Consider the following 230,686-nt stretch of genomic DNA (forward strand, 5'->3'; position numbering starts at 1 on the left):
GGAAAATTTATATACACCGATCCCACAACGGGAAAAAATGAATATGCAGATATTACCGAGTTTGCCATGGTAAAAGAGATTTATGGTCTCAACCCAATCACATACCCTGAAGGAAGCACAACCCATCCGCCAGCAGGTAATGGATCAAGCAATCCTTCGACAACACTGGACCCTTACGCATATACAACTGATAATAATGGCAATCCCATCACTACTGATAATTTTGGTAATCCTATAACCACAGACAACTTTGGTAATCCAACAACAACTTATAATCCCAATGGTAACACTACTTTTCATTAATAACAGAATTACTTTTTAATAACTTAACAAGAAGATTATTTACCTAAAATAATTTTAACAATAAAACCAACACCATGTATAAAACAATGATATCATTATGCATTTTGACACTTTTAGGAATTCGTTTATCTGCACAAACTCAAATAAAATTCGATAAAAAATTTATTGATATAATTGAAGGTAGAGAAATTCCAAAATCAGCAGATAGTGCTTCTCAAAAATATTTTGAAAATACATTAAAAGTATTCAAAATCGAATGTAATAAAAATATAGGATTCACATTCTTCCCAGTTGGAAAAAGAAGCTTACCATTCATTTATAGTAAAAATTCAAATATAGTTATTGACTATCCCTCTTACAATTTAATAAGTAAAGATTCTATGACATTAATTGCAATAAGCTGGTACAATATAATAGAAAGAAAAGAAGAAAGTAAACGCTTTAAGAATTATTATGAAGATTACAATGATAATCTTTTCAAAAATATCAGTGGTATTAACGAAAAAACTAAAAAAGAAGTTAAAATAACTGAACGAAAAAACGAGCCGAACTACCAGTATTATAATGCCGATAGAACAGGTGATTTTCAGATACTGAGCAATGAACCATTATATTACCTCAATTATAAATATCTAACTTCCTATTATATATTGAAAAAAGACGTTGGTTATTTCAGAATATACAAATTTGTCAAAGATGACCATGTCCATAAAGACGATGATATGGATATCCCAAAGCTTTTTAAATTTAAATAAAAAGGGAAATATCTCGTAGTATGATCACAGTATGCATTATTGATTATTATAATACATTAAAAAACGGAATTAGCACCTATATCAATCAGATGATAGAGGAATTACAGGAAAATCCGGACATAAGCGTAAAACTGATATTGCTAAATTCTAAGTTTACATCTGATATTATCACATATAAAATCAATAAAATTGAAAAATATTATGTTCCTTATGATATATCCTTAATAGATTCTCTTGACAATGATCTTAAGTTGCTTACATTTTTAAAAGTACAGCTTAGGAATTCTGAAAATACAATATTTCATTTCAATTGGATTAATCATGCTAAATTTTCATATCTATTAAAAAAAGAAATAGATTGTGCTACAATATTAACAAATCACTGTATCCCATGGCGTGATAACATTATTGATAATTATTCACTATTTAAAGAATTTGATGAAATTTTATTAAATAAAACCAATGCTAACATCGTACTGCAACGAACGAACGAATACATTCCATACCTATGTGTAGATCATATCATTTGTGTCACGCTATTTGCAAAAAAAACGCTCCGTAAATTATTTAAAATTGATGATACAAAACTTAGTGTAATATACAATGGAATTGACCTTCCTCCTGTAAATAACTCAAAGGAAGAGTTAAGAGAAAAATTTGGTTACTCAATTAATGATCAAATATTACTATTTGTAGGAAGAAAAAATGAAAAAAAAGGGATATATGAAGTACTTAGAATATATGATCAAATATCAAAAGTAAATAGAAATCTGAAATTAGTCATTATCGGCGAAGGATACCTACATGAAGAAGAGCTCTTGGAGAAAAATAAAAATATTCAGATTCTAGAAAAAGCGAAGAGTGCTGTCATCCACGAATTCTACAAAATGGCTGATATAGGAATAATCCCCTCATATATTGAACAATGTTCCTATGTAGCAATAGAAATGATGCATAGTGGCATTCCCATCATAGCGGCAGATGTTGATGGATTAGCTGAACTAATAACGACCGAACGTGGAATAAATTTTCCACTAATTAAAGGGAAAAATAAACCTTATTTTCGAACTGGACAGATCTGCTCAAAAATAATTGATTTATTAAAAAATCCTCCATTACAAATTCAGTTAAAGAATAAAGCCCAAGAATATGCTTTACAAAACTTAAACAGAAAACAGATGGTAGATAAAACAACTGATCTGTATGAGAGTTTAATAAACCAAAATAAACATGAGATATCGCGCAGGGCTTTAGTATCCATTATTTTACCCTGCTATAATGCTGAAGAATATGTGAAGGGATGTATATTAAGCATATTGAAACAATCTTATCAAAATTTTGAACTAATTATAATTGATGATGGTTCGAAGGATAAAACCAGAAACATCATTGAAGAGTTTAATGATTCAAGAATTAAAATAATAACAAACAGCGAGAACTTAGGAATAACAAAAAGCTTAAACAAAGGTATCTCAATTGCAAAGGGTGCATACATAGCACGAATCGATTCTGATGATGAAATGCATGTACTCAGATTAGAGAAACAAGTCATGTACCTTGAGAATAATTTGGACACCGTATTAATTGGAACCAATCAATTTGTTATCAACCAGAATGGTCAGATAACAGGAACAATTGAATATCCTACTGATGCTAAATTATTAAGAGCATTGATGATTTTTCAAAATCCAATATCGCATCCAAGTGTTTTAATGAGGACACAAATTTTAAAAAAAGAAAAATATCTAAATAGATTTGAGTTTGCTGAAGATTACTGCCTATGGTCAAGGATATCAAAAAAATACGACATTGAAAATTTACCTGAATACTTAACCTATTATAGAATTCACCAAAACAATACCTCTAAAAAAAATTATATAGTACAAAGAGAAAATACAGCATTAATCATGCTAAAGCAACTTAAACAGATTGGTATAACGCCATCTCAAGATGAATTATTGATACATATAAAAATTTGTCTCAAATTATATAACATACTCGACATCAAAAAAGAAGAACAGATGTTAATAATAGATTGGCTACAAAGAATACAAAATGCACTAGAAATCTCTCTTAAAATCGACAAAGCAACTTTTGAATCGGTAAAAGAGTATTTATTCAAAGAATGTAAGGCATGTAAAAATTAATTACAAATATCAACACAACAAGTGAAACGAACGAATGAGTTAATTTTAAAGGCCTAAAATATACTTCATATGCTGTGTAATCATTCGGCATATAGGTAAACTTAAATCAAATAGAATCGCAGACAGGTCAATAATAAGCAAATGATTCTTTGTTTGATAAACATCAGTTACTACTGCTCGGTTAAAATTAAACAATCGTTTGTGTTAATATTTTCTTCGCAGCTGATGTTAAAATTCTTATTTTAGTATTACTAAATTATAAACCAAAAATATTATGAAAAGGAAGATCAAACTGAGCTTTGAGGCTTTAGAAAGAGAACTGTCGCAAATTACAGCAAATCAGATGTTGAGTATTTTGGGAGGAACCGGCGGTCCGCTACCAAATGGCGATTGTCTATTTAATATGGTCGCATACATGCTAGATGGAAATGCAAACGATGCACAATGTTATAAAGTGAATTAACAAGTTCCTATACCTTTACTCCAGGAACGACAGTTGCAGGTCTACCGGGATACAGCTATTACGCTGAAGATGTTGTTAATTTTATGCGTACTTACAGACCCGGATATATCATAACCTATGGAGACGCTCCCAATGCAAGTGATATTAAAACAATATTGAATATGGATGGAGGAAAAGTAGGAGCTTCCTATAATGGACATAACTATACTGTTAAAGAAGTTAAAAATAATGGCGACATTAAGTTATACGACCCGACAAATGGAGGATATACGACAGTAGATGCTTCACAATTAACTGGCGTATACAACTTTTACAAAACTCCAGGTACAGAAATGATTACCACTACTGTATATGAAGGAAACCTCACAACTACCGATTATGAAGGAAACCCCTCTACTACTGCATACGAAGGAAACCTCACTACCACAGACTATCAAGGAGATTATCCAACGACGACATCATATGAATAATTGGATCCAGTACTGATTTTACCCTCTAAGTTTGCACCAAAGAGAGTATATCTATTATTCTATTTTCAAATATAAACAATAATATTTCAACCAAAAAATATCTTATCTAAACAAAATGATAAAGTTCTTCAGGATATTCGTTCTATGTCTTTTTACTCTTTTGAGTTATAATAGTTATAGCCAATTAGTATTTGGCACATATAAACTTTCAAAATATGGAGCTGTTTTAAATAGACCTAAAGGATTTAAGCTTATTGAAAATAAAAGTTTTAAGCAATTAGAGTTCATTTACACAACCTTTGATAAAAGAAAAGTGAATATTTATCCGCCCCTTTACCTTCAAAATAGGGATTCCTCTGTAATGATATTGATTGAGTCTTGGGAATATTCTGAAATGAACCCTGACATCTTAACTCCCTACTGGATAAATTCAAACAATATTTCACTCAATCATCTCCGAAACCATCGCGATACGATCAGTCCGACAAAATTTTTCGGTGCCAGTGAACTTAAAAAGACAAATGCGGATTGGGTCGCTGAGTTTACCCGGTACTTCGGAACGGACAATACATTTGGCCAATATAAATACAATAGAAGTTTTATTTTTCATAAAAATGACCAGATCTTTTTGGAGGTAACTGTCCTGTTCAATGAATCATCGAAAACGGAGATCGAAAAAGTCGCGAAATCAACTAAAAACCTCTTCCACTTCAAACAAAAACCGCAAGTTCCTCCAAAAAGTATTGAAAATAATCTAAAAAAATATGCTACAGAATTAGATAAAAGCTTACTACAGGATTCGCTAACCACGATATGGAATAAAGGCAAAATATATCAATTACAATATCTTTTTTGGGGCGAGGATTTTGCTATCAAAAAAGATGATGTTATAATCAGTGTAAAATATCCAATAAATGACAAATGGCCTTATTTCAATAATATTGATAACAAAAAGGTGGATACGACCTTTCGACCAGAGCAGTGGACTATAGCTAATAATGTGTATAAAAAGTTTTTGATATTAGCGAAAAACAAAGTAGAAAAATGCGCTATCGAGGATGTAAATAAGTTAAATGCTGATGAAGCGTACTTATTTGATTTCACACATGACCGAGGAGATGAATATCGAGGCGAATATAAAGACTGTAAAGTATTATTGATGCATAAACGAAATATCGGATCAGTATTAGTTAAATATTACTATAAACCGAACAATAGGACTAAAGCTGATAAGGTAATGAAAGATACCTGGGGAAAGATTGCGTTTAAAGACCAATCCTATTTTGATAGTCTTAATGGTGTAATATATCCTTATTAAGCTCATTAAAAAAAGAGGAAAAAAAGGTAAGCTAAATTCAATCATATTTCAAACAAAAATTTACCCGTATGTCAAAAATCAAAAAACTTTTCAAAATATTCGTTCTGAGCTCAATTATCTTCATGAGTTACAATAGTTATAGTCAGAAAAAAATAGCTTCAGAACTTTTGGAATATGGGGTAATTTTAAATAAACCTAAAGGATTTAAGCTTATTGACAATGATAAATTGAATTACCTTCAACATTTTTTCACATCCTTAGATAAAAGAAAACATAATCTTTTACCCACATATTACCTTCAAAATAGGGATTCCTCTGTTATGATATTGATCGAATCTTTCAATTATTTGGTAACAAAACCCGGTATATTTTACTCAGTACCCGTAGATGATAATAAAATTTCATTTAATCATCTACGAAACCATCGCGATACGATCAGTGTGACAAAAATTTATGGTGCAAGTGAACTAAAAAAAACAAACGCGGATTGGATAGCTGAATTTACACGATACTTCGGAACGGACAATACATTTGGCCAATATAAATACAATAAAAGTTTTATTTTTAACAAAAACGATCAGATTTTTTTGGAGGTAACTGTCCTGTTTACTGAATCGTCTAAAATGAAGATGGAAAAAGTAGCTAAATCAACTAAAAACCTCTTCCAATTCAAACAAAAACCGCAAGTTCCTACAAAAAGTATCGAAAATAATTTAGAGAAATATTCTACAAAATTAGATCAAAGCCTGTTACAAAATTCGCTACAAAAGAAAGGGAATAGGGGAAAAATGTATCAGTTTCAGTATTATTTTTGGGGAGAGGACTTTGCAATCAAAAAAGATGATGTTATAATCAGTGTAAAATATACCTTAAATAATAAATGGCCGTACTTTAATAATTTTGAACCAAAAAAAATAGATACGACCAGTAGACCAGAGCAGTGGGCTATTGCAAATAATGTATTTAGAGATATCTTGGTGTTAGCGAAAAAAAAGGTAGAAAAATGCGCTATCGAGGACGTAAATAAGTTAAATGCTGATGAAGCGTACTTATTTGATTTCACTCATGATCAAGGAGATAATTATAGAGGCGAATATAAAGACTGTAAAGTATTATTGATGCATAAACGAAATATCGGGTCAGTATTAGTTAAATATTACTATAAACCTAAAGATAGTGTTAAAGCTGATATGGTAATAAAAGATACCTGGGGAAAGATTGCGTTTAAAGACCAATCCTATTTTGATAGTCTTAATGGTGTAATATATCCTTATTAAGCTCATTAAAAAAAGAGGAAAAAAAGGTAAGCTAAATTCAATCATATTTCAAACAAAAATTTACCCGTATGTCAAAAATCAAAAAACTTTTCAAAATATTCGTTCTGAGCTCAATTATCTTCCTGAGTTACAATAGTTATAGTCAGAAAAAAATAGCTTCAGAACTTCTGGAATATGGGGTAATTTTAAATAAACCTAAAGGATTTAAGCTTATTGACAATGATAAATTGAATTACCTTCAACATTTTTTCACATCCTTAGATAAAAGAAAACATAATCTTTTACCCACATATTACCTTCAAAATAGGGATTCCTCTGTTATGATATTGATCGAGTCTTGGAACTATTTGGTAAGAAAACCTGACATCTTAACTCCCTATTGGATAAATTCAAACAATATTTCACTCAATCATCTCCGAAACCATCGCGATACGATCAGTCCGACAAAATTTTTCGGTGCCAGTGAACTTAAAAAAACAAATGCGGATTGGATCGCTGAGTTTACCCGGTACTTCGGAACGGACAATACATTTGGCCAATATAAATACAATAGAAGTTTTATTTTTCATAAAAATGACCAGATCTTTTTGGAGGTAACTGTCCTGTTCAATGAATCATCGAAAACGGAGATCGAAAAAGTCGCGAAATCAACTAAAAACCTCTTCCAATTCAAACAAAAACCGCAAGTTCCTCCAAGAAGTATCGAAAACAATCTAAAAAAATATGCTACAGAATTAGATAAAAGCTTACTACAGGATTCGCTAACCACGATATGGAATAAAGGCAAAATATATCAATTACAATATCTTTTTTGGGGTGAGGATTTTGCTATCAAAAAAGATGATGTTATAATCAGTGTAAAATATCCCATAAATGACAAATGGCCATACTTCAATAATATTGATAACCAAAAGGTGGATACGACCTTTCGGCCACAGCAGTGGGCTATAGCTAATAATGTGTATAAAAAGTTTTTGATATTAGCGAAAAAGAAGGTAGAAAAACGCGCTATCGAGGATGTAAATAAGTTAAATGCTGATGAAGCGTACTTATTTGATTTCACACATGACCGAGGAGATGAATATAGAGGCGAATATAAAGACTGTAAAGTATTATTGATGCATAAACGAAATATCGGATCAGTATTAGTTAAATATTACTATAAACCGAACAATAGGACTAAAGCTGATAAGGTAATGAAAGATACCTGGGGAAAGATTGCATTTAAAGACCAATCCTATTTCGATAGTCTTAATGGTGTAATATATCCTTTCTAAGGCCTTAAAAAATATGGTTAAAGTAAGCACCTCTAAAGTAAATCCACTAATACATGGTGAAAGCCCAGTTGGCTTCAGCAAGGTATTATATAGTTTCTATACAGATCATATTTCTCAGAGAAATTTGGAACAATTACTTGTGAAAACCTTTAAACAAATAAATCATACCTCAGAATATAAAACCAACTTTTGGAACAGTGATTCTTCGCTGATCGCCTCATTAGAGATACTTGATAAAAATGAATTAATCGAAACAGACTTAAAAAATGTATTACAAAACCATAATAATGCGTTAATAAAAAACCTCTCTTTTCAAAAATCAAATTATTCTTTTGAAGATACCCCTTTTTATATACAACTATTATTAAATAGACTAAGATATACAGAGGTAACAGATCTTAACAACAAAATTCTGTATACACAATTAGCTGAAAACCTCATTCAACAAATAGAATATTCCTTAATAAATATCAACGTACGTTCATTGCAACGCCATACGCTAGTCCTAATAAACCTATATAAGATTGGGATATATAAAGTTGCTATTGAAAACACCCTTAATCATGTGGTGAAACAATTAGAAAAGACAATTCATGAAAACGAAAAAATAACCCTTACCTTATTCAATAATCTAACAATATATCCTATTATCTGTGCTACAATTTGTAGAAAATCAAAAATAGATATGCTATCAATTACAAATAATTATATAAAAAATGGAGTTGATTCCATTAACATCGAAAACTGGCAAGACAATTTTTATCTATTCAATACTTTAATCAAAATGAATACTAAGTTTGCTCAAAATAAATGGAACAGACTGATTGAAAACATCCTAGAAAAAGAAATTAAATATGTCCATGAAAATCACCAAAATTTACATGATCAAATACCGCATCTTTTAGCATTAACTAGCATTTCTTATCATTCTCCTATTTTAAACTCATGGGACGAAATACTATTAGTGCCCTCTTATTAAAATACTATGATATACATTTCTGCCCAACCTGCTGAATACTATTTTCTTTGGCAGCTGGAGATTCAATTACAGAACTTTGAAGATATCGGAATCCCTTCAGGTAAAGTACAAGTATTATTGAGCTATAAACCAGACCTTGGGATACCCGTATACTTTGATGAATTTGTTAAAGAAAATAAACAAGCACAATTTTTCTTTTATCCTGATAATAGAATAGATCCAATGTACTTATCATCTATTCGCCCACATATCCTGAAACAACATTTTGAATCCTTTCCAAATCTAAAAAATGAGATCATTTGTTACCACGACTCCGATATTCTATTTCGTGAACGATTAAATGAACAAGTATTATCTGAGACTGACAATTGGTACTTTTCTGATGCGCGCAATTATGTATCTTCAATGTACTTGAAACGCTTTGGTAATAGTTTTTTTGAAAATTTATGTAAGACAGTTGCTATCGATCCGGTAGTCGTTGAAAAGAATGAAAACCACTCAGGTGGGGCACAACATATAATGAAAGTTCTTACAGCAACATATTGGCAGAATGTGGAAGATGATGCCGAAAAGATATTTACATATATCAAAGAATACAATGCGAGCTTGAGTCCTAACAGCAGACAAGTGCAAGCTTGGTGTGCAGATATGTGGGCAGTCTTATGGAATGCTTGGAAACTGGACATACAAGTAAGATTGCATGATGAACTGATTTTTTCTTGGCCAAAAGATCATATCTCTAATTTTTACCACTGCAAAATCTTTCATAATTCAGGTGTATTTGTCGAAGATAAAAACGATTATTTCTGTAAGTTATCCTTTAAAAATTCTAGCCCATATGATGTTGATTTTTCCACTATTAAGACGGATCATTGTTCCATTAAATTTGTAGAACAAATAGAAAAAATAGCACGGAAACAGCAAAAGAAAAGCTTAAAAGAACTTACAATTATCATCGCAATCAACAATATAGATGTCAATCAACAAAATAGAGTTGTTCAATATATCAACTACCTATATAAGCACTTACTAACAGAAGTTCACGTCATTGAACTTGGGAGTTGGCCAACATTTAATCAGAACTTAATAAAGGACAAGTGTAAATACTACTACTCCTCAACACACAGGACAGTAGATAAACATATAAAGCAAAGAGTAAAAACAAAAAATTTCATTTATATAGATGCAAACATTTTACTCCCTGTTGAAAATATTATAAAAACCGCTGAAATTCTTTGTGCTCGAGAAAAATCATTGACATTTCCAATGAATGAATTATTGGAAATGTCAATTTTCCAATTTAATCTTTTTAAAGATACATTGCCTAAAGACATAGACAGAAAGAAAAATCATCAAACCAATGATACGCTGGACTATATTGAATGTTTTGCGATGGCAAAAAAGGATTTTATAATAACTGGAGGAAATAATAACGAATGGCATTACTATACTGAAGACGGATTTAATCTGGAAAGACAGATCCGGTGCCGATATCTAGGTTGTCATATTGAAAAAGTAAACCTTAATGCTTTCAAATTATTTACGAATGGAAAAAGAAATGATTCTAAAAAAAAGAATTCTGCTGAAAAATATTTACAAATATGTGATCGAACAACTGATAATATAAAACGTAAAATAGCATATGCTGATTACTCATATAATAGACCCTACCGAAAGAAATATGATCTAGTAAACCTTACCATCGGAATTAATGGAGTTAAAGCAAATATTGATATTTCATCCATTCAAAAGAGCTTAATAGAAGAACATGTAGCCATAAATCTAGTAAATCTTAAAAGTACTATTGGGCAAACTTATCATGAAAACTTTATCTCGGTCATCAAGAAAGCTAAAAAAAATAAACTTGATTATTTAATTCTAGTTAGCGAAAATATCAATTTTGAAAACAAAGAGAATATTGGTATTTTTTGGAAAGCACTAAAAGATATGAATTACTATGGTCTACAGCTTTTATCGGTAATAAATGAAGGTGGATTCACTCGCGAAAAGCAATTAAACGAACACTTGTTCTGGATAGATACAATGCCAGAAAGCGCTGTCTTTGTTGTCCACAAATCACTCTTTGAAAAAATATTACGACACACTTTTGAAACAGATAAATCATTGGAAAGGAATTTGAGAGTATTAACTGATCACGTTGGTGTGACATCGTCTTTCATTGGCTTACCGAAAATGCCTCATGATCTGGATGAAAAGAATGAGATGGCTTATAGTGATCGACTAAAGAACATTGCAAAAGTAGAAAATAAACTGGCATGGATATCGAATAATAGAATTAATTAAAAAAAAATCGAATCAACATAAGCTCCCTTTCTTTTAAAAAAAAGAGGGAGCTCAAATAGCAGATAAAAACCATGATTATTGATCAAGAAGTACTAACATTTCTTTTTTGTAAAACACCTGATAACGTGAAGTAATAGACCTAAACTCTGAAATATTAAACTCGGTCAATGCACGATAAACATCTATAGAAGAGCTCTTACCTACATTATAGCGCTCCTTAATGGCTTCGTAATTGGCTTTATTCGCTTCATATGCTACCTCAATGGCATTCAATTCTTCTTGTGAGGCTGTATATTCGAGGCTTCCCTGTGAGATCACCTGCTTACGCTCGCGTGTTACTTTTTCTTTTTCATACCGCAGACTTTGTTGATTGATCTTTGCTGTTTTGGTATTCATTTTAGTCCTAAAACCGTCGAAAATAGGCATGGAAACAACAATATTGCCTGACAGGGTACGGTTTTGATTGAACTGATCCCAGAATGGAATGGTAATGCCAGATAGCAGGTTTTCCCTTTGAGAGGAATAGTTGGTACCATAATTTCCATTGAGCGATATGGTTGGAAAATAGGTGGAACGGGCCATCTTAATTTTTAATTCGCCTAGCTCAATCTGCTTATCCAACAACCTGATATAGGGATCAAACTCTAAACGATAGTTAGGCTGGATCTGCTCAATTAAAAATCCTTGCGGTGGTACGGGCTCAATCTGTTCTGATTCTTCCATCTCGAGTAGCTGTTTAAGTTTCATCAGAGATAGTTCGTAAGCATTTTTGGTTGATATAACATTTAGTTTGTCATTTGCAAGTTTTGCTTTTGCCTGGGAGAGATCAATCAAAGTTCGTTTGCCGACCTCGACCAGCACTTCTTCCTGATGGAGCAATTGCTCGGATAACTGAAGCTGACTTTTACCTGCACCCCAGAGGTCGTGATTGATCAGGGTCTGCGTGAACAGCCCCAATAACTGAAGTTCCAGTTCACGGGTAAGTCTCCGTGTGTCCAGTGCAGCCAGTTCTAAATTCAGTTTTTCTGCTTTCAGGGTATTTTGTTTTTGCCCACCCTGATAAACCACAACACTTGTCCCTAAACTTCCCGTAGCGTAACTTGACCATTGGTTTCCTGTAATGAGTTTCCCTGAAACCTGGTCAAACACCATTCCCATCGTATGTTGATTGTTGGCACTGAATGCCAGATTAGGATATATGCTTCCACGTGCAATAATGACATTATTTTGGCTGATCTGCTCGCGTAGTTCACTCTGTTTTAAAGTAATACTGTTATCATGGAGGATCTGCACAGCCTGTTGCCATGTTATTTTTTTCTGTGCATAAGACTGATCTACAAAGACAAACACTAAAATGGAAATAATTGATAATCGCTTCATTATTTGGAATGGCCTATATACTTCAGATTATCAAAAAAGCGTTCGATCAGCCTTCTGTCTTTGGTAATGATCTCAGCGGTTCCTTTTGCCTCAAAGCGAAAATCAAGCTCTGTCCCGTAGTTGGTTTTAAGTCCCTCTGGAAAAATCAGGGTCACCAGATAAGAATCAACGGTAGAACCGTTACTAACATTGACGGGACTGGACACCAGAGATATATTGTTCACCTTACCTTCAATATACCCATATTCCATGTACGGGTAATCAGCCATCTTCACAATGACTTTCTGGCCCATTTTGACTTTACCGGCTCCCTGTGCGGGCAACATCACTTTACCCATTACTTCATTCTTCCTCGGAACTATTGAAAAAAGTGGTTCTCCGCTCTGCACAAATTGATTATCTGTCCAGAATTTAAGAAACTGGGCGCTTCCTCCTACTGGTGAGGTAATGAGATACTGTTTTTCCCAAAGATTGATTTTATCGATCAAATTGTTATAAGCAGTCAGCAGCTCCAGATCGAACTGCTGTTCTTTTTCCGATTTGGTGATCTTATTCTGCTGGATAGAATTTTCCGTACTGCTGATCTGCTCTCTTACTGAACCGGAATTGCGCAGTGATGTTTTAACCATATCTTCGGCTCCTATATGACTGGCAATGGACTGTTCGTATTCGGCCTGGCTAATGAGACGTTTTGCTAAAAGAATGGAATCACGCTCGAGATATTTATCGGATATACTAAGACCTGCTCTACTCAGGCGTTCTTTATCTTTCAAAGTACTTAAAGCACTGTTCTGCTCATCGAGGATCTTTGCCAGTGACTGTTCATGCTTATCATACAATTGATGGTCCTGATAGTCGGCCAGTTGCCTGATACTGGTCAGCAGGGAGGAATAAGGAATGGTCAGATCGCCAAGATTAAGATTTTTTGGCAATTTATTATAGAGTGTTCTCGCTTCTGTGGTAGCAAAAGGTAAAGATGTTAAAAGGGTTTTGATCTGTTCAATGAGCTCGGGCTGCACCGGATTATCGATCCAGGCTAAAAGCTGACCGGGCAGGATCATATCCTGGGATTTGATATTGTTGATTTTGAGTCGCCCTCCTTGAAAGGCTACAATCTGCAGCGGTGACTGCTCCGCAGAAATGGTCACTTCGCCAGTCACGATATCTGGATATTTGATAATATAGCCAAAAAATAACAGTAGGGTAACGATAAAATATACCAGAAAGGTGATATTCCGCGCGAAGGTATTGGGCATGCGCTCAATGATATCCCTTACCTCTTCGGTGCGTTCACTACTCCTGTTTCTTTTTTCTTCTAGCTCTACCATGGTTAATTTGCTAATACTTTCATGTCGGACTGACTGTCAACAAGCTGATGATAACGCCCCCGTCTTTCCATCAACGACTCGTGGGTTCCAGTTTCTATAACCTGCCCATCTTTCATAACGATAATCTGATCTGCCTTCCGTATCGTGCTGAGTCTATGCGCAACAACAATGACGGTTTTTCCATGAAAAACTTCATCAAGTGCAGTTGTAATTTTTTGTTCATTGATGGTATCTAAGGAATTGGTAGCCTCATCAAAAAAAAGAATATCGGGGTTTTTATAAAGTGCTCTGGCAATCAGGACACGCTGCTTTTGCCCTCCGCTCAATCCGCGCCCATCTTCGCCCATTTTTGTTTGATACCCTAATGGTAACTGTTCAATTTCCTTACCGATACTGGCGGCCGAAACTGCTTTCATAAGACGCTCATGGTCAAATTTTTCGTCGTCCAGCACAATGTTGTTCAGGATGGTATCATTAAAGATCTTCCCATCCTGCATCACAGCACCACAACGGTCTCGCCACTGACGTAGACCGACATTATTGACGTTCATGTCTCCGATCAGAATTTCACCATAGCTGGGCTTATATAACCTCAACAGCAATTTTAACAGGGTAGATTTACCGCTCCCGCTGTCACCGACAATGGCGGTAACTTTGCCTTGCGGAATAACCATATGTATATTTTTGAGTATCACAGGTGATACATGGGTATATTGAAAAGAGACATTCTTGACCATAATATCACGGCTACCCGTCAGATCAAGATCATTGTTTCCGGTATCTTCATCTTCGTCTTTTAGTATCTGGATTTCATTGAGCCGCATAAAACTGATGTGTGCAAACTGGAAAGAAACCATGAAGGAAATGAACTGCTGAACGGGTCCATTGAGCATACCGATAATAAACTGGGTGGAGATCATGACCCCGAAGGTTATTTCCCCGGCAATTACAGCCTTTGCACAGAAAAAGGTAATCAGCAGGTTTTTAACACTGTCTATAAAACTTGCGCCTAAGTTCTGCACATTATTAATGCCCAGCATTCTTAAATTGACCTTAAAAAGCCTTGCCTGGATACCTTCCCACTTCCAGCGTTTGGCCTGTTCATAATTATTGATTTTGATATCCTGAATACCGCCGATTGTTTCGACCCAGTAACTCTGGTTCTTCGCGGTCAGTTCAAAATAATCCCAATCAAGTTTTTTCCGTAATCTTAGAAAGGCCATCACCCATAAAATATAAAGTGTACTCCCGCCTACGAAAATGTAGAAAATGGTTGCATTATATATAAGCAAAACTATACTAAAAATCACGAATGTTAAACCCGAAAAAAGTAGATTAAGTGAATTGTTCATGATAAAACTGCGGATGCGCTCATGGTCATTTGCGCGCTGCAAAATATCGCCCATCATCTTATTTTCAAAAAAAGATACCGGCAGCTTCATCAGTTTGATCAGGTAGTCGGAAATCAGGGCGATATTGATCCGTGAGGACATGTGCTGCAGAATCCAGTCTCTTACCGCGGAACTTAGGGTAATACTAATAATGAGCGCCAGATTAGCAATCAGGACAATATTTATAAAACTGACATCCTGAGTCTGGATACCCACATCGATCACCGCCTTGGATATAAAAGGAAGCACAGCCTGCATACCCGTAATAAGAAGCATAACAATACCCAAATAAACAAAGCTTTTTTTATAGGGTAAAAAGTACCCCATTATATTTTCCAGATGTTTTCCTCTTTCGGCTTTCTCACTTGCCTGGCGTTGCTTAAAATCGGCCTGTGGTTCCAGCAGAAGGACGACTCCAGAATCCCGGTTTTCATTTTTTTTGATCCACTTCTCTTCAAATTCATCCTGGCTGTATACAACTCTTCCCTTTGCTGGATCTGCAACGTAAAACTTTGACTTACGACCTTTCCCTTCGCGCACATCATAAAGAACCACGAAGTGGCTATTGTCCCAGTGTATTATAACAGGCAGTGGAACTTTTTCTATGATTTTATCTATGGTGCAGTGGGCGGCAAGCGTCCGCAGTCCGATGGCTTCTGCACCATGGGAAATTCCGGATAAAGAAACTCCTTCCCGTGTGTTTCCGCAAAGATCTCTGAGATATTGTAAGGAATAATATTTCCCATAATACTTGGCAATCATTTTCAAACTCGCTGGACCGCAATCCATTAAGTCCAATTGCCTGTCAATAGGAAAGGTCTTTAGGTTCATAATTTAGTTTTATAATATCGCTAAAGTATAATTTATACCTGTTGAATACAAGTGTAAAAATTAAACAATCGATTGTGTGAAATTACCATTTGTATAAGCTAATTTTTATTCCCTACATTAGTAATACTTTATAGGCCAAATATATTTTTCTTAATTAATAAACCTAAAAGACAAATCTGTAACTATTTAGGTCTTTAGCTTTTGGCAATAGTTATGAATGCATTTATAATATCCTGATTGTTTTTAATACAGGTGTCGGTTATAGAGCGTATTATGGCATGTGGAATCCAAACCAATAACATGTAAGCAAAGATGAAAAGATCCTCGTTCATTTTTTGAAATTGCCTATTCAGGATGGCTGGGCCTACTTTGATCGTGTAAATTATATGCTATATCATTAATATTATTTTCTAAATTGATTTTTAGGAAATATTTTATAAATTAGCTTATTGATCAATTTTCAATAAATCTAATGAAATTCATACCCCCTAAATGGATAAGTTTTACTATAATTTTTATCGGGATAACCTTCTTTTTTTCGACTTTGAACTGGTCCGTGAAATTGAAAGATATTCAAGAGAGTAAATTTATCATCATTGGCTTGCTGTATACGGGGTACGGATTTGGGTTTTACCGGATATTTGATGGTCTTTTCCAAGCAGATCATTGGAATAAAAAGAAGTTATTTTTGTGGGCTTGGCTGAAGCTCATGTTATCCATCCCATTATTGGTATATGTATTGGTTTATATCTTGCTACCGCAGATCGGGATTTATTTTGATACCGGTAAATATCCTTTTTCTTTCATTCAATTTTTATTCCGGTTATTATTTTCCTCGATTTTAGTCAATATAGTTCCGTTAGCGATATGTGGAATAAAATCATTTTTTCATTATCGAGCTTCCAGACACAGGGAAAAAAAGTTGCAAAATAAAATTGAGCGCTATGTACTTCAATTGGAATCAAGACATATTGCTCCTCATTTTGTCAAAAACTTTGTGGCTTTGAGCTACCAGCAGAATCTAAAGAATGATCCCAAATTGATGGAAGCATATTTTATGGAATTTACCAGTTTAATGAGCTATATGCTGGATTCGGATAACCTCCATAAAGGGGTTTCGGCGGAGGAGGAATGTGATATGTTCTTAAGCTTTACAAAATTAATCTGTTTGGTGTACGGAGATCAGGCAGTTCAATTTAATAAACCTTTGCAGGGATGGGCGGGGCACTTACCAGCTGGCTTATTGCTCTTACCGGTAGAGAATGCACTCAAATATGGGGTATGGAGAAAAGGACACTGTGGTTTACAAGTCAACTGGAAGCAAGATCATAATCATTTAAGCTTGACATTTACAAATCCATATGATGCTGTTAAAAGGAATAGCATACAATCGCTCGGGACCGGTTTTTCTTTGATGCAGCATAAAATAGAGGCCGATGACTGGCCTATATCCATCAGCTATCGGGATCAGGAAGGCGTATTTTTTTTTCAGGTTAATATTCAGAATAGATGAAACAGGACTTATATCAGGTACTGTTGGTAGATGATCTGCCAGATGCTGTCAAGCTGCTGCGCGATCGGCTAAAAACGTTTGATTTTTTAAATGTTTTGCCTATCCAGTCGGATCCATTTGAAGCACGCTCTTTTATCACGCAGAATAAGGTCGATATCCTTTTTTTGGATATGGATATGCCGGGAATGGACGGGTATACGTTGATACAATCTTTACCCGATCCACCGGTAGTGGTGATCTGTTCGGGGCATAACAGTTATGCGTATGAATCATACGATATGCAGGCTGTGGGGTATGTGGATAAGATGGTTGGCCATGAAAAATTGGTGAGAACTTTAAAACTTGCAATCGCAGAGGTGGATAAACGTGCTGCTTCACGTGTCCGAAAATCAGCAACGATATCTCTGCGCTGTATGGAAACCAAGATGATGAAGGTCATTGATAAAGCACATATTTATTTTGCTGAAATTAATGGGAAGGAATTGACCGTTTATTTGAAAGGTGCGGATAATCAAATTGAAAAGTTGCAATCCAATATTACGTTAACAGAACTGTACAACCAGTTGCCGTTGCAAGATTTTATGAGAATAGGAAGGAGTTATGTCATCCATCGTAAGGCCATTGAAGGCTATACACATTCGAAAATTTTAATAAAAGATCTTAAGATGAAGATTCCAGTTTCAGCATTGGACTACCAGGAGTTGCTATCTTTTTTAAATCAACCGGAATAGATGGTTCAAGTTTGCTTAGATACCGTCCTCTCCAGCAGCTTCTTTTTTAATTAGTTTAAAGCTAATTAGAGCAATAGTTTTCTAATTTCTTGTTCTAGCAATACTATACTTCAAATATCTTGGTGTAGGAACTTTGAGCCGTACAGAAATACTCTCTTGAGATAGAATGTGTAGCTTTGCCTTTATCTAATGAACATGTAATGTAAACGCTCAACGATGAAACAGACTGATACATTAAAGACGGTAAGCTATTCAGGTATTTTCCTTTCCTGTTTTACAGATTTTAGTGAAAAATGTATTCATGCAGCACCGGAGCATGTTTTGGTGTACCTGTATTCGGGCGAGCAGATTATAGTGGACGGAAATAAAAGAACTACAATAAAAGCTGGTGAATGTGCATTTGTAAGGCGAAACCACCGATTGACCATGTACAAAAACAGCAAAGGAAATGAATTATATAAAGGAATTTCTTTGACATTCAACCGGAGCATATTGCGCGAGTTTTACAGTAAGTTTGATAAGGCATACCTGCCTAAAAGAGTCGTGATTTCCGATAAAAATGTTGTTAAGATTGAACCGAGCCCTGCTATCACCAGTCTGTTTCAATCGCTCACGCCTTATTTTGATGAAAATATAAAACCGACCGATGGTGTTACTCATCTTAAATTGCTGGAAGGTATTTATGCGCTGCTGGATAATTCGGATATTTTTTATCCTATATTATTTGATTTTACTGATCCTTGGAAGATCGATATCCTGGAGTTTCTGAACGATCATTATATGGATGACCTCACGATGGAACAGATTGCAGCCTATACGGGACGGAGTTTGGCAACATTTAAAAGGGATTTTCAAAAAGTCAGTAACCTTAGCCCTCAAAAATGGTTGATCAAAAAACGGCTGGAAGCGGCCTACGTCAAACTGAAAGAAGAGGGCAAAAAAGTACAGGAAGTTTATGTGGAAGTGGGTTTTAAAAATCCCTCACATTTTTCTACGGCATTTAAAAAGCAATACGGCGTACCGCCTACAGAAGCTTAAAATTGAGCTTTAGAGAAAAGATAATTGAGCCTCACAACAATGCTGTTGTGAGGTTTTTGCTTTAATTTTGTATTGTAAATAAAGGAGATATAATGCAAACAGTTGATATTTTTGAACGCTTGCGAAACGGTGAAACTGTACCAGCTGGTGATCCCGAAGCATATAAATTGAGGGAAGCTTCCTTTGCTACAAAAAAGTTGCTTCTCCAGATGAACAGTGCTGATGATCCTGCCGAGGTACGCAATTTTTTGTCGCAGATTACAGCAACAGAAATTGATGAAAATACGGCGGTTTTTACACCCTTGTATATCAACTATGGGAAACATACCAAGATCGGTAAAAACGTTTTTATCAATTTTGATTGCGTTTTTTTGGACCTGGGCGGTATCACGATAGAAGACAATGTGCAGATCGCACCCAAAGTAAGTTTGCTGTCGGAGGGTCATCCGATAGCCGCTAAAGACAGACAATCGCTGGTTCCTGGCCACATTCACATTAAAAGAAATGCATGGATCGGAGCAAATGCGACTATACTGGCAGGCGTGACCATTGGCGAAAATGCTGTTGTCGCGGCAGGTGCAGTTGTTTCAAAAGATGTACCTGACAACTGCGTTTTCGGGGGGATCCCAGCGAAAATGCTGAAGCGCATTGAATAGTGATGGAAAGGATGATCTATATGCTGCTATTCCTTTTTACCAGCTTACAGAGCAGTGCCTGTATGCCATCGGAAAATAGGGTTAAAAATGAAATCCAAAGGGACACTCTAGCAAACAAAAAAGTTATGAAATTGAAAATAACTAAGGGAGATAAGGTGATCACGGCAATTTTGTATGAAAATCCTACCACAAAAGATTTCATTGCCCAACTACCTTTAAATGTTGATATGGAGGACTTCGCTGGTAAAGAAAAGATATTCTACCCACCGAAAAAATTATCTACAACAGAACGAAAAGCTGTCAGCGATCCAAAGATTGGAGATATAAATGTATATGCTCCATGGGGTAATATTGCTATTTTTTATGGCAGTTATTCAGGCTCCCGAGACTTGATCAGGATAGGGAAAATAACCGAGGGTATGGATGTAATCAATGTTACAGGTACTGTAAAGAACGTATATTTTGAACTGCTGGAACAATAGTGTGTGAAGGTTGATCTTCATAATTAGAAAAATAAAATGATGAAAAAGCGATCAATTTTAATAACGGCTTCTTTGATGCTATTGGGGCAATCTCATGGTCAGACGTTATTAACTCAAAATCAAAAAGAAATGGAAGATCAGGAACATTATACGTTTCAACTGAGCGACAAGGTAGATCGTACAGAAATTACTTTTAAGAACCGTTATGGAATCATGGTTTCCGGAGATCTGTATACACCGAAAAATAAGGGGAATGAAAAACTACCTGCTTTGGTATTGAGCGGGCCGTTTGGAGCTGTAAAAGAACAATCATCTGGTTTATATGCCAGTGAACTGGCTTCCAGAGGATTTGTGACCTTAGCTTTTGACCCTTCTTTTACGGGGGAAAGCGGGGGCGAGGTTCGCGGTGTCGCTTCGCCTGATATCTTTACGGAAGATTTCAGTGCTGCGGTAGATTATATTGGACTATTGCCTACTGTTGACCGAAATCGTATAGGTCTAATGGCGATCTGTGGTCTGAGTGGTATGGCGCTTACGGCAGCGACAAGCGATTCTCGGATCAAGGCGGTAGCTACGGCCTCGATGTACGATATGTCCCGTAGTATCAGCCGAAGCCATCAACACAGTTATACTCAAGAGCAGCGTGAAAAAGTTGTCGATTACCTAAGTCAGCAACGTTGGAAAGATGCGGAGAATGGAAACTATGCAGTGGGTCTGCATGAAGTACCATTTGATGAAAAAGGCAATATGATAAAGGGATTACATATACTTCCTGAAACGTTACCTGCTAATCCCGATCCTGTACTAGCCTCTTTCTTTGACTATTATAGAACAGCGCGTGGTTTTCATGCCAGATCAATCAATTCTACAACAGCATGGACAGCTACAACACCGATGTCATTTTTTAGTTTTCCGATGCATGCAAACATTGAAATGATCGGAGCTCGTGCGGTCATGCTTATTGCTGGAGAAAATGCGCATTCGCGCTATTATTCTGAAGATGTTTATAAAATGATTTCGGGACCCAAAGAACTGGTCATTATACCTGGTGCCGATCATGTCGATCTATACGATAAAAAGGATAAAATTCCTTTTGACAGATTGGAAACCTTTTTTAAAGATAATTTGAAATAATACTAGCAATCCCTTATGGGTCAATTTTTTTACAAGACTGTCCAACAAAAAGGCAGTCTTTTTTTGTTGCTTATTGAAGTAAATAATTCCTGCCTTTACTTTTCAGGGTAGCTTGTTTAAAAACAGTCCTCTCCAGCTGTTTCTATTTAAAGCTAATTAGAGCAGTAGTTTTCTAATTTCTTCTTCCGGTAATCCGGTATAGTCCGCAAATATGCTGATGCTGACATACTGGTTTGCTTTCAGTCCGTAGCAATCGCGTATGGATTGAAAGATTTTGTAGGTGTGTTTTTCTGTACGCCCCAATATTACAGCTGCTTCTTTGGGGTATATGCATAAACGATCGTTATTTTTCATGTTATCCTGGTTTTTAGAGGGATGATCTTTTGATAATCCGATCATCTGGATTGTTCGTGATTGTCATTCCCGCAGACAAACATATCCTATCAAACCACCTGTTAAGCTGGTATAAAGCAGTAATCAAGCACGCATAAAGCTTATTTGCCTATGTATAGTATGCGCACACGCTAAGTGCGTGGTAAGTGTGTCATAAGTGCATGAAACATACTGTTTTTACACTGTATCTATGCTCTATCTACGCTTTACATACGCTTATGCCATGCTTTATCACGAGGTAACGTCCAAGTTTAAAGCATGCTTTATTCCTTAAGCTTTGCAGATTAGGTTTAATTCCTCCCCAGAAAATGATGTTATTGGTTATTCATTTACTAAGATAAGTTTTTTCTGTATAAAATATTTTTATTCTCATTTTGGTACATTTTCGGCAATTTATCGTATCAATTCAGTATCATTATTCCGCATTTTTCCCCTTTTATCCGCTTTTGATCCCAGTGCTTTTGTACTGATGATCATCTTAGCAGTGTCAAAACAATAATGTCATGGCAAGAGTAGAAAGTTTAATCAAATTAAATGGAACGATCGGGGATCTTTCCTTTTACAAATCGAAAAGTGTGGGTTATCAGGCACGTATGAAAACCGGTGTATCGGGCGACCGTATTGCCAATGATCCAGCATTTGCACGTACCCGTGAGAACGGCAGTGAATTTGGCAGAGCCCAGCAGGAAGGCAAAAAGCTGCGCGATCTGTTGCGCGATGTGCTGTTTGAAAATGCGGACAACAAATTTAGCTCCAGGCTGGCGAGCCGGATGTTAAAAGTCATCCAGATGGATCCGGTCAGTGTCCGCGGGGAGCGGGTTTTAGTACCGCAGAACATGGTGCTGCTGAATGGTCTGGAGTGTAATCAGCGGGCAAGTTTAAAAAACATCACCTTAAAACCGTTGTCGGTTTCCTTCGACAATTTTAGCGGTGAAGGTTTTTTAACATGCGAGCAATTGATTCCGAATCTGCATATCGCCAAGCTGAGCGGAGCAACGCATGTGCAGTACACGTTGGTGCTGCAGGAGTTCTCGGGAGATGAAACAGATCAGCGTCCTGTGATCCAGCGGTCTGCTTATATCATGCTTGGTGAAATGCAGCCCATGGATCTGGATATTGCGGCGACTATTGTTCATGACCCTGATAAAAGTGTCATGGTACTGGTCGGGACAGGGTATTATCAGCTCGTGAACGGTGCTTATTATCCACTGGCTAATGGGCAGTACAATGCGCTGACCATTCATCAGGTCGTGATACCGTAATCGAGTGCTTTTGTGCCTCTTTCGCCGGCACATGGCGACAAACGTTTTTCGCTAATGATTTTTATTTTATTGGTACTCAAGATTCTCTTCGAGAGTTGTCTTGACACAAAGTTTGACAAAAGTCAAGGCTGCATTCCTTTTTGCTATTTCACCTCGTAGAGGCTAAATGAATTTAAACTCGTTTCACTCAGACAGAAATTCATTTTTAACGCCTCTTCATCGGTGAAATTACGCAGTCGGAACGCTAGGCCTTTGGTAAAGCCTTCGGCTTTTGGGATTATTTTTCGGGTGGTGGGTGGTTGTGTGATAGCAACCGCCTGCTTCCTGAAATTTAACTATGAGCTTTTACTGGCAATGAATACTAATTTTTTAATACAAGATGATTTAATAAAATGTCAACAAAAAAAATCTTGCATCTCCAACGGATTTATGGGGAGCAGGGAACAAACGGTACACTTACTTTTGAAGGTGAGGTCATCTGCCGTACTATCGAATTGCCCTGGCGCAATAATCTGCCAAGGCTCAGCTGTATCCCGGTAGGGAGTTATAAATTGGAAAAACGAAAGTATACCAGACATGGAGAGCAGATCGGAATTCCTGCTGTACTGGGACGCGAAGCGATATTGATCCATGCGGCCAACGATGCACAGAAGCAGTTATTAGGTTGTATCGCTCCGGTAACTACACTGACAGGAGAAGGTTGCGGTACGGAAAGTAAAAAGGCACTCGCAAAATTGAAGTCTCTGGTTTATTCGCTTTGGGATATGGAGCAGGAAGTGTTTTTACATATTAAGTAGTCACGAGTGAAGGAGTAACGAAGTAACGAGTGATGTGGTAACGGAGTTAAGAGTAATAGTTTCTAACCTGCTAACTATCTCACCTCATAACCTTCTTACTAACCTTCTAACAATTAAAAAACATGAAAAAAATACTTCAAAAAATAAGCCGTGCGCTACAGGTGGTGCTTATGGCGCCGATAAAACTGCCGGGCAAGGCACTGAATATTATTAAATATATCGCGCTGGGGCTTGGTGTGGTGGAGACCGTAATGGATGATAAAGATAAAAAAGGAGTAGGGGAGTCGCCACCACTGGCGGAGGATTCTTCACAAAAAGAAAAGGAGGTTCAGGATGAAATGGAATGATATCCGGATCGGTACTATAGGTGGGACGCTGTGCTCGATCTGGGCTAGCTTTTCTTTGGGAGATGTACTGCAAACAGCTTTGATGGCTATTGTAGGAACAGTCGTGAGTTTTGTGACTAGTAGGCTTTTAGGGCGAGTACGGCGAGGTAAAAGCGACTAAATTCTTCTCCTTTTTAAATGAGCAGAAGATCTACACTTTAAAGGTTCACAATTTATAGGGGGGTAGCTTTTTGCTATCCCTTATAGATTGTGAATGGCATTATTAGTCTATTCAAACTAAGTCGGTCTTTATAAACCAAATTTTCTTCTGCAGATTCAGTTCGGGATATCATTAATGGCTTGCGTAGTCCGACAGGTAATCTGAACCATTTTGGTGTGGGTATGTAGATTACGGACGGAAAGGTTCATGAAAGCCAGCGTGCGGCCAGCTACTACCAGGAGTAAAACTAAGATGAAGACAACGTTATCAAGTCATACCGGAGTGATACATTATTGGATAAGGGAATCATTAAAGATCAAAATATTAACTTATCTTTTCGATCTTCGGTTCTCAAATTGAGTAATCATATCATTTACTTTATCTATTTCTTCTTTAGAAGGAATATTAGATTCTAAATAATGGTTGTAAAGATCAATAATTGTATCACACTCAATGTTATTTTTAATTTTTCCCCGTTTTAAAATCTTCTCAAATTTATTTTCCCTTCTTATATCGATTTGATTAGATTGATTTTTTTTCCAAAATTCTTCAACAGTTCTGCCAGTGCTCTCTTGAAAATAAACAAAAGTTTCACTCTAAAAAACAACTGAATTGATGCATATACTTTACGAAGTCGTTATAGCATAAAGAAATGGCAAATTTGGCTAATATTTAATCGTTTTAAAATTAAATTATACACACTATTTTTGGATTAGTAATATTTACTCATACATGAAAGACCTAATTGTAAGTTGCTGTCCTTATTGGGGAATGAAACATTTATCTTATCCTGAATTTGCAAAACTGGCGCATAGCCATGGTTTTGAGGGAGTGGAAGTTGCCATTAATCCGCTCTTACAAAATGTGGGTGAGGTGAAGCAATATTTTGATGATTATGATTTAAAACTGATTGTACAGCTTCCCTATGCGGTTGGTGCACATGCAGGTATTATGCGTGAACAATTTTTAAGGATGATAGAAGAATGCCTACAGTATGATGTTTTTTGGTTGAATTGTCATACAGGAAGGGATTATTTTTCTTTCGATGATAATCTATTGTTCTTAACTCAAAGTCAGAAACTGGTGCAGGGATCTTCAACTTCCCTGAGTCATGAAATCCATCGTGGAAGATTCAGTTATGGTCCGATGCAGATATTAGACTACCTAAAGGAAAGTCCGGATACGATGTTGACCGCCGATTTTTCACATTGGTGTGTTGTGACCGAGTCGATGCTTGAAAATCACCAAGATATATTGAAACAGCTGTATGCCCGCTGTTCGCATATACATGCGCGCATCGGTCATGAACAAGGAGCGCAATTGGCAGATCCTTTTCATCATGAAAATGAACGGTACCGGATCACTTTTCAAAGTTGGTGGCGTGAGATTGTTCGGTCATATGGTAGATCATATCCTACCAAAAAACTGCCTATCACCTGCGAATTTGGTCCAAGGCCATATTTTTTTGGACAAGAGGGTACAGATGTAGCGGCAATGCAGTGGAAACAAAATAGTTTGATGAAAAATTTGCTTTTAAAGCATCTTGGTTAGCAACTAACTTAAATATTTATAAACAAATGATGAAGCAAGAAAAGCAAAATTTAAGTACGGCGGAAGTACAATTTTATAAAGAGAATGGTTATCTATTGCCCGCTAAACCTTTGTTCAGCAATGAAAAATTTAATACTTTATTTCATATTTTTGAAGAACACCTGCAGCATAAAGGTGATTTAAAACCGGATGAACTGGATGTTCCGCACCAGAAGGATGAGCGTCTGTTTTCTTTTTTGATGGCCGATGAGGTACTGGATATTATCGAACCGCTCATTGGTCCGAATATCGGTTTATGGAGCAGTCATTTTATCTGTAAAGAGGCCTTTTCTGGTGCTCGCACCCCATGGCATGAGGATAGTGCGTATTGGAACGGTCGATTTGATCGATTTGATGGTATCGTAACCTTATGGTTGGCAATTGATTCGGCATTTCAGGATAACGGATGCATGGGGGTATTGCCGGGAACACATCTGGGAACAGGGAAAGTTTATGAAAAGATGGATACCGATCATAAAATTTTTAACCTTGAAATAAAAGATGCTGAGCAGCTTCAGGAAGATCAGGTGGTTTGGTTCGAACTTAAACAGGGGATGTATTCGTTACACGATTCACGCATCGTACATGGTGCCAATGCCAACGGGAGTGCCTATAGAAGGACTGGTTATACGATGAGGTACTTTAATACTGACCAGGTATTGAATCGAGAACATCCGCATAATCAAAATCATAAAATCTATCACTGCCGCGGTGAAAATAGGGGTAATAATCCGCTGATCTACCTTTAGGAATAATTAGTATATGAAACTGTTGAAATATGGATTTAAAAAGCTTTTCTTTTAGTGATTTTGTACAGGCAGGTGAGTGTTTTCATCTGGCCCGTACCACAGTATACAGTAAGCAGGATATTTCACTGCATAATCATGATTATGCTGAAATATTTTGGGTAGAGGAGGGAAGTGGATACCATTTGATAAATGATCAGAAAGTTGAGTTGCAACCTGGTCATCTCGTACTGATCAGACCTTCGGATACACATGCGTTTTTGGCTGGAAAAAATGGCTTAACTATTATGAATTTTGCCTTTACGAAAGAAACGCTGCACTATTTTAAAACACGTTACTTTAATGATTCTGACGCTTATTTTTGGAACCAGAGCCAGCAACCATTTTCTGTTTTACTGGAGATGGAGACCATTAAAAAGATTACTAAAAGAGCTGAACATTATGGTCTATCCTGCCGTTCAAATCTGTATGGTGATAGTTTACTGCTAAGTATTTTTAGATTTATAAAGATCTACGAACAGAGTTATTTTAATGCGAGTCATATACCAGGTTGGCTTTTCCATGCGGTTCAGCAGTATACCGGACCAGCTTATTTCAAAATGGGGATACATGGATTTGTGGCTCTATGCCAACGCAATGCAGACCATGTTAACAGAAGTGTCCGTAAATGTTACGGTCTAACTTTGACCGAACTGGTTAATAAGGCTAAAATGAACTATGCTGCAGCGCAACTCTCCTTAACGAATGTACCTATTAAAATTATAGCTCAAAATTGTGGTATTAATACCTTAAGCCATTTTTACAATCAGTTTAATCATTTTCATCATCAAGCTCCATCTGCCTATCGAAAAAATACACAATTGATCGTGTAAACTCTCCAATAAATAAACCAATAATAATAAACTTTTATTCAAAATTATGAAAAATGCAAAAGTTTCATCACTTGTTGCTATGGCCCTTGTCATGTGTAACAATCCGCTTTATGCGCAGCAAAAGCAGCTGATAAAAGGCAAAATCACAGATGTCCGCGGGAAGGGAATCCCGCTGGCGAATTTAAAGATCAAGGGGCAGCAGCAGGGAACATCTACTAACAACGAGGGTGAATTTCAATTTTATGGTTCATCAAACGATACATTGGTCGTGAGCTGTATGGGGTATCAGTCGCTCGAGTATATCTATCAAGGACAGAGTATTGTTGAATTTCAGCTTAAAGAAAGTGCTCAGGATCTAAACGAAGTTGTTGTTGTTGGATATGGTTCTATCCGTAAAAAAGATCTGACAGGTTCTGTCGCTAGTATTAAAGGGGAGGATTTGGCGGCAATGCCGGTTTCCAATCCGCTGGTAGCGCTCGGTGCTCGTGTTCCAGAGCTTAATATTAGCAATAATTCGGGTCGCCCGGGTGGTGGGGTATCGGCTACTATCCGCGGCATCAATTCGATCAATGCCTCGAGTGCACCATTGTTTGTGGTAGATGGCGTGATCGGTGCAGATTTTCAATCCATCAACCCCAATGATATTGAGTCGATAGAGGTTTTGAAAGATGCTTCCTCAACGGCGATCTATGGTTCGCAGGCTTCCAACGGTGTGATCATCGTCAGTACGAAAGCACCTAAGGTGGGCGAATATCTGGTATCGGCACAGGTTAATTTTGGGCTGAACCAGTTTGCACGCCCCTTAAATATGCTCGATGCAAACCAATATATGGATTACATGAAAAGGTCATGGGAATATGATCCTAAGAGAGGGGCTTTCCCCACCGATCAACTGAACACACTGTATCCTGATCTCTTTGGTAAAGACAACAAACCGCGGTATAATACCGACTGGCAAAAGGAAGCTAGCCGTAATGCCACACCTATTTCTTATTATTTTACGATCTCGGGAGGTAATGAAAAGGCCAAGCAGCTCTTAAGTGTCGGGATTATCAATGACACCGGGTTGCTTCGGGAAACGTATTATAAAAAACGGACGGTCCGTTACAATACGGATATTAAATTGAGAGAATGGTTAACGATTGGCGCTAATCTTTCTTATCAATACAATCGTAAAAATCAGGTCGATGATTATGCTGTAGGCTCGATGAATGCAACACGGCTGCTGGCAGGTATGATCCCGATATTGCCGGTCGAGTATCCGGATGGATCGACAAGTACGATGCAAGATTTTGGATTTGGCTATAATTACAATAGCAACCGTGATTTTCTAGGTTTTTATAAAACAGGAATTTATACGGCCAATAATCCGGTGAAGCTTCTCCAAGACTTGAAGTATAACCGTACAGAGCATCAGTTTTTAGGAAATGCCAATATGCGGGTCAAATTGATGGAGGGGCTGGAATTTAAATCGACCTTTGGAACGCAGTTTTTTGATGCCAACAATCAGTTCTATGCATCTAAATATCTGCTGGATCTGGGTGTGGATGTCAGTGGCCGGGCTGCTGTCGATTATGGTAAAACGTTGTACTGGCAATCTGAGAATTTTTTGAACTATACTAAAATTTTTGAAGTTCATCGGGTCAATGCGGTACTGGGTACAAGCTGGACGAGCAGTACGGGCGATGGATTTGGTGCTGGATCTACTGGTTTTTCTGTTGATTATTTTCAGTATAACAACCTCGCAGCTGGTGCTGTTCCGGGTACGCCCACTTCGTATTATAGAAAGGAACTGTTAAACTCATATTACGCCCGTTTCAACTATAGTTATGACGATCGGTATTTATTAACGTTGACGGGCAGATCTGATGGTTCTTCAAAATTTGGCAGCGGCAATAAATATGCTTTTTTCCCTTCTGTGGCATTGGGATGGAACGTCTCGGAAGAGTCTTTCCTAAAATCTAATGAGCTGTTGAACCAGTTGAAATTGCGCACGAGCTATGGAATAACGGGTAATTCAAGTATTTCTCCTTATATGTCTCTGGGGACATTAAATAACAATACGCTCGTGTATCTAGATGGTAAAAGGTATGTGGGGGCGACTATGGGCAGTATTGCTAATCCGGATCTGAAGTGGGAGCGTACAGCACAAATCAATGCAGGTGTGGATATGGGTTTTCTGAACAATAGATTGACTTTGGTGGCTGATGTTTACCATAAAAAAACGACCGATCTACTGCTCGATAATCCGACTTCTTTTGTTTCGGGATATAACAGTGTAACCCAAAATATCGGCAGTGTGCAAAATAAAGGTATAGAGGTGGCATTGAACGGTAAATTGATCCAGAGCAATGATTTTTCGGCAGATCTGGGTTTGGCTATTTCCGCTAACCGCAACAAAATATTGGGGCTCGGTGATAATAATGCCGATATCTTGCCGGGACGTGTTCCGGGGGGACTGGTGTATAATGTATTGCGTGTAGGGGGACAGGTCGGAGATATAATTGGTTATGAACGTTTAGGCACATGGGGTACTGACGAAGCTGCTGAAGCTGCCAAGTATGATAGAAAACCTGGCGATATCAAAAGGGATGATGTCAATAAAGACTACGTATATGATGATCAGGATGTGAAGATTCTAGGTAATTTATTTCCGAAATATGAGCTTTTTATCAATTTAGGAGTTCGGTACAAGCAATTTGATCTGAGTGCAACCATACAGGTGAGAAGGGGTAATAAAGTCGTGAATGCCTCTAGTTTTGAACTGGAAGACCGTCAATATTATCTCAACAGTTATGCCAGTTTACTGGATGATGCCTGGACACCTTCGCATCAGAATACCATGGTGCCGGCTATCCGTACCCAGCAGGATGCGCTGTACAGTGATTATCCATCGGGTTATGTTGACAGCCATTTCGTAGAAGATGGATCTTTTATCCGCGGACGTAACCTAAATATCAGCTATTCTTTTCCGCGAGCTATATTGGACAGATGGAAAATAAAAGGGCTCAAAATTTCGGCAAATACGCAGAATTTTTTCTTGAGTACGAAATATCGCGGATATGATCCGGAGCTGTCTTCGGTATCGGCGGGTAATACATTTACGCAGGGTGTAGATTATTTTAGTTACCCGAATGCGCGTACATATGCGTTGGGATTAAACCTTACCTTTTAAATCTTAAAATCATGAAAAGATCATTATATACACTGTTATTAATTGGTACATTGGGTGTTTCTTTACATTCATGCACTTCTCAGCTGGAAGAGGATGCGCGGTCTTCTATCCCGGTCAAAAATTTCTTCACTAATGAGGAAGAATGTAATTCGGCAGTAATCGGAATCTATAATTATATTAAAGCGCCCTATAACAAATATGGTTATGATGAAATACCTTATGCCATGCTTGAACTGCCTACGGGACTTTTCGATAATAAAGCGCAGTGGCAGTTTGCGTCAGACTACAGCAATCTGAAATTTGATGCGTCAAGTCCTGATTTTTCAATTTGGTGGGAGAGTTGCTATAAGGGTATTGAAGCAGCTAACAGTTGTCTTCGCTATATCCCTGCGGTCAAGATGCCGGAAGGTAAAAAGAATGAATTGCTGGCTGAGGCGAGTTTTCTGCGCGCATATTTTTATTTTCAGCTGGTACATATTTTTGGCGATGTGCCTTTAAAAATGGAACCTACAGCCAATCCTGCGGATGCACTGATCGGTAAAAGTTCGGTACGGGATATTTTTGAAAAGGCTATCGTTCCGGATCTTAAATTTGCCGAGCAGCAACCTTTGCCAGCAACAACACAGGGCAACGGCAGAGTCTCGGTGATGGCTGTGAAAACACTTTTGGCAAAAACTTACCTGAGTATGGCGGGTTTGCTGAAGGAGCAGATTTTTTATGGGTTAGCTAAGTCCAAAGCATTGGAAGTGATACAGTCCAATAAACATAAACTTTTCGAATCGGATCAAGAGTTGACCTGGTTCAATAAATTGAATAACCCTGCTTTTGACAATAAAGAGGAGCATATTTTGATGGCCAACTATGCGATCAATAATGCTAACAGCAGTCTTCCTGTCTATTTCTTGCCTAAAGAAGTTAAATTGGTAAATGCATTGCAATTTGGTGGTTTTGCGCCGAGTTCGTTCTTTTTGGATGCTTATGATCCGGCGGATCTTAGGGGAAGAAATAATCAGGGATTTTTTATGAATGCGATCCAGATCGGTGATAAAAAATATGAATTTCCCTGGGCTGTTTATAAATTCATGGATCCAGGAATCTTAACTACTGCGCCCAATTCGGCCAAGAATTTTCCGTTGTTGCGGTATGCAGATCTGTTATTGGTTTATAGTGAAGCGCAGAATGAAGCAGATGGAAGTCCGGACCAGGCGGCTTTTGCTGCGGTCAATCTGATCAGAAAGCGTGCTGGTCTGGCAGATATCTCAAAATTATCGCAGTCCGAATTTCGAGAGGAGGTATTAAAACAGCGCTATTTTGAACTATGTGCTGAAGGTAAGATCTGGTTTGATCTGGTACGCACGAAAAAAATATTCGATACAAAAGCAAAGAAAATGGTCGATCTAATCGGCTTTAAACTTCCTGGTGGTACAATTTTTAAAGAAGATAATCTTAAATTTCCAATTCCGAGTCGTGAGGTTCAGATCAATCCATTATTAAAATAAATTAATACGTATGATACAGATAAAACTAGTGATGAAAACACTGCTACTTATGGTCGGATTCGGCTTGTTGATCGTGACTGCTCAGGCTAGAAGCTCAAAACAGGATGAAAATGAAAAGTATGCCGAAAGAGTGAAAACGGCATTTATTAAGGGATGGACTGCTTATATGGGCTATGCTAAAGGGCAGGATGCTGTAAATCCTATTGCAAAAAAAGGCCATAACTGGTATAGCCATTCACTATTGATGACACCAGTTGATGCATTTAGTACCATGCATGTCATGGGGCTAAAAAAAGAGATGGGTGAGGCTAAACAACTGATTTTTTCTCAATTGAATTTTGATATTGATATGGAAATTCAGCAATTTGAAATTGCCATCAGGATCATGGGTGGATTACTGTCTGCTTACCAGCTGGATGGAGATCCTCGATTTTTACAACTGGCGGAGGATTTGGGAAAACGCATGTTACCTGTTTTTGAATCAAAAACAGGTATGCCCTATAGATTGGTTAATCTAAAAACGGGTGCTGTTTCTGGAGAGATCACCAACCCATGTGAAATCGGATCCATGTTATTGGAATATGGTATGTTGAGTAAATTAACGGGAAACCCAATCTATTATGAAAAGTGTAAACGTGGGGTGGTAGCAACTTTTGATCGCCGTTCTAAAATCGGTTTGGTCGGTACAGAAATCAATATCAATACAGGAGAATGGGTTAATAAAAGTGCACATCTTAGTGGGCGTATCGATGCTTACTACGAATACCTGTTGAAAGGCTGGTTGTTGTTTGGTGATAAAGACCTGAAGAGGATGTGGGATATCCATAAAAAAGCTATCGCAAAATACTTGGCCGATGATGTAAGCTCGGGATTTTGGTATGGATATGCCGATATGGATACTGGTGTACGTACAGCTACTCGGTTTGGTGCATTAGATTGTTTTTATGGAGCTGTTCTTTGTTTGGACCGTAATTTTAAATCGGCAAAGAAGTTGCAGCAGAGTATCTATAAAATGTGGACCTTAAAAGGTCTTGAACCTGAAACAATTGATTATAGCAGCATGAATATCATTGATAAATACTACATGATCAGGCCTGAGGCTATTGAATCTACGTATTATCTATGGCACTATACGAAAGACCCACAATATTTTGAACAAGGAAAACAGATGTTTGAATCGATCGAGAAATATTGTCAAGTGGATAATGGTTATGTGCAGATCCGAAATGTGGAAACCATGGAGAAATGGGATACGTTAGAGAGTTTCTTTTTTGCTGAAACTATGAAATATTGCTATTTGTTTTTTGCACCGAAAGATGCCTTAGATTTGGATAAATGTGTTTTAAATACTGAAGCTCACCCATTTTTTAAAACATGGAAATAATTCAATTCGATAGTATATTGTTTGATCTGGATGGCACATTATGGAATGCAGCAGCTTTATATGCGAAAGCGTGGACTGTGGCGTTGCAGTTGCATGGTGTTGATACTGTTATTGGTGAGAAAGATATTGTTGGATTGATCGGTCTGGAACAAAGTCTTGTGATTCGTGCTTTAATTCCTGATCTGTTTCAGGATAAAATTCGGTTCATCGTAGATACAGTTGAAACGGAGACTGAACGGTTGATCCAAACAGAAGGAGCACCTTTGTACCAAAGTGTCAAAGAGGGCCTGGAGAAATTGCAGCAGCGGTATTTACTTTTTATTGTCAGTAACTGTGATCAAAATGTGGTCCGGTTATTTTTAAAGTATCATGGTCTGGAACCGTTTTTTGTCGATCATCGGACTCATGGTGGAAACCGCAAATCTAAATATGAAAACATGGCAGATCTGATCGTAAAATACAAGCTTAAGCATCCCGTATATGTGGGAGATACATTGTCTGATCAAAAACAGAGTGCACTCGCATATGTACCTTTTGTACATGTGAACTATGGTTTCGGGGAATTGGAAAACTACAGTCCGAGTTTCGACAGTTTTGAACTGTTAACGACTTACTTTTTAAAAAATAGTTAAAGTGGTCGCCTACAAGCAGCAGAACAGCAATTGGTAACCGTATCTTGCCACAATGAAAATGCCCCATAAAGTTTTCACTATTTTGGGGCATTTCGGTTACGTTAAATTAGTTTGGAAGGTTGGATATATAAAATTGATAACCTAGCTAAGGATATGAGTTTACCGATTTCTTTATTGTCTATAACTAACCTAGATTCATGGGGATACCTACACTTAATCCTGCAACTATAGGTAGATACCACTGTTTATTGTTTTATTGAATTTAAAAAACTAGTCCATGCATTGTTTTTTTATCTGATTCCATTGAGTACATATAATTTTTTAGCGACATTTTGAACTCCTACGTAACTATCATATTTAGTGATTGTTATACCTGATTTAACTTTTTTGTGGTAATCAGTACAACACCGCTTGCTGCTCGAGTTCCGTATATTGCAGCAGGGGAGGCGTCTTTTAGGATATCAATTGATTCGATATCATCGGGGCTTAAACTACTGGGGTCAATACTTAGTAATCCATCTACAACAATGAGTGTATCATTGCTGCTATTGATCGATCCTGCTCCACGAACTTGAATTTTTGTGCCGGCTCCTGGAGCAGAATTCGTTTGACTAATGGTGACGCCGGGAGCTTTACCATTCAGTAGCTGCAGGGCATTAGTATTAGCACCTTGTGTGAAATCTTTAGCCTGTACAGCGGAGACAGCTCCTGTAAGATCCGATTTCTTTTGAACACCATAACCTATCAAAACTACTTCATCAATCGTTTTCACTTCTTCGATCAGTGTAATTTGTAATAAGGATGATCCTTGATAAGATATTCGTCGTTCCTGATATCCGATGAAATTAATACGGAGTTCCTCCGAAAGAGGCGCCTGATCAAACTGAAACTCGCCGCGGTCGTTAGTCGCTATATCGAGTGTGGTACCGATCAGTTGGACAGTAACGCCAGCCATGGGAGTGATTGTACTGTTTGTTACAATCCCCTTTAGTGTTTGTTTTTGTAGGGATAGCGTTCTTGTCTGATTTTCCGTGTCGGCATCTTTTCGCTGTATCAATACATTATTACCTCGAATACTATTGGTTAATGTTTGTTTGGCCAACAGCATCTCCAATGCCTGAGTCCAAGGCTTATTATTGATGTATAAAGTTAACGGTTGATGTTCATTGACTTGACTGGAATTATAGAAGAAATCCTTTCCGCTTTGCTTTCTCAGCTTGGAGAGAATGGATTTAAATGTTGTCACTCATGCCGTGACAGGAAATTACTTTTTTTCGTTAAGGATTTGATTTTATTGGCACTCAAGATTCTCTTCGAGGTTTTCCTTGATGAAAAAAGTAATCAAAAGCCGACCGGAGGGAGACCATGGATGCCAAAAAAACAAACACGAATCCATAACTCAAGGTTGCATTCCTTAATGCTATTTCACCTTTAATAACAAGCTCTATCGAATTTTAAAACTTCATAGTGAGGACTTATTTTCATCCTATTATTCGATAAACTTGTTAAATAACAATATATCGTGAAATATTTGACAAATATATTATATTTTAAATATAATAGTTATATTTGTAACCATTATATTTATAACTAATAAAGTTGGTGCGATGAGAAAAATATCGACAGAGCTGAATCATGCAGATTTAATTAAATATGCTTTTTTTAAAGATTATCATTTACCAAAGGAACTTTCTATAGTAAATCTCACGCAGGAAAGGATATTAATGACGATTAAAAACTCGGTGAATCTCTCGATGGTATCGATTTCGCGAAGTATTGGGCTTGAAAAGGGGCCTTTCTCGCAATCAGTTGACAAACTAGTTGATCTTGGATTAGTGGAAAGGGTAAGATCAGAATCGGATCGGCGGTTGATTCGTTTGCATTTAACTGATAAAGGAGTTGATCTCGCTAATCAGTTGGAAGAGAGCATGGAGCAGCATTTTGCATTAAAAAGAGATTTGTTGACAGCGGAAGAATTAGATGAACTTTTCACTGCATTAACCTCATTAAATAAAATTGCTCAAATCATAATTTCAAAATAGAATGAATAAAATGCCAATAAACAAAAAAGAAAAAATAGTTTATACTTTCCTGATGGTTGTATTTATGGTCATCGCTATGACAACTTATAATGTCGTTTTACATGAAGGGTTTTCAATGGTTGGAATAAAAAATATCTGGCTGATGTTTCCCCTGACTTTTTTAGTAGCTTTCTTGATAGAATGGTTTTTCGTAGCTCCCGTAGCATTTCGAATTGCGTCAAAATTAGTAGGTAAAGATGAATCAGAAATGAAAAAAGGCTTGGTTACGGCTTTTTGCTTGGTAACAGGTATGGTGATTTCAATGTCTTTATATGGAAGCATTTTGATGCACGGATTTACGTTAGAAACCATCTTGGCTTGGGGTAGAAATATATGCTTCAACTTTATCGTTGCTTTTCCACTTCAAATATTTATAGCAAGACCATTTATCGGGACTGTGTTTAGAGCATTATTTCCTGTTGGCACAATTGTAGATCTTTCGAAAGGAACGCAATAGTATAATTAAAGCGCTCTATTGAGCACTTTAATTATGAGGAGGGCTCTCAATCCTTCATTATCTTGGTAATTTTTTCATGACCTGCCATATGGTATCAAATGGCAGTAATGGCATTCAAAAATAAGAAAGTACTGTTCTCGTCATCAGATGAAAGATCCAATTTTTTAAGTAGTGGATTGGTCACCTGATAGAACCAATTATTGGCTATTTGTTCACGTGCCGGGTAGATCATATGCATGGCAGATTTATATAAATTTAAGATAACCTATGTGATTGTTTAAAATTCCGTTATGTATGTAAGGTGCAGTAATTCCGACATCAGGTAGTTGTTAGGTGACTAGTAGAATGCTAGGAATTGTGCGACGGTATAATAGGAATTAACCATTTTTCTCTTTTTTAAATGAGCAGCAAGTCTATTATGAAGTTGCACTGTATAAAGGGTTTAGAATTAACTTACATACTAATTATAAGTTGTTTGAAAAACTGGGAAGCTTACAAAAATGGTAAGTCTTCAGGGCAACTATTGGGTTCTTTGATTCAGGTAGTCAAAACGTTCTTACTTCAGTTTGCATCGTTATAAGGAAAATACGTGTAGCAAAGTGATCCGACGTCATAGATATCACATTGATATGTGCCATATGTATTACTATAATCTATGGGGAAGTTGCTCATCTGTTCTAAATAATCAGTAGTTAATAGCACATAGGCATGAGAAGGTACACTATTCTTTAATAATCGATGTGCATCTACCAGGATATTACCATAGAGCTTATAAAAGCGATTTATTCTAAATTCAACTAAATTACCGTAGTGAGCTATTGCTTTCAGATCTAGGTGTTTAATGTTGGGGAATTTCAAATAATAATGGCGAAGGTTTTTTTTAAAGGAATTACGCATATGGCCAAATTGCTTTAAAATGTCCTTTACTGAAGGTGGTGTCCCTAAATGATAAAACAAAATAGCATCTCCTTCTATTTCTGAAATTTTAAAAGATAGAAAGTTACATTTAATTATTCCTTTTAATAAATGGCGAATAATCGAAATCCCCTGTGGTGGACTTATTTCTCTGATGAATTGTGAATATCCGCTGATATCCACGATGAAAACTAAACCTTTATTATCTTCAAACATAAGCATGTCTTTAAGCGCTCTACTAAACTCATTTATCAAGTGTTTTTTGTTGTAAAATAAGATGCTGATCTCTGGACGCAGCATCTTATTTTAGTTCTACCAGGGAATTTCACCGGTTCCAGCTGGATTTGTCTCTTCACAGAAAAATTTTCCAGTTGGCCCATCTTGGCCAATCAAAGCATATTTAATAACACGCTTGGCTGCCACCTCAACCGAACCGCCGTTCTTGCCGGTGAAGTCTGTAGAGGTATATCCTGGGCTAACTGCATTCACTTTAAAGTGTGTATCCCGTAACTCGTAAGCAAGGTTTACCGTATACATATTCAGGGCGGCCTTTGAAGAAAGGTATACGACACCTTTTACATCGTAGTATAGGTAGTTGGGATCACTGTGTAGGGTAAGAGAACCTTGACTTGAGCTCAGGTTAACGATCCGTGGTTCCGGAGAATTTTTTAAAAGATCAATAAATGCTTTGATAACCCTTGCTGGCCCGTACACGTTGGTGTCATAGACCTTCTGGTAAACTGCTATATCGGTATCTATGGCTGTCTGAGGAACCATATGCCCTGCGCTGTCGATAGCAATTCCACTGATTCCTGCGTTGTTGATCAGTACATCTAATGTGCCAACTTTGTTTCCGATTTCTTTGCGGGCAGCATTGATTGAGTCCTCGTTAGTAACGTCAATCTGAACAGCCTCAACGTGGATTAGCCCTTCTGCTTGTAGCTGTTCGGCGGCTTTCAGACCGTTGTTGATATTTCGGCTGCCTAAAAAAACATGAAATCCTTTTTTTAATAACTGACGTGCTGATTCGAAGCCAATCCCTTTATTTGCCCCGGTAATTAATACTGTTTTCATTTTTATCGATTTTGATTATCACAAAGGTCGTAGGATGTAAATTGCTATTTTTTGACTTTTATCAAAAAATATAATAATGGGTGGTAAAAAAGATCATTTGACTAATTTTCAGAATTGATGGTCATGCATGCTAAATCATAACAGTACTTTTGCAGACGGGCTGACAAAATAGGGGAGAATTGCTAACCGGTTACCGATTACAAACTAACATCAGAATTCAAAGGCAGCTCAGCGCTTTCTGAGTCGGCTAAGGGTCGCAGGCTTAATCCCCAGATAGGAAGCAATCATGTTTTGTGAGAATTTTTGAAAATATTCCGGATGGTGCTCCAACAGGTCCAAGTATCTTTCTTCAGCATTCATACTGATAGCAGCATGTATTCGTTTTTGTGTTGTAACCGCTACTAATCGTTGCTCAAGCCGAAGAAACTCCTTTATCGCTGGAACCTCTGCCTCCAGAAGATGCAATTCTGCAGGTGATATCTGCAAGATCTCCGAGTTTTCGACTGCATCTATATAGTATCGGCTAGGGCTCTGTGTTACTACGCTTTCCCAGTCCGATATCCAATTCCCCTCTAGAGCAAATGCTACAACTGCTTCCTGCCCGCGTTCGTTTACGGAATAAATCCGTAAAGCTCCGGAGATCACATAACAAATGTATTTGCAAACGTCTCCTTCTTGAACAAGAAACTGACGGCGACGTACTTTTTTTAGTTTGAAAGCAGCTCTAATCAGCGTTTGGTCCAGTGGGGAGAGCACGAATTTCGTATAATTGCGAAAATAATCAAATAAAGAATTATAGACATCATCCCGGTGTTCCTCCATCGTCCTTCTGAATGATAAACGTTCTGTGGTACGAAATTCTGTTGTCTGATCCTTTAAGATAGGGCGTGCTGTCATATGATATGATTGTTATCACAAATTTATTTAAAAATTGTAACAACGCCTAATCGAATTTTTTGATGTCAAGTATGTTATGAACCCGCTCAGATAAAAATAATGTTTTTTTATACTTTCACAGATTTATGCAGCATAGATCTGTCTCTACTTTAAAGTTGTAATTCCATTATTTATGGTTTTAATTTGGCTATGTTTTACTTTGAACTTCTCACTGTCGCCAGTAGATCGTGCGGATATCCCAATGATATAGCACTTAATTTATCCAATGTTGCAAGATGTTGTTCGGTTAAGCGTATGGTAGTTGCCTTTAAGCTGTCTTCAAAATGCGAAATTTTACGCGCGCCAATCAAAGGGAAAGTATCTTTTGATAAAACCCAGGCAAACGCAACCTGGCCGGGTGTTGCATCAACTTCTTTTGAAATTAAAATCAGTTCATCAATTATTGCTTTTGTTTTTTCATCTTCTTTATAATTGGAATCTTGTCCCATGGTGATACGTCCCGATTCTCCGGTTCTATATTTTCCAGTTAGCAAACCACCTGCCATTGGCGAATACATCATAATTCCCAATCCAAATTCCTGTGCCATAGGAATTAATTCGCGGTCAGCTGTTCGTTGCAACAGGTTATATTCGATTTGGAGTGCGGTTAATTTTGTCGAGCTTCCAATAGCTGCGGCTTTCCAGGCAGGGAAATTGGTTAAGCCGGTGTATAAAATTTTCCCTTCTTTTTCGAGATCTTCTAAACCTCTTACAATTTCATCTAATGGCGTTACTCCATCATCAAAATGTGGCATGTAAATATCAATATAATCCGTTTTCAATCGCTTTAGGCTTGCTTCTACAGCTTGCTTCATCGATTTACGATGATTCCCATAATTGCTTATTGCAGGCTTCATTTCACTACTTTTTGTGTATTTTGAACAGACAATAAAATTATTGCGCTGACCTTTCAAAAATTCGCCTACTATTTCTTCTGCTTCACCAAATTGATAAAGATCAGAAATATCAATAAAATTGCCTCCCGCTTCTTGATATGCCGCAAGTATTTTTTTCGATTCATCGGGACTTGCTCCATATCCTTTACGAGTACCAAAATTTGCAGCTCCCAAAATAATCTCACTAGCGTATAAACCTGTTTTTGAACCAAATAATTTATATTTCATCATCATTCTTTTTTTTCAAAAGTAAAGGCATTAAGCAACTCAGTCAAGTACGGATAAATTTGTCCGTATCATTATTATTATATTTGTTTGAAAAATGATTTGCTATGTATGAAAGAAAAATACCTGTTACAGTAGAATGTGGGCTTCATTTATTTATGGAGGTTATAAACGGAAAGTGGAAAATTAGCTTGATCTGGAGTATTTATAACGGTATTATTCGACCGAGTGATCTACAAAGAAAAATACCGAATGCATCAAGGAGAGTCTTGGAAAATCAATTAAATCAACTTGTGCACCACGGAATTCTTACCAAGAAAATCTATGATGTAAAACCTCCTAAAGTTGAATATGGTTTAACTAAATTGGGCGAGTCATTAATTCCTATAATAAAATCCACCGCAAAATGGGGTGAAGACAATAGAGAAGAATTAGAAAAAGCAATTACTTAAGCAATAGATTTGCTGCAATCACCAACATTGCTACTGACCAATAAATAGCTTGCAAAACCAATAAACCTTTACTGACTTTCTCATTATCAATTTTACTGTTGTAATGATTTTTATCATTTCATATTTTTTGGAAATCTTTGAAGTATTAGCGGTCTCAAACTTTCTTTTACCCACCTTTGTTATCAATCAGAACATTGATCAATCTATCAATGACAAGCTTTATTTGTACGAAAGGATAGCAGTATGTTACCCTTTAGTTTAAAGGCAAAAGGGCCTAATTCTCATTAGACCCTTTATCTTGACGTTTTGATGTACAGTAATTTTTTTTTATGTTTCTTATCGTTTCCTCTTTTTTGTTTCGTCATCCAAAAGTTTTGGGTGCATTTGGATTTTCTACTGTACTACGTCGATTTATTTTCTGCCTTTATAAAGCAGGTTTGCTATAGTTTTTCAGTTATATAACACCAGTCATTTAAAAAGGTTCATATAAAAATTATTTGTGATACTATTATATACAATAATCTATCCATTTATAATTTGAAATGACAGGCCTACGCTCTTTTATTTATTTGTCATCACGTTACTGTTCGATCATACGATATTATAACAACTGATTCCGTAAATCTAATGTTTAAACAACACTTATCTTTTTGTATTTAAAAATGATAATAACTTTCTGGGGAGGGATTTCTTAAGTAATTTTGTTTTTCTAAATTTTATGATAATTTTGACCTTAATTATTATACATACCTAATTATTAATCAATAAAATGCAACCAGTAGAGGAAAGGAAAAGGGTTAAGGAGCTAATTGAAGGGAGTACTGAAGCTTTTGAAGACTTATATCATCGTTATAGACCCTTAATCTATACCGCTATTTTTAAGTTGATAAAATCGCACGAGTTGAGCCAGGAAATCTTTCAGGATGTGTTTGTTCGAATCTGGAATCAAAGAGACAGACTGGATCCTGATAAATCCTTTAAATCTTATCTCTATATGATTGCTCAAAACCTGGTTTATGATCATTTGAGGCAGTTAACTGCTAATAGAAAGAAATTAGATATGTTTAAGACCTATTACATAAAAACCTCTGGGAATGATACGGAGAATGCCCTCGATCTTAAAGAAACTCAAGCTTATTTAGATAAAATATTAGAACAGGTTCCTGAAAAATGCCGTCAAGTATATATTCTTTGTAAATTGGAAGGAAGAAGTTATGAAGATGTCTCTAAACTGCTCAATATTTCGATTGCTACAGTAAATAGTCATATTGTTAAGGCATCTCGTATAATAAAAAAGAATTGGAAATCAGATTATTACACATTAATTTTATTTTTTTACATTTTTAAGTAATTGGTTTTTCGTTACGATTCGTATTAGGTACAATCAATAACAATAAACCATTGTCTGAAAAAGAACTAAACCAATTATTCGCAAAATTTTTGCGGAAAGAATGTACTGAGCAAGAGTTGGATCTTTTGTTTGGGTATTTTGCTGACGACCAATATGAAGGAGAGTTAAAAAAACTCATCGAATCGAACTGGTCGCATGACTTAAGTGATGATCTTGATTTTCAATTCAAAATGCGTCAATCATTTTTGAAAACAGATGCCTATTTAAGCAAACAGATAAACCGTTCCGAAGAAAAAGGATTCTTCAAAAAAAATATCAGATGGATTTCTTATGCTGCAGCTTGCATGTTACTTGCAAGTTCAGTTCCTATGTATAAATTTTTCTTAAAAGCACATGGAGTCTCTTCTTTTACTACAAGCTTATCAGAAAAAAAATCTATTCAATCGAAGCTTTTGTTTGCCAATGGTGATGTGGTCTATTTAGATACAATAGCCCATGGTCCAAAACTCCTCTATGAAAATCAAGAAGCCCGGATCGAGCAATTAGCAGTCGATAAAATCCAAGTTAACACTAAAAAGGGAACTGAAGAAAAGGGTATAGAATGGGTAAGTCTTGATGTTCCTAAGGGTAAGCACATGGAAGTATTATTGGCAGATGGTAGTGTAGCCCTGATCAATTCAATGTCGCAGTTTAAATTTCCAATGATCTTTTCTGAGGATAATAGAGGGACTGAACTCGTTGGGGAAGGATATTTTGAAGTAGCTCATAATAAAGAAAAGCGATTTCTGGTGAAGACACCAAATCAATTAATCCAGGTGTTTGGAACGAAATTTAATGTGCGCAATTATTTAGATGAAGAAGCAGTTTCTACAGCATTATTTGAAGGTAAAGTATCTGTAAAGGTGCTAGAAGGCGACCGTATTGGATCAGAACGTATGCTTAGACCTGGGGAGCAGCTGGATATCGAGAAAAATCACATGCAAATAAAGCAGCAAGCAATTGTTGATCATGATGAAATATTGGGTTGGACGACAGGCAAGTTTATTTATAACAATACGCCGTTAAAAATTATGCTGAAAGATCTGACGCGTTGGTATAACGTGGAGGTGGACTGGGATACTGTGCCCGACCTACGCTTTCAAGGGACAATTCCCCAAGAACTTACGATTGAAGAGGTTGTGGAAGTTCTAAATGAAGTAGGTGGCCTTAAAATAAAATTAATAAATAACCAATTAACTTTTAAAATATGATTATGATAAAAAACAAACACGATTAAAAAAAGGAATCGGATGTGGTACCAGCACATCCGATAATGCCAGGAAATTAAAAAACGAATCTTATAACCTAACCTTACAAAAGTATGAATTTAAAAATTCTATACAAGAAATTGTATTATGTGGTCTATTGCCTAAAATTTAAGCATAGACCAATTATGTATGACTTACTGATTATGAAATTAATCGCCATGTTAACACTTTTGGGAACTTTAACCTCTTATGGAGCTGCGTATTCCCAAAAAATAAATCTACATCTGAAAAATGCGCCATTAGCAGAAGTTCTGGAACAAATTAAACAGCAGTCAAATCATGATATTTTTTATAATGTTGATTTTATAGAATCTGTTGGTACTGTTGATGCTGATTTTAGAAATGTAAACTTAGAGGAAGCACTTAATGTGTTAAAAAATAGATATGCCATTTCTTATAAAATCAAGAACGGTATGATCTATTTGTTACCACAGAAAGATTTATCTGTACAGAAAGTGACCGTAAAAGGTAAAATCGTCAATGAAGAAGGAGAGCCGATAGCCGGTGCTACGGTACTTGAAAAGGGAACCTTAAATGGTACGACAACAGACGAAAATGGCTTTTTTACATTGACGGACTGTAAACCAAATGCGACCATTGTAATTAAATATATAGGTTTTTTCACCCAAGAGGTGAAAGCTGGTCAAAATGAATTATTGATTAATATGGTTCGCGATGTCGCGGCTTTGGATGAGGTTATCGTGGTTGGTTATGGTAATAGTAACCGTAAGAATATCAACAGTTCTATCAGTACCTTAGATATCGATAATGTCGCTAAATTACCGGTTCAGTCTATCAATGATGGTATTGCAGGTCGTATACAGGGTGTTATAGTGACCAGTAGTTCGGGTGCTCCAGGAGCTAAAAGCTCGGTCTCTATTCGTGGTGCGGGTACGCCGCTGTATGTAATCGATAATGTGATTCGTTCTGCTAATGATTTTGTGAATATCAACCCTGGTGATATCCAAAGTTACTCGGTATTAAAAGATGCTGCCGCTACAGCGCTTTACGGTGCACAAGGTGGAAATGGCGTTATTTTGGTAACCACAAAAAAGGGTAGGGATGGGCAGATGGATATCAACTATACGTTTAATGAAACGATTTCTCAACCGACTATTTTTCCTGAAAAATTGAGTTCTTATGAGAATTTGAAAACGATCAATGATGTATACAATTTTGAGGGTTTACAGATACCTACTCCAGAAAATATTCTGGAATTTTACAGAACACAGGAAAAGCCATTTGAGTATCCAAATACCGACTGGAGAAAAGTTGGAATGAAGGATTTTGCTTCCGAACAGCGACACGATTTGTCTGTCACTTCTGGAACTGAAAAATTGACTTATTTTGCTTCGGGATCTTACTATAATCAAAACAGTAACCTGCGGACAGATAATAACCATAATAAGCGTATTACCTATCGTTTGAATACGGTGAGTAACTTTAAGGAGGTGAACTTGAAAGTGACTACGGGATTGGATGGTTACGTAGAAGACAATATACTTCCGAGTTCGTCTACGGCTTCTTCTTATGGCGCATTCTTTCAGCACATTCAGCAAAGAAAATCTTCACAGCTTGCCTATAATGAATTTGGACTTCCTTCGGCAAATACAACGGACAATCCTGCGGTAGAACTATCAGACCAGTCGGGATATTATAAGTCCAATTCGAGGATTTTTAATGGTATTCTTTCCTTAGAATATACAGCTCCTTTTTTAGAAGGATTGACCTTGAAGGCCAATGGAAACTATAACATGTGGAATTCAAAAAATAAATCATGGAACTTGACTGCTCCCTCTTATGCGAATGGCAGTAAAACACCCATATTGGGAAATCCACCGAATCTAACCGCAACGCGTGGTGATGGAAGTACACTGTTATTACAGGGTTATTTGCTTTATAACCGACAGTTTGGTAAGCATAATGTGGATTTTACTGGAGTATATGAACAGGCTAAAAATTTAGGCAGCTCGGTATCGGCAACACGTCAGCAATATCAAATATTGTTTGATCAATTTGTGGCAGGACCTACAGTAAACCAACTGGCCAGTGGTTCGGAATCTGAAAGTGGACGTGCGGGTTATGTGGGGCGTTTATCTTACAATTATGATGCTAAGTATTTCGTAGATGCATCCTTGCGTTATGATGGGCTGGATCTTTTTCCAAAACAAAAACAATGGGGTACATTTTATGCCTTTTCAGGTGGTTATGCCTTGTCTGAAGAAAATTATTTTAAAGAGCTGAAAGAGCGTAATGTCTTGAATTATTTGAAGATAAGAGGTTCTTATGGTCTGGTAGGTAGTGCAGAAGGAATTACGCCGTTTTCATATGTACCAGGATACTCCATCAATGCAAATACATGGGTGGTCAATGACCGACCGGTGCAGGGAACTTCTGAGCCGGGGAGCCTTCCAAGTACGATGTTTTCTTGGTATAGTATCCGCGAACGAAATATCGGATTGGATTTCAGTTCACTTAATAGTCGTTTAAGTGGTTCATTTGATTATTTCTATAAACGTACCACTGGGTATGTGGTAGCAGATACACGTTATGCTGCCACCTTAGGTATTGGGCTTCCTCCAATAAACTTTGATCCGGGAGCGATGCGTAGACATGGAGCGGAGTTTAATCTGACCTGGAATGACAAGAAAGGTGATTTTTCATATAAACTAGGTGTTAACTTTACTTATTTCAACCAACTGTGGGAACGTAATCCCGGAGAGGATGATGCAGCGCTTAAAAATCCATATACAAGGGAATCCGGAACGCTTAATCTGGGGGTTGCAACGGGATATACCAGTCAAGGGTTTTATCAGGATAATGCAGATTTATTGTATGGTGCCCGACGGATCAGTTCGATCAATGTGATTGCCGGTGATTTGCGCTACCAAGATTTTAACGGCGATGGTAAAATTGATGGCAATGATCAGACCCGTATCGGTAATGCCTCATTCCCTAGAATCAATTATGGTACAACAATCGATCTTGGATATAAAGCTTGGTCACTGTCTGCAGTAATAATGGGTTCTGGTAACAGGGATCGCTATTTAGGTGGAATAATGCAGGGCAGTAATCCTGATAATATGCTTATTTACGGATTTCAACAGGACTACTGGCGTACAGACAATACCGATGCGCTGTTCCCAAGGCAGGTATCTACCTCTGGCGTCAATGGCGGTAATAACTTTGTGAGTAGTGATTTTTGGATATTACCGTCTCGTTTTGTACGCTTAAAATATTTTCAATTGGGCTATGACCTAAAATCACAGTTGCTGAAGAATACAAAATTTAAACAATTCCGGGTTTTTGCGAGTGGTACCAATCTGCTGACCATTTCGAATACGAAGAAATATTTTGTGGATCCGGAATCGGATCAAAATAATGAAAATTACCCGATTCAGCGTACAATTTCTATTGGTGTAAATGTTGGATTTTAAGTTTAATGTATATGAAAAATAATAAAAAGATTACCTATATATCGGCTGCTTTATTCATTTTGACTTTATCCTTAAACTCATGTAAGGATGTGCTGGATACACAGCCTTTTGATAAAGTGGGAGAGGAAGTTATTTGGACAAATCGTGCCAATGCCGAGACGTTTATTTTCGGCACTTACGGTATCATGAATAATTTTAACGGCGGTCCTGCAACGGATGCCTGGACCATGAATCTGATCAGCATGGATGGCACCTATAATGGTGCGGCAAATGTATTTACAGAACGGTTGGACCGAACGTCAGATATGGGGTTTAATAACTGGGCAAATGTACGTCGCTGTAACTTGATTATTCAGAATGTCGGTGCATCTGCAGGGATTAGCGAGGCAGATAAGAAAGAATTGATCGCGGAAGCAAAGTTTTTAAGAGCGATGTCTTATTACCATGTAGCAAGAAGAATTGGCCGGATTGTTTGGATCGATAAGGTACTGACACCAAATGATGAGCTTATGCTGCCGGCGACAAAAAATCCGACGGAATCTTATGGTTATATTATTAAAGATCTGGAAGATGCCGTTGAAGGACTTGCAACTGCAAAAATAAACGGTAGAGCTAATAAATATGTCGCGGCGGCAATGTTAACGGAGGTCTGTTTACAGGCGCTTGCTTATGAAGGTTATCCACAGGCTAATACGGTGGCACCAAACAATCCTTTATTGGCGAAAGTGATCCAATATGGTGAGATTGTGAAGTCTGGCGGATATCAATTGGAGGCCGAATACGGGGCGATGTTCAACGAAGTGAAACCGAATTCAAACGAAATTATTTTTGGGGTTTACCGTAAAGCGATCAATACAACCTGCGATGGAACACCGATGCAGGTGATGATCCCAAATCTGAATAATGATAATATCAAGTTAGCGGGGGCTACTCCATTACTAAAATCTTCTATCCGCATTTTTGAAGCCTGGGGTGATCATGGACCTTCGATGAATCTGACCGATGATTATTTAGTGATAGACGATCAAGATAAACAGAAAGCTGTGCGCTGGTATGAAACTTCGCAGTATAAAAATGCGGTGGATGAACAGGCAACAATTGCGACATCGCTGATACCAAAAGCAGCGGGTGAGTCGGAAGTGAAACGGGGGTCGATCAAGCCCGGTAAAACAGAGACCATCTGGAAAATAACGAATGCAAGTAGGGATGCTCGTTGGAATGCCAGTGTATTGAGTGACTCTTCAGCAGTTTTATATGGCGAAACATTAACAACGGATGTGAAAGGAAATGCGGGGCGCTGGATGAAATTGAACGGTCAGGCTTATTATACTTCGTTGACGAATATGTATTGGCGAAAAGGGGTGTACAATAATGTTAACCCGCGCATCTACGTCGGTGTGCCAACGGATTATCACTATGTGTCTACGCGTTTGGGACGGGTATATCTTAATATGGCCGAAGCTCACCTGTTACAGCAAAATTTACCGAAAGCGGTTGAGTTGTTGAATCAGACACGGGTTACCCATGGTCAACTGCCACCCGCGAAACTGTCAGATCTAGCCACAGCGTGGACAGATTATAAAAGGGAGCGAAGAGTGGATCTTGTTTTAGAAAATGACTACTACTGGAGTTTGTTGAGATGGGGGAGATATGGGGGCAATGCCAATCATGGTTTAGCTTCGGGTGCTACAATTCCTGAATTGACGGCCCTTCCACAGGTGATGGATATGAGTAAGGATAGAAAACATTTTTCAATTGTATCGGGAGCTTTCTTTTCGTCGAATAACGTACGTGAATTTGATGCTTCGAGAAGATATCTGTTTCCTATAGCGCAATCTTTTCTGGATCGTAATCCAAATTTTGGTCTTCAGAATCCAGGTTGGTAAGTTTTAATGATTAAAGATAATGAAAATGAAAAGAATACAGATAATAGGCTTCGCAGCTATGATCCTGGTGCTACTGAACGGTTGTCTTAAAAAGGGATTGCCGGAGTATGAAAGCTGGGATGTGAATAATATTGATAATGTTTACGTCGAATACCGCTATGAAAGTGGTAAAATATTGAATGATAAACCGGTGGTCGCTTATCAGCGACTGAATGTGCAGAAGAATGTCTTAGCAAATAGCAATACGATCGAATTGTCTATTGAGGTACCGCAAGCGTCTGGTACTTTTACGGAGGAAGTCCGCAATAAGCTGATGCAGAATTATTTGTGGATGTATATGGATATATCGACCGCCGCAAAAATTGCTCCCATAAGTGGTGCACCTAAATTAGGTGATCCGGTAGATCTAACCAAGGAATGGCAGTACCAGGTTACAGCGGCAAATGGGAATGCTAAAACATGGACAATCAGGGTCGTTTCATTTAAGAAATAATTAAGAAATACTTTTTAAAAAACGATAATGGAAACTTCTCGTAGAGATTTTATCCGCTTGGCAGGTTTGACAAGTTTAGGGATAATGGGAAATAAGTTAATGGCTAATCCCGCTGAGGAAACTTGGACTGATGCTGCGGTACAAAACTTAAAATCGCAGAGCAATATGTGTGGTTTTGCTGCGCCAAAGCTTGATGTGGTGCGCATTGGATTTATTGGCGTGGGAAATAGGGGTGCATCTGCTGTTTACCGGATTGACCATATTCAAGGTGTGGAAATTAATGCCATCTGTGATATCAGAAGAAGCTATGCTGAAAAATCTGCCAATGGAGTAAAAGGTAGTAAAAAGCCTGCGGTATACGCGGATAAGGAAGAAGCATGGAAAGAGCTCTGTGATCGACAGGACATCGATCTGGTTTATATCTGTACACCTTGGTCTTTACATGCGAAAATTGCGAATTATGCGATGAAAGCAGATAAACATGTGGCGATCGAAGTGCCTGCTGCCACGACAGTGGATGATTGTTGGGAATTGGTGGAGACATCGGAGAAATATCAAAAGCATTGCATGATGCTCGAAAACTGCTGCTATGATTTTTTTGAGCTGATGACTTTAAATATGGCTAGACAGGGGATTTTCGGAGAGATTATCCATGGTGAAGGTGCTTATATACATGATCTGCTCCATGAAAATTTTGGAAAGAACAGTTATTACGATATGTGGCGGTTAAAGGAAAATTTTAAGAATGGTAATCTTTATCCAACCCATGGGTTGGGACCGATCTGTCAGATCATGGATATCAATAGAGGTGATAAAATGGAATATTTGTCGTCCATGTCTTCAAAAGATTTCAGTATGGAACCTCTTGCTAAATCATTGGCGGCGAAAGATCCATTCTATGAGCCTTTTGCAAAACATACTTATCGTGGTAATATGAATGTGACGACTATCAAAACCTATCAAGGTCGCACAATTGTAGTGGAGCACGATGTGTCTAGCCCAAGACCGTACTCACGTATCCATCAGATTTCTGGTACAAAGGGCATTGCACAAAAATGGCCGGAACCGGAGCGGATTGCTTTTGGACATGATTGGATCTCTCCTGATGAAATGAAACGTTTGGAAGAACAATTTAGACCTGAAATCGTACAGAAAGTGGGGGAGATGGCAAAAAAAATAGGTGGACATGGCGGTATGGATATGATGATGGATTGGCGGTTAATTGATTGTCTGCGTAATGGTTTACCGCTCGATCAAGACGTTTATGATGCTGCGTTATGGAGTGCAATTGCACCATTAAGTGAGCAATCGGTTAAAAAGCGCTCTAACTCAATTGATGTACCTGATTTTACAAGAGGAAAATGGAAAACCAATCTTAAAATGGAACTGACATTAAAAGGTGGTGGTACCACATCATTTAAATAAGTCGGACGCTTGTATGGCGCAATAATATGTAGTGATCGTATCCTTGGCCTATGACCAAGGATACGTTTTTTTTAATGGATTTGTTTTAATTTAAATAGGCTTAATGATATGAAAACAAGTTATTTATTGCTGGTGATTACGCTATTTTTCAATAATGTACTCCAAGCACAAAAGAAGATCGACGTAACCGAATATGGTGCTATACCTAATAGTTTCTCGGATGCGACATCTGCAGTACGTAAGGCTATAGAGGCTGCTCGCAATGAAACGAGTTCGGTGATTAATTTTCCGGAAGGGAGATATGATTTTTGGCCAGATCAAGCGGAAGAGCATGTTTACTATATTAGCAATACATCTACTGAGGAAGAATATCCGTCCAAGAAGCAACGGGCAGGTCTTTACTTAAAGGGAATGAAAAACATCACCATCGAAGGCAACAATGCTACTTTTATCTTTCATGGAAAAATGATTTCCTGGATTTTGGACAACTGTGAAAATATCCGGATTCAAAATGTTAAAATCGATTATGAGCGACCTGGTATGTCTGAACTTACTATTGTGGAGGCAACTTCTCAATATGTGATCGGAAATGTGCATCCTGATGCTAAATTTGATATTATCGATAATACCTTAGCATGGTACGGAGAAAAATGGGTGAGCAAAAACTTCCACGCAATATTGGTGGATACGGTAAAGGGTATTAATGTATACAGCAGCTGGATACCTTTTAGAAATAGTAAAGCCCAGATCATTGCACCTTTAAAAGTGAAATTCACCGGTGATTTTTCGAAGTTTAAGGGGAAATCTGGTGATATCTTAACGGTTCGGGATACTTATCGCGATTATGTGGGGGCATTGGTCTATGAGTCGAAGGATATTGCGCTGGATCATGTTTATATGCATTATATGCAGGGATTAGGTATTGTCTCGCAGTTTTCTGAAAATCTACATTACGATCATGTATATGTCGAACCTGCTATGCATAGTGGCCGCGTGATGGCTTCTTCTGCCGACGGTATGCATTTTTCTGGTTGTAAAGGGGAAGTTATCGTTGATAATTGCCGTTTTAAAGGTATGCATGATGACCCCATCAATGTGCATGGAACACATTTAAAAGTGGTTGAAATGGTATCGCCAACGGCATTGAAGCTTCGATTTATGCATGGTCAAAGTTATGGGTTTATGGCATTTCATGAAGGAGATACAGTCGGATTTGTACAGCCGGCAACGCTTCAGGTTTTTAATGATGGCATTATAAAAAAAGCTTCGCTTGTTTCTGAAAGGGAGATGCTGGTCGAATTGGATAAACCCATTTCTAAAGCTGTTCAAGTGGGTACATTTCTGGAGAATATAACGGCTACACCTGCGGTAACGATCAGAAATTCTCGTTTTGAAAGAACCAATACGAGAGGAATTCTGGTGACAACCCGTAAAAAAGTTATCATCGAAAATAATGCTTTTATAGGCATTGGTATGCACGCCATTTTAATTGAAAATGATGCATTGGGTTGGTTTGAATCTGGTCCGGTACAGGATGTTACGATTGAAAATAATTTATTTGAAAATTGCGCTTATAATTCTTATCCAGGAAATTATATCATTCAGGTCTCTCCGCAAAACAGTGCATTTTTACGTAATTATTGGGTGCATAAGAATATTAAAATAGAAAATAACCACTTCAAAGTCTATGATTATCCGGTCTTGTCGGTAAAAAGTACAGATGGATTGTTGTTTAATAATAATAAGATTGTGAGGACAAATTTTATGAAATCGGGCGACAAGCGAGCTGAAATCCAATTGATAGGCGCTAAAAATGTTACCGTTAGAAATAACGATTTTGGGGGTGCAGATGCGGTGATTGAAATTGAAAAAATGTCTAAAAAAGATGTCAAGACGGATCTGAAAGAAATAAAATCGATAAATTAAATAATGGGATGGATATGCTTTCAAATAAATCAAATCGTTTAGAATCGTTAGATGTACTTCGTGGGTTTGATCTTTTCTTACTCGTTGGTCTGCAACCTATTTTAATTGGTGTCGGACAGGTTTGGGATAATATTTATTACCATAGTTTATTGCGTCAATTTGATCATGAAATATGGATGGGGTTTCGTTTTTGGGACCTGGTTATGCCCCTGTTTTTATTTATGACAGGGATAACAATTCCGTTTTCTTTGGATAATAAAAAAGGGTTACCTACCGGGCCGATCTACCGTCATATTTTCAAACGGTTCTTAATCTTATGGATCTTAGGTATGGTGATGCAGGGGAATCTATTGTCCTGGGACTGGCAACAGTTTAAATTATATTCCAATACGTTACAGGCGATTGCGATGGGCTATGTCGTAACGGCAGTTCTATACCTGAATCTGGGGATTCGTAAGGTCGTTATGATCGCTATAGTATTACTAATCGTATATGCTATACCTTTTTTATTGGACGGGGATTATTCGGCGCAGTCGAATTTTGCGATTAAAGTGGATCGAATGCTTTTGCGCGGATTTATGGATGGTGCGTACTGGAAGAATGGAAATGCTATTTTTTCTGATCAATACGATTACAGCTGGATATGGAGCAGTTTAACTTTTTCGGTAACCGTTATGATGGGGTGTCTTGCTGGGAAGATGATGAAAATTGGGATAAAGACTAACCCGAAACGTGTTTTTTGGCATTTAGTTTTGACGGGGGTTGTTTGTCTGGCGATCGGATTATTATGGAGTTTACAGATGCCGATTATAAAACGGATCTGGACAAGTAGTATGACGCTCTTTTCTGGAGGGATCTGCTTTTTGATGATGGCTGTGTTTTACTATATTATCGACCTGAAAAAAGTTTTGAAGCCTTTCCAATGGCTGAAGATTTATGGCATGAATTCAATCGTTGCTTATTTTTTAGGGGAGATGATCAATTTTAGATCTGTCGTACATTCCTTGACTTATGGTCTAGAAAATATGCTACCAACTTATAAACAACTCATTTTGACAACAGGTAATTTTACACTTGTTTTTTTGATCTTGCTAGCATTTTACAGAGCACGCATTTTTGTTAAAATTTAAGTTTATGGCTTTCCATTGGTAGGTATTCTATAAAAATTGATGGCTCTGGAGATACAGAAGTTAGTTGTCTGACTAGTCCATTGTTAGTTGAAATCAAGGAGAAAGCAGTAGTTATTAAATCAATCACAATCTTTATTGGTACTAAAAGGGTAGCGGTATGTTATGCTTTAGTTTAAAGTCAAAAGGGCCTAATTTTCATTAGACCCTTTATCTTGACGTTTTGATGTACAGTAATTTTTTTATGTTTCTTATCGTTTCCTCTTTTTTGTTTCGTCATCCAAAAGTTTTGGGTGCATTTGGATTTAATACTGTACTACGTCGATTTATTTTCTGCTTTATAAAAAGCAGGTTTGCTATAGTTTTCAATAATAAAACAACTGTCTCTGAAAAAAGTTCATTAAAAAAAATATTTTTGATGCTTTTTTTATATAAAATAATCCTTTCGTTTATGCTGTGAAATCGCATAGAATTCATACTCCTTTATTTATTTGTAATCAGTTTAGTAGGCGGGATCTCAAGAATATTTTTCTTTTAAAAGTTACGTGTCGTTGCCATTAGAGGAATATTTGCGGCCAATTTATGAATAGTTTTTGTTAATATATGTTTTTTCCTATATTTGAGAAAATTAAAAATACTTCTTCTTGGAACATAAAGAATCAACGAATTCGATTTTGAAACTTTTGCTAACCAAATGTGATAAAATGAAATATTTGAGTATGTATTTGATGTCTTTATTTTTTGTAATGAGTGGTTGCAAAAGCAATGAAGATATATTCAAACCTGTAATAGAGCCGCCAACTACCCGTCCAGATATAAAAGTATCGTTAAGCTCTAAAAAAATTGTTGTCTTTAATCATGTAATCAGCTCGGGAGGTGTTACTCCGCTGAAAGAAAGTGAAATTGAAAATTATTTTGGTGAAAGGATCGCATTTTCAATTCCCGAATCAATTGTGTTCAAAAATGACTCCACATTCCTGGTAAAGCCTTTTGATCTTGTGGAAAAATTCAAATCAAAATGGGAGGGGGACAAGCTGTATCTTCAGCTAGGAGATAAGCAATCGTGGAAACAATTAGGAGAAAAATCGAACGAGAAAGATTTCAAATTAAACATGACGTTTTATGCGCAAAAAAAGGATCACGCACCGGCAACAAGACTTGTCCTTGGTCAGGAATATCATATGAATTTGGATAATCCTCTATTTTCTAAGACAGACCAGTTTTCAAGTTTAACCTGGTTGACGTTTGACCTCTTATATAATTAGACTTGCTATGATGAAATACCTTCCATTACATATTGTATTTTCCTTCATTGGAATGATGTTATCAATTTTTGTATTTGCACAAAATGAGAAATCTACTGTAATTACTGCAAAATCTCCTGATCAACTTTATTTGGGAGCGGTGCTGCAAGAAAGTTTAATTAATGCTAAAACTCACGATGTGTTGGATGTCATACAGGATGATATTGTTGTGAGCTTTGGAGGGATTAAGTTAAAGAGTAAAATCATCAGATCTGAAAAAGCAGCCTTTTATAATATAATTGAGGAAGCACAGCAGATTGCTAATAGCATTCCTCATAGTGAAAACAGCTTTTCCTTTAGTATAAAAGACTTGAAGAGCTATGGTGATGTTGGGCATTACTTCGGTCAGAAGATAGATTTAGCGGATTGGTTTTCAGTTTCTAATCCTATTGAAAAACCACTAACATTACTCGCCGTAAATATGGAGCGTGTGGCTTTTACTGTTGAAATGGATTTACCTGCCGAAGGTAAATTTAAAACCAATAATGCAGTGCTTGACCGCTTTAATAGCAATGATCTTATTTATGTAAATACCCTTTCTTTTGGTCGTAGGGCGATTGTTCTTGTTGAATCCAATTTAGATGCATCTCAAGTGAAAAATGGCCTATCTGCTATTTTGACAAGGAAGAAACTGTCAAATCAGGAAAAAGGTATTTTAGCCAATTGCACCTTCCGGGTAGCGTTGCTAGGTAGTCAGGATGTGATTGCTGTTGACTCTAGCAGGATATTAGAAGAGGTTCTAGATTATATCGACGCTAAAAAAGACTTTAGTAGTCATGGACTTCCGATCTCCTTTGGTGCTGCTTACCTCAGAAACAATCAAATTTTTTCTAATTCATTCTAACTATTTTTCGCAATTCTAAATCCGAGGTCGTCAATTTTAAATTTTGACGGATGACTTCTTCTACGTGTCGTTGCCATTACGCTCCTTTCTGTATCACAAAAACCGCCACCGCGGAAAATACGGTAGGATCCATAAACCTCGGTATCGTATAGATCGGAGCACCATTCCCATACATTGCCTAACATATCGTAAAGTCCCCAGGGGTTTGGGGCCTTTTGTCCTACATTTTGAGTTTTATGCTCTGAATTGTCCTTATACCATCCAATAGATTCTAATTCGCCATATCTAACTCCTGTTGTTCCTGCTTTACAGGCATACTCCCATTCTGCTTCTGTTGGTAAGCGAAATCCAGTAGCTGTTTCATCACAGGTTATTTCTTCATTTTCAGCGTTAATTTTATAATATGGTTCTAACTTGTTTAGAGAAGAGAGCTTGTTGCAAAAAATCACAGCGTCCGTGAATGTTACGGTTTCAACAGGAAGGGAGTTTCCGATATAAGTACTTGGGTTAGTATGGGTGACTTCAACATACAGTTCCTGCGTTACAGGAAATTTGAGAAGCAGAAATGGTTGAATGTTTACCGTCCACTTCTCTTTTGTTCTGTCATCGCGTAACGCAATCTGTCCACCGGGTATTTCTACCATCTGCTCCAGAAAATTTGATTTCATTGTCATGCTGCTTCTATTCAATTCGCCCCATCTATTTTTTAGGGCTTTAGACGTCGAACTTACAAAATTAATCTGTTTACCGCTGTATGTGCCCAAAAATAGTACTTTCAGGATATGCATTAAAACTTACTCAGAAGAATTGATTTCTTTAATTAATTTACCTTCGTTATTCAGGATTTTAAACAGAGGATTACCGAGGCTATCGACCGATATGATGATACGTGGTTTTTCATCTGGACCATTAATGACTAAACCTGAATTTCCATTGTCAGTCATTAAATTAATTCTATTTGTATTACCACCAATTTTACCAGATAGATCCTTATCATTGATGACAATACCTGATTTATAGTGATTGTTTTTATTACTTTGCTGCGTTAAAATTCCAATAGCATCCGCATTGTCATAGTCAAAAGCTAAAGCGTAAGTATTGGTTTCCGGATTTTTTGAAATCGCTAATCCTCCACATTCATCTCCTTTTTCATTATAAAATATGATACCTGCCGGATTCAGCGCGCGTTTGTACTTTTTTCCGAATAAAATCGGTGGCTCCATCCTTTCTTGGTTAGAAATAATCATCCTATTTACACCTTTATCATCAACGATATTGATCCGTTTGACTGTAATCTCATCAAACTTTTGATGTAATGTATTGAACGAGTAAAAAAGCATTAGAAAAGCAACCGTTACTATTCCTGCATAAAATCCGACGATTAACTGAGTTGTTTTTTTCATCTTAAATTGAATTTCGTTTTTGTTTATTTTTAGTTATCCTTAATAATTGATCTATTTTCCAGCCTAGGCTGTGTGCACAACATGGAGGCCGACAAAACAAAGAACGAAAATTGCAGTAGTGTATAATTGTAAAATATCATTTTTTATAACTGGCAGGTTAGAATAAGCGTAGGGAACATCATGGCGAGTTCGTAAGGGGGAGGGGGCATATCCATTTTAATGGAACAGTACGGAAAATGGAGGGCTACCAATCAAGATTTATTAATCTTGATGAAGTAAATTACGGATTAAAAATTATAAAAAGGATGATGGTTTTTTGCCCGTAATGGCTTTAAAATCTTTTATAAAGTGAGACTGGTCATAGTATCCTGCATTTAACCCGATTGCAGTTAAAGTCGTTTTTTTGTGATCATTTTCGAATAAATTTCTAAATCTCACGATGTTTGAAAACTGTTTTGGTGAAGTGCCAACTTGTTTTCTGAATTTTTTTTCAAATGAGTCTCTACTAATCTGCAGTTGACCTAATAGTTTTTTGATCGGAATAGCACCCTGGGAGTCAATAATTTCACGGATCGCTTCTTTAATAATGCCATCCGTATGGGCACAGAGTAATTCCACAAGCAGAAACCTTTCTATTTTTTCGACCATCAGTTCATATTCATTTTTTTTAGAGAAAATTTTATTTAAGCAGGAAATTTGAGGCCGGTTAAAAAACTCATCAAAAGGTATAAATGTCTCAAAAAACTCATTTATTGGGGTATTAATCAATGCGGATGCCATCCCGGGATTAAAGATAATGACAAATAAAGTGGTGCACTTTGAGAATTCAAAATGGAGTGAAGTCCGGGCGATCCCAAAAGCGAAAGCTTTGGGTAAACTAATCACCTCCTGATTTTTTTGCTTCATTGTGACTGCACCATTCAAAATATAGTTCAATGATACTGATGTACTGGGAAGCGTTTCTAAATTTACTAAATCAGAAGTTTCCACTATCATAAACTCTTTGACATATTCTTGAAGAAATGGGTCTGGAGTAAATCTATATTCCTTTATTTTATTAAAGTGCTCTTGTTCGAAAAAAGCTATATTTTTCTTTCCCATTTTAAGTATAGTTATGCACGTAATCCATTTGTTTTATCTACATAAATGTTTTTGTTTTCATCCAAATTCAACAATTATCTTAAATAATCAAAATATTTTTTTATGCTTTAAGTAGTGATTATTTGAATGCGGCATAGGAGTGTTCGCCAAACCAAGTTGCATATTTCATTTCAAAGATTGACTCTGGAAAGTTGGGTAATGTAAATTGATATTTCATAATTAGTTTTACTTTATGCTATATGCATAAATCAAATTGTCCGCGTTATTTTCATCAATCACATCTGGCAGTAAGATAAATCAATTCTTTTCTAGGAGTTGACGGGACTTTATATTATTTCGAACTGTCTTTGCCTCGATGTGGTTGAGCTTTAAAGTGAAAATAGCATAGTTTAAGATCAGCTTTATTGCGCTACTCATCAAACCTTTGCCCTGAAATTCTGGTAGCAGTGCATAGCCCAGCTCTGCGGAATTTTTTTCAGGATTAATTCGCCAGAGTGTAATTGTACCCGCAAATTGTTGTGTGTCTCTCGTGTTGATCGTAAAATAATGAGTTGTATCCATCCGCTCTTCTATAAGTGATTGAACTTCTTCGAGCGATTGGTTTAGATCTCGTTTCATAAATTTATTCACCTCAGGGTCTGTCCGGAGTTTATGGATATTTTTAGTATCAGTAGTGTCTATATATTTTAAATAGACATTGTTCAAAATCATGTGTTGGATTTTCTCTTTAAATTTTGTCTCAATGCTCATGTCATTAATTTTTCTGAGGGTTAAATCACGATTATTTCTCCTTTTCGACCTTCTTTTTCATTGATCAGTACTTGTAAAGGAGCCGTATCCCTTTAAAGCACGCTCCTTATATTCATTTCATAGTTATGTCAGCCGTTTATTGAACTATTGTCGTTTTTACCATCTCATTATTAAAAATAATGCCGTCAAAATAATGGGGCCACACTTTAGATTCTTCCATGTATCCAAAAGGTCTTGCCACCTGTTCTTTGAATAACCATGAGCTTTTATTTAAATTTCTTATGTTCAAAAAGAAGTTCTGTTTACCGGTTTTAGAAAATAGATTTTCTAAAGTGTTCTCTTTAGCAGGGGGGATGACCTTATCTTTTTTCATTCCAATGGTGCCCCAATTGCCGTAATTGGTCATAAATGCAATGGAATACATCTTACTTTTATATTTTTCAAATAAATAGTCTCCAGTGGATTTTTCGGGAGTAGTATGATAATTCCTTGCAATATGTCTACTTGCTGCCCAAACTATTATTTTTTTGCCTGGATACCTCTTCTCCTTTAACCAAATGATATTATCTGCCATGATGGAGTCTCTGGTGTTCATTGAAAAATTGTTATCAGTATATTTTCGCGAAATTAAAACTGGAGTAACGGCTACTTTATTTTTTAGAACCTGTTTTAGTAAATCAATATCTGTAGAGGACTGATTTTCTAACTGGCTTAAAAATCTTTGTGAAGTCTTTATAAATTTATTAGATAAGGCGATTAAATCAGTTTCTTGAATATCTTTTGGCAAGTTGTTCAGATAAGCCGCTAGATACGAGTAGAATGTGAAATAGTCATTCTGTTCATTCTGATCTATAAAACCAATATTCAGTTTTTTTAAGGTTAGATATAATTCAACTGGGAAATCATTTCTGTCGATTTTAGAGATCTCCTGGTAATCCATACCGGATACAATCAGCGGATTTTCAGATTTTGCTGATGTATTGATGTACTGGATTAAAGGCTGCACTTCATTTGTCCAAGACCAATGTGGATATGTTGATCCCCTTAGATCTCGGATAGGATTGTTCGAGACTAAACTGTTTTGGAAAGATTTTTCAGCTAAATATAGACTACTTTCAAAGACAAGAACATCAAAATTCATTTGATCATGTAGAAATCTGATGAGCTGCCCCTTTGTTTTAAATACCGTACCATCCCCATGAGACTGTTCTCCTAATAATACAATTTCGGCATCTCCAATAATATCTTTCAGGGCTTTTGGGTTATTGGTTAGATTACCAGTTGTATCGATATTCAGATCGATAATTTCCTTTTTTAACCAGTTGATTTCTTTTTTTTGAGCCAGACTGAAGTTGCTGGAAACTAACGAAAATATTGCAACAATAAAATATTTCATAATTATAGGACATTGATAAAACTAAAATAATGTTTTTAAGTGACATTTTTTTATTTATTTAATTCTAAAGATCTGCATATACCCTGTGGCTAGCAACATACTTTACAAGTTTAAGAGAGGTTAGATCTATGAAAAAAATTAAGTGTTATTATGTCTTTGATTAACATATTATTTATACATTTTTTATAAGCCGTTATCCGTTAGTCGTGCATGCCGACAATGTCAAAAAAATAATTAAGACCGCTTGCTTTTTGCTATAAATGTATCTTCGTTAATCATGTTTCGAAATTGCTTAATGTAAAATATTGGAAATCTTATTCTGTGGAGAGTATTTTAAGAGTCCACTTCATGTGTTTAAGAAAAAAGAATGGAACCTAAAATCTCAATTGTAGTGTAAAGTCTAATATATGCTGTTCTTCAGTTAAATAAATTTCATGATAAGATGTAGCTTTATTGATCTATATTACGTTTAAATCAAAAAACCTTTAATGATGAAAAGCCTATTTTATTTTTCTTCCATTCTTTTCCTTTTTAGCTCTTGTGCTAAAGATGATGATCTTTATTATTCATTTGATACAGAGATAGGACTGGAAATAAAAAACAAGGTCGGAAAAGACCTGTTAGATGGAGACCTTAGGGTTGAGAAAATAACACTTGCAGGTAATAATAATGGAGGAGAATCTCCAACGGGTGGACGACTTACGCCGGATACTCCGCCAGTAGATAGTTTTCAATTGAGAAAAATAGGTTCTGTCAATTCGCTACATCTTACATTCTCGGCAATTTATAAAGAATCTATTATTATGGTGAAATGGAAAGACATACCGAAGCAGGATACCCTGCGGACTGAACTGTACAATAAAAATAATACCGTGTACCCGAGAAAAATATACTTAAATGGAAATACAGTTTGGACAGAAGGAGAAAAGGGAAGTAGAGTTGCGATTAAAATAGAAAAGGATATTTAGTTCGATTGGTACTTGAGGAAACGATCGTACTTTTGAGGCTTACCTCAGTGGTAGCCTTATGGCTGGATAAAACCGAAACGGGATTTCCAAATGAAAGGGTGAGTGAAATCAATTGTCCAGCACTTATTGTAAGAGGTGACCAAGATCATTTATTTTCTAGAAAAAGTGTTTTCGAAGTTGCAAAATGTATAGATAATGCAGCACTTTTAAATATTCCTTTTGCAGGACATGTCGCCTATGAAGATCAACTGGAATTATTCTTCATTACTTTAAAGCAATTTTTAAATGAACAGTAGTGCCGAGTGCAAAGCTCCAGGCGAATTGGGCATTTTACTTAATAGATGCGACCGTTCATTTAGTCGGTAAGGGAAGATATCAATACGGTATGTTATTTAATTCATCTTCCTGTATTTTTAGTTCAGTGTCAAATTGCACGCTAAAACAAAAAACCCAATCTTTCGATCAGGCTTTTTGCTGTGATGCAGAGCATGAATATCCGTTATATCTACTTTAGGGTGTCTGGCACTTGTGATAAACGGGCATACATTTCAGCAAGGGCAAATTGATTTAATAGCCATTTCTGATCAGAAGGTTTTGCATCTGCAGTCCACTCTGTTCCGAATAAGCCGTTTTTGTCTCGCATGGCTTTCCATGCATGTTCCAAATTGGAATGAAAAGCTTGGATGTATTGGCTGTTTTTATCTTGGTGGTAAAGCTCAATAAATCCTCTCAACATGATGGCGATAAACCAATTGTCGCTTTTTTTAAGTACGAGATAGTTTGCAGTTTTATCCTTTCCATTTCCTGCGGGATAGAAGAAATAAGCCAATGCTGATTTTGCTGAGAGCTGTGCATCTTTCAGATATTTTTCTTCTTTGGTCAACTTATACAGCAAGGCACCTGCTTGGATCATCTGTCCTGTATTGTAGGGATATTTCGTTTTCTGAATTTCCCCTTTCAGGTTGATGTTGTCCCAATATAAGTGATCGGCCGGATCCTCGAGATTTTTCATCGTCCAGTTGTAAAGTGTAACGGCTTGCGTAAGATACTTTTTTTCTTGTGTTGCTTCATATAATTTAAGTAAATAAACGACCGCAGGAGCATTGGAACAGGTGTTTTTAGATTCTTTTCGTTGTTCGCACCAATAGATACCACCACCGAGCTTGTCATCCATACCACTTTCTACAAAAGTCCAGATTTCCTTTGACTTTGCTAAATATGCTGGATTTTTACTTTGCAAATAGAGGTCAGCAAAGTCAATACCCAGCCAGATATTGTCGTCATAAAAGCGGTCTGATGTCGGCGCACTATTTACATAGGAGGCGTAGGCTGCAGGTTGACGTTTATCATAGTAATTTTCAAGTCCCGGAAGCACCTCTTGGTCTATATGCTTTTTGATCTCCGGATCATTTGATTTTTCAAGAAGTGCTGTGTAAGCGGATAAGCTTCCTGAAAATGGCCAAAGATAGGAGTAGGGGTTTGATTTCTTGCTGTTATCTCCATCTCCAAGATAGCTCGCATTGTAAGTCTGGTCAAAAGGATAAACTTCGCGGAAAAGATGCTTGCCATCTACTACACCATAAAGTTTTTCAATTATCTGCAGGCTTTTAACCGCTCGTTGATAAGCGGTATTTTCACTGGCTTGTTGTGCATAGAGACCTGCTGTAATTAACAGGGCGATCCCTGTTCCAACGATTTGCTTGATCATATTCGTTATTTTTTAGTTGATTTTTCAAATGATGCCAGTCCTTCAAAAAGCATAGCAGCGCTGGACTGGCTCGTTAATTGTGTCTGTCCGAGTGGTTTTTGTGTCCATGATGGGCTGAAAAGTAGGATCCCCGTATCTTGCCCTTGCTGCCAGGCTACTTTCCCGTTGTTACGAATGAAGTTTTCAAATTTTGACCGAAAGGCTTCGTTAATACCATCTCTTTTCAAATATTCAATAAAGTAACGTACAAAGATCCCTTTAAACAGGGCTCCATCTCCATCTCCTTCATTGCGGAGGACATTATTACTGGCATCGATACATTTGGTCATCGTATAATTGGATGCTTTTTGTGCATCGTTCATATAAAGAGGATCTTTCGTAATATCAAAAAGTTCCACTGCTGTTCCTACAAATGTCCCTTGGTTATAGGTGAGGGCAGTCATATTGATGACGTCGGTTTCGCCATTGATATTGTCGTATACCGCACCTGTAGCCCTGTCAAAAAGGGTTTCTTTTTGCCAATCGTAGATGCGGATGGCCCAATCCAGGTACTGCTCATCTTTTGTGAGTTTATACAACCGGGCGGCAAGGATACTTGCAGGTCCGTTGGAACAGGCATTTTTTGAATAAAGCATATCCTTGCGCCAGGCTAATCCGCCGCCGGCATATTCGGTATTCCACGCTTTTAAGATATCATTCCAGAGGTGCAAAACTGCATCCATATATTTTTGCTCTTTTGTGATCTCAAAAAGGCGCAGCATGGTCAGTGCATTCCACTCCATATCATCATAGAAAACATTTTCATACGTATTGCCATTTTTCTTTTTGACACCTTCAAACCACTTGGCGAAGTAGTCTTTATATTTGGGGTCCTGGGTACGGAGATAGGCATCGATGACCACATCCATGGCATGTGCATTGGGCCAGTACTGGAAACCTAGATCTGAGCCATCACTTCCATAGTTAAAATAGCCTTCGTTGTTCCAAAATTGGGTGATCAGTTCATCTGAAGTTTGTTGCGCCATCTGATCCCACGAGATATCCAGCTCGTCGTTGAACTGATATTCATCGTTGATCTTGCTGCAGCTGTTTAGGCTGAACAAGCTGAGGACGAGCAGTCCTATATACATTGATTTCATCATAATGCGTTAGTTGACGGTGACTTGATGGGTGTACTCTTTATCTCCTTGTAAAATGACGCTGACCGTTGTCGACTTACCGTCCACTTCACTTGCAAATTTCCATTTATCATCCCATTGGGTAACTGCTTTAAGCAATTTAATATAATAGTATGCTGGATCACTGGCAGGTGTGGGACGGCTGTCGGTTGGATTTTTTGCACCAAACTGCTCGATCACATTTTTATTGTTGGCCACGGTTTCCAACTGAAATTTGTAGCGTTCATCTTTTCCCCAGCCTTCTTGCTTGAAAGCAATGACTCCGGTACCTGACCAGATACCTTTGCCTTGGTAAGGGAGGTTAAACATAATTTTATTATCTGGCGAAAACCAAAGACCGATCGATTTGATTTCAGTAAAATTGATGGTCGCTACATTGAAATCTACCTGGATGCGGTATACCGCAGTTTTGGTAACTTCCATACTGAGATCTTCGGTTGCTTCTTTTAGTTTGACCTGGTTGTCTGAATAGAAGCGGCGTGCATCGTTATCTTTGCGATCTACAAAAACATATTTTTTACCAGCTTCCAATTTGGTGTAGATTTCAAATTCGCCTGTGGCTGTCTGTTTAAAAGCAAGGGCAGCGGCGATGTCAGCTCCACCTTCGGAAGCTTCTCCTGTAGCATACAGTTCGTTTGGAATATCGGCAAATCCTTCGAGGCTTGAGATTTTGAGTTTACGCACTACGGGTGAAATAACACGGTTGATACCACGGGAAGTGACAATCGTCCATTGTACATCACCACTTTCTCCCGGATTGATTCCTGCAAGGGAAGCAACTGAATTGAGCACTTTATGGGTGATATAGGCATTGGTCGCATAGCCTTTATTGTTTGAGGTCAGTTTATAGAGCGGTTTTGAAAAATCTCCACCTACGACATCAAAGGCGATTTCATATTGTGGAGCCCCGCCGTCTTCGGTCAGTGCCGCTTCCCATTCAAAGAAGAGTGATGCCGAGGCTGAGCTTACCAGTTTAACGGCTTTATTGTCGAAAGGTTCAAATAAGTTGTCGACTGCTGTGACCTGTACATCTGTATAGGCGATGTTGTCGGTTTTACAAGATCCTAAGGTGGCTATAACGGCGGCAAGCCAGATTAATATTGCTGTTTTTTTCATGATTTTAAGCGATTAAATTAGTTTGCGTAACCCGGATTATTGGGTAACAAATTTTTGTTCAGATCCATTTGGGCACGTGGCACCGACCAGAGGTAATCTCTGTTGTCATCAAACCTGCGGTTATCAAGGCGGATATAATCCGAGTTGCCATTGGCGAATTTTGCTCCGGTGACGGTACCGTCTAAGTAAGTTTTTCCAGCTTTCCAGCGTACGATATCGTAATAGCGTAAGCCTTCCAGTGCGAGCTCGCTTCGACGTTCATTACGAATCAGGGTAGTAAGTGCTGCCGCACTTATTCCTGTAGGGAAATCGAGTGCTGATGCTGCTGTAAATTTGGCTCTATCTCGGATGGGGCGGATTGTACGGTTCCAGACGCTGGCATCCATCTTACCCAATTGATGCTGCGCCTCGGCATACATCAACAGGACATCGGCATAACGGAACATAATGATATTGAGGCCTGAGTTGTAATCCTGGGTTACGGATGGATCATAATATTTCTTGACATAATAACCTGTTGGGGAGGAATTTGCACTAGCATTTATATATACATCTGCTTTTTCGGTATCGTTGCTTCCTGTACCGGGTTTTGTATAGATGGTACGTATCGTTCCATTAAAGTCGGTCCATTGGCCACCATGGAAGACAATCGTTGCTGACATACGGGGATCGCGATTAACATAGGGATTGTTGTCCGAATAGGCAGCATCTTCTGTTATCGGAATACCCTTTGTGGTTAAGTAGTTATTGACTAAACTTTGAAGTGGCGCATAGGCATTGAGGCGAGCACCGGCAGATAGGGGGGCTGCATCGTAAAGTTTATTCCATTGTTTTTTACCCGGAACATATGCATAATCTAAGATGACTTCTTGATTGTATTCATTGGCGGGCTGAAAAAGACCTTCATAGCTATTGAATAGGGCATAAGTGCCGTAGACACCCTGATGTTGCATCAGACTGTCACAGTAATCAGCTGTCTTCTGCCAATTGCTCTCATATAGATATGCTCGTGCTTGAAAGGCCATTGCCGCACCTCTAGTGATTCGTCCGCGGTCACTTAAAGCTAATTCATTGCGATTTGGAAGCATCATGCTGATGGCGGAGAGCTCGTCATGGATAAAGGCAAGTATAGTTGCTTTAGGGGTTCTCTTGATTGTTTCTGATTCTGCCAAGGTAATATCGGAGGTGAAAAATGGTACGTCCCCGAAAAAGTTGACAAGACGAAAGTAAATGAAAGCGCGTATAAAACGGATTTCTGCTGATTTTCTTTTTTTCCAGGCTTCGTTGCCATCAGGGACACGATCCAAATTGGCCAAAAATACATGGCAGGTCTTTAATCCACCGTAGGCATCGGACCACTCCGAGGCGAAACGTGGCATGTTTGGATTAGCCAAACCATTTCGGATCAGCCGTTGGTCGGTTGCCGAACGTCCCTCGTAGATATTGTCACTGAGTGCTTCGTCATTCCACATTTTATCAGCAGAATACATTTGATTGTAAGCCATGTTAACCATCAGTTCGGCATTGGCTGCAGATTCCCAATAGGTGGCATCTGTAAATTCTTTTGTCAGGACGGGATCCATGCTGTTGCAAGAGCTTGTGAAAGCCACCACGAAACCAGTAATACCCATCATTTTTAAAATTTTGTTCATGTTCTTATTTTTAAAACTGAATATCTATTCCTAAACCGTAATATTTTAATGTCGGGTAGTTTCGTCCGCTGTTTGCTGCCCCTGACATGTTGCCATCAAATTCTGAAGATTCCGGATCGATCCAGGAGTTGAGACTCAGTGTCAGCAGATTTTGGGCGTTCACAAATATCCGTGCCTTTTGCAGATGCAGGCGGCTTGCGAAGTTCGATGACAAGGAATAGCCGATCTGCAGGTTTTTCAGTCTGGCATACTTACCGTTGAATAAGAAGATATCTGATTCCGTTTGGTAATTATTCGTAGTCGATGCTGAGCCTGCGGCCGTGAGCCTTGGCCATGCTGCTCCCGTATTGGTCGGTGTCCAATAATCGAGCTGGTGCTGATAGATGGCATAGGAGTAGTTCTCGTGGAACGGCTCGACCAATTCGCCCCTTACCATCATATCCCTACTGCCCACACCTTGCCAGAACATGCTGAAATCGATGTTTTTGTAAGTGAGGTCGTATGTAAATCCAAAGGTGTAACGAGGAAAGGCATTGCCCAAGACAAATCGGTCTTTGGAATCTATGACACCATCATTATTGCGGTCAATATAGCGGACGTCACCAGGTTGCAAATCCGAAGCGGCAACGCCAACTGGTAATGCTGCGGTTTCAATTTCTTGTATATTTTTGAAATAGTTCTGAACTTTATAACCGTAGTAGGAATTAAAAGGTAGTCCTTCGCGTACTATTTTTCGGATGCGGTCGGATTCGGAGAACTGCTCTTTTCCTTCAAAATAAGTCACCTCATTGTGTGAGTCTCCAATGTTTGCCATGAAATTATGTTGGAATTCACCGGTTTTCGTTCTGTAGGACAGTACAAATTCCCATCCTTGATTTTTCATCTTTCCAATATTAGTCTTGGCAGGTCCCGTTCCAAATGTTGATGGAATCGTTGGAGTGATGAGGATATCACTTGTATTTTTATGGAAATAATCGAAGCTGGCGGTCAGACTGTTATGAAAGAATGAGGCATCTACTCCGATATTGAAATTATGCGTTTTTTCCCAGCGCAGGTCTTCATTGGCATAAGTAAACCCAGCTCCACTGACAGCTTCGTTGTTGAAGCCGTAACTGTTATTGACCGGTGTATAGCGGGTGAGGTACTGATAAGGAGGAATATCTTGATTTCCCAATATACCGTATGAAGAACGGAGTTTTAGATCACCGACACGTTCTTTATAGGATTCCATAAAACCCTCTTCCGAGATGCGCCAGCCGAGCGATAGCGATGGGAAGAAGCCCCAGCGGTTATGCTTGGCAAATTTGGAAGAGCCGTCGTAACGGAAAGAGGCTTCCATAAAATAACGTTGGGCATACGCATAGTTTAGTCTTCCGATGAGTGATGTAATGCTCGTCTCTTCGGTGCCTTCGGGTGTGGTTCTACTGGAAGGATCGATGATGGTTCCTGTGGTTGGTGTACCTAAGATCGGATCGGTGAACTGCAATTTGATTTCATTTTTCCGGCGGGTAAAAGACTCATTGGTAGCCCCGAAAAGACCTTTGAATTCATGATCGCCAAAGGTGCGGTTGTAATCCAATAACAATTGATAGTTGAGCATGGACACTTTTTCATTAAAGTCTTCGGTATTACGGGTTGAATTGACATATACCAAAGGTTTTTCTGCGTCTGCACTGGAATACAGCGGTACCTGAATCCGTCGGATGTAGCGGTGATCTGAAGTGAGTTCTGCACCGAAAACCCCGCGCAATTTCAAACCTTCCATGAGTTTCACATCCAACGCAATGTTGGCATTGAAATAATCATTGTCTTTCTTCTGGTATCCACCTTCCCTTAATTCGGCTAAGGGATTCTGATCGGTCAGTGCATTATTGATCAGGTAGCGACCATTGTCGGCCTGCATCCGATAATAATAGTAGGAGGGGATACGGGAGGAATTGATGATGGCATTGCCAGCTGTCGTGTTCAGTCCGTTATTTCTGGAATAGGCCAAAATACTACTTAATTTGAAGATTCCAAATTCATTGCTGAGGTTGGAACGTAGGTTGAAGCGTTCGATTCCATAGTCTTTGTTACCGACAAAATTGCTCCGTTGATTGAGATAGCCTCCGGAGAAAAGATAGGTCGAATGCTCACCACCACCAGAAATGGAGACATTATGATTTTGCTGCAGGGCAGTCTGCATGATCCGGTCATAATTCCACTCTTCCTCATCGCGATGGTTGTAGAGATCCATGATCTGATCGGGAGTGAATTCCGGGTCTGAACCAATATTTGTTAGGGCAAGATTTTTCAAGGTGGCATTTTGGTAGCCTGCAATAGGGGAAAAAAGGATTTTAGGATCTTGAATACCGGCCATCGCAGATAGAGTAACGCGTGGTGCCCGGTTCTTTACTCCCGATTTTGTTGTCACAAGCAATACTCCGTTTGCTGATCTGGAACCGTAAATGGCGGCTGAACCAGCATCCTTTAGTACAGATACGCTTTCGATATCTGCTGGATTGAGTTTGTTGAGTGCTCCGGATTCAGAGATCAGACCGTCGATGACAACCAGTGGACCGTTACTGTTCATGGTGGAAATCCCCCTGATGTTGATGTTCATGGTGTTGTCATTGGGATCCATGCTTCGTTGCTGGATGTTGAGACTTGGAGAGGCACCCTGTAGCGCTTGGGTAACGTTGGCAACAGGTCTGTTTTCAATGGCTTTGGCATTGATCTGATCTACTGCCCCTACAACAGATCTACGGGTTGTAGTGCCGTAACCGACCACAATCACTTCGTCGAGCGATTGACTGTCTGCAGTCATCTGAACGCTGATGACATTGCTTTCGATGCGCATTTCAACATTTTGGTAGCCTATGTAGGTGACACGAATGCGGTCTCCAATTTTTCCAGGCACGGAAAAGCTTCCTTCTGGATTCGTCACCACTGTTGTGGTGGTTCCAAGCAAAAGTACGGTAGCTCCCTGAATAGGCTTGCCGTTTTCATCGATGACTTTCCCCTGCACAGCTTGCTGGGCAGCCGTCCATTTGAGGAAAGTAGGTTTCGATATTGCTATATAAGGGGCATGCCCAAATAGCAGTATACCTGAAACCAGGAATAATTTTGACTTTTTAATCATAGTGAATAAAAGTTTATATGTTGGTTATTTTAGCTAGATTGCTAAACCGTGTTTGCTGTATAACTAAACCGGTTTAACAAATTTAAATATATTATTGAAATAACCTATTATTTTGAATATTTTTTTTGAAAAACGTATTTCGATAAAGATTAAAAGGATATCGATCTACATGTACAGGCGAAAAAGACCGAAAAAATTGATAATAAAAAAGGGGCAACATATATGTTGCCCCTTTTTCTGTTTATGGGTATGTTAGTTCGTATTCTGATCAATACCTTCTAGGGTTTTGCCTTTTGTTTCAGGAAGGAATAGGATGAAAATAAAGGATAGAACGACCATTATTCCATAAAAGAGAAAAATATAGAATCCGCCATTTTCTCCTCCTTCTACGATAACAGGAAATATCCAGGAAATGATAGCGGCAAATATCCAATGTGTCGTGCTTCCGAGTGAAGAACCTTTGGCGCGTATTTCATTAGGAAATATTTCTGCAAGAAATACCCAGATTACAGCGCCCTGCGATAGTGCAAATGCCCCAATAAAGCCAATGATATAAAACAAGAGATAGGTGGAATGGCCTGACTTGAGACCGAAAGCGGTAAGCATTAGGAATATAAACATGCCCACTGCTCCTGTCAAGAGTAATTTTTTTCTACCAAATTTGTCAATGATACTCATGCCTAGAAAGGTGAATACGACATTGGTGCCTCCAATAAAGATCGGTTGGAGGTAACTGAGCTGTGCTTCAAAACCTGCGATTTCAAAGATGCGGGGAGCGTAATACAGGATCGCATTGATACCGGTCATCTGATTAAAAAATGCGAGAAGTACGGCAAAAGCAATCGGTTTATAATACTTCTTCTGCCACAGAGAAGGTGAATGACGGGTATTTTCGGTCTGCTGCGTTTGTGTCAGAGCCGGTTGTCCCAGTGTATGGAATACGGCATTTGCTTCATCGATATTGCGATGTAAAGCGAGCCAACGTGGGCTTTCTGGAATTTTTTTCAGGAGTACGTAAAAGATTCCGGCAGGTAAAGCCATGATGGCAAGCATATACCGCCAAGCATGATCCCCGGTATCTGCAAAAAGAAAATTGGTATAATAAGCCACAAGTATCCCACTTACGATCATAATCTGAAAGAGCCCTGTTAATTTACCTCGGTCTTTGGCCGGTGATATTTCGGAAATATAAACAGGTCCGACCACCGAACTGATACCAACGGCTAGGCCCCCTAGGAATCTAAAGAGTAGAAACAAGCTCCAAAAAGGGGAGGCACCACAGCCAATGGCCGAGAGCAGATATAAAAGTGCGATGGCGCTCAGGACGGGTTTTCGGCCGTAACGTTCTGAAAAACGGCCAGAGACAATAGCGCCCACGATGGTTCCGATTAGTGATATGGAAACTGTCAGTCCATGCCAGAAAGCATCGAGTTGCCACAGTTTTTGAATGATCTGTTCGGCACCTGAAATTACTGCAGTTTCAAAACCGAATAAAAAGCCGCCTAGGGCAGCTATTAATGAAAACTTCCAAACATTTTTCATAAGCTAAGTGAGGTTGCTAATCCTAAAAATAAATTCCAGCTATTAAATGACGCAACATATATGGGCATGTTGATTTCTTTTTGAACGGCCGGGAGAAAAAGGTGATGCGATTTGGCAATACTTCCCCCTAAAATCAACCCTTCTGGTTTAAGCGTAAGGATGTGGAGTTTGATAAAATCGACTAAGGCTTCTGCAAGAAATGAAAAGGCTGCTGTCCGTTCCTGAATCAATTTTTCGTTGTCGATCAGCGCTTTGATATGCGCTATTCCATCTGTTCCATTTTGCTTGAGATGCGAAAGTATACCTCTGGTGGAGATAAAATCTTCGGCTATACCTGTACGGAATGGTGCCGACCCATAATTTAGGTCGCTGACCTGTTTGTCGGTGTAAAAAGCCGATCCTAAACCTGTCCCAAGACTTAGACCTGCAATCCGTTTGTCTTGCAGGTTATGGTGATAAAGTTCGCCCAGTAGAAATGCTTTTGCATCGTTGATAAATTTGATATTTTCTCCATAGACACCATATAGTTTCATAAAATGAGATTTGATATCCATCTGCAACAGGGACTGATACTTATGCATGCCGTCCATCAGACAGATCCCATTTTCATAATCAAAAGGTCCTGGAATAGAGACGATCATGGCATCAATTTTTTCATGTTCCCTGTTCCAGACCGATTGGATGATTTGGTCCCACTGCGCTAAAATAATATCACGGCTTGCTGCACTGTTCACATCACCTTGCATCTCTTTGATGGGAAAATATTGTTTTCCTTCTTTTTTAAGGGATGCTGCCGTCAGGTGTGAACCGCCGATATCGATACAGATTGTAATGTTATCTTTCATAGTGCAGTATTTGTTGAGCCATGAAAAGGAAGTAGGGATTGCCGATCATAAGGCAACAGGAGTTCTCCAAGTTTATTTGAGTAAGCATGATTTATAATGGTTGATTAAGAATAATTAGCAAAACCGGTTTTGCTATTTTTGTAAAACTAGAGAATTAAAATAAATTCTCCAATTTTTTTACAAAGAACTTTTTCGGATTTGTAATTCTGAAGGGATAATATCTTCTACAATACACTTTTCTTTGGCCGTTAATTGGGTCACGAGCATGTGTACGATACTTTTTGCGATTTTTTCCAGAGGCTGGCGGATACAGGAAACTGGCGGTTGTACGAGTTCAAATATTTCGTGGTCATCGAAAGTGATGAAAGCTAATTGACGTTCGTTTTGAAGATTTTGAAGGGCTTTTATACCCATCACACAGAGGTAATTGGTACTAAAATAAAGCGCATCAAGATGCGTATTTTTGTCTAACCATTCGCGTATCTCTTTCCAACCATGTTCTTTTTTTTCGCTGAAACTGGCTAAACACACATGTGGCTTCAGGCTATGCTGATCGAGCGTGGTGAGGTAGGCCTGTAATCTATCCTGCATTTGCGGTTGTTGCGAATTGATGGTGACCATTCCGATGTTCCGGTATCCCTGTTCTAAAAGATGTTGAATTGCCGTGCTGCTGGCTTCATAATTATTGGTGCCCACATAATTGGCGTCAATGCCCAAGATCTTTCGGTCGAACAGCACAATAGGTGTATTGCTGTCGACGATGCGTTTTACTTCTTTCTCGATATGGTCTGTGGGCGCCAGAATTAAGCCATCAACTTGCTTATCGATCATGGTCTGTATGATTTCAGCAGCAAGTTTATTATTGCCCATAGTACTGCTGTAAAGTACTTGATATTCGTACTTGCGTAAATATTCTTCAATGTACAAGGCTATTGGACCAAAGAATGAGTCACCGATGTTTTCAACGATGAGACCAATGGTCCGAGATTTGCCTGTTGCTAAGCTTTTCGCTAATGCATTTGGCTTGTAACCAATTTCTTCAATATAATCTAAAACACGTTTTGTGAGTACTTTACTGATCCTGCTTTTCTCTGCTTTTCCATTGATGACCAATGAAACGGTCGATTTGGATACGTTTAAATGTTTTGCAATTTCACTGATGGACATATGTACCAAATTTTATTGAAGCCAAAGTACATATTTTATATCATTTATTAAGAAATGGAAACAGGGAGTAAACTAAATTTAAAAATTATTATCATTTTCATTAGTCCTGAAAATTACTGTTTGGAAATTAGACTATATAATATTGAGTTGCCTATTTGAAGGTACAGTATTACTAGAAGCTTAACAGTAAAAACTTAAAAATGATGTTGTTTTTGAAAGAATAGGTTCTGCTTAATAGTAAAGTGGAGTTATTAAATGCAATTGAATCAGGTTTTTTTAGATTTTGGAAAAATTGTACAGAATCTATCTAATTAGCCGACAAAATAAATATAAGGTAATCCCACCAGATCTGTAGTAGTAAAAGCTCCGGTGGGATTGCTAAGTATTAAAGCATAAAATTTATAGTTTTATCTGATCGGGATATGGAACCTGTGAGCCATTACTTTTATATGTTGGTAATTGTGCGTTCCAACTTTTTAATTGTTCAGAAAGCAGGATACTAAGTGCTTTTGTTTTGCTTTGCATTTTTTTTGCTAGATTATTTTTTTCACCAATGTCTTTGGTCAGGTCATATAATTCTACTTTACCATTTTTCATGTCGTAAAGTAGTTTATAATCACCTTGACGGATAGCTGAAAAGAAATTAATAGCTGGTCCATCGGGTACGGTCCACTTATTTGGTATATTCCAGATGAGCGATCTATTTTTCCAATTATCATTTTCATCTGCCCCTGTCAGTAATTCAACTAAACTTTGGCCATCTAATTTTTGTTGAATGACTTGGTATTTGTCAATTTTTGCTAGATCTAAAATTGTTGGAAATAAATCTTCAATGATCACTGGATTATGGTTGATCTTACGTTCGTGCTGTCCGACATTTTTAATCAATAGGGGCACACGTATGCCGCCTTCATAAAGCGAACCTTTGCCAGCTTTTAACGGAAGGTTTTGTGTATGGCTTGGTCCTGTGCGCATGGGTTGTAAACTCAGTCCACCATTGTCACTGATAAAGACAATGACTGTATTGTCATATACACCTTGGTCTTTTAAGAACTTCACAATATCGCCCATACTTTTATCATATCCTTCTACCAAGGAAGAGTAGGCAGCTTCAGTCGAATCTAAGCCCATTTCCAAATATTTTTGGACAAATCGAGGATCGGGCTGTATAGGAACATGGACTGCATAATTAGAAAAATGTAAGAAAAATGGTTCCTTACGTCTGATCGGTTCCTTGATCGCTTTCAATGCCTCTTGTGTTAATGCTTCTGTTAAGAAAGTAGAAGTGCCGTGGTATTCCATCAGGTCTGGAACAGCTTGGTAGCTTGCTTTTCCAGCGATATTTCCATAATTTTTTTCGCCATAATAGTTCTGCGGATGTCCAGCTGCGTGGCCAGCGACATTGACCATAAAACCCAGATTTAGAGGGCTAGATCCAGGTGTGCCGGCGGCTCCCCAGTGCGCTTTTCCGATATGGATGGTATAATAGCCATGTTCTTTTAATATACTCGGAAAAGGAGTTGCATAAATGGTTTTTGGGACATTTGGAATTGGGCTTAGACCATTGATATTCCAATCGGGAGGTGTTAATAGCTCATCTGGATTGTCGGTTGCTGTGTTTGCCTTCGGATTCGTCCAGTTGGTAACCTTATGATGCGCGGCATTGAGGCCTGTTAAAAAACTCACACGCGATGGTGTACAGACTGGGGTAGCATAGGCATCAGTAAATTTGACAGCATCCTGTGCCAGAGCCTCAATGTGAGGGGTATGGAATCGTTTATTAATCGGGGTTTTCTCTTTATAAAAGGGTTCGGAAGTGTCCTGCCACCCCAGATCATCGACAAAAAAGACCACAATATTGGGTTTTTCCTGTTGCTGGGCTTGTCCCATTTGGATGCCCGTAATTAACAGTACGGCTAAGAATGCTGATTTATTTTTAAAAAGTGTCATAAGCATTGAAATTAATAATTTTTGGACTGCCAATAGCATGATCGATATGTAATTTGATTTCGGTACAATTCAAGCCGTGCTCAAGTGAAATGATACATTTTTGTCCGATTGATGTACCCGTGAAAATAGTCTTCCAGCCTGTTTTCGTCTTGGCGTCGATATGGAATGAACGGATACGTTGGCCGTAACTGAGATCTTCAGCTAAGATAAGCTGCTGTACCTCTTGTAATGTTGGAAATTTGATGATAAATTTCTCTGAGCTTGTGTTTTTAATCGGGCTTCCATATTGTCTTTTTATTTCATTACCCAATTCTTGTAGCCTTAAGCGATCTTGGCTTGGTACCAATCCCGAGGTATCGGGAGTAACACCAAGGATCAATGTGGCATTGCGTCCCACTGATTTTCGGTACATGTCCATCAAATCAGATAGAGGATAGATTGTTTTTTCATCGCCTGGTTCCCAGAACCATTCATGTCTTCCACCTGTGCCACGTAAAGGCGCGTCTGCCATTGCTGGCATAAAATAAGAACCATTTGGATCTCCTGTTTTGAGAAGGGCATAACCATTTTTGTAAATAGATTCAGGTGCACTTTCCCCTGATCCTGTATATGGAAATGGGAATGTTGACCAGCATGGGTAGTTGACAGTACCTGTCTCGGAACCGCCCCATCGTGCTTCGGCTAATTGGTCATTGTGGTAGAATAAACTGTTTGGCTGATATTTTTTAACAATAGGCAGCACATTGGGAGCTCCTTTGTCTGGGCTGCTAGCGCCGCCGTCAAACCAGATTTCAAACAAAGGACCGTACCAGGTACAGATTTCTGTTACCATCTTTTCAACCATTTCGTTATAATCTTGTTGGCGTTTTTTTTGTACGTCTCCTGTACCGATGGCTTTAAAATCATGAATACCGAGATAAGAATTCCACCTGATACCGAGATATACTCCCGGTTTAATATCGTGTTTTCTACAGGCTTTGATAAAATCTCCGACGAGATCCTCTTTTCCGTTTTTCCATCCTAGGGCACTTGTATTGTATGGGTTCGCTTTGGATGGATAAAGGGCAAATCCCGTTTCATGAGTTGCTGTTATGATGGCAAATTTAGCTCCAGATTCTTTTGCACTGATAACCCATTGTTCGACATCAAGATGTGCTGGTTTAAAAAGATGAATATTGGAAATCGGAGTAATTCTGTTATCTGCTTGATTGTAAGGTTTATTGTCAAATACATGGATGTCATAATGAAATACGACACCCAGCTCGGCTTGTTGCCAAGCCAATTGCTGCGTGTTAGGAATTGGAATTTCTTGTGCCATTAGTTGCATTATTGTGCTATTTAAATAACACAGTAAAATAAATTGACAGACGTTCCTGATCAGTTTAGTAGCCTTCATTTTGACTTAAATTAGGGTTGGCATCAATTTGTTGCAATGGAATCGGAAATAGGACCTGGTAATCTTTTGCTGCAAAACCGCGGTCACGTGCTGATTGAATAAATTTGTTATGTCTGATCAGATCTTCTCGACGTAAACCTTCTGAGAAAAATTCTCTCCCTCTTTCGGCTAGTAAAAAGTCTCTTAAAGTTTCTTTGGATGGATAGTGGCTCAGTTGTATTAAACTTGCCTGAACTCGTCCTCGAACTTGATTGATGAGATCTATGCTTTCCTGATTTGGTCCATTTAGTTCGTTTAATGCTTCGGCCCGACTTAGTAAGACATCGGCGTAACGAATGTAAACAATATCATTACCCATATTTTCACCAACACCATTCGGATCTGGCCAATATTTGAAGCTACGGACATCATCCAAGTGCTTTCCGTTTTTGTCTTCAAGCAACTCGATGTTTTTGCCTGAAATATCTGTATAATTTCTGATGAGCAACTCACGTCGTTTATCTGTTGCTTCAAATGTTTTGTAAAAAGCACTATAGGTTCGGAACTGTGCACCAAAGTTTACCCAATTTGTCAGGATCGGATAATTGGGAGGAAAGGTATGGGCCATGTAGTTATTTTGATACCCGGATTGTGCAATACAAGGAGCTCTGAAGATATATTCCTTGTTGCCTTCACCTTCAATAGCAAACAGTCTCGTGTAGTTATTATATAATTCATATTGTTTGAGCTGGATGATTTCTTGCGTTGTTTCACTTACTTTATTCCAATTTTTTTCTTTTAGATATATTTTCATGAGATAGCCTAGCGCAGCACCTTTTGTTGCGCGACCTATTGGGCTTTCTACAAGCGGTAAATGCTGTTTAGCAAATTCGAGATCACTGACCATGTAGTTGACAAAAGTTTCTACATTAGGTCTTTTTGTTGATTTCCCTATTTCTTCGATTTCTTGCGGTGTGGCATTTGGCGGTATATCAATCAAAGGTGTGGGACCAAAAAGATTGTATAAAAAGTAATAAGATGAAGATCTGATAAACTTTGCTTCTGCTTGTATCTTGTTTCTTTTCTCTTGATCGAGTGTATTTAATTGGTCTGTTAAAACAATGACAGAATTTGAACTGGCGATCGCTTTATACATTTTATCCCAAAATGAGTTTAAAAAGCTATTGTTGACCGACCAGTTGAACTGAATAAAAGGAACGGCATCTTTTTCAAGTCCGCCACCTGTTTCAAAGGTGATATCAGTGTTGAATTCGTTCATCATATAGGTGTAGTTTCGGTGATCATAACCAATGATCCGGGATTGGGCATAAGCTCCGGTTAAGAGGGCATCAATTCCGGATGCATCCGTTAGAAATTTATTGGGATCATATTCGGTGTATACTTCTTCATTCAGAAATGATTTGCAGCCTACACTTACAAAAGGAAGGCAAAGGAAAATGATATATTTTAGTTTAAATGTTGACATTGTGTAGCTTTTTTTAAAGTGTAAGATTGATTCCTAATCGTATGGTGCGGGCTAGGGGATAGCTGTTGTAGCTGACCTTGGAGACCGAACTTTTATCTGTAGCACTAGCGTCCGGGTCATAACCTTTGTAGCTTGTCCAGGTGGCTAAATTTTCCATTGCCAAAAAGATATTCAGACGATTGATAGCTTTTCCTTTGCTGAAAACTTCGTAATTGAAGTTGAGGTTTTTTAACCTTAAGAAAGAAGCATCTCTAACGGTCATCGAGTTGATGATATAATCGCCACCATAGGCTGTTGGGTTTACTCCACTTGGATATTCATTCGTAGGGTTATCGGGTGTCCATCGGTTTAAATAGTATTCGGCCAGTCGATTGCGGTATTCATTTGTTGGGTATAAGGTCTCCGTAATATTGGCATCGAGCATGCTGATACCGCCAACATATTGAAGTAGAAAATCCATAGACAGATTTTTGTAACGGAAATTATTGGATAGACTCAGGTTGACCGTGGGGTAAGGCTTGCCTAAAACAGTCCGATCGTTTAAATCAATTTTACCATCTTGGTTTTGATCTTTAAAACGGATGTGACCCGGCTTTGCATTGGGCTGTGCACCATTCTTGACTTCTTCTTCATTTTGAAAAATACCGTCTGTTTTGAAACCATAGAAAGATAACATCGGAATTCCTTTTTCAACAAGTTGGTAATTAGAGATAAAGCCAGCAATATTGCCTGTGATTAGCTGTGGGATGAAATCGGGCAGTTCTTTTACTTCATTTTTTAGTAAAGCAAAATTAAAGAGACTGTTCCATTGCCATTGCTCGCGTACGATATTCTTACTGTTTAACTGAAAATCGATACCACGGTTTTCGACATTTCCAAAATTGACCATATAGCTACTAAACCCTACTACAGAGGAGATCGGTTTACTGAACAGCTGGTCTTTTGTGTTTCTTTTATAGGCATCAATGGAACCGGTGATCCTTCCGCTAAAGAATCCAAAATCAAGTCCGAGATTGATCTCTTCTGTCGATTCCCATTTTAAGTTTTTATTGGGCAATCTTGCAGGTACGACACCTTGGTATATGATGCCACCAAATACTGCACTGCCATTTGCTGTCAGCGTATTGATGGTGGCATAATTGGCAATTCCTTGATTACCGAGTTTTCCATAGCCGACCCGAAGTTTGAGATCATTGCCTTTCTCTTTCCAATTGTTTAGAAATTCTTCATCACTAAGTTTCCAGGCAAATGCACCGGAAGGAAATAGAGCAAACTTGTTTTCTTCAGAGAAACGTGATGTTCCATCCGAGCGTAATGAAGCGGTGATTAAATAGCGATTATTGAAGCTATAATTCAATCGTCCCAATACACCATTTAATCTATTTCTGCTTTTGGATGAATTGACATTATCGCTTTTGTCACCATCCCCACTTTGTAGCAGGTTGTATGAGGTGACATCCGATAAAAATCGCATTGAACTAGCACCCACTCCTTCACTTTGAAACTCTTCGAAAGTTGTTCCTGCAAGAAGGTTAAACTCGTGTAGACCAACTTTCTTTTGGTAATTCATCAAGAATTCACCAAGCCATTGGTAACCACTAACCGCATTTTTAGAACCTATGCCTCCGCTGCCAAGTCCATTGATGGTCGATCTGTCGGTGTAACTGGAGTTCATGCTGTTGGCTGTACTTCCACCGAGTCGGAGTGTTGTTGTAAAGCCTGTAAAAGGTTTAATTTCAGCACTCACTAAGCCATAGAAAGTATTACTCAAGTTCTTATTCTCAATGCCATTAATTAGAGCAAGTGGATTATCTAAAGCGATGAAGTTATTAAGATAGTATCGGTTGTTCTGATCTTTTCCTATAGGCAGTGTTGGATCAAATTGAATAGCCGAATTTAAAGGGCCAGCAGCTTCATTGACTCCTGTGGAGGTGTAGATGGCTTCTTGATTGCCTCTTGTGTAATTGGCATTGATATTGAATTTGACATAATCTTTGGGTTTAAATTCAAGATTAGTTCTAAAATTTAATTTATTATAACCTGAATTTTTGACCAATCCGTCTTGATTAAAATAGTTTAATGCCGTGTAAAATGTACTTCGTTCGGCACCTCCAGAAAAGCTAAGCTGATGGTTTTGAACAAGTGCATTTTTTTGAAATATTTCATTTTGCCAATTGGTTCCTTCACCTATGTTATTGATCTGTTCATCCGTAAAAATTGATGCTTTTCCTCCTTCGGTTCGTAAGGCATTCAATACTTCCATATATTGTTTTCCATTGAGTACATCTACTTTTTTAGCAACATTTTGAATTCCAACGTAACTATCATATTTAGTGATGGGTACACCTGATTTACCTTTTTTTGTGGTAATCAGTACAACACCGCTTGCTGCTCGAGTTCCGTATATTGCAGCAGAGGAGGCGTCTTTTAGGATATCAATTGATTCGATATCATCGGGGCTTAAACTACTGGGGTCAATACCTGGTAATCCATCTACAACAATGAGTGCATCATTGCTGCTATTGATCGATCCTGCTCCACGAACTTGAATTTTTGTGCCGGCTCCTGGAGCGGAATTCGTTTGACTAATGGTGACGCCAGGAGCTTTACCGTTCAGAAGCTGCAGGGCATTCGTGTTAGCACCTTGTGTGAAATCTTTAGCTTGTACAGCGGAGATAGCTCCTGTAAGATCCGATTTCTTTTGAACACCATAACCTATTACAACAACTTCATCAATGGTTTTTACCTCTTCAATCATTGTAATTTGTAGGGGGGATGATCCCTGATAAGAAATTCGTTGTTCTTGATACCCGATGAAATTAATACGGAGTTCTCCCGAAAGAGGCGCCTGATCAAACTGAAACTCGCCGCGGTCGTTAGTCGCTATATCGAGTGTGGTACCGATCAGTTGGACAGTAACGCCAGCCATAGGGGCTTTTGCACTGTTGGTTACAATCCCCTTTAGTGTTTGTTTTTGTAGGGATAGCGTTCTTGTCTGATTTTCCTTGTCAGCATCTTTTCGCTGTATCAATACATTATTACCTCGAATACTATAGGTTAATGTTTGTTTGGCCAACAGCATCTCCAATGCCTGAGTCCAAGGCTTATTATTGATGTATAAAGTTAACAGTTGATGTTCATTGACTTGACTGGAATTATAGAAGAAATCCTTTCCGCTTTGCTTTCTCAGCTTGGAGAGAATAGATTTAAAAGTTTCTTTTTTTGCATCTAAAGTCACATTTTGTCCGTAACTATTGGCACTGACTTGAACCGATGCTATAATAAGTAACAAAATGATCAGTTTCATATATATCATAATTTTGACGACATTCTTGAGCGCAGAATGCCGAAATGAATAAGAAGTTTTATACATTTGATTTAGGTTTATTGATTAATATTTTTTGTCTTATTGGTCTTTTTATCTATTGACGGGAGTGTTGTAGCACTTCCGTTTTTTTTATTAAGGTTTGTTTTCTACATATAATCCTCCTTCTTTTATATCAAATTTTAGATCTGATACAGCCTCAATATTTTTTAATAAATCGCTTAAACTATTTGTTCTTTTGTATGTTCCAGAAAATCGATCTTGATTTTTTGTTCTGATAATAATGAATTTTACATTGTACCATTCTTTAATCTGCGCTGTGAGCTGTTCCAGATTGACATTGTCAAAAGTGAGGTATCCCTTTTTCCAGGCAAGTACATCCAGGGTGTCTACATTAATTTTTGTGGGCTGGTCTGCTGTTCCTAATGCTTGTTGACCAGGGGACAGGTAAACCGATCCTTTATGATTAGATACTTTTACCCTGCCTTCTAACAGTGTTATCTTTTCTAAACCAGCGGGATAACTTTGTACATTGAAATGAGTACCCAATACTTCTGTATTATAGTGTGATCCTTGTACTCGAAACGGCTGTGCTGGAACATGTGCGACTTCAAAATAAGCCTCTCCGGTTAGGCTAACCTGTCTTATTTTAGAGTCGAAATGTATAGGAAAGCATAGTTGAGAATTGCTATTGATCCAGACTTTAGTACCATCGGGCAAAATTATTTTTTGCACCTGGCCAGGATGTGTACTTATTGTTAAAAGCGTGTTTTGGTACGCAATACGCTGATTGGTGTTTTTAAATGTTAGGATATCACTTGAATCTTTGGCAATACCATAACGATCGAACACGGAATGGTCGATTGGTTTAAATTTACCAGTAAGGCTATCTAATATTAAGATTGTACCTTTGTTTTTTCGAAGTAAGATCTGTTCTGTTACAAGATGGCCGTGCCTATCAGCAGCGATTTTTGTATGATCATTATACTTAAATATGATACCGGTAATCAATAATAATCCAATCAAAATAGCCGCATATGGCAATAATTTTCTCCACTGGAAGTTTTTTTGTACACCTAAATGGGAATGTATTTCTTGCCAGACAGCATCTTTTTTTTCTTCTTCTAGCTGGATCGTTTTATGAAACTTATTATAAAAAAAATCAAATTGCTCAAGCGTTTCCTCAGTTGGGGAATCTGTCAATAATTTGATTAAAATACCTTCTTCTGTAGGCGTAAGGTTATTTTCAATGTAATTTTTAACTAAATATTCAAGCTCAGAATTGGTTATCATCGTGTTGGTCTTTAATGTAAGAACAACTTTCAACAGGGTGAAGGACTAGTCTACTTGAAAAAAAAATAAAACAATAATGGAAAGTGCAAAGATGATAGTAAATGGTTATTCTTAAATTCTGTTTTAACAAATTTGAGAGCAGCCACTAGATGATTTTTTACTGTATTACTGGAAATTTCTAATTGTTGAGCGATTTCATTGTGCGAGAGTCCATCAAATCGGCTCAGTCTAAAAATTTGCTGTTGTCTAGGAGGAAGTTTACAGATTATTAATTCCAGGACTTCCTTGACTTCAGTTTCTGATAAAGGATCATCATGGATAAAATCTTCGTACAGGGAGTGAGGTAATAAAGGCTCAAATAAGCGCTGATGTCTCTTGATTTCTTTTAGTCTATTGAAACATTTATTCCTACAGATGACATAGATGAATGTTTTAATATTGCTGTTATGATCTAATTTTGATCTACTTTGCCATAACTGTAGAAATGTATCTTGCAGAATTTCTGTGGCATGTGCTTCATCTTTAAGAATCTGAAAGGCAAATTGGTAAACCATTTGTGCATATTGATCATAAAGCTTTTGTAGAGAAGTTTCATTATCCTCTGATAATTTTTGCAATATGACAGTATTGTCGTTCATAGTCCGGTAATAATTGATGATAACGAACGAATTTAGTTTTATTTTTTTGCAAAACATAACAAATTCATTTAACCTTAATATCTTATCGATCAATTATTGAATTCTTTTAAGAAGTTTTTTATTTCGTATGCTTCTATGGTGTTGTCCATAATAGGATAAATTGATGTTCCGGTCGCGATCAGTGCCTATGAAATTTTTAAATTTTACGCAATGTAATCCTTGATTTTGTAGAAAAGAAATTAAGTATAGGGATGTTTTACTAAGCATTAAAGAAGAGCTTCTTGCCGAGGGTTTTTAATAAACTTTTTTGTGAAATAAATGCTGTTACTTGTCCTGTTGTGTATTCAAAAGCCTATCGTGAAAAGCTATTATAATCACATTAATGATGATTTAAATAGCTTCAAACGTAAGTTTTCTTTTCTTTAAAATTTATATTTGATGTTTAATCTGTCAAAATTTTATATATTTAGTTTTGACAATAAAGGTTTAACAATTCGTAAAGGCAATTATGTTTAAGCATCTAAAATTCATTGACGGTACATCTGATAAATTCTGGGAAATACAAACAAACGGTGCAACACATACAGTGACTTATGGTAGAAATGGTACTGCTGGGCAATCTAAAGATAAAACATTTGATAGTGAAGAAGCGTGTCTCAAGGATGCGGAGAAGCTTATTAATGAAAAAACCAAGAAAGGATATTCGGAAGACGGCACAGTAGAAGTAGCACCACAAGTTACAAAAGAGGGAACTGTGCGGAAATCTAACGCCTCTGCGCAACGTAAAGAAGAGGCGGTGCAGCGTATTAAAGAGCTCATCAGTAAAGGCAGTGTATCTGATATTATTCCTTATCTGGAAGAATATGCAAGTGGGAATCTAGAGGTTATTAAAAAGGAGATTCGTGCTGCCAAACGCTATTGGGTTGATTATGTGGATCTCTCCAAAGATCCTGTGTTTAAGTCTAAGGCACAGTATGATTGGGGTATACGCGGGACAAAGGGGCAGCAACGAATGGTCAAATTATTGGCTTTAGCGACCTTTAGTGGTTCGGATGCTGCTAGCTGGGATGTATTTATCGAATTAATCAATCAAGTGAGAAGCCCGGAAGTTGACCAGATTCTAACGTATGCCAAACCCAATTGGCTGACACCATATTTGCTGCAATACGTGCGTAAAAATACGTGGCAATCTGTTGATTATGACACTTTAAGGTACGCGGAAAGTAAGGGGTTTCTGGAATTTGAACCGGAGGTTTACGCAAATTCGATGTCAAGACTCCATAATCCATCAGCTGCTTTACTGAGCTTCTTTACAACGGATGAATTGACCATACAGCGCGATATTCCACTTGTTTTTGATTATGAAACACCGATCCATACGGTTTACTCTAATTATAGGTATGAAAATCAGGTCAATGAACTGACCTGGGATAAGATATTTGATCAATTGTTGGCCGATAATAAAATTGATAAAGCGTTTATTTTAACAAGTGCTTTGGAGGTTCAAACCAAAAATTGGAACATTAACCTGAAGAGTTATTTTAGAAAATTGATCGATCGTATAGGCGTGGATGAGAAAATGCTGCTGGAGCACCAGGAGTTATTTTTTCCGTTGCTACACGCTGAAAATAGTGCGGTAATCAATTTCGTCGTCGATACTTTAAAACCTTATTTTGCACATGCTGACTTTAGATTGGAAGAATTTCTAACCTGGTCTGAGGGTCTTTTTATGCGCAATGATATTAAATCGGCACTTAAAACGCTGCTGGTACAATTTGATAAATTGCTTAAAAACCGTCCCGAAGTAAAAGAACAATTTATTCTTCAGGCGGCCGATATCTTTATGGTCCAGGATCTGCAATTGCAGGATCGAGCAGCGAAATTTATATTAAAACATCAGAAAGATCCGATAGAAGCACTTACAGAAAAACTTACGCTTTACAGTGCGCAAATGCTGGGAAGTATTCCTGCAGATTTAAAAAATTTAATGGTGGCATCCAGCTATACTGAACAGGAAATCTTAAGTGAATTATTGATCAGTACCGGAGAGGAATATGTTTTTGATCCAGTGAACGAAAAAAAACTCCAGCAACCTATTACTTATCCTGCGAGTTGGAATGATATTTTGTTTAAGATAGGAGAGGTCATCGGTAGTGCAGATGCCGTTCAGATGGAAATATTGATGAATGCCTGGGTCTTGCAAAGAGCGAATTTTCCGGCGGATTATAAGGAACAACTGGAGCCCTATATCAATCAGCTTAAGAAAGTTTACCGGGAATCGCAATGGTTTCATCACTTTTCGGGGGTATTTTTAAATATGTACTTCCAGCCGAATAAGATCTATCAGAATACGGATCGATACTCAAACTATTCCAAATGGGCGAGTATGATCGGAGAGCAGTTAACACAGCTACAGCGTCATATCGCAAAAGAAATTCAATTGCCTTTATTGAGTTTACCGACGCATGAACCTTTTTGGATTGCTCCTCAAACAGTAGTACAGCGTATTTTAGATTATCAAGATAAAGGCGTAGCCCTAGATTTATTGGATTTGTCTATCGCTTTGAGCCGCACCGTTCGGGAAGATCTGGATGGTGTTGTACCGCTGATGGATCAGGTAAACGACAGTCAGGTCAAAGCAGTTCTGACCTATGCGTTAGGATTTGATGACGAACTGAAAATTGAAAAAAAATCATGGGTCAAAAAGCTTTTATCTTCATCCGATAATGCGCATGTGGGCTGGCTGGGTGTTTGGGCTACTGTTGCCCGGACGCATTATCCAGAGGCTGTTTTTCCAGAATTTGAAGATGAAAATTTGAAAGACATACCCTTTGCCGTAGCGCCTTTCCAACCGGAGCTTACGTTTACACCTTCTTATTATCAGGGATATAATTACCAGACTAAAAAATCAGAAATGGTGTATGATGGTGAAAAATTAAGTTTCCACTTTCCAAACTTCAAACAAGAACCGCACACCTTTATCTACCATAAGGATATTTATCAACGGGGCAAGGACAGTTTGCATAGTTATTATCTGTATAAAGATGATATCTCTTACATGCATAGTGTGATGCCTCAGAATACCGAAAGTCTTTCTTTGTTTCTGACCTTGGGGTTAGCGGCTAAATGTGATCAAGGTGGAAAGACACCGATCGGCTATTTGCAGGAAATGATGTATGATTTCTTTAACTTTGATCGGCAGTCGGTGCTATTTTTAGCGACTTCATGTTTTAACAAAGAAAAAGAAGTTCGGGCCATGGCTACAGAAGTGCTCCTCACGGCCATCGATAGGCATCGATTACCGGTTCAGGATCTGGGATATTTTCTGGGCATCCTGATGAGTCATACTTATGGTCCATTAGGAAGATTAGAGGAGGTTTTGGGGCAGTGTCGGGATATCTCTTCCAAACATAATAATGCTTTGATCCAGGTGATCAATCAGATGCTCCTGGATTACACTATAGCTGAAAAAATGCCGACTAATTTCAAGAAACTGATCGAACTATATTATGATCTGGTACATAAGGAAAATCAGGAAATTTCCATTGAAATGAAGCAGGTATTTGAGAAATTAATGGTTTTTAAATCATTACAACCGATATTAAAAAAATTAAGCAAATAAGACATGGCAATTACAGATTTAGCGTTCAGCTACAGCAATAATTCAACACTTGTACAGCAATCAGGTATGCAGCAATTGGTGCTTGCCCACCAGTCCGAATTAAGTGAAGTAAGTGCTGTTCCGTGTTTTTTCTGGGGCAGTATTACCGATCCGCTGTTAACTTCAAAATGCTTATTGACATTGGCCAAAGTGGTGCAATCCAGTTTTGGACCGGTACCCCCGAGCCTACGGGATCCTATTGTATCTGCCGGTACAGATCAGATCCGCTTTGAAGGATTCTCTTCCTGCAATGGTGTGTATGCACGGGTTGACCTGCTTGAAGATGCCATTGATGGCGAGTTTATCAGCAGTGGTACGACCAATGTAGACTTTAATGAGCCTATGCTCAATGCCTTAAATGCCGTTAAAAAAACGGAGAAAATGGTGCTAGGTGTCGGAAGTAAAGAGGTTTCCATCAGTACCGATAAAACCAAAGTAGTGGAAAAGAAAGTCACTTTACCACCCCGATGGATCAAAGGATTGACCTCTGTACAGCTTTATCTTGCAGGTATGCAAGAAAAATACAGTTTGTCCAAAATACAGATTATCCAACTGTTTCAGGGCATTCCAAAAGGGAATGTGAAAGGTGAGTTATTCCTGAGCCAGAGAGGGCCAAGGTTTGTGTTTTCACCTATTGCAACAGCAGGATCAGTACGCGTAGGCGGTGTACAGCGCTTGCGTTTATTGGAAGGAATCTTGCCTTATGCCGAAAAGTTGATCGTCTATCAGGAAGACGGAGGCGAGAGTTGTGCCTTTGTTGCCGATTTTGGTAAGATCAGGCTTTCGTTGGCATTATCGCCCGATAACTACCGCGGTTTTTCAGGGGAAGGAAATGTATTGGAAAATATGGTCAAGGCGGTGCCTCAAGAATGGGTCCATGCGGTGAACAGCCTGCTCAAGTCCAATGCACTTTTTGATCCGACTTTATTAGCGATAGAACACGATGTGGATTTTGCATCCATGGATACCTTGACAGGTTCCCTTTCTTCAATAGGTTTACTCGGGTATGATCTGCACGATCATCAGCACTATTACCGCAGATTGCCCTTTAAGACAGAGCGTATACTGGCTCTAAATCCTAGATTGAAGAATGCGCAGAAATTAGTGACAACTGATGGTGTTCAATTTGTGAAAAATACGCCAAACTACATCGAAGCCAGAGTTGAAGGTTCGGGTGTAAAACATACCGTGATTATTGCTGGAGACAAACAGCAATGTACCTGCGACTGGTTTACCAATCATCAAGGAAAACGCGGACTGTGTAAACATATCCTAGCTGTTAAAATGCTAAACGGATAGTCTTATTTTCAGAATGATAAAGCTTTGGTGAAAACAAACATCAAAGCTTTGCAGTCATTATAAAGAAAAGATGCTTCCTTAATCGGAAAGCATCTTTTCACGTTTATTACAGCTCTATTTGATTAATTTTTACTCTTCTGTATCTTCATTCTTCCCCACAACTATTTCTTATTTTAACGTGTAAAGGGCAAGAAAATGTTTGCTGTTATGTTATTTATTTGAGAGAAATCTGATGTCAATTATGTCGTTAAGCATCTCGGAAATAATGAAATGATTTAAATTATAGCTTAAACCTATCCTTATAATTTTTTGCTGTCTTTCAGTTCAGGTGCAAAGGGAATGCATTCGCCATACTGTCAAGTTTTTATTGAAAAATTAGTTGTTATCCTAAAATTTATTGTATCTTAGAAATATTATGTAGTACATAAATACAACCAATAATCTTGTAACTAACGTGGATAAGATTAGATAAGACCGTAAAGAATGTGATCAAAGAGGATTTTCTAGTTACAATTTATAGTGAGCACTTTTTAAATTTTTAAATAATCATTATGAACAGAAAAACCCTAAATTTTATGGCAGCTGGTTCTTTGCTAGCTGTTTGCAGTATGCATGTGTCCTGCAGCAAAGAACATGTAAACCAATCAACTGATCAATTGTTAAATCTGTCAAAAACAAAAGCGGTTGCGATTACCGCTTCCGTACAAAGTTTATCCGATTATGAATTAATTTGGTCGGATGAATTCAATACGGTAGGTGGCTTTGACGATAGTAAATGGAGCTATGCCGAACGCGGTACTGTAGCCTGGAACAAGTATATGACGCATACACCTGACTATGTTTCGCAAGATGGTAATAATCTCGTGCTGCGCATGGACAATGCTGTGATTCCAACAGATCCAGTTCCGTATCATAGTGGCGGTGTTAAATCACAGAGTAAATTCAGTATGACCTTTGGTAAAGTAGAGGTCAGGGCAAAATTTACTCAAGGAAGGGGTTCGTGGCCAGCGATATGGATGATGCCGGAACCTGCAACGGCTTATGCTGGATGGCCGGGATGCGGTGAAATCGATATTATGGAGCATGTCAATAATGAGATGGTCGTGCATCAATCGGTGCATAATGCTACCGTAACAGGTTCTGGGGGAGGTACCAGTGCGACACATTCTACGAGCTATAATGCCGCAGACTATAATATTTATGGTCTCGAGTGGAGCCCGAATGCGCTCAAATTTTTTGTTAATAATACCCTTCAGTATACGTATACGAAGGCCACTGGAGCGACCTGGCAACAATGGCCATTTGATGTTCCTTTTTATTTAATTTTAAATCAAGCTGGTGGAGCGGGTTGGCCTGGTGCTATTACGAATGCAGATTTGCCGTTTAATATGCAAGTGGATTATGTACGTGTTTATAATCTGCCTATCTTTTACAATGGTGGGTTTGAAACGGGTACACTTTCGCCTTGGACTTCTTGGGGTGGCAATGCGGCGATTGTTAGTTCCAATATGCGTACCGGATTAAAATGTATTCAATTGACGGGGGGAGCAAATGCTGTTGAACAGTATCTAACGGGACTGCAGCCTAATACGACTTATCGGTTTTCTGGATATGGTAAAGTTGCCGCTGCTGGACAACAGGTGTTACTTGGGGTTAAAGGTTATGGCGGCGCTGCTGTCGATGCGGCCTTTAATACCACTTCATACAGCAATAATTCCGTTACTTTTACAACGGGAGCGACACAAACAACGGCAACCTTATACTTTTATAAGGCTGGTACCGGAACTGTTTACGGTGATGATTTTACATTAGAAAAATTATAACAGCTTCTATATTTTTTCTTTATCACTCCTTAAGTCTGACAAGTTTTTGTCTGATTTAAGGAGTGATATTAAGGGCATATAGGTTCCACTACCTAGAGCCTGTTTCAATCAAGATTATCCTATAGTAAAACCTCTTATTGAAAAGACAAAAAATCGAAATGACTGCGAGAGTAAAAATTTAATGATGATGGGGAAAGAATGGAGTTTTAGCAACAATGCATATTATTCTATCCTGCACTCCTAAATCTCATGTATTGTGATTGTTATATTAACCTTGTTTGATAAAATAAAAGCGCCTTTTTAAGGGCGCTTTTTATGATATCGTATTGATTTTGAGAGCGTGGCTATTTACTTGCTGAGAGTCTGAGCGGCAAGGAGAAACCTACTCGGACGGGTGCACCTCCTTGTAACCCAGGTGTCCATCTTTTTGATTTTTTTATTACTCTGATTGCCTCTTCGCCTGTACCGTATCCTAAATCCTGTATAATATTGAAATCTGTCAGATCACCATTTTTATCCACCACAAAAGAGATTTCGACAATACCCGCAACTTTATTTTTCAGTGCTTCTTTCGAATAGGAATAGTTCTTGGTAACAAGTTTCATGAATTTTTCTACTCCACCTGGATAAGTAGGCTGAACATCACGATTGGTACTGTCATAATGATAAAGTTCGCCATTTTCTTTGGTCAAAGTGCCTTCAATAAATTCTCCTTTCCTGTAAAGTTCTTTAAAAGTTCCGATCTTGTTATCTAAAAGTCTTCTTTTACCTGTCCATTCTCCTTCTTGTAGGTGTTCGATCATCTTTCCGCTTTTAAAATTTTCATCTGGAGTTCCAAATTCAATAAATCCTGTTCCTTGATCCAGTGTTTTATTTCCTAATGAATCAAAGTATGCAATATACTTAACTGTCGAGTCTGTCTCTGTTTGTGGGAAATATCGAATCATTTGGGTCCTTCCTGAAGGATAATACTGGTAGGCGGTGTCAATCATTCTTGATTTATGATCATACTGCTTTATAGATTCCAGTTGCCCTGAAGGGTAATACTGGTAGGCCTTGTCGATTATTCTTGATTTATGATCGTACCGCTTTACCGACTCCAATTGACCTGAAGGGTAATAGGTTTTTATTGTACCGATAAATGCGTAGGGCAAGTTCTGGTGACGTATCGTTCCTTCCAATTTTAGGATGTTATCTTTCTTGTACCTTTCTATTACATGATAATACTGTTGACCATCTTTGACAATCGGTGATATTGTTTGGCTGAAATAGGTCGGGGTACTGAGGGTTACCAGGCCATAATTTTCACTAAAATACTGTTGCGCATAGATTTGTTGGATAAAACTGAATTGAATAATAAGGGAAAATAGGTAAAATAGCTTTTTCATGTAAAAAATTTGCACAAAAATAAACATTTTACTCAGTTAAGAAAATTGTGTTGATAGTTTTTATAATAAGGATGAAAAAGCTCATAAGCAACATATAAATCGAAAAAATACTGCAGTGATGACCTGTGTTAATTTTATAAAGTATCGTTTCAAAGAGTGGATATGAACTAAATAGGGCCTTGTTTGTACCTTTTGTATACATAACGTTCATAATATGCTTACAGTTATTCAAAATCTGCCTGACCATGTGTTTGGCGTTCGTGCAAGTGGAGAGGTCACTAAAGATGATTTAAAAGATGTTTTATTGCCCGGACTGGAATCCCTGGCCAATCAATATAAAGAGATCTACTATCTTTTGGTATTGGATACCGATGTGCAGAACTTTACTGCAGGTGCCTGGGTGCAGGATCTGATAGCAGGAGTGAAGCACTTTACAGATTGGAAGAAGATGGCTATCGTAACTGATCAGAAAGCGGTAGAAAAATTTACGGATGCCTTTAGTTACATCAGTCCGGGCGAAGCTAAGGGCTATGAACTCCGGGAGCTGCAAGATGCGATCGATTGGTTGAGTATTAAAAAGTAAGTGTGATTGCTGACGGCATTACCTGCGGGGCTTGCTCTTGAAATCACAATTTTTCCAATCTTATTTATTAGACTCAAAATTGGAAATGGAACAATTGAGGTTCTGCAAAATTCCATTCAAAGCAATTTATCGCAGTCAAGTGTTGCGTGAAAAGCTGTACAGGTAAAAAGAAATATACTAAAAAGTGTAATAGCAACTTTGTTGCTATTACACTTTTTAGTATATTTGCCTTGTGCTGATACATAAACAGATCCAATCTAGAAGTTTAAAAACGAATCTTATCGTTTTTTTGTATCTCTATTGGATTGTCTGTAGTATATTTTTTCTACATATCCATGTTCTAAAATCGGGTGAAGTTATACAGCATAAGCATCCTTATCCGATTACAAAGAAGGGGAATGATCACCATAGTGAGAATGAAATTCGGACCTTTAGTTCTGATTATCTTTTTGAGTTTTCCGAAGGGCCTGTTTATCATAACCTAAATCCATTTTTTACACTGTGGGGTGTTTTATGGAAATTTCCAATCGATCTTTATGAAATTTCCCAGTCTTTAGTTTCGACCTTCCCGCGCGGTCCCCCAATCTTTATCAATTATATTACTATGGTGCGGTAGCACTATTTCATTTTCTGGTTTTTTACGATTTTAAAATGCTTTGTCATTGCTAATAATGATGAAGTAATGAATATATAGGATGAAGAAATTTTTATTTTTTGCTTTGTCTGTTATTGCTACGTTTAATAGTTACGGGCAGACGGACAGCAAGCATACCGGGCGCATTTTGGATGACAAAAAGGGGGCGCCGATAGCAGGGATTACTATTAAAGTACCGGACCTTAAGCTGGAGCTCGTTTCGGATCAGAACGGTGGGTTTATCATCCCCCCGAAATATAAGGGGCAACATTTGGTGGAATTTAGCGGTGTCGGTTACCAGACGCGAAGTTTTAAAATTGATTTGAATAGTCATGATGTACTTTCAATTCCATTAAGTCCGAGCAATTTAACGCTCGATGAAGTCATTGTAACGAGTGCAGCGATCAGCTCAAGCAGTAAAAAAAATAGCACTTCAATCGCTGTTGTGGGCAAACAGCAATTATTGGAGCCAGCGACGAATGCAATAGAAGGTTTGGCGAGGCTAGTGCCTGGGGTAGCGGCGATTACGACTGGATCATCTATCGCGAAACCTGTAATCCGGGGGCTATCATCCAACCGGGTTGTGACGATCAGCAACGGGGTCAAGCAGCAGGGCAATCAGTGGGGCGATGAGCACGGGATCGAGATCGATCAATATGGTGCAGATCGTGTCGAAGTATTGCGGGGTGCAGCATCTTTGATGTATGGATCCGATGCACTAGGAGGAGTGATCAATTTTTTGGAGCCCCTTGTTCCGCAAAGTGGGGAAGTTAAAGGCGAGGTATTATCCAATTATTCGACCAATGGCGGATTAAGTGCCAGTTCTGCTATGTTGACAGGTAATCAAAATGGATTTGTCTGGAGAGGAAGAGGAACTTATAAAAATGCTTATTCATTCAAGACTCCTACAGGTTATTTTCCAAATTCAGGTTTTAATGAAACGAATTTCAGCGCCATGTTTGGGCTTAATAAATCATGGGGTTATTCCCATGTAAACGCATCTTTTTTTCGCAATAATATTGGATTTTATGAACCTGCTTTTGATAGCCAGGGTAATTATATCGATGCTGCAGGGAATCGTTTTACGGATCGAGATTTTAAAAATAGAAGCCTGGAGTTTCCGAAGCAGGATATCCGACATACAAAGCTTTCCTGGAACAATCAGCTTATTCTAGATCAGGGATCATTAAAATTTGATCTTGGTTATCAGAACAACCAGCGTCGAGAACATGATAATCCTGTTCCCAATCTCTTTTTGGATCTGCATACATTAACCTTTGATGCGAAGTATACTGTCAATGAATTTCAGGGATGGCAACCTGCTTTTGGGGTCAGTGCCGAACATGCTAAAAATTCCAATAAAGGGGCTGAGTTTTTGCTTCCCGATTACCAGAGTTTTGGAGCGGGGGCTTTTGGGTATCTTAAAAAGACCTGGGATAACACGACTGTTAATGCTGGTGTGCGCTATGATTATCGTGTCAATGATGGTGATGGATATGTCAAAGATGGCGAAACGTTTGAAAAGTATAAAAATCATTTTTCGAACGTTAGTTTTGCCACGGGTCTAACGTATCAAGTGAGTCCGTATATTAATCTAAAAGCCAATTTAGGGAATGCTTTTCGATCTCCCAATCCGGCAGAACTTAGTTCAAATGGTGTCCATGAGGGAACGTTCCGGTATGAAATCGGTAATACGGCTCTGAAGCCCGAAAAAAGTTATCAGGCGGATATCAGTGTAGACTACGATCGGGGTATATTTAATGGAAGTATCAGTCTTTATTCTAACCTGATCAAAGATTATATCTACATCTCATCACGGCCTGGTGATGAAACAGCCGATGGGATGGCAATTTACCGGTACGGTCAGGTTGATGCACAGCTGCATGGATTTGAAGGAGATTTTAATATAACCTTATTCCGTTATCTTACTTTTAACAATATTTTCTCGTACACTTATGCTAAAAATAAGACCCTGGATAGACCTTTACCTTTTATTCCAGCAGGACAGTTCAAAAATAGCCTGAAATATAGCCCGGAAATAAAAGGACTGTCGGCCAGTTATTTAAAAGTCGGCATTGATAACTTTTTTGCGCAACGACGCGTAGACCGTGAATTTGAAACCAGTGTGTCAGGATATACTTTGTTAAATGCTTCTTTTGGAACGACATTTAAGATCAGGGGATTAAATATACAAACGTATGTTGCTGGAAATAATTTGCTTGATAAAAAATATTACGATGCATTGAGCCGTCTGAGACCCGGCAGATTAGATCATCATGACCTCTCATTGGGTGTCTATAATCCGGGGCGCAATGTTACTTTTGGCCTGATTACAGCTTTCTAAAACCACAAAAGTGGAAGTAGGGATGCTTCCACTTTTGTAATCACAATAATCTTTTTTCTCCTTCCATCCAGCTCGTATGAATCAGTTCATAAAAGTATAATCTGTGTATCCTCGGGCATCGCCTCCTCCAAATAAAGTATGATTGTCTGATATATCATTTAAGGGAGCTTCCAATTTAACACGTTGCGGATAATCCGGATTTGTTAAAAATTTCCTTCCAAAACCTATTAAGTCAACCAAATTGTCTGCTAATAATTTTTCTCCCTCTTCAGGAGTTTTATTTCCTGTTGCGATGATGGTATTTGTGAATTTTTTTCTCAACTCTAATCTGAATATTTCTGGAATTAAGGGTGCATCTGCCCAATCTGCTTCACAGAGATGGATGTAGGCAATATCTAATTTATTTAATTCCGTCGCGGCTAACATAATCGTATCAAGTATTTCGGCATCGTCCATATCCTTAAACGTAATGAACGGAGAAAGACGAACGCCTGTTCTTTCTTTGCCTACAGCCATAATTACAGCTTTGGTAATTTGAATTAATAATCGAATCCTGTTTTCTTGAGTACCTCCATACGCATCGATTCTTTGATTGGAGTTGCTCCGTAAAAACTGGTCAATCAAATAACCATTAGCTCCGTGAATTTCTACTCCGTCGAAACCAGCTTCTATTGCATTTTTTGCTCCTTGTGCAAATTCTTGAATGACCACCTCAATATCTTCTTGCGTCATTTCTCTTGGTTCTTCGACAGGTACAAAAGTAGCATCTCCATTGGGTGCACCATCAAATATATAAACATTCGTATCTTTTGCTATTAATGCCGATGGTGCAATAGGTTGTAATCCGTTAACTTTGGAAGATGAAACTCTTCCAACATGCCACAGTTGTAAAAAGATCTTGCTACCGGCATAATGTACGGCTTTTGTTGTTAATTTCCAACCTTCAATTTGTTCTTGGGTATAAATTCCAGGTGTTTTTGCATAGCCCTTTCCTTGTAAAGAAACTTGGGTAGCTTCTGTGATGATAAGTCCTGCAGATGCTCTTTGGGCATAGTATGTTGCCATTAAAGCATTGGGAATATCGCCGGGTTGTGATGCCCTTGAGCGTGTCATAGGAGCCATCAGGAAACGGTTTTTTAATGCTATCCCTTTCAGGATATAGGATTCGAAAAGTTTTGTAAACATTTTATTTCGTTTTGTAAATATTTTATTGATGCTATTGTGATAAAGTTGGGGTAATCTGTATTTCGGGTTAAAATTTTAGTACTACTTTACCGATTGTTTTCCCACTTTCCAATAGACGGTGCGCCTCTTTTAGGTTATCTGCCGTAAATCCTTCTATGGTCGTATTAAGGGTTGACTGTAAAGTCCGGGCATCTAAGAGTTGGGCAATTTTGTTGAGGATATGATGCTGTTCTATCAGGTCTTCTGTTTGAAACATGGAACGTGTAAACATGAGCTCCCAATGAAAGCTGACACTTTTGCCTTTTAGCTGACGGAGGTTTACCGGTTCTGTAGGATCGCTGATTGAACCTATTTTTCCCTGTGGTTTGATGAGTGCCACCATCGCATCCCAATATTGATTTACATCTACAAAATCTACAATAATATCTACCGAATCAAAACCGGTATTTCTTACTTCGTTCACTAAATCTTTGTGGTTCACAACATAGTCTGCTCCAAGTTTTTTGCACCATTCAATTGTGTCTGGTCTCGATGCTGTTGCAATAACTTGTAATCCTAAGATGTTTTTAGCTAATTGTATGGCCACGGAACCCACGCCACCTGCACCGCCGATAATCAATATGGACTTACCTTTGTCTTTGTCAGGATCCAGTCGTAAACGGTCAAACAAAATTTCGTAGGCCGTAAGCGCCGTTAAAGGCATTGCAGCAGCTTCTGCAACGCTTATCTTTTGGGGAGCAAAGCCAACAATGCGCTCGTCCACCAATTGATACTCCTGATTGGAACCGTCTTTTGTAATGTCTCCTGCGTAGAAAACATGATCTCCTTTTTTGAAAAGCGTTGCTTTATCTCCAATTTCTTCCACAGTACCTACAGCATCCCAACCAATGATTTTTGGTTCGTTCAAGACGATGTCTTTTGCGGCACCCTGTCTAATTTTATAATCGACCGGGTTGATGGAGATGGCCTCGATTTTTACTAAAATATCATGTCCTGTTGGTAGAACTATTTCTTTTTCAAATTCAATGAAGCTTTCTGCTTCGTTGATCGGTAATGATTTTTTAAATCCTATTGCTTTCATTTTGTCTAATTTTGTTTTTAAATAAGTGGTCTGCGGCATAACTGTTATTATTTATTTGGGTAATCAATTGGTAAAAAAACAAGGCATAAATCATTTGTATACCCATTGCTTCCCAATTTTCAATGGTGCTGCTTCCAAATAGTAATAAAATAATAAGGATAGCACCAGCAACACTTGTGCGATATGTAAATAAGCCAATGATGAGCAGTAATCCAATGAGGAATTCTGCGAAAGGCAAAGCCAGTCCGAATATTTTGATCGAAAGGGAAGGAAGCCAGCTTTTTTGAAAATTGGTCACCATGTTATCACTAAAAGCATCAAGTTTTGGAATACGCGCTAAGCCGTGTCCCAGCATATTGACACCCATTGCTACTCGCAGTAAAGCATAGGCGACCAAAGAATTATTTGTCTTCATATCTGTTTTGATTTATATCGATTTAATTTTTCAATAGTTTTAAATTACAGTACAAAATTAGAGTCGCAAGGCTAGGGGTTTTAGTAAATTTAAATGTTTTTTTTGTATAAATTCATTGTTATGAACTGAATAGATCTGGATACGGAGGTGATGCAATCTATCACAGCTGCCAGATCTGATCGCTGGGGTGAAATATTAGGGACGAAGTTATCGGAACGCAGAAAATGATGCTATAATAAGTATAAACTATTGCGATCGGTGGTTTATGCCTGTTGGCTTTACACAAATACTTGATTTTACCGTTAGCAGAACTTTGCGAGCGATACGTTGTTATCCTTGCGAATATGCGATGCGGTGTTTATAAGAATTGAGGTATTTCCCGGAAAGGATCTATTTTTAAAATTTTAGCGAAACAATAGTCGAGCTGAAATTTGGACCATATGCTCTTTATTCAACATGAATGAGGAGGAGAGCGAGACTACCTTTTTTTAAGGTTTCCTCATGGAAAAATTGTCGGAGAGCATAATACTTGGATCATCAGGATCGATCATTCGGAGAATATTATTTAAGCTCATGGGAAAATGAAAGTGACCTGTAGGACACAATGTAAAAATCGACCATCCACAGTATGCCGATAGCATATTTGATGGAAAGTAAAATCAGTAGAAAGTTGACGTGTAAAATTAATCAATAGCCTTAAATTGTATGGACAATCAAAAATTAAGTTCCATTGCGCTGATCGGTGGGGGCCCAGCCGCTTTATTTATGTTAAAGGAGATTGTCAACCAAAATCTTGCGGTTGAACATATCTCCATTTTCGAAAAAAATGAACGTTTGGGAGTTGGAATGCCTTATGGTAAATATGGGGCCCGTAAGGAACACTTGGCCAATGTTTCGGCCAACGAAATTCCAGCATTAATTGACGACGTCCCGACTTATCTGTCACGTTATGCTGGAACTGATTTTCCGGATTACTATGCGCATGGTAAATCGAATCCCTATCAGGTTTTACCAAGGCTTCTTTTAGGGGATTATCTTGAAAATCAATTTCACCAATACATAGCCTTGGCCATCAAGCGTAAAATAAAGGTGGAGGTTTTTACCGAGACCGAAGTGATTGATCTGGTATATGATAGGGCAAATGAATTTTACTCCGTATTTACGGCCACTGATGATGAATATGAGGCTGAAATGGTTGTTATCTGTACCGGGCATTATTGGCCCGAAACTTTTGAAGGAAAGATAAAAGGGTGGTACGATTCGCCCTATCCACCTACTAAATTTGATCAAATGACTAATTTTCCGGTAGCTATTAAGGGTGCTTCTCTTACTGCTGTCGATGCCGTAAAGACATTATCTCGTCTGAACGGCCGTTATATCGTTGAGAATGATCAGGTGAGTTATGTACTGCATGAAGAATCGCCCAATTTTTCGATCCATTTATTTTCGACAGGTGGTTATCTACCTGCACTGCGTTTTCATTCGGAAGAGGAACCTTATGCGGTATCCTGGTCCATGACACTGGATGAAATTTATGAATACAAAGAGAAAAATGACGGTTTTGTAGATCTTGACTACGTTTTTGAGCGGAATTTTAAATGTCCGTTGCAGAAAAGTGATCCTGCTTTTTATGAAAAGATAAAAGAAATGACGATTGAGGAGTTTGTGGAAGAAATGCTGCGCATCCGAAATGAACTTGACAGTTTTACGCTTTTTAGAGCGGAATATCTCGAAGCAAAAAAATCCATTGACAGAAGGCAGTCGATATCCTGGAAGGAAAAACTGGCTGCTTTCAGCTATGCCATGAACTATCCTGCTAAACACTTCTCTGCAGAAGATATGCTTCGGTTGCGGAGGGTTTTAATGCCGCTCATCAGCGTAATCATTGCTTCTTTGCCTCAGGAATCCTACAGAGAAATTATTGCTTTATATGAAGCTGGTGTCATAGACCATATTCAAGTCGATAAAGCAAGTCAGGTAGACCCTCATCATGATTTCGGTGCCATTTATAGCTACATGGACACTGAGGGTAAACAAAAGAAAACGCATTATCAATTATATGTTGACGGTACAGGACAACAACCATTGGAATTTAATGACATGCCGTTTGATGGGATCAAAAACGAGGGTCTGATCAGTACAGGATACCTGAATTTTAAGAATAAGTCTGAAGGGGAGAAGTATTTTAACGAAAAGGGTTATCATGTGAAAAGCAGTACTAACAATTTTTATATGCAGGTAAAGGGACTGAGTATTAATGACCATTTTCAGGCACTTGATGCTTTTGGAAGTGCTACTAAAAATCTATTTATTATGGCTGTACCATTTATTGGCGGGCTGAATCCGGATTATTCAGGTCTTGACTTCTGTGACACAGCAAGTGAGCGTATAGTGAAGTTCATAAAGAATAAGGGATAAGATCTCACCGTTTTGTTTTGCGCTTTTATATTAAGAAGATACTTTTTTAATAATGTATACCCCTAATGTTTTTATTTTGAAAAATTTATCTTTACTTTGACTTTAACGTTCATGCCAATTAAATGTTAAACCAATAGTGATGTCTCCAAAAGAACTAGCAACACTCGAAAAATTGAAAGATGGGGATTTAACTTCATTTAATGCTATTTATTTTCAATATTCTCCAAAGATCTATGTGCGGCTGATCAAATTGGTAAAAGATCCAGTTGTAGCAGAAGAAATCTTGCAGGATGTATTTACTAAAGTGTGGGTGAACCGCGCTAAGATCGATCCCACTAAAGGTTTCACCTCTTTCCTCAATCATATTTCGGATAATTTGGCTATAGATTTTTTTCGCAAGGTGCAGCGTGATAAGTCATTACAAATGGAGCTGTGGGTGTCGGCAGTAGAATTGTATTATCATACAGAGGAACATATTTATTTAAAAGATACGCAGGACATTTTAGCAAAGGCAATTGATTCGTTGAGTCCAAAGCGGAAGGAAATTTTGATCCTCAATAAATTTCATGAAAAAAGCTATAAAGAAATAGCTGAAGAACTCGATATTTCGGTTTCTACTGTTAGCAATCAACTGGTCAGTGCACTTAAAGATATAAAAGAATATATTCAAAAAAACTACCGAAATGAGGCTATAATCAGCTTTTTGGCCACTTTACTATTTAAATTTTAAAAATAATTGAAATGGCAATAGTGTGTTTCTTTCTGACAGACGTATAGAGAGTTAAATACAGCAATGTATTCGACTAATTATAAACTGTTTTGAAAGGACATTTTTTTAGAAATAAGCTAGCGGAGTATATTCATCATACACTCGACTTAAAGGAATATGAAGCATTTTTTGATGAGCTGAATGAGGTGGATCCTGTTCTGCTTCAGCAATGGATCTCAGAAATTCTAGAGGCGGAAGAAGAAGGTGCGCGCGCACGTATTCCAATTCCTGATCTTTCCAGGGTTCATCAACAAGTTCTCCAAAAGGTGTATGCGATAGATCCTCCGGTGGAGCGAAAAACTCGAAAAATAACATACTGGATATGGGCATCTAGCGCGGCGGTCTTGTTATGTCTATTTTCGCTGCTGTATATCTTCTCCCCGAATATACAAGAGGAGACTGTCAACAAATCTATGTTATCCTGGTATGAAAACAGTCATCATTATACCATCGATATGCAACTTCCTGATAGCTCTATCGCTATTCTGTATCCACATGCGAAGATCAGTTATGTGCTCAATGAGGAAGGGAACCGTGAGATTAAGCAGGTGCAGGGAAAGGTGATTTATAAAGTCCATAAAAATCCAAAGGCTCCTTTTACGGTTAATTATAGGGGCTATGTAACGAAGGCGCTGGGAACAGTGTTTAGTGTCGATCCCCAAGCGGATGAAAATATTTTGATTAAACTTTTGGAGGGTAAGGTATCGGTCGGCCTGTTTGATGCGCGACCACAAGATCTCGTATACCTGAATGGGAATGAAGAGGTGAAAGTTGATCTGAGGTTGCATACAATGACCAAAATGTCGGCTAAGGTTTTGGAAAAATCCCGTTTAGCACGAGTAGATAAAAAACTGAGTGAGCTTATTCCAAGTTTTAATGCCAATGTCGCCTGGACCAGTCAATCCGTTGAATTCAGCCAAACCAAAAATACGCAGCTTCTCCAGGTGATTGAAAACTTATATGAAGTGTCTATTATCTGTGAAAGTGCGGAATTACGATCCAATTCATTTACAGGAAGCCTCAACAGAAAAGAGCCTCTTGAAAAATTCTTAACTAATTTCTGTCAATTAAATGGTTGCTCGTTCCGTCTTGATAATGGAATCGTCACCTTAAGCAATTCAGCAAGAAAGGAGGATCCAAATTAGGAAATCAACCCTTAATTATACCTAAAAAATAAAACGACCAGTTTTTAATTTTTAATAACCAATACTTAAAATTATGAAGCATATTTTAATCAAATTAATGCTAATGGGACAGCTATTTCTATACTTTTCTGTAGGATTTGCCCAGTCCAACCTGAAAGTTAGCGGCAAAGTTGTGGATGCCGAGGGAAATTCGTTACCCGGTGCTACCATCGATCTCATTCATGAGAAAACGAACAAGAAATGGAATTTTGTTGCTGATCATGACGGATTATTCATCTTGAGCCCCTTGGTAGAAGGGGAGAGCTATTCCATTTATGGGCATCATGTAGGTTATGCTGCTGATTCTGTCAAACATTTTGTAGCGACCTCAAGTAGTAAAAATGCGATTCTTATCCGATTGAAAACCAATACAGGTACCATTGACGAAGTTGTGGTCATCGGTTACGGATCTGTTCAGAAAAAGGATCTGACAGGAGCTGTTTCGACGGTATCGGGCAAGGATATCCAGGTACGTAAATCCACACAGCTGTCGCAAGCACTGCAGGGATCGGTGCCGGGTGTGATGGTCACCCGATCCAATAATGCGCCGGGTAGTACGGCTCAAGTACGGGTACGGGGGATTACAACGATTACTGAAGGGGGAATGAACCCGCTTATTATATTGGACGGTGTTCCGATTGCCGACATGAATGCCGTCAATCCAAATGATGTCGAGAACATAACGGTATTGAAAGATGCGGCTTCAGCTTCTATATATGGGGCAAGGGCGGCCGCCGGGGTGATCTTGATTACTTCGAAGCGCGGTGAAGAGGGGAAAGTCGCGCTGGAGTATAACGGCGAATATGGTTTTGAAAAACCTACGCAATTGCCGGATTATGTAGATGCAGTGAGGTATCTACAATTAAGTAACGAGTTGCGCTGGAACGATAACAACAACAATGAAAATAAATACCCGATCTATAGCAAAGATATGATTGATAATTATCGACAAAATAATGCTGAAAACCCGGACCAGTATCCCATGACAGACTGGAGAAAAATGATTCTGAAAAATTCGGCTCCCCGGCAGTCGCATCTGCTCTCGGTAACCGGTGCAGGAAAAGCATTGCGTACACGTTTTTCTCTTGGATATGACCATGCCGATGGCCTATATATGGACCGCAATTATAAACGGATCACTGCACGTGTGAACAATGACGTGAAGATCAATGATTTTATTTCATCGATTATTGATATCAATTTTAAACGCAGCATCAACGAAAATCCTTCCATAGACCCTATGTACCGTATCGGTATAACTGCTCCTATATACGCAGGGCAGTGGCAGGACGGGCGCGTAGCCTCGGGCAAAGATGGTGACAATATCTACGGCATGCTCACTCAGGGCGGCTTTAAAAACTACCAGTACAATCAGATCGCCGGTAAATTGGCTCTGGATGTCAAACCTTTGGAAGGATTGAAATTGACGGGTGTGTTTTCGCCACTTTTAAATTTCGATAAATCGAAACTGTTTACCAAAAAAGTTCCCTATACCGCCTGGAACAATCCTGCTCAAAATATTGGTTTTATCAATGGATATAACCAAACTAGTCTGGATGAAAGCCGCATCGAAAGCTATGAATATACTGCGCAATTTTTAGCTAATTATCAAAAAAGCATTAAAAAACATAATTTCAATGTGCTGGCTGGATATGAATCCTACTATTATTTTAATGAGAATTTGTCTGCCTCAAGAGATCAGTATTTATTGACCAATTATCCTTACCTGAACTTAGGTCCGCTCGAATTCAGGGATAATGCCGGTGGGGCTTACGAAAATGCCTACCGCTCGTATTTTGGACGTATCATGTACAATTTTGACGATAGATATTTTGTGCAGGCCAATGTGCGTTACGATGGTTCTTCACGCTTTTCTCCGCACTACCGTTGGGGTACTTTCCCTTCTTTTTCTGTCGGCTGGACTGTGAGTCAGGAAAGTTTTTTAAAGGATATTTCATGGGTTGATTTTTTAAAGGTCAGGGCCTCTTATGGTACTTTAGGAAACGAACGTATCGGTAATTATCCCTATCAGGCATTGTTAAAATTTGAAAACAGCTCCTTATTCTACAAAGGCAATGAAGTCGTTTCTGCGCAATCGGCGGCACAATGGCAGTATGCCATCCGTGATATTTCGTGGGAGAAAACAGAATCTTTTGATGTAGGACTGGATTACGTCGGTTTCAGTAATCGGTTAAATTTTACTTTTGATTATTATAAGAAGATTACCAATGATATGTTACTGGAACTGCAGATCCCGCAGTACATCGGATTTGATAACCCAAATCAAAATACGGGTAAGATGCATACCAAAGGTTGGGAGCTGGTATTGGGATGGAAGGATAGGGTAGGCGATTTTAGTTATGGCGTAAATGTTAATCTCTCGGATTTTAAATCGGTAATGGGAGATCTGGGAGGAACAGAATTTTTAGGTGATCAAATTAAAATCCAGGGAAGTCAATTTAATGAGTGGTATGGTTACGTGTCTGACGGACTGTACCAGACACAGGAAGAGGTGAGCAATTCGGCTGTGCTGAATGCGAATGTCAAAGCTGGGGATGTACGATACCGCGATATCTCGGGTCCAGAAGGGGGACCGGATGGGAAAATATCGCCAGAATATGATCGGGTACTGCTCGGAGGATCTCTACCACGCTATATGTACGGCGGTATGGTGAATATTGGATATAAAGATTTGAGTTTTTCTTTTGTATTTCAAGGGGTGGGCAAACAGCATGTGCGCCTTACAACCGATATGGTGCAACCTTATCAACAAAACTGGGGAAATTTTCCTATGATTTTAGATGGGGAGACCTGGTCCAATTACAATACCGCAGAACAAAACAGTGCTGCGCGATATCCCCGTTATTCTAACACTTCTGCTAATAATAACTACGCGATGTCAGATTTTTGGTTGTTTAACGGCCGTTATTTCAGATTAAAAACAATTGGAGTTAATTATAATATCCCTACTGGTTTATTGACCAAATATAAAATCAAGGGGCTTGGGATTTCGGGAACAATCAGCGATCTGTTTACCGCTAATAAATATCCTAAAGGCTGGGATCCGGAATTGACAAGTTTTGCTTACCCCATCACGACCTCATTTTTACTGGGGTTATCATTAAAATTTTAAATCATCATTATGAAAAATATAGTTCTCTTGATTTGTGGTTTTATCCTGTTGCAGGGTTGTCACTCACTTGATCTTAATCCTTTATCCGATGGGTCGAGCGAAACGTGGAATAGTACACCGGAAGAATTGGAAATGTCTTTGAACGGACTTTATAAAGAGGTATTCTGGAAAAAAGATCTGGACGACTGGACGGATGACTGGATCTATCGAGATGGTTTGACAGAAGTGACCAATGCGACATTGAATGGTCAGTCTGCCTTTATTAAGACCTGGTGGCTGGATACGTATAAAGCGATTGCCCGCGCAAACACGATTATCAAAGGAGCCGACAGGGCGAAAGATAAACTATCTCCGGTGCAGTTGAGCATTTTTGTTGCTGAGGCTAGATTCGTGCGGGCATGTATGTATTCGACTTTGTTGAGCCACTTTGGACATGTGATCTATACCGACGATATCTTGGATATTGAGCAGGCGAAAAACCTGAAACAGTCAACACCTGAGTTCGTCCTGCAGAAAATATATGAAGATTTTGACTATGCCATCGCAAATTTAAAATTAAAGAACACCAGTACGGAACTGCAGCGTGCGACAAAAGGGGCTGCTATGGCGATGAAAAGCCGAATAGCCTTATATAGGGGGGACTTTGCGACTGCACGCGATGCGGCCAAAGCCTGTATGGATCTCAAACAGTACAGCCTGCATCCTAGCTTTGCGAATCTTTTTCTGTCTTCGACAAAAAAATCAGCCGAAAGTATCTTTTTATTACCCAGATCTATTGCTTTAAAAGTTGCTTTGGGCGATCGTCAGAATTTTATTTCACGCAATTCCGGTGGTTGGGCCGCGAAAGATCCTTCCTGGGATCTGTTATTTGCATTCACGTGCACAGACGGATTAGAGGTGGATAAATCACCGCAATTTGTTCCTTCAAATCCGTTTATCAACCGGGATCCTAGATGCAAAGAAACCATTGCCGCTTTTGATGAACCGTTGCTTGATTATATCTACACACCACATCCTGAGGCTGTCAATGTACTGAAAATTTCAACGGGTAAAATGGTGGTCAATAATGATAATCGTGTCAATGCTCAATATGCATCTTTTAATGGTCTGGTCTGGCGAAAAGGTGTGGACAGCGATTGGTTGTTAAATAGCTGGCAAACGGAACCGGATAATATTATTATCCGATATGCTGATGTGTTATTAATCTATGCCGAAGCTAAGATTGAATTAAATGATATCGATCAAAGTGTTGCGGACGCGATCAATATGGTCCGAGCGCGGGCTTATGGTGTCGAATTTCATTCGCCAGATTACCCTGCTGTAAAAGCTGCCGATCAACTGAGTTTAAGAAAGGCTTTACGAACGGAAAGAAGGATGGAATTTGCGCTAGAGGGATTACGCTACATGGATCTGATCCGCTGGAAATTAGCGGAGAAAGCTCTGAATAAATCAAACTATGGTCTTTTGGATCCTGCGGATCTCTTGGCGAAAGTGGTTAAAACGGGTAAATGGTTTCTTCCGAATGCACCTGCAATAGATGCTGATGGTCTACCTGATTTTAGTTCCTTCCACCAACAGGGGTTAGTCAAAACCATTGCGGTTCGGAAGTTTGATGCTTCAAAGCAATATTTATGGCCTATTCCTTCAACGGAGGTGTTAACCAGTGGTTTAATTCAAAATCCCAACTATTGATGAAGGGCTTAAAACTAATATTTTGGAAGGGGTAGGGGCTTATGATGAACCATTGGATGATCCTGTTTTTGTTTCTGCTGTCTTTTCAATCGAAAGGACAACAGAAACCTATTGTTCCAGAAGTCTCGATTGAATACCGGGTAAATGACACCCTTGAAATACAGGTAAATCTGATTCAGGATCAAAAGACCTCGGCTTACTTTTATCATACTTTTCTCGCGACGGATATTTGCAATGATAAGGTATGTCTTCCTATTCAAGTAGAGCTGTTCTGGAATTTGATGGGCGAATATGATCATTTTTCAGTTCCCCAAGGTCAGGTATTTACCAAATTTGACCATCAGTATTTTGATCAGACGGATTATGATTTATTACAGGAAATCTTGCTTGATACGCTCTCTCCGATCCGGGATTATGCTGTGGAAGAGTTTCTGGACAAGAAGGAACAAAAATATTCGGTAGAACTGGATGCAATAACTCGTCCGACATTGAAAGTCTTTTCAAATGTGACAGTGCCCGGAGCTTTATATACGGTCTATGCGTTATGGCATATTGTGAATGGGAACATCAAACAATTGATTCGGAATCAGCTGGATGTGGTTTATAAACAACATCAATTCGCTGATTTTTTCGCAACATCCAATAACGCCTCTTACCAAGAATATTACCTGGAGAAGTTAACTGGTGATCAGGTCGTTGCGGCAGAGCCGATTTTGGTCCGTTTACTTTTTTCACATGATGACTATATTCCGCATTATGCCTGGAGAAAATTGGGAGCAGCTTACTATGCTGATCCCGAACGGTATAATAACTTGCTGAAAGATCTGGAAAAGCTTAAACCGCATCTGCAATTGGTGGTTTTAAGAAGCTTAAGCCGGCCGAACCTGCGAACCAAAGAAATTTTAATGGATAAAGCACAAAGTACAATTTTATTGCAAAATCAAAAAGAACTTATTTATAAACTGTTGAATTATGAAAAATAATCGAAGATCATTTTTAAGAAATTTAGGAATCGGGTCTGGAGCCCTATTGGTAAACCCGGTGTTTGGTATGAGCAGGGATGAACCTGCTGATTCTTCAGGTGGGGCTGCCGAGCATAGTGCATTTATTGCGTCGGATGTTTTTGTGACAAGAAATCTTAAGACAGATTTTCTTGTTGCAGGGGGTGGGATGGCAGGTGTCTGTGCCGCTTTGGCCGCAGCCCGCAATGGGATGAAGGTTATCTTCATTCAAAACCGTTCGCGATTAGGTGGAAATGCAAGTTCAGAAATCCGCATGCATATCTGCGGGGCGTCGCAATTAAATCAAGTCTGGCGGGAGTCTGGACTTCTGGAAGAAATTTTGCTGACAGAGGCGGCCATCAACCCCCAGCGCTGCTGGGAAATGTTGGATTATGTTATGTACGATAAGGTGCTGACAAACCCCAATATCACCTTACTTTTTGATACTTCATTGTATGAGGTGGTCCGAAAAGGGAAGCGTATCGAATCCATCAAAGCTTATTGCTCGCAAACAGAGGAAATCTACGATATAAAAGCGCAGTATTTCGCAGATTGTACCGGTGATGGTACTTTGGCTGCTTTGGCCGCGGCAGATTTCATGCGTGGAAGGGAGGCTAAATCTGAATACAATGAACCTCTAGGTCTGGATAAGCGTGATGATATCACCATGGGAAACAGTTTATTGTTTCAATCTACTGAACACGATAGACCTATGCCTTTTAAGGCACCTTCCTGGGCGAGGAAGTATCAGTTTGAAGATTTCAAACACCGGAAGATTCATTCTTGGGAATATGGATACTGGTGGATTGAGCTGGGGGGACTGGAAAATATTGTTCAAGACGGTCAGAAAATAAGACATGACCTCATGGCCGTGGTATTCGGTGTCTGGGACTACATCAAAAACTCAGGAAACCACCCTGAATCCGCTAATTGGGCACTGTCGTGGCATGGGGCTATTCCGGGGAAACGGGAGAGCAGACGGATCAAGGGTGATTATGTTCTGACACAGAATGATGTGCTTAAGCAGGAAAATTTTGAAGACCGGGTAGCTTATGGTGGATGGCCATTGGATGATCATCTCCCTGCAGGGATGGACGATACCTCGTTAAGTCCATTTCGATCTATCGGTCTTAAAGGTCCATATTCAATTCCTTTGCGCTGTTTATATAGTAACTCTGTTGATAATCTTGTGATGGCCGGAAGAAATATTTCGGTTACCCATGTTGCTTTATCTACAACACGGGTAATGGCAACATGCGCAACATTGGGGCAGGCCATAGGGACGGCTGTTGCTTTTGCGGTGAACAATAAAATGAAAGTCAATCAAATTGTTGGAAATAAGGAAAAGTTGCAGGAATATCAGCAGCTGTTGCTGAGACAGGATCAAGCGATTCTGAATATTAAGAATTTAGACAAGAAAGATCTGGCTTTGCTGGCATCCATTACTGCAAGCAGTGAATCGGATGGTGGTTTGGCTAATCTGGTAACCGATGGTATAAACCGTGATATTGCCGATGGTAAATTACATCAATGGCGTGCGGCGATGAGTTCGGGTGAGCAGTTTTTGGAGTTAAAATGGAAAAGCCCACAGGAGCTGTCTTTAATCGAATTTACTTTTGATACAGGTCTGAATAGGCATCTGAGACTTTCTGGAGAAAATGGAACGATGAAAAATCAAGTACGGGGTCCGCAGCCTGAGACCATTAGTGATTATCAGGTTGAGTGCTATCTGAAAGATCGTCTGCTGCATAAAATTGAATGTAAAGACAATTTCTTACGGAAGGTAGCACATTCTTTTAATACAAGTAAGGTGGATCGTGTGCGTTTTGTAGCCAAGAAAACACATGGTGACAAATATGCTAAAGTATTTGAAATTAGATGTTATGCTTAGTAATAACGGACTGTTTTTTGCTTGTTGTTTTTTTATCAATCCTTTATTATGGTCGCTACATTTGAATTTCTCGATAATATGAATGCCTTAACGTTGGTGTTTGTTTCGCTTTTGATCTTTGCGATCGCATATCGTTTTTACGGAATTTTTATTTCCAGAAAGGTCTTACGGCTCAACGATACCATAGCAACGCCGGCAGTTGAGTTTGCCGATGGTCACGATTATGTAAAGACGGACCGTAAAGTGTTGTTTGGTCATCATTTCGCTGCTATTGCGGCAGCAGGTCCGCTCGTTGGACCTGTACTGGCGGCGCAGTTTGGTTATCTTCCCGGGACATTATGGATCTTGATCGGCTGTGTATTAGGAGGGGGAGTTCACGATATGGTCGTTCTATTTGCATCTGTACGACATAAAGGACAGAGTTTGGCCACTATTGCAGCGAAGGAAATAGGGCCTATCGTAGGTGGTATTGCCGGTATTGCGGTTTTATTTATCTTGATCCTGACGCTTGCTGGGCTATCGCTGGCCTGCATAAGTGCGATGCATGAAGCACCCTGGTCTTTATTTACGATCATACTCACAATGCCCATAGCTATATTTATGGGGTTACTGATGCGTTATCGTCCTGGATCGGTGACACTTGCTAGTGTATTGGGCGGTATTTTACTGCTCGTAGGTATTATTGGGGGGCATCGGCTAATGGCAATACCGGTTATCCATGATCTATTTGATTGGGATGTGAAGACGATTTCGATCGCAATCGCAGTTTATGGTTTTTTTGCTTCCGTGCTACCGATCTGGTTTCTTTTAGTACCCCGCGATTATCTTTCGACTTACTTGAAGATCGGTACGATACTGATGCTTGCTGTTGGTGTCATATTTGTCCATCCAACGTTGCAGATGCCTGCCCTGACGAGTTTTATTCATGGTGGCGGTCCGGTTATCGGTGGGCCTGTGCTTCCTTTCATTTTTATAGTGATTGCCTGCGGTGCTATTTCGGGTTTTCATGCGATCATCGCAACGGGTACTACTCCCAAAATGTTGGGTAAAGAAAGAGAAATACTCTTTGTAGGTTATGGCGCGATGCTTGTCGAAGGGTTTGTGGCACTTATGGCCTTAATTGCAGCGTGTACCTTAATGCCGGGAGATTATTTTGCGATCAATACACCTGTGGATGATTATGCGCAATTTTTGAAGCTTCATCCACATCTTCATACCGTAGATCTGCCTCATTTTATTGAGCGGATTGGTGTGGATCTGCATGGACGTACCGGAGGTGCTGTTTCGCTGGCTGTCGGTATGGCACATATTTTTGATAAAGTCCCATTTATGGATGATATTATGGCTTATTGGTATAATTTTGCCATTATGTTTGAAGCGGTATTTATCTTGACAGCAATTGATGCAGGTACCCGGGTAGGGCGCTTTTTTTTGCAGGAAATGTTGGGTTCAGTGATTCCGGCATTTAAAGATAAAGACTGGAAACCGGGAGTTTGGTTGTGCAGTGCTCTGTTTACACTTTCTTGGGGATACTTGGTGTTCACGGGTAATGTCAGTAGTATCTGGCCGTTATTTGGCATTAGTAATCAATTACTGGCCGCCTGCGGATTGATTGTGTGTACCACCATGCTGCTTCGGATGAACAGGGGTAAATATGCATTATGTACGGCTCTACCGGGAGTATTCATGGCGTCGATCACTTTCTGGGCCGGATATCTGCAGATTACGGATATTTATCTCCCTAAAGGTCAGATGCTTTTGGCCTCATTGGCTATCTTGGCTATGCTTTTAATGTTACTCGTATTCATAGGAACTTTTAGAAAGTGGTACCTTTTATTAAGGACAGATACAAAAATTGTAGATCAAAATGGAGAAATCGTAAAGGCTTTAGTAGAGCGATAAATCGATAAAGAGCAAATTGTCCTTCTAACAGTTGAACAGAAGGTTCATAATACAAATGCCTTAAAAGCGCCTTATCTATAGCGCTTTAAGGGCATTTGTATCTAGCTAAAAACCGAAATCTTACCTACATTTTCGTTTTTCTAGTAATCGTATAATATGGATGTATTTGTTTAATTTAAAAAATGAGAGCCCGTTGATGTTTTAATAAAAATAAGATAATCAAAGTCATCTCTTTCTGTTGGACAACTCTTCGCCTTTAGTAGCTTTCAATTACGTTATTAATGATGTATTTACTTTAAAACCAAGGATTACATAACGATATTAAGAGCTAATGGATTTGATAAGCTCAATCGTTTCTTGATGTGCTATGGTTATATTCTTGTTGTATTCTTCTTGATTATTTGCAGCTCCATCGAGGGTTATGACATAAATTTCATCGATCCCAATGACATGGAAAACCCTTTTTAAATAATCGGTCTGAAAATCGATATGTTCATTATAGCCACCTTTTTCATATCCCTGAGATCCTCTTGTCAGTAATAAAACGACCTTTTTATTTGTTAGGAGTCCGATATATGGATTTTGGATATTATCGGGATTGTATTTCCAGGTTTCGTTGATACGAACTATTTGATCAATATAAGCTTTTAGACTACTGGGTATCGACCAATTGTACATAGGTGTAGCAACAACGATGATATCGGCATCTTTTAATTCTTTAATGTATTCATCGCTTTTTTTTAAAGCATTCAATTCATCCTGCGTTCTGTTTTCTATTGGTTTAAATGCTGCGCTGATCCATTCTTCTGTGATATGGGGTATGGATTGGTTTCCCAATTCGCGATGTTGAATTTTAGTATTTAACTGTATTTTTTGCCAATGTCCGATCAAGGTTTCGGCGAGATTTCTACTTTTAGCGTTTCTATTTCTTGCACTTGAATTAATCACCAGCAGGTTTTTTAATTCCTTATTCTGTGAGCTCATATTTATTTTTTTGACAAAAATAGATGTAAATTGACTTACATTTGTATACCAAAAAATATATAATATACAGCCCAGATGTTGCCTTATAAATCTTTAATACATATTGACAGATCGTCTTCTGTATCGCTCTATATTCAGGTATGTAATCATTTTATAGCATTAATAACAGATGGTACCCTGCAACCGGCCGATAGATTACCGAGTACCCGAAATCTGGCGTTATTGATCGGCATTGATCGCAATACAGTTAAATTGGCCTATGAAGAATTAATTAGTCAGGGTTGGACGGAATCTGTGGAACGAAAAGGCGTGTATGTCTTATCTAGTTTGCCTATTCTAACGAAAAAGGATAGGCATGAAGTAAAAAACCAAACGGAAAAGCAGGATGCATTTATATGGACGAATAAGTTTACACATACCATTTTAAGTAAGAATTATCAAAAAACGCAGTTAGCAATTGATGATGGTTTTCCGGATGTCAGGCTTGCTCCAATAGATGAATTAATGCGGGAGTACAGAAGTATATCCCGAAAATTCTATGGCCGTAATTTCTTAAAATATGGTAACGCAAAAGGATCCGAAAATTTAAGAGAGTCGTTATGTGACTATCTTTCTACAACCCGTGGATTAAATGTTAATGCAGATGATATGCTGATTACCAAGGGAAGCCAGATGGGTATTTATCTATCGGCTCAACTACTGCTTGAACAGGGAGATCTGATTGCAGTAGGGGTTTCAAATTACGCCACGGCTGATGAGATTTTTAAACAAACCGGTGCCCAGCTGTTAAGGGTTCCAATGGATGAGTATGGAATGGATGTCGATTACCTTGAAAAGATACTGAAGAAAAAAAAGATAAAAGCAGTCTATCTAATTCCCCATCATCATTGCCCTACGACCGTTACGTTGAGTATGGAACGCCGGTTGAAATTTCTGATGCTTGCTAAGGCGCATAAATTTGCAATTATTGAAGATGATTATGACTTTGATTTTCATTATGCCAATAAACCTTTTTTGCCTTTAGCCAGTATAGACCATAATGAAAATGTTATCTATATCGGATCGGTCACTAAAACTTTTGCTCCTGCACTACGTATTGGATTTATGACTGGGCCATCCAGTTTTATTCGTGCCGCTACGGTCTTAAGAGAGCTTATCGATAGGCAAGGCGATACGATTTTGGAGGAAGCTTTTGCTTCGTTATTTAAGGAAGGGGAGATGAATAGATTTTATAGAAAAGCATTGAAGATCTATAAGGCTCGAAGGGATATGTTCTGCGAACTGCTCAACGTTCATTTTGCGAATGAAATTGAATTTAAAGTTCCGGAGGGAGGACTAGCGGTATGGTCCGTTTTTGATAAAGCAATCGATCTAGTAAAATTATCCGATAATGCTTCAAAAAATGGGCTTTTTATTGACAATGGTCTGTTTTATAAAAATGAATTATTTGCAACAAACGGACTTCGAATGGGCTTTGCTTCATTAGATGAAAAAGAGCAAATGGAAGCTTGTGCAATCTTGAAAAAAAGTATCAGGTAATTTGGATCTGGGCTGTCCTTTATTAGAAATCTGGTCTATTTAGTTCTTCAAAATGTGTTTTAATTTTACAAAAAAATAGAACATGGAAGATACGTATGAGATTAAAACTATTCAGTCAGCGCTAGAAATGCAACAGTGCTTAGAAGTTGCTCTGGTACTGAGACCCCATTTATCCAAAAGCAAATGGTCGGATCGTATAACAGAAATGGTTGCCCATGAAAAATATACGTTAAAGGGAATTTTTAAAAAAGAGCAAATTATTGCTTTTATTGGTTATCGTATCATGACAACTCTGCACAGTGGACATATCATTTATATTGATGATCTATGTACGTTAGAAAGTTATAGAGGCCGTGGATTTGCCAGCCAATTATTAATGTATGTTAGGGAATTGGCTTCGTCTCAACATATGGATGCAGTAGTTCTGGATACCGGTTTTGATAATCACACAGCACAAAAGCTCTATTTTAACCATGGATTTACGCTCTCTGCTGTGCACTTACATGCTTATTTAAGGTAATGTTTTTGGACGACTACGTGTTCTGTTGTGAGATGTTAAGGAATGATATAATTTAAAAGATTTGAAAAATGAAAAAACGTATTGATTTATCCGCTGTAACCGCAGGTGTTTATAAAAGAATTATAGCACTAGATACTGCTGTTCAAAATTCAGGATTAGATAAAACCCATCTGGAACTTATTAAAATTAGAGCTTCCCAGGTAAATGGATGTGCCTTTTGCCTCAATATGCACACCAGCGATGCTTTGAATCAAGGCGAAACGGCACAACGCATATTTTTATTAAATGCTTGGAGAGAGACCGAGTTATTCTCGAGAGAAGAACGTGTTATTTTGGCTATGACCGAAGAAATCACGCTGATCAGTCAAAATGGATTGTCTGAGGAGACCTATGAGCAGGCTGCTCAGCTGTTTAATGAAGAGTATGTTGGTTTGATTATAATGGCGATTATTACGATCAATGCATGGAACAGGGTGGCGATCAGTACTCATAAGCCTTTGAATTAGTCTTTTGCTTCGCTACCAACTTTTGTGTGTTTTCAGGCTATACCTTTTAAAGGTATAGCCTTAAATTTTTATTTTGCTTAAACAAAAGTTATCTTTTAAAAACTGGCCTATGATAGAAGAGCGCTTTTGAAGTGCTGGATAACGCTGCTATAAATGGTTCCTATAATTCTTAATGTTTATGGTTTTTCCGAAACTGCAGGGGTGTTATTCCGGTTTGTTTTTTAAAAAAGCGGTTAAAATATGAATCGTCTGTGAAGTAAAACTCTTTGAATTCCTGCGGGTTTTTAATTTCATGGATATCGGAAGCCTTAGACATATTTTGTTACTAGGATACGATTTTTACAGATTTGAGGTAGAACTCTTTAGGCTCCAGGTTGTGATAAATACTCAGAAAATCAGTTTCAATGTTAATACTTTCCAATCCTGCTTCTATAGGCATATACAAGAGACGTAAGTCGACACCTACAATATTGGCTGTTACTGTAGTCATCTGCGCGGCATTTCTTAAATAAAAAGCTATTCGTTTTTCTCTTATTTCCTGCTCTTCCTTATCTCTGGCTTTTTCCGGAGCTTCACATTCTATAATGAAGCCTTTTACTTTTATAGTATGTGCCAATTCCTGAAGAAAAAAAGAACCAATTCCCTGACCTCTTCCGCTATCTCGGGTGACAGCAGAATAGTCTAATAACTGCAAATTTTTGTCTTTCCACATAAAAGTCGCATAAGCTTTTACCTGCGAATCTTCTTCCAATATATAAGCGGCATATTTATTAGCCGCGAACGCATTTTCGATAACATATAACGGTTTTACTTCCTCTTCAGGAAAATCTGCTACAAGATGCTGCTGATATATGGTACTAAATTCTGTAAAGTTAATTTCTCTTATTTTTTTCATTTTCCTTTTACCACTCTCGTTCTAAACCTTCTTTCCAATCGTAAGGCAATAATTCTCCCAGGGTTTTAAATATCCCATTCTTCACTTCTATTGTAGTCTGAAGATTTTCTTTAGCTAACTGACTGATCAATTCTCTGCATCTGCCACAGGGGGGGAAGGCATTTCCATTTTCATCTACGGCTACGATAGATCTGATTTGGCTTTCTCCGTTTTTCAGCATTTCTGCTACAGCACTGTGTTCGGCGCAGCATCCCATTGAACAGGCGGTATCTATGCTGATTCCGGTGTAAATATTTCCACTAACGGTTTCAATAGCTGCAGCAACACCACCATATGCAATGAAATCATTTAATCTCTTGGGACGGGCATGTTTTTGTGCGATTTGTTTTAAGATTATTTGGATACTGCGATGATTAAAATTGGAGGTCTGTCCAAATGCTGCTCAAGGTCGGGCCTTGCAGTTAGTACTGTTGCAGTTGGTACCGGCTCTTCTATATGATCTATGTGAAAACCGGCTGCTATTAAATCCATCACTATTGTACTTAATTTGCGATGATATTTTACAACACCTTCCAAAAACCAATTTTGATGTCTTATGCCTTCGATAGCATAATGAGCCACCGGCCATAGTTTTGTTCCTTCTGTTGTGACCCATCCTTTCATTAAGGCAGTACATACGGGATGCTCAATTGAGAATATAAATTGTCCACCGTTCTTAAGTCCCCGGTAAATGCGATCAAATAATCCATTTAAATCCTGAACATAATGTAAGGTCATGGAGCTGAGGATCAAGTTGAAATGGTTTTCTTTGATAGCATAATCTTCTATGGCTGAACAGGCGAGTTCCAGATGATCTGAAGTTATTCTTTTTCTAAGTTCGTCAAGCATTTTTCTTGATATATCCACACCGATAACACTCCCGGGTGATTTCGTTAGTATATAGGCCAGTTGCTGTCCCAACCCACAACCAATGTCTAAAACATTTGCCCCAGCCTGATTTTTAATCAGTTTCCTGATTACAGGTTGTTCGATCAATTCATTAAGCCCCTTATCATTATCCCGCAGGTCTTTATATTTTTCAAAGAATACGGGATGGTCATAAATATTTTGTTTCATTCCTCTAGTCGATTATAGCATTTTATGTTTTTTAGCTTTTTGTTTTTATAAATGGATTTTATTGTTTCAAATGTATTTTTGCTTCCATTCCATTCGGCAGTCTGTTGCGCCTGTATTTTCGTCCAACATTTCTTCGATAATCCGAAAACCGTGTTTCTGATAAAAATGGATTGCTTGTTCATTCAAGGCGTACACATTTAACGAAAGCTGATCACATTTTGTCTTTATGAACTGCAGAAGTGCAGAACCGTATCCTTCTGCTTGATGAGCAGGACTTATAAATAAGGCTGCAATATGATCGTCTACGACTGATACAAAACCTTTAATACTATTCGATTCATCTTCCAAAATCCATGTTTTACTGGATGGTAAATAAATATCTTTCATCTTTTGAGCGCTATTGATCCAGAAGGATGAATCTATAAAATGATGTGCTTTTATGGAAGCTTCCAGCCAGATATCAATTAAATGACTGTAGTCATCTTGTACAGCAATTCTTATCATATTAAATTCTTAAGGGTTTTAAGTCGTTCCATATATTTTAATTTAACGATAGCATTTTATTGAAATCAATAACCTGCTATTTTATTTTCATTCGCATAGATTTACTAAAGGTTTCAAAACCTTCACGCAGATACAATGCCTCTGCTAGGGTATTTTTTGCCAGTACACTTAGTTCTAGATAATCTGCGTCCTGCTCTTTTGCCCATTGCTTGATGCGGTCAATCAATGCTTTTCCAATTCCTTTTCCGCGCATATTCTGATCAACTACAATATCCATTAAATACATGCATTTTAACGGAACAAAACAATTATAGGGGGGGCTTTCCTCTAATTTTGCAATGGCAAAACCTTTTGCCTCCCCATCTATAGTGTAAATGAATGCAACAAAATTATCTGCTGCGGCAACTACTTGCTGAAGAAAAGCTTCATCCTGAAGGGCAGGCTGAAGGTAATCAGGTTCATAGTTTGCCAACTGTTCAAATAGCAGGGAATAAAGTATTTTTATCTGTGGAAGATCTGCCGGTGTTGCTTTTCTAATATCCATATGTTTTTCGAGCTAAATTAAAATCGATTTCATTATCTTTTTAGCTTTATTTAAGTGTTTGAATGGTCGTGCAAAATTCCTGTAAGGTGTTGATCAATTTGGCAACATGTAGGCCATCGCAAACGGCATGGTGCACTTGTATGGCCAATGGCATGAGGATTTTGTTTCCTTCCGTCTGGTATTTTCCAAAAGTAAAACTGGGGGCAAAATAGTCCGTAAAATCAGCAATATTGAGGTTAAAACTCTCAAAATGAATCCACGGAAGTGCCGAAATATTAAAATGATTTTTGGGAGCTTTTTCAGGGAGGAAGCTCCTGTTGTTTTCATTTCTTTGAAGGACCGCGTTATAGCTGGCTATAAAATCCTGGAAGCTGTCCGAATAGGGTACAGAAAGTGCAGAAAAAGTTTCTGTGTCCTGATGAAGGACGGTATAAACCGGGTTTACAGAATCCCAAATAATCAAGTCACCATCTTTCATTCCCATTTTAAACTCAGGATGTTGGTTCACGGCTTTTGATAGCAGATAAATCATCACAGGATAAAATTTAAATCCCTGTTCTTTTACAAAAGGAATAACCGCTGAAATATCTAATTTAACGGTCAAACTGAATCCGCATTTTATCGCATCACGATAAGCATCAAAGTGTTCCTTCCGGTTCCACTTTTCTATATTTACTGTTTTGTATGCTGTCATGATCGTATTGTTTTTTTAATAGGTGTATTTTTATACGCCTAGTTTGTTTTGAGTTATTGGATACAAGTTACAAAATATGCCAGACAAGAACGAAATGTGAAATTCTACGCCGAGAAATTGTATTTAACGCCACATTATTTAACCACATTATGAAAGTCGGAAACCGGAAAATGCATGTTGCAGAGGATTGGCCGTGTGGTTGTAATACAGGCTAAATCATTATCGCCATTCAGGTATCAACTTGATATTTTTCTCATCAGCGTTTCCAAGGGGCCATTCTTATATTTTGTCTTCCATATTTTGCTGAAATAGTAACTGAAGATAAAATATACTATAGAGAATGTTAATATCCACAAGGGGTGTACAGAATCTGTTTGATTGATCTTTGCTCCATAGGGTTTACCGGAGAGGAGTGAAAAAATAATCATTCCGATGGTTAAGTGCGCAATGTAATGGGTGAGGGTCATTTGTCCAGTTGTTGCTAAATTTTGGATAAATTTATTTTCTAAAAAAAACGAACTGCTATACATGAAACCTGCGATCAGCATCAGTCCAAAACCTATTGTGCTCAGCAAAAATGGTAAAAGGGGAGGAAGGTAATCTGCAGTAATGATCTCTATCAATTCTTTATTGGTAAAAATATTTTGAGCGCAGATCTGTAATATGGTAACGGGTATAAAAAGTGCGGCACCTAACAGAAATACCCTTTTTTTGGTGATCAATAATGTCCAATTTAATCTGCCGAGATACATTCCGGTGGTAAAATAGGCTATCCAAGGAAAAACACTGTTCCAGCCATTGTAAAATGTGTTTCGTATAAATCCCGGTATCGACCATAGATCGGTATATTCAAGCGTATCAAAGTTCCATCCTTTTTCGAATGGAATAATAAGCAGGAACACATGGAAAACCAAGATTGATAGAATACTAGCGATCAGGTAATATCTTGTGGGTAAAAATAAAAGAAAAGTGGCAATGAATAGGTATAATCCATAGAAATGCAGGATATCTGCTGGCCACCATATGCTGAGCAACAATCCTAAAACGAATAGGAACAATGCTCTTTTTAAAACAGTATGTCTTAGTTTTTTCCTCTCCTCGTGCGTATAATGTGGTCTATTGGTCATCAAAGCTATTCCCATTCCTGCAAGCATGACAAATATAGTACTTGAATTTCCACTGAAAAGCGATAGAAATTTTCCGACCGAACTTGTGTCGTTATAACTCCCAAACACCATATTAAAGTTGACAATATACATTCCAAAAATGGCATATGCTCTAGCTAAATCAAACCCAATAATTCTACTTTTGTTACCCACAATATGGAATGTTTAAATGAAAATTCAAATTTCTAAGATTGAATCTGCATTCCATTTGACTTAGGTCAAATAATTAAATTTTGGATCTGATTCTGCTCAGCGTTTCCAGGGATATGCCTAAATAAGAAGCAATATAGGTAAGTGGAACTTCAAGAATAATGTGAGGCTGTTGCCGGAGTAACTGTAAGTATCTCTCAGTTGCATTGCGTGTTCGAAATTCAAATAACCTTTTTTCGAGCCACATCGCATAATATTCTGTCATCATCAGATCAAGTTCAACCAGTTTTGGGAACTTTGCTTTAAGCATCTGAAATGATTGCGCTTCGGTCTGGTAAACCGTTACATCTGTGACGGCCTGAATAAATTCTTTACTGGGTTTTTGAAGTACATAGCTATCAAATGAAACCGCAATATCATGTTCAAAAATAAGCTCGGTTGTAATTTCCTTCGTATCATTCCAATAGAATTTTCGTAGAATTCCCTGTTCAATCCAGAAACTATACCGACATAGTTTATCTTGATGTAAGAGAAATTCCCCTTTTTTATATCTTTTTAATTCTCGAATATTTTCTAAAGCGGATAAGGTTTCAGAATCTAAATTTTGAATCAGTTCATCTATTTTTTTGAGTTGTATTTCTTCGGTCATATCCGCATGGTCTTTTTCATTTTCTTATGGCAAGCTAAACTACGCTAAAATAATGAGGCGTTTGGGTTAAAAGCAAGATTATAATCCCATATGCAAAATCGGATATGCTTTGCCTTGTCCATCAATTTCGGATCTGTTCAGTATCTGAAATCCGATATGCGTATAAAATCCAACGGCTTGTAAATTTTGTTCATTAACATCCACTTTGGAGATCTTGAAATGATCTATACCGTGGGTCACCAGCTTTTTTCCGATTCCCTTGCCACGAGCATTATGGTGAATAAATAGCATTTCAAGATTTTCACCAGAAATCCCCATAAATCCAATTAAAGTCCCATTGTCATCATATCCAAATAGTTTAACATGTTCAAAATAATTTGGGATATGTTCTTTATAATAATTGAAATCTTCTTCTTTAAGAAAATCGTGTGTATTTGATACTGCACTCTCCCATATTTTTATCAGAGTGGGATAATCTGTTATGTTAATTTTTCTAATCATGCTCGTATATATTAGTGAACAAAATTCTGTTATTTTTTACAGTAAACGCTGAACTCAGGTTAAAAAATGTACTTATATATGCCGCTTAAAGCTTGAGGGGTAATATCCTGATAAGAGGCAATATACTTGAATGGGATATAATTTAATACACGATCCTATTCATAGTGTGATTATCTAAACCTGATAAAGTTAATGTTTATTGCTGTTCTCTGTTGCGATTCCTTTGATTTGTGCAGTTTTCCCAAGGATATGTGTCAGTTATTATCGGTTGAAGCATGCTAACTTTGAATCATTAAAATGTTAGAATGATGGCACAGGGAAATCATAACCTCAAAAGTGGGTACAGCCAATCATTAAAGAGAAATTAATTTTATAAAATAACAAGCGCATGAACATCCTATCACAATACATCAGTTATTCCATATTTATCGGCGTTGGTGCCACGATTTTTATGGATTTGTACGCTTTATTTATCAAAACTGCTTTTAAAATTCCCTCTTTGGATTATGCTCTTGTAGGGCGTTGGATAGGTCATTTTAAACAGGGTGTCTTCGCTCATAAAAACATTGAACATGCTAAAAAAATCACTGGTGAAAGGGCTTTGGGCTGGATGGCACATTACCTCATCGGTATTTCATTTGCGCTTTTACTTTTATTGATCTGCGGGCTGGACTGGTTGTACCAACCTACATTTTTAGTTTGTATAAATGTCGGAGTTGCGACTACTGCTGCTCCTTGGTTTATGATGCAGCCTGCGTTTGGTTTTGGCATCGCCGCATCTAAAACTCCTAAGCCCTTCACGGCGCGATTAAGAAGTCTACAGGCACATGCTATATATGGTTTGGATTATATATAACCCGCATTAGTTTTGAGTAAGCTCATTTTATAACCAGATATTATTATAATCGTAAGTTTTTATTATCTGTACGGAGCGTGAATAATCGAGTCGCTAAGCGCTATACTTCTTGCAGTTTATATTTCCTGAGATCAACAGTGAGTAATTGATCGGTGCTGACCTGAAAGTAGCGCGATAGTGCTAAGAGTACATCTAGAGGCGGAGCCGTTTTCCCGATTTCATATTTCGCATAAGAATCTCTTGTAACAGCTAGTTCAGCAGCAATTTTTCCTTGTGTAAGTCCGGGTATCTGCATCCTGAGGTACCTGATATTATCAGACAAAATCGATAGTGTTGACATTTTGTGAATATTAATCACATCAAATGTAAGGATAAATGTGAAAAATATTAGCATTTTTACTAAATAATTTAGTGAAATGAATAGAGCGATTGTACATATGGATTTGGATACCTTTTTTGTATCCTGTGAGCGGCTGGTAAATTCGCAACTCAACGATATTCCGTTGATTATTGGTGGAGGGGATCGGGGAGTGGTTTCTTCCTGTAGTTATGAAGCAAGAACTTTTGGGGTGCGGTCTGCGATGCCGATGAAGATGGCATTACGGCTCTGTCCTCAGGCCAGGGTAGTAAAAGGGGATATGGAATTATATTCCAAGATGTCCCATACGGTGACAGAAGTGATTGAAGAAAGTGCTCCAGTAATGGAGAAGGCTTCTATCGATGAGTTTTATCTTGACCTGACCGGGATGGATAAATTTTTCGGGGCTTATAAGTGGACCAATGAACTAGGAGCCAAAATTGAAAAGGAAACAGGTTTGCCTATCAGCTATGCTTTATCTGTTAATAAAACGGTCAGTAAAATCGGCACAGGCGAATCCAAACCTCATGGTCATCGTGAAATACCTTCAGTGGGTGTTCATTCTTTTCTTAATCCGCTATCCATTAGAAAGATGCCGATGGTGGGGAATGCTACTTTCCAGCTTTTATCACGAGTTGGGATCCGTACAATAGGTACATTGTCCGAAATTCCTGTTGAGGTGCTGCAGCAGATGATCGGGAAAAATGGGGTCGATTTATGGAAAAAGGCAAATGGGATTGATGAAACTCCTGTTATGCCTTATTCGGAAAGAAAATCGATTTCCAAGGAAAGAACTTTTAATAGCGACACCACGGATATTCATGTCGTGAAAAGCCTCATCTCGGGTATGGCCGAACAGCTGGCTTACCAGCTGCGCTGTGAGAAGTGGTTGACTTCCACCGTAGTAGTCAAGATCAGATACTCTAATTTTGATACTGAAACGAAACAATGCCGTGTCACTTATACCTCTGCAGATCATACGCTGACCAGGATCGCTTTAGAACTTTTTGATAAAATTTATACCAGACGGATGCGTCTTCGATTGGTGGGACTTCGGTTTACAGATCTGGTGCACGGAAGTTACCAAATGAATTTATTTGAAGACAATACACAGCTTATCAATCTGTATCAGGCAATGGATGCTATCAAAATGCGCTATGGCAGTGATGCGGTGGGGAGGGCAGTAGGTTTTAATTTTTCAACTTAATTGTCTTATGTTTCTTAACTGCCACTCTTTTCACAGTCTTCGTTATGGAACACTTTCCATAGAGGAGCTCGTGGAGCAGGCCGCCGTCTTGGGGTTAAAGGAGCTTGTGCTGACGGATATCAATACCATTTCGGGCATCTATGAATTCAAAAAGAAATGTGAAGAAAAGAACATCAAACCGATTGCTGGTATTGAAGTTCGCAGAGGAAATGAGCTGCTTTATATTACCATTGCAAAAGAGTTTCAGGGTGTCGGAGAGGTGAACCGGGTTTTGACTTCCTATAATTGCGATGGGATTGATCTGCCGGCACAGCCTGATTTTCCGAACTGTTTTGTGATCTATCCCTTAAGCAATATTCCTGCGCAGCTCCATGAAAATGAATATATCGGCATCCGGGAAGAAGAACTGAATAGCTTGTTCCGTAAAGAGTATCAGGCGCTGATTGCAAAGATGGTGATCCTGCAACCTGTGACTTTCACAACGAAAAAGGAATTTAATCTACACCGGATACTGCGAGCGATTGACAACAATATGCTGCTGTCGAAATTGCCGAAAAGTGAAATTTGCAGTAAATCGGAGTACTTGAGGTCGGAACAATCGCTATTGGAGGCTTATCAGCATTATCCGCAAATCATTGCGAATACCAAAAATATACTTTCGGTATGCCAGTTCGAATTTGCGTTTACCACACGGAGAAATAAAAGACACTACAAGGGATCAAAGGAGCACGATATCAATAAATTAACAGCACTGGCTTATGCAGGACTGGAAAGACGTTATGGAAAGGATCATGCAATAGCGAAACAGCGTGTTGAAAAGGAACTGCAGGTGATCGATGAATTAAATTTCAGCGGTTATTTTCTCATTACCTGGGATATCATCCGCTATAGCAACAGCATGGGTTTTATGCATGTGGGCAGGGGAAGCGGAGCCAACAGCATAGTTGCATATTGCTTGGGCATAACGGATATCTGTCCTTTGGAACTGGATCTTTACTTCGAGCGATTTCTAAATTTAAACCGAAAAAGTCCGCCTGATTTTGATATTGACTGGAGCTGGCAGGAGCGGGATATGATATTGAAATATATCTTTGACCGCTATGGAAAAAACCATGTTGCTTTTTGTGGTACGAATGTCGAATTTAAGTACCGTTCCATTATTCGTGAGATGGGTAAGGTATTTGGTTTACCGAAAGAGGAGCTCGATGAACTGACCAAAAATCCGGAAAAAGTTTTTAAAGATCAGGTGGTCCAGAAAGTGCAGGAGTATGGAAAGTTATTGGAAAAGTTTCCCAATCAGCGCAGCATGCATGCCTGTGGGATTATTATCTCTGAGGAACCGCTTACCAATTTTACGGTTCTTGAAATGCCTCCCAAAGGTTTTCCGATCGTGCAGTGGGATATGCATGTTGCGGAGGATATCGGTTTTGATAAATTTGATATTCTGTCGCAACGTGGACTCGGGACTATCAATGATACGGTGAAATTATTGGAAGAAAAACGGGGAATTAAAGTAAACATTAGGGATACTAAGCTTTCCAAGGATGAAGCCCTATGTAATGAATTTTTAAGCCGGGGGAAAACGATCGGATGTTTTTATATTGAAAGTCCTGCGATGCGCGGTCTGCTGCGAAGATTGAAATGTGATAATTATAAGGTGCTGGTGGCGGCATCATCGATTATACGTCCCGGTGTAGCGCAAAGTGGTATGATGCGGGAATATATTTTTAGGCATAATAATCCAGATCAGTTTGAATATTTTCATCCGATATTTGAAGAACAGCTCGGTGACACCTATGGTATTATGGTTTATCAGGAAGACGTGATTAAAATTGCACTCCATTATGGCGGGGTTTCTGCTGCTGATGGTGATATATTGCGTAGGGCCATGAGTGGAAAAGGCAGATCGCGTAAGGCGCTTCAAAAAGTAAAGGATGATTTTTTTGAATCTTGTAGGCAACAGGGGCATCCGGAAGAACTGAGTACAGAAATCTACCGGCAGATTGAATCTTTTGCTGGATATTCATTCTGTAAGGCGCATTCTGCTTCTTATGCCGTGGAGAGTTACCAGAGCTTATACCTCAAACTCTATTATCCTCTTGAATTTATGGTATCTGTCATCAATAATATGGGCGGTTTCTACAGATCGGAAGTGTACATCCATGAGGCCCGGATGTCTGGCGCCAAGATCCTGAATCCATGCGTGAACAGGAGTGAGCAGCAGACTACCATCTATGGTGATGAGGTTTATCTGGGATTTATGCATCTGGAGAAAGTGGAAGCGAAACTTGGCCGGTTGATTCCTGAAGAAAGGATCAGAAATGGGGAGTATCGCTCTTTGGAAGATTTTATTAAACGTATTCCGATCGGTATTGAAACCTTGCAGATTTTGATCTTTATTGGAGCTTTTCGGTTCAGCGGTGTGCCCAAAAATGAGCTGTTGTTAAAATCAAGGGTGCTGCTCGGTGATTTTAAGCCTGGACGTCGCGCTGAAACCTTATTTGAGGAGCCTGTCAAGCATTTTAAATTTCCGGAATTGAAACGCAACATCTTTGAGGATGCTTTTGACGAGATAGAAATTTTAAGTTTTCCGGTTTCATGTACACCCTTCGATCTGCTGCAGACAAAGTATAGGGGAACAGTGATGGCTAAAGATCTGATCCAACATCATAAAAAGGAGGTCAAAATGCTTGCTTATCTGATCTCACGGAAGCATGTACCTACAAAAAGAGGAATCATGTATTTCGGAACCTGGGTGGACAACAATGGTGATTATTTTGATACGGCTCATTTTCCGGACTGTCTGGAACGGTATCCTTTTCAAGGGGGCGGATGCTATTTACTCTTAGGAACGGTAGAAGTGGACTTCCATTTTCCGACCATAACCATAACGAAGATGGCAAAGATGCCTTTTATTCCTGATCCACGTTACTCACATGATGAGGAAAAGAAGTATGAAGCGCAGGAACGTATGAGAGAAGATGTTAGCATGACTTTTAGAGCTCCTTACCCACAAGAACATGAGATTGGGCTGCCCAGGATGAAAACAGTGAAGGAGTAACTGACCGATGTCGTGAAGTAGTAAAGTGTAGTTTGATTTTTTTAGGCAAACAACAGCTCTTATTTATTTGTTTTATAATCGGTATCATACTAAAAAAGCGGAAATTGCGGTTCAGAAAAGTATTGATACGCGAATGAAAATTTATAAATTAGAAAAAATCAACAAAAATGGAATATAGAAAATTAGGCGATAGCGACTTAGCGCTTTCAGCGATTACATTTGGTGCATGGGCTGCTGGTGGATGGATGTGGGGAAGTACTGATAGAAACGATGCGATCGAAGCCATTAAAGCTTCTTACGATGTAGGGGTGACTTCGATTGATACAGCACCTATCTATGGGCAGGGGTCCAGTGAAGAGATCGTTGGTGATGCGATTAAAGGAATAGCGAGAGATCAGGTTCAGATTTTAACCAAATTTGGCATGCGCTGGGATCTAGCGAAGGGTAATCTGGCCATGCATAGCAAAAACAATGCTGGTCAAGATATCGATATCTATAAATTTGCAGCTAGAGAGAGCATTATATATGAATGTGAACAGAGTTTGCGCCGTCTAAAGACAGATTATATTGATCTATACCAAATTCACTGGCCAGATACAACTACAGCGATAAGTGAAACCTTTGAGGCGGTCTCTCGTTTGATCGAGCAGGGAAAGGTACGCTATGCAGGAGTCTGTAATTATAATGTGGAACAGATGGTGGAAGCAGAAGAAACGTTAAAATTAGTTTCAAATCAGGTCCCTTTCAGTATGGTAAACCGGGGGATTGAGGAGGAACTTGTTCCGTATTGTGTAGTCAACGACAAATCCATTTTGGCTACAGCCCATTACAACGGGGCTTATTGACAGGTAAAATCACTACCAATTATACTTTTCAAGAGGGGGACCATCGTGCCAACCAACCGCATTTTCAACCTGAATTTATCGAAAGAACCAATGATTTACTGTCGAAAATAAAACCGATTGCAGGTCAGCATCATGTCACCCTGGGCCAACTGGTATTGCGTTGGACGCTTGAAAGGGCTGGTATCACAATTGCATTAGCCGGTGCTAGAAATGCGGTTCAGGCGGTTCAGAATGCACAGGCAATCAACATTGATCTGTCGCAGGAAGAAATAGATACTATTAATGAATATGTTGTTAATTTTTAATTTGATATGGAGAAAAGAAATAATGTCTATCAATTGGATTTAAAAGAAATAAGTCTCAAGAACGGTGATACGGGTAAACAATCTTTAAGTTTAAACTTTGATAATCATGATGATCTATTTCAGATTTTTGAAGTGATCCAGTCGAAACAGATTTTTGAAAATAAGGAGACAGCGACTGAATTTGCTTTGGGACTGAAATTGTTTACTGAAGTCATGTTAAAAAATAAAAACCATCCGCTGTTTGATGAATTACGTCCCGCCATATTAGATTTTATGAAGAAATTAAAGAGTCAGTAAAGCATAGTGAAATGTCCTATGCTTTGGGCTATAAAAATATGCTTCAAAAAATAGTTTAATCATGAAATGGATCAATAACATCATCTTAATTGCAAGTTTATTTGTGAATATGGATCATACTACTGCCCAGACTTACCACAGCGAAGCGCTTCAGGAAGCGGCCTCTTTTGGAAAGTACCGTGCCATTGGCGTAAGTGTCAATGCTGCTAATCGCCTGTTTGTGTCGTTTCCAAGGCAAAATACCGATTACCAATATGGTTTAACAGAAATTGTAAACGGTGAGCGTGTTCCTTATCCGAACGATGAATGGAATAAAGATGGTGATGAACAGAACCATTTTGTGAGTGTTTAGGATCTCTATGTAGATGCACATGATTTTCTTTGGGTGCTGGATTCGAAACCTGCGCCCTCAGGTTCTATTTTTGGGGATAAAGGGGATGCAAAGCAAGGGCATTTCAAATTGTTAAAAATTAATACCAAAACGGATCTGGTTGAACAGATCTACACATTTGATGATCTGGATAAGGCGAAGTCGGGTTTAAATGATGTGCGTGTCGATGTTGAAAAAAATAAAGCTTACTTGTCAGATCCTGGTCAGGCGGCATTAGTGGTACTAGATCTGGAAACGGGAAAAACGCGTACTGTATTGCAAAAGACAGTTTTTACTTTAGCTGATCCTTCTCTGGTACTTGCATATGGGGGTGTGGAAATGCGCAATAAAGATGGCAAAGCATTTCTATCTCATGTGAATGGAATTGCGTTGACGCATGATTTTAACTATTTCTATTTTAAACCGATCAATCAAACACATCTATACCGCATCGAAACAAAATATCTTGCTGATGAAGGCCGCAGTGAAAAAGAGCTGGCATCGAAAGTTACAGATATGGGTGAAGTAGGGGTAACCCACGGGTTGATTGCTGATCAAAAAGGTAATATCTTTCTGACTACATCACTGGATTATTCCATCAAATATTTAAGTCCAGATGGTAAATTACATACTTTAGTGCAGGATTCCAGATTATTATGGCCCGATTCGTTCGGCATCGGGACGGACGGTTTTCTGTATTTTTCATGTGCGCAGTTGCCACAGGATCCTGCTTGGAGTCATGGTAAAGATCGCACAGAGTTACCCTATCGTGTGTTTAAAGTGAAACTGCCTTAAGGTCGTTTCTCTATTCTTTTTAATCTTTAAAAATTGTTAATCGAATTATATTGTTCACGTAGGATTTGGTTTTTTAACAAATTTTAAGAATCATTTTTCACTGAAATCTAATTTTTAATCAAGACATCTATTCTGTTACCCAAAATTCTCTTTTCAATATCAATACACACTTTATGTAAGGCATAATAATTAGGGTGTGTTCGCTATTTTTTAATATTTATAACGTTTTCGTGATTGATGCAACCGATTGCTTATTTCATAGTTTAATAGAATATTAAAGTTACGTGTATTTTGTCCTCACACTATACACTAAATTATTATGAACCAACCAAATTTGAAAACGATGAAACGGCTTTATCTATGCCGAAAATCAATTTTATTAAGCCCTATTATGCTAATTGGGTTACAAAGCTACGTTCACGCCAGTGTTTCTAAAAGTGATGTGCCAGTATATTATACTGTTCAATCGATCATAAAAGGAACAGTTAAAGATGGCGATGGGAATCCAATTTCTGGCGCAACAGTAAAAGTGAAGGGTGGAACAACAGCTACCTTAACAGATAAAACAGGAGGATTTGAAATTAGTGTAACCTCTTCAAATACAGTTCTTGTTTTTTCTTCTGTAGGATTCAAGACTGTGGAAGTAACAGCATCGGCAGCTACTCAAGTGATCTTGACATCAAGTTCAGAAAATTTAGAAGAAGTTGTGGTGGTGGGTTATGGGGCCCAAAAGAAATCAGATTTGACTGGAAGTATGGCTACAGTATCTTCTAAATCTTTAGAAAACATCAATTCACCTAATATCGTCGACAAGCTGCAAGGAAAAGTAGCCGGATTGAATATTAATTCCGGAAATGCGCGACCTGGAAATACGGCTTCTTTTACCATTCGCGGGGAAAACTCGATCTCTGCATCGAACGATCCTTTGATTATTTTGGATGGTATTCCTTTTAGTGGATCATTGGGTGATATCGCTTCCAATACCATTGAAAATATTTCTGTACTGAAAGATGCTTCTTCTACTGCTATTTACGGCTCGCGTGCAGCAAATGGTGTCATTTTGATTACTTCTAAAAAAGGACTATCAAGCAAGCCACAGATGAGTTATAATGGCTATTTTGGGGTACAAAATGTGGAGCGAAGACTTAATCTGATGAAAGGGGCGGAATATATTAATTATATGCGCGATTATCAAATTTCAAAAGGTAAAACAGGCAGTCAGCTGGATCCAGAAAATTATCTTTTTGCCAATGTTTTACAGCAATATAAGAAGGATGAAGAGGTGGATTGGCAAGATGTTATTTTTAACAATAATGCGCAGGTTAATGAACATCAGTTGAGTTTTTCTGGCGGTAGTGATCGTTCTGATTATTATGCTTCTGTGGCTTACCTCAATCAGGATGGTCTAGTGAAAAATACGCCTTATGAACGTTTTAATATCAATCTTAATCTCAATCAGCATTTGACATCCTGGTTGAAACTTGGTCTTGCCGTACAGGCATCTCAAGGTAAGTTGAATGGTGTGCAACCTTCTATTGACAATGCGGTAAAAATGAGTCCTTATGGTATCAATCGCGATGAAAATGATCAGGTGGTTACTTATCCGATGTATGCACAGACGTTGTTTGCACATCCGTTTGCTGATGAGAATGGAATTAGTGATGATATCAAGAGAACGGTGTATGCTAATACTTTTTTGGATGTTAAATTGCCTATTGAAGGTTTGAGTTTCAAAACGACTTTTGGTACGAATTATCAAAATAGAGAACAGTCTTATTACTATGGATCGAATACGCTAACCGGTATGGGAGTAAGAGGAAAAGGCGAAATCTACAACAACAACAGGTACGATTGGACTTGGGAAAATCTGCTTACGTATGACCGTACTTTCGGCGACCATAAATTAAATGTGGTCGGATTATACAGTGCATCGGAATCTCAAGAAAAATGGTCTCGCTTATATGGTGAAGATTTTGTGTCTGATGTGGGTTACAACAATTTAGGATCGGCTGCAAAAAATCAAAAAATATCTTCTGGGCTCACCAATACGGCATTACTTTCTTATATGGGAAGAATCAACTACGGATATAAAGAACGCTACCTGTTAACCTTGACAGGTAGATCGGATGGTTACTCGTCTTTCTCAAAAAATGATAAATATGCATTTTTTCCATCTATAGCAGGTGCATGGGTGCTATCCAAAGAGGACTTTTTTAGTTTGGAAAATGTCAATATGTTAAAGTTGCGTGCTTCTTATGGTAAAAATGGAAACCAGGCAGTAAGTCCATATCAGACATACAACCGCCTGTCGAAAATAGAATATCTATTTGGGGATGGAGCTACAGTTTCCAACGGATTGGTCATGAACTATAATGGTAGAGGAAGCAGCAGCTTAAAATGGGAGACAACTAAATCATTAAATATTGGTGTGGATTTTGGGTTGTGGAATGATCGTATCAGTGGTAATGTTGATTATTATAATGCGAAAACCTCTGATTTGTTAATGAGTCGTCAGGTGCCAGTTATGAATGGTTATAGCACGATCTTGAGTAACATTGGTCAGACTTCCAATGTGGGTATTGAAGTTGGATTAAATACCAAAAATATCGTAAAAGAAGATTTTAGATGGTCGTCGAGTATTAATTTTTCGTGGAATAAAAATAAAATTGTTGATTTAAGAGGAGATGGTAAGGATGATCTCACTAATGCTTGGTTGATCGGACAACCCATTCGTATTTTCTACGATTATAAAGTAGTCGGTATCTGGCAAAAAGAAGATGATATTGCACAATCTCACCAGCCGAATGCAAAACCTGGAGACGCTAAGTTGGCCGATATGAATGGTGATGGAAAAATTACTGCCGCAGATCGCACCATGATGGGGAATAAGGTGCCTGTTTATAACTTGAGTTTTGGCAATGAATTTTCCTACAAGAAATTTTCACTATCGATCTTTATGAATGGTGCTTTTGACGTTTCTAAAGAAGATAATTTTAGAAATATTGAACGATTCTTGCCCAACAATGGAGCCAACTACTTGTCGGATATGGCATACTGGACGCCCGAGCGCCCGAGTTTGACGATACCTTCACCTGGATATACGCCTGTGAACAACCATAGTTATTATTTGAATGCTTCTTACTGGCGCATTCGCGATCTATCATTGGGATATACTTTCAATAGCGAACAGCTGGAGCGATTAAATATCAGGTCGATCAGAGCATTTATCAATGGCCGTAATCTATACACCTTTACGAATGTTAAAGGGTTTAATCCAGAAGCTTTGGCAGTGAGTAGCGTGACAGGTAACCCAACGACAACAAATATCGTATCACCTTATCCATCTGCAAGAACATATTCATTAGGAGTCAATGTACAATTTTAATCAACGAGGTCATGAAAGCATTTAAAAACATTACATATTTATTATTAAGCACCACATTATTTGTTGGCTGCAGTAAAGATTTTTTGGAGGAAGATACTAGCGGTTTTCAAGCTCCCAACAATACGTATACCACCACGAATGGATTTGAAACTGGTTTAACAGGATTATATGCATTTGCAAGATTAGAATTCCAGACGTGGACCAACGACTTTTTTACGCAAGGAGCTACGCCGCAGGAGGCTTTGCAAGTAGGTACTGATATTGTTGCTATAAAGGGTACAGGTACCGATGCGACACTCGCTCCTTTTTCCAATTACACCTTAAATCCTACGTCTTCGTATGTTCGTAATTATTGGAAATTTGCCTATGGATTGATCGGTAATTCAAATCTGATCTTATCGGCATTGGACAATCCAAATATTCAATGGAAGGATGCCGATCAAGATCCGAAAAGAGTACGTGCTACGGCGGATTTTTTCAGAGCTTATGCTTACCGCTATCTTGTTAGTTTATATGGCGATGTGCCTTGGGTGGATAAAGTCTCAGAATTGCCACGAACAGATTTTACAAGAACGCCTAAGCAGGAGGTTGTCCAACATATGATTGCAGATCTAAAATATGCTGCCGAAAATCTTCCTGAAAATCCAGGAAGTGTGGAAGATGGGAAATTGACAAAATGGGCAGCCTATCACTATCTTGCAGAAGCTTATTTATGGGCCAATAAACCAGATTCAGCAATTATTGCAGCTCAGGCTGTTATTAATGCTCCATATTTCAGATTGAATGATCAAAGGTTTGGTGTAGAAAAGGATCTAGCAGGTGATTACTTCCACGATATGTTTATCGAAAAGAATCAAAATCGTAAATCAGGAAATCAAGAAACGATCTGGGCAATACAGCTGGAATATAATAGTCAGGGGGGAGGAGATCTTTATACCGATTGGAGTAAACGTGCTTGGGTACCTTTTTATGCACAACAAACAGGTTTTGTTTTAGCAGATTCTTTGGGAGGTCGTGGATTGGGACATATAAGACCATACGAGTGGTGGTTGAATGGCTATGAAGTACAGGATGTGCGTAATTCGAAATATAACATCAAGCGGAATTGGTATCATAACGATGCGAAGAGTCCATTGTATGGCACGAAGCTCAATATCACCGATCAGATTAAAGAATCGGGTAATGTGTTTGTGACGACGACTAAATTCTTTTATGGGAAAACTGCTGATAATCCTGCTTTTGAAGGTAATATGAAAGACCGTGTTAAAATCCGCCTGGCTGAAACCTTTTTACTTTTAGCGGAAGCTTATTTGCAGAAAAATGATCCGGGATCTGCTGCTACGGCAATTAATGTTGTACGTGCTCGTGCTAAAGCAACTCCTGTTTCTGCAGCGCAGGTTAATGTAGATTATTTATTGGACGAACGTGCTCGAGAGTTATTGGGAGAGGAAATGCGAAGAATGACCCTTTCTAGATTTGGTAGAAATGTGTTCTTAGATCGGGTGAAAAGATTGAATATACAATCAAAGGGTGTAATCAAAGAAGGAAATGAGCTATGGCCGATTCCGCAAGAGGTTATTGATGCAAATTCTGGAGCAGAATTTCCCCAAAATCTAGGCTATAATAATTAATATCGAATGAGATAAAAGTATCAAAGAGCTAGTGAATGACTTTATTCACTAGCTCTTTTTATTTTAAGCAAGTTGCTTATCTATAAAAGTATTTCTTTAATAAATATGAAACTGGTATTATATAACTGCTATTTTAATAATTGATAGTATGGGTATTTACAAAAAAGGTCGTGGCTTCCAATGAGCGATGACCTTTTATAAAATTATAGCGTACTCATTACTTCGTTTTAAAAGAGCAAGTAGCTTTATTTTTTCGCAGATATGGCTTTGCTGAGATTCATTGCTTTTTTCATATCGGCAAACTGTTCTTCAAAATTGATGCTATTTAAAATTATTGTCGCTGTATTTGGATTCAAGGATGGAAAAACACATGAAAATCGTATCTAACGTACTCGCACTGGATTAGAGTGATATAATTTTTTTTAGGAAAGATAAAATATTTTTATTTTCACTATATTGGGATAATTAATTCAATAATAAACTTTGGCGCTTACGATGGGCCATGTCAATTAAAACAACCTAACGTATTATGATGAAAAAACTGTGTTTTTTTTGTTAACTTTTGTGATGCCTTTTGTGGCATACTGCTAACCAGCTGATTATACCAATAGTGGTTACACCTCGTTAACGATAAAGTTTTCTGGGAAATATCCAAAGGATAAACCAATTTCCACACCGTTATTCTACAATGTGTTTGTAAGCAACAAGCCTCTGGAGTTTAAACAAATAAATGATTCGACTATGTTAATGTCTTATTATACTTTTGGGCCATCACTATTCTGGTTTGTTTATAATAGTGAATACTGTAGATCGGTTTTATTGCCCAATCATTCGGATGTTTTAACGATACATTATACGGATTCGACCAAGTTTACAATAGATTATGAAGGTATATTTAAAGAGGCTTTTACTTCTTCAAAAGAATATGCTGAAGTGGTTAAAGAAGCATTGTTCACAGGTCCTTATTTTGTAAATATAGAACCTAGCAAAGATGCAAACTCATTTCGCAATGTCATACTAAAAGAAAGTCAACGTATGATTGCTGCATTGGTTAAAAGTATACCGTCAGAAATGAGACAGGAAGAATTTAGGTATGATATGGAGGCCGCGACCAAATTTTATTACTTATTTAGAGATTATGGGTTAAGAGCATATACTGAAGTTAAAACTGATTCGGACACAATAAAGATTCCATTTGAACGAGATATTTCCTTTTATCATGGATTAAATCTATCAAGCCATGCCAATATTGAGCGATTGATTTCTCCTCCGAACGATTTGTATAAAATTGTGAGACAAGATTCCTTGTTGAATTTACCGCATATACGCACTAGTAATCCAGAAACCTATCTAAGCAAACTGAAAGCTATTTTTGATTTTGAGATAAAAGATAGCAAAAGTCTTTTTCACGACTTAATGATTGCTGGGGCATACATGGATCACATTAATATTGGAACTGCACTTTCCGCAACACAGCGACTTGACATACTTAAATTCTTTAAAAATAAGCAGATCAGTAATTATATCCTTTATCATAATGATATGATTGCAAAAAAAACAAATCAGGGAGCAAAGCAATACTATTTAAGTTATGATCAATTGAAGGAATCTGTGTTGCAGGACATCTTACTTCGCTACAAAGGTAAAGTGGTGATTGTAGATGTGTGGGCTACTTGGTGCGGACCCTGTATTGAAGCTTCTGGTAAAATAAAGAAGGTCAAGGAACAGTATTCTGAAGATGATGTTGCATTTGTCTATCTAACGAATGAAAGTTCTGATCAAAATCAATGGAAGGAATTTGCTGACTTCATTGGTGGCGAACACTATTACTTATATAATAATCAATATAAAAAAATCAATAAACAATTTTCAATAGAGACAATTCCTAGCTATTTAATCTTTGGAAAGGATGGTCAACTCGAAGAGAAAAATTTAGGTGGTTATATGGGGAATGATAAACTTATTGAATGGATTGAAAGGGGCCTGAAAAAGTGAACAGTATTCATCTAATACATGATTTTGGTTTTAAATAAAAAAGTCCATCTCAAACGAGATGGACTTTTTTGGTGGTGCCAGCTGGATTCGAACCAGCGACACAAGGATTTTCAGTCCTTTGCTCTACCGACTGAGCTATGGCACCTTCCAAGTTTTTGTTTTAAATCTGTTACTTTCAGATCTGGTGGTGCCAGCTGGATTCGAACCAGCGACACAAGGATTTTCAGTCCTTTGCTCTACCGACTGAGCTATGGCACCTTCCAAGTTTTTGTTTTGAATCTGTTACTTTCAGATCTGGTGGTGCCAGCTGGATTCGAACCAGCGACACAAGGATTTTCAGTCCTTTGCTCTACCGACTGAGCTATGGCACCTTAACCTGCATCCCCGTTTAACTTTGAATGCGATGCAAATATACCCCGATAATTCGAATTCTAAAATTTTTCACCCATTTATTTCATGTATTTTTTTGAAAGACTTGATTTTGATACAGATAAAATTTACAAGAAATTAACACGTAAAAATTTCAAATAGCCTATCTTTGCATTTCAATAAAATAAAATGAGTAAAAGAGGAAGAGTATTAGTTGCTATGAGTGGGGGTGTTGACAGTTCGGTCGCGGCTGTCATGCTTCATGAACAAGGATATGAAGTCATAGGGATCACGATGAAGACTTGGGACTATGCTGCTTCTGGTGGCTCGTCTAAGGAGACCGGATGCTGTAGCTTGGATAGTATCAACGATGCACGTTCTTTGGCGGTGAATTATGGTTTCCCACATTATATATTGGATATTAGAGATGAGTTTGGCGATTTTGTTATTGACAACTTTGTTGATGAATATATTGCCGGCCGTACGCCAAACCCTTGTGTATTGTGTAATACCCATATCAAATGGGAGGCTTTAATGAAACGCGCCAATAAATTGGACTGCGAATTTATTGCTACAGGTCACTATGCCAATATTCGTCTTCACGATAATAACCGTTACGTGATTTCGAAAGGTAAGGATGAAAACAAAGATCAGTCTTATGTACTTTGGGGTGTTGCACAGGAAAACCTGGCACGTACGCAATTTCCATTAGGATCGTTCACGAAAAAAGAAATTCGCCAGATGGCATTGGATATGGGACAGGTGGAGCTTGCTAATAAAGCGGAAAGCTATGAAATCTGTTTTGTACCGGATAATGACTACCGTGCATTCTTAAGACATAAGGTGCCTACTTTGGATCAACAGATCGGTCCTGGTAACTTTATCCTAACAGATGGTACTGTGGTAGGACAGCATATCGGTTATCCTTATTTTACGATCGGACAGCGTAAAGGTCTTGGTATCGCATTGGGTAAACCGATGTTTGTAGTCGAGATCCTTCCGGAGAGTAATACCGTGGTGCTGGGTGAAGAACATGAGCTTGAAAAATCATTCGCTTATGTGCGGAATGTAAATTTGGTTAAATATGCTTCTTTGGAGCAGCCTATGGAAGCGATATCTAAGGTGCGTTATAAAGATGCTGGTGCTCTATCTACCATCTCACAACAGGGGGACATGGTAAAGATCGACTTTGTACATAATGTAAAAGGTATTGCTCCTGGTCAATCGGCTGTTTTCTATGAAGGCAATGATTTGATCGGTGGTGGCTTCTTAATGAAATAGTTTATACAGATTTAAATAAAATAGGAAAGGTCTTAAAATTCAATTTTAAGACCTTTTTTCGTTGCGTGGGCTCGTTGCTATTTGTAAGATTCGATGATTTGATTGATTCTCCATTCTTGATTTACGTTACATAGGGTGATACATTCTACTTTTGTGAAATTGTCATACTTCATTTCTACTTTGGCCATAACACAGTTCTCATTTTTCTCCATGATGGTGTAGGTTGTTTTACAGTTCTGCTTTAGTCCTTTGCTTGACTTTAAAAAATTGACAACTTCTGATTTGCTGTATGTTTTTGTTTTTGCATTGGATGATTGGGTCCATTTGAAGTCATCGGAGAACAAGTGCTGTATACCTTCTGTATTACCATCCGCAGCGATCTGTACGTAACTGTCAATTACCGTCATGGGATTTGTGTTTCTCGGAGTCTTTCCTTTTGCAAAACTCATGCTCGTCATTGCGACTAATGCTCCGATTAATGCAAATACGATAAAGATTGAGTTTAGTGAATTTTTCATGATTTTTAGCTTTTTAAGTTTTTTTGATTTGTGAATTATTTAATTGATTGAATCAAAGGTATATAAGGGGGCTAAAAGTCGGAATGGTAATCAGGTGAACAGTCGGGTAAACTCGGTAAATGGAGGGGAGGATTCGGTGAATCTTTTGTGAATTTGAAAAGCTCGGTAAAAAATCCGGTAAACGGGAGTTTTATTTGTCGCAAAGCAATTTGCCTATCTTGTTATGATCTGAAATTGGCGATTCTCACTTATCTATTCTACAGGAGTAGTCTCTTAAAACAATAAGAGTGTTGTTTTATCTATCAGTATCTTCGTGATTTTTAATTTATTGAAGCTTCGTAATGATATTTCGTAAACGCTCTTCATGATCATCGCCCCATTGTCCTAAAGCCGCGATTACTGGAATTAAAGTTTTACCAAATTCGGTCAGGCTGTATTCCACTTTTGGAGGGACAATCGGATATATTTTCTTTACAATCAATTCGTGCTGTTCTAATTCTTTTAGCTGTATATGCAATACGCGGCGGGAGGCTCCGGGAATTTTGCGCTGGAGTTCGCTTGGGCGTTGATGTCCTGCATTTATAAACCAAAGTAAACGAATTTTCCATTTGCCATACAGTATTTCACCGATGAGGTCGAGACCACAATTTAGATCTAGGGGTATTTTTTTTTCATACATACGACAAAGCTATGGCTATGTTTCAAAATGTGCAATAGGGGAAAAATTTATCCCTATGCAATTCGTTTTTCCGTACTTGTGTAAACCGGCTGTGTCGCAGACTTTTGTTTTAAATATTTTAGAACATGGAACAGGAATTTAATTTTAATGATGAATTATCGGGCAAAATTGCTTTGGTAACTGGCGGTACAAAGGGAACAGGTAGGGCCATTGCGGAGCGGTTGCTTTATGCCGGGGCGACCGTAATCATTACAGCAAGAAATGAACCTCTGCAGGATAATGGAAAATTACACTTTATTCCGGCCGATTTAAGTACGTCCTCTGGTACGATAAAGGTCGTAGGTGAAATACTGCAACAATTTGGCAGGCTGGATATTTTGGTAAACAATATGGGCAGTTCTGAAACGAAAGGAGGAGGCTTTGCTGTTTTGAGTGATGAAGATTGGGAAAAGACGTTTTATACAAATTTGCTGGCTCCGGTTCGTCTGGATAGAGGGTTTTTGCCTCAGATGATAGCTCGCGGAAACGGCGTTATCGTTCATATAGCTTCTATTCAGGCTAGATTGCCTTTGTATGATGCCACATTACCTTATGCAGCGGCTAAAGCAGGATTGGTGAATTATAGTAAAAGCTTATCAAATGAAGTTTCACCAAAAGGTATTCGGGTGTTGACAGTCTCTCCGGGCTGGATCAAAACAGATGGTGCTACAGGGATGATGGATGAAATCGCGAAAAGAACTGGTATTTCTGTTGATGAAGCGGTGCAGCAGGTCATGGAAAGTTTGGGGGGTATTCCTTATGGCCGACCGGCAGAACCTCAGGAAGTGGCCGAATTGGTCGGTTTTTTAGTGTCACCAAGAGCGGCTTATTTGACAGGAACAGAATTTATTATTGACGGAGGTACAATTCCAACAATTTAAAAACCTTAAAAAAACACTTGAAATGAACATACCACAAGTAATGGCCGCATTAGTTCGTGCGCAGAACAATTTTGATTGTGTCTCCTATGCAAATTTTTTTTCCGAAACAGCCCTGATTGTTGACGAGAGTAATACATACAGGGGGAGAAAAGAAATTGAAAATTGGATTGTCGCAGCAAATGAGCAATATAAAACCGTCATGAAGCCATTGAGCTATAAAAAAGGAGAAACCGAAAGCATATTAAAAGCAGTAGTTTCTGGAAATTTTACTGGAAGCCCTGTTGTACTGTTTTACCATGTTCGGATTGTTAATGAGCAGGTACAATCATTGAAAATTACAGGATAAGGTATTTTTGTATGGTTAAATGTCATGCTTGAGGCCGTACTGGATGATGGTCTGAATAATGGGTAGCAATTCTTTTCCTTTTTCGGTCAAGGTATATTCGACCTTTGGCGGGATTTCGGCAAAGGACTTTTTATGGACAATATCTTTATCGCATAAAAACTTCAATTGGCTGATCAGCATTTTTTCACTGATTCCGACAATACAGCGCTTCAGTTCGCCGTAACGGATGTTGCGTTCGTTAATCTGGAAAATAATGAGCATGGTCCATTTTCCGCCGATGATTTCAAGTGTTTTTCTTAGGGGACAGTTTTCGTCAGAAATATTTATATTTATATTCATTGTGCTGTAAATCAGTAATTATTACTTTAACGTAAGTACCCTACTTTTAGGTAGGTACTTGACTATTGTACTGCAAATGTAGAAATTTGTCATATAATTTACTTACTTATAAAATTAAATAGGATGTCAAAAAACGTAAAAATAGTGCAGTCGTATTTTAATGCGGTGGCAACAGGAGACTTTGATACAGTCGGAAGTTTATTTGCAGATGATATTGTATGGCATCAGCCGGGAAAAGGTATTCAATCTGGAACGTATACCGGAAAAGCAGCGGTGTTTGCTCATTTGGGGAACTTTATGCAATGGAGCAACGGTACCTTTGCTATTGATGATATTGAATATACAAGTGATAATGGAAATCTTGTGGCAGCTTCAATTCATTTCAAAGCAGCAAAAGGTGAGGGGACACTTGCGATGAAAGGTGTCGATCTATTGCGGATCGAAGATGACAAAATAAAAGAAGTCTGGCTGTTTTCAGAAAGAATTGAAGTGGAAGATGATTTTTGGAACAGTGCAGCGAAGAATTAAGATTTGAAGGGGAAATGAGGGTAAGATTTTAGAGTTCTGCTTTGCTTAATTGCGTTAACTGCGCTTTGTGCTGTATCCTATAAAAATCATGTTGCTGTATCTGTATCCATTAAGACTTATATGATAACTTTGTTTAAAAGGAATAAGAATATGAAATTAACAATTTATCAGGTAGATGCTTTTACGGATATGGTATTCAAAGGAAATCCTGCGGCCGTTTGTCCCTTAACGGAGTGGCTGGCGGACGATATTCTATTAAAGATCGCCGCAGAAAATAATCTATCGGAAACCGCTTTTTATGTGCCTAAAGGTGATGGTTATGAAATCCGTTGGTTTACACCTGCATCGGAAGTAGATCTTTGTGGTCATGCAACTCTTGCCACGGCCTACGTTTTGGCCCATTGTGAAAAGCAAGTAAAGGAAACGATTAATTTTTATTCGCCAAGAAGTGGCAAACTTCCCGTAAGCGTACAGCAGGATAAATTTGTGCTCAATTTTCCTGCAGACCAGTTTTCGGAAACTGAATTGACCGATGCACTGCTGGCAGTAACGGATAAAAAACCGATTGCAGCTTATCGCGGAAAGACTGATTATATGCTGGTTTTCGAGAAGCAAAATGATATCGAGGCTTTAAAACCCAATCTACCTTTGATGACTGGTATGGCTGCAAGGGGATTTATCGTAACGGCGAGGGGAGAAAACCATGATTTTGTTTCCCGCTTTTTTGGACCTGTGGTCGGTGTTAATGAAGATCCTGTCTGTGGCTCGGCACATACGACGCTGACGCCTTATTGGGCAGGACAACTCAATAAAACTGAATTGAGGGCATTTCAGCTTTCAGAACGTACGGGTGAAGTATACTGCCGTCTGCTGGGCGACAGGGTAGAGCTGGCAGGAAATGCGGTGCTTTATATGAAAGGCGAGATTTATATTTGATTAAACAGTATTGATGTAACCTGTGTAGCAAGATGCGTCTGATATATTTTTTTGGGGTTTCACTGCACATTGTGAAAAATCGTCCCTAATATTAAAATGTTTGTTTTACGGTAATTAAAACTAAAAACAGCTCTTTAGGATTAATAAAGAGCTGTTTTTGTTATGTTTAAAAGGGTTTAGTATTTCATCCATTTGATGATTTCTTTCCAGTTTGCCTTTTTTCCGTAGATGAGGATACCTACACGGTATATTTTGGCTGCTAACCAGGTGACCAGTAGAAAGGTGCTTACCAACAATGCCAGCGATACAGCAATCTGCCAGGTGGGTACACCGAAAGGAATGCGGACCAACATGGCAATAGGGGAGGTGAAAGGTATAAAGCTTAGCCATGTTGCAATGGGGCCGTTAGGATCGTTAATAATGACTCCAAACGACAAGACATAGGTCAATAGCAAAGGCATGGTAATGGGCATGGTAAATTGGTTGGCTTCTGTTTCACTATCCACTGCCGATCCTACTGCAGCAAAGATGGCGCTGTAAAGTAAATAACCGGATAGGAAGAACAGAAAGAAGCAAACGATAATTTCGGTGACATTGACTGATTCCAGATGTTGTAAAATGCCAAATCCAAGACCTGAAGCCGGTGTCTGACTGACCGTGTTCATGCCGGGACCTGCTTGTTGCATTGCAGCCTGTTCTACGGTTTCTTTATTGATCAGTTTGGTGGCTCCAAAAACCAGGCCTCCGGTCAAGATGATCCAGAGTAGGAACTGGGTGAGTCCGACCATTCCGATACCGATGATCTTGCCCATCATAAGCTGGAAAGGTTTGACCGATGAGATGATAACTTCGATAATGCGATTGCTCTTTTCTTCAATTACACCACGCATCACCTGTACACCATAAAGAAACAGTGATAAGTAAACCAATACGGCCAAACCTACACCGATACCCATAGCAATACCTGTGTTACTGTTTTTCTCCTCGCCACCTTCTGTTAGCTCTTTGGCATTGACGCTGATATGAGGCTGCACCGATTGTAACAGCTCTGGGTCGATACCTAGCTTCTTGTATTCGCCGATGCGGATGATGCCTTCAAGCTGTCTTGCTATTGCATTCTGGATCGTGATATTGGCTTTATCTGCTGAAATCAGCTCGATGGTAGACTGCTGATAAATTTCTTTCGGAATGACCAGGATGGAGCTGTTCTGCTCATCGTCTTTAATCTGCTTTTTAAGATCCTGCAATGAGCGGTCGCTGACAGTAAAAGTAATGTTAGGGTCGCTTTTCAGCTGCTTTGCAAAACTGCCCTGCTGATCCAGAATATATACATGTGCATGGGCGTCTTTGAAACTTTTCTTGGTCAGATAAAATATCCCTCCGTAAAGCGCAATGAAAAATAATGGGACCAGAAAAGTCATCAATAAGAATGATTTCTTTTTGACACGGGAGAAGTATTCGCGCTGAATAATGAGTAGTATCTTATGCATGGTCGGTTTCTTTTTTAGCGTTGTTGGATAGGGTCACTTGCTCGATGAAAATATCATTGATAGAGGGTACTATTTCTAATACTTGATGAATTTCGGCCAGAGGTAAGAGCTTTATGAGTACTTGATTGATGCTAATGTCTTGGTTTAACTTAATAGTGATAATTATTTTGTTTTCAGATTGTTCTATATTTTTTAATTGGTATAGATTTTCTATACGTATTGATTTTTCATCATTAACGGCCTGTAATTCGATTTTGTAGGTCTGATTTTTATAGTTGTTTTTGATGTCATGAATATTGCCGTCAAGGATCTTTTGGGAGCGGTTAATAAGTGCAATGTGGTCGCAAAGTTCTTCGACGGACTCCATTCTATGCGTCGAAAAGATGATTGTAGCCCCTTTTCGGTTCAATTCAAGGATTTCATCTTTGATTAAACTGGCGTTTACAGGGTCAAATCCGGAGAAGGGCTCATCCAAGATAATAAGATCAGGTTCGTGGAGTACGGTCGCAACAAACTGTACTTTCTGTTGCATACCTTTACTGAGGTCCTCAACCTTTTTATCCCACCATGACAAAATGTCAAGCTTCTCAAACCAATGATTTATTCGATCATTTGATTCTTTCTTACTCAGTCCTTTAAGTTGTGCTAAATAAAGCATTTGTTCTCCTATTTTCATCTTCTTGTAAAGGCCTCTTTCCTCTGGGAGGTAGCCAATTCGTTCGATATGTTTGGGTGCTAATGGCTCTCCGTCGAATAGTATTTCGCCCGAGTCCGGTCCTGTGATCTGGTTGATGATCCGGATCAGGGAAGTTTTACCGGCCCCATTGGGTCCTAAAAGTCCGAATATTTTTCCTTTGGGAATACTGAGGGAGACATGGTCCAGCGCTCTATGACTGGCATAGTCTTTTACAACATTTTTGATTTCTAAAAGCATGTATTATTTTGGTTAGTCATATGTGTTTAATCTATTTTTTTAAATCGGTTATCTGGCATGGTATTCCTGGTGCTTTAATGTGGTATAGCAAAATGCTCTCCTGCTGTATTTCGGTATTTATTTGTACCGGTGCGCGTTAGATGGCCATGTTTACCAGCATATTTTTATCATTAGTAAAGCTGATCTGTGAAACGTTACACTTTTGCCCCCATTTTTGTTTTTAAATAATGAAACGGATCGGAGTTCAATTTGTCAAAAGGATAGTTTTATGTTACCTTTGCAAGATGCAAATTAAAAAAGCCGAATTCATCTGTAGTAATACACGAGTTGATAAATTGCCAGAAGGCAAACTCCCTGAGTATGCTTTTATTGGTCGTTCCAATGTGGGTAAATCATCACTGATCAATGCTATGGTTGGTAAGAAAGGTTTAGCTAAAACTTCTCAAAAACCGGGTAAGACGCAGCTGATCAACCATTTTATCATCAATGACGATTGGTTTCTCGTGGATTTACCGGGTTATGGTTTTGCAAAAACATCGAAGTCCAACCGTGAAGCTTGGGAGAAATTTATTCGCCGTTATTTGACGCATCGCGATAATTTGCAGTGTATATTTGTTTTGATCGATAGCCGTCATGAGCCTCAAAAAATAGATCTTGAATTCTGTTACTGGTTAGGTGAGCGGGGTTTACCTTTTATGTTAGTATTCACGAAAGCTGATAAGCAGTCTAACGTGAAGTCTGATGTGAATATGTCTAAATTTAGAAAAGCATTAGCGGAGTGGTTTGAGGAAATTCCAAAGTGTTTCCTAACTTCTGCTGAAGTGAAGTCGGGCTGTGATGCTATTTTAGAGACGATCGGGGATATCAATACCCGTTTTGTTATGCCTGATTTAACGGCTCCTAGTGATGAAGTCGGGTATGAAGAAGGGGATGAAGATAAATATGGTGATGTGGATCCAGATCGTTATCGTCACGCTGGTGAAGAGGAGTAGTCCATGAAGAAGTATCTGTCCCTCGTACTGTTTGCGCACAGTATTTTTGCATTGCCTTTTGCTTTTATTGGCTTTTTCCTGGCTTTACATACCACCAATCATACTTTTGACTGGAAGTTACTCGTATTAATGCTGGTGTGTATGGTGACCGCACGTAATGCGGCTATGGCCTTTAACCGTTACCTAGACCGTGATATCGATATTTTGAATCCGCGGACAGCGATGCGCGATATACCTGCTGGGCGGATTTCTGCTAGAGGGGCATTGCTATTTACAATCATAAACTGTGTGTTTTTTGTCGTTACGACTTACTTTATCAACAGTTTATGCTTTATGTTGTCACCTATTGCTTTATTTGTCGTTCTCTTTTATTCTTATACTAAGCGTATTACGGCTTTATGTCATCTGGTGCTCGGTCTAGGTTTGGGGCTTGCTCCGGTGGGCGCATATCTTGTGGTAACGGGTCAGTTTCATATTGTTCCTGTACTTTACGGCCTTGCCGTATTATGCTGGGTGAGCGGTTTTGATATTATCTATGCTCTGCAGGATGAGGCGTTTGACCGTGAGCATAAGCTGAATTCCATTCCAGTATTGTTGGGTACTAAAGGAGCGCTACATTTTTCCGAGATCCTGCATGTAAGTTCGTTTATATTTGTGCTCTTGCCGGTTCTGTATATGGAGGTGGGATGGTTCTATTATCTGGGTGTTGTTTTTTATGGCAGTTTGCTAATCTATCAGCACCGGATTGTGAGTCCAACAGATCTTAGCCGCGTAGATCGCGCTTTTATGACGACCAATGGTATCGCATCTGTTATTTTTGCAGTTTTCTATCTGCTGGATATTATCGTGCATTAGCCGATAGCGTCCAGATTTATATTTTTTATGGTCAAAGCCAGATTAATCTTGATTAATCTGGCTTTTTGTATTTTCTGCTCTATTTTTTGTGCCATCCTGAATAAAAATTTATATTTTCAGGGCTTGTTATTAGGATGTGTACACCAATTATTTGTAAAAGCTTAGATTATGGTAGATAATAATTTTGAAAATTTTGTAAAAATCGCATCGGAGCTGGTGTGGAGTGATGTTTTTATTTATCTGTGTCTGTTGACGGGTCTGTATTTTTCTGTACGGACTGGATTTCTGCAGTTGACCTATATTAAAGATATGCTGCGATTGCTGTTTCAGAAAAAGCAGTCGGACGAGGGTATATCATCTTTTCAGGCCTTTGCATTGGCAATTTCGGGCCGCGTGGGCACAGGAAATATCATCGGAGTGGCCACGGCGATCTATATGGGAGGTCCGGGTGCAATTTTCTGGATGTGGGCGATTGCTTTCCTAGGTGCTGCATCTGCTTTCGTGGAGTCTACGCTGGCACAGGTGTTCAAACAGCAGGTCGGAGATGAGTTTAAAGGTGGTCCTGCCTATTATATTGAAAAATGTCTGGGTGTGAAGTGGTATGCGGTTCTGTTTGCCTTAATAACCATTGCAAGTACAGGCTTTTTACTTCCCGGCGTGCAAAGTAATGCTATTGCATCTTCGATGCACAATGCATTTGAAATACCTGTCGCTTATACGGGGATTGGAGTGGTGGTTTTGTTGGCTGTTATTATTTTCGGCGGTGTACAGCGTATTGGCCGAGTGGCTGAACTAGTGGTGCCGTTTATGGCGGGAGCGTATATTTTAATGGCTTTAGTGATCATCGCTTTAAATTATACACAGATTCTGGATGTGTTTGGTCTTATCTTCAGTTCTGCATTTAGCCTGAATGCCACTTTTGGCGGCGTTGTGGGCATGGCGATTGCCTGGGGTGTCAAGCGTGGCATCTATAGTAATGAGGCCGGACAGGGCACCGCACCGCATGCTGCGGCCGCAGCGGATGTTAGTCATCCTGCACAGCAGGGTTTGGTACAGGCTTTTTCGGTGTATGTGGATACAATATTCGTTTGTACAGCAACAGGACTTATGATTTTATTTACCAATCAGTATAATGTGGGGCAATTTGATGGAGCCGGTCAACTGGTCGGTTTTATATCGGAGCATATACCAGGGGTCAATTACACGGCCTTTACACAGGCGGCGGTATCGCATCATTTTCCATTGATCGGAAATGGATTTGTGGCCATCGCTTTGTTTTTCTTTGCATTTACGACGGTTATGGCTTATTACTACTATGCGGAAACAAACTTATCGTATATCTTTTCCAATAAGGTAAGTCCGGCGGTCACCTGGATATTGCGTATTGTATTTCTTGCGGCGGTATACTATGGTTCTGTGAAAACAGCGGAGATTGCCTGGGCAATCGGTGATATCGGTGTAGGGCTGATGGCTTATGTCAATCTGATCGCGATCTTACTGATGAGTAAAACAGCACTCAAGGTATGGCAGGATTATAAAGTGAAGCGTAAAAGAGGGGATATGAATCCAACATTCAGTGCCAAGGAACTGGGGATTAAGAATGCGGAGTTCTGGGATAAAGAGAAATAAAAGGAATAAAAAAATCCCTCAACAAGTGTTGAGGGATTTTTTTATGTTTAATTCATTTTTCCGAATTTATCTCCGGCCATATCTTTCTCATAGTAGGCGGTAAGATCATCCCGGTGATTCAGCACTTTTGATTTGGCTATATACTCCTGGTTGTCGGCATAGATGAATAGTAATGATCCATCTTTAATGGTATTGATAATAGGCTTCGCTAACTCTCTAGGCAGCGCAGGACAGCCGTAGCTTCGCCCTAAGCGTCCCAATGAACTTACGATGCGTGGATTTGCATAATCTGCGCCATGAACCACTACAGCTCTTGATTTGGCTCTATCATTAAAGCCCTCTTCCAGTCCATTTAAAACCAAAGAGTAACCATTTGAACCTTGATAAGTATTCTCCGTTACATAAAAGCCCAATGAGCTCTGGAATGACTCCGGCGTGTTTGAAAAAGAAGTAGCGTAATTACTACCGCTATTTTTACCGTGTGAAACGAGCGAATGAAAAAGGACTTTTTCGTTTTTAAGGTCTAGGACGACAAGCCTTTTTTCGGTAGATGGTAAAGTGAAGTCAATGATTGATAATACATCTTTGTTTTTGGCGGGAAGTAATCTATAGCCTTCCATCGCTTCTTTAAATGCTTTATAATTGACTACATCTTTGAGATTCATGCTTTCGTAGAGTGCATCTACTTTTGATATTTTCTTTTTAACTGTAATTTCTTTTTTATGAATTTCTGTCGGTACTACATTTTTAGATTCTGAGAACAACGCTGCATACAAACCCATAAATAAAATGAACACTAATTTCTCCATACTTTATCCCTTATTTGTTTTTCGATAGCAAATTTAAGAACTAAAGATAGTTAAAAAGTGTAAAAAATTGTTAATCAGTATCTTAATTATCGTTAATCAATAACTATTACCAAAGTCTGGAAGTCTTTTGACCGTTTATAAACAAATTGTGCATGTGATGACGCATTTCTGACACACATATGTGACCTCGGGATGGTGCCTAAGCTCCAGCTGTATTCGATGACTTTACCGTTCGGATTATTGACAGGAACGCCGTGTACGTACGCTCCGGCCGTAAAACGGCTTGCAAATGGGGCGTAACCTTCGATAGATTTTGTGCCATCTTTGAAATAAAACATCTTGGATTTATGCTCCTGTAAAACAAAGATTCCAGTAGGAGTTTCCTGTGCATGAGGAGGCTTGTGACGGCCTGTAGTGGCTGGATTCATGCTTCTTACTGCCCATCCTTTTTCTGTTTTATCCAGTGTACAAATATTTTGGTTTGTAACATCCACGACGATTACTTTGTCAAATCTGACAGAATCGCCTATTGTTTTGAGGTATCTTTTCGGTACTTCCCAAGTTCCTTCGAAGGAAACACCTTCCACTTTGACACGTTGTAACGTGTCGCTACTCTGCAGTTTAACCAGCCAGCCATCTCTACCATAAATGGAAGGTAATTTGGTTTCGCCTTCACGATATAAGGGACTCGCTTGGTAGCGTTCTGTTCCTAGGGAGTCAGCAACACGTTTATAGGAATCTCTTTTGAAATGTGGAATAGTAGGTGCCTCACCATTTGAATTCTGATAGTTTTGCAGCACACCATAAATAGCGTTGCCGTTCTGGAAATTTTCAACAAAAGCCAGTTTTTCTTTTATTTTATCCCATTGAAATTGCCTTACTGTATCTTTATATGGATAAGTGTCTTCTAATGTATACTTAGTGTACTGGAGTTCTTTGGTGATTTCAATATCTGCCGCTGTTTTTGGTTTGGCCTTCGCAATTTCTTCTTCTTTCTTTCTAATCGCATCGATTGAATCTTTTGTTTTCTCCTTTTTCTTTTCTTCCGGATCATTTTTTGATTGTCCTTGTTGGCAAGAAATAAACAAAAAGGAAACGAAAAAACTATATATTAAAATGTTTTTAATGTACAAATGCTTCATAAAACAGGACTCATTAAGATTTTTACTGTTGAGAAAAGGTACATGATTGTATCGATGCCCCTTTTCTGAATGATTTCATTACCAAACATAGTGCCGAGATTTACATGGATGGATTAAAGATACAAGGTGCTCGCGGAAGAGTAAGAGTTAAATTTTTCATTTATCGACTATATATTGAATGGCAGTAAAACAATTTTATAATGATGAGGTTGTATCAATAATTTCTGCTATTTTTAATGTATATGATTTCAAACTTACGTTACTTAATAATACTTGTATTTATATCGTCCTGTGGGATTATGCACAATGTGCCTCTTTCACAGAAGCCGAATTCATTTGATAAACCCAATATTTCCAATTCTTTTGTGGATCAAAACGGGAATTTTTATCCTGATAACTGGCGTAAGACGTACGGCAGCCCACCTAGTAATGGAAAAAGAGATGCTTACTCTTTAATGAAAATCGCGGCAGACAAAGGTATCACGGATGAGCTGACGGGATTTGAAGTGAAAAAACTAAGGGAATTTAAAGAGCGTGTGAAAACGAAGAAGCGCGTTTTTGTGTTTGTTCACGGCTTTAATGCAAACAATGAAGAAGTAAATGAGAGTTACGGTTATATCCAGAAGCTTATTAAGGTCAATGCTAAGGATGATGAGATTGTGCGTTTTTATTGGGACGGGCTATGGACGAGCAATCCTTTTGCCGGGGCAAAAATCTGGTTTACCGCGACTTCGTTTAGTCAGATGGCCGGTGAGTTTGGTTTAAGGCGTGTGCTGAATACGATTTCAAATAAAGATGTCTATATCATTTCACACAGTCGAGGTGCTTCTGTGGTACTGAGTGCATTGGCGGAACCGCATTTCAATGAGAAGTTTGTAAAAGACATCAAGGAAATTCATAATGTTGATGTGGAAAACGCGAAAGAACTCTTGGAGAATAAAAACCGGATTACCTGTATTATGCTAGCTCCGGCAATCGGATTAGCTGATTTTAAATCGCAGGAGGCAGGCAATGACTCCTTCTGCACGATAAGTCCACAGGTGAAAAAAATGCACATTACAATCAATAATACAGATAAGATGCTGAAGAAGTTTTTCGGTTTTTTTGCCGATAAATTTAATCCGACCGACCTGGGCTATAAAGATAATGTGTACAATGAGCTGGTGAAGCAGTATACCTGCTTTGATAAAACAGACTTCTCGGGTATGGAAAGCCATGCATTCAATAGCTATATTCGCAGTCCGAAATTTAAAACGATGCTAAAAGCAAATGGTATTGCTTTAGCGAAATAGTGTTAGTGTTGCTTGTTGTTCTCCCGGTTATTGTAGGTTAAGTAGATTCTCTTGACTTCCAATTGCTCGGCTCTTCCTTTATTGATGAGAAGCTGACGTTGTTGGGTAAGTCTGGACTTGTTATTACGCATTTTGTTTTTTAAAACATTGAGATAGGCTATGGCACCAATTCTGGTGGTGTCGAGGCCTAAAAGTCTACAGGAATAGCTGCCTAGGAGAAAATGGTTATAATAGAGATGAATTTCGCGCATCATTTTACGTCCCAGCGCTGACTCCGGATAATACGCGACTATAGGCTCTTCCTGTAGGGCCTGGGCCAATAACCTGGAATCGGCATCGCCTTCTTTTTGTGTCATGGTCCAGTAGTAAAGCGCTTCAATAGCCTGTTGTTCCGTGTCAGGGAGTAGTTGCAAGGGGATACCTAACAAGTAACCGATATATTTCCAGAGGTGAAGCACTGCTGTTATTTCTTCTGGAAGGATCTGAAATTTCATGCGCTGTAACCCGACGATAAAGACCAGCGAAAATCCCAGGTTGGTGGCAAGCATGTCCCACTGATTGAGCGGTAGGCCCCATTCATTTTTGTCCCAATCCGTCTTCGCCAGAATATTGATCCGTGAGAAAGCATGGATCATGCGGGTTTCCATTACTTTTTGATAACCGATCTGCCCGCTTTTTAAAGCTCCATTTTCCATGATGTCTACCCAAAAGTCTACTGTATCTGCCAGGCGCTTCACGGCTCCTTTTTTTAGTGCACCGGTATAGATAAGTGGTTTATTGATTGCTGCAGATTCGTAACCACCCATGAGGCAGTAGTCGCGCAAGACGATCAGACCGCTTAATCCTGCGCGCTGACTTACTGCGATGCCACTTTCCAGCAGTTCCCAGTTTAACCAGGACGCTGAACTCTCAATCGAGGAGAAAAAAGTGTCAAGTGCTTCTTTATAGGGCTCATCGACATTTTCCGGAGCAACTAAATACGCACGTAGTAATTGCTGTCCCTTGCCAAAACCAACTTGCTGATGGAGCGTTCTGACCAATTCGTCTGCCGGTTCATCGCAGGTGAAGAGGTAGGGCACCAACTTGTTTGCTTCCCGAAGGTCGGGCTGCTTTGGCAGTTTTTTTAACAGTTCTACTCCGGCACCTGCGGTCCAATAATGATGAAAGGAGGAGGTATTTGTTTTGAATCGGCTCGGTATTTCCATCTTAATTGTCTATATCCCAATTCATAAAATTGCCTGTAGCAACGATGTTCCCAGATGTATAGGAGAAATCGAAATCAACGTAATCGGACTGGCAGGAGGTCGTATCACTGCAGCAAAATTGGCGGTCGATGTTGAAGCTGATTCGAAATTTACCTTTCTTTTCGATATCGTTGAAAGTGAAACTCGAGACGCTAAGATCGCCGATCTGCGGTGCGCCATCTTTGTCGGATAGGCTGTCGAATACCGCTTCCTGCAGCTGTTTGCGGTCTTCGGCTGTGATCTGATCGAGCAATAAGGTGAAATTTTGCTTGATTTGCTGTAATGCTGTATCTGTAACCGGTATGTTTAATGTGATTGTTGACATGTTTTTAGTGTATAAGCTAGTTGATGTTCGAGCTGCTGTTCGTCTGGAAAATATGTTGTTCTGATCTTCGGATCCAATAAAATCTGTGAAGCAATGGCTTTAAAGGCCAGGTAATGGAGTTCCGAGACCGATAAGCATGTGATCGATGTGCTAAAAGTAATGTTATGTTCTGCCTGCAGGCTGTAGAGACTCTTTGGTAATGCCCTAAGTTTGATCTTACCCACCAACACATTTAATTTTTCTTCCCAATAGCCGATTTCATCTGCTAGCTGCTGGAGTATAAATTGTTTCTGCCAGTCATGGAGCTGTTTTTGATAAGTTGTCCCTTTACAGTACAAGGTAATGGTTCTGTTTTTAACCAGAATTTTGTTCGAGGTGCTATTCTTGATGAGTTTGAGTAAATAGTTTTGTTGAAAGAGACGAACCGGATGTTCTTGATACTCGACTTCTTCAGAAACTGTTTGGCTATTCTTGTTATTTTTAATAAACTGTTCTAAGGTGCTGATTTCAAAGTCGACGGGAGCAAAAATGCGCGCAAGGCTCGGATGTTGCTCCAAGCGGATTTCTTTGGAATCAGTTGTAATGATTTGATAGTTTTTTCCAGCTATTTCGATTTGCATACTGAAATTAAATGTTCGACCTTGTAAACATAATACTAACTTTTATTAAGTTTGTCATCAAATTAAAACAAATAAACGGTAATATGAAAAAACATTCAGTTCTTGCCGCTTTACTGATGTGCGGAGGAATGCTCTTTGCACAGCAGCAGCCGGCAATCAATACAGCCTTTATGGATAAGAGTGTTCGTCCTCAGGATGACTTTTACAATTTTGTAAATGGTCAATGGATGAAGACAGTGTCGATACCTTCGGATAAAGCGCGATGGGGATCTTTTGACGAGCTTCGTGAAAACACAGACATTGCGACGTTGAAGATCTTGAAAGAATCTTTAAGTACCACTTTTGCAAAAGGTTCTGACGGTCAAAAGATCGGTGATTTATATCGCTCTTATATTGATTTTGATAAACGTAACCAATTGGGCGTAACTCCAATTAAACCTTATCTGGATAAAATCGATGCGATCAAGGATTTTAACGGTCTGTACAATTATCTGGTTGAGGTGACGCCAATCGGTGGCAATCCTTTTTTCGGTGCTTATGTCTATGCACACTTAAAAAATAGTAACGTCAATACGGTTTATTTAGGTGCTGCAAGTTTAGGTCTGGGGCGTTCTTACTACCAGGTTGTAGATGCTAAGAATACGGAAACTTTAGGTGATTATTCTAATTTTATCTCGGCGCTTTATAGTAAAGTCGGTCAGCGTACGCGTGACTTAAAGGGTCCGAAAATTGTTGCTTTTGAAAAAGAATTGGCTAAAAATCTGAAAACAGTGGAGCAGTCCCGTGATGCTGAAAAGCGTTATAATCCGGTTGCTGTTGCTGATCTGAAGAAAATGGTCAAAAACATTGATATTGCCAAATATTTGAAAGATACGGGTTTTAAGGCGGATACAGTGATTGTTTCAGAACTGGCTTATTATCAGAACCTAGACAAGGTATTGAAGCCTGAAAACCTAGAAGCGATTAAGGAGGTCTTGAAATTTAACGTGATGAATGATGCTGCGGCATATTTAACAGCGGATCTGGATCAACTTAATTTTGATTTTTGGGGTAAAAAATTGAAGGGTCAAAAAGAACAACGTGCGTTGGAAAAAAGAGGAGTTGAATTTGTCAACAGTGTGGCAGGTGAGCTTTTGGGTAAACTTTACGTGAAAGAGAATTTCCCGCCACAAGCAAAAGAGCAGGCAGAGGAATTGGTCGGTTACCTGATCAAATCTTTCCAGCAGCATATCAATGATCTGAAGTGGATGTCGGCCGATACGAAAGTAAAGGCTTTAGAGAAACTTTCGAAATTTAATGTGAAGATCGGTTACCCAGATAAATGGAAAGATTACACTACGTTAAATGTGGGTACTTCTTTATTTGATAATATCCTGAGCGAGCGTAAATGGGCTTTTGCAAAGAATTTGGATAAGCAAGGTAAACCTGTTGACAAATCGGAATGGGGTATGACACCACAAACTGTCAATGCTTATTACAGTCCTTTGTTTAATGAAATTGTATTCCCTGCAGCGATCTTACAGCCTCCATTCTATGATTATAAGGCAGATGCAGCAGTTAACTTCGGTGGTATCGGTGCGGTTATCGGTCATGAGCTGTCTCATGGTTTTGATGATCAAGGAGCTAAATATGATGGAAACGGTAATTTGAACAACTGGTGGACCGAAGAGGATAAGACGAAGTTTGAAGCTTCTGCTGATGCATTGGTAAAACAGTTTGAAGCTTATGAACCGGTACCGGGTGTGAAGGTGAATGGCCGTTTTACTTTAGGTGAAAATATAGGTGACTTAGGTGGTTCTTCTGTTGCTTTCGATGCCTTGAAAATGTACCTGAAAGATAAAGGTAACCCAGGTCTGATTGATGGATATACACAAGAACAACGTTTCTTTTTATCGTGGGCTACGATCTGGAGAACTAAAACAACGGATGAGTTTGTTGTGAACCAAGTGAAGACAGATCCGCATTCGCCAGCTCAATATCGTGCTTTTGCGCCGATCATCAATTTAGATGGTTTTCATGACGCATTCGGTACGAAGGAAGGTGATAAATTATTTGTCCCTAAAACGGATAGAATTGTGATCTGGTAGTTCTTATTTGTATAGGAAAGATCGAGATTAAAATAGAAAGCCCTTACAGATTCCTGTAAGGGCTTTTCTATTATTTTAGTTAAGAGGGCTAGAATTTTTTTAATTTCTGAGTGTTCTAGCCATCTCACTTATTATTTAAGTAACTTTTTAAAAAAGTAATGCTCGGATCTGTTTTTCATCTTCCTGGATCTGATCTTTCATTTCCTGTAAGGAGTCAAAACGTTCGTCATGACGGATGAAATGCAGGAATTTTACGCGTAATGTCTTCCCATATATATCATCATTGAAATCAAATAAGCTTATTTCAATGCTTCTGTTCATTCCATCGACTGTTGGTCGGGTACCAATGTAGCCCATTCCTTTAGCAATTTTGATTGGCTGTATTTCTACGTATTCGCCTGTGGTAATATTTTGTAAATGATCGAAAATATGAACTTCAACAGCATAGATACCGTATGCAGGAATTAATTTGTGCTGTTCGTGCACCTGCAGGTTGGCAGTCGGAAAACCGATTGTACGGCCGATTTGGTCCCCGCGGATCACTGTTCCTGTTAATTCAAACGGATAGCCCAAGTAAAGGTTTGCGGTCTTGATATCACCGGTAATCAGTGCAAGGCGTATACGTGTTGACGATACTGCAACGTCGTTGATGTCCTGTTCGGGAATCTGTTCCACCGAGTAGTCAAAAATATCAGCGTACTGTTGCAGATCTTTTAAGCTTCCACTTCTATCTTTCCCGAAATGATGATCGTATCCGATCACTATTTTCTTTGTGCCGAGTTTTCCGACCAGTACATTGCTGATGTATTCTTCAGGTGTCTGGTTTGAGAAATCGCGTGAAAACGGTGTGATGATTAAATGGTCGATATCCAATTCAGATAGTCGGCTCACTTTTTCTTCTATATCATTGATAAGACGTAAACTGTCATCATCCGGATTGATAATTAATCTAGGGTGAGGGTAGAAGGTTAACAATACGGTCTCACCGTTAATTTTTTTAGCGCATTCTTTTAGATGAGTTAATATTTTTTGATGACCGATATGGACACCATCAAATGTACCGATGGTAACAACTGCATTTTCCAATGCTTTAAAATCATCTAAACTTCTATAAATTTTCATTTAATGAAATATTTTTCGAGAAATTAATCAATAGAAATCAATCGTTATAATTGAGGTTCTGTGATACTAATTTCTTTGTGAGCCTTTATTTTTTGAATTAATTCTTCTAGGTTCCAAGCATTTTCAACTTGGTAATCGCCACTTTTCGTTCTTCTTAGTGAACTTAAATGTGCACCACTGCTAAGCGCTTTTCCGAAATCGTACGCCAGGGAACGAATATATGTTCCTTTGCTGCATGATACTCTGAAATGAATGACCGGCATTTCTATTTTTTCGATGATAAAGCTGTTAATGGAGACTTTACGTGTTTTTAACTCGACTGTTTCGCCACGGCGAGCCTTTTCATAAATACGTTCTCCGTTTATCTTGATTGCTGAATGTGCTGGTGGATATTGGTCGATATCTCCTTCGAAGGTTTTCGCTGTATCGTGGATCATCTGTTCCGAAATATGATCGATCGGAAAGGTTTCATCAACTTCTGTTTCCAGGTCGTAAGAAGGGGTAGTACCACCTAAGGTGATGGTTCCTGTGTATTCTTTATCTTCAGCTTGATAGCTGTCTATTTTTTTTGTGAATTTACCTGTACATACAATTAGTAAACCGGTAGCTAGCGGGTCTAATGTACCTGCATGGCCTACTTTTATCTTTAATGGTTTAATGGAGTTACGAATTTTCCCCACCACATCAAAGCTAGTCCAGGTCATTGGCTTATCTATCAGTAACATTTGTCCTTCGGCAAATGAAAATACCTTTTCTATTTGATCTTTCTCGTTATTTTCCATTCATTAGTTCAATTGCACTAGATCATTGATTTTGTTTTATTTGCTGAATCTCGTTAAAAGAAGATTTTAGTAAAACAAAGTCAAGCTGATTTTGTATTTTTTTGCAAAGGTACTCATATTATTTTTCACCATAGCGGGTAAAAGTAAGCGTAGCGTCAAAGTATTAGTTATTCCAGAAGAATACTAATAAAGCAATACCAATAATAATGCGGTACCATCCCCAGAATTTAAACCCGTATTTCGTTAAGACGGTAATAAATGATTTAACTGCGATCATAGCGACTATAAATGCGACAACATTGCCGACAATAAAGACGATGATATTTTCATTGCTGGCAAATATCATCTCATAACCTTTCTGCGCATGTGCTGTTCCTTCGCCCCATGTTTTTACAAATACGGAGTAAACTGTTACAGCAAGCATAGTCGGAACTGCTAAGAAGAATGAAAATTCTGCTGCTGCTCTACGGTCTAATCCTTGCGTCAAACCACCGATAATAGATGCTGCTGAACGGGAAGTACCTGGCATCATGGCTAAACATTGCCAAAAACCTATAATTAATGCTTTCTTAATCGGAATCTGTTTTTCATCCAAGATGGTTGGATTCTTGAACCATTTGTCAACAAATAGCAGGACAACACCACCTAATACCAAGACGGTTGAAATAGCGATTTGATTGCCTAATACGGCTTCGATTTTATCATCCAGTAGTTTTCCTAAAACCAGTGCCGGAATAACAGCAATAGCTAGTTTGTAATACAGCTGGATATTTTTGATGTCGAAAAATTTCTTCCAGTAGAGAACTACGATGGACAGGATGGCGCCAAATTGGATAGACACCTGGAACATTTTGAGGTATTCACTTTCCTGCATACCCATTAAGGCTGCAGTAAAGCCCATATGGGCTGTAGATGAAATCGGAAGATACTCAGTTAATCCTTCTACAATCGCTAGAAGGATGGCTTCAAATAAGGACATAGTGTAATTCTACTTTTATTTAGATTTTGGTTTGTAAAGAATGGCTACAAAACCCAATGCAAAACCAAGTACTATGACGATGGGAGCTAACGTGATTTTAGTAAAACTATAGATATCTGTGTTACCGCTCATAAGCAGGAAACCGATGATAACGATAATGATACTAACAATAAATAATTGATAATTCAATTTTCCGAAAACAAAAGCACCTTTGTTTGTCGTTTCAGATTTTTTGATTTGAGCCATTTTTAACTGTATAAATCGTTAGATTTTGCTTTTAAATATTTGGTTACGGCAAAGTATGTACTTAAGCCAGAAATTAGAATTCCGATTGCGATGACCACGATAAAGATCGCGGCAAATTCGTACCAGTTTCTTAAAAATACCAGTTCTGGAATCTGCTGCTGTGCAAACTTCAGTGTGAATATTAATAATAGGATGGCGATAAGCGAGCCCAATAGTCCATGAATAATACCGTAGGTGATGAATGGTTTACGGATGAAGTTTTTGGTTGCTCCTATTAATTGCATGCTTTTGATCAGGAACCGCTGTGAATAGATCGCCAGACGGATGGTATTGTTGATGAGGGCTACTGCAATCACTAATAAAATCGCGGCAAACGCCAATACTACAATACTGATAATGCGTACATTTTTATTGACCATATCGATAAGTGATTCTTGGTAAACCACTTCTTTGATTCGGGTGTTGCGTGATATTTTGTCTATAAAGGTTTTGATACTATCCGAATTGGCGTAATCTTCTTTCATGTATACGTCAATAGAAGGAAGCAATGGGTTGTGGCCTAAGTACTGTACAAAGTCTTCGCCTAAATCTTCTTTCAATGATTTTGCAGCTAGTTCTTTGCTAATATATTCTGTACGTAAGACATACTTATCTTTCTCTAGATCCTTTTGCAGTGAAAGTACATCTCCTTCATTGGTGCCATCGTTAACGATGACATTGAGTACGATGTTTTCTTTTACGTATTTCGATAGATTCTTTGCGTGAACAAGTAATAAACCTAGCAATCCAGTCACTAAAAGGACTAGAGCTATACTGATAACAGTAGAGACGTAAACTGATTTTGTCTTTCTTTTTTGCGTGCTTGATTCGTATTCTGACATAATAAGCAATAAAAATTTATTTGCGAAAGTAATGATTTGAGGGGATTTATTCGAATTATTCTTGTAATAACTTTCTTGCGGAAGTATGAAAATTCGCTATATCCTTTGTAATTAACTTTTCAATACTATCATTTATTGTTTAAACTACAAAACTTTTCTTACAATTCGCTATTAAAATCGTAATTTCGCAAGTCTTACAAAATTCCTCAATACAAAAATGGAGTACAATCACAAATCGTTAGAAAAAAAGTGGCAAAAATTTTGGGCCGATCATGAAACATTCAAATCTGCGGATACACATGAAAAACCGAAATATTATGTTTTAGACATGTTTCCTTATCCTTCTGGAGCTGGACTGCACGTCGGTCATCCACTTGGTTATATCGCTTCGGATATTTTTTCAAGATATAAACGTTTAAAAGGTTTTAATGTTTTGCATCCTATGGGATATGATTCGTTCGGTTTACCTGCAGAGCAGTATGCCATTCAGACGGGACAACATCCAGCGATTACGACTGAGGCAAATATAAACCGTTACCGCGAACAATTGGATAACATTGGTTTTTCTTTTGATTGGAGCAGAGAGGTACGTACTTCCGAGCCTTCTTACTATAAGTGGTCGCAATGGATTTTCATGCAACTGTTCAATTCTTGGTATAACAATGATTCGGATAAAGCAGAGTTAATCGATACTTTAATTAGTCGTTTTGAAAAAACTGGTTCAGAGAGAATTAATGCTGTTTGTGATGATGATGTATTAACATTTACAGGAGCGGAATGGCTTGCCTTTGACGAAGAAAAACAACAGCGTGAGTTGTTGAAATACCGTATTGCGTACTTGCGTGAAAGTACCGTGAACTGGTGCGCGGCATTAGGGACAGTGCTGGCGAATGACGAGGTGATCAATGGTTTTTCTGAGCGTGGCGGTCATCCGGTGGAGCAGAAGAAAATGATGCAATGGTCGATGCGTATCACTGCCTATGCTGACCGTATGTTGCGTGGTCTGGAACTTGTGGACTGGCCAGAGCCTTTGGTGGAGATGCAACGTAATTGGATCGGTAAATCGGTGGGTGCATTAGTGAAATTTCCAGTTCCACAGTTGGAGACGAATATTGAAGTGTTCACCACCCGTGTCGATACAATATTTGGTGTTTCATTTGTAGTATTGGCTCCGGAGCATGAATTGGTTTCAAAATTAACGACTGCTGATCAGCAGGCTGCAGTTACTGCATATATTGATAAAACAAGTAAAAAATCGGAACTGGACCGAATGTCTGATACAAAAACGGTGTCGGGTGCGTTTACAGGTTCATATGCCAAACACCCGATTACGGGAGAGGATGTTGCGATCTGGATTGCTGATTATGTATTGGCGAGTTACGGTACAGGTGCTGTAATGGCTGTTCCTTCGGGCGATCAACGTGATTATTTGTTCGCAAAGCATTTTGATCTACCGATTGTCAAGATTTCTGACTCGCAGCAGATCGAAGAGGAAGCGGATGGAAATAAGGATGGTAAATATATCAACTCTGATTTTATGAACGGCTTGAACTACCAGGAAGGTGTGGCAGCTGTAATTGCAAAGTTGGAAGAATTACAATTAGGAAAAGCTAAAATTAACTACCGGATGCGTGATGCGATCTTTGGTCGCCAGCGTTATTGGGGTGAACCGGTTCCCGTTTATTTCAAAAATGGATTGCCTTACTTAATAAAGGAAGAAGAGCTTCCTTTGTTATTGCCTGAGGTGGACAAATACTTACCTACTGAAACGGGTGAACCACCTTTGGGACGTGCGGAAAACTGGAAATACGAAGATCAGTACGAGTATGAATTGAGTACAATGCCAGGATGGGCCGGATCTTCTTGGTACTGGTTCCGTTATATGGATCCTCAGAACACAGAAGCTTTTGCTTCGAAAGAAGCGGTAGATTACTGGAAAGCTGTTGATTTATATATCGGTGGTTCTGAGCATGCTACAGGTCACTTGCTATACTCACGCTTCTGGAATAAATTTTTGAAAGATTTAGGTTTCCACAATGAGGAAGAGCCTTTCAAAAAACTGATCAATCAAGGGATGATCCAGGGACGTTCTAATTTTGTATACCGCTTATTAGGCGATGAAGGAAAAGCAACAGATACGTATGTTTCTTATGGTTTGAAAGATCAGTACAACACGATTCCATTACACGTGGATGTTAATATTGTGGTTAACGATGTGCTGAATCTGGAGAAATTTAAAGCGTCGAGACCAGATTATGCCGCTGCTGAATTTATTTTGGAAGACGGTAAATATGTCTGCGGAACGGAAGTGGAGAAAATGTCTAAATCAAAGTTCAATGTTGTCAATCCTGATGATATTATCGAAGCTTATGGTGCAGATACACTACGTTTGTATGAAATGTTTTTGGGTCCGTTGGAACAGGCAAAACCTTGGAATACGAATGGTATTGAAGGTGTTTACAAGTTCTTAAAGAAAGTATGGCGTTTGTTCCATGATGCTGAAGGTAACTTTGATGTATCGGATGCGGAACCTACAAAAGCGGAATATAAAGCTTTGCATAAGATTATAAAAAAGGCGGAGGATGATATTGAACGTTTTTCATTCAATACGTCGGTTTCAGCTTTTATGATCTGTGTGAATGAGCTTACTGATCTTAAATGTAATAAACGTGCTATTTTAGAACAGCTGGTTGTTGTACTTCAGCCTTATGCACCGCATATTTCGGAAGAGCTGTGGTCGTTATTGGGTAAAGAAGCTGGATCGATCTCGTATGCGACTTATCCGACATTTATTGCTGATTATTTAGTGGAATCGGAATTTGCATATCCGGTATCGATAAACGGTAAGATGAAAATGAACTTATTGTTGGCATTGGATCTAGACGCAAAAGCTGTTGAAGAAGTTGTTCTGGCCAATGAAGATGTACAGCGCTATATGGACGGTAAAGCATTGAAAAAGCTTATTTTTGTTAAAGGGAAGATTATCAATATTGTAGTTTAATCTAAAAACGCTATAATCATATAAAAAATGCGCTTTTGATTTATTCAAAAGCGCATTTTTATGTTTTATACTATTGTTCCTTTATCGTTTATGATCGCTGAATTTTTATTCTGGCTCTTGCTCTTACACTGCCAGATTCGGTTATCAAGGTATAGGCACTTTTCGCATTTGATTACTTTCAGTTCTATATTTCTAACTTTATAACCAGAACTGTCTTGAAACCTGAAAGCAGGTTTTAAAACAATACATCTTGAAATGCTTCAGTTTTATCAAATACAGATTTTGCAAAAGGGCAAAGGGGCATGATCTTCGCATTTTTTTTGCGGGCATAATCAACTGCTTCGAGTACCATCTTTTTGCCGACACCATTGCCGTTAAATTCCGGGTGTACTTCGGTATGATCAATAATGAATTTGTCTTCTCCAGCCCAGGTATATTCCATCAAACCAGCTTCTTTACCATCGATTTCTGCGATTATTTGACCCTTCTTTTCGTTTTCAATGTTTTTTATAGTCATCTCTTTTTAATTTAATAAACAGCTAATTTCTGCCTTTGGTTTTTTAAAAATAAGATTTTTATAACAAATTTTTTTCATTTAAATATTTCCAATAACGTTTTGGTAGACTCTGAACATGTAGTTTTGTGTTTTTTCGTTCCTTGATATTGACTGATTCAAAGTAGTTTTTCCAGAGATCACTGTAGCGTGATTCTTCTTCGTCTAAGTGAATTTCGATTTGATTTTTAGCTAAAGTATCGCTGAATTTAACTTCTGTTACTTCCATTAAATCATAGTAGATACCATATTTTCGCTTCAGATCATAGATAAGCCATTTTTGGTCTGCATAGCGTTCTTTGAAAAACTTCACAATTAGCGGTAGGACATTAAAATCAGGTTCTAGATTAGCAAAATATAAACCATCTTTCATTTTTTGAAATCTGACAAATGCTTTTACCCGGTGTCTTTCTCTGGAAACAGAGCGAACAATTTTTTTTATCTGTAAGATATCGTCATGGCCATAGTTTTGATTGGCTTTGGATTCTGATCTAAAATAGTAAATAATACTTCGCAATATCAAAAGTTCTCGATCTTTGATTTCTGAAAGATGGACATAATAAAGTTCTTGGATCCCCTGAAGACCTATTTTCTTTTCAAGACCGAGGAGTACGCGTCTGGCTTTTTCATTATCTGTGCTGATCAATTCTGGAGCAGTAAAGAGGCCCGTTTGGCTAGATGAAGCATGTTGCTGTATAGCGCCGACCTGCCATTTGTACTCAAAGGAGCAAAAGACACATGTCATTAGTCCTGACCAGGTACCATCGTAGTTCAGTGTTTTTAACATCTTAGAAAAGGGTTAATTGTTGACTGTCGTTTTTAATGTACTTACTGCTGGATTGTGCCAGAATATATTGTTTGATATGGGATCCGGGCTTGTCCGCATAGAGTTGTTGAAAACCGAGACAAGTAATAAAATACTTTGCCCGATTGGTGGCTACTCCTAGCTTTTGCAGGTTTTCGAGGCGTAATGGACCGAAGCGTCGAGCCAGAATGATCTTTTTAGCAGACTGTACACCAATACCTGGTACCCGCAAAATAAAATGATAATCTGCTTTATTGATATCGACAGGGAAGGCATGTTGATTGCGTAATGCCCAGCTGAGTTTTGGATCGATATCGAGATCTAGCAAGGGATGGTTGTCATTGACAATCTCGTCTGCCCTGAAGCCGTAGAACCGCATGAGCCAATCGGACTGATACAGTCTGTTTTCGCGTACCATAGGAACTGCAGTGCCAATTTCGGGCAAGCGCTTGTCGTAGGAGATGGGTACATAGCCTGAATAGTAGACACGTTTTAAATGATAATTTTTATAAAAATGCTGTGCTGTTTGGATGATATGTTTATCTGATTCGCCGGAAGCGCCAATAATCATTTGTGTACTTTGTCCTGCTGGAGCGAATGTCGGTGTAGATTTGATGATCTTTCTTTCCTCATTTGTTCTGATAATTTCATTTTTTAGATAGCGCATAGGAATGATCATATCTTCCCGGCTTTTATCGGGCGCTAAAAGTTTGAGTCCTTCTTTTGTTGGTATCTCGAGATTGATACTCAAACGGTCGGCATACAATCCAGCTTCATGGACGAGCTCATCGCTTGCTCCAGGAATGGTTTTTAGGTGGATATAGCCATTGAATTTATGTTCCAAACGTAATTTTTTAGCGATGGACACTAATCTTTCCATCGTATAATCGGCATTTTTAAATATACCTGAGCTTAAAAATAGTCCTTCTATGTAGTTCCTCCGATAAAAGTTGATCGTCAGATCGACGACTTCCTGTACGGTGAATGCCGCCCGTTCGATATCATTGCTCTTTCGTGATACGCAGTAAGCACAATCATAAATGCAATGATTGGTTAACAAGATCTTCAACAAGGAAACACAACGTCCATCTTCGGTATAAGAATGACAGATGCCGCCTTGATTGGCATTTCCGATTCCTTTATTTTTATTAGCTCGATTACTTCCGCTCGAACTGCAACTTACGTCGTATTTGGCGGCATCGGCTAAAATATTAAGTTTTTGAACTATACGATCTGACATAATGCTGTTAATTTTAGTAAATATACTAATATTGTTAGTTACCTATGTCGGTTGCGATAATTTATAGCAAATTATTTTATTTATGATATCAGAAATAAAGGAGGTTACTCGGATTTTGTAGCTTACGATGCGATCAATATTTTTAAAGGGTTTTTAAATTTCCTACCTTGTATCTGAATTTTTAAGGGGATGTGCATGTACGAAGTTTTGGAATTAAATTCTTCAGTAAGGATAGTATGGAAATAGATAGCTTATATATTGAACAGGTTATTGCAACGAGGACTTGGAAATTACGTCAGCAAGTACTGTATCCGGAAGGCTCGTTAAAGGATGTGATGATTGATGCGGATTTTGACGGGACGCACTTTGCGGCGACCATAGCAGGGGAGCTGATAGGGGTAATCTCTGTGTTTAAGATAGAAGAGGGGCACTATCAGTTTCGAAAATTTGCGGTTCTTCCTCAGTTTCAGGGAAATGGTATAGGTACTGCACTATTCAAATCTGTTGTTGACTTTTGTCGGCTATGGAATGGTGTTTCGCTTTTTTGTGATGCACGGATAGCAGCTGTTCCTTTCTATGAAAAACTAGGAATGCATATTAAGGGAGAGCACTTTTTCAAGAAAGAACTTGAATATGTTCGCATGGAAATCGGTTTATTTAATCAGAGCAGACATCAAACTGGTATATAAAGTGATTAGGTTGAGTGAAGTCGTATCGCATCTAAAGCGCTATTTGCCGCGAACGTAACGATGTGCTAATTCCAAGTTTTTAAGTTTTGGGGGTAGAATTTCCATTCAGGTGTTCTGATTACATCACCAGATAAGACGTACCAAGGGCTTAAAGATTTGTTAACGGGATTATTGATAATCTGCAATTCCTGTGCAGGCATATAACTTTGAGCCATTAAAACCAGTTTCTGACCATTTTTAGGGTTTACGGCTATATCGACAATAATAATAGCATGTCCAATCGGATTTCCTTTTTGGACGAAGGTATCACCTATTTGGACATCATCCATGGATTTGACAGTTGTCAGTTCATCGTGAAGGGAGCTTGTATTGGCATAAGCAAAAATATTCTCTAGGTATTTCCAGTATTTTGGATAGGTGTAATCTCCAGCGGCAAATTGTTCATAATAACGAGGTTTACCATCGGACAGAAAATTGAAATGAATATCTTTGTATTTCTTATTTTGGTATAAATAGTCAGCTCGCAACCGCATGACAGCATCTGCACATTGATGTAGGTCTCTTTTTCCTATGGGCAGATCGATTACACTTGCGTAGATGTCTCTTCTATCTTTTGTTCTTCCATTATAATAAGTCACAAGTGACTCAATAGGTTTGAGAGGGAGTTGCTGTAAGAAATAACCAAATTCATTTTTTTTGTAGTTTTCTCTTTCGTAGCCAACCGGGGGGAGGAATCTGTCTTTAATGGTTTTACCCTGGGGATCTATCAATTTCTGATTATAACCATCAACCACATGCAACTGTTCGGGCTTATCCTGAGATTTATTTTGATTGGATGATGCTGTACAGCTCATGAGGACAAAGGGGACAGAAATGAGGTATAAGATCTTCATGTGTTTTTTTGTTAAAATAAAACATTGTATCCCAATGAGAAACGTGCAAATGGGTAGCTTTTGTTGATATCAGGATAGTCTTTGAAATTACCTTCTAATCTAAAATAACCAGAATTCATGTTTAAAGAGAAGTTTTTCAATAGACGTAGACTGCCACTAATCGATGCTGTATGTAAAAAATAATGGGATTCATTGCCACTTAAGGTAACAAAATAACCACCATGGTATTGTGCTCCGAATTTAAATCTGTTCAGCACACTGATTTCTCCTGAACCGCGGACATCGACACCTGGTCCGTAATTGTAATTACGGCTTTCTCCAAAGAGGAGGTAGGGATCAGGAACTGCTGCCAGTATGACAGGACCACCACCTATAGTTGTTGTTAAGCGATTCTTGCCTCCTAAACTAAAGTTTGATATGACGTTGTAATTCATACTTTGTGCTCCGTAGAAGAAGGCTTCATTATGATAGAAGTCATAATTTGCAGAGAGGACGCCGAGATGTCTACCCGGAAGATTTTTGATAATGCGTTTTCCGTAGAGTGACGCATATACGTTTACGGTGTTGACAAATGAGCTGTCGTCTCCGCCAACCTCCAGATTGACATAGAAATCATCAAACGGTTTTTTGTTTTCAATGTTGTCATTGGTATAGATCAAGCTTAACCGAACAAAATAATCTGTTTTTCCTTTTGTGATAATGTCTAGGTCTTTTGTATCAAAACGGCGGAAACCAAAATCGACCTCGGCTTTGACTTTAGAAGAATCAATAACAGCTCCTTTTACGACTCTTCCCCAACGGCCATCCAATAAACGATTTAGCCCGTTGACTGGATTAATGAAAAAAGCTAATACTTCTTTTCCTTGCCGCTCGGCTAAGGAACTGGTCGGTCTGGACAGTACATTTTGTGAAATACGGTGTGTGATTTCCCCCAATATAATGCCGCCATAGGTTGTGTTTACTAAATCATTGATTGAAGGGGCCTGTGTCTCTCCTGCAGTTTCCCAGATAAAGCTTCCTGCTAAAGTGGCAAGGGAGGATTGAAGAAAGCTATAGTTGTTGGATCTGAATGCATTAAAATACAGTTGACCGTGATAAGGGTGGGCAATTTGATTTGTAGCAAATGCATTGTCGTCCCATGCCCATGCACTTGGTTTAAGATGTTTGAACCAGTTGTTTAATGTGATGTGCGAGTAGGGATCTTTTCTGATGAAGTAGTTGAAAGAAGCTGGTAATGCCTGAAACATGAACCATTCGGTCGCCGCTCTTGCAAAGTGTTTCCGAGGGTTGTGATTGATGGTATCCTGGTAGTTTGGAATCTGATAGCTCTTATTTACATAACTTTGCTTTACAGAGTTATTTGAATAAGGAGTGACCTGAGTGTTGCTGATGACCGTATCGGTGTTATATTTTTCATTTAAAGGTTTAAATTTGTTTACGGTATCTCGATATTCCTGTATATATTCTTGTGCATAAAGAGGTCGTGCAATAGTGATAACCAATAATAGGAGGGGCAAGATAAAAAAGGAAAGAGAAGCGCGCTTCGTTGTTGTAATCATATCTATACTTCAGGCTTAATTTCTTAAACAAGTAATAAACTTAAATAGTTTTAAACTTAATCGGAAAAATATTACTGTTACGCAATCAATCTTGACTTAAGTTTGATTATTCTGAGCCTGCTTTTGTCAGATCCAGTCTGTCTGCTTCCGTAATTGGCCGAATGATCTGACATGGGTTTCCTGCGGCGATGACATTGGCCGGTATGTTTTTGGTGACCACGGAGCCGGAACCAACAATACTGTTTTCACCGATCTCTATGCCTGGATTAACAATAACATTGCCTCCTAACCAGACATTGTCTGCTATGTTGATCGGTTTAGAACATTGCCATCCTTTTGCGCGGTCTTCAGGATGGATCGCATGAGTGGACGTAAATAATGAAACATTCGGGCCGAATAAGACATTTTTACCAATTGTAATCGGAGCAGCATCTAGCAGAGTGCAGTTATAATTGGCGAAAAAATTGTCGTCTATAGAAATGTTAAAACCATAGTCGCAATAAAAAGGGGGTTCAATAAAAAAACGGTTGGATTTCGTGTTAAGTAGATTTTTAATGATGATCTGTCTTTCTTTGAAAGATTTTGGTTCGGCATCATTAAATTTCTTTAACTGCATTTTTGCATGGAGTCGTTTCTCGAAAAGCTCTTTTCCAGATTCACGATAATATTGATTCGTTAGATTCTTATTGTCCATGGGCCGAAATTACTTCAAAAAAACTAACTTTGTTGTTGAAATAGAAAAAATTATGGCAAATAATAATTTAGATACCTTAGCTCCTCAAGAGCTATGGGCGAATTTTTCTGCATTGAATGCAGTTCCACGTGCTTCGAAGAAAGAAGAACGTGTTATCGCATTTATGATAGATTTTGGTAAAAGCTTGGGTCTTGAGGTTACTGAAGATCATGTTGGGAATGTCCTGATTAAAAAAGCGGCAACTGCTGGTATGGAAGACCGTAAAACGGTCGTACTGCAATCCCACTTGGATATGGTTCATCAAAAAAATAACGATACTATTTTTGATTTTGATACGCAGGGGATCGATATGTTTGTGGATGGTGATTGGGTAAAGGCAAAAGGCACGACTTTAGGTGCAGATAACGGAATTGGCGTTGCTACAATTATGACCATTTTAGCTTCCAAAGAACTGGAGCATCCTGCAATCGAAGCCTTGTTGACGATTGATGAAGAAACGGGTATGACTGGAGCAATGGGGTTGCAAGGTGGTGTATTGACTGGAGATATTTTATTAAACCTGGATACGGAGGAGGATGATGAACTTGATATCGGGTGTGCAGGTGGGATTGATGTAACAGCTACTAAGTCTTATCAAGAGGAGGCTAGTCCCTCTGGAGCTGTTGCTTTTGAAATTGTTGTCAAGGGCCTTAATGGCGGTCATTCAGGAATTGAGATTCATAAAGGTTTGGGGAATGCGAATAAAATCATGAACCGCCTTTTGTATAAATCTTATGATGAGTTTGGTTTACAGCTGGCAACTCTAAATGGTGGAAGTCTACGAAATGCAATTCCGCGTGAGTCTACTGCAACGGTAATTGTTTCTTCTGAACATGAGGATAATTTTGCGTCAGATTTAGCTCCTCTTATTGAAGCTATTAAAACTGAGTTTAAAACAGTAGATGGTGGATTGACAATATCAATTGAAAAATTAACTACTGTTCCTGCTGCTGTTCTTTCTGCTCAAGATCAGGAGTTGTTGATCAATGCAATCTATGCGGCACATAATGGTGTTTACCGTGTGAGCGCAGACTTTGAAGATCTTGTGGAAACTTCTAATAATATTGCCAAAGTGAGTGTTGGCGATGGAAAAATGAGTATTAAATGCTTGACACGATCATCTGTTGAAAGTTCTAAAATAGATTTAGCCCAATCTTTGGAAGCTGGTTTTTCAATAGCTGGATTTGATGTTGTATTTTCAGGATCTTACCCTGGATGGACACCAAATGCTGATTCTGAAATTTTAGAAGTTTTGAAACGTATTTATATTGAACAGCATGAAGAGGAGCCAAAGGTGGTTGCGTGCCATGCTGGACTGGAATGTGGTATTTTGGGAACAAATTATCCTGAAATGGATATGATTTCCTTTGGACCAACTATTTTGGGTGCGCACTCTCCGGCAGAGCGGGTATCTATTTCTTCTGTTCAGAAATATTGGGAATTTGTGAAACAAATTTTAAAAGAAATTCCTAAAAAATAGGATATTGTATCAAAAATAAGAAAAGGCTTAAATTTAATTTTAAGCCTTTTTTTTGTTTTCTCTATTGCTATTTTAATAAAGTTTGTATATATTTACTTTAGATCGATTTTAATTAAGGGGGCATAACCTCTTTTATTTAAAATAACCTTCATCTTCATGTTTGGCATTCCCATGCTACTGCTGTAAAATCTTCTTTAAGAAGGCCTGACTTTCATTTATTCAAAAAGGACAAAGTTTTATTCTGACTAGAATTGCCAATGTGGTAATTTAGACTAGTTTTTGTGATTAAATATTCAAAATATATCCTTGTGTTTTTATGACTTTAAAATATATTTATTTGTTTAATGCTATTTTATCAAAATTTTAGGTGTCAAAAAAGATGTTTTAACATATTCATTTCATGTTAAAATTAGTTAAATAGATATGGGAGTTTTACTTTTGCAGCATCAAAACTATATCAAACACATCTTACATGAAAAAGTCTCTACTTTTTTTTGCTCTTGCTGTAGCGAGTTATGGAACTATCCATGCACAAACAACAACAAGCAGTGTTACAGGGATTGTAAAACAATCTACTGGACAAACAACGACAGGTGCAACTATTAAAATTACGCATCAGTCAAGCGGAGCCACCTTCAGCGGATCGGCAGATTCGAATGGACGTTTTAACATCGCAAATCTTCAAGAGGGCGGACCTTACAAAATTGAAGTTACCTACATCGGTCAAAAACCAGTTGTTTACGATAATGTCTTCTTGAAAGCCGGTGAAGCACTACAATTAGATCCTGTTTTTGCAGAATCATCTGAAACAAATTTAGGAGAAGTTGTTGTTGTAGGTCGTGGTTTAATTGATATCGCGGAAGATCGTAAAACTCCGATCGCTGTTTCTACAATCTCGAAACAAATCATCGAAGAAAAAGTGGGTGCAATGGATATAACTGCTTCCATGGTCAATACACCTGGTGTATACGTATCTGGTCAATCAAAAGGTTTTGGTGAATCTTCCATGACAACACGTGGCTTTGATCAATCTAACACAGCTTTCTTATTAAATGGCCAACCGATCAATGGTATGGACAATGGTCGTGTTTTTTGGTCTAACTGGAGTGGTTTGTCAGATATTGCTTCTTTAGTACAAATTCAACGTGGTTTAGGTTCTTCAAAATTAGCGATCTCTTCAGTAGGGGGTACGATTAACTTTGTGACTAAATCTACAGATATGCAACAAGGTGGTTTTGTTAAAACAACTATCGGTAACGATATGTTTGTAAAATCTACGATTGCTTATAACACCGGTTTGATGAAAAGTGGATTTGCAGTATCTGCAATGGTAACTGGATGGCAAGGAAATGGTTACATGAAAGGTACTGAAGGTGCCGGTCAAAACTATTTCTTATCTGTTGGTTATAAAGTAAACGAGAAGCATAACTTAAATTTAATGGTTACAGGTGCTCCACAATGGCATAACCAGGGTTATACTTCTGCATTGAAAAACTTCCTGGATAACGGAAGAAAGTATAATGATAATATGACTACTATCAACGGGGTAGAAACTAATCCTCGTAAAAACTACTATCATAAACCGGTTGCTAACTTAAACTGGGATTGGACTATTGATGATAAATCATCATTATCTACTGTAGTTTATGCTTCTATGGCTCGCGGTGGCGGTCAGTCTAAACGTACTGATGCTTCTAAAGAAAAAGTTCCCTATTTAGCTGCTGACGTTAATAACCACCAATGGTATGGTGTGGTTTCTAACTATAACCGTAAATTGAGTGATAACTTGAACTTTAATGTTGGTTTTGATTTACGCGACTATAAGGGTGAACACTACAGACAGGTTACGGATTTATTAGGAGCTCCAAGCATCTCCCATAAAGACAATGTAAATTTACCTGGCTTAACCGTTACTTCGAATGAATACTCGACAAACCCTTGGAAAACATGGGGAGATAAACCTAAAGATGCCAAAGACCGTTTAGCGTGGGATTATGAACAAATGATCAGATATGCTGGTTTATTTGGACAATTAGAGTTTGCGAAAGATGGTTTTACAGCTTTCTTTCAAGGTTCCCTTTCTGGTCAGCAAAACAGTAGACAAGATTATTTCCTTTATAAGTTAGGTGAAGGTAAATCTAAAGATGTGAACAATTTAGGCTACAATGTAAAAGGCGGTGCAAGTTATACATTAGGTAACCATACCATCTTTGGTAATGCGGGTTATTATTCTCGCCAGCCATACCAAAACAATATCTTCATGAATTACATGAACGATGTTAATCCATATGCTGTTAATGAGAAAATTCTAGGTTTAGAGGCTGGTTACAAATTTGCCTCTGAGTATTTTGATGTTAGCGTAAATGCATACCGCACGACATGGGCTGACCGTACAACAGGAAGTTCTTTTACAGCTGCTCAAAAAGAAGTTGACAAATATGGTATTGACAAAGTACAGGTCGGAAGTTTAATCTATAACACGAACTATGGTGTAAAACAAGATCACCAAGGTATGGAGTTAGAGTTATTAGCTCGTCCATTCCGTGGCTTTGAATTAAAAGGTTTTGCTTCCTTAGGTAAATGGGAATATGATGGTGATGCTATAACGATTGTCCGTAATGAAAATCGTGAAGTATTAGAAACTACAACGAGAGATTTAACAGGTGTTAAAGTTGGTGAATCTTCTCAGACGAGTTGGGGTTTAGGTGCTAAATACAAAGTCTTAAAAGGTCTTTCTGTGGATGCTGATTATAGACGTTATGAAAATCTGTATAGCTCATTACCTGCTAATAGGCCTACGATGAAGTTACCAAACTACGATTTGTTAGATGCAGGTGTATCTTACAAGGTTGTTTTGAGTGATAAAAATGCGATCAGTTTCCGTGTTAATATGAACAACGTATTAGACAAATTGTATATCTCTGAAGCGACTTCAAATGTTGAGTCTAAAGCTAATGCTGAGTACTGGAAAGGTATTGATACCTCTAACTATGTGTTAATGGGATGGGGACGTACATGGAATGCTTCTGTGAAATTCACGTTCTAAGCGAGTACAAAAATAAAACATAATTATACTTCTTCAAAGCCGTTGCAATTTATTGCAACGGCTTTTTTATTTTTCGGCTTCATTACCACCAATGCTTGCTTGTCCTTTACTTTGTCATTATTTAAGGCTCCTGATCAATGTGCTTATCCTACAAGCTGAAATTTTGGAAATCTATTCTTTATTTCTTTGGTGTAATTAGTAATGATTGATAAACCTTTAAGCATGTGTAAGATTATAGGGATAATGCGATGGAATTGTTGTATTGGTATTGTGAAGTTTGTGGGGTAGTGGCGTAATGCTATTGCCATAATGGGATTTCGGTGGTATAAAATAAGGATGTATTAATGTAATTTCCTTGATGTTATTATAGGAAGCAAAAAAAAAGGCTAAACATCAACTGCTTAGCCTTTCTATATTTTTTAATGTTATATCTATCTTGACATGGACTGAATCACACTCACATGTGATTTGAATGCTGAATTGAATGTTTTGTATTCAAGATATTTAACATTGAACTCCAGACAGGTTTCTCTGACCAATTTATTAATCGCGGGATAGTGGATGTGACTTATCTTAGGGAATAAATGATGTTCAACCTGATAATTTAAACCACCTAGAATCCAAGTTAGAAATTTATTTTTTGTAGCAAAATTAGCTGTAGAGCTCAATTGGTGAATCATCCACTCATTTTCCATTTTTGTTGGGTCTGCAGTTTCTTCTATGGCAACAAATTCTGTTTCAGTTACGACGTGCGCAAGCTGGAATACGGTTGCTAAACAGATACCACAAGCGATACCTGAAATTAGTAACCCAACTAATGTTGGTAACCATCCTACCACTAAAACTGGGATAACGATGAAAATACTGATGTGAATAATTTTACTTACCCAAAAGATCACTTTTTCACGTAAAGGGAAATCGAATGATTTCTTTTTGCTTCCCATGGCTTCAAGAAAATATTTCTCATAATCTTGATAGAAAATCCAAGCTAAGTAGGAGATGCTATATAGAACCATAAAATAATATTTCTGGTAGGAGTGATGCTTTTTTAATTCTTGGTCTTTATGCACACGCATAAATTTGATATCAATATCATGATCTTCACCTTCAATGTTGGTATAAGTATGATGTGCAATGTTGTGCTTCAATTTCCAAAAATAGATATTCCCACCCATTAGGTTAAGACTGTAGGATAGGGCGCTGTTTAGTCTCTTACTATTAGAGAATGTATCATGTCCGGCATCGTGCATCACATTGAATCCGATTGCAGCAAAATTTATTCCAAGTAAAATTAATACAACAACACTGATTAACCAGTGGGGTTGAATTACAATTAATGTGATGTAGAAAGATATAGCGGTTACAAACAGGATGATTGCTTTTGTTAGTACTCTTTTTTCTCCTGTTTTTTGGATTTTATTAGTTTTGAAATAATCGTTAATTCTTTCCTTTAAAGATTTAGAAAATAATGTATTAACATTATTAAATTTTATTGTTGTTTTCATTGAGATCGTTTAACTCTGTTAAAAAATAATAGTAAAAATTAGGTTTACATACAGAGCTTAAATTATAATTTTTATAAAGATAACAAATATTTTTTTTAATGATGTTAATTTAAGTTAAAGCTTTTAAAAACTAATTATAGCCCAACCCCAGCTTTTTAGAAGGTCTGAGGCGATTCAAAATATGTTTTCTTTGTGGATCTCTATGAAAAACAAGAAGGGGATTGCAATACATGCAATCCCCTTCTTATTAAAGATTAAGTAAACTTAGTTTAAAGCGTTAATTTGAGCTGTAATTTCAGTTGTCTTAGCTTCATCTTGCATGAAAACATAGTAGTTTTTCAAGTTAGTCAAAGCATCTACATTTTTAGGTTGTAATTGTACCGCTTTTGTTAGATAAACTAAAGCAGGTTTAATTTCTTCCTTAATTTTAGCCACTCCTTCGTTGTATTTTGCTTGGCTCAATGATCTATCGTTGTTTAAAACATTTAATTTTTCACGTACACCATTCATCATTGTGATTGCAATATTTGTATTTGCTTCAAAATAATCAGGATCTACTGCTAAAGCCTTTTTATATGCTTCAATTGCAGCAGCATCATTTTTATTTGCTGAATGAGCGATTCCTAAATAGTAATTTAAGCTTTTGTTATTTGGATCTTTTGCCAATTGCGCAGTGATGCCCGCTAAAATTTCTTTTTCGCGACCAGCAATCAAATTAAATTCAATATTTTGAACCGCAGCTGCATTGTCATCAGGATACATTTCTACTGCTTTTGCTGCATAATCCAATGCAGAAGCGGTATCTTTAGCTGATAAATATAATTTTGGTAAGTCTACAACAATTTGTTTATGTGAAGAAAATTCTTTTGAAGGAATAAGCTCTTTATATTTCGCAATTGCTTTGGCATAATCGTTACTTTGAAGAGCTGAAATACCACCATAATAGATTAATGTTGTATCACCTGGCAAATATGTCAATGCTTTTTCAAAAGAGTCATATGCTTCCTTGTATTTTTGACCTTGATATTCTTCAGCACCAAGATTGAAGTTGAATTGACCTAATACTTGTTCAGAGACACGAATATTATCTTTATTTGCGCCATCTTTATCCAATTCTTTAGCTTTAACAATTGCATCTTCAGCTTTTTTAGCCTCATCAGCAGACTTATCTAAATTAGCTAAGTTTGCATAAACCAATGAATAGATTGTCCATGCCTCTGCATTATCTTTTGTTTTCTCATGAACAACAGCTAAATCAATAGCCTCTTGTGCAGTTTTCAAATTTGGCAGTGCCAATTGTGGCGTACCTGCACCTTTTAGCTCTTCGAATTTTGCTATACTTGTTTTTGCCTTATTAACATTATTTTTTTGTGCATAAACAGATGTACTTGCTGATGCAACAGCTGCCAATAATAATAATGATTTAATGTTCATCTCTAATTAACTGTTAATTGATTTAATAATATATTCACACGATCTAACTGCACATAATCTTCTATTGCATTGTAATAAGTAGACAGTGCTTTAAGTGCATTCACATCATATGGTTTAATTTCATTTGCTTTCAAAAGATAAGCTTGCGCATATTGTTTGTCTTCGTCAGATTTAGATTTAAGAAAATCCTTTAAATAAATAAGGCCTAAAGCTAAATTTGATGGGTAGTTATTAGCATCTAAACGCAGAACTTTATTATAATATTGTTTTGCATTTCGAATATCTTTCGCGTCTTCGTATGCATAACCCGCCAAGTAATTTAATTCAACATTTTCAGGCTCTAATTTGATCGCTTCATCAATTATCGTTAAGATGGCGTCATAAGATTCATTTTTAGCATAGATATCGATCAGCTTGAAGAGGATATCTTTGTTCTGAGGAAACTCTAATCGGCCTGCAGATAGTGTATTAAGTTCATCTTGTTTTGTTCCGATTTTCTCATATACAGCTGCGAGCTCTAGATAATATTGCGGTTTTTTTGAATCCTGCTTGATTAACTCTTTGTAATATTTAATCGCGTCAGGATATCGTTTACTGCTTACAGCTAAAGTTGCTAAATTAAATTTTAAATCGGCATTTTTGAAACCAAGGGAGTCTACTTTCAGAAATCCTTTGTACGCTTCTTCAAACTTGTTATTTTTTAACTCAACATTTGATTTATAGATTAATGCAGTTGCTAAATTTTGCTTGATATAATCAACTTCTACAGGGAAATTGCGATATGCTTTTTTCTTATCAATGAGTTTTAAGGTATTTAAACTTTCATCAATAGGGTCTATGGTATACTTTTGTTTCCGGGTGGAATCTACAACTGCTAAAGAACTGTAAACAAGTCCTCTCAAAACATTATTACGAACTGAAGAAGAATCTTTACGGGTTTTGAAAGCTGCATCACTAAATTTGCGTGCGTTCTCCAAATTTTTAATATCTCCAGTTTGTGTATAAAGCGCAAAACTGTTGTTGCCCTCCTTGATATTGGATTGGGCAACAACAGTTAAACTTGTAGCTGACAGTATTAATGATGTCAATAATGCTCTCATTCTTTTTTTATTCTTCGTTAGATTCAGATTTATCGTCTTGATCGGTTTCAGTGCTTTCTGACGCATCTTCTACTTCTTCACCTGAAAGAATTTCTTCTTCCGTTTCTTCCACTTCTTCCTCTCTATCTACTTTAGTAATTGATGCAATTTCATCTTCACCTTTCAGATTAATTAAACGGACACCCTGCGTTGCACGTCCCATCACTCTTAATCCTTCTACTGAAATTCGAATGACAATACCTGATTTATTGATGATCATTAAATCTTCAGTATCGTTAACACCTTTTACAGCAACTAATTTACCTGTTTTCTCAGTGACGCTAATTGTTTTTACACCTTTACCACCACGGTTTGTAACTCGGTAATCTTCGATATCTGTTCGTTTACCGTATCCTTTTTCAGATACAACAAGCACCGTAGTCTCTGGATCATCTACACTAATCATACCAATAACCTCATCGCTCTCACTACCTAAAGTAATACCACGAACACCAGTTGCTGTTCTACCCATTGGTCTAACAGTAGACTCGTTGAAACGAATAGCACGTCCAGAACGTAATGCCATTACAATTTCACTTGTTCCGCTTGTTAAGCAAGCTTCTAACAGCTGATCTCCCTCATTAATGTTGATGGCATTGATACCATTTGCACGAGGACGTGAATAAGCTTCTAATGACGTTTTCTTAATTGTACCTTTTTTAGTACACATAATGATGAAGTTATTTTCCAGGTATTCCTGGTCTTTTAAGTTCTTCACTAAAATGTATGCTTTAATTTTTTCGTCTTTCGGAATATTGATGATATTCTGCAACGCTCGACCTTTAGAAGTTCTACTTCCTTCAGGAACTTCAAATGCTCGTAACCAGAAACAACGACCAGATTCTGTAAATAGCAACATATAATTATGTGCCGAAGCAGTAATAATATGTTCTGTAAAGTCTTCTTCACGTGTGGTCGAACCAATAGATCCACGTCCACCGCGTCCTTGACGTTTATACTCAGTTAGAGGAGTACGTTTTACATAGCTATTATGAGATATTGTGATCACGATTTCTTCATCATCGATGAAATCTTCCATACTCATGTCTTCTGCTGAATGGACGATTATAGATCTTCTCTCGTCACCATATTTCTCTCTGATTTCGATCAGTTCTTCTTTAATGATCTGCATGCGAAGACCTTCATCTGCTAATACAGATTTTAAGTAATCGATCGTTTTCATTAGCTCAGCATATTCTTCTTTAATCTTATCGTGCTCCAGTCCGGTTAGACGACGAAGCGTCATATCCAAAATTGCGCGTGCTTGAAGATCTGATAGACCGAATCTTTCCATTAATCCTACGCGGGCATCTTCAGGAGTTGAAGAGGCACGGATCAACTTGATTACTTCATCTAAATGATCAAGCGCGATTAAATATCCTTCTAAAATATGTGCTCTTTTTTCAGCCTCAGCCAATTCAAAACGTGTACGACGCGTGACAACATCATGACGGTGATCCACGAATACCTGAATCATATCTTTCAGGTTCATCAATACTGGTCTACCTTTTACAAGAGCAATATTGTTTACTGAAAATGAGGTTTGTAATGCTGTGTACTTGAATAGGTTGTTTAGAACGACATTTGCGTTAGCATCGCGTTTAATATCGTATACAATACGTAAACCCGTACGATCTGACTCATCGCGAATTGCTGAAATTCCTTCTAATTTTTTTTCATTAACCAATTCAGCGGTACGTTCAATCATATTCGCTTTATTGATCTGATAAGGAATTTCTGTAACTATAATAGACTCTTTACCTGATTTTGATACTTCAATTTCTGTTTTAGCACGCATCACGACACGACCACGGCCAGTGTTCTCTGCATCCTGAACACCCGAGTAACCATATATCAAACCTCCTGTAGGAAAATCGGGGCCTTTGATATATTGCATCAATTCGGGTACATCGATATCACGGTTGTCAATATATGCAACTGTACCGTTGATAACTTCTGTTAAGTTGTGTGGCGCCATATTGGTTGCCATACCGACTGCAATACCTGAAGCACCATTTACCAATAGATTGGGAATACGTGTTGGTAATACTGTTGGTTCTTCCAAAGAGTCATCAAAGTTCAATTGATAGTCTACTGTATCTTTATTGATGTCCGATAAAATTTCTTCCGCAATTTTTTTCAATCTTGCTTCCGTATAACGCATTGCCGCAGGAGGGTCTCCATCGACAGAACCGTAGTTACCTTGACCATCCACTAAAGGGTAGCGCATGTTCCAGTCTTGTGCTAGACGTACCATTGCATCGTATACGGAAGTATCACCATGTGGATGGTACTTTCCTAATACGTCACCAACAATACGGGCAGATTTTTTGTAAGGCTTACTGCTTGTAACACCTAAATCCAACATACCGTAAAGAACACGACGGTGTACAGGCTTCATACCATCTCTAGCATCTGGTAATGCACGAGAAACAATAACTGTCATTGAATAATCAATGTAGGCAGTTTTCATTTGATCCTCGATACTTACCGAAAGAATTCGATCGTTTGCAGGTACTAAATTATTATCATTTTCTGTTTCTTCAGCCATATTAATTTGGTTTCGATAAAACTATTAAACAATCCCGTTTACACGGATTGCTACGCATGCGAAGTTACAAAAAAATAACCTCAAAAGCGAATGTTTTGAGGTTCAAGATAGTGAAAAAAATAGTCTATTTTTTTATTGATTTAAAAAAGATTTAAATGCGGTCAATTGCTTGTTACCGCAGTTTTTTAAAACGAAGACGAAGTGAATTGCCGATGACAATAACATCGGAGAAAGCCATTGAGAAGGCGGCGAGCATGGGGCCTAAAAATCCCATTGCTGCGAGCGGTATTGCGATGATATTATAGGCAAATGCCCAGAAAAGATTTTCTTTGATCGTTTGCAGTGTGTGCCTTCCGATAAGTAATAGATTTTCAATCGATTTTAGATCGGAATTCAAAAGAATTATTTTAGCAGATTGTATCGCAATGTGACTTGCGTCACCTAGAGAGATACCGACGTGGGCTGTTGTCAGGGCAGGAGCATCATTTATACCGTCGCCGACCATTGCTGTAATACCTGCTTTTTTAAGTTTGTTGATAATATTCAATTTCTCTTCAGGATTGCGATCGGAATAAACTTCTGCTATTCCAAGTTTTTGAGCGACTAGGTCACATTTACTTTTTCGGTCACCACTTAATATTACTGGGGTTATATTTTTGCCTTTAATGGCTTGAATGAGTTCTTTTGCATAAGGTTTTATTTGATCTTCAATCACTAAGCCTGCAACTACGACATCATTAATGGATAGAATTAAGTCGTAGCGGTTTGAATAATCTACTTTTCCTAAACGTGCATTGATTAATTTATACACATTACTATTTGTATCTGTAGCGTAAAGTCCTTCGCTTTTAATCTCTTTGACATCTTGAAAGACAATGCGGTAGGCTTTTACTTCTTTCATGTGCTGTCTGATGGACTTTGCTATAGGATGATTTGAATAGCCTTCTAATTGTGCAATGATAGATTCTACTTGTTTTTGTTCTATTCCAAAAGTTTGGATGGCTTTGATATTGAAATCTCCGGTAGTTAAAGTGCCAGTTTTATCGAATACCATATATTTAAGATCCGACATCTCTTCAATTGTATCACCTCCCTTAATTAAAATTCCCATTTTAGCCGCTCTTCCTAAACCTACCATGATAGCAGTTGGGGTCGCTAGACCCATCGCGCACGGGCAGGAGACGACAAGTACTGCAATGGCATTCATTAATGATTGCTGTAGTGATATTTCGGCTATAAAGTAAGTGATAAAAAAGGTGAAAATGGCGATGACGACCACAAAGGGTACGAAGTATGATGCGACTTTATCACCGAGTTTTTGAATAGGTGGTTTTTTTGATTGTGCTTCCTTGATCAGTGCGATAATTTGGGAAAGGACGGTTTTACGTCCAACTTTGGTGGCCGTGATTTTTATATTGCCTTCTGTTAGTGTTGTTCCGCCGATGACGGTTGCATATCTATCTTTGAAAACGGGTAGGCTTTCTCCTGTAATCATGGATTCATTGACAAAGCCATCTCCTTCAATAATATCTCCATCAACTGGAATAAGATCTCCTGATTTGATCAGTAAAACATCGCCTTGTTTAACATCTCTTGTATGGATGATCTCTTCTAGATCTGCTGTGATTTTTGTTGTGGTTACATTTTGAATCTTAATAAGGTCTCCGATTGCAGATGTTGTTTTTTTTACGGATTTTTTTTCAAATAGATTTCCCAATAGAACGAGCGTGATGATTGTTGCGCAAGTTTCATAGAACATATAATCTGGGCCTAGGTGATTGAGGGTGCCGATGAGGCTGTACGTGAATGCAGCTGTTGCACCTATAAATATGAGCACGTCCATATTTGGCATGCCATTTTTAAGGGAGTAAAACGCACTTTTACCAAAATGAAAAAAACCGAGCAGAAATACGGGAGCACAGAGTCCGAGCTGGATGTATGGGTCATGCAACAAAGGGTGTTGTATAAACATATGTGCAAAGAGAGGAAGCGTAAAAAATAGACTGAACCAAAATTTGGTTTCTATTTTTTTATAAAATGATTCCTTTGGACTTTCATCAGTCAGGACCTGAAAACCTAAATTTTCAATCCCTTTTGTTATTTCGGGAAGTTCTTTTGCCGTTATTCCTGAGAATTTAACTTCATCAGATGCAAAGTCGACAAATATATCTTTTGCCTCTTTTTTTTCTAAATATTGATGAATAGCAATTGCACAGTTTGTACAATGCATTCCTGTAACTGTAAGCTCTACTGTTGTTGTTTCTTCGTTCATATTTTTCGACCATTGGTCTTTTGCAAATATACTTATTTTTAGGAGTATCATTTTTTTGTATTGAATGAAAAATGATTAGTTTAGTTCCTAAAGAAAATTAGATTTCAATGGTTAAAAATAAATTATCCCTATCTTTTGTATTTCGTTGTGCTGTGTGGATAGCTTTAAGCTATTCTTTTGTGGGTTTAGCCTCTTTTTACGAGAAAAACAAGATTATTCTTCACTTTGCTTATGCTTTAAATACTTTTTTGACCGCCAATCTGTTGATCTCAATCGGCCGGTTCTTGATTGTTTCGCTGTATAACCGTAAACATGCAAACCATGATGTGAGAGGAAATTTTGTACTGGGTATTTCCCGGGTTGCTACAGTATTGAATGCTGGTATGATTGTGATTACGTTGATGGTTGCGCTGGGAATTGATCCTAAGGAGTTTATAACCAGCATGACCATCGTTGCGATGGCTATTGCGGTTATATTTAGGGAGTATATTACCAATATGATCAGTGGATTGCTGGTTATGTTTTCTGATCAATTTTCCATTGGAGACCATATTAAAATTAGTAATTATCAGGGTAAAATTGTTGATATTACTTTGGCAAATATTGTCGTTCGTGATGAAGATGATGATGTTGTGCTAATTCCAAATAATTTGATATTCACATCAACGATGGTCAATAAATCTTCTCAAAAGTCGAATAAACTGATCGTTAAATTTGAACTTCCTTTAGAAAAACCGTTGCATGTCCAATCTGTTGAAAATCATTTAAGACCTATCCTGAAAATAAATAAGAATATTATCTGGGACGATTTATTTAAAATAAAAGTTGCCGAAATCGGTAAGGACTTTGTGAAATATAAGATTGAGCTCAATACCATATCGAGTAGCAATAAATTACATTATCAGATTCAGAATGAAATTTTAAATGAGATTTTATTATTTCGTACGCGGGAAGATTAAATCTTACGGACCTTTACATTTTTAACAAAGTGATGACTGCCTTTCTCTAAAATTAGATCAGCGCGGTACCGTGTTGGTAAAATATTCTGGACCAGATTTGGTTTGTTGATCTCATTCCAGATCTGATGTGCCATCTGGATACTTTCTTCAGTATTCATGTCGGCATATTTGTGAAAGAATGAGGCCGGATTTTGAAATGCTGTACGTCTTAAAGATTCAAACCTGTTGGTATACCACTCTAATAAGTTTTTTTCGCTGGCATGAACATATATGGTATAGTCAAAAAAATCTGACACGAATACACTATGTCCTTTTCGTGGTCTTTGCGAATTGACCTGCAGTACATTAATGCCTTCGACGATTAAGATATCAGGATGATGGATCAGCTGTTGCTGGTCATCAGGTAAGACATCATATTCTAAATGGCTGTACAGGGGTACCGAAAGTGATCCCATGCCTGATTTTATAGCGGAAAGGAACTGTATTAATTTTTTAGCATCGTAACTTTCCGGAAAACCTTTACGATTCATTATGCCTCTTTCATTCAGGATATGATTCGGATACAGAAATCCATCAGTCGTTACTAAATCTACTTTTGGTTTACTGGGCAATAAAGTCAGGACGCGTTGCAATACACGTGCTGTTGTACTTTTACCTACAGCTACAGAGCCAGCAATACCAATAATAAAGGGAAGCGTACTTTCATTTTTTTCGAAAAAATGATTTGTGCTTCTGTGTAAATCTTGAAACCGTTCAATATGAATACCCAAGAGATGACTTAAAGGGAAATAGACATCTTCGATTTCTTCTGCATTCAATGGTTCATTAAGTGCATGCAATTGATCCAAGTCGTGTTGCGAAAATGTGTGCTTAAAGTGACCGTTCAGTTTTTTCCAATTTTCTCTTTTTATTGAAGTAAAAGGAGAGTCAATAGGAGTGTGCTGTTCATTTTGCATGTTCATGATTCTTTGTGGCGACAAATATAGCATCTCGTGGATATAATCAAAAATTCTAATTGATTTTTTTAGATCAGGTTGGAAGAAATAATAATCGGATTAGAAAGAATTTTGTGAATAGGACATTTTTCTGAAATTTGGAGAAGTCTGTCTTTTTGATCTTTATCTAGATTTCCTTTAAGAGAAACATGACATTTGATATAGGTGGTCTGTTGCAGTTCACTTTTTAAAATTTCGTATGAAAGTTTAATATTTACCTCCTGTAAATCCCATTTTTTGCGGTCAGCATACATCTTTACTGTCATTGCTTTACATGAACCCAATGAAGATAGTAAAAGGGCAGGCGGATTGAATCCTTCATCTTGACCTCCTAATTCTTCAGGTTCATCTGCAATTAGCGTATTATTTCCATGCTTGATTGTTGTTGTGTATGGCGTATTACCTATTGTTACTAAGATTTCATTATCATTCATATCTCTAAATATAAAAAATAATAAGGGGATTAGGAATTTATGAAGTGAATATTAAATTCCTGGTTATAGTTCATCTTCCAGTAGACCTTCGATAATGAGGCTTCCAGTTGCGGGATTGGTTGCTAATGGTACGTTGTACAAATCACAAACCCGCATCAGCATCTGAATATCGGGTTCATGCGCATGTTTACCTAATGCATCTCTGAAAAATATGATTCCATCTACTTTACCTTCTGCAGCTAATGCTGCAATCTGTGCATCTCCGCCCATAGGTCCGCTTAACTTTAATTCGACTTCGAGTCCTGTTTGTTTTACATAAGAACCGGTGGTGCCTGTCGCGACTAGATGAGCTTTTTTTAAGAACTCAATATGGTCTTTTACAAAGGCAACCATTTCTGGTTTTTTACCATCGTGTGCAATTAAAGCAATTGTTTTTTTCATGTTATTGAAAGATTAAAGTTTAACCAAAAAAGATGTACGCTAAAATAATAGCTGCAATTAGTCCAACAAGATCGGCAATTAAGCCACATATAAGCGCATGTCTAGTGTTTTTAATGCCTACAGAGCCAAAATATACTGCTAGAACGTAAAAAGTTGTTTCGGAGGAACCTTGGATAACACTGGCAAGTCGTCCTTGAAACGAATCTGCTCCATATGCCTGCATGACATCGACCATAAGTCCTCTAGCGCCACCACCACTTAATGTTTTCATTAATCCTACTGGAAGAGCTGGTACGAAACGTGTGTCCAAGCCAAAATAAGCGAAACAAGAACCGATTGCATTCACAATATAGTCCATACATCCTGTTGTTCGGAAAGCAGATATAGCCACCAGTATGGCGATTAAAAAGGGGATGATCATGATGGATGTTTTAAATCCGTCTTTTGCACCATCTATAAAGGCATCGTAAACATTTAGTTTTTTAAATGCGCCGTAAACGATAAATAGGATAATGATGGAAAAAATTAAAACACCACCGATTAGTCCGGTTACAATTTCAATTTTTTCTGGAGGCAAGCCATTTAAACCGAAATATAGTCCAGCCATCATGACTATGAAACTGCCTAGGAATATCAGGATGGGTAGTTTAAAGAGGTTTATTTTTTGAAAGAATGCAACAGCGATCATCCCTGATATAAACGAAATAAAGGTTCCTATCAAAGCTGGAATAAAAATATCTGCGGGGTTTGCTGCTCCATTGGCCATTCTTAGAGCAATTACCGATGTTGGAATAAGTGCTATTCCAGCGGTATTGAGCACTAAGAACATAATTTGTGCATTCGTCGCGGTTTCCTTTTCTGGGTTAAGTTCTTGCAGTTCCTGCATTGCTTTTAGTCCGACCGGTGTTGCCGCATTATCTAAACCTAGCATATTGGCTGAAAAATTCATAATAATAGAGCCGTTTGCAGGATGGTTTTTTGGGATTCCAGGGAAGAGCTTGCTGAAAAATGGATTTACAGCTTTTGCAAATAAGGTAATCATTCCTGCTTTTTCACCCACTTTCATGATGCCTAACCAGAATGTCATCATGCCGACGAGACCTAAGGAGATTTCGGCACCGTTTTTAGCACTGTCAAACATGCCATTGATAATTTTCATGAAAATTTCGGTGTCTCCAAAGAAAATAAGCTTGATCAAAGCAACGATGAACGCAATTACAAAAAATGAGATCCAAACGATATTCAGTGCCATATAGATTTAAAATATGCGTAAATGTAAACTTTTACAACCTATCCATCAACTTAGACCACGGATTTTTCTTGTTTTTTGCCTCTTTTTCTTTTATTAGATGATCCACTATCTTGGTGAGTTGAACTTCATTTTCGCTCATCAGTCTATCTGCTAGCGAGATAAGTTTTTGGATGTTGTTTTTGGATGCCGCATCCATGGAGGACTCAACACTTGACATATTTGTTGGCTCTAGTCGGATGTAGTTTTTGGATTTTCTATTGAATTGAAACAGTTGTTCAATAAAAAATTCGGTACTCTCTGCAGAGGCACTTGTCATAATATCGACTAAAGCTGGACCAATGGTAATGGCCAGTTTTTTCTTAAAATGCTCATAGTTATAAGCTTTTTTTGCAACCCCGGTACCTAATGAGACCATAAACAGATCGTTTATCTCTGTATCTTCAAAAGCTTTCATCACTTCAATCAAAGCGCAAATGGATGGGTTTTGAGCCACCATGCCACCGTCTACCAATGGAAATCTTGTACCTGCAATGGAATAAATCTCCGCAACAGAAAAATAGGTAGGTGCGGCGGAGGTCGCTCTGCAGACATCTCTTAGATAGAAGTCTCGTGCTATTCCATGTGTAATAGCTTTTTGCTGTCTAAAAAAATGATTTTTCCGGAGTTCAATATTATAAGCCGTTATAATACAGGGTTTTATTAGTTGGCTTAGTTTGGTGTCGCCAAAATATTCATGTAATACATTCTCTAATGCGGTAGCTGAATATAATTCACTCACCAATCCGAATTCACTTAGAAAGCGTCTCCATCTTGTTGTTTTGAAAATATCAGTGCCGTGGGAGACGTACAGATCTAATGCCTCTTTAGCAGAAAACTTAGGTTTTGAAGGATTTTCCTCACTTGGGTATAATAAAATGCAGGCTAAGATACCTCCAGTACTAGTTCCTGCAATAAAATCGAAATATTCTGCAATTCGTGCATCCGGGTCATTGCTCTTCTTTTGAAGAATTTCTTCTAAAACGACCAATACTAGAGCAGGTATTATACCTCTTATTCCACCACCATCTATGGAAAGTATATTTTTCATTTTTTAATGTTTATAACTTAAAAGTAGTATTAAATAAATTAAAAAATTGATGGCTCTTTGTTTTTGTGGTTAGGATAATGCGCGTTGATAGGCACAGCGAGCTGTGTAAACAATTCTTTACACGTTTTTTACAAAAAACAGAAGCCGGCTACCTTTTGGATAGCCGGCTTCTGTACGAACTAATTATTTATGCAAACCATGCCAAGACCTCGTCTTTTGTTGGCATGGTGATTTCTAATTTCATTTTTTTACGCATACCTCCAAGGTCATTGAATACTTTATTAGGATTAGCTTCTTTTAATTCCGGTATAGTATTGAAACCCATTTTTTGTAAAACAGGAACCCATTCTGCTGGAATACCCAATGCAACATAATCTTCTGTCGAAGCTACTGTTACTATTTTTTCTGGTCGCATTTGCGGGAAAAATAATACTTCCTGAATAGAGGCATTGTTGGTCAGGAACATAATTAAACGATCCATACCAATGCCTAATCCTGATGTTGGAGGCATTCCATATTCTAATGCACGTAAGAAATCTTGATCGATAAACATGGCTTCGTCATCGCCACGTGCTGATAAGGCCATTTGTGCTTCAAAACGCTCACGTTGGTCGATCGGATCATTTAACTCCGAATATGCATTTGCAATTTCTTTACCACATACCATTAACTCAAAGCGTTCTGTGATTTCAGGATTGTCGCGATGTTTTTTTGTTAATGGCGACATTTCTTTAGGGTAATCTGTGATAAATGTAGGCTGAATGTATTTACCTTCACATTTTTCGCCAAAAATCTCATCAATTAACTTGCCTTTACCCATGGTATTATTGACCGGAATTCCCATTCCTTTGGCTGCTTCGAAAATTTCTTGTTCAGATTTTCCTGTAATATCAAAACCTGTGAACTCTTTAATCGAATCGGCCATTGTGATTCTTTTATAAGGTGCACGGAAGTCGATTTCATGTTCTCCAAATGTCGCTTTGGTGGTGCCGTTTACAGCAATTGCACAATGTTCTAGCAATTGTTCTGTGAATTTCATCATCCAGTTGTAGTCTTTATAAGCTACATAGATCTCCATTGCTGTGAATTCTGGATTGTGAGTACGGTCCATACCTTCATTTCTGAAGTTTTTTGAAAACTCGTAAACGCCATCAAAACCGCCCACAATTAGGCGTTTTAGATATAACTCATTTGCAATCCGCAAATATAAAGGCATATCTAAAGCATTGTGATGTGTGATAAATGGACGGGCCGCAGCACCGCCAGGGATGGATTGCAATACTGGAGTCTCAACCTCCATATAACCTGCGTCATTAAAGAAATTACGCATTGCACTAAACAATTTTGTTCTTTTTACAAAGATCTCTTTATTCTGCGGGTTAACTACTAGATCGACATAACGCATTCTATAACGCAATTCGGGATCTGTGAATGCATCATATGTTTTTCCTTCTGCAGTTTTAACGATTGGAAGAGGGCGTAATGATTTAGATAATACAGTCAGTTTTTCAACATGTACACAGATGGCATCTGTCTGGGTTGTGAAAACATAGCCTTTAATACCAACGATATCACCAATATCTAATAATTTCTTAAAAACGATATTATACATCGTTTTATCCTCATCAGGACAAATGTCATCACGTTTGATGTAAGCTTGAATACGGCCTGAACTATCTTGAATTTCGAAGAACGACGCATTTCCCATAACACGACGGCTCATGATACGTCCTGCAATGCTTATATTCTTATAGTTAAGCTTATCTCTATCGTAATTTTCTAATATATCAGTAGCATTTGCATTGATCTCAAACTCTTCAGCTGGATATGGGTCGATACCCAAATCTATTAGAGATTGCAATGCCTGTCTTCTTAATTGTTCCTGTTCGGATAATACAGTACTCATTGGTAAGGATTAAATAATATAAAAATCGAACAAAAATAGCTTTTTTTTTGCATTTATGAGAGGTGAAAACAATATAATATTTATAAAATACGGTGTAGCGTTTTGTAATACGGTATCGTTATGAAGATGTACTTAAAAAACAGCATGGCAGAAATTAAAAGAAAGACTTTCATAATCTTAATTCAGAAAGTATTATTTTAGATGAAGATTAAGGATTAATATAGTCTTATTGAGTGAATATTATTCAAACATACTTAAAAAAGCAAAAACAAGTAACACTTAAAAGTGCACTGGAGGATTGTTTACGAAATCGTGAGCAGGGGAAGGCTTTTGTCTATAAAAAGTACTATGGATATTTGATGGCTATTATTATTCGCTATGTTAAATCTGATGTGGATGCTGAAGAATTAACGAATGAGTCTTTTATTCGGATTTTTAGACGATTGGATTCTTTTAACCATTTGGTTGAGGATGATGTTTTGGAGAAATCATTTCGGTCATGGATAGGGAGAATTGCAGCTAATATTTCAATTGATTTTCTGCGCTCAAAAAAGGAGATGACTTCTTTAGAAGATGTAGCTGAGGGCAGTCTTGATGTGCCAAGGGTATATAACTCCAGTAATCTAGAGGTTGATGATATTATGAAGTTGCTCGATTCTTTACCAGAATTGCAGCGTGTCATCTTTAATCTTTATGAGATCGAGGGTTTTTCGCATGATGAAATTGCAAAGCAGTTGCATATCCCGGATAGTACTTCCCGTACTTATCTTACTCGAGCAAAGCAAAAGTTAAGGATGCTTTATTTGGAACAACATAAGATAAGACAGGAATTTAAATAACAAGAAGTAGCGTGTAAAATGGCAAAAGAAAAAAATAAGGAATTAATAGACCATATCGTCGACAAAATGAAAGCTCATGAGCTTCCTTATTCGGAAGGTGCATGGGAAAAATTTGCGTCACATGATGTATCTCTTGTTTCTAAGAAGCAAACGAACTGGAAGTATTGGAGTGCAGCTGCTGCTGTGCTGCTCTTTGCTAGTGCTTCATTTTTGTATTTAAATCAGTCCGCTGTCAATCATGGGACAATTGTTGCAAACTTACCGGTAGAGACAAAATTGGATACAGATAAATTAACTGTTGAAACAAATACTGTTGAAACAAATAAGGATGATACCCCTATTTTGAAATTAGATCATTCACCGAAACAGCTTATTGATGCTTCTTCTGATCAACGTAGCATAGTTAAAAACAAAATTGAACATGCTATTGCTTCTATCGATCATCTTTTGGAAGCGACTACGCAAATTTTCACAGATAATGATGTAAAACAAGAACCAGTTGATATGACTTCTAAAAGTGGTAACGAACTTGTTGAGGTTAAAAAGCAAGAAGTTAAAAATAATAATCTAGCGCAAAATACTAATACCGTTAGAAAAGAGGGAGAAGGAAACAGTTCTATTGCTCAGAAATTGGAAAAACTGGGTTCTATATTCAATTTGAATTCCGATAAACATGATTTTGCATCTGCCATAAAGAAGTGGGAGGTAGGCGCATTTGTGGCTCCGTCTTCAACAGTCGATAAGATGAGTATGGGGGGGGGATTAAGTTTAGCGTACCAAATTACCGATAAGATCAGTATACGTTCAGGCGTTTCTATGCAGCAGTATGGGGCCGGAGTAGATCGACAAAATAACTTAGGAGCAGTGCAGTCAGCTGGTATGGCGTTTAATGATGCTGTTTCTAATAGTCCTGTCATGAAAAATAATGAATCTTTACTTTTGGCTAGACAAACTGTCGATAAAGAATTAAGTGCTGTTAATAATAAACTTTTAACGATTGATATTCCGGTAGATGTGCGTTATCATGTAAGTAAATCATTCTACACTTCCGTTGGGGTATCCTACGTTGGGGTTTTGGATCAGACACAAGAAAATTATTTTGTAAATGGCATCAATGAGAATACTTCGGCTAATAATGGTCAGGCGGTATCTTCTCCTGAAAACGTTAAACAAACATTTAAAGGAAGTGCTGTAAATACGAATGATTTTAATGGATTTGTTAATCTCTCCATTGGAAAAAAGATGACAGTAGGTAAGAAGTTGTCCATAGCCGTAGAGCCATTTGTCAAACTTCCTGTTGGGGGTCTTAAATCTACTGACTTTAATTATACCAATGGAGGTTTAAAGGTTGTAACGAGTTTTTAAAGCTGATCAATACGAACAGCACCCATTCCAGCAGCCAAAGCTCCTTGTACTCCTGGGATTCCGTCCTCGTAAACTAAACACTTAGCAGGGTCAACCTGAAGCTTCTCGGCCGCTAATAAAAATGGCTCAGGCGATGGTTTTCCATTAGGAGTATCACCGGCACACACCAAGGTTTCCAATTTATCAAGTACTCCAAGGACGGTTAGTGTGATGTTTAATGTTGATCTGGTTCCTCCAGAAACAGCCGCAATACGTTTCTTTCCAATCTGGTATTTTAGATGTTCGACAACATAATCAATAGGTTGTGTCTGCTGGATGAACTGTTCTATAAAGATGGCTGATTTTCTTTTTGAAAATTCATGAACATCAAAAGTGGTGTTATAGCGGATACAGATTTCTTTTGCAACAGCTATGGTTGGCCATCCTGCGGTTTCGTCGATTAGACTATCATCCAACAGGACATTGTATTCTGCTGCTGTAGCTACGTAGGCTGCTTTATGCGCACTTATATTGTCAGCTAAGGTTCCATCGACATCAAAAAGTAAGGCGTCGTATGGTTCTGCTATTTTATTGAGTTTATTGAATTTCTCTATTGATTCGGGTGACATATCTGATTATTGAAGGTACAAATTTATAAAAAAAGCTAGTCTTAACGACTAGCTTTTCTTCTTTGTTTCTCTTTAATGATTAACCCCAGCTCTCGACCTGTTTGACCAGCTACTGATGTGTTTTCTTGTGCTCTACGGAATAAATAAGGCATAACAGCTTTTATCGGTCCGTAAGGCATATATTTTGCAACGTTGTAGTTTGATTCAGATAAATTAAATGTTAAATTATCTGACATACCCAACAATTGTGCGAAAAATATACGGTCGCTTCTATGATCTATTCCACGTCTGTCAAGCTCATTTGCTAACAAAAGACTACTTGCTTCATTGTGTGTGCCTGCCATAACACCAAAGCGATCGATATGATCCAGTATGAAATGAATAGCGGCATCGTAATCTTTGTCTGTTGCTTCTTTTGTAGGTTGAATAGGAGATGGGTAACCTTTTTCAGCTGCTCTCTGTCTTTCAATTTCCATATAGGCACCACGTACGATTTTTGCACCTAAAAAGAAGTTTTGTGTTTTTGCATAATCAAAATCAGCTTTTAAAGAGGCTAATTTATCATGTCTGTACAATTGATAGGTGTTGTATACAATAGGTTGTTCTTTATTGTATTTTTCCATCATATCGCGGGCTATGTCATCAATGGCATCTTGAATCCAAGAGTGTTCAGCATCAATTAATACTTTAACATTAGCTTCGTAACAGGCTTTACAGATTTCATCACATCGATCGTACATTCTGTTGTACTCTGCTTGCTCTGCTTCTGTTAACGTTTCGTTTGCGTTTACTTTCTCAAATAATTCGAAACGGCCAAGCCCTGTAGGTTTGAATACTGAAAAAGGGATGTATTTATTTGTTTTTGCAGCAACTACTGTGCGTAATGTTTCTTTAAAAGTAGCATCAAATGCGGCCTCAGTATCTTCTCCTTCTACAGAATAATCCAGGATTGTACCCACATTGTTTTCTCCTAGGTGATTGATTGCAGATGTACAACCTTCAATTGTTTCGCCACCGCAAAACTGTTTGAAAATGGTTGACTTAATGATTCCTTGGATAGGTAGTCCGATATTTAGAGCAAAATTAGTAATTGGAGGTCCGACTTTTACTAAGAAATTACTTGCTATTACTTTATACAGTAAATAAGCACGATCTAAATCTTTATCGGTTTTACTTTTGAATGCAATTTCTGTATTATCAAAAGATAGTTTTCTGGGTTCAGCAATCTGTGTCATTATTTTAATCTAATCCACACAAATGTACTAAATTCAAAAATATTACCACTTATTGATTAGGAGATTCCTGAAATATTAACTTATTTTTGCTTTATGCAAACATTCAAAATCGAAGGAGAATATATTCCGTTAATTCAGTTACTTAAAGCTTTAAATTGGGTAGAGCATGGTGCTATGGCTCAGTTAGTTGTTACTGAGGGGATGGTGACCGTTAATGGTCAGGTAGAGTATAGGAAAAGAATGAAAGTTAGACCCGATGATATCGTCGAGTTTGAGGGTCAACAAGTAAAATTGGTATAAGATATAACAAAATTTGTTTATAAAAAACGTAAACTGAATCCATTAGAAATGCAATTTATAGAAAGTTTAGGCTATCAAGTAGTCTTTGATGACTCATTACAGTCTCTAAAAACCTTTATACAGGAACGAAATTACTCAAAGATTTTTGTCTTAGTTGATCGCAATACCAATGATAACTGTATGCCTGTTGTACAGCCAATTTTAGCTGAATTGGGAAACTACGATGTGATTGAGGTTGATCCTGGTGAAGAAAATAAGAATATTGATTTCTGTATCGGTGTATGGAAAACAATGCTTGACTTTGGGGCTGACAGACATAGTCTGTTGATTAACTTAGGTGGTGGTGTGGTCACGGATATGGGGGGATTTGCGGCTTCTACTTTTAAACGTGGTATTGACTTTATTCAGATTCCGACAACATTATTGTCTCAAGTGGATGCATCTGTAGGTGGTAAGACGGGAATAGATTTAGATAATTATAAAAATATAATCGGGACTTTTACGCAGCCACAGGCTGTCTTTATCGCTAGTGTGTTTTTGAAAACATTGGAAAGAAGACAGTTGGTTTCTGGTTTTGCGGAGGTTATCAAGCACGGATTAATTTTTGATGGGGCGTACTATAATAAGGTTAAAAATTTGGATGTTTCGGCTATAACGACCGAGCATGTGAGACATTCCGTTGGGGTTAAAAACACGGTCATAACCCAGGATCCAACAGAAAAGGGTTTACGGAAAATCTTAAATTTTGGGCATACTATTGGTCATGCAATAGAAGGTTATTCTTTACTTCATGATGAACATTCGTTGCTACATGGCGAGGCTATTGCTGTCGGTATGATTTGCGAAGGCTATCTGTCACATAAATTGAATGGTCTTTCATTAGAAGAATTAGAGGATTTAATAACAACGTTTAGAAAGAATTTTGCTGATTATCAATTTGATGATTCTATTGATCATGAATTGTTGAGTTTAATGAATAATGATAAGAAAAATCATTCTAATCAGATTGGTTTCGCTTTATTGAATAAAATTGGTTCTTGTGATTATGATATTTTTGTTACGGAAGACTTAATTATAGAAAGTTTAGATTTTTATCGTAATTTAATCGCATAAACCTAACAACATGATGTGCAGCATAATTAAAAGAGTATCATTTCTCTTCACTATTTTCTTTGTTACCCAATTGAGTGCGCAGGAAAGAATTTTGATTTTTTCAAAAACTACTGGATTTAGACATGAAAGTATAGAGCATGGGGTTGCTGTTTTAAAGCAATTGATATCTTCAAAAAATATGCTAGTAGATCATTCTGAGGACAGTCAATTGTTTACGGATTCTATTCTTTCGCGATATGATGCTTTAGTTTTTGTGAGTACAACGGGTGATATTTTTAATGAAAGTCAAAAAGCTGCGTTTGTCCGTTTTATTCAATCAGGTAAAGGTTTTTTAGGTATACATGCTGCAAGTGATACGGAATTTAACTGGCCTTGGTACGGACAACTTGTGGGGGGGTATTTTTCTTCACATCCGGCCGTTCAGGATGCTCAAATCCGGGTTGTAAACCAGAAGCATCTTGCGACAAAGCATTTACCAAAGATATGGTTTCACCGCGATGAATGGTATGATTTTAAGTCGGTAAGGGAGGGGCTTCATATTTTGATGGATTTGGATGAAACAAGTTACAAAGGGGGAAAGATGGGGAAATTTCATCCGATAGCGTGGTATCAGGAATTTGATGGAGGCCGATCATTCTATACGGGATTAGGTCACACCTTAGAGACTTTTGATGAGGAAAAATTTCAGACCCATGTTTTGGGAGGTCTCCGATATGTCCTGAAAAAGAAATAAAAATAGGTCAGTCTAGTTAGGCTGACCTATTTTGTTTAATAAGCAATTGTATATTTGGCACCTAAGGAATACCAGGTACCTGGCATGGGTACAGCTCCGGCCTCTATATATTTGACATTAAATAGATTTTGCGCGTCAACATAAAGATTTAACTTGTCGATTTGACGTGCTAAACGTACGTCTGAAATAAAGTACGATTTGTAAGATAAACGTTCGTTAAAACGATTGGCAGTGGTAAAACTCCAATCCCTGTGACTTATAGTAAAGTTTAGGTTTGCCTGATTTCTTAGGCTTTCAATAGTGTACTTTGATAAATTATTTTCTGTAGTATTATTTTTTATTCTGGGATTCAAATAGCTGTATCCGATAACAGCATAATACTTTGTAATGGAATTCTGAGGATTAATATTAATACGGAAATTGACGTTAAATCCCTGGACTTCATTATTGTCCATGTTTTGAGGCTGCCAAGGCTCAGTGTTCAGATTACGTGTCCAATCAATAAAATCATTAATTGTTCTATAAAAATATCCTGCCTGTGCAATAACATTTCCGCTGGTATATTTTATAGCTCCTTCAACTTGTTTTGCTCTTTCGGCTTGAAGTGAAGAATTTCCAATGTTTGCAGGTCTCTGATTTAAGTAAAGATCTGTAAATGAGGGTATCCTTTGGCTCGATCCTGCATTAAAAATCAATTTCCAATGATTATTGATATCATATCCAAGATCTATTCCAGGGAAAACCTGCCAGTTGTAGTCACTGTTATAATTGAGGTAGGTACCTACATTAATAAATAAATTTTTGATCATTTCAGTTTTAAATTCGACATAAGCACCATAATTCTCGCGGCTGTGCTTACCGATGTTTGAACTGTTGATATTTTCGAATCTGCTTTCAACTCCAAGGCCGAATGAGCCATAATTTTGTTCGTATGTGGCATTTAATTCGGCCATAAAGGCATTGTTGTAGTGCTGGCTTCTTGCTTTGCTCAGGTCATGTCTGAAATAACGGTAATCATCCTCGTTGTATCTGTTCGAAATTCTAGGAGATATCGTTAGTGCATTGGATAGTTTATGTTTGGACTGTATAGTTGCAAAAGCTGTTTTCACCAATTCGTAGGATTCTTTGTCTCCGGGGGCAGCATAATATCCGTTGGCTCCAAATTGATTGTCAATATACCCGAATGAGGTCGATATATTATTTAAAGAGTCAGGTGCATACGCTCCTTGGTAATAGATTTTATTGCTTTTTGAAGCTGTATTATAGCGTTGACCATTGGAATCTTCATGGCCTAAATACAGCTGCTGACTGAATTGTGCAATTTTATGGGTAAATCCCAATTGAAAACCCTTGCCGTAATATTTTCCGTTTTGTGTATCCTCACTGTTTTTAAAAGAAGTGCCGGTATACGCCTGTGCACTGATCAGATTTTCTGAGACTGTTTTTGTGACAATATTAATAGCCCCGGTTAGGCTGTTGATTCCATAAATACGGGATGCTGGTCCTTTAATGATCTCGATCCGTTCAATAGCGTCGGTAGGAATGGGAAGATTAAGGGAGTGATGGGCAGTTTGTGGATCTGATATTTTTGCTCCATTTAGTAGGATCAAGGTCTGTTCAAATGATCCGCCATCGATTGTGACGTCTGCCTGTGAACCGAAAGGACCTCTTTGACGGATATCCACACCATTAATATAAGCTAAAAGTTCATTAACAGACTTTGCGGGAAGACGTTTAATATCTTCTTGCGTTATAATTTGAATGTTTCTGGTCTGCTTAGAGAATGGAATCTGTAGACGGTTCTGATTAATGATAACTTCATTTAAATTTGTAGTATCTTTTAAAGTTAACGTCTTATTATTAGTTACTTCTTGACTAAAAGCATAAGAATATCCAACTAAGGATAATGCTAATAGCGTTAAATTCTTACTCATTATGGCTCTTCTTAAAATTTACCGGACAAAAGTAGGTATGTATTGTTTAATTGCAGGGTGCCAGTTTTTAATAAGTATATAGTCCGGTTGTTTTATAGTTCTTCTCTGCCCATATTTTTTTTATTATTGATATCAAGGGGCTGGTCATCTATGGTTACTTTTTGTAGATTTTTGAGGTCTGGTTGTCCGGCCTCAACCCAAGCAGAATACCAGAATGACCCCACTTGTTGTATAGCACTAGCCATTCTTTTTTCAACCATGCCATTGAGGGCAGTATGATAGGCCCTGGCATATTCATCGGAATAGGTTCTGATCAGTAGATTATTTCGCTCTATAAAGGAATATTTTTGATGTTTTGAAAAAGATTTATCCAGTTGTTTTTCAAGTGCAAGTACTGAGTCAACAAGCAAGTTACTTTGTTTGACGATATTCCAGGAGGTATGCAATGGATCTTCAATAAATTTTGCTGGACCTTTTATAAATGAATACTCTTTGACAAACATTTCGGGTAAACGACTTTCCCAAAATGCATGTATTCCAATTTGGTTGGTTAATTGTCCGTTATAATTTTTGGTTGTATGTAAAGGAACATGAGCATCACCAATATAGTGCCCTAGGTCTGCAGAATGATGGATGATCTGTCTAATATCTTTGAATTTAAATGCTTTGACGAGTTTATGGTAGGAAAATGATATTTGCCAAGGGACAATTCCATTTAACAAGAGCTGTTTTTCCTGATATTTTTCTTTGGCTTTTGTCCAGTGAATGGGGATCGAGTCAATCGAGGGCTCGTTATAATCATCAATATCGATATAATGGCGGGGCGATTCAAGGCTATCTATATAGCATCTTTTATCTGCGTCTACGGCTTTTGAACTAATTAAGAGAATATTTTTCTTATAAAAGGAAGCTAATGTTGGAGGAAGGGTATAAACGGCATATTCATTAATTTTTTTATGTGCAAAAAATCCCCATGAGCTACATATTATAAATATAATAAATAAAGAGATTATAATTGATAATCCTTTCATGTTGAAACAATTGGTTAATAAATAGTAAGTTACAAAATATCCTTCGCATTTTTAAATGTATTCTTTGTTAAGAACAAAAAACGTAACCTAAATTTAACTTTATTGTCATGAAAAATTTTTATTTTGCCGATAAATAATCGCGAAGTTTATGAAAATACTTTATGCGGTACAAGGTACAGGTAATGGCCACCTCAGTCGAGCGATGGATGTTGTGCCTTGTTTACGTAATTTTGGAGAGGTTGATGTTTTGGTGAGTGGAATCCAAGCGGATTTAGTTTTACCGTTTGAAGTGAAATATCGCCTGCATGGTTTGAGTTTTATTTTTGGGAAATCAGGAGGGGTAGATCTCTGGAAGACATTTATGAGTTCTACTGTTCGTAAATTTACACAAGAAATCAAATCACTTCCCATAGATCAGTATGATCTTGTTATTAATGATTTTGAACCCATATCTGCCTGGTCTGCTCATATGAAGGATTTTCCCTGTATTGGTTTGAGTCATCAGATCGCAGCGTTAGATGCTTCCAGTCCCAAACCAGATGAGACGGATATGCTGGGTAAATTTATTATGAAGAATTATGCCCCCACGGCGCATGCTTACGGTTTTCATTTTAAAAGCTATAATAAGAATATTTACACTCCTGTCATTCGTAATTCCGTGCGTGAGCTGGATGTTCAGGATAAGGGGCACTATACTGTTTATTTACCGGCATATGATGATGCACATCTGTTGAAACATTTAATGAAATTTCCAGATATCAGTTGGCAGGTTTTCAGTAAGCATAATTCGCGGGCTTTTGATATGAAGAATGTGGCGATACGTCCTATTAACAATGATGCATTTATTGCTAGTATGGCAAGTTCTTCGGGAGTGCTATGTGGGGCTGGATTTGAAACCCCAGCGGAGGCATTGTTCCTTCAAAAGAAATTGTTGGTGGTTCCAATGAAAAATCAGTATGAGCAACATTTGAATGCTGCGGCACTGGAAGAGATGGGTGTACCCGTTATTTCGAGCTTAAAACAAAAAAATATGCTATCTATAGAGGCTTGGCTAAATAGTAAATCGCGAGTTGTTGTCGATTATAAGAACAATACTCAAGAAATTATTACTAATATTGTGTCTAAACATACTTAAAATTATATGAAATATATTGCTTTGGCATTATTGTCTTTGGCTACACTATCTGTAACGGCACAACAAAAAAAGAAAACTGTAAAGAAAACAACAGCTGTAAAACCATTATTAGCGACTAAAACAGACTCCGTGTCATATGCTTTTGGACGTGACATTGGTGGTACATTGAAAAATTTGGAGATTACAAATTGGAATAAAGAGTTAATCGGTAAAGCAATAGTTAGTGCTCTTGATGGTCAAAATTCTTTAATTGAAGAAGATCAATTGCGCATGGTTATCCAAAGCGCAGTTACCGAAGCGAGAGAAATAAAGGAGAAAGAAAATCTTGCTAAAGAGCAGGCTTTTTTTACAGAAAATGCTAAAAAAACAACTGTAAAAACTACGGAAGAGGGTTTGCAGTATGAAGTATTGGTAGAAGGCACTGGGGAAAAACCGACCCGAGAAAACGAAGTAACAGTACATTATACAGGAACTTTATTGGATGGAAAGAAATTTGATAGTTCATTAGATCGTAATGAACCTCTAAAAATGAAATTAGATCGCGTGATTGAAGGCTGGAAAATAGGTGTTCCTTTAATGTCTAAAGGAGCAAAATATCGTTTTTATGTACCAAGTAAATTAGGATATGGAAGTCAAAACATGGGTGTTATTCCTCCAAATAGCATTTTAATATTTGATATTGAGTTATTGGATTTCGTGAAGGATGCAGTATAATAAGTTAGGTAAATCAGCAATCGAGGTTTCCAGTATCGGCTTGGGGTGCATGTCTTTGAAAGGTAGTAAACACAAGCAGGGGGTTGAAATTATTCGTAAAGCTTTTGACAGCGGTATCAATTTTTTTGATACTGCTGACTTATATGAAAAAGGATTTAACGAGATGCTGGTAGGGGAAGCGGTACAGGACTTTAGAAAACGCATTGTTTTATCTACAAAAGTTGGAAATAGCTGGCGAGCCGATGGAAATGGATGGGATTGGAAAGCGTCAAAAAGTTATATCGTGAAAACTGTTGAGTCATCTTTGTCTCGATTAAAAACAGATTATATTGATCTTTACCAGCTGCATGGTGGTACCATTGAAGATCCTATTGATGAAATTATCGAAGCTTTCGATTTACTGGTTAGTGCGGGCAAAATTCGAACTTACGGTTTGTCTTCGATTCGTTCTAATGTTATTCGCGAGTACGTAGCAAAATCTAATATCAGTGCCGTTATGATGCAGTACAGTTTATTGGATAGACGTTTAGAGGAAGAAATGGGAGCTTATTTATTGCATCATCGTATTTCTGTTCTAGCAAGAGGTGCAGTAGCCAAAGGGATGCTGATCAATAAACAAGCTGAGAATTTTCTGCAATATAGCTCAAGTGAAGTACAGCATATCATTCGCAATCTACATGCATTTGCAAAAAAACACCATGTTAATAATCTGACTGTGGCACTTTCTTTTGTTCTTTCGAATGAGGCGGTTACTGCTGCTTTACTGGGTATAAATACACCCTTGCAATTAACGGAATTGATACAGATTAAAGAGCAAGTCCGTTCTTTAACAGGAGCAGAGAAAATAGAGTTACTAAGCGGTGTTCGTGCATTGTATTTTACAGAACACCGTTGATCTAGGATGTGAAGTACGTTTGTATAATACGTTCTAAATCTTCTTGTGTGTCTACAGCGATTGTTTCATGCTCTGTTTCTGCTGTTTGAATAGTGTATCCGTGCTCTATCCAGCGCAGTTGTTCAAGAGCTTCTGTTTCTTCTAAAATACTGATAGGCAACTGCGTTAACTCTTTTAAAACATCAGTTCTATAGCCATAGATTCCGATATGTTTAAAATAGCTATGTTTTGATAACCAATTCTTCTGTTCGATTCCTCTTAGATAGGGGATGGTCTGTCTTGAAAAATAGATTGCTTGTCCGGCAATATTGCGAACCACTTTTGGTATATTTACATTAAACAGTTCGTCTTCTGTATGGATTTTTTTGACGAGTGTGGCAATCTGTGTTTCTTCCTTATCGAAGCAGGATGCTAGCAACTCGATCTGTAACGGATTGATGAAGGGTTCATCACCCTGTATGTTGATGACGATATCAAATCCACTTACCTTGGCTATAACTTCTGCACAGCGGTCTGTTCCTGACTGATGCGAAGAGGCGGTCATGATGACATTTCCTGCGAAGCTCTTTACATGTTCAGCTATTCTGTCATCATCTGTCGCAACGATTACTTCATGTAAACAGCTCGTATTTTTAACTTGCTCATAGACACGCTGAATCATGGATTTACCACCAATATCAACTAATGGTTTACCAGGAAATCTGGAAGAGGCATAGCGTGCTGGAATAATACCGATTACTTTCATTTTTTCAGTTTTAAAAGTAAAGCCAGTCTTGTATTAAAACTGGCCTTTCAATGATTGATTAAAACAAACCAAATAATTGCGATTCAATTTTTTCAACGATAGTACCTAAATCTTCCGGGTTTTTCGTGAAATCTAAATTATCTTTATCAAGAACCATTAATTTACCATCCTTATAATTATCAATCCATTTATCGTATTTTTCATTCAATTTAGATAAATAATCCAATCGAATTCCGGATTCATAATCACGACCACGCACTTGAATATTATTAACAAGTGTTGGAACGGAAGCCTTCAAGTAAATTAATAGATCTGGAGGTTTGATATAATGGATGATACTCTGGAAAATATTGCTATAATTTTCAAAATCTCGCGCACTCATTAAGCCCATATCGTACAAGTTTTCGGCAAAGATGTATGCATCTTCATAAATTGTACGATCTTGGATCATATCAATATTTGTTTTTTGCAATTCAACAATTTGTCGAAAACGACTATTTAAGAAAAAGATCTGCAAATTGAATGACCAACGTTTCATATCAGCATAAAAATCCTCTAAATAAGGATTGTTATCTACCGCTTCAAATTGAGGTTCATATTTGAAATGATCCGCTAATAGTTTTGTTAAGGTTGTTTTTCCGGCACCAATATTTCCGACAATAGCAATATGCATATTTTTGGGTTTTAAATCTTAATAAAATCTTTTAATGCCAATGATTTCACGTACTTCTTTCAATGTTTTACGTGCTGATTCACTCGCTTTTTCAGCGCCTAATTTCGCTACTTTAGCAATATACGCATCATCATTTGAAATATCTTCAATGCGTGACCGTACAGGCTCTGTTGCAATGACCATATCTTCTGCTAACTGTTTTTTAAAATCACCGTAACGAATAGCGCAATTGTTATATAGATCGTTAAAATGTTCTAATGTATCGGGTGCTGACACAACTTTCATCAAATCAAAAAGATTTTGAACAGCTTCTGGTTTAGGTTGGTTCATTTCCGTTGGACCAGAGTCAGATACAGCACGCATTACTTTTTTACGAATTACATCCGCACTATCGGACAAGTAAATACAATCTGCCTCACCATTGGATTTACCCATTTTACCTTGTCCCGCTAAACCAGGGATTTTAACTAATTTATCTGAATAGGTAAAAGCAAATGCCTCTTTGAAATAATCGACATCGTATAAACGATTAAAACGGTTACCAAATGTTCTGGTCATTTCTAAATGTTGCTCTTGATCTTTACCAACAGGAACTTTTGTGCCATGGTGAATTAAGATGTCGCAAGCCATCAAAACAGGGTATGTTAACAGTCCTGCATTCACATTATCAGGATTGCTGCGCACTTTATCTTTAAAAGCAGTAGCGCGCTCCAGCTCTCCCAAATATGCGTTCATATTCATATACAAATAAAGTTCTGCTACTTCAGGTACGTCAGACTGGACATATATCGTTGATTTTTCAGGGTCTATACCTGCAGCAAGATATTCAACAATCACTTGACGTACGGTGCTTTGCAGACCGTGAGGAGTTGGGTGCGTAGTTAAAGAGTGTAAATCGGCTATGAAGAAATAACAATTATATTCATTTTGCATTTTCACAAAATTGCTCAATGCGCCGTAATAGTTTCCTAAATGTAATTTTCCGGTACTTCTAATACCACTGACAACAGTTTCCATATTGCTTGCGAATTTACGGATAAATTCCCTAAATATAGTTCTAGGAATTTTTTCTTTTGCTTTTTTTGCGATTAAAAAATGGATTGCTAGCAATTAAATTATAGCAAAAGATTTAACGGTTAACAATATGAAAGAGTAGGTCCGCTGCTAATTTAGCAGTACGATTGTCAATATCGTACGCCGGATTAAATTCTGCGATATCTATACTTATTAATTTTTCTGAAGAAATGATTAGTTGAAAAATTTCTAAGAAAAAAGCATCAGGCTGGATTCCGTTATGGGCCAATGCACTAACTCCTGGTGCACAGCTTGCAGCAAAAACATCTAAATCGACGGTTAGGTAGAGGTAATCTATTCCTGCTATAAATGACTCAACTTGTTGGATAATTGCCTCGCTATTTGACTTGTGAAAATGTTGAGCTTCTATCCAGTTTATCTGATAATCTTTTACCGCATCAAATAAAGCTTGTGTATTGCTGATTTTTTGTATTCCGATAGGGAGGTAATTGATTTTTTCTTCTTGCTGTGCAATTTGGTAAAAACCTGTACCGGAAGTTGCAATTTCCTGTTCTGGTTTTCGGATATCAAAATGGGCGTCAAAATTAATGATCCCGAGTTTATTGCGGGAATACGACTTGAGTCCTAGATAATGACCAAAAGTAATTTCGTGGCCACCCCCTAATACCATTGGAAAGCCTCCGCGTTGCAGTATAAGTTGGATAAAATAGCCAAGAGATTCTTGCGCATTTTCCAGTTGATGGTCGGAACAATAAACGGTCCCGGCATCAACGAGTTTCGTTTTTTTATCTCGAAATACTGGCAGGTTTGACAATGCTTTTATTAAAACTTCTGGTCCTTTTGCCGCACCTGTTCTTCCTAGGTTTCTTCTAACACCTTCATCGCAAGCAAAACCCAGTATGACATAGCAACCCGTAAGATCCTGTTCATTATTAAGATCGATACATGTGATTACCTGATGCCAACGCAAATGTTCTTCGCTTGTCCCATCTATACGTCCTGTCCACATTTTTCGATCTGCCGGAGTATAATGTTTCTGGTTTTTAGTTTTCATAATCCTTGAAAATTTGGTTTATCGTGTCTGTATCAACAAGATTTGCTAGGGTTACTTTCAACGTAGTAGTACGTTTTAATTCTACTTCTATAGCCTGTCTTGCGGTGTCATTTTGAGCCCATGCTCTGCGGGCAATACCATTATTAACATCGTAAAAGAGCATATTTTCAAGTTTTCTGTCTGCATCTTCGGAACCGTCAAGTAATAAGCCGAAACCACCGTTAATCACCTCGCCCCAACCAACTCCACCACCATTATGGATAGAAACCCAAGTAGCGCCTCTAAAGCTGTCACCGATTACATTATGAATGGCCATATCGGCTGTGAATTTACTGCCGTCATAAATGTTACTTGTTTCCCGGTATGGTGAGTCTGTTCCACTTACATCATGATGATCTCTGCCCAAAATAATCGGCCCCTTTAGTTGACCATTTCTTACCGCAAGATTAAATGCTTTAGCAATTCGAATTCTACCAATTGCATCAGCATATAGAATCCGGGCCTGTGAACCGACAACCAGTTTATTTTGATTTGCTTGTTCAATCCACTTGATATTGTCAGCTAATTGCTGTTTAATCTCAGGGTATGCTGTCTTTTTTAATTCCTGAAGTACCTCAAGTGCGATATGGTCTGTTGTCTTTAAATCTTCTGGATCTGCTGTCGAACATACCCATCGAAATGGACCAAATCCATAGTCAAAACACATGGGACCTAAAATATCCTGTACGTAAGATGGATATCGGAAGTCAATACCATTACTCGCCAATACAGCGGCTCCTGCGCGACTACTTTCAAGTAAGAATGCATTTCCATAATCGAAGAAATAAGTACCACGCGCGACATGGGCATTAATAGCGTCGACGTGACGGACTAAGGATGCTTGAACTTGTGCCTTAAATACATCGGGCTGTTCTGCCATTAGCTTATTTGATTGTTCAAAACTTAGTCCGATCGGGTAGTAACCTCCGGCCCAAGGGTTGTGTAATGAGGTTTGATCAGATCCAACTGAAATATAAATATTAGCATCTAGGAATGCTTCCCATATTTCTATAATATTGCCTATGTAGGCTATGGCGATAATTTCTTTATTTTTAATAGCTTGTTGAACGCGTTCTATGAGATCGTCCATGTTCTCCATTAAGATGTCCACCCATCCTTGTTTATGCCGTTTGCGAGCAGCGGCAGGATTAACCTCTGCACATACCGTGATGCACCCTGCAATATTTCCCGCTTTAGGTTGTGCACCACTCATGCCTCCAAGACCTGATGTTAAAAAGACTTTTCCGTGGATTGTCTCTTCTTTTGACAAATGTTTTCGGAAGGCATTCATAACTGTGATCGTGGTACCATGTACGATTCCCTGTGGTCCGATGTACATATATGAGCCCGCCGTCATTTGGCCATATTGTGTAACCCCCATTGCATTGAAACGTTCCCAGTCATCGGGTTTGGAATAATTGGGAATCATCATGCCGTTTGTAATGACAACCCTTGGAGCATCTTTTGAAGATGGGAATAACCCCATTGGATGGCCACTGTACATATGTAGGGTTTGTTCGTCATTCATTTGGGCCAAGTATTGCATTGTAATTAAATACTGTGCCCAGTTCTGAAAAACAGCTCCGTTTCCACCATAGGTAATGAGTTCGTGAGGATGTTGCGCTATTTGTGGATCTAGGTTATTTTGTATCATTAACATGATGCTACGCGCCTGTAGGCTATTTCCAGGATACGCTTCAATTGGTCTAGCATACATTTCGTAGGTAGGGCGGAAGCGGTACATGTAGATTCTGCCAAATAGCATCAATTCCTCTAAAAATTCTTTTCCAAGTTCTACATGCCACTGCACTGGAAAATAGCGTAATGCATTTTTAATGGCTAATTTTTTTTCATCTTCCGATAGAATATCCTTTCGCTTAGGAGCATGACTTATGTTTTTATCATAAGAAACTTTAGGTGGTAGACTAGTTGGTATTCCTTGTAGAATTTCTTCTTTAAATATCATGATTCTTTTCCTTTCGTATAGATATTAATTCCCTTTTTCCATACCTGATCAGGTTTTAGTGTTCCTTGCATGTATGTAATATTTTGATAATTATTCGTTTTGTAAATAGCAAAATCTGCAAGTTCACCTGGCTGTAGACGACCACGGTCCGTCAGATTTAAAGCTAATGCAGCCCTAAATGTTATTGCAGCGAATACTTCAGCATTGGATAATTTTTCTGTAGTAGCTAAAATCGTCGCTTGGGTCATTAATTGTCCCATTGGAGCAGATCCGGGATTCCAGTCAGTGGCAATGGCTAAGCTAGCGCCTTGATCAAGAAGTTTTCTGGCAGGGGTAAATGCACATCCAATTCCGATTGATGCACCTGGTAAGGCGACGGCAACGGTATTGCTATCGGCCAGAAGTTTAATTTCTGTTTCATGTGATGCCTCTAGGTGATCTGCACTAATTGCATTATACTGAACCGCAACTTTCGATCCTGACGTGGAAAATTGATCTGCATGTACCGTGATATCAAAACCCATTTTCTGCGCCTTAGTAAAGTAATTTTGAATATCGTCGGCAGAAAAGGCGCTTTGTTCGATAAAAGCATCAATTCTATTGGAAAGCTGCTCTTCTTTTAAAATAGGGAATAGTTCAGATGCTATTTCTTCAAGATAGTCTACTGCAGTGCCTTCATAGTCTTTGGGCTTCATATGTGCTGCTAAGCAAGTTGGAATGAGATCAACGGCTATGGATTCTTGTGCTCTTTTTATAGCTCGCAGTATTTTTAACTCTTCTTTAACAGATAAACCATAGCCACTTTTCACTTCAATGGTGGTAATACCTTGTTTTATAAGTGCCTTTGAACAGTTGATAATATTTTTGATTAGTTCAGCTTCACTTGCATTTCGGGTATGTTGTACTGTGCTCCAGATACCTCCACCAGCTTTTGCAATTTCGAGGTAACTGACACCGGCATTACGCAGGGCAAAATCATTAGCTCGATTTCCTGCAAAAGCAATATGTGTGTGACAATCGATATATCCGGGAACACAAACAGTCTCCTCTTCTATGATTACTAAAGTTGCATCATGAGCATGATTCTCCCTTAAACCATCGTAATTACCAATAGCTGCTATTTTTCCATTTTCCGTTAGTATACCAGCGTGTTCTTTAATTACGAGTTGCTGGTCTGAAAGCGCTCCTTTAACCGGAACATTTGTCAATGATAACAATTGTGAGAAAGGACCTATTAATTTTTTACCCATAGTTTAATAGTTGTTGAAATATTCCTGATGAACACCGTGATAAGGTATACCTTGCTGATGTGCAATTTGTTTTGCTTCTGTAATCAAAGTTCCTGAGGAAATGAGCTGTTGAGCAGCTTGAAGTATCTCTTCCATTATTTGATCTTCTTTGATATGTGGAATCGATTTTCTGATCTTTTGGTGTACAGCCTCAATGATAGGCGTTGACTGTAGCGGTTTATGAAAATCAAAAGCCTGGGCCGCACAAATAAGTTCTATACTTAATATTTTACTAACATTATTGATGACCTGCAATAATTTTCGGGCACCGATGGATCCCATACTCACATGATCTTCCTGACCTAAAGAAGTAGGTATGCTATCTGCACTGGATGGAAAACAAAGTCCTTTATTTTCACTTGCTAATGCTGCTGTACTATATTGTAAGATCATAAATCCAGAGTTCAGGCCTGTTTCTTTGAGGAGTAGTTTTGGTACATTGGGCGTATCGCCTTCTAGTGACAGATATACACGTCTATCGGAAACATTTCCAATTTCTGATATCGCCAATGTTGCATAATCAATAGGAAGTGCAATTGGCTGTCCATGGAAACTACCGCCACTAATGGTTAGTTCGCTGTCGATGATGATCGGATTATCGGTTACGGCATTAATTTCAACTTCTATGGTTTCTTTTAAATGAAGCCATGCATTGCGAGAAGCTCCATGTATTTGTGGAATGCAGCGTAAAGAATATGGATCTTGAACACGAGAACAGTTTTTATGTGAGGTAACAATTTCTGAGGTCTCTAATAAGTTGAAGATCGTACTTGCTACATATTTATTTCCTTTGTAGGGTCTCAGTTCATGCAATTGTGGAAAGAAAGGTTTAATGGATCCATTTAGCCCTTCAATCATCAATGTGGCAACCAAATCTGCATTATCTAAGAGATTTTGCATTTCCACGACCGCTTTTACGGCATGAGCTGCCATAAACTGGGTTCCGTTAATGAGTGCTAATCCTTCTTTGGCTCCTAACGTAATCGGGCTGGTGTCAAATCGTGTTAATATTTGAGCTGTTGGAAGAATTTCACCTTTGTACCAGACTTTTCCTAATCCAATTAAAGGTAAAAATAAGTGCGAAAGAGGGGCTAGGTCTCCAGAGGCACCCACTGATCCTTGTTTAGGAACCACTGGAACGATATCCTGATCAATAAACCATAGAATGCGCTCTAACGTGCTTAGTTGAATACCTGAATATCCTTTTGCTAAGGCATGCGCTTTTAAAATCAGCATTAATTTAGACAATTGCTGATCGATGGGCTCTCCTATACCTACTGCATGGCTTTTTAGGATATTTTCTTGTAGTTTTTTAGTATCTGCAGGATTTATCAGCGTAGTACAAAGTGGACCAAAACCTGTGTTTATACCATATACTATTTTACCGGAATCAACAATTTCTTGAACATATTGTGCACTTTGAACAACTTTTTTTACTGTTTGTTCAGTTAATTGACCTTTAATATTTCCATTCGCTATCTGGATTGCTAGCGAGCTGGTCATGGTATCTTCGCCGTACTGAAATTTTTTAGTTTTATTTACCATTAGAATAAATTATTATGTTGATTAAGGATCGTCAAAATCTGTCTATCCTTTCCATTTGATTTATACATTGCTTTTTAAGAAGGAGTGACCATTATTACACTTTTGCATTTTGAACTGTTTATACATGAATCGTACTTAATTATTTAGAAAAAGTTGCCTGTGTATTGGTTTTGTTTCCTAAACGTTCTATCGTGCGTATAGCTGTTAATCTCATTCCGTTATTTCAAATTTAACTCCTATATTTAATAATTATAAATACCAATTTTGGCAAGTATTGATTACTATGAGTTATCAAATAGAATTAAGGCATCTGTATTATTTTAAAGTTTTGGCAGAGGAGTTACATTTTAGAAAAGCGGCAGAAAGGCTTTATATTTCTCAACCTGGCTTATCTCGTCAGATTAAACAGATGGAAGATATTTATAGAGCAACTTTATTTGATAGAGGGAAACGGTATGTTCGACTTACATTAGCAGGCTTTTACCTAAAAAAGGAGGTTGATATTTTATTTAATCAAATGGATAAAATAGCTCGTGAGCTACGTATTATGGGATCAGACGATATCACTGAACTTCGTCTTGGGTTTATCGGTTCAGCAGTACAATCTATTCTTGCTAAAGTACTGGTTCGATTAAAACAAGATTTTCCTGCAGTTGAGGTCGACTTACAGGAGCTTTCTAACGAGATGCAGATTACCAAGGTGTTGAAGGAAGAACTTGATTTTGGACTCGTGCGTTTGGATAATTTTCCAAATGGGATTCGTCATATCGCAATCATCAAAGAACACTTTTCATTGGTCATTCCTCACGATTATCCCATTCAGACGGCAAATTTTAAAACATTAAATGATTTTAAAAATGAACCGTTTATTCTGTTTTCCAAAGATTATAGTCATTCTTATTATGATCTGGTGATGAGTATTTTTAGAGATGCTTCATTTGAACCGCATGTTGCTTTGCGGACGGTAAATGCTTTGACAATTTTCAATCTTGTAGAACAGGGTTTGGGTATTGCAATTGTACCGGCATCTTTAAAAAAAGGATATACTTCTAAAGTAAATTTTATTGATTTAAACCATATTGAACAGCGAACCACTTTATCATTAATCTATAATGCGAATGTAAATCATGCAGGAATTGATCTGTTTTTAAATGTTATTCAGAAGGAATTGAATTTATCGGATGAAGATTAAACTATAAAAGTCCATACTAAATCAGTATGGACTTTTATAGTTTAATCGTGTATGGCTATTCAGCGGTGTTTTAATGAGCACTACCAACTAATACATATCCGAAGAATTCTCTAAACGAGTCGGGGTTGTCCACTGTTCCTCGTTCGGAAATAAGTTTTATGTTGATATTGTTGTTTTTTGCTTTTACTTTAAATTCATCTAAATACTCAATGATATCGTAATCTAATATTTTGGTTTTGCGCACGTCTAATTCTAAGTAAGAACCAGGCTGTAATCCATCTAATTCTTTTACGATCGCTCCTCTATTGACAAAAGTTACCTCTTCTGCAAAATTCATATGAAAAACGTTTCCTTCCTTGACCAGCATAACATGGGAATTATTATAGGATTTGATAAGTGACACAACTACTGCTACAACTAAACCGACAATAATACCTTTAAGGAGATCTGTAGTGAGTATACCAACTACTGTGACTACAAATGGAATTAATTGATCTTTTCCTAATTTTTTCATGTCCAAGAATTGTTTTGGGTTGCCTAATTTGTAACCGATAACCAATAGTATTGCTGCTAAAACTGCATTAGGGATTAAATTAAGGAATGCAGGAATGGAGATCACACTGAGTACAAGCAAGAGACCATGAACTATAGTTGATAGTTTTGACACTCCGCCACTCATCGCATTAGCTGATGACCGAACGATAACTTGTGTAATAGGAAGCCCACCTATTAAACCTGAAAATGAATTACCTATTCCTTGTGCTATTAGCTCTCTGTTGGTTGGTGTCTGACGTTTTAGTGGATCTAATTTATCGGTAGCTTCTACGGATAATAAGGATTCTAAAGAGGCTACAATGGCGATGGTAAATGCAATTTGCCATACCATTGGATTTGCTATTCCATTTGCGAAATCGGGTAGTGTAAATTGTCCCAGGAAGTCGGTTACTGTTTCAGGTACAGGTACTTTGACCAGGAGGTCCTGATCAATAGAAAATACTTCATGGTTTGTATCTCCAATCGTGATCTGGTAAATAATACCAACAATTACAGCAATAAGGGAGCCTGGTAACAATTTGAAGAAGTTGGATTTTTTACCAAGAAAATTATCCCATATAATAAGTATGGCTAAGGAAATAATTGTCATGATTATAGCTCCGGTAGTAATATAAGATGCATCAAAATTTTTGAACGAAAATTTCTCTGTGTATCCGAATGCCAACGGAATCTGTTTTAGGAAAATAGATATACCGATAGCACATAACATACCCTTAATAACGGATGAAGGGAAGTAATATCCAATTACGCCTGCTTTTAATAATCCAAGAACAATCTGTATTAAACCGGCTATAACCACTGCGACTAAAAAGATATTGTATGCCCCTAGGTCTGTGATAGCGGTATAGACGATGACCACTAGGCCTGCCGCTGGTCCTGATACTCCTATGGTAGATTTTGATAGCAGTCCTACAAGGATACCGCCTATAATTCCCGCGATAATTCCGGAGAAAACAGGCGCCCCACTCGCTAGAGCGACTCCTAAACAGAGTGGTAGAGCAACAAAAAACACAACAATACTCGCCGGGATATCTTTTTTCCAATTTTGTAATAGGTTCATAATTAAGAGTGTTTAATGTATTCTTATCATACAACTATCGTTCCTGAGAAAGGTTTTAAAAAGTAATAAAATTTATGTCGGGAGGTATTATGATTTATAAAGAATGGGGGGCAGATTTTCATTCCTGTGTCAAGTTTTTTTTTCTGGTAGATGTGTTTTTAATATTCGATGGTAGCTCTTAAATCGCCTAAAGAGTTGTGTTTTATCGTAATATTAGTGGTTTTAAGTGTTTTTGAGCAATGGAAATCATAATTTTAAGGATGTATCGGTCTGTTTTAAAATCAGTTCTAATTCTATTTATTATAGCTATTATCAACGATGGGTGAGATAACTCATTTAAATTTTTTTATCTTTATGCCCAAACTAAACCAAGGTGAGGGAGGAAGCATATGCCAGTCAAAATACCAGATAATTTGCCAGCTATTGAGCTATTAAAAAAAGAAAATATTTTTGTGATGAGTGATCTTAGAGCCAACGAACAGGATATCCGTCCGATGAAGGTTCTAATTTTGAATTTAATGCCTTTGAAAATTACAACAGAGACTGATTTTATCCGGTTGCTGTCTAATAATCCTTTGCAAGTAGAAGTGGAGTTTTTGAGATTAGATACTCACATGTCTAAAAACACACCTCAAGAACACTTGGAAATGTTCTATAAATCGTTTTCTGCAGTGGAAGATCAGTACTATGATGGGATGATCATTACAGGTGCTCCAGTAGAGATGATGCCATTTGAAGAGGTTAACTACTGGGATGAAGTGACTCGTATTTTTGATTGGGCAAAAAAGCACGTGACGTCTACACTTTATATTTGTTGGGCATCGCAAGCGGCACTTTATCATTTTTACGGCGTTGAAAAAACACCATTAGCGGAGAAACTGTTTGGAGTATATAAACATACTACTTTAGATAAAGCTAATCCTCTATTTAGAGGTTTTGATGATGAGTATTTTATCCCGCACAGTAGACATACGACAATTTTAAAATCTGAAATTGAAGATAAACCAGAAATTGAGCTTTTGTCTGAATCTCCTGAAGCAGGTCTTGCGATACTATCATCACGAGGTGGACGTGAATTTTATTTAACTGGTCATTCAGAATATGCTCCACTTACTTTACATACTGAATATATGCGTGATGTGGAGAAAGGATTAGAAATTGAGGTGCCAGATAATTATTATTTAAATAATGATCCAGCACAGTCACCATTAGTAAGGTGGTCTGGTCATGCGAATTTGCTATTTAATAACTGGTTGAATTACTATGTTTATCAAGAGACTCCTTTTGATTTAAATGAACTTGAATCTTTGGAAGAAATTAAGAGACAAAATTAATATTAGCTTTTAAGCTATCATGAGCAAGCTCGATCTTGTACCGTATAATAGTGCGGTACAAGATCAAGCTTTAATTTCTTTATAGCAGGATGTTTCGGATCTGTTATGAAAAATAAACTTCTATTTATAATTAGCTTAATTTTTTAGCTTCATTCCAATAAATATCCATTTCTTCCAGTGTCATGTCTTGGAGATTTTGTCCATTTTGATTAGCTCTTTGCTCAAGGTAGGTGAAGCGGCTAATGAATTTTTTATTGGTTCGTTCCAGTGCATTTTCAGGATTGATGCCAATGTGACGTGCATAATTGATTAATGAAAAAAGCAAATCACCAAATTCGGCCTCAGCCTTATTTAAATCTGACTCTTCGGGTTTATTAATGTCATATTCAGCTTTGAACTCCGCTAGTTCTTCTTCTACTTTTGCCCATACTTCTTTTTTATCTTCCCAATCAAACCCTACACCACGTACCTTATCCTGTATACGATAGGCTTTAACTAAAGCAGGCAGACCTTTAGGTACGCCGGATAAAACAGATTTGTTTCCTTCTTTTAATTTGAGGGTCTCCCAATTCTGTTTAACCTGTTCTTCATTTTCTACATCAATATCGCCATATACATGGGGGTGACGGCTGATTAATTTATCGCAAATGCTATTGAGTACATCTACTATCGTAAAACGGTTTTCCTCTTCTGCTATACGTGCATAAAAGACCAGGTGCATCATAACATCTCCTAGTTCTTTTTTGATTTCGGGGTAATCTTCATCTAAGATAGCGTCTGTAAGTTCATACAACTCTTCGATGGTTAGATGACGTAAGGACTGCATGGTCTGTTTCTTATCCCACGGGCAAGCTACGCGAAGTGTATATAAAACATCCAATAAACGTTGAAAAGCCGTAGCAGGAGTAGACTCAATTGCAGGAATGGGGTGACTCATATTGAAAAATTTAGATCAAAATTAGGGATTTAAAGATGAAAAATAGCATGCTTCTATTTTATTGTCATTAATGAGTCTCGAAGAATGGTCACACTATTTTCCATTTCCGATTCCGTAAGATTGCCGAAACCAATTCGGATTGCGGTCATATCTTTAGCTTGATATAAGAGTGTTTTTGGAAGAAATAGATTTGCTTTTGCGCATTGCTTCTGTAAATGAATTAAGTTGATATCTTTTTTCCAGTTGGTCCATAGAGCAAGACCGCCGGCAGGAATATCGAAGTCGACATATTCATGTAACTCACGGGCGAGTAAATAACTCATATAATTGCGTCTTTCTTTATACAGTTTGACTGATTTTTTTAAATAGCGATGTATTTCACCTTCTTCAATTAGATCACTTAATACTTGCTCCATGACAAAGTCACCTTGATGATCCATGATATTTAATAACTTTTGTAATTCTTTGATTAGGTTTTCAGGTGCGACGATAAAACCTGTACGGAAACCAGGCGCTAATGATTTACCAAAGCTTCCTGTATAAATAACCATCCCATCATAATCCACAGTTGCCATAGGGAGAAGGGGGGCATCATCATAATGGAAGTCATAATCGTAATCGTCCTCAATGACGGCAAAACCATATTTTGAAGCGAGTGCTAATACGATCGTTCTTCTTTGCTGACTAAGTGTCACTGTCGTGGGATAGTGATGATGCGGTGTCAGATAAAGCAATCTGATCTTTTGTGTAAGACAGATCTGTTCAAGAGATTCGACAACAATTCCTTCATGATCTACTGGAATGGATTTAATTCTAGCCCCGGCCTGTTGGAAGATCATGTTTATTGCAAAATAACTTGGTTGTCCTACAATGACTAAATCGTTTGCCTGTAGTAAGGTTTGAGCAATGAGATAGGTACTCATCTCAACAGACCGTGTGATCAATAGATTTTTAGGTTGGATATGCAGACCTCTACTTTGATTTAAAAAATTGCACAACTGTTCTCGAAATGTGGCTGGTCTTTTTTGATCTGAATATCCTAGGTATTTAGTGTTCTTTTTTCGTTTTAGATTTGCGGTATAAAACTTAGAAAGCTGTTGCAAAGGAGATAGTCTACTATCAGGAATGCCGTCATCAAATTTTAAGATACATGTAGAGGTTTCAAAAGGATTTTCTAATATGGTACTTTTTTCAAAATCATAACCAGTTTGGTCTGCATACTGATTCTGGATTATTGTTTGCGAAAATTCACTATTTTTCCTTGCTTTGGACGTATTTCGAAGTACAAATGATCCTACATTTGGTTTGGTTTCAATCCAACCCTGTGATTCGAGCTCCTGTAATGCAGCAACTACTGTATTGCGATGTATAGATAGTGTTTGCGCTAGCTGCCTACTTCCGGGCAGTTTTGTTCCGATAGGTATAAAACCGCGCTGAATGGCCTGAATGACTTGTTGTGCGAGTTGTACATAAATGGAGGTTTCATCCAGTCTATTCAGGCTGATAAAGCTGTTGAAAGGAATTTGACCCGGACTATTCATATGTTGGATAAATTGAAATTATTAAATAGTCCGGAAAGTTAAGTATTATTAGATTACTCTTGGAGTTTTTTGATTACTTTTCTAATTCTTGTTTTTTTGGATTCCTTTTCGACACCGTCTAAGCGATTTGTGAGCATTTTGCTTAGGTCAGTTTTATATTGTCTTGGAACAACTTTTAAAGCCTGTTCCGCGTACATTGGAAGCTGATTGGGCGGGCATTTTAGTAACTGTTCATGTAATAACGGAAATACATCTTCATGCTCCAGTGATAAGTATTTGATTAATATAGCAATACATTTATCCCTTGTGATAACAGAACCTTGTTCAGCAATAGCAATTAGTTGTGGTAGGAGCGGGAAAATAGCTTCATGTTGTAATAGAAGAATAGCATCCAGTGCTGTCATAGCTCCCCACTGTAAACGGTTATCCTTACTTGTTAACAGCGTGATAAAATCCAAATAGTATGCCGCTATCATAATAGGGGATAAGTACCCAATTTCGTAAAGAACTTTGATGCAATCGTGTTGGATCCTTTTGTTTTTGCTTTGTAGTAATTGAATTAATTCTTTAATAGCTTCATTGTCCTCTGCGCTGACGATTTGTTTTGCCAATGAAATATTGGCTGACTCATCTGTTTTCCCTAAACTGGAAGATAAATAATTGAAAACATGGATCATGTGCAATTACGTTTTTATTATTTTTTAATGTTGCTTCGAATGGAATTGTTAGATTATTAATAAAATTTTTAGGATAGGTAACTTACAAATAATTTAATAAACAAGTTATTTAATATATCAACAAAGAATGCACCTACCATGGGTACGATTAGAAACGCTTTGTGGGACGGCCCATATTTGTCGGTGATCGATTGCATATTCGCAACAGCCGTCGGCGTTGCGCCTAGTCCAAAACCACAATGTCCAGCACTGAGCACTATAGCGTCATAATCGCTTCCCATTACTCTGAAAGTAATGAACATTGCAAATAGTATCATAAGTACTGTTTGTAAGATCAATATAACTAAAACTTGTGAAGCAAGGCCCTGTAATTGCCAAAGCTGTAAGGACATTAGTGCAATGGTCAAAAATAGATATAAACCGGTATTGCCAAGCACATCTACAGCATGATCATTTACAATATAACTGGACGATCTGCTAATGGTATTGCGAATAATAACACCTACAAAAAGGCACCATACAAAATTTGGAAGTTCCAACCATGAACCTTTGCAATATTCATACAATAAATGTCCCAATGCTAGACAAATTGCAAACATAGTCAGGGTTTCAATCATATTGCGAACATTGATTCTTCGGTTTGAATCAGGGTTTTCGAACATTTCAATTGGCGCTCCTCTTTCTTGAATATTTTTTGTAGGTTGGATATTCTTCTTTTTTAAAAGCACTTTTGCTACGGGGCCACCGATGAGACCACCCATGACCAGACCATAGGTAGCACATGCCATTGCGAGCTCCATCGCTCCATTTATTTGGAATATATCGGTGAGATTTTGGGCCCATGCCGCACCAGTACCATGTCCCCCTGTTAAGGTAATAGATCCGGCAATAAGTCCATAACTAGGATCAATGCCTAGCAGAGATGCCACGGATATCCCAAAAACATTTTGAACGATCATGAAAGATCCTGTTAGAAAAACGAATATCAAAAGTGGTTTTCCTCCTTTTTTTAATTTATCGAATTCTGCACTTAAACCAATTGAAGTAAAAAAGAAAAGCATCATGGTGGTCTGAAGCGAACCTTCAAAGGTAAAATTGATACCCATTGTCGCATGCAAGATGTAAAGGACAATTGCAACGACAAACCCTCCTACAACAGGTTCTGGTATATTGTAGTTTCTCAGGAAATTTATTTTTTTAACAATAAAAAATCCTAAAATCAAAACAAGACAGGCAAAAGCTAGGGTTTCAAATAGTCCAAATGTCATATAGCTATCTATAAGTGGGTTTGTCATTCAAATAAAACGGAAAGTTAAGAATAAAATAATAACTTGTATTTGACTTCTCTGTAGGTGTAAGGTTAATTAAAATATTTTCACTGTTTTTAGTCCTACATCTAACGGTTTATTCGCGTGCATTTTCCTTTCATAGTTGTAATCATGTTGAAAGCATTGATGTCTTGATTTCGAATAGGATAGATTATTGGTTCTTATTATCCCCAACTATGTACAGTTTTAGTATGTAACATACATTATCGTTAGTTTTTCACTACTCGGCTAGATCTTATATTTTTCTCATTCATTTTGAAAATGCGACTGTGAGTTTAAATAATGAGTGTAACATTTCTACTCTTTAGTAATCTATTAAAACTTAATATTCTATTCATTGTTATTTGTTTTGCTTCTCAATAGTTAATTAAGTAAATTTATGTACCAACAAAACGTGTCAATATGAGTACAACGAACGCCAAATCTTTAAAGTCAATAAGTATAAACGGGAAAAGCTATCATTATTGTTCGCTTAAAAATCTTCCCGAAGGCTCTGTAAGTCATCTTCCTTTTAGTATCCGCATTTTGCTTGAAAATGTGCTACGGAATTACGATGGTTTTAGCATTACCGACGAACATATTCATACACTCATCAACTGGACACCAGCTCCTGTCGATAAGGACATTCCTTTTAAGCCAGCTCGTATTCTGATGCAAGATTTTACTGGTGTTCCTGCTGTAGTCGATATGGCCTCGCTCCGGGCTGAATATGTACGTCATGGAAAAGATGGTCAAAAGATCAACCCTGCAATTCCAGTGGACTTGGTGATTGACCACTCTGTGCAGGTGGATTATTATGGAACAGATTATTCTTACGGAAAAAATGTTGAACTGGAATACCAACGTAATCAGGAACGTTATGAATTGCTCAAATGGGCACAGCATGGATTGAAAAACTTTACCGTAGTTCCTCCGGGGATGGGAATTTGTCATCAGGTCAATCTTGAATATCTTGCTAAGGGGATTATTGAACGCGAGGGATGGTTGTTTCCGGACACCTTGGTTGGTACGGATTCGCACACGCCTATGGTGAATGGTCTCGGTGTAGTAGGATGGGGAGCCGGCGGTATAGAAGCGGAGGCTGCTATGCTGGGACAGCCTATATTTTTTACTTGCCCGGAAGTGATTGGATTAAAATTGACCGGGAAAATACCGGATATCTGTACGGCTACCGATATGGTATTATCGATTACTAAAGTACTTCGTGATAAAGGTGTAGTAGGAAAGTTTGTTGAACTTTTTGGAGATGGTCTGGACCATTTAACAGTTACGGATAGAGCGACTATTGCTAATATGTCTCCAGAATTCGGGTGTACGATTACTTATTTTCCTATCGACGAACGGACGTTGGAGTACATGCAAACAACCAATCGTACAGCAGAACACATCAGGATCGTAGAAGAATACAGCAAAGAAAACCTATTGTGGAGAACTGGTCACGAAGAAATTAATTTTTCTTCAATTGTTGAATTTGATTTATCGACATTAGAACCAACGGTTTCGGGTCCAAAGCGGCCGCAGGATAAAATCTTGGCTAAGGATCTTGGTAGCCAGTTTGCTAATCTGTTGCAACAGGAATACCAGCGTAATTATAGTCTTCCGAATCAGAGAAAAGAATCGGCATGGCTAGCTGACGGTGGTTCTGGAACAGAATTTACTTTTGGTAAAGTTCCAAAAAATACAGATTCTACAATGGAGGTTGTTCAGGATACAATGCAGGCTGTTCGAATTAAATATAAAAACCAGGAATTTATTTTGAGCGATGGTAGTATTGTTATTGCCGCTATTACGAGCTGTACCAATACTTCTAATCCAGCTGTTATGATCGGCGCTGGATTGTTGGCAAGAAATGCCATAGAAAAAGGATTGCGTACGAAATCATGGGTAAAAACTTCACTAGCACCAGGATCAAAAGTCGTGACACAGTACTTAGAGCGTTCAGGTTTGAGTACTGATCTGGAAGCTCTTCGCTTTCATACTGTGGGATATGGATGTACTTCTTGTATTGGAAATTCTGGTCCATTACCTCCGCATATTGCGGAAGCCGTAGATAAAGGAGAATTGGTGGTGGCCTCTGTACTTTCGGGTAACCGAAATTTTGAAGCTAGGGTACACCCTCAGGTAAAAATGAATTTTCTCATGTCGCCAATGCTAGTGGTTGCTTACGCTTTAGTAGGGAGGGTCGATGTTGATCTGATAAATGATCCATTGTCGTACGATCCAAACGGAAATCCCGTGTATCTGAAAGATATATGGCCAAGCCGTGAGGAAATCGTCCAGACAGTCAATGACTGTGTCAAACAAAGCGATTTTCAGGAAGTCTATGATGTGATCTTTGATGGCTCTGAAGACTGGAAAAATTTAGAAGTAAATCTAGCCGAGCGTTTTGAATGGAATAAAAGTTCGACTTATATTAAAGAAGCTCCTTTTTTTGAAAACCTTCAGGTAAATCCTGATCCAGTGGCTGATATTACAGGAGCTCGTGTATTACTGTATTTAGGTGATTCGGTTACAACTGACCATATTTCGCCAGCAGGCTCTTTCCGTGAAGATAGTGCCGCAGGAAAATATTTAGCAGAACATGGTGTGAATAAAGCTGATTTCAATTCTTACGGTTCCCGTCGTGGTAATCATGAAGTCATGATGCGCGGAACCTTTGCCAATGTGCGTATTAAAAATAAAATTGTAGATCAAGAAGGCGGTTTCAGTATATACTTTCCAAGTGGTGAGGTAAAGACAGTTTATGAAACGGCTATGGAATATCAGAAAACGCATACACCACTGATTGTATTGGCTGGAAAGGAGTACGGGTCTGGCTCATCTCGTGACTGGGCGGCAAAAGGTGCTTATTTATTAGGTGTAAAAGCTGTTATTGCAGAGAGTTTTGAAAGGATACACCGCAGCAATCTTGTTGGTATGGGGGTTGCCCCATTAGTTTTCATTGATGGACAAAATACCGCCACTTTAGGTTTGGATGGTACTGAAGTTTTTGATATTACAGGAATTGCGGATAATCTAAAACCTCATAAGCTTTTGGATGTGAAAGCAATACATCGGAGTGGGAAAATAACAGAATTTAAGGTTCAGGCCCGGATGGATTCGGCTATTGAAATTGAATATTACAAAAACAATGGTATTTTACAATACGTCTTAAGGGATTATTTAAAAAACAGTTAATGCGTATTTTTTCAATTTATATATGTAAAATATAAGAAGGGTTTGGCTATTTATAAAGTCAAACCCTTCTTTGTTTTAATATTCAGTAAACTTGATATAAGCTGATTTTTATTTTTTGGACGTTTTCTCTAGTAGCTGAACAATGTCCGAATACCCCTTGGCTTTAGCATGTGCTAATGGGGTTTTTTTATCATTATCAGCAATATTTATATTGCAACCTGCATCAATCAGTGTTTGGATTACGTTGACAAATTTTTGACTGCCATCACCTAGGATTACTGCTTCCATTAATGCGGTCCAACCTAACCTATTGACGTGATCAATAGGAAATCCTTTTGTGTTGGCCAGTAATTTCACAACCTCCAGATGTCCGCGTTCGCTGGCAGGTATTAGGGCTGTTCCATTATACCTGTTGAATATATCAAATCGAGCTCCATGAGATAGATAGAGCTGTACAAGTTTTAGGTGTCCTGCCGCTCCTGCATATAAAAAAGGACTATCTTGAATTTTATCTTGTTGATTCACATCTGCTTTGTAAGATACCAATAACTTTGCCATCTCAAAGTTATTATTATGTGTTGCGATCAGTAATAAGGATTTTCCATTTTTATCAGTTAAATTAACGTTTGCACCTTTTTTCAATTCCTCTTCAACGAATAGCAATTGATTTTTCTGGACTGCCTCCAGTAAGTTCGTTTGTGGATGAGTATTCATATCGTTATTACAAGAGTTCAGGAAAATGAATGAAAAAAGTAAGATAAGATGTTGCATAGGTATTAAATAAGTGATGATAAGTGTTGAAAATCAATTGTTTCATGAGCAAAGTTAGTCAAATAAGTTCTGAATAAAATGTACCATTTATGCGAAAACTTGTACATTTTATAATTGATATCCCAGTTGGCAGAGGTAAGGAAAGTTGGTCTTTAAAAAAGGTCAAAAGAATATTTTTTAGTTAAAAACTATGCTGCCCCTCTTTGTTTAAGATACAGATAAAGTAGGATCACTTTTTTAAATCTCAATATTTTATACTGAAAAGATGATATGAAAACACAAGCTTTTTAATATCAATCCATTTAAAATTGGTCTTCATGTGATAATTTAAGAAGATATAATGGTATTGTCGCTGGAGGAACGTTGGTAATTTTGTCGTGAATAAGTTAATAGAAATAAAAACAAACATGAGGAATCATCCAATTAAACTCGCTTTTACAGATGATAGTATATTTCAACAAAATATGATACAATTACTCATCGAAAGAGATACTGTTTTTGATCTTTTCTTTATCTGCGGTGATGGACTAGATTTGATTAAAAGATTGGAATTCGAGGATGAGTTACCTGAAGTTTGTATCATTGACTTTCATATGCCAAATATGGGAGGCGTAGCTGCTGCTAGTGAAATATCGGCAAGATTTCCATCAATTAAGCTTTTTGGATATACAGCTAGTACAGATTTTTGCGAGATTAAAGAATTTAAACGAAATGGTGGTGTGCACGTATTTCCTAAAACTAATCCCACTTCTATGTTAGAAAAAATAAATTCGTGGACTTACAATGATGATTTGTGTCAAGTCTGAAATTATACTGCTTTTAATTAAATAATCTACTGCCATATTTATGATAATCAGGTTTAATAAAATTTATCTGTTTATTTTATTGAAATCTAGGTAATGAAGTCGATTTTGAAAAAACTGTGCTGGAGTAAACGGTTTCCAATTATTATTCGTCTTCTAATGTTATGTGTCTTTATTTATAATCTGATATGGTTTACACTATAAATTTATGGACTGATCTTATTGGTGCTATAAAAATCTAAAAGATGTTTTGTAAATTGGGAACACTATTTACATACATTATGCGTAAAAAAACACAATTGATCACAACGGTGATGCTGTTCTCAACAACAATTGCAGTAAGTCAGATGAAAGTTCGCGAAGAATTACCTGAAAAATATAAATGGGATTTGTCTCATCTTTATGCTACAGATGACGTTTGGAAAACAGAAAAGGAACGTTTACAACAAAAGATGAAAGAAGCGGCTTCATACAAAGGTAAGCTTACACAATCTGCGAACGTTTTATTGCAAGCATTAGAGCTGAATAGTTCGCTTATCAAGGATATGGCTCGTCTCTCATCTTATGCTTCGATGAAAGCTGATCAAGATACCCGAGTAACTAAGTATGCAGGGATGAATCAAGAATTGCAACAGCTTTTTTCAGAATATGGCGCTTTGACTTCATACCTGGAACCGGAATTGCTGACTTTAAAAGAAAATCAGCTTAGCGCATTTTTGGCAAAAGAAAAAGCGTTGGTAACTTATAAGTTTTACCTGACAGATTTACTTCGCAAACGCGCCCATAGAGGTTCTGAAGAAGTTGAAAAAGTATTGGCATATTCTTCTTTAATGTCCGGTAATGCAGCCAATATCTATAGCACCTTTATAAATGCTGAGTTTCCATATCCAGAGGTCGATTTGAACGGTGAACGCGTAAAGCTTAACGCTGCTAATTTTGCATTATATAGAGCGAGTGAAGACCGTGGAGTTCGGAGTAAAGCATTTGCCACTTATTTTGGTAAACTGAATGAGTTTCAAAGAACATTTGGAGCGCAGTTATATGGAAATATCAATGCGGCATTGTTTGCAACAAAAGCCCGAAACTACGACAGTACCTTAAAAATGGCATTAGATGGCGGTAATATTCCGACAGATGTTTTTCATAATCTTATAAAAAATGTAAATGGAAATTTGAAGACCTTTCATCGTTATTTAAACCTCCGTAAACGCATGATGGGAGTGGATACACTGCATTATTATGATCTTTATGCTCCTTTGGTTGCGAAAGTCGATTTATCTTATACGGTAGAAGAAGCTGAAGAGAATATTTTGAAATCTTTGAAGCCTTTAGGGACTGATTATATAGAAGTTTCCAAAAAAGCATTCGAAGAAAGATGGATTGACATGTATCCTAACGAAGGAAAAAGGTCAGGTGCATATTCTAATGGTTCTGGGTACGATGTACATCCGTATATCCTCATGAATTATAACGGCAAGTACAATGATATGTCTACGCTGACTCATGAATTGGGACATACCATGCATAGTTATTTGACCAATAAGAAGCAACATTATGCTAACTCAGATTATTCAATTTTTGTTGCAGAAGTGGCTTCGACTTTAAATGAAGAGTTATTGAATGATTATATGCTGAAGCAGATAAAGGACGATGAAACTAGACTTGCTATTCTTGGAAATTATCTTGAAGGCGCAAAAGGAACATTGTTCCGTCAGACTCAGTTTGCTGAGTTCGAATATATGATCCATGATAAAGTAGCAAAGGGGGAGGCACTCACTGGAGAAGACTTTGATACGATGTATCTGGCTCTAACGAAAAAGTATTATGGTCATGATCAAAATATTTGTGTCGTTGATGACAATGTGAAATCAGAATGGTCTTACATTCCACATTTTTATTATAACTTTTACGTTTATCAGTATGCGACATCTTTTACTGCATCAACAGCTCTTTCCGAAAAAGTCCTGCGTGGAACGGATGCAGATCGTCAGAAATACCTGAATTTCTTAGCTTCGGGAAGTACAAAATATCCTGTTGATCTTCTTGTCGATGCAGGTGTGGATATGAATACTTCTGAACCTTTTGATTTGACGATTGCAAAAATTAATAAAGTCATGGCTGAGATGGAATCTATTCTAAGCAGACAGGGGAAATAAGGATTAAATTTTAACAAAAAATAAAAGCCGTATTATTGCGGCTTTTATTTTTTCTATTTCACCGGGTTTTTAACGAATACAAAGAGTTAAATAAAAGGGAATTATAGTCGATTATTTTTATTTCCATTTTAAATGTTTTTTGAGATATTCGGCAGTGTACGATTTTTTATTTTTTAAAAGTTGTTCTACGGTACCTTCAAAAATAACATTACCCCCATATTTACCAGCACCCGGACCGATATCGATAATCCAATCTGCCTGAGCAATAATTTCCAAATTATGTTCTACTATAATTAATGTGTTATTTCTTTCAATTAATTCCTCAAAAAGAGATAGTAACTTTTCCGTATCACTTGGATGTAGTCCTGTACTGGGTTCATCCATAATGATGATTTTATTTGTGTTGTTTAATTCTTTCGTGAGTTTTAAACGTTGTCTTTCTCCCCCAGAAAAGCTATCCATACGTTGTCCGAGTGTGAGATAATCTAAGCCTAATTTTAAAAGTATTTCAAACTTTTCAAGGTATAGCGGATCATCAAAAAATTGTATAGCCTCCGGTATAGTAAAGTTCAGTACATCAAATATATTTTTACCCTTGTATTTATATTCCAATACTTGGGGATTAAATCCGGAACCACAGCAAACTTCACAGACTTGCTCAATGTCATCCATAAATGCTAAGTCTATCCGCTCCATGCCCAGTCCTTTACAGTTTTCACAGGCGCCCTCACTGTTCCTACTGAATTTTTTATCAGAAACTTGATTGGCTCGAGCAAATGATTTTCTGACCTTATCAGATAGATTCAAGTAAGTGAGTAAATTTGACCGGGGACTAGCTGTAAATAAGGACTGGTCGATAATTGTTGCATCTTTATAGTAATCCGGCAAAACTTTGCTGATTAATGTACTTTTTCCTGAGCCTGCAACGCCAGTGACTACTGTCATAATATTTTTAGGGATTTTTAAATCAATACCCTTCAAGTTATGTAAGGTCGCTTGCTTAATTTCTAGATATTCTTTTCCAATTTTTGGATCAGTTTTAATTTTGGTTTTCTTTGCAAAATATAAGCCCGTTTTTCCTAATGAATTTTTAAGTTCTTTAAAAGTTCCTTTATAGATAACTTCACCGCCATTTTTTCCTGATCCGGGTCCCATATCAATGATCAAATCTGCGATCTTGATTAAATCTGGATCATGCTCAACAATCAGAATGGTATTACCTTTATCTCTAATTTGTTCAATAATGGAAGTAATATTTTGTAAATCTTTTGGATGAAGCCCAATGCTCGGTTCATCAAAAATATACAGTAGATCCACTAAACTATTGCCTAGACTTTTTACCATTTTAATCCGTTGGGATTCTCCTCCCGAAAGCGTATCTGTTTTTCTATCGAGGGTTAAGTACTGCAGGCCTATGTTAATCATATTATTTAATTTCTTAATAAGCTCTTTTACAATAATATCATAGGTGTTTGAGTTTATCGATTGAATAAATTCCATTAAATCGTCAGCTGAAAGAGCAGTACAATCGGCTATGTTTTTACCATTTATTTTACAGGAGAGTACCTTTTTATTTAATCTTTTACCTTTGCATACTGCGCATATTCTGCTTGTGGTAATGTGTTGAAGGTCATTTTTTCGGGTTGTATTTTCTTTTGAATCTTTTTTTAAAAATGCTTTTTCAATACGTGGTATGAGCCCTTCATATTTCACTGTTTTTCCCCAATCTTTATTTGGGTTTTTAGGTTTATGTTCTTTTGAATAAAGTAATATTTCCCATTCTTTATCTGAATAATCTTTTATTTTCTTGTCGTTATCAAAATATCCTGACAAGGTATATCTAGTTAACCTCCATCCTCCAGGTTGAAAAGTGGGAAACTGAATTCCGCCTTCATTTAGGGATTTTTCTTTATTGATTAAAGTATTAATATTAATAGTTTGCTCATAACCCAAACCTTCGCAGTTTAGGCACATGCCGAGTGGATTGTTAAATGAAAAAACATTAGAATAACCTACAAATGGCGAACCTAATCTAGAAAATAGCAATCGTAAAGACGCGTAGATATCAGTTATGGTACCAACTGTTGAACGCGCATTTCCGCCTATTCTCTTTTGATTGATAATAATGGGGACATTCAGATTTTCAATCTTATCGACATCCGGTATACCATAATGTTGCATTCGTGTACGTATAAAACTATTCTGTGTTTCATTTATCTGACGTTGTGCCTCTGCGCCAATTGTTTCAAATACGAGTGATGATTTTCCTGAACCCGAGATACCCGTAAATACCGTTATTTTATGCTTCGGAATTTGAAGAGAAACATTTTTGAGATTATTCTGCCTAGCATTTGTTATAATAATATTATTCATAACTAATTTACTTAACTTTGCAACTACTTAACTAAGTTAAGTGTTTTTTTTATGAAAAAGATTGAAAAAGAATTTTTTACTGTATTTACAGACTTCCAATGTTTCATTTTGGCGAACATGAATAAGGGAGATTATATTGGTATTACAGCAACTCATTATAACATCATAGAGTTTGTGTATCGAAAAAAAGATGCTACTGCTAAACAGATTGCAGTAGCATTGAATGTTAGTCAAGCCGCTATTTCTAAGCAGTTGAAGTTTTTAATTCAAAATGAGTTGCTAAAACAAATACAGAGTGAGGTAGACAGGCGAAATTATATTTTAACTGCAACTGATAACGGGAAATTCATTGTTGACAATTCTGAAACCTTTAGAAAAAATTTAACTAAGCAATTTTCGTCAAATCTTTCAGCCAATGAACTTATAACATTTACCTCATTGTTGAAGAAAGCTTTGGAAGACCATAAATAGGAAATTAAAAAATGTTGCTCCTACTTTTTTAGCTCGTTATCCTTTTTTTAATAATTGATTTAGCTTATGCTTTTCATTACCATACAATATAAACGCTATACAAAATCAAGGATTATTTTTCGGATAAAAAAAATTGGATCAAGTGGTACTTATTATAGTCCATAATCTCTTCAGTATTTCGTAAAATAGATTCTTTACTATTCATCGACAAATGGTCGATCCCGCAGAAAGTCTGGTGATTTCTCAAATTTATCTGCGAGTTTTTTCGCATTATTTAAGAAGTTCGCTTCTAAAATTTTTTAGTCCATTTCAAATTTTAATATTGGTATTCAAAGCGATATTGATTACTAATTTCTCACCACTAAAGACTCAGGAAACGCCTATTAATTCTTTAAAAATAAGTGCTTTAATTTTTATTGAATGGATTTTTAAAGTTTTTAGTGTCAAATTTAGTTAAGATCATGTATATTTTACGAAAAAACTGCAATGAATATAACACTTGTTAAGTATACATCGGATGATTTTGATCTATTTAAACCGCTACTCCTTGATGATGAGATTATGAAATATATAACTGGAAAAGGCTGGACAGAAGTTCAGGTTAAGGAAAAGTTTGAGGCGATACTTGAAGTCAATCGTAATGAA

Annotated in this window: 189 protein-coding genes, 3 tRNA genes and 2 pseudogenes (1 of these 194 only partly in view); 97 read left to right on the plus strand and 97 right to left on the minus strand. The window is 37.9% G+C overall.

Going from position 1 to position 230,686, the window contains the following annotated elements; translation table 11 throughout:
- The 10 genes from JAZ75_RS14955 to JAZ75_RS15000 all read left to right on the plus strand — a co-directional run.
- The coding region (locus JAZ75_RS14955; RefSeq protein WP_208696369.1) for a hypothetical protein at positions 1–303 on the plus strand (303 nt) is incomplete at its 5' end.
- A 74-nt stretch (positions 304–377) separates the two neighbouring features.
- The gene (locus JAZ75_RS14960; protein WP_208696371.1) at positions 378–1,058 is read left to right on the plus strand and encodes a hypothetical protein; all 681 of its coding nucleotides are present in this window, start codon (positions 378–380) and stop codon (positions 1,056–1,058) included.
- A gap of 20 nt (positions 1,059–1,078) precedes the next feature.
- Complete coding sequence (locus tag JAZ75_RS14965; protein ID WP_410528612.1) at positions 1,079–3,205, plus strand: glycosyltransferase; 2,127 nt, start codon at positions 1,079–1,081, stop codon at positions 3,203–3,205.
- Between the two features lie 274 nt (positions 3,206–3,479).
- A complete protein-coding gene (locus tag JAZ75_RS14970) occupies positions 3,480–3,668 on the plus strand; it encodes a hypothetical protein (RefSeq protein WP_208696375.1) in 189 nt (62 codons plus the stop codon).
- 83 nt (positions 3,669–3,751) lie between these two features.
- Positions 3,752–4,138 carry a hypothetical protein gene (locus JAZ75_RS14975; protein WP_208696377.1) on the plus strand — a complete coding sequence of 129 codons (387 nt, stop codon included), beginning with the start codon at positions 3,752–3,754 and terminating at the stop codon, positions 4,136–4,138.
- Between the two features lie 115 nt (positions 4,139–4,253).
- Complete coding sequence (locus JAZ75_RS14980) at positions 4,254–5,456, plus strand: hypothetical protein (RefSeq protein ID WP_208696379.1); 1,203 nt, start codon at positions 4,254–4,256, stop codon at positions 5,454–5,456.
- A gap of 68 nt (positions 5,457–5,524) precedes the next feature.
- Entirely contained in the window at positions 5,525–6,733 is a 1,209-nt protein-coding gene (locus JAZ75_RS14985) for a hypothetical protein (RefSeq protein WP_208696380.1), read from the plus strand.
- 68 nt (positions 6,734–6,801) lie between these two features.
- Positions 6,802–8,010, plus strand: coding sequence for a hypothetical protein (locus JAZ75_RS14990; RefSeq protein ID WP_208696382.1), 1,209 nt, complete (start codon positions 6,802–6,804; stop codon positions 8,008–8,010).
- Between the two features lie 13 nt (positions 8,011–8,023).
- Positions 8,024–8,989 (plus strand): hypothetical protein, encoded by a 966-nt coding sequence (locus JAZ75_RS14995; RefSeq protein ID WP_208696384.1) that lies wholly within the window; start codon positions 8,024–8,026, stop codon positions 8,987–8,989.
- A gap of 117 nt (positions 8,990–9,106) precedes the next feature.
- On the plus strand, positions 9,107–11,293 hold the full coding sequence (locus tag JAZ75_RS15000; protein ID WP_208696386.1) for a hypothetical protein: 2,187 nt from the start codon (positions 9,107–9,109) through the stop codon (positions 11,291–11,293).
- 75 nt (positions 11,294–11,368) lie between these two features.
- On the opposite strand, the gene JAZ75_RS15005 is transcribed toward JAZ75_RS15000, so the two are convergent.
- The 3 genes from JAZ75_RS15005 to JAZ75_RS15015 all read right to left on the minus strand — a co-directional run bounded on the left by JAZ75_RS15005 (position 11,369) and on the right by JAZ75_RS15015 (position 16,223).
- Positions 11,369–12,673: a TolC family protein gene (locus JAZ75_RS15005; RefSeq protein WP_208696388.1), complete on the minus strand. Its 1,305-nt coding sequence runs from the start codon at positions 12,671–12,673 to the stop codon at positions 11,369–11,371.
- The gene (locus JAZ75_RS15010; RefSeq protein WP_208696390.1) at positions 12,673–13,734 is read right to left on the minus strand and encodes an HlyD family efflux transporter periplasmic adaptor subunit; all 1,062 of its coding nucleotides are present in this window, start codon (positions 13,732–13,734) and stop codon (positions 12,673–12,675) included. The genes JAZ75_RS15005 and JAZ75_RS15010 overlap by 1 nt, the downstream gene beginning before the upstream one ends.
- Positions 13,735–14,003: 269 nt before the next feature.
- The gene (locus JAZ75_RS15015) at positions 14,004–16,223 is read right to left on the minus strand and encodes a peptidase domain-containing ABC transporter (protein WP_208696392.1); all 2,220 of its coding nucleotides are present in this window, start codon (positions 16,221–16,223) and stop codon (positions 14,004–14,006) included.
- A gap of 472 nt (positions 16,224–16,695) precedes the next feature.
- On the opposite strand from JAZ75_RS15015, the gene JAZ75_RS15020 reads away from it, so the two are divergent.
- From JAZ75_RS15020 to JAZ75_RS15045, 6 genes are all read left to right on the plus strand, one after another.
- The gene (locus JAZ75_RS15020; protein WP_208696394.1) at positions 16,696–17,736 is read left to right on the plus strand and encodes a hypothetical protein; all 1,041 of its coding nucleotides are present in this window, start codon (positions 16,696–16,698) and stop codon (positions 17,734–17,736) included.
- Positions 17,733–18,467, plus strand: coding sequence for a LytR/AlgR family response regulator transcription factor (locus JAZ75_RS15025; RefSeq protein WP_208696395.1), 735 nt, complete (start codon positions 17,733–17,735; stop codon positions 18,465–18,467). The genes JAZ75_RS15020 and JAZ75_RS15025 overlap by 4 nt, the downstream gene beginning before the upstream one ends.
- A gap of 216 nt (positions 18,468–18,683) precedes the next feature.
- Positions 18,684–19,505: a helix-turn-helix domain-containing protein gene (locus JAZ75_RS15030; protein ID WP_208696397.1), complete on the plus strand. Its 822-nt coding sequence runs from the start codon at positions 18,684–18,686 to the stop codon at positions 19,503–19,505.
- Between the two features lie 119 nt (positions 19,506–19,624).
- Positions 19,625–20,161 carry a DapH/DapD/GlmU-related protein gene (locus JAZ75_RS15035; protein ID WP_232789210.1) on the plus strand — a complete coding sequence of 179 codons (537 nt, stop codon included), beginning with the start codon at positions 19,625–19,627 and terminating at the stop codon, positions 20,159–20,161.
- Between the two features lie 125 nt (positions 20,162–20,286).
- Positions 20,287–20,643 (plus strand): cyclophilin-like fold protein, encoded by a 357-nt coding sequence (locus JAZ75_RS15040; protein WP_208696401.1) that lies wholly within the window; start codon positions 20,287–20,289, stop codon positions 20,641–20,643.
- 36 nt (positions 20,644–20,679) lie between these two features.
- A complete protein-coding gene (locus JAZ75_RS15045; RefSeq protein ID WP_232789211.1) occupies positions 20,680–21,777 on the plus strand; it encodes an alpha/beta hydrolase in 1,098 nt (365 codons plus the stop codon).
- Between the two features lie 156 nt (positions 21,778–21,933).
- On the opposite strand, the gene JAZ75_RS15050 is transcribed toward JAZ75_RS15045, so the two are convergent.
- Positions 21,934–22,131 carry a hypothetical protein gene (locus JAZ75_RS15050; protein WP_132771248.1) on the minus strand — a complete coding sequence of 66 codons (198 nt, stop codon included), beginning with the start codon at positions 22,129–22,131 and terminating at the stop codon, positions 21,934–21,936.
- A 542-nt stretch (positions 22,132–22,673) separates the two neighbouring features.
- Here JAZ75_RS15050 and JAZ75_RS15055 point away from each other — a divergent pair.
- The 10 genes from JAZ75_RS15055 (at position 22,674) to JAZ75_RS15100 (ending at position 34,673) form a co-directional block, all read left to right on the plus strand.
- Positions 22,674–23,432, plus strand: coding sequence for a hypothetical protein (locus JAZ75_RS15055; protein ID WP_132771261.1), 759 nt, complete (start codon positions 22,674–22,676; stop codon positions 23,430–23,432).
- 392 nt (positions 23,433–23,824) lie between these two features.
- Positions 23,825–24,229 (plus strand): DUF5675 family protein, encoded by a 405-nt coding sequence (locus tag JAZ75_RS15060; protein ID WP_208696403.1) that lies wholly within the window; start codon positions 23,825–23,827, stop codon positions 24,227–24,229.
- A 122-nt stretch (positions 24,230–24,351) separates the two neighbouring features.
- Complete coding sequence (locus JAZ75_RS15065; protein ID WP_208696405.1) at positions 24,352–24,576, plus strand: hypothetical protein; 225 nt, start codon at positions 24,352–24,354, stop codon at positions 24,574–24,576.
- 931 nt (positions 24,577–25,507) lie between these two features.
- Positions 25,508–26,326 carry a sugar phosphate isomerase/epimerase family protein gene (locus JAZ75_RS15070; protein WP_208696407.1) on the plus strand — a complete coding sequence of 273 codons (819 nt, stop codon included), beginning with the start codon at positions 25,508–25,510 and terminating at the stop codon, positions 26,324–26,326.
- A 26-nt stretch (positions 26,327–26,352) separates the two neighbouring features.
- Positions 26,353–27,114: a phytanoyl-CoA dioxygenase family protein gene (locus JAZ75_RS15075; RefSeq protein ID WP_208696409.1), complete on the plus strand. Its 762-nt coding sequence runs from the start codon at positions 26,353–26,355 to the stop codon at positions 27,112–27,114.
- A gap of 29 nt (positions 27,115–27,143) precedes the next feature.
- Positions 27,144–27,983, plus strand: a complete 840-nt coding sequence (locus tag JAZ75_RS15080) for a helix-turn-helix domain-containing protein (RefSeq protein WP_045756391.1) — start codon at positions 27,144–27,146, stop codon at positions 27,981–27,983.
- Positions 27,984–28,029: 46 nt separating this feature from the next.
- On the plus strand, positions 28,030–31,158 hold the full coding sequence (locus JAZ75_RS15085) for a SusC/RagA family TonB-linked outer membrane protein (protein ID WP_208696411.1): 3,129 nt from the start codon (positions 28,030–28,032) through the stop codon (positions 31,156–31,158).
- An 11-nt stretch (positions 31,159–31,169) separates the two neighbouring features.
- On the plus strand, positions 31,170–32,657 hold the full coding sequence (locus JAZ75_RS15090) for a RagB/SusD family nutrient uptake outer membrane protein (RefSeq protein ID WP_208696413.1): 1,488 nt from the start codon (positions 31,170–31,172) through the stop codon (positions 32,655–32,657).
- A 10-nt stretch (positions 32,658–32,667) separates the two neighbouring features.
- Positions 32,668–34,041, plus strand: coding sequence for a glycoside hydrolase family 47 protein (locus tag JAZ75_RS15095; RefSeq protein ID WP_208696415.1), 1,374 nt, complete (start codon positions 32,668–32,670; stop codon positions 34,039–34,041).
- Positions 34,032–34,673 carry an HAD family hydrolase gene (locus tag JAZ75_RS15100; RefSeq protein ID WP_045754034.1) on the plus strand — a complete coding sequence of 214 codons (642 nt, stop codon included), beginning with the start codon at positions 34,032–34,034 and terminating at the stop codon, positions 34,671–34,673. Before JAZ75_RS15095 ends, JAZ75_RS15100 begins: the two co-directional genes overlap by 10 nt.
- A gap of 367 nt (positions 34,674–35,040) precedes the next feature.
- On the opposite strand, the gene JAZ75_RS15105 is transcribed toward JAZ75_RS15100, so the two are convergent.
- Positions 35,041–35,919: a SusC/RagA family TonB-linked outer membrane protein gene (locus JAZ75_RS15105; protein WP_208696417.1), complete on the minus strand. Its 879-nt coding sequence runs from the start codon at positions 35,917–35,919 to the stop codon at positions 35,041–35,043.
- A 361-nt stretch (positions 35,920–36,280) separates the two neighbouring features.
- On the opposite strand from JAZ75_RS15105, the gene JAZ75_RS15110 reads away from it, so the two are divergent.
- Positions 36,281–36,715: a MarR family winged helix-turn-helix transcriptional regulator gene (locus tag JAZ75_RS15110; RefSeq protein ID WP_208696419.1), complete on the plus strand. Its 435-nt coding sequence runs from the start codon at positions 36,281–36,283 to the stop codon at positions 36,713–36,715.
- 1 nt (position 36,716) lies between these two features.
- Complete coding sequence (locus JAZ75_RS15115; protein ID WP_208696421.1) at positions 36,717–37,211, plus strand: DUF2798 domain-containing protein; 495 nt, start codon at positions 36,717–36,719, stop codon at positions 37,209–37,211.
- A 94-nt stretch (positions 37,212–37,305) separates the two neighbouring features.
- Here JAZ75_RS15115 and JAZ75_RS15120 read toward each other — a convergent pair whose 3' ends face one another.
- From JAZ75_RS15120 to JAZ75_RS15140, 5 genes are all read right to left on the minus strand, one after another.
- A complete protein-coding gene (locus JAZ75_RS15120) occupies positions 37,306–37,449 on the minus strand; it encodes a hypothetical protein (protein ID WP_208696423.1) in 144 nt (47 codons plus the stop codon).
- Between the two features lie 323 nt (positions 37,450–37,772).
- Positions 37,773–38,342, minus strand: a complete 570-nt coding sequence (locus tag JAZ75_RS15125) for a DUF2652 domain-containing protein (protein ID WP_208696425.1) — start codon at positions 38,340–38,342, stop codon at positions 37,773–37,775.
- A gap of 96 nt (positions 38,343–38,438) precedes the next feature.
- Positions 38,439–39,200, minus strand: a complete 762-nt coding sequence (locus JAZ75_RS15130; protein ID WP_021189081.1) for an SDR family oxidoreductase — start codon at positions 39,198–39,200, stop codon at positions 38,439–38,441.
- 228 nt (positions 39,201–39,428) lie between these two features.
- Positions 39,429–40,097: a Crp/Fnr family transcriptional regulator gene (locus JAZ75_RS15135; RefSeq protein WP_084405328.1), complete on the minus strand. Its 669-nt coding sequence runs from the start codon at positions 40,095–40,097 to the stop codon at positions 39,429–39,431.
- A gap of 194 nt (positions 40,098–40,291) precedes the next feature.
- A complete protein-coding gene (locus JAZ75_RS15140) occupies positions 40,292–41,266 on the minus strand; it encodes an aldo/keto reductase (protein WP_232789212.1) in 975 nt (324 codons plus the stop codon).
- 98 nt (positions 41,267–41,364) lie between these two features.
- On the opposite strand from JAZ75_RS15140, the gene JAZ75_RS15145 reads away from it, so the two are divergent.
- The 11 genes from JAZ75_RS15145 (at position 41,365) to JAZ75_RS15195 (ending at position 56,809) form a co-directional block, all read left to right on the plus strand.
- Positions 41,365–41,709, plus strand: coding sequence for a winged helix-turn-helix transcriptional regulator (locus JAZ75_RS15145; protein ID WP_045754038.1), 345 nt, complete (start codon positions 41,365–41,367; stop codon positions 41,707–41,709).
- Positions 41,710–42,478: 769 nt separating this feature from the next.
- Entirely contained in the window at positions 42,479–43,060 is a 582-nt protein-coding gene (locus tag JAZ75_RS15150) for an RNA polymerase sigma factor (protein WP_208696427.1), read from the plus strand.
- Between the two features lie 50 nt (positions 43,061–43,110).
- Positions 43,111–44,310, plus strand: a complete 1,200-nt coding sequence (locus JAZ75_RS15155; RefSeq protein ID WP_208696430.1) for a FecR family protein — start codon at positions 43,111–43,113, stop codon at positions 44,308–44,310.
- Positions 44,311–44,510: 200 nt separating this feature from the next.
- On the plus strand, positions 44,511–47,804 hold the full coding sequence (locus JAZ75_RS15160; RefSeq protein ID WP_208696432.1) for a SusC/RagA family TonB-linked outer membrane protein: 3,294 nt from the start codon (positions 44,511–44,513) through the stop codon (positions 47,802–47,804).
- Positions 47,805–47,815: 11 nt separating this feature from the next.
- Entirely contained in the window at positions 47,816–49,690 is a 1,875-nt protein-coding gene (locus JAZ75_RS15165) for a RagB/SusD family nutrient uptake outer membrane protein (RefSeq protein ID WP_208696434.1), read from the plus strand.
- Between the two features lie 25 nt (positions 49,691–49,715).
- On the plus strand, positions 49,716–50,183 hold the full coding sequence (locus JAZ75_RS15170; RefSeq protein WP_208696435.1) for a DUF5018-related domain-containing protein: 468 nt from the start codon (positions 49,716–49,718) through the stop codon (positions 50,181–50,183).
- 27 nt (positions 50,184–50,210) lie between these two features.
- Entirely contained in the window at positions 50,211–51,608 is a 1,398-nt protein-coding gene (locus JAZ75_RS15175; protein WP_208696437.1) for a Gfo/Idh/MocA family protein, read from the plus strand.
- A 108-nt stretch (positions 51,609–51,716) separates the two neighbouring features.
- Complete coding sequence (locus JAZ75_RS15180) at positions 51,717–53,534, plus strand: right-handed parallel beta-helix repeat-containing protein (protein WP_208696439.1); 1,818 nt, start codon at positions 51,717–51,719, stop codon at positions 53,532–53,534.
- Between the two features lie 8 nt (positions 53,535–53,542).
- Positions 53,543–54,664 carry an acyltransferase family protein gene (locus tag JAZ75_RS15185; protein ID WP_208696441.1) on the plus strand — a complete coding sequence of 374 codons (1,122 nt, stop codon included), beginning with the start codon at positions 53,543–53,545 and terminating at the stop codon, positions 54,662–54,664.
- Positions 54,665–55,365: 701 nt separating this feature from the next.
- Positions 55,366–55,926 (plus strand): hypothetical protein, encoded by a 561-nt coding sequence (locus JAZ75_RS15190; RefSeq protein ID WP_208696443.1) that lies wholly within the window; start codon positions 55,366–55,368, stop codon positions 55,924–55,926.
- 7 nt (positions 55,927–55,933) lie between these two features.
- On the plus strand, positions 55,934–56,809 hold the full coding sequence (locus JAZ75_RS15195) for a thiol-activated cytolysin family protein (RefSeq protein ID WP_208696445.1): 876 nt from the start codon (positions 55,934–55,936) through the stop codon (positions 56,807–56,809).
- On the opposite strand, the gene JAZ75_RS15200 is transcribed toward JAZ75_RS15195, so the two are convergent.
- The 5 genes from JAZ75_RS15200 to JAZ75_RS15220 form a co-directional block, all read right to left on the minus strand.
- A complete protein-coding gene (locus JAZ75_RS15200; protein ID WP_232789213.1) occupies positions 56,806–57,477 on the minus strand; it encodes a formylglycine-generating enzyme family protein in 672 nt (223 codons plus the stop codon). The genes JAZ75_RS15195 and JAZ75_RS15200 overlap by 4 nt on opposite strands.
- Before the next feature lie 126 nt (positions 57,478–57,603).
- A complete protein-coding gene (locus tag JAZ75_RS15205; protein WP_208696447.1) occupies positions 57,604–58,212 on the minus strand; it encodes a hypothetical protein in 609 nt (202 codons plus the stop codon).
- Between the two features lie 294 nt (positions 58,213–58,506).
- Positions 58,507–59,313 (minus strand): AraC family transcriptional regulator, encoded by an 807-nt coding sequence (locus JAZ75_RS15210; RefSeq protein ID WP_208696449.1) that lies wholly within the window; start codon positions 59,311–59,313, stop codon positions 58,507–58,509.
- A gap of 297 nt (positions 59,314–59,610) precedes the next feature.
- Positions 59,611–60,063, minus strand: coding sequence for a GNAT family N-acetyltransferase (locus JAZ75_RS15215; protein WP_208696451.1), 453 nt, complete (start codon positions 60,061–60,063; stop codon positions 59,611–59,613).
- 136 nt (positions 60,064–60,199) lie between these two features.
- Positions 60,200–61,459: an erythromycin esterase family protein gene (locus JAZ75_RS15220; protein ID WP_208696453.1), complete on the minus strand. Its 1,260-nt coding sequence runs from the start codon at positions 61,457–61,459 to the stop codon at positions 60,200–60,202.
- Between the two features lie 488 nt (positions 61,460–61,947).
- On the opposite strand from JAZ75_RS15220, the gene JAZ75_RS15225 reads away from it, so the two are divergent.
- Positions 61,948–62,427, plus strand: coding sequence for a hypothetical protein (locus tag JAZ75_RS15225; protein WP_208696455.1), 480 nt, complete (start codon positions 61,948–61,950; stop codon positions 62,425–62,427).
- Between the two features lie 5 nt (positions 62,428–62,432).
- Positions 62,433–62,723 carry an alpha/beta fold hydrolase gene (locus JAZ75_RS15230; protein WP_208696457.1) on the plus strand — a complete coding sequence of 97 codons (291 nt, stop codon included), beginning with the start codon at positions 62,433–62,435 and terminating at the stop codon, positions 62,721–62,723.
- A gap of 209 nt (positions 62,724–62,932) precedes the next feature.
- On the opposite strand, the gene JAZ75_RS15235 is transcribed toward JAZ75_RS15230, so the two are convergent.
- From JAZ75_RS15235 to JAZ75_RS15300, 14 genes are all read right to left on the minus strand, one after another.
- Positions 62,933–64,135, minus strand: a complete 1,203-nt coding sequence (locus tag JAZ75_RS15235) for a glycoside hydrolase family 76 protein (RefSeq protein WP_208696459.1) — start codon at positions 64,133–64,135, stop codon at positions 62,933–62,935.
- Between the two features lie 5 nt (positions 64,136–64,140).
- Positions 64,141–65,277, minus strand: a complete 1,137-nt coding sequence (locus tag JAZ75_RS15240) for a glycoside hydrolase family 76 protein (protein ID WP_208696461.1) — start codon at positions 65,275–65,277, stop codon at positions 64,141–64,143.
- Between the two features lie 6 nt (positions 65,278–65,283).
- Entirely contained in the window at positions 65,284–66,429 is a 1,146-nt protein-coding gene (locus tag JAZ75_RS15245; protein WP_208696462.1) for a SusE domain-containing protein, read from the minus strand.
- Between the two features lie 17 nt (positions 66,430–66,446).
- On the minus strand, positions 66,447–68,012 hold the full coding sequence (locus tag JAZ75_RS15250) for a RagB/SusD family nutrient uptake outer membrane protein (protein ID WP_208696464.1): 1,566 nt from the start codon (positions 68,010–68,012) through the stop codon (positions 66,447–66,449).
- A 79-nt stretch (positions 68,013–68,091) separates the two neighbouring features.
- Positions 68,092–71,202, minus strand: a complete 3,111-nt coding sequence (locus JAZ75_RS15255; RefSeq protein ID WP_208696465.1) for a SusC/RagA family TonB-linked outer membrane protein — start codon at positions 71,200–71,202, stop codon at positions 68,092–68,094.
- 252 nt (positions 71,203–71,454) lie between these two features.
- Positions 71,455–72,744 carry a sugar porter family MFS transporter gene (locus tag JAZ75_RS15260; RefSeq protein ID WP_208696467.1) on the minus strand — a complete coding sequence of 430 codons (1,290 nt, stop codon included), beginning with the start codon at positions 72,742–72,744 and terminating at the stop codon, positions 71,455–71,457.
- On the minus strand, positions 72,741–73,589 hold the full coding sequence (locus JAZ75_RS15265) for an ROK family protein (RefSeq protein WP_208696469.1): 849 nt from the start codon (positions 73,587–73,589) through the stop codon (positions 72,741–72,743). Before JAZ75_RS15265 ends, JAZ75_RS15260 begins: the two co-directional genes overlap by 4 nt.
- A 177-nt stretch (positions 73,590–73,766) precedes the next feature.
- On the minus strand, positions 73,767–74,756 hold the full coding sequence (locus tag JAZ75_RS15270) for a LacI family DNA-binding transcriptional regulator (RefSeq protein ID WP_208696471.1): 990 nt from the start codon (positions 74,754–74,756) through the stop codon (positions 73,767–73,769).
- A gap of 399 nt (positions 74,757–75,155) precedes the next feature.
- Positions 75,156–76,706, minus strand: a complete 1,551-nt coding sequence (locus JAZ75_RS15275) for a sulfatase (RefSeq protein ID WP_232789214.1) — start codon at positions 76,704–76,706, stop codon at positions 75,156–75,158.
- A complete protein-coding gene (locus JAZ75_RS15280) occupies positions 76,693–78,024 on the minus strand; it encodes an alpha-L-fucosidase (RefSeq protein WP_232789215.1) in 1,332 nt (443 codons plus the stop codon). Before JAZ75_RS15280 ends, JAZ75_RS15275 begins: the two co-directional genes overlap by 14 nt.
- Before the next feature lie 64 nt (positions 78,025–78,088).
- Positions 78,089–79,567 carry a RagB/SusD family nutrient uptake outer membrane protein gene (locus tag JAZ75_RS15285; RefSeq protein WP_208696474.1) on the minus strand — a complete coding sequence of 493 codons (1,479 nt, stop codon included), beginning with the start codon at positions 79,565–79,567 and terminating at the stop codon, positions 78,089–78,091.
- Between the two features lie 13 nt (positions 79,568–79,580).
- A complete protein-coding gene (locus tag JAZ75_RS15290) occupies positions 79,581–82,874 on the minus strand; it encodes a TonB-dependent receptor (RefSeq protein ID WP_208696476.1) in 3,294 nt (1,097 codons plus the stop codon).
- A gap of 153 nt (positions 82,875–83,027) precedes the next feature.
- On the minus strand, positions 83,028–84,185 hold the full coding sequence (locus JAZ75_RS15295; RefSeq protein WP_208696478.1) for a FecR family protein: 1,158 nt from the start codon (positions 84,183–84,185) through the stop codon (positions 83,028–83,030).
- Between the two features lie 50 nt (positions 84,186–84,235).
- Positions 84,236–84,880 (minus strand): RNA polymerase sigma factor, encoded by a 645-nt coding sequence (locus tag JAZ75_RS15300; protein WP_208696479.1) that lies wholly within the window; start codon positions 84,878–84,880, stop codon positions 84,236–84,238.
- Positions 84,881–85,331: 451 nt separating this feature from the next.
- Here JAZ75_RS15300 and JAZ75_RS15305 point away from each other — a divergent pair, with 451 nt between their 5' ends.
- The 3 genes from JAZ75_RS15305 to JAZ75_RS15315 all read left to right on the plus strand — a co-directional run bounded on the left by JAZ75_RS15305 (position 85,332) and on the right by JAZ75_RS15315 (position 91,606).
- Positions 85,332–88,445: a DUF6493 family protein gene (locus JAZ75_RS15305; RefSeq protein ID WP_208696481.1), complete on the plus strand. Its 3,114-nt coding sequence runs from the start codon at positions 85,332–85,334 to the stop codon at positions 88,443–88,445.
- A 3-nt stretch (positions 88,446–88,448) separates the two neighbouring features.
- Entirely contained in the window at positions 88,449–89,783 is a 1,335-nt protein-coding gene (locus JAZ75_RS15310; RefSeq protein WP_206368168.1) for an SWIM zinc finger family protein, read from the plus strand.
- 551 nt (positions 89,784–90,334) lie between these two features.
- Positions 90,335–91,606: a family 16 glycosylhydrolase gene (locus JAZ75_RS15315; RefSeq protein WP_183914549.1), complete on the plus strand. Its 1,272-nt coding sequence runs from the start codon at positions 90,335–90,337 to the stop codon at positions 91,604–91,606.
- 344 nt (positions 91,607–91,950) lie between these two features.
- On the opposite strand, the gene JAZ75_RS15320 is transcribed toward JAZ75_RS15315, so the two are convergent.
- Positions 91,951–92,994 carry an energy transducer TonB gene (locus JAZ75_RS15320; protein WP_183914547.1) on the minus strand — a complete coding sequence of 348 codons (1,044 nt, stop codon included), beginning with the start codon at positions 92,992–92,994 and terminating at the stop codon, positions 91,951–91,953.
- Positions 92,995–93,208: 214 nt separating this feature from the next.
- On the opposite strand from JAZ75_RS15320, the gene JAZ75_RS15325 reads away from it, so the two are divergent.
- Both JAZ75_RS15325 and JAZ75_RS15330 read left to right on the plus strand, forming a co-directional pair.
- Positions 93,209–93,577, plus strand: a complete 369-nt coding sequence (locus tag JAZ75_RS15325; protein WP_183914545.1) for an STAS/SEC14 domain-containing protein — start codon at positions 93,209–93,211, stop codon at positions 93,575–93,577.
- Positions 93,578–94,272: 695 nt separating this feature from the next.
- Positions 94,273–96,555 carry a TonB-dependent receptor gene (locus tag JAZ75_RS15330; protein ID WP_208696483.1) on the plus strand — a complete coding sequence of 761 codons (2,283 nt, stop codon included), beginning with the start codon at positions 94,273–94,275 and terminating at the stop codon, positions 96,553–96,555.
- An 81-nt stretch (positions 96,556–96,636) separates the two neighbouring features.
- Here the strand turns inward: JAZ75_RS15330 and JAZ75_RS15335 are convergent, their stop codons facing one another.
- The 3 genes from JAZ75_RS15335 to JAZ75_RS15345 all read right to left on the minus strand — a co-directional run bounded on the left by JAZ75_RS15335 (position 96,637) and on the right by JAZ75_RS15345 (position 99,236).
- Entirely contained in the window at positions 96,637–97,740 is a 1,104-nt protein-coding gene (locus JAZ75_RS15335; RefSeq protein ID WP_208696485.1) for an alkene reductase, read from the minus strand.
- Between the two features lie 67 nt (positions 97,741–97,807).
- Complete coding sequence (locus JAZ75_RS15340) at positions 97,808–98,821, minus strand: zinc-binding alcohol dehydrogenase family protein (RefSeq protein WP_208696486.1); 1,014 nt, start codon at positions 98,819–98,821, stop codon at positions 97,808–97,810.
- Complete coding sequence (locus JAZ75_RS15345) at positions 98,802–99,236, minus strand: DoxX family membrane protein (protein ID WP_021192228.1); 435 nt, start codon at positions 99,234–99,236, stop codon at positions 98,802–98,804. The genes JAZ75_RS15340 and JAZ75_RS15345 overlap by 20 nt, the downstream gene beginning before the upstream one ends.
- A gap of 705 nt (positions 99,237–99,941) precedes the next feature.
- On the opposite strand from JAZ75_RS15345, the gene JAZ75_RS15350 reads away from it, so the two are divergent.
- The 8 genes from JAZ75_RS15350 (at position 99,942) to JAZ75_RS15385 (ending at position 113,226) form a co-directional block, all read left to right on the plus strand.
- Positions 99,942–101,654 (plus strand): FAD/NAD(P)-binding protein, encoded by a 1,713-nt coding sequence (locus JAZ75_RS15350; protein ID WP_208696488.1) that lies wholly within the window; start codon positions 99,942–99,944, stop codon positions 101,652–101,654.
- A 139-nt stretch (positions 101,655–101,793) separates the two neighbouring features.
- Entirely contained in the window at positions 101,794–102,384 is a 591-nt protein-coding gene (locus JAZ75_RS15355; RefSeq protein ID WP_208696490.1) for an RNA polymerase sigma factor, read from the plus strand.
- A gap of 89 nt (positions 102,385–102,473) precedes the next feature.
- The gene (locus tag JAZ75_RS15360; protein WP_208696492.1) at positions 102,474–103,568 is read left to right on the plus strand and encodes a FecR family protein; all 1,095 of its coding nucleotides are present in this window, start codon (positions 102,474–102,476) and stop codon (positions 103,566–103,568) included.
- 73 nt (positions 103,569–103,641) lie between these two features.
- Positions 103,642–106,740 carry a SusC/RagA family TonB-linked outer membrane protein gene (locus tag JAZ75_RS15365; protein WP_208696494.1) on the plus strand — a complete coding sequence of 1,033 codons (3,099 nt, stop codon included), beginning with the start codon at positions 103,642–103,644 and terminating at the stop codon, positions 106,738–106,740.
- A 9-nt stretch (positions 106,741–106,749) separates the two neighbouring features.
- Positions 106,750–108,432: a RagB/SusD family nutrient uptake outer membrane protein gene (locus tag JAZ75_RS15370; protein WP_208696496.1), complete on the plus strand. Its 1,683-nt coding sequence runs from the start codon at positions 106,750–106,752 to the stop codon at positions 108,430–108,432.
- A gap of 41 nt (positions 108,433–108,473) precedes the next feature.
- A complete protein-coding gene (locus JAZ75_RS15375) occupies positions 108,474–109,415 on the plus strand; it encodes a hypothetical protein (RefSeq protein WP_208696498.1) in 942 nt (313 codons plus the stop codon).
- On the plus strand, positions 109,405–111,324 hold the full coding sequence (locus JAZ75_RS15380; protein ID WP_208696500.1) for an FAD-dependent oxidoreductase: 1,920 nt from the start codon (positions 109,405–109,407) through the stop codon (positions 111,322–111,324). The genes JAZ75_RS15375 and JAZ75_RS15380 overlap by 11 nt, the downstream gene beginning before the upstream one ends.
- Positions 111,325–111,372: 48 nt before the next feature.
- Positions 111,373–113,226, plus strand: coding sequence for a carbon starvation protein A (locus JAZ75_RS15385; protein WP_208696502.1), 1,854 nt, complete (start codon positions 111,373–111,375; stop codon positions 113,224–113,226).
- A gap of 321 nt (positions 113,227–113,547) precedes the next feature.
- Here the strand turns inward: JAZ75_RS15385 and JAZ75_RS15390 are convergent, their stop codons facing one another.
- Complete coding sequence (locus JAZ75_RS15390; RefSeq protein WP_208696503.1) at positions 113,548–114,210, minus strand: FMN-dependent NADH-azoreductase; 663 nt, start codon at positions 114,208–114,210, stop codon at positions 113,548–113,550.
- 75 nt (positions 114,211–114,285) lie between these two features.
- On the opposite strand from JAZ75_RS15390, the gene JAZ75_RS15395 reads away from it, so the two are divergent.
- The 3 genes from JAZ75_RS15395 to JAZ75_RS15405 all read left to right on the plus strand — a co-directional run bounded on the left by JAZ75_RS15395 (position 114,286) and on the right by JAZ75_RS15405 (position 116,775).
- Positions 114,286–115,749: a PLP-dependent aminotransferase family protein gene (locus JAZ75_RS15395; protein ID WP_208696505.1), complete on the plus strand. Its 1,464-nt coding sequence runs from the start codon at positions 114,286–114,288 to the stop codon at positions 115,747–115,749.
- An 82-nt stretch (positions 115,750–115,831) separates the two neighbouring features.
- Positions 115,832–116,269: a GNAT family N-acetyltransferase gene (locus JAZ75_RS15400; protein WP_208696507.1), complete on the plus strand. Its 438-nt coding sequence runs from the start codon at positions 115,832–115,834 to the stop codon at positions 116,267–116,269.
- A gap of 68 nt (positions 116,270–116,337) precedes the next feature.
- Positions 116,338–116,775 (plus strand): carboxymuconolactone decarboxylase family protein, encoded by a 438-nt coding sequence (locus JAZ75_RS15405; protein ID WP_208696509.1) that lies wholly within the window; start codon positions 116,338–116,340, stop codon positions 116,773–116,775.
- Between the two features lie 325 nt (positions 116,776–117,100).
- Here the strand turns inward: JAZ75_RS15405 and JAZ75_RS15410 are convergent, their stop codons facing one another.
- The 9 genes from JAZ75_RS15410 to JAZ75_RS15450 form a co-directional block, all read right to left on the minus strand.
- Positions 117,101–117,670 (minus strand): hypothetical protein, encoded by a 570-nt coding sequence (locus JAZ75_RS15410; RefSeq protein ID WP_208696510.1) that lies wholly within the window; start codon positions 117,668–117,670, stop codon positions 117,101–117,103.
- 7 nt (positions 117,671–117,677) lie between these two features.
- On the minus strand, positions 117,678–118,073 hold the full coding sequence (locus JAZ75_RS15415; protein WP_208702479.1) for a cytidine deaminase family protein: 396 nt from the start codon (positions 118,071–118,073) through the stop codon (positions 117,678–117,680).
- Positions 118,064–118,786 (minus strand): class I SAM-dependent methyltransferase, encoded by a 723-nt coding sequence (locus JAZ75_RS15420; RefSeq protein WP_208696512.1) that lies wholly within the window; start codon positions 118,784–118,786, stop codon positions 118,064–118,066. Before JAZ75_RS15420 ends, JAZ75_RS15415 begins: the two co-directional genes overlap by 10 nt.
- 66 nt (positions 118,787–118,852) lie before the next feature.
- The gene (locus JAZ75_RS15425; protein ID WP_208696514.1) at positions 118,853–119,290 is read right to left on the minus strand and encodes an N-acetyltransferase; all 438 of its coding nucleotides are present in this window, start codon (positions 119,288–119,290) and stop codon (positions 118,853–118,855) included.
- 76 nt (positions 119,291–119,366) lie between these two features.
- Positions 119,367–119,834 carry a GNAT family N-acetyltransferase gene (locus tag JAZ75_RS15430; protein ID WP_208696516.1) on the minus strand — a complete coding sequence of 156 codons (468 nt, stop codon included), beginning with the start codon at positions 119,832–119,834 and terminating at the stop codon, positions 119,367–119,369.
- A 46-nt stretch (positions 119,835–119,880) separates the two neighbouring features.
- On the minus strand, positions 119,881–120,528 hold the full coding sequence (gene catA / locus JAZ75_RS15435; protein WP_208696518.1) for a type A chloramphenicol O-acetyltransferase: 648 nt from the start codon (positions 120,526–120,528) through the stop codon (positions 119,881–119,883).
- A 236-nt stretch (positions 120,529–120,764) separates the two neighbouring features.
- Complete coding sequence (locus JAZ75_RS15440; protein ID WP_208696520.1) at positions 120,765–121,847, minus strand: DUF418 domain-containing protein; 1,083 nt, start codon at positions 121,845–121,847, stop codon at positions 120,765–120,767.
- A 73-nt stretch (positions 121,848–121,920) separates the two neighbouring features.
- Positions 121,921–122,493: a Crp/Fnr family transcriptional regulator gene (locus tag JAZ75_RS15445; protein ID WP_208696522.1), complete on the minus strand. Its 573-nt coding sequence runs from the start codon at positions 122,491–122,493 to the stop codon at positions 121,921–121,923.
- Positions 122,494–122,571: 78 nt separating this feature from the next.
- Complete coding sequence (locus JAZ75_RS15450; protein WP_132771324.1) at positions 122,572–122,994, minus strand: GNAT family N-acetyltransferase; 423 nt, start codon at positions 122,992–122,994, stop codon at positions 122,572–122,574.
- 388 nt (positions 122,995–123,382) lie between these two features.
- Between JAZ75_RS15450 and JAZ75_RS15455 the strand changes: the two genes are divergently transcribed.
- On the plus strand, positions 123,383–123,850 hold the full coding sequence (locus JAZ75_RS15455) for a DUF2938 domain-containing protein (RefSeq protein ID WP_183914507.1): 468 nt from the start codon (positions 123,383–123,385) through the stop codon (positions 123,848–123,850).
- Positions 123,851–123,950: 100 nt separating this feature from the next.
- On the opposite strand, the gene JAZ75_RS15460 is transcribed toward JAZ75_RS15455, so the two are convergent.
- Positions 123,951–124,190, minus strand: a complete 240-nt coding sequence (locus JAZ75_RS15460; RefSeq protein ID WP_037528090.1) for a helix-turn-helix domain-containing protein — start codon at positions 124,188–124,190, stop codon at positions 123,951–123,953.
- Positions 124,191–124,266: 76 nt separating this feature from the next.
- On the opposite strand from JAZ75_RS15460, the gene dinB reads away from it, so the two are divergent.
- The 9 genes and pseudogenes from dinB to JAZ75_RS15500 all read left to right on the plus strand — a co-directional run bounded on the left by dinB (position 124,267) and on the right by JAZ75_RS15500 (position 138,099).
- Positions 124,267–125,415, plus strand: coding sequence for a DNA polymerase IV (dinB, locus tag JAZ75_RS15465; protein ID WP_183914505.1), 1,149 nt, complete (start codon positions 124,267–124,269; stop codon positions 125,413–125,415).
- Between the two features lie 7 nt (positions 125,416–125,422).
- On the plus strand, positions 125,423–128,476 hold the full coding sequence (locus tag JAZ75_RS15470) for a DNA polymerase III subunit alpha (protein ID WP_208696524.1): 3,054 nt from the start codon (positions 125,423–125,425) through the stop codon (positions 128,474–128,476).
- Positions 128,477–128,721: 245 nt separating this feature from the next.
- Positions 128,722–129,626: pseudogene (locus JAZ75_RS15475) on the plus strand (aldo/keto reductase).
- A gap of 6 nt (positions 129,627–129,632) precedes the next feature.
- Positions 129,633–129,923, plus strand: a complete 291-nt coding sequence (locus tag JAZ75_RS15480; protein WP_208696526.1) for a DUF3861 domain-containing protein — start codon at positions 129,633–129,635, stop codon at positions 129,921–129,923.
- A gap of 61 nt (positions 129,924–129,984) precedes the next feature.
- Entirely contained in the window at positions 129,985–130,275 is a 291-nt protein-coding gene (locus JAZ75_RS26030; protein WP_232789216.1) for a hypothetical protein, read from the plus strand.
- Between the two features lie 15 nt (positions 130,276–130,290).
- Positions 130,291–131,088 (plus strand): annotated as a pseudogene (locus JAZ75_RS15485) (L-dopachrome tautomerase-related protein); the annotation flags it as partial.
- Positions 131,089–131,479: 391 nt separating this feature from the next.
- Complete coding sequence (locus JAZ75_RS15490; protein WP_208696528.1) at positions 131,480–134,473, plus strand: SusC/RagA family TonB-linked outer membrane protein; 2,994 nt, start codon at positions 131,480–131,482, stop codon at positions 134,471–134,473.
- An 11-nt stretch (positions 134,474–134,484) separates the two neighbouring features.
- The gene (locus tag JAZ75_RS15495; RefSeq protein WP_208696530.1) at positions 134,485–136,104 is read left to right on the plus strand and encodes a RagB/SusD family nutrient uptake outer membrane protein; all 1,620 of its coding nucleotides are present in this window, start codon (positions 134,485–134,487) and stop codon (positions 136,102–136,104) included.
- Between the two features lie 741 nt (positions 136,105–136,845).
- The gene (locus tag JAZ75_RS15500; protein ID WP_208696532.1) at positions 136,846–138,099 is read left to right on the plus strand and encodes a TlpA family protein disulfide reductase; all 1,254 of its coding nucleotides are present in this window, start codon (positions 136,846–136,848) and stop codon (positions 138,097–138,099) included.
- Between the two features lie 69 nt (positions 138,100–138,168).
- Here JAZ75_RS15500 and JAZ75_RS15505 read toward each other — a convergent pair.
- The 3 genes from JAZ75_RS15505 to JAZ75_RS15515 form a co-directional block, all read right to left on the minus strand.
- Positions 138,169–138,244: transfer RNA gene (locus JAZ75_RS15505), tRNA-Phe, on the minus strand.
- Between the two features lie 37 nt (positions 138,245–138,281).
- A tRNA-Phe gene (locus JAZ75_RS15510) sits at positions 138,282–138,357 on the minus strand.
- Between the two features lie 37 nt (positions 138,358–138,394).
- Positions 138,395–138,470 (minus strand) — tRNA-Phe (locus JAZ75_RS15515).
- Between the two features lie 187 nt (positions 138,471–138,657).
- Between JAZ75_RS15515 and mnmA the strand changes: the two genes are divergently transcribed.
- Positions 138,658–139,749 (plus strand): tRNA 2-thiouridine(34) synthase MnmA, encoded by a 1,092-nt coding sequence (gene mnmA / locus JAZ75_RS15520; protein ID WP_132771329.1) that lies wholly within the window; start codon positions 138,658–138,660, stop codon positions 139,747–139,749.
- Positions 139,750–139,826: 77 nt separating this feature from the next.
- Here the strand turns inward: mnmA and JAZ75_RS15525 are convergent, their stop codons facing one another.
- Together JAZ75_RS15525 and JAZ75_RS15530 are read right to left on the minus strand one after the other, a co-directional pair.
- Positions 139,827–140,267 (minus strand): nuclear transport factor 2 family protein, encoded by a 441-nt coding sequence (locus JAZ75_RS15525; protein ID WP_208696534.1) that lies wholly within the window; start codon positions 140,265–140,267, stop codon positions 139,827–139,829.
- Between the two features lie 325 nt (positions 140,268–140,592).
- On the minus strand, positions 140,593–140,946 hold the full coding sequence (locus JAZ75_RS15530; RefSeq protein WP_021188877.1) for a winged helix-turn-helix transcriptional regulator: 354 nt from the start codon (positions 140,944–140,946) through the stop codon (positions 140,593–140,595).
- Between the two features lie 125 nt (positions 140,947–141,071).
- On the opposite strand from JAZ75_RS15530, the gene JAZ75_RS15535 reads away from it, so the two are divergent.
- Both JAZ75_RS15535 and JAZ75_RS15540 read left to right on the plus strand, forming a co-directional pair.
- Positions 141,072–141,866, plus strand: coding sequence for an SDR family oxidoreductase (locus JAZ75_RS15535; protein ID WP_168126027.1), 795 nt, complete (start codon positions 141,072–141,074; stop codon positions 141,864–141,866).
- A 22-nt stretch (positions 141,867–141,888) separates the two neighbouring features.
- Positions 141,889–142,212, plus strand: a complete 324-nt coding sequence (locus JAZ75_RS15540; RefSeq protein WP_183914478.1) for a nuclear transport factor 2 family protein — start codon at positions 141,889–141,891, stop codon at positions 142,210–142,212.
- Positions 142,213–142,227: 15 nt separating this feature from the next.
- Here the strand turns inward: JAZ75_RS15540 and JAZ75_RS15545 are convergent, their stop codons facing one another.
- On the minus strand, positions 142,228–142,551 hold the full coding sequence (locus JAZ75_RS15545) for a winged helix-turn-helix transcriptional regulator (protein WP_208696536.1): 324 nt from the start codon (positions 142,549–142,551) through the stop codon (positions 142,228–142,230).
- 123 nt (positions 142,552–142,674) lie between these two features.
- Here JAZ75_RS15545 and JAZ75_RS15550 point away from each other — a divergent pair, with 123 nt between their 5' ends.
- Together JAZ75_RS15550 and JAZ75_RS15555 are read left to right on the plus strand one after the other, a co-directional pair.
- Entirely contained in the window at positions 142,675–143,079 is a 405-nt protein-coding gene (locus JAZ75_RS15550) for a nuclear transport factor 2 family protein (protein ID WP_208696538.1), read from the plus strand.
- Positions 143,080–143,229: 150 nt separating this feature from the next.
- Positions 143,230–144,015, plus strand: coding sequence for a PhzF family phenazine biosynthesis protein (locus JAZ75_RS15555; RefSeq protein WP_021189041.1), 786 nt, complete (start codon positions 143,230–143,232; stop codon positions 144,013–144,015).
- 176 nt (positions 144,016–144,191) lie between these two features.
- Here JAZ75_RS15555 and JAZ75_RS15560 read toward each other — a convergent pair whose 3' ends face one another.
- Complete coding sequence (locus JAZ75_RS15560; protein ID WP_208696540.1) at positions 144,192–145,505, minus strand: ABC transporter permease; 1,314 nt, start codon at positions 145,503–145,505, stop codon at positions 144,192–144,194.
- Positions 145,498–146,439, minus strand: a complete 942-nt coding sequence (locus JAZ75_RS15565) for an ABC transporter ATP-binding protein (protein ID WP_208696542.1) — start codon at positions 146,437–146,439, stop codon at positions 145,498–145,500. The genes JAZ75_RS15560 and JAZ75_RS15565 overlap by 8 nt, the downstream gene beginning before the upstream one ends.
- Before the next feature lie 284 nt (positions 146,440–146,723).
- On the opposite strand from JAZ75_RS15565, the gene yihA reads away from it, so the two are divergent.
- The 3 genes from yihA (at position 146,724) to JAZ75_RS15580 (ending at position 149,915) form a co-directional block, all read left to right on the plus strand.
- Complete coding sequence (gene yihA / locus JAZ75_RS15570; protein WP_132771334.1) at positions 146,724–147,431, plus strand: ribosome biogenesis GTP-binding protein YihA/YsxC; 708 nt, start codon at positions 146,724–146,726, stop codon at positions 147,429–147,431.
- A gap of 3 nt (positions 147,432–147,434) precedes the next feature.
- Positions 147,435–148,286: a UbiA-like polyprenyltransferase gene (locus tag JAZ75_RS15575; protein ID WP_208696544.1), complete on the plus strand. Its 852-nt coding sequence runs from the start codon at positions 147,435–147,437 to the stop codon at positions 148,284–148,286.
- 168 nt (positions 148,287–148,454) lie between these two features.
- Positions 148,455–149,915: an alanine/glycine:cation symporter family protein gene (locus tag JAZ75_RS15580; RefSeq protein ID WP_132771336.1), complete on the plus strand. Its 1,461-nt coding sequence runs from the start codon at positions 148,455–148,457 to the stop codon at positions 149,913–149,915.
- 47 nt (positions 149,916–149,962) lie between these two features.
- Here the strand turns inward: JAZ75_RS15580 and JAZ75_RS15585 are convergent, their stop codons facing one another.
- Positions 149,963–150,724: a murein L,D-transpeptidase catalytic domain family protein gene (locus JAZ75_RS15585; protein WP_021189035.1), complete on the minus strand. Its 762-nt coding sequence runs from the start codon at positions 150,722–150,724 to the stop codon at positions 149,963–149,965.
- Positions 150,725–150,816: 92 nt separating this feature from the next.
- Complete coding sequence (locus JAZ75_RS15590) at positions 150,817–151,866, minus strand: L,D-transpeptidase (protein ID WP_132841574.1); 1,050 nt, start codon at positions 151,864–151,866, stop codon at positions 150,817–150,819.
- A gap of 242 nt (positions 151,867–152,108) precedes the next feature.
- Between JAZ75_RS15590 and JAZ75_RS15595 the strand changes: the two genes are divergently transcribed.
- Complete coding sequence (locus tag JAZ75_RS15595) at positions 152,109–153,158, plus strand: alpha/beta hydrolase (protein ID WP_132771338.1); 1,050 nt, start codon at positions 152,109–152,111, stop codon at positions 153,156–153,158.
- A 2-nt stretch (positions 153,159–153,160) separates the two neighbouring features.
- Here JAZ75_RS15595 and JAZ75_RS15600 read toward each other — a convergent pair whose 3' ends face one another.
- From JAZ75_RS15600 to JAZ75_RS15610, 3 genes are read right to left on the minus strand one after another with little or no spacing between them, the layout of a single operon-like run.
- Complete coding sequence (locus JAZ75_RS15600; protein WP_208696546.1) at positions 153,161–154,363, minus strand: oxygenase MpaB family protein; 1,203 nt, start codon at positions 154,361–154,363, stop codon at positions 153,161–153,163.
- A 1-nt stretch (position 154,364) separates the two neighbouring features.
- On the minus strand, positions 154,365–154,727 hold the full coding sequence (locus JAZ75_RS15605) for a hypothetical protein (RefSeq protein WP_208696547.1): 363 nt from the start codon (positions 154,725–154,727) through the stop codon (positions 154,365–154,367).
- Entirely contained in the window at positions 154,709–155,347 is a 639-nt protein-coding gene (locus tag JAZ75_RS15610) for a DUF45 domain-containing protein (protein WP_208696549.1), read from the minus strand. The genes JAZ75_RS15605 and JAZ75_RS15610 overlap by 19 nt, the downstream gene beginning before the upstream one ends.
- 83 nt (positions 155,348–155,430) lie before the next feature.
- On the opposite strand from JAZ75_RS15610, the gene JAZ75_RS15615 reads away from it, so the two are divergent.
- Complete coding sequence (locus tag JAZ75_RS15615; protein WP_208696551.1) at positions 155,431–157,434, plus strand: M13 family metallopeptidase; 2,004 nt, start codon at positions 155,431–155,433, stop codon at positions 157,432–157,434.
- Positions 157,435–157,581: 147 nt separating this feature from the next.
- Here the strand turns inward: JAZ75_RS15615 and JAZ75_RS15620 are convergent, their stop codons facing one another.
- From JAZ75_RS15620 to JAZ75_RS15640, 5 genes are all read right to left on the minus strand, one after another.
- A complete protein-coding gene (locus tag JAZ75_RS15620; protein ID WP_132771342.1) occupies positions 157,582–158,556 on the minus strand; it encodes a bifunctional riboflavin kinase/FAD synthetase in 975 nt (324 codons plus the stop codon).
- Positions 158,557–158,600: 44 nt separating this feature from the next.
- Positions 158,601–159,338 carry a tRNA pseudouridine(55) synthase TruB gene (gene truB, locus JAZ75_RS15625; protein ID WP_208696553.1) on the minus strand — a complete coding sequence of 246 codons (738 nt, stop codon included), beginning with the start codon at positions 159,336–159,338 and terminating at the stop codon, positions 158,601–158,603.
- A gap of 163 nt (positions 159,339–159,501) precedes the next feature.
- Positions 159,502–160,317: an undecaprenyl-diphosphate phosphatase gene (locus tag JAZ75_RS15630; RefSeq protein ID WP_208696555.1), complete on the minus strand. Its 816-nt coding sequence runs from the start codon at positions 160,315–160,317 to the stop codon at positions 159,502–159,504.
- Positions 160,318–160,332: 15 nt separating this feature from the next.
- A complete protein-coding gene (locus JAZ75_RS15635; protein ID WP_021191640.1) occupies positions 160,333–160,563 on the minus strand; it encodes a DUF3098 domain-containing protein in 231 nt (76 codons plus the stop codon).
- 2 nt (positions 160,564–160,565) lie between these two features.
- Positions 160,566–161,444 (minus strand): cell division protein FtsX, encoded by an 879-nt coding sequence (locus JAZ75_RS15640; RefSeq protein WP_021191641.1) that lies wholly within the window; start codon positions 161,442–161,444, stop codon positions 160,566–160,568.
- 217 nt (positions 161,445–161,661) lie between these two features.
- Between JAZ75_RS15640 and leuS the strand changes: the two genes are divergently transcribed.
- Positions 161,662–164,445, plus strand: coding sequence for a leucine--tRNA ligase (leuS, locus tag JAZ75_RS15645; RefSeq protein ID WP_208696556.1), 2,784 nt, complete (start codon positions 161,662–161,664; stop codon positions 164,443–164,445).
- 235 nt (positions 164,446–164,680) lie between these two features.
- Here the strand turns inward: leuS and JAZ75_RS15650 are convergent, their stop codons facing one another.
- Genes JAZ75_RS15650 through JAZ75_RS15660 form a run of 3 tightly spaced genes read right to left on the minus strand, consistent with a single transcriptional unit; the run spans position 164,681 to position 167,043 of the window.
- The gene (locus JAZ75_RS15650) at positions 164,681–164,962 is read right to left on the minus strand and encodes a GNAT family N-acetyltransferase (protein WP_132771345.1); all 282 of its coding nucleotides are present in this window, start codon (positions 164,960–164,962) and stop codon (positions 164,681–164,683) included.
- Between the two features lie 58 nt (positions 164,963–165,020).
- Entirely contained in the window at positions 165,021–165,785 is a 765-nt protein-coding gene (locus JAZ75_RS15655; RefSeq protein WP_132771346.1) for a TIGR03915 family putative DNA repair protein, read from the minus strand.
- 1 nt (position 165,786) lies between these two features.
- On the minus strand, positions 165,787–167,043 hold the full coding sequence (locus JAZ75_RS15660; protein WP_132771347.1) for a putative DNA modification/repair radical SAM protein: 1,257 nt from the start codon (positions 167,041–167,043) through the stop codon (positions 165,787–165,789).
- A gap of 236 nt (positions 167,044–167,279) precedes the next feature.
- Here JAZ75_RS15660 and JAZ75_RS15665 point away from each other — a divergent pair, with 236 nt between their 5' ends.
- Positions 167,280–167,732, plus strand: a complete 453-nt coding sequence (locus JAZ75_RS15665) for a GNAT family N-acetyltransferase (protein WP_132841587.1) — start codon at positions 167,280–167,282, stop codon at positions 167,730–167,732.
- A 65-nt stretch (positions 167,733–167,797) separates the two neighbouring features.
- Here JAZ75_RS15665 and JAZ75_RS15670 read toward each other — a convergent pair whose 3' ends face one another.
- The 3 genes from JAZ75_RS15670 to JAZ75_RS15680 all read right to left on the minus strand — a co-directional run bounded on the left by JAZ75_RS15670 (position 167,798) and on the right by JAZ75_RS15680 (position 170,878).
- Entirely contained in the window at positions 167,798–168,625 is an 828-nt protein-coding gene (locus JAZ75_RS15670; protein WP_208696558.1) for a DUF4846 domain-containing protein, read from the minus strand.
- 11 nt (positions 168,626–168,636) lie between these two features.
- On the minus strand, positions 168,637–170,184 hold the full coding sequence (locus tag JAZ75_RS15675) for a DUF3943 domain-containing protein (protein WP_132771350.1): 1,548 nt from the start codon (positions 170,182–170,184) through the stop codon (positions 168,637–168,639).
- 106 nt (positions 170,185–170,290) lie between these two features.
- Positions 170,291–170,878 (minus strand): sugar O-acetyltransferase, encoded by a 588-nt coding sequence (locus JAZ75_RS15680; protein WP_132771351.1) that lies wholly within the window; start codon positions 170,876–170,878, stop codon positions 170,291–170,293.
- Between the two features lie 52 nt (positions 170,879–170,930).
- Between JAZ75_RS15680 and JAZ75_RS15685 the strand changes: the two genes are divergently transcribed.
- Both JAZ75_RS15685 and JAZ75_RS15690 read left to right on the plus strand, forming a co-directional pair.
- Positions 170,931–172,397 (plus strand): aminoacyl-histidine dipeptidase, encoded by a 1,467-nt coding sequence (locus JAZ75_RS15685; protein WP_208696560.1) that lies wholly within the window; start codon positions 170,931–170,933, stop codon positions 172,395–172,397.
- Positions 172,398–172,869: 472 nt separating this feature from the next.
- Positions 172,870–175,443 carry a TonB-dependent receptor gene (locus tag JAZ75_RS15690; protein WP_208696562.1) on the plus strand — a complete coding sequence of 858 codons (2,574 nt, stop codon included), beginning with the start codon at positions 172,870–172,872 and terminating at the stop codon, positions 175,441–175,443.
- A 431-nt stretch (positions 175,444–175,874) separates the two neighbouring features.
- On the opposite strand, the gene JAZ75_RS15695 is transcribed toward JAZ75_RS15690, so the two are convergent.
- The 5 genes from JAZ75_RS15695 to JAZ75_RS15715 form a co-directional block, all read right to left on the minus strand.
- Positions 175,875–176,948: a fatty acid desaturase family protein gene (locus JAZ75_RS15695; protein WP_132771354.1), complete on the minus strand. Its 1,074-nt coding sequence runs from the start codon at positions 176,946–176,948 to the stop codon at positions 175,875–175,877.
- 264 nt (positions 176,949–177,212) lie between these two features.
- A complete protein-coding gene (locus JAZ75_RS15700; RefSeq protein WP_183914434.1) occupies positions 177,213–178,382 on the minus strand; it encodes a tetratricopeptide repeat protein in 1,170 nt (389 codons plus the stop codon).
- A gap of 2 nt (positions 178,383–178,384) precedes the next feature.
- Positions 178,385–179,548, minus strand: coding sequence for a tetratricopeptide repeat protein (locus tag JAZ75_RS15705; protein ID WP_232789218.1), 1,164 nt, complete (start codon positions 179,546–179,548; stop codon positions 178,385–178,387).
- Complete coding sequence (gene gyrA / locus JAZ75_RS15710; RefSeq protein ID WP_208696564.1) at positions 179,490–182,072, minus strand: DNA gyrase subunit A; 2,583 nt, start codon at positions 182,070–182,072, stop codon at positions 179,490–179,492. Before gyrA ends, JAZ75_RS15705 begins: the two co-directional genes overlap by 59 nt.
- 172 nt (positions 182,073–182,244) lie before the next feature.
- Entirely contained in the window at positions 182,245–184,395 is a 2,151-nt protein-coding gene (locus tag JAZ75_RS15715; protein WP_232789219.1) for a heavy metal translocating P-type ATPase, read from the minus strand.
- Positions 184,396–184,451: 56 nt separating this feature from the next.
- Between JAZ75_RS15715 and JAZ75_RS15720 the strand changes: the two genes are divergently transcribed.
- On the plus strand, positions 184,452–185,303 hold the full coding sequence (locus JAZ75_RS15720) for a mechanosensitive ion channel family protein (RefSeq protein ID WP_132771358.1): 852 nt from the start codon (positions 184,452–184,454) through the stop codon (positions 185,301–185,303).
- On the opposite strand, the gene coaA is transcribed toward JAZ75_RS15720, so the two are convergent.
- The 6 genes from coaA to lysS all read right to left on the minus strand — a co-directional run bounded on the left by coaA (position 185,300) and on the right by lysS (position 191,418).
- The gene (coaA, locus tag JAZ75_RS15725; RefSeq protein WP_232789220.1) at positions 185,300–186,265 is read right to left on the minus strand and encodes a type I pantothenate kinase; all 966 of its coding nucleotides are present in this window, start codon (positions 186,263–186,265) and stop codon (positions 185,300–185,302) included. The genes JAZ75_RS15720 and coaA overlap by 4 nt on opposite strands.
- Positions 186,266–186,327: 62 nt before the next feature.
- The gene (locus JAZ75_RS15730; RefSeq protein WP_132771359.1) at positions 186,328–186,732 is read right to left on the minus strand and encodes an OsmC family protein; all 405 of its coding nucleotides are present in this window, start codon (positions 186,730–186,732) and stop codon (positions 186,328–186,330) included.
- Positions 186,733–186,795: 63 nt separating this feature from the next.
- Complete coding sequence (locus JAZ75_RS15735) at positions 186,796–187,173, minus strand: methylglyoxal synthase (protein ID WP_021191664.1); 378 nt, start codon at positions 187,171–187,173, stop codon at positions 186,796–186,798.
- A gap of 19 nt (positions 187,174–187,192) precedes the next feature.
- On the minus strand, positions 187,193–188,425 hold the full coding sequence (locus JAZ75_RS15740) for a nucleoside recognition domain-containing protein (protein ID WP_183914425.1): 1,233 nt from the start codon (positions 188,423–188,425) through the stop codon (positions 187,193–187,195).
- Between the two features lie 31 nt (positions 188,426–188,456).
- Positions 188,457–189,512 (minus strand): patatin-like phospholipase family protein, encoded by a 1,056-nt coding sequence (locus JAZ75_RS15745; protein WP_183914423.1) that lies wholly within the window; start codon positions 189,510–189,512, stop codon positions 188,457–188,459.
- A 187-nt stretch (positions 189,513–189,699) separates the two neighbouring features.
- Complete coding sequence (gene lysS, locus JAZ75_RS15750) at positions 189,700–191,418, minus strand: lysine--tRNA ligase (protein WP_021191667.1); 1,719 nt, start codon at positions 191,416–191,418, stop codon at positions 189,700–189,702.
- Positions 191,419–191,651: 233 nt separating this feature from the next.
- On the opposite strand from lysS, the gene JAZ75_RS15755 reads away from it, so the two are divergent.
- Complete coding sequence (locus tag JAZ75_RS15755) at positions 191,652–192,257, plus strand: RNA polymerase sigma factor (protein ID WP_021191668.1); 606 nt, start codon at positions 191,652–191,654, stop codon at positions 192,255–192,257.
- Between the two features lie 18 nt (positions 192,258–192,275).
- Positions 192,276–193,622: a hypothetical protein gene (locus JAZ75_RS15760; protein WP_208696566.1), complete on the plus strand. Its 1,347-nt coding sequence runs from the start codon at positions 192,276–192,278 to the stop codon at positions 193,620–193,622.
- On the opposite strand, the gene JAZ75_RS15765 is transcribed toward JAZ75_RS15760, so the two are convergent.
- Together JAZ75_RS15765 and JAZ75_RS15770 are read right to left on the minus strand one after the other, a co-directional pair.
- Positions 193,619–194,230, minus strand: coding sequence for an HAD family hydrolase (locus JAZ75_RS15765; protein WP_208696567.1), 612 nt, complete (start codon positions 194,228–194,230; stop codon positions 193,619–193,621). The two genes, JAZ75_RS15760 and JAZ75_RS15765, sit on opposite strands and share 4 nt — an antisense overlap.
- 41 nt (positions 194,231–194,271) lie before the next feature.
- Positions 194,272–195,465 (minus strand): proline dehydrogenase family protein, encoded by a 1,194-nt coding sequence (locus JAZ75_RS15770; RefSeq protein ID WP_132771365.1) that lies wholly within the window; start codon positions 195,463–195,465, stop codon positions 194,272–194,274.
- Between the two features lie 93 nt (positions 195,466–195,558).
- Between JAZ75_RS15770 and JAZ75_RS15775 the strand changes: the two genes are divergently transcribed.
- Genes JAZ75_RS15775 through JAZ75_RS15785 form a run of 3 tightly spaced genes read left to right on the plus strand, consistent with a single transcriptional unit; the run spans position 195,559 to position 197,611 of the window.
- Positions 195,559–195,765: an RNA-binding S4 domain-containing protein gene (locus tag JAZ75_RS15775; protein ID WP_132771366.1), complete on the plus strand. Its 207-nt coding sequence runs from the start codon at positions 195,559–195,561 to the stop codon at positions 195,763–195,765.
- A gap of 48 nt (positions 195,766–195,813) precedes the next feature.
- Complete coding sequence (gene aroB / locus JAZ75_RS15780; protein ID WP_132841607.1) at positions 195,814–196,878, plus strand: 3-dehydroquinate synthase; 1,065 nt, start codon at positions 195,814–195,816, stop codon at positions 196,876–196,878.
- 10 nt (positions 196,879–196,888) lie between these two features.
- Entirely contained in the window at positions 196,889–197,611 is a 723-nt protein-coding gene (locus JAZ75_RS15785) for a ThuA domain-containing protein (RefSeq protein WP_208696569.1), read from the plus strand.
- A gap of 35 nt (positions 197,612–197,646) precedes the next feature.
- Here JAZ75_RS15785 and JAZ75_RS15790 read toward each other — a convergent pair whose 3' ends face one another.
- Together JAZ75_RS15790 and JAZ75_RS15795 are read right to left on the minus strand one after the other, a co-directional pair.
- A complete protein-coding gene (locus tag JAZ75_RS15790; RefSeq protein ID WP_208696572.1) occupies positions 197,647–199,545 on the minus strand; it encodes a TonB-dependent receptor plug domain-containing protein in 1,899 nt (632 codons plus the stop codon).
- A gap of 92 nt (positions 199,546–199,637) precedes the next feature.
- The gene (locus JAZ75_RS15795) at positions 199,638–200,576 is read right to left on the minus strand and encodes a zinc dependent phospholipase C family protein (protein WP_208696574.1); all 939 of its coding nucleotides are present in this window, start codon (positions 200,574–200,576) and stop codon (positions 199,638–199,640) included.
- A gap of 148 nt (positions 200,577–200,724) precedes the next feature.
- On the opposite strand from JAZ75_RS15795, the gene JAZ75_RS15800 reads away from it, so the two are divergent.
- The 3 genes from JAZ75_RS15800 to JAZ75_RS15810 are packed head-to-tail and all read left to right on the plus strand — an operon-like array spanning position 200,725 to position 203,320.
- Complete coding sequence (locus tag JAZ75_RS15800) at positions 200,725–201,711, plus strand: glycosyltransferase family protein (protein WP_021188742.1); 987 nt, start codon at positions 200,725–200,727, stop codon at positions 201,709–201,711.
- 6 nt (positions 201,712–201,717) lie between these two features.
- Complete coding sequence (locus JAZ75_RS15805; protein ID WP_132771371.1) at positions 201,718–202,425, plus strand: FKBP-type peptidyl-prolyl cis-trans isomerase; 708 nt, start codon at positions 201,718–201,720, stop codon at positions 202,423–202,425.
- Complete coding sequence (locus JAZ75_RS15810; protein ID WP_021188745.1) at positions 202,415–203,320, plus strand: aldo/keto reductase; 906 nt, start codon at positions 202,415–202,417, stop codon at positions 203,318–203,320. Before JAZ75_RS15805 ends, JAZ75_RS15810 begins: the two co-directional genes overlap by 11 nt.
- A gap of 1 nt (position 203,321) precedes the next feature.
- Here JAZ75_RS15810 and kdsB read toward each other — a convergent pair whose 3' ends face one another.
- The 7 genes from kdsB to hutH form a co-directional block, all read right to left on the minus strand.
- Positions 203,322–204,065 carry a 3-deoxy-manno-octulosonate cytidylyltransferase gene (kdsB, locus tag JAZ75_RS15815; protein WP_132841614.1) on the minus strand — a complete coding sequence of 248 codons (744 nt, stop codon included), beginning with the start codon at positions 204,063–204,065 and terminating at the stop codon, positions 203,322–203,324.
- Between the two features lie 58 nt (positions 204,066–204,123).
- Entirely contained in the window at positions 204,124–204,738 is a 615-nt protein-coding gene (locus JAZ75_RS15820) for a deoxynucleoside kinase (RefSeq protein WP_021188747.1), read from the minus strand.
- Positions 204,739–204,756: 18 nt separating this feature from the next.
- Entirely contained in the window at positions 204,757–205,755 is a 999-nt protein-coding gene (gene trpS / locus JAZ75_RS15825) for a tryptophan--tRNA ligase (RefSeq protein WP_132771374.1), read from the minus strand.
- Between the two features lie 112 nt (positions 205,756–205,867).
- Entirely contained in the window at positions 205,868–206,827 is a 960-nt protein-coding gene (gene hutG, locus JAZ75_RS15830) for a formimidoylglutamase (RefSeq protein ID WP_208696576.1), read from the minus strand.
- Positions 206,817–208,832, minus strand: a complete 2,016-nt coding sequence (locus JAZ75_RS15835) for a urocanate hydratase (RefSeq protein WP_208696578.1) — start codon at positions 208,830–208,832, stop codon at positions 206,817–206,819. The genes hutG and JAZ75_RS15835 overlap by 11 nt, the downstream gene beginning before the upstream one ends.
- Positions 208,829–210,082, minus strand: a complete 1,254-nt coding sequence (hutI, locus tag JAZ75_RS15840; RefSeq protein ID WP_208696580.1) for an imidazolonepropionase — start codon at positions 210,080–210,082, stop codon at positions 208,829–208,831. Before hutI ends, JAZ75_RS15835 begins: the two co-directional genes overlap by 4 nt.
- 3 nt (positions 210,083–210,085) lie before the next feature.
- Positions 210,086–211,666, minus strand: coding sequence for a histidine ammonia-lyase (gene hutH, locus JAZ75_RS15845; protein WP_208696582.1), 1,581 nt, complete (start codon positions 211,664–211,666; stop codon positions 210,086–210,088).
- Between the two features lie 283 nt (positions 211,667–211,949).
- Between hutH and JAZ75_RS15850 the strand changes: the two genes are divergently transcribed.
- Positions 211,950–212,858 (plus strand): LysR family transcriptional regulator, encoded by a 909-nt coding sequence (locus JAZ75_RS15850; RefSeq protein WP_208696584.1) that lies wholly within the window; start codon positions 211,950–211,952, stop codon positions 212,856–212,858.
- 70 nt (positions 212,859–212,928) lie between these two features.
- On the opposite strand, the gene JAZ75_RS15855 is transcribed toward JAZ75_RS15850, so the two are convergent.
- Positions 212,929–214,473 (minus strand): SulP family inorganic anion transporter, encoded by a 1,545-nt coding sequence (locus tag JAZ75_RS15855; protein WP_132841622.1) that lies wholly within the window; start codon positions 214,471–214,473, stop codon positions 212,929–212,931.
- A 389-nt stretch (positions 214,474–214,862) separates the two neighbouring features.
- Here JAZ75_RS15855 and metA point away from each other — a divergent pair, with 389 nt between their 5' ends.
- On the plus strand, positions 214,863–215,807 hold the full coding sequence (gene metA / locus JAZ75_RS15860; protein WP_132841624.1) for a homoserine O-succinyltransferase: 945 nt from the start codon (positions 214,863–214,865) through the stop codon (positions 215,805–215,807).
- Between the two features lie 130 nt (positions 215,808–215,937).
- Here metA and mazG read toward each other — a convergent pair whose 3' ends face one another.
- The 4 genes from mazG to gltS all read right to left on the minus strand — a co-directional run bounded on the left by mazG (position 215,938) and on the right by gltS (position 220,230).
- A complete protein-coding gene (mazG, locus tag JAZ75_RS15865) occupies positions 215,938–216,744 on the minus strand; it encodes a nucleoside triphosphate pyrophosphohydrolase (RefSeq protein WP_132841626.1) in 807 nt (268 codons plus the stop codon).
- Between the two features lie 53 nt (positions 216,745–216,797).
- Positions 216,798–218,285 (minus strand): PLP-dependent aminotransferase family protein, encoded by a 1,488-nt coding sequence (locus JAZ75_RS15870; RefSeq protein ID WP_208696586.1) that lies wholly within the window; start codon positions 218,283–218,285, stop codon positions 216,798–216,800.
- 53 nt (positions 218,286–218,338) lie between these two features.
- Positions 218,339–218,962: a hypothetical protein gene (locus JAZ75_RS15875; protein WP_132771383.1), complete on the minus strand. Its 624-nt coding sequence runs from the start codon at positions 218,960–218,962 to the stop codon at positions 218,339–218,341.
- A 68-nt stretch (positions 218,963–219,030) separates the two neighbouring features.
- Positions 219,031–220,230 (minus strand): sodium/glutamate symporter, encoded by a 1,200-nt coding sequence (gene gltS, locus JAZ75_RS15880; protein ID WP_232789221.1) that lies wholly within the window; start codon positions 220,228–220,230, stop codon positions 219,031–219,033.
- Positions 220,231–220,692: 462 nt separating this feature from the next.
- On the opposite strand from gltS, the gene acnA reads away from it, so the two are divergent.
- Positions 220,693–223,467, plus strand: a complete 2,775-nt coding sequence (gene acnA / locus JAZ75_RS15885; RefSeq protein WP_208696590.1) for an aconitate hydratase AcnA — start codon at positions 220,693–220,695, stop codon at positions 223,465–223,467.
- Between the two features lie 108 nt (positions 223,468–223,575).
- On the opposite strand, the gene JAZ75_RS15890 is transcribed toward acnA, so the two are convergent.
- The gene (locus JAZ75_RS15890; protein WP_208696592.1) at positions 223,576–224,238 is read right to left on the minus strand and encodes an ankyrin repeat domain-containing protein; all 663 of its coding nucleotides are present in this window, start codon (positions 224,236–224,238) and stop codon (positions 223,576–223,578) included.
- A gap of 407 nt (positions 224,239–224,645) precedes the next feature.
- On the opposite strand from JAZ75_RS15890, the gene JAZ75_RS15895 reads away from it, so the two are divergent.
- Together JAZ75_RS15895 and pepF are read left to right on the plus strand one after the other, a co-directional pair.
- Complete coding sequence (locus JAZ75_RS15895; protein ID WP_380917352.1) at positions 224,646–225,044, plus strand: response regulator; 399 nt, start codon at positions 224,646–224,648, stop codon at positions 225,042–225,044.
- Between the two features lie 242 nt (positions 225,045–225,286).
- Positions 225,287–227,197: an oligoendopeptidase F gene (gene pepF, locus JAZ75_RS15900; protein ID WP_208696602.1), complete on the plus strand. Its 1,911-nt coding sequence runs from the start codon at positions 225,287–225,289 to the stop codon at positions 227,195–227,197.
- 117 nt (positions 227,198–227,314) lie between these two features.
- On the opposite strand, the gene JAZ75_RS15905 is transcribed toward pepF, so the two are convergent.
- Positions 227,315–229,570 carry an ATP-binding cassette domain-containing protein gene (locus JAZ75_RS15905; protein ID WP_208696604.1) on the minus strand — a complete coding sequence of 752 codons (2,256 nt, stop codon included), beginning with the start codon at positions 229,568–229,570 and terminating at the stop codon, positions 227,315–227,317.
- A 51-nt stretch (positions 229,571–229,621) separates the two neighbouring features.
- On the opposite strand from JAZ75_RS15905, the gene JAZ75_RS15910 reads away from it, so the two are divergent.
- Both JAZ75_RS15910 and JAZ75_RS15915 read left to right on the plus strand, forming a co-directional pair.
- The gene (locus JAZ75_RS15910; protein ID WP_132771389.1) at positions 229,622–230,041 is read left to right on the plus strand and encodes a MarR family winged helix-turn-helix transcriptional regulator; all 420 of its coding nucleotides are present in this window, start codon (positions 229,622–229,624) and stop codon (positions 230,039–230,041) included.
- Between the two features lie 486 nt (positions 230,042–230,527).
- Positions 230,528–230,686: the start of a GNAT family N-acetyltransferase gene (locus JAZ75_RS15915; protein WP_132771390.1), read on the plus strand. The gene runs 330 nt beyond the window's last position; only the first 159 of its 489 coding nucleotides appear in the window; the start codon lies at positions 230,528–230,530; its stop codon lies off the right edge, out of view.

Origin of the sequence: Sphingobacterium sp. UDSM-2020, from assembly GCF_016132525.1 — a bacterium.
Classification (GTDB): domain Bacteria; phylum Bacteroidota; class Bacteroidia; order Sphingobacteriales; family Sphingobacteriaceae; genus Sphingobacterium; species Sphingobacterium anhuiense.

Bases quoted from the DNA above. Each gene is read 5' to 3' on its own strand.
- JAZ75_RS14960 (WP_208696371.1), top strand. From the start codon at position 378: ATGTATAAAACAATGATATCATTATGCATTTTGACACTTTTAGGAATT.
- JAZ75_RS14965 (WP_410528612.1), top strand. From the start codon at position 1,079: ATGATCACAGTATGCATTATTGATTATTATAATACATTAAAAAACGGA.
- JAZ75_RS14970 (WP_208696375.1), top strand. From the start codon at position 3,480: ATGAAAAGGAAGATCAAACTGAGCTTTGAGGCTTTAGAAAGAGAACTG.
- JAZ75_RS14975 (WP_208696377.1), top strand. From the start codon at position 3,752: ATGCGTACTTACAGACCCGGATATATCATAACCTATGGAGACGCTCCC.
- JAZ75_RS14980 (WP_208696379.1), top strand. From the start codon at position 4,254: ATGATAAAGTTCTTCAGGATATTCGTTCTATGTCTTTTTACTCTTTTG.
- JAZ75_RS14985 (WP_208696380.1), top strand. From the start codon at position 5,525: ATGTCAAAAATCAAAAAACTTTTCAAAATATTCGTTCTGAGCTCAATT.
- JAZ75_RS14990 (WP_208696382.1), top strand. From the start codon at position 6,802: ATGTCAAAAATCAAAAAACTTTTCAAAATATTCGTTCTGAGCTCAATT.
- JAZ75_RS14995 (WP_208696384.1), top strand. From the start codon at position 8,024: ATGGTTAAAGTAAGCACCTCTAAAGTAAATCCACTAATACATGGTGAA.
- JAZ75_RS15005 (WP_208696388.1), bottom strand. From the start codon at position 12,673: ATGAAGCGATTATCAATTATTTCCATTTTAGTGTTTGTCTTTGTAGAT.
- JAZ75_RS15010 (WP_208696390.1), bottom strand. From the start codon at position 13,734: ATGATCCTGCCCGGTCAGCTTTTAGCCTGGATCGATAATCCGGTGCAG.
- JAZ75_RS15015 (WP_208696392.1), bottom strand. From the start codon at position 16,223: ATGAACCTAAAGACCTTTCCTATTGACAGGCAATTGGACTTAATGGAT.
- JAZ75_RS15020 (WP_208696394.1), top strand. From the start codon at position 16,696: ATGAAATTCATACCCCCTAAATGGATAAGTTTTACTATAATTTTTATC.
- JAZ75_RS15025 (WP_208696395.1), top strand. From the start codon at position 17,733: ATGAAACAGGACTTATATCAGGTACTGTTGGTAGATGATCTGCCAGAT.
- JAZ75_RS15030 (WP_208696397.1), top strand. From the start codon at position 18,684: ATGAAACAGACTGATACATTAAAGACGGTAAGCTATTCAGGTATTTTC.
- JAZ75_RS15040 (WP_208696401.1), top strand. From the start codon at position 20,287: ATGAAATTGAAAATAACTAAGGGAGATAAGGTGATCACGGCAATTTTG.
- JAZ75_RS15045 (WP_232789211.1), top strand. From the start codon at position 20,680: ATGATGAAAAAGCGATCAATTTTAATAACGGCTTCTTTGATGCTATTG.
- JAZ75_RS15050 (WP_132771248.1), bottom strand. From the start codon at position 22,131: ATGAAAAATAACGATCGTTTATGCATATACCCCAAAGAAGCAGCTGTA.
- JAZ75_RS15055 (WP_132771261.1), top strand. From the start codon at position 22,674: ATGGCAAGAGTAGAAAGTTTAATCAAATTAAATGGAACGATCGGGGAT.
- JAZ75_RS15060 (WP_208696403.1), top strand. From the start codon at position 23,825: ATGTCAACAAAAAAAATCTTGCATCTCCAACGGATTTATGGGGAGCAG.
- JAZ75_RS15065 (WP_208696405.1), top strand. From the start codon at position 24,352: ATGAAAAAAATACTTCAAAAAATAAGCCGTGCGCTACAGGTGGTGCTT.
- JAZ75_RS15070 (WP_208696407.1), top strand. From the start codon at position 25,508: ATGAAAGACCTAATTGTAAGTTGCTGTCCTTATTGGGGAATGAAACAT.
- JAZ75_RS15075 (WP_208696409.1), top strand. From the start codon at position 26,353: ATGATGAAGCAAGAAAAGCAAAATTTAAGTACGGCGGAAGTACAATTT.
- JAZ75_RS15080 (WP_045756391.1), top strand. From the start codon at position 27,144: ATGGATTTAAAAAGCTTTTCTTTTAGTGATTTTGTACAGGCAGGTGAG.
- JAZ75_RS15085 (WP_208696411.1), top strand. From the start codon at position 28,030: ATGAAAAATGCAAAAGTTTCATCACTTGTTGCTATGGCCCTTGTCATG.
- JAZ75_RS15090 (WP_208696413.1), top strand. From the start codon at position 31,170: ATGAAAAGATCATTATATACACTGTTATTAATTGGTACATTGGGTGTT.
- JAZ75_RS15095 (WP_208696415.1), top strand. From the start codon at position 32,668: ATGATACAGATAAAACTAGTGATGAAAACACTGCTACTTATGGTCGGA.
- JAZ75_RS15100 (WP_045754034.1), top strand. From the start codon at position 34,032: ATGGAAATAATTCAATTCGATAGTATATTGTTTGATCTGGATGGCACA.
- JAZ75_RS15110 (WP_208696419.1), top strand. From the start codon at position 36,281: ATGAGAAAAATATCGACAGAGCTGAATCATGCAGATTTAATTAAATAT.
- JAZ75_RS15115 (WP_208696421.1), top strand. From the start codon at position 36,717: ATGAATAAAATGCCAATAAACAAAAAAGAAAAAATAGTTTATACTTTC.
- JAZ75_RS15120 (WP_208696423.1), bottom strand. From the start codon at position 37,449: ATGCATATGATCTACCCGGCACGTGAACAAATAGCCAATAATTGGTTC.
- JAZ75_RS15125 (WP_208696425.1), bottom strand. From the start codon at position 38,342: ATGTTTGAAGATAATAAAGGTTTAGTTTTCATCGTGGATATCAGCGGA.
- JAZ75_RS15130 (WP_021189081.1), bottom strand. From the start codon at position 39,200: ATGAAAACAGTATTAATTACCGGGGCAAATAAAGGGATTGGCTTCGAA.
- JAZ75_RS15135 (WP_084405328.1), bottom strand. From the start codon at position 40,097: ATGACAGCACGCCCTATCTTAAAGGATCAGACAACAGAATTTCGTACC.
- JAZ75_RS15140 (WP_232789212.1), bottom strand. From the start codon at position 41,266: ATGATGATGAAATATAAATTATTTGGTTCAAAAACAGGTTTATACGCT.
- JAZ75_RS15145 (WP_045754038.1), top strand. From the start codon at position 41,365: ATGTATGAAAGAAAAATACCTGTTACAGTAGAATGTGGGCTTCATTTA.
- JAZ75_RS15150 (WP_208696427.1), top strand. From the start codon at position 42,479: ATGCAACCAGTAGAGGAAAGGAAAAGGGTTAAGGAGCTAATTGAAGGG.
- JAZ75_RS15160 (WP_208696432.1), top strand. From the start codon at position 44,511: ATGAAATTAATCGCCATGTTAACACTTTTGGGAACTTTAACCTCTTAT.
- JAZ75_RS15165 (WP_208696434.1), top strand. From the start codon at position 47,816: ATGAAAAATAATAAAAAGATTACCTATATATCGGCTGCTTTATTCATT.
- JAZ75_RS15170 (WP_208696435.1), top strand. From the start codon at position 49,716: ATGAAAAGAATACAGATAATAGGCTTCGCAGCTATGATCCTGGTGCTA.
- JAZ75_RS15175 (WP_208696437.1), top strand. From the start codon at position 50,211: ATGGAAACTTCTCGTAGAGATTTTATCCGCTTGGCAGGTTTGACAAGT.
- JAZ75_RS15180 (WP_208696439.1), top strand. From the start codon at position 51,717: ATGAAAACAAGTTATTTATTGCTGGTGATTACGCTATTTTTCAATAAT.
- JAZ75_RS15185 (WP_208696441.1), top strand. From the start codon at position 53,543: ATGGATATGCTTTCAAATAAATCAAATCGTTTAGAATCGTTAGATGTA.
- JAZ75_RS15190 (WP_208696443.1), top strand. From the start codon at position 55,366: ATGAAATATTTGAGTATGTATTTGATGTCTTTATTTTTTGTAATGAGT.
- JAZ75_RS15195 (WP_208696445.1), top strand. From the start codon at position 55,934: ATGATGAAATACCTTCCATTACATATTGTATTTTCCTTCATTGGAATG.
- JAZ75_RS15200 (WP_232789213.1), bottom strand. From the start codon at position 57,477: ATGAAATCAAATTTTCTGGAGCAGATGGTAGAAATACCCGGTGGACAG.
- JAZ75_RS15205 (WP_208696447.1), bottom strand. From the start codon at position 58,212: ATGAAAAAAACAACTCAGTTAATCGTCGGATTTTATGCAGGAATAGTA.
- JAZ75_RS15210 (WP_208696449.1), bottom strand. From the start codon at position 59,313: ATGGGAAAGAAAAATATAGCTTTTTTCGAACAAGAGCACTTTAATAAA.
- JAZ75_RS15215 (WP_208696451.1), bottom strand. From the start codon at position 60,063: ATGAGCATTGAGACAAAATTTAAAGAGAAAATCCAACACATGATTTTG.
- JAZ75_RS15220 (WP_208696453.1), bottom strand. From the start codon at position 61,459: ATGAAATATTTTATTGTTGCAATATTTTCGTTAGTTTCCAGCAACTTC.
- JAZ75_RS15225 (WP_208696455.1), top strand. From the start codon at position 61,948: ATGATGAAAAGCCTATTTTATTTTTCTTCCATTCTTTTCCTTTTTAGC.
- JAZ75_RS15235 (WP_208696459.1), bottom strand. From the start codon at position 64,135: ATGATCAAGCAAATCGTTGGAACAGGGATCGCCCTGTTAATTACAGCA.
- JAZ75_RS15240 (WP_208696461.1), bottom strand. From the start codon at position 65,277: ATGATGAAATCAATGTATATAGGACTGCTCGTCCTCAGCTTGTTCAGC.
- JAZ75_RS15245 (WP_208696462.1), bottom strand. From the start codon at position 66,429: ATGAAAAAAACAGCAATATTAATCTGGCTTGCCGCCGTTATAGCCACC.
- JAZ75_RS15250 (WP_208696464.1), bottom strand. From the start codon at position 68,012: ATGGATCCCGTCCTGACAAAAGAATTTACAGATGCCACCTATTGGGAA.
- JAZ75_RS15255 (WP_208696465.1), bottom strand. From the start codon at position 71,202: ATGATTAAAAAGTCAAAATTATTCCTGGTTTCAGGTATACTGCTATTT.
- JAZ75_RS15260 (WP_208696467.1), bottom strand. From the start codon at position 72,744: ATGAAAAATGTTTGGAAGTTTTCATTAATAGCTGCCCTAGGCGGCTTT.
- JAZ75_RS15265 (WP_208696469.1), bottom strand. From the start codon at position 73,589: ATGAAAGATAACATTACAATCTGTATCGATATCGGCGGTTCACACCTG.
- JAZ75_RS15270 (WP_208696471.1), bottom strand. From the start codon at position 74,756: ATGTCCATCAGTGAAATTGCAAAACATTTAAACGTATCCAAATCGACC.
- JAZ75_RS15275 (WP_232789214.1), bottom strand. From the start codon at position 76,706: ATGACACTTTTTAAAAATAAATCAGCATTCTTAGCCGTACTGTTAATT.
- JAZ75_RS15280 (WP_232789215.1), bottom strand. From the start codon at position 78,024: ATGGCACAAGAAATTCCAATTCCTAACACGCAGCAATTGGCTTGGCAA.
- JAZ75_RS15285 (WP_208696474.1), bottom strand. From the start codon at position 79,567: ATGTCAACATTTAAACTAAAATATATCATTTTCCTTTGCCTTCCTTTT.
- JAZ75_RS15290 (WP_208696476.1), bottom strand. From the start codon at position 82,874: ATGAAACTGATCATTTTGTTACTTATTATAGCATCGGTTCAAGTCAGT.
- JAZ75_RS15295 (WP_208696478.1), bottom strand. From the start codon at position 84,185: ATGATAACCAATTCTGAGCTTGAATATTTAGTTAAAAATTACATTGAA.
- JAZ75_RS15300 (WP_208696479.1), bottom strand. From the start codon at position 84,880: ATGTTTTGCAAAAAAATAAAACTAAATTCGTTCGTTATCATCAATTAT.
- JAZ75_RS15305 (WP_208696481.1), top strand. From the start codon at position 85,332: ATGTTTAAGCATCTAAAATTCATTGACGGTACATCTGATAAATTCTGG.
- JAZ75_RS15310 (WP_206368168.1), top strand. From the start codon at position 88,449: ATGGCAATTACAGATTTAGCGTTCAGCTACAGCAATAATTCAACACTT.
- JAZ75_RS15315 (WP_183914549.1), top strand. From the start codon at position 90,335: ATGAACAGAAAAACCCTAAATTTTATGGCAGCTGGTTCTTTGCTAGCT.
- JAZ75_RS15320 (WP_183914547.1), bottom strand. From the start codon at position 92,994: ATGAAAAAGCTATTTTACCTATTTTCCCTTATTATTCAATTCAGTTTT.
- JAZ75_RS15325 (WP_183914545.1), top strand. From the start codon at position 93,209: ATGCTTACAGTTATTCAAAATCTGCCTGACCATGTGTTTGGCGTTCGT.
- JAZ75_RS15330 (WP_208696483.1), top strand. From the start codon at position 94,273: ATGAAGAAATTTTTATTTTTTGCTTTGTCTGTTATTGCTACGTTTAAT.
- JAZ75_RS15335 (WP_208696485.1), bottom strand. From the start codon at position 97,740: ATGTTTACAAAACTTTTCGAATCCTATATCCTGAAAGGGATAGCATTA.
- JAZ75_RS15340 (WP_208696486.1), bottom strand. From the start codon at position 98,821: ATGAAAGCAATAGGATTTAAAAAATCATTACCGATCAACGAAGCAGAA.
- JAZ75_RS15345 (WP_021192228.1), bottom strand. From the start codon at position 99,236: ATGAAGACAAATAATTCTTTGGTCGCCTATGCTTTACTGCGAGTAGCA.
- JAZ75_RS15350 (WP_208696488.1), top strand. From the start codon at position 99,942: ATGGACAATCAAAAATTAAGTTCCATTGCGCTGATCGGTGGGGGCCCA.
- JAZ75_RS15355 (WP_208696490.1), top strand. From the start codon at position 101,794: ATGTCTCCAAAAGAACTAGCAACACTCGAAAAATTGAAAGATGGGGAT.
- JAZ75_RS15365 (WP_208696494.1), top strand. From the start codon at position 103,642: ATGAAGCATATTTTAATCAAATTAATGCTAATGGGACAGCTATTTCTA.
- JAZ75_RS15370 (WP_208696496.1), top strand. From the start codon at position 106,750: ATGAAAAATATAGTTCTCTTGATTTGTGGTTTTATCCTGTTGCAGGGT.
- JAZ75_RS15375 (WP_208696498.1), top strand. From the start codon at position 108,474: ATGATGAACCATTGGATGATCCTGTTTTTGTTTCTGCTGTCTTTTCAA.
- JAZ75_RS15380 (WP_208696500.1), top strand. From the start codon at position 109,405: ATGAAAAATAATCGAAGATCATTTTTAAGAAATTTAGGAATCGGGTCT.
- JAZ75_RS15385 (WP_208696502.1), top strand. From the start codon at position 111,373: ATGGTCGCTACATTTGAATTTCTCGATAATATGAATGCCTTAACGTTG.
- JAZ75_RS15390 (WP_208696503.1), bottom strand. From the start codon at position 114,210: ATGAGCTCACAGAATAAGGAATTAAAAAACCTGCTGGTGATTAATTCA.
- JAZ75_RS15395 (WP_208696505.1), top strand. From the start codon at position 114,286: ATGTTGCCTTATAAATCTTTAATACATATTGACAGATCGTCTTCTGTA.
- JAZ75_RS15400 (WP_208696507.1), top strand. From the start codon at position 115,832: ATGGAAGATACGTATGAGATTAAAACTATTCAGTCAGCGCTAGAAATG.
- JAZ75_RS15405 (WP_208696509.1), top strand. From the start codon at position 116,338: ATGAAAAAACGTATTGATTTATCCGCTGTAACCGCAGGTGTTTATAAA.
- JAZ75_RS15410 (WP_208696510.1), bottom strand. From the start codon at position 117,670: ATGAAAAAAATAAGAGAAATTAACTTTACAGAATTTAGTACCATATAT.
- JAZ75_RS15420 (WP_208696512.1), bottom strand. From the start codon at position 118,786: ATGAAACAAAATATTTATGACCATCCCGTATTCTTTGAAAAATATAAA.
- JAZ75_RS15425 (WP_208696514.1), bottom strand. From the start codon at position 119,290: ATGATAAGAATTGCTGTACAAGATGACTACAGTCATTTAATTGATATC.
- JAZ75_RS15430 (WP_208696516.1), bottom strand. From the start codon at position 119,834: ATGGATATTAGAAAAGCAACACCGGCAGATCTTCCACAGATAAAAATA.
- catA (WP_208696518.1), bottom strand. From the start codon at position 120,528: ATGACAGCATACAAAACAGTAAATATAGAAAAGTGGAACCGGAAGGAA.
- JAZ75_RS15445 (WP_208696522.1), bottom strand. From the start codon at position 122,493: ATGACCGAAGAAATACAACTCAAAAAAATAGATGAACTGATTCAAAAT.
- JAZ75_RS15450 (WP_132771324.1), bottom strand. From the start codon at position 122,994: ATGATTAGAAAAATTAACATAACAGATTATCCCACTCTGATAAAAATA.
- JAZ75_RS15455 (WP_183914507.1), top strand. From the start codon at position 123,383: ATGAACATCCTATCACAATACATCAGTTATTCCATATTTATCGGCGTT.
- JAZ75_RS15460 (WP_037528090.1), bottom strand. From the start codon at position 124,190: ATGTCAACACTATCGATTTTGTCTGATAATATCAGGTACCTCAGGATG.
- dinB (WP_183914505.1), top strand. From the start codon at position 124,267: ATGAATAGAGCGATTGTACATATGGATTTGGATACCTTTTTTGTATCC.
- JAZ75_RS15470 (WP_208696524.1), top strand. From the start codon at position 125,423: ATGTTTCTTAACTGCCACTCTTTTCACAGTCTTCGTTATGGAACACTT.
- JAZ75_RS15480 (WP_208696526.1), top strand. From the start codon at position 129,633: ATGGAGAAAAGAAATAATGTCTATCAATTGGATTTAAAAGAAATAAGT.
- JAZ75_RS26030 (WP_232789216.1), top strand. From the start codon at position 129,985: ATGAAATGGATCAATAACATCATCTTAATTGCAAGTTTATTTGTGAAT.
- JAZ75_RS15490 (WP_208696528.1), top strand. From the start codon at position 131,480: ATGCTAATTGGGTTACAAAGCTACGTTCACGCCAGTGTTTCTAAAAGT.
- JAZ75_RS15495 (WP_208696530.1), top strand. From the start codon at position 134,485: ATGAAAGCATTTAAAAACATTACATATTTATTATTAAGCACCACATTA.
- JAZ75_RS15500 (WP_208696532.1), top strand. From the start codon at position 136,846: ATGTTAATGTCTTATTATACTTTTGGGCCATCACTATTCTGGTTTGTT.
- mnmA (WP_132771329.1), top strand. From the start codon at position 138,658: ATGAGTAAAAGAGGAAGAGTATTAGTTGCTATGAGTGGGGGTGTTGAC.
- JAZ75_RS15525 (WP_208696534.1), bottom strand. From the start codon at position 140,267: ATGAAAAATTCACTAAACTCAATCTTTATCGTATTTGCATTAATCGGA.
- JAZ75_RS15530 (WP_021188877.1), bottom strand. From the start codon at position 140,946: ATGTATGAAAAAAAAATACCCCTAGATCTAAATTGTGGTCTCGACCTC.
- JAZ75_RS15535 (WP_168126027.1), top strand. From the start codon at position 141,072: ATGGAACAGGAATTTAATTTTAATGATGAATTATCGGGCAAAATTGCT.
- JAZ75_RS15540 (WP_183914478.1), top strand. From the start codon at position 141,889: ATGAACATACCACAAGTAATGGCCGCATTAGTTCGTGCGCAGAACAAT.
- JAZ75_RS15545 (WP_208696536.1), bottom strand. From the start codon at position 142,551: ATGAATATAAATATAAATATTTCTGACGAAAACTGTCCCCTAAGAAAA.
- JAZ75_RS15550 (WP_208696538.1), top strand. From the start codon at position 142,675: ATGTCAAAAAACGTAAAAATAGTGCAGTCGTATTTTAATGCGGTGGCA.
- JAZ75_RS15555 (WP_021189041.1), top strand. From the start codon at position 143,230: ATGAAATTAACAATTTATCAGGTAGATGCTTTTACGGATATGGTATTC.
- JAZ75_RS15560 (WP_208696540.1), bottom strand. From the start codon at position 145,505: ATGCATAAGATACTACTCATTATTCAGCGCGAATACTTCTCCCGTGTC.
- JAZ75_RS15565 (WP_208696542.1), bottom strand. From the start codon at position 146,439: ATGCTTTTAGAAATCAAAAATGTTGTAAAAGACTATGCCAGTCATAGA.
- yihA (WP_132771334.1), top strand. From the start codon at position 146,724: ATGCAAATTAAAAAAGCCGAATTCATCTGTAGTAATACACGAGTTGAT.
- JAZ75_RS15575 (WP_208696544.1), top strand. From the start codon at position 147,435: ATGAAGAAGTATCTGTCCCTCGTACTGTTTGCGCACAGTATTTTTGCA.
- JAZ75_RS15580 (WP_132771336.1), top strand. From the start codon at position 148,455: ATGGTAGATAATAATTTTGAAAATTTTGTAAAAATCGCATCGGAGCTG.
- JAZ75_RS15585 (WP_021189035.1), bottom strand. From the start codon at position 150,724: ATGGAGAAATTAGTGTTCATTTTATTTATGGGTTTGTATGCAGCGTTG.
- JAZ75_RS15590 (WP_132841574.1), bottom strand. From the start codon at position 151,866: ATGAAGCATTTGTACATTAAAAACATTTTAATATATAGTTTTTTCGTT.
- JAZ75_RS15595 (WP_132771338.1), top strand. From the start codon at position 152,109: ATGATTTCAAACTTACGTTACTTAATAATACTTGTATTTATATCGTCC.
- JAZ75_RS15600 (WP_208696546.1), bottom strand. From the start codon at position 154,363: ATGGAAATACCGAGCCGATTCAAAACAAATACCTCCTCCTTTCATCAT.
- JAZ75_RS15605 (WP_208696547.1), bottom strand. From the start codon at position 154,727: ATGTCAACAATCACATTAAACATACCGGTTACAGATACAGCATTACAG.
- JAZ75_RS15610 (WP_208696549.1), bottom strand. From the start codon at position 155,347: ATGCAAATCGAAATAGCTGGAAAAAACTATCAAATCATTACAACTGAT.
- JAZ75_RS15615 (WP_208696551.1), top strand. From the start codon at position 155,431: ATGAAAAAACATTCAGTTCTTGCCGCTTTACTGATGTGCGGAGGAATG.
- JAZ75_RS15620 (WP_132771342.1), bottom strand. From the start codon at position 158,556: ATGAAAATTTATAGAAGTTTAGATGATTTTAAAGCATTGGAAAATGCA.
- truB (WP_208696553.1), bottom strand. From the start codon at position 159,338: ATGGAAAATAACGAGAAAGATCAAATAGAAAAGGTATTTTCATTTGCC.
- JAZ75_RS15630 (WP_208696555.1), bottom strand. From the start codon at position 160,317: ATGTCCTTATTTGAAGCCATCCTTCTAGCGATTGTAGAAGGATTAACT.
- JAZ75_RS15635 (WP_021191640.1), bottom strand. From the start codon at position 160,563: ATGGCTCAAATCAAAAAATCTGAAACGACAAACAAAGGTGCTTTTGTT.
- JAZ75_RS15640 (WP_021191641.1), bottom strand. From the start codon at position 161,444: ATGTCAGAATACGAATCAAGCACGCAAAAAAGAAAGACAAAATCAGTT.
- leuS (WP_208696556.1), top strand. From the start codon at position 161,662: ATGGAGTACAATCACAAATCGTTAGAAAAAAAGTGGCAAAAATTTTGG.
- JAZ75_RS15650 (WP_132771345.1), bottom strand. From the start codon at position 164,962: ATGACTATAAAAAACATTGAAAACGAAAAGAAGGGTCAAATAATCGCA.
- JAZ75_RS15655 (WP_132771346.1), bottom strand. From the start codon at position 165,785: ATGTTAAAAACACTGAACTACGATGGTACCTGGTCAGGACTAATGACA.
- JAZ75_RS15660 (WP_132771347.1), bottom strand. From the start codon at position 167,043: ATGTCAGATCGTATAGTTCAAAAACTTAATATTTTAGCCGATGCCGCC.
- JAZ75_RS15665 (WP_132841587.1), top strand. From the start codon at position 167,280: ATGGAAATAGATAGCTTATATATTGAACAGGTTATTGCAACGAGGACT.
- JAZ75_RS15670 (WP_208696558.1), bottom strand. From the start codon at position 168,625: ATGAAGATCTTATACCTCATTTCTGTCCCCTTTGTCCTCATGAGCTGT.
- JAZ75_RS15675 (WP_132771350.1), bottom strand. From the start codon at position 170,184: ATGATTACAACAACGAAGCGCGCTTCTCTTTCCTTTTTTATCTTGCCC.
- JAZ75_RS15680 (WP_132771351.1), bottom strand. From the start codon at position 170,878: ATGGACAATAAGAATCTAACGAATCAATATTATCGTGAATCTGGAAAA.
- JAZ75_RS15685 (WP_208696560.1), top strand. From the start codon at position 170,931: ATGGCAAATAATAATTTAGATACCTTAGCTCCTCAAGAGCTATGGGCG.
- JAZ75_RS15690 (WP_208696562.1), top strand. From the start codon at position 172,870: ATGAAAAAGTCTCTACTTTTTTTTGCTCTTGCTGTAGCGAGTTATGGA.
- JAZ75_RS15695 (WP_132771354.1), bottom strand. From the start codon at position 176,948: ATGAAAACAACAATAAAATTTAATAATGTTAATACATTATTTTCTAAA.
- JAZ75_RS15700 (WP_183914434.1), bottom strand. From the start codon at position 178,382: ATGAACATTAAATCATTATTATTATTGGCAGCTGTTGCATCAGCAAGT.
- JAZ75_RS15705 (WP_232789218.1), bottom strand. From the start codon at position 179,548: ATGCGTCAGAAAGCACTGAAACCGATCAAGACGATAAATCTGAATCTA.
- gyrA (WP_208696564.1), bottom strand. From the start codon at position 182,072: ATGGCTGAAGAAACAGAAAATGATAATAATTTAGTACCTGCAAACGAT.
- JAZ75_RS15715 (WP_232789219.1), bottom strand. From the start codon at position 184,395: ATGATACTCCTAAAAATAAGTATATTTGCAAAAGACCAATGGTCGAAA.
- JAZ75_RS15720 (WP_132771358.1), top strand. From the start codon at position 184,452: ATGGTTAAAAATAAATTATCCCTATCTTTTGTATTTCGTTGTGCTGTG.
- coaA (WP_232789220.1), bottom strand. From the start codon at position 186,265: ATGAACATGCAAAATGAACAGCACACTCCTATTGACTCTCCTTTTACT.
- JAZ75_RS15730 (WP_132771359.1), bottom strand. From the start codon at position 186,732: ATGAATGATAATGAAATCTTAGTAACAATAGGTAATACGCCATACACA.
- JAZ75_RS15735 (WP_021191664.1), bottom strand. From the start codon at position 187,173: ATGAAAAAAACAATTGCTTTAATTGCACACGATGGTAAAAAACCAGAA.
- JAZ75_RS15740 (WP_183914425.1), bottom strand. From the start codon at position 188,425: ATGGCACTGAATATCGTTTGGATCTCATTTTTTGTAATTGCGTTCATC.
- JAZ75_RS15745 (WP_183914423.1), bottom strand. From the start codon at position 189,512: ATGAAAAATATACTTTCCATAGATGGTGGTGGAATAAGAGGTATAATA.
- lysS (WP_021191667.1), bottom strand. From the start codon at position 191,418: ATGAGTACTGTATTATCCGAACAGGAACAATTAAGAAGACAGGCATTG.
- JAZ75_RS15760 (WP_208696566.1), top strand. From the start codon at position 192,276: ATGGCAAAAGAAAAAAATAAGGAATTAATAGACCATATCGTCGACAAA.
- JAZ75_RS15765 (WP_208696567.1), bottom strand. From the start codon at position 194,230: ATGTCACCCGAATCAATAGAGAAATTCAATAAACTCAATAAAATAGCA.
- JAZ75_RS15770 (WP_132771365.1), bottom strand. From the start codon at position 195,465: ATGACACAGATTGCTGAACCCAGAAAACTATCTTTTGATAATACAGAA.
- JAZ75_RS15775 (WP_132771366.1), top strand. From the start codon at position 195,559: ATGCAAACATTCAAAATCGAAGGAGAATATATTCCGTTAATTCAGTTA.
- aroB (WP_132841607.1), top strand. From the start codon at position 195,814: ATGCAATTTATAGAAAGTTTAGGCTATCAAGTAGTCTTTGATGACTCA.
- JAZ75_RS15785 (WP_208696569.1), top strand. From the start codon at position 196,889: ATGATGTGCAGCATAATTAAAAGAGTATCATTTCTCTTCACTATTTTC.
- JAZ75_RS15790 (WP_208696572.1), bottom strand. From the start codon at position 199,545: ATGAGTAAGAATTTAACGCTATTAGCATTATCCTTAGTTGGATATTCT.
- JAZ75_RS15795 (WP_208696574.1), bottom strand. From the start codon at position 200,576: ATGAAAGGATTATCAATTATAATCTCTTTATTTATTATATTTATAATA.
- JAZ75_RS15800 (WP_021188742.1), top strand. From the start codon at position 200,725: ATGAAAATACTTTATGCGGTACAAGGTACAGGTAATGGCCACCTCAGT.
- JAZ75_RS15805 (WP_132771371.1), top strand. From the start codon at position 201,718: ATGAAATATATTGCTTTGGCATTATTGTCTTTGGCTACACTATCTGTA.
- JAZ75_RS15810 (WP_021188745.1), top strand. From the start codon at position 202,415: ATGCAGTATAATAAGTTAGGTAAATCAGCAATCGAGGTTTCCAGTATC.
- kdsB (WP_132841614.1), bottom strand. From the start codon at position 204,065: ATGAAAGTAATCGGTATTATTCCAGCACGCTATGCCTCTTCCAGATTT.
- JAZ75_RS15820 (WP_021188747.1), bottom strand. From the start codon at position 204,738: ATGCATATTGCTATTGTCGGAAATATTGGTGCCGGAAAAACAACCTTA.
- trpS (WP_132771374.1), bottom strand. From the start codon at position 205,755: ATGGAAACTGTTGTCAGTGGTATTAGAAGTACCGGAAAATTACATTTA.
- hutG (WP_208696576.1), bottom strand. From the start codon at position 206,827: ATGAAAACTAAAAACCAGAAACATTATACTCCGGCAGATCGAAAAATG.
- JAZ75_RS15835 (WP_208696578.1), bottom strand. From the start codon at position 208,832: ATGATATTTAAAGAAGAAATTCTACAAGGAATACCAACTAGTCTACCA.
- hutI (WP_208696580.1), bottom strand. From the start codon at position 210,082: ATGGGTAAAAAATTAATAGGTCCTTTCTCACAATTGTTATCATTGACA.
- hutH (WP_208696582.1), bottom strand. From the start codon at position 211,666: ATGGTAAATAAAACTAAAAAATTTCAGTACGGCGAAGATACCATGACC.
- JAZ75_RS15850 (WP_208696584.1), top strand. From the start codon at position 211,950: ATGAGTTATCAAATAGAATTAAGGCATCTGTATTATTTTAAAGTTTTG.
- JAZ75_RS15855 (WP_132841622.1), bottom strand. From the start codon at position 214,473: ATGAACCTATTACAAAATTGGAAAAAAGATATCCCGGCGAGTATTGTT.
- metA (WP_132841624.1), top strand. From the start codon at position 214,863: ATGCCAGTCAAAATACCAGATAATTTGCCAGCTATTGAGCTATTAAAA.
- mazG (WP_132841626.1), bottom strand. From the start codon at position 216,744: ATGAGTCACCCCATTCCTGCAATTGAGTCTACTCCTGCTACGGCTTTT.
- JAZ75_RS15870 (WP_208696586.1), bottom strand. From the start codon at position 218,285: ATGAATAGTCCGGGTCAAATTCCTTTCAACAGCTTTATCAGCCTGAAT.
- JAZ75_RS15875 (WP_132771383.1), bottom strand. From the start codon at position 218,962: ATGATCCATGTTTTCAATTATTTATCTTCCAGTTTAGGGAAAACAGAT.
- gltS (WP_232789221.1), bottom strand. From the start codon at position 220,230: ATGACATTTGGACTATTTGAAACCCTAGCTTTTGCCTGTCTTGTTTTG.
- acnA (WP_208696590.1), top strand. From the start codon at position 220,693: ATGAGTACAACGAACGCCAAATCTTTAAAGTCAATAAGTATAAACGGG.
- JAZ75_RS15890 (WP_208696592.1), bottom strand. From the start codon at position 224,238: ATGCAACATCTTATCTTACTTTTTTCATTCATTTTCCTGAACTCTTGT.
- JAZ75_RS15895 (WP_380917352.1), top strand. From the start codon at position 224,646: ATGAGGAATCATCCAATTAAACTCGCTTTTACAGATGATAGTATATTT.
- pepF (WP_208696602.1), top strand. From the start codon at position 225,287: ATGTTTTGTAAATTGGGAACACTATTTACATACATTATGCGTAAAAAA.
- JAZ75_RS15905 (WP_208696604.1), bottom strand. From the start codon at position 229,570: ATGAATAATATTATTATAACAAATGCTAGGCAGAATAATCTCAAAAAT.
- JAZ75_RS15910 (WP_132771389.1), top strand. From the start codon at position 229,622: ATGAAAAAGATTGAAAAAGAATTTTTTACTGTATTTACAGACTTCCAA.